The 230686-nt window shown below is 64.8% G+C and carries 216 protein-coding genes and 1 tRNA gene (2 of these 217 running past the window's edge); 109 read left to right on the forward strand and 108 right to left on the reverse strand.

Features of this window, described 5'->3' with window-relative positions:
• Positions 1–769, reverse strand: the 5' portion of a protein-coding gene (locus ASC89_RS10690; RefSeq protein ID WP_407065064.1) for an MFS transporter. Its footprint begins 638 nt before the window's first position; 769 of the gene's 1407 nt are visible here — the first part of the coding sequence; its start codon is at positions 767–769; its stop codon lies beyond the left edge, outside the window.
• Between the two features lie 173 nt (positions 770–942).
• Between ASC89_RS10690 and ASC89_RS10695 the strand changes: the two genes are divergently transcribed.
• Positions 943–2259, forward strand: a complete 1317-nt coding sequence (locus ASC89_RS10695) for a hypothetical protein (protein WP_055997507.1) — start codon at positions 943–945, stop codon at positions 2257–2259.
• 254 nt (positions 2260–2513) lie between these two features.
• On the opposite strand, the gene ASC89_RS10700 is transcribed toward ASC89_RS10695, so the two are convergent.
• Together ASC89_RS10700 and ASC89_RS10705 are read right to left on the reverse strand one after the other, a co-directional pair.
• Positions 2514–2810 carry a GIY-YIG nuclease family protein gene (locus ASC89_RS10700; RefSeq protein WP_055997510.1) on the reverse strand — a complete coding sequence of 99 codons (297 nt, stop codon included), beginning with the start codon at positions 2808–2810 and terminating at the stop codon, positions 2514–2516.
• Between the two features lie 56 nt (positions 2811–2866).
• Positions 2867–4918: an elongation factor G gene (locus tag ASC89_RS10705; RefSeq protein ID WP_055997513.1), complete on the reverse strand. Its 2052-nt coding sequence runs from the start codon at positions 4916–4918 to the stop codon at positions 2867–2869.
• A gap of 393 nt (positions 4919–5311) precedes the next feature.
• On the opposite strand from ASC89_RS10705, the gene guaB reads away from it, so the two are divergent.
• From guaB to ASC89_RS10730, 5 genes are all read left to right on the forward strand, one after another.
• The gene (guaB, locus tag ASC89_RS10710) at positions 5312–6814 is read left to right on the forward strand and encodes an IMP dehydrogenase (protein WP_055997516.1); all 1503 of its coding nucleotides are present in this window, start codon (positions 5312–5314) and stop codon (positions 6812–6814) included.
• 150 nt (positions 6815–6964) lie between these two features.
• Positions 6965–7384: an MAPEG family protein gene (locus ASC89_RS10715; RefSeq protein WP_055997518.1), complete on the forward strand. Its 420-nt coding sequence runs from the start codon at positions 6965–6967 to the stop codon at positions 7382–7384.
• 61 nt (positions 7385–7445) lie between these two features.
• Positions 7446–8738 (forward strand): RsmB/NOP family class I SAM-dependent RNA methyltransferase, encoded by a 1293-nt coding sequence (locus tag ASC89_RS10720; protein WP_055997521.1) that lies wholly within the window; start codon positions 7446–7448, stop codon positions 8736–8738.
• Positions 8739–8740: 2 nt separating this feature from the next.
• Positions 8741–9145: a hypothetical protein gene (locus ASC89_RS10725; RefSeq protein ID WP_055997524.1), complete on the forward strand. Its 405-nt coding sequence runs from the start codon at positions 8741–8743 to the stop codon at positions 9143–9145.
• Positions 9146–9177: 32 nt separating this feature from the next.
• The gene (locus ASC89_RS10730; protein ID WP_055997527.1) at positions 9178–9663 is read left to right on the forward strand and encodes a TspO/MBR family protein; all 486 of its coding nucleotides are present in this window, start codon (positions 9178–9180) and stop codon (positions 9661–9663) included.
• 5 nt (positions 9664–9668) lie between these two features.
• On the opposite strand, the gene ASC89_RS10735 is transcribed toward ASC89_RS10730, so the two are convergent.
• Together ASC89_RS10735 and ASC89_RS10740 are read right to left on the reverse strand one after the other, a co-directional pair.
• The gene (locus ASC89_RS10735) at positions 9669–10244 is read right to left on the reverse strand and encodes a DUF1349 domain-containing protein (RefSeq protein ID WP_055997530.1); all 576 of its coding nucleotides are present in this window, start codon (positions 10242–10244) and stop codon (positions 9669–9671) included.
• A gap of 4 nt (positions 10245–10248) precedes the next feature.
• Positions 10249–11475 (reverse strand): acyltransferase, encoded by a 1227-nt coding sequence (locus ASC89_RS10740; protein WP_055997533.1) that lies wholly within the window; start codon positions 11473–11475, stop codon positions 10249–10251.
• Positions 11476–11679: 204 nt separating this feature from the next.
• On the opposite strand from ASC89_RS10740, the gene ASC89_RS10745 reads away from it, so the two are divergent.
• The 5 genes from ASC89_RS10745 (at position 11680) to ASC89_RS10765 (ending at position 16586) form a co-directional block, all read left to right on the forward strand.
• Positions 11680–12381: a cyclic nucleotide-binding domain-containing protein gene (locus ASC89_RS10745; RefSeq protein ID WP_055997536.1), complete on the forward strand. Its 702-nt coding sequence runs from the start codon at positions 11680–11682 to the stop codon at positions 12379–12381.
• Between the two features lie 75 nt (positions 12382–12456).
• Complete coding sequence (locus tag ASC89_RS10750; protein ID WP_055997539.1) at positions 12457–13161, forward strand: Crp/Fnr family transcriptional regulator; 705 nt, start codon at positions 12457–12459, stop codon at positions 13159–13161.
• 56 nt (positions 13162–13217) lie between these two features.
• Entirely contained in the window at positions 13218–14786 is a 1569-nt protein-coding gene (gene guaA, locus ASC89_RS10755) for a glutamine-hydrolyzing GMP synthase (RefSeq protein WP_055997542.1), read from the forward strand.
• Positions 14783–16183, forward strand: a complete 1401-nt coding sequence (locus ASC89_RS10760; RefSeq protein WP_200940440.1) for an alpha-L-fucosidase — start codon at positions 14783–14785, stop codon at positions 16181–16183. Before guaA ends, ASC89_RS10760 begins: the two co-directional genes overlap by 4 nt.
• Before the next feature lie 4 nt (positions 16184–16187).
• Positions 16188–16586, forward strand: coding sequence for a YbaN family protein (locus ASC89_RS10765; RefSeq protein WP_055997545.1), 399 nt, complete (start codon positions 16188–16190; stop codon positions 16584–16586).
• A gap of 108 nt (positions 16587–16694) precedes the next feature.
• Here ASC89_RS10765 and ASC89_RS10770 read toward each other — a convergent pair whose 3' ends face one another.
• Both ASC89_RS10770 and ASC89_RS10775 read right to left on the reverse strand, forming a co-directional pair.
• Positions 16695–17084: a hypothetical protein gene (locus ASC89_RS10770; RefSeq protein ID WP_055997552.1), complete on the reverse strand. Its 390-nt coding sequence runs from the start codon at positions 17082–17084 to the stop codon at positions 16695–16697.
• Positions 17059–17976, reverse strand: coding sequence for an NAD(P)-dependent oxidoreductase (locus ASC89_RS10775; protein ID WP_055997555.1), 918 nt, complete (start codon positions 17974–17976; stop codon positions 17059–17061). The genes ASC89_RS10770 and ASC89_RS10775 overlap by 26 nt, the downstream gene beginning before the upstream one ends.
• A gap of 54 nt (positions 17977–18030) precedes the next feature.
• Between ASC89_RS10775 and ASC89_RS10780 the strand changes: the two genes are divergently transcribed.
• Complete coding sequence (locus tag ASC89_RS10780; RefSeq protein ID WP_244488437.1) at positions 18031–18447, forward strand: helix-turn-helix domain-containing protein; 417 nt, start codon at positions 18031–18033, stop codon at positions 18445–18447.
• A gap of 46 nt (positions 18448–18493) precedes the next feature.
• Here the strand turns inward: ASC89_RS10780 and ASC89_RS10785 are convergent, their stop codons facing one another.
• A complete protein-coding gene (locus tag ASC89_RS10785; RefSeq protein WP_200940441.1) occupies positions 18494–18913 on the reverse strand; it encodes a L,D-transpeptidase in 420 nt (139 codons plus the stop codon).
• 209 nt (positions 18914–19122) lie between these two features.
• Between ASC89_RS10785 and ASC89_RS10790 the strand changes: the two genes are divergently transcribed.
• Both ASC89_RS10790 and der read left to right on the forward strand, forming a co-directional pair.
• Positions 19123–20034: a tetratricopeptide repeat protein gene (locus tag ASC89_RS10790; protein WP_055997558.1), complete on the forward strand. Its 912-nt coding sequence runs from the start codon at positions 19123–19125 to the stop codon at positions 20032–20034.
• A 34-nt stretch (positions 20035–20068) separates the two neighbouring features.
• Positions 20069–21499, forward strand: a complete 1431-nt coding sequence (der, locus tag ASC89_RS10795) for a ribosome biogenesis GTPase Der (protein ID WP_055997562.1) — start codon at positions 20069–20071, stop codon at positions 21497–21499.
• A gap of 36 nt (positions 21500–21535) precedes the next feature.
• Here der and ASC89_RS10800 read toward each other — a convergent pair whose 3' ends face one another.
• A complete protein-coding gene (locus ASC89_RS10800) occupies positions 21536–22495 on the reverse strand; it encodes an aldo/keto reductase (RefSeq protein WP_055997565.1) in 960 nt (319 codons plus the stop codon).
• Between the two features lie 135 nt (positions 22496–22630).
• Between ASC89_RS10800 and ASC89_RS10805 the strand changes: the two genes are divergently transcribed.
• Complete coding sequence (locus tag ASC89_RS10805) at positions 22631–23512, forward strand: AraC family transcriptional regulator (protein WP_055997569.1); 882 nt, start codon at positions 22631–22633, stop codon at positions 23510–23512.
• Between the two features lie 124 nt (positions 23513–23636).
• Positions 23637–24899 carry a hemolysin family protein gene (locus ASC89_RS10810; RefSeq protein WP_055998005.1) on the forward strand — a complete coding sequence of 421 codons (1263 nt, stop codon included), beginning with the start codon at positions 23637–23639 and terminating at the stop codon, positions 24897–24899.
• A 143-nt stretch (positions 24900–25042) separates the two neighbouring features.
• On the opposite strand, the gene ASC89_RS10815 is transcribed toward ASC89_RS10810, so the two are convergent.
• From ASC89_RS10815 to ASC89_RS10835, 5 genes are all read right to left on the reverse strand, one after another.
• Positions 25043–25777 carry an SDR family NAD(P)-dependent oxidoreductase gene (locus ASC89_RS10815; RefSeq protein WP_055997572.1) on the reverse strand — a complete coding sequence of 245 codons (735 nt, stop codon included), beginning with the start codon at positions 25775–25777 and terminating at the stop codon, positions 25043–25045.
• A 244-nt stretch (positions 25778–26021) separates the two neighbouring features.
• Positions 26022–27512: an amidophosphoribosyltransferase gene (purF, locus tag ASC89_RS10820; protein ID WP_055997575.1), complete on the reverse strand. Its 1491-nt coding sequence runs from the start codon at positions 27510–27512 to the stop codon at positions 26022–26024.
• 92 nt (positions 27513–27604) lie between these two features.
• Positions 27605–28255 carry a CvpA family protein gene (locus ASC89_RS10825; RefSeq protein ID WP_055879363.1) on the reverse strand — a complete coding sequence of 217 codons (651 nt, stop codon included), beginning with the start codon at positions 28253–28255 and terminating at the stop codon, positions 27605–27607.
• Between the two features lie 124 nt (positions 28256–28379).
• The gene (radA, locus tag ASC89_RS10830; RefSeq protein ID WP_055879360.1) at positions 28380–29768 is read right to left on the reverse strand and encodes a DNA repair protein RadA; all 1389 of its coding nucleotides are present in this window, start codon (positions 29766–29768) and stop codon (positions 28380–28382) included.
• Between the two features lie 245 nt (positions 29769–30013).
• A complete protein-coding gene (locus tag ASC89_RS10835; protein ID WP_055997578.1) occupies positions 30014–30628 on the reverse strand; it encodes a 2'-5' RNA ligase family protein in 615 nt (204 codons plus the stop codon).
• Positions 30629–30830: 202 nt separating this feature from the next.
• On the opposite strand from ASC89_RS10835, the gene ASC89_RS10840 reads away from it, so the two are divergent.
• Together ASC89_RS10840 and ASC89_RS10845 are read left to right on the forward strand one after the other, a co-directional pair.
• On the forward strand, positions 30831–32045 hold the full coding sequence (locus tag ASC89_RS10840) for an enolase C-terminal domain-like protein (RefSeq protein WP_055997581.1): 1215 nt from the start codon (positions 30831–30833) through the stop codon (positions 32043–32045).
• 150 nt (positions 32046–32195) lie between these two features.
• The gene (locus ASC89_RS10845; protein WP_055997584.1) at positions 32196–33188 is read left to right on the forward strand and encodes a S41 family peptidase; all 993 of its coding nucleotides are present in this window, start codon (positions 32196–32198) and stop codon (positions 33186–33188) included.
• Here ASC89_RS10845 and ASC89_RS10850 read toward each other — a convergent pair.
• The gene (locus ASC89_RS10850) at positions 33185–33652 is read right to left on the reverse strand and encodes a VOC family protein (protein WP_055997587.1); all 468 of its coding nucleotides are present in this window, start codon (positions 33650–33652) and stop codon (positions 33185–33187) included. The genes ASC89_RS10845 and ASC89_RS10850 overlap by 4 nt on opposite strands.
• Positions 33653–33793: 141 nt before the next feature.
• Between ASC89_RS10850 and ASC89_RS10855 the strand changes: the two genes are divergently transcribed.
• The gene (locus ASC89_RS10855) at positions 33794–34564 is read left to right on the forward strand and encodes an SDR family NAD(P)-dependent oxidoreductase (protein WP_055997589.1); all 771 of its coding nucleotides are present in this window, start codon (positions 33794–33796) and stop codon (positions 34562–34564) included.
• 44 nt (positions 34565–34608) lie between these two features.
• Here the strand turns inward: ASC89_RS10855 and ASC89_RS10860 are convergent, their stop codons facing one another.
• Both ASC89_RS10860 and ASC89_RS10865 read right to left on the reverse strand, forming a co-directional pair.
• Entirely contained in the window at positions 34609–35151 is a 543-nt protein-coding gene (locus ASC89_RS10860) for a YidB family protein (protein ID WP_156384571.1), read from the reverse strand.
• A gap of 32 nt (positions 35152–35183) precedes the next feature.
• A complete protein-coding gene (locus ASC89_RS10865; protein WP_055997592.1) occupies positions 35184–35438 on the reverse strand; it encodes a GlsB/YeaQ/YmgE family stress response membrane protein in 255 nt (84 codons plus the stop codon).
• A 139-nt stretch (positions 35439–35577) separates the two neighbouring features.
• On the opposite strand from ASC89_RS10865, the gene ASC89_RS10870 reads away from it, so the two are divergent.
• Positions 35578–36393 carry a pirin family protein gene (locus ASC89_RS10870; protein WP_082533292.1) on the forward strand — a complete coding sequence of 272 codons (816 nt, stop codon included), beginning with the start codon at positions 35578–35580 and terminating at the stop codon, positions 36391–36393.
• A gap of 4 nt (positions 36394–36397) precedes the next feature.
• On the opposite strand, the gene ASC89_RS10875 is transcribed toward ASC89_RS10870, so the two are convergent.
• The 4 genes from ASC89_RS10875 to ASC89_RS10890 form a co-directional block, all read right to left on the reverse strand.
• On the reverse strand, positions 36398–36892 hold the full coding sequence (locus ASC89_RS10875) for an AAA family ATPase (protein WP_055997595.1): 495 nt from the start codon (positions 36890–36892) through the stop codon (positions 36398–36400).
• Between the two features lie 21 nt (positions 36893–36913).
• Positions 36914–38050: an alanine racemase gene (gene alr / locus ASC89_RS10880; RefSeq protein ID WP_055997598.1), complete on the reverse strand. Its 1137-nt coding sequence runs from the start codon at positions 38048–38050 to the stop codon at positions 36914–36916.
• 2 nt (positions 38051–38052) lie between these two features.
• Positions 38053–39543 carry a replicative DNA helicase gene (locus ASC89_RS10885; RefSeq protein ID WP_055879330.1) on the reverse strand — a complete coding sequence of 497 codons (1491 nt, stop codon included), beginning with the start codon at positions 39541–39543 and terminating at the stop codon, positions 38053–38055.
• A gap of 191 nt (positions 39544–39734) precedes the next feature.
• Entirely contained in the window at positions 39735–40172 is a 438-nt protein-coding gene (locus tag ASC89_RS10890; RefSeq protein ID WP_055879326.1) for a MarR family winged helix-turn-helix transcriptional regulator, read from the reverse strand.
• A 73-nt stretch (positions 40173–40245) separates the two neighbouring features.
• On the opposite strand from ASC89_RS10890, the gene ASC89_RS10895 reads away from it, so the two are divergent.
• Entirely contained in the window at positions 40246–40779 is a 534-nt protein-coding gene (locus ASC89_RS10895; RefSeq protein WP_055879323.1) for a cytochrome b, read from the forward strand.
• An 8-nt stretch (positions 40780–40787) separates the two neighbouring features.
• Here ASC89_RS10895 and ASC89_RS10900 read toward each other — a convergent pair whose 3' ends face one another.
• Positions 40788–41543, reverse strand: a complete 756-nt coding sequence (locus ASC89_RS10900; protein WP_162247931.1) for a TetR/AcrR family transcriptional regulator C-terminal domain-containing protein — start codon at positions 41541–41543, stop codon at positions 40788–40790.
• A 122-nt stretch (positions 41544–41665) separates the two neighbouring features.
• Between ASC89_RS10900 and ASC89_RS10905 the strand changes: the two genes are divergently transcribed.
• Positions 41666–42142, forward strand: coding sequence for an SRPBCC family protein (locus ASC89_RS10905; RefSeq protein ID WP_055997602.1), 477 nt, complete (start codon positions 41666–41668; stop codon positions 42140–42142).
• A 54-nt stretch (positions 42143–42196) separates the two neighbouring features.
• Here the strand turns inward: ASC89_RS10905 and ASC89_RS10910 are convergent, their stop codons facing one another.
• The 4 genes from ASC89_RS10910 to rpsF form a co-directional block, all read right to left on the reverse strand.
• On the reverse strand, positions 42197–42904 hold the full coding sequence (locus ASC89_RS10910; RefSeq protein ID WP_055879318.1) for an outer membrane beta-barrel protein: 708 nt from the start codon (positions 42902–42904) through the stop codon (positions 42197–42199).
• Between the two features lie 313 nt (positions 42905–43217).
• A complete protein-coding gene (rplI, locus tag ASC89_RS10915) occupies positions 43218–43796 on the reverse strand; it encodes a 50S ribosomal protein L9 (protein WP_055879315.1) in 579 nt (192 codons plus the stop codon).
• 84 nt (positions 43797–43880) lie between these two features.
• Positions 43881–44135, reverse strand: a complete 255-nt coding sequence (rpsR, locus tag ASC89_RS10920; protein ID WP_055048535.1) for a 30S ribosomal protein S18 — start codon at positions 44133–44135, stop codon at positions 43881–43883.
• A gap of 78 nt (positions 44136–44213) precedes the next feature.
• Positions 44214–44627 (reverse strand): 30S ribosomal protein S6, encoded by a 414-nt coding sequence (gene rpsF, locus ASC89_RS10925; RefSeq protein ID WP_055879312.1) that lies wholly within the window; start codon positions 44625–44627, stop codon positions 44214–44216.
• A gap of 296 nt (positions 44628–44923) precedes the next feature.
• On the opposite strand from rpsF, the gene ASC89_RS10930 reads away from it, so the two are divergent.
• Entirely contained in the window at positions 44924–45112 is a 189-nt protein-coding gene (locus ASC89_RS10930; protein WP_055879310.1) for a hypothetical protein, read from the forward strand.
• A gap of 5 nt (positions 45113–45117) precedes the next feature.
• Here ASC89_RS10930 and ASC89_RS10935 read toward each other — a convergent pair whose 3' ends face one another.
• Positions 45118–45315, reverse strand: a complete 198-nt coding sequence (locus ASC89_RS10935; protein ID WP_055998018.1) for a hypothetical protein — start codon at positions 45313–45315, stop codon at positions 45118–45120.
• 81 nt (positions 45316–45396) lie between these two features.
• Between ASC89_RS10935 and ASC89_RS10940 the strand changes: the two genes are divergently transcribed.
• The 9 genes from ASC89_RS10940 to ASC89_RS10980 all read left to right on the forward strand — a co-directional run bounded on the left by ASC89_RS10940 (position 45397) and on the right by ASC89_RS10980 (position 53374).
• Positions 45397–46353, forward strand: a complete 957-nt coding sequence (locus ASC89_RS10940; protein ID WP_055997605.1) for a threonine/serine dehydratase — start codon at positions 45397–45399, stop codon at positions 46351–46353.
• Between the two features lie 114 nt (positions 46354–46467).
• Positions 46468–47418, forward strand: a complete 951-nt coding sequence (gene fabD, locus ASC89_RS10945) for an ACP S-malonyltransferase (protein ID WP_082533294.1) — start codon at positions 46468–46470, stop codon at positions 47416–47418.
• 26 nt (positions 47419–47444) lie between these two features.
• Entirely contained in the window at positions 47445–48185 is a 741-nt protein-coding gene (gene fabG, locus ASC89_RS10950) for a 3-oxoacyl-[acyl-carrier-protein] reductase (protein WP_055879302.1), read from the forward strand.
• Positions 48186–48541: 356 nt separating this feature from the next.
• Entirely contained in the window at positions 48542–48778 is a 237-nt protein-coding gene (locus ASC89_RS10955) for an acyl carrier protein (RefSeq protein WP_055048542.1), read from the forward strand.
• Between the two features lie 33 nt (positions 48779–48811).
• Positions 48812–50074, forward strand: coding sequence for a beta-ketoacyl-ACP synthase II (gene fabF / locus ASC89_RS10960; RefSeq protein ID WP_055879909.1), 1263 nt, complete (start codon positions 48812–48814; stop codon positions 50072–50074).
• 89 nt (positions 50075–50163) lie between these two features.
• The gene (gene mltG, locus ASC89_RS10965) at positions 50164–51306 is read left to right on the forward strand and encodes an endolytic transglycosylase MltG (protein WP_055997608.1); all 1143 of its coding nucleotides are present in this window, start codon (positions 50164–50166) and stop codon (positions 51304–51306) included.
• Complete coding sequence (locus tag ASC89_RS10970; protein WP_055997611.1) at positions 51306–52199, forward strand: YicC/YloC family endoribonuclease; 894 nt, start codon at positions 51306–51308, stop codon at positions 52197–52199. Before mltG ends, ASC89_RS10970 begins: the two co-directional genes overlap by 1 nt.
• A gap of 59 nt (positions 52200–52258) precedes the next feature.
• Positions 52259–52897, forward strand: coding sequence for a guanylate kinase (gmk, locus tag ASC89_RS10975; RefSeq protein WP_055879293.1), 639 nt, complete (start codon positions 52259–52261; stop codon positions 52895–52897).
• Positions 52898–53080: 183 nt separating this feature from the next.
• A complete protein-coding gene (locus ASC89_RS10980; RefSeq protein WP_055997614.1) occupies positions 53081–53374 on the forward strand; it encodes a hypothetical protein in 294 nt (97 codons plus the stop codon).
• A 150-nt stretch (positions 53375–53524) separates the two neighbouring features.
• Here ASC89_RS10980 and ASC89_RS10985 read toward each other — a convergent pair whose 3' ends face one another.
• Both ASC89_RS10985 and rsmA read right to left on the reverse strand, forming a co-directional pair.
• On the reverse strand, positions 53525–53782 hold the full coding sequence (locus ASC89_RS10985) for a hypothetical protein (RefSeq protein WP_055997617.1): 258 nt from the start codon (positions 53780–53782) through the stop codon (positions 53525–53527).
• Entirely contained in the window at positions 53782–54612 is an 831-nt protein-coding gene (rsmA, locus tag ASC89_RS10990) for a 16S rRNA (adenine(1518)-N(6)/adenine(1519)-N(6))-dimethyltransferase RsmA (protein ID WP_055997620.1), read from the reverse strand. The genes ASC89_RS10985 and rsmA overlap by 1 nt, the downstream gene beginning before the upstream one ends.
• 131 nt (positions 54613–54743) lie before the next feature.
• On the opposite strand from rsmA, the gene ASC89_RS10995 reads away from it, so the two are divergent.
• A complete protein-coding gene (locus tag ASC89_RS10995; RefSeq protein WP_055997623.1) occupies positions 54744–55175 on the forward strand; it encodes a DUF305 domain-containing protein in 432 nt (143 codons plus the stop codon).
• A gap of 216 nt (positions 55176–55391) precedes the next feature.
• On the opposite strand, the gene pdxA is transcribed toward ASC89_RS10995, so the two are convergent.
• From pdxA to ASC89_RS11020, 5 genes are all read right to left on the reverse strand, one after another.
• Positions 55392–56429, reverse strand: coding sequence for a 4-hydroxythreonine-4-phosphate dehydrogenase PdxA (pdxA, locus tag ASC89_RS11000; RefSeq protein ID WP_082533295.1), 1038 nt, complete (start codon positions 56427–56429; stop codon positions 55392–55394).
• Between the two features lie 130 nt (positions 56430–56559).
• On the reverse strand, positions 56560–57435 hold the full coding sequence (locus ASC89_RS11005) for a SurA N-terminal domain-containing protein (RefSeq protein ID WP_055997626.1): 876 nt from the start codon (positions 57433–57435) through the stop codon (positions 56560–56562).
• Between the two features lie 129 nt (positions 57436–57564).
• Complete coding sequence (locus ASC89_RS11010; RefSeq protein WP_055997629.1) at positions 57565–59859, reverse strand: LPS-assembly protein LptD; 2295 nt, start codon at positions 59857–59859, stop codon at positions 57565–57567.
• Positions 59860–59864: 5 nt separating this feature from the next.
• Entirely contained in the window at positions 59865–60926 is a 1062-nt protein-coding gene (locus ASC89_RS11015) for an LptF/LptG family permease (RefSeq protein ID WP_055997632.1), read from the reverse strand.
• Entirely contained in the window at positions 60923–62095 is a 1173-nt protein-coding gene (locus ASC89_RS11020) for an LptF/LptG family permease (RefSeq protein ID WP_082533297.1), read from the reverse strand. Before ASC89_RS11020 ends, ASC89_RS11015 begins: the two co-directional genes overlap by 4 nt.
• A 146-nt stretch (positions 62096–62241) precedes the next feature.
• Between ASC89_RS11020 and ASC89_RS11025 the strand changes: the two genes are divergently transcribed.
• From ASC89_RS11025 to ASC89_RS11035, 3 genes are read left to right on the forward strand one after another with little or no spacing between them, the layout of a single operon-like run.
• Positions 62242–63738, forward strand: coding sequence for a leucyl aminopeptidase (locus ASC89_RS11025; protein ID WP_055879271.1), 1497 nt, complete (start codon positions 62242–62244; stop codon positions 63736–63738).
• Positions 63735–64313: a hypothetical protein gene (locus ASC89_RS11030; protein ID WP_055879269.1), complete on the forward strand. Its 579-nt coding sequence runs from the start codon at positions 63735–63737 to the stop codon at positions 64311–64313. The genes ASC89_RS11025 and ASC89_RS11030 overlap by 4 nt, the downstream gene beginning before the upstream one ends.
• Positions 64310–64756 (forward strand): DNA polymerase III subunit chi, encoded by a 447-nt coding sequence (locus tag ASC89_RS11035; protein WP_055879267.1) that lies wholly within the window; start codon positions 64310–64312, stop codon positions 64754–64756. The genes ASC89_RS11030 and ASC89_RS11035 overlap by 4 nt, the downstream gene beginning before the upstream one ends.
• Positions 64757–64772: 16 nt before the next feature.
• Here ASC89_RS11035 and ASC89_RS11040 read toward each other — a convergent pair whose 3' ends face one another.
• The gene (locus ASC89_RS11040) at positions 64773–65204 is read right to left on the reverse strand and encodes a cupin domain-containing protein (RefSeq protein WP_055879264.1); all 432 of its coding nucleotides are present in this window, start codon (positions 65202–65204) and stop codon (positions 64773–64775) included.
• Positions 65201–67087, reverse strand: a complete 1887-nt coding sequence (locus tag ASC89_RS11045; RefSeq protein WP_055879263.1) for an ABC-F family ATP-binding cassette domain-containing protein — start codon at positions 67085–67087, stop codon at positions 65201–65203. The genes ASC89_RS11040 and ASC89_RS11045 overlap by 4 nt, the downstream gene beginning before the upstream one ends.
• A gap of 96 nt (positions 67088–67183) precedes the next feature.
• Here ASC89_RS11045 and ASC89_RS11050 point away from each other — a divergent pair, with 96 nt between their 5' ends.
• Positions 67184–67585 (forward strand): hypothetical protein, encoded by a 402-nt coding sequence (locus ASC89_RS11050; protein ID WP_055879260.1) that lies wholly within the window; start codon positions 67184–67186, stop codon positions 67583–67585.
• Between the two features lie 36 nt (positions 67586–67621).
• Here ASC89_RS11050 and ASC89_RS11055 read toward each other — a convergent pair whose 3' ends face one another.
• On the reverse strand, positions 67622–68530 hold the full coding sequence (locus ASC89_RS11055) for a hypothetical protein (protein ID WP_055879257.1): 909 nt from the start codon (positions 68528–68530) through the stop codon (positions 67622–67624).
• A gap of 116 nt (positions 68531–68646) precedes the next feature.
• On the reverse strand, positions 68647–69105 hold the full coding sequence (locus ASC89_RS11060) for a GNAT family N-acetyltransferase (RefSeq protein ID WP_055879255.1): 459 nt from the start codon (positions 69103–69105) through the stop codon (positions 68647–68649).
• 109 nt (positions 69106–69214) lie between these two features.
• On the opposite strand from ASC89_RS11060, the gene ndk reads away from it, so the two are divergent.
• The 5 genes from ndk to glsA all read left to right on the forward strand — a co-directional run bounded on the left by ndk (position 69215) and on the right by glsA (position 74408).
• A complete protein-coding gene (gene ndk, locus ASC89_RS11065) occupies positions 69215–69637 on the forward strand; it encodes a nucleoside-diphosphate kinase (RefSeq protein WP_055879252.1) in 423 nt (140 codons plus the stop codon).
• Positions 69638–69841: 204 nt separating this feature from the next.
• Positions 69842–71851 carry a DEAD/DEAH box helicase gene (locus tag ASC89_RS11070; RefSeq protein WP_082533298.1) on the forward strand — a complete coding sequence of 670 codons (2010 nt, stop codon included), beginning with the start codon at positions 69842–69844 and terminating at the stop codon, positions 71849–71851.
• 50 nt (positions 71852–71901) lie between these two features.
• A complete protein-coding gene (locus ASC89_RS29105; RefSeq protein WP_082533299.1) occupies positions 71902–72186 on the forward strand; it encodes a 4-oxalocrotonate tautomerase family protein in 285 nt (94 codons plus the stop codon).
• A gap of 1 nt (position 72187) precedes the next feature.
• The gene (locus tag ASC89_RS11080) at positions 72188–72373 is read left to right on the forward strand and encodes a 2-hydroxymuconate tautomerase (protein WP_055879248.1); all 186 of its coding nucleotides are present in this window, start codon (positions 72188–72190) and stop codon (positions 72371–72373) included.
• Between the two features lie 199 nt (positions 72374–72572).
• Complete coding sequence (glsA, locus tag ASC89_RS11085) at positions 72573–74408, forward strand: glutaminase A (protein WP_055997637.1); 1836 nt, start codon at positions 72573–72575, stop codon at positions 74406–74408.
• A gap of 1 nt (position 74409) precedes the next feature.
• Here the strand turns inward: glsA and ASC89_RS11090 are convergent, their stop codons facing one another.
• The 3 genes from ASC89_RS11090 to ASC89_RS11100 form a co-directional block, all read right to left on the reverse strand.
• Positions 74410–75198 carry an ion channel gene (locus tag ASC89_RS11090; protein ID WP_055997640.1) on the reverse strand — a complete coding sequence of 263 codons (789 nt, stop codon included), beginning with the start codon at positions 75196–75198 and terminating at the stop codon, positions 74410–74412.
• A 44-nt stretch (positions 75199–75242) separates the two neighbouring features.
• Positions 75243–76445, reverse strand: coding sequence for a sugar efflux transporter (locus tag ASC89_RS11095; RefSeq protein WP_055997643.1), 1203 nt, complete (start codon positions 76443–76445; stop codon positions 75243–75245).
• A gap of 65 nt (positions 76446–76510) precedes the next feature.
• The gene (locus ASC89_RS11100; protein ID WP_055997646.1) at positions 76511–77215 is read right to left on the reverse strand and encodes a FecR domain-containing protein; all 705 of its coding nucleotides are present in this window, start codon (positions 77213–77215) and stop codon (positions 76511–76513) included.
• A 396-nt stretch (positions 77216–77611) separates the two neighbouring features.
• Between ASC89_RS11100 and sugE the strand changes: the two genes are divergently transcribed.
• The gene (sugE, locus tag ASC89_RS11105) at positions 77612–77926 is read left to right on the forward strand and encodes a quaternary ammonium compound efflux SMR transporter SugE (RefSeq protein WP_055997649.1); all 315 of its coding nucleotides are present in this window, start codon (positions 77612–77614) and stop codon (positions 77924–77926) included.
• A gap of 204 nt (positions 77927–78130) precedes the next feature.
• The gene (locus ASC89_RS11110) at positions 78131–78286 is read left to right on the forward strand and encodes a hypothetical protein (RefSeq protein ID WP_156384573.1); all 156 of its coding nucleotides are present in this window, start codon (positions 78131–78133) and stop codon (positions 78284–78286) included.
• Positions 78287–78306: 20 nt separating this feature from the next.
• On the opposite strand, the gene ASC89_RS11115 is transcribed toward ASC89_RS11110, so the two are convergent.
• The 3 genes from ASC89_RS11115 to ASC89_RS11125 form a co-directional block, all read right to left on the reverse strand.
• A complete protein-coding gene (locus ASC89_RS11115; protein WP_055879234.1) occupies positions 78307–79101 on the reverse strand; it encodes a calcium-binding protein in 795 nt (264 codons plus the stop codon).
• A 114-nt stretch (positions 79102–79215) separates the two neighbouring features.
• Positions 79216–81351: an FG-GAP repeat protein gene (locus ASC89_RS11120; RefSeq protein WP_055997652.1), complete on the reverse strand. Its 2136-nt coding sequence runs from the start codon at positions 81349–81351 to the stop codon at positions 79216–79218.
• A 217-nt stretch (positions 81352–81568) separates the two neighbouring features.
• A complete protein-coding gene (locus ASC89_RS11125; protein ID WP_055997655.1) occupies positions 81569–82381 on the reverse strand; it encodes a calcium-binding protein in 813 nt (270 codons plus the stop codon).
• 232 nt (positions 82382–82613) lie between these two features.
• On the opposite strand from ASC89_RS11125, the gene ASC89_RS11130 reads away from it, so the two are divergent.
• The gene (locus tag ASC89_RS11130) at positions 82614–84701 is read left to right on the forward strand and encodes a molybdopterin-dependent oxidoreductase (RefSeq protein ID WP_055997658.1); all 2088 of its coding nucleotides are present in this window, start codon (positions 82614–82616) and stop codon (positions 84699–84701) included.
• Between the two features lie 140 nt (positions 84702–84841).
• Here ASC89_RS11130 and ASC89_RS11135 read toward each other — a convergent pair whose 3' ends face one another.
• On the reverse strand, positions 84842–85660 hold the full coding sequence (locus ASC89_RS11135; RefSeq protein ID WP_244488438.1) for a sulfite exporter TauE/SafE family protein: 819 nt from the start codon (positions 85658–85660) through the stop codon (positions 84842–84844).
• Positions 85661–85705: 45 nt separating this feature from the next.
• Between ASC89_RS11135 and ASC89_RS28465 the strand changes: the two genes are divergently transcribed.
• The 3 genes from ASC89_RS28465 to ASC89_RS11145 all read left to right on the forward strand — a co-directional run bounded on the left by ASC89_RS28465 (position 85706) and on the right by ASC89_RS11145 (position 87237).
• A complete protein-coding gene (locus ASC89_RS28465) occupies positions 85706–85954 on the forward strand; it encodes a hypothetical protein (protein WP_156384574.1) in 249 nt (82 codons plus the stop codon).
• The gene (locus ASC89_RS11140) at positions 85929–86372 is read left to right on the forward strand and encodes a glyoxalase superfamily protein (RefSeq protein ID WP_055997661.1); all 444 of its coding nucleotides are present in this window, start codon (positions 85929–85931) and stop codon (positions 86370–86372) included. Before ASC89_RS28465 ends, ASC89_RS11140 begins: the two co-directional genes overlap by 26 nt.
• Before the next feature lie 148 nt (positions 86373–86520).
• Entirely contained in the window at positions 86521–87237 is a 717-nt protein-coding gene (locus ASC89_RS11145) for a glutathione S-transferase N-terminal domain-containing protein (protein WP_055997664.1), read from the forward strand.
• A gap of 299 nt (positions 87238–87536) precedes the next feature.
• Here ASC89_RS11145 and ASC89_RS11150 read toward each other — a convergent pair whose 3' ends face one another.
• Positions 87537–88034 carry a DUF2147 domain-containing protein gene (locus ASC89_RS11150; protein ID WP_055997667.1) on the reverse strand — a complete coding sequence of 166 codons (498 nt, stop codon included), beginning with the start codon at positions 88032–88034 and terminating at the stop codon, positions 87537–87539.
• Between the two features lie 250 nt (positions 88035–88284).
• Between ASC89_RS11150 and ASC89_RS11155 the strand changes: the two genes are divergently transcribed.
• The 7 genes from ASC89_RS11155 (at position 88285) to ASC89_RS11180 (ending at position 106314) form a co-directional block, all read left to right on the forward strand.
• Positions 88285–88375, forward strand: a tRNA-Ser gene (locus ASC89_RS11155).
• 635 nt (positions 88376–89010) lie between these two features.
• Positions 89011–89544: a GNAT family N-acetyltransferase gene (locus tag ASC89_RS11160; RefSeq protein WP_055879217.1), complete on the forward strand. Its 534-nt coding sequence runs from the start codon at positions 89011–89013 to the stop codon at positions 89542–89544.
• 157 nt (positions 89545–89701) lie between these two features.
• Complete coding sequence (locus tag ASC89_RS28470; protein WP_156384575.1) at positions 89702–90196, forward strand: hypothetical protein; 495 nt, start codon at positions 89702–89704, stop codon at positions 90194–90196.
• A gap of 612 nt (positions 90197–90808) precedes the next feature.
• Complete coding sequence (locus ASC89_RS11165) at positions 90809–102727, forward strand: cadherin domain-containing protein (protein WP_162247932.1); 11919 nt, start codon at positions 90809–90811, stop codon at positions 102725–102727.
• A 49-nt stretch (positions 102728–102776) separates the two neighbouring features.
• On the forward strand, positions 102777–104522 hold the full coding sequence (locus ASC89_RS11170) for a type I secretion system permease/ATPase (protein WP_082533301.1): 1746 nt from the start codon (positions 102777–102779) through the stop codon (positions 104520–104522).
• Entirely contained in the window at positions 104512–105825 is a 1314-nt protein-coding gene (locus ASC89_RS11175) for an HlyD family type I secretion periplasmic adaptor subunit (RefSeq protein WP_055997673.1), read from the forward strand. The genes ASC89_RS11170 and ASC89_RS11175 overlap by 11 nt, the downstream gene beginning before the upstream one ends.
• A 24-nt stretch (positions 105826–105849) precedes the next feature.
• A complete protein-coding gene (locus tag ASC89_RS11180; protein ID WP_055997675.1) occupies positions 105850–106314 on the forward strand; it encodes a hypothetical protein in 465 nt (154 codons plus the stop codon).
• Between the two features lie 127 nt (positions 106315–106441).
• Here the strand turns inward: ASC89_RS11180 and ASC89_RS11185 are convergent, their stop codons facing one another.
• Together ASC89_RS11185 and ASC89_RS11190 are read right to left on the reverse strand one after the other, a co-directional pair.
• Positions 106442–107593 (reverse strand): ester cyclase, encoded by a 1152-nt coding sequence (locus ASC89_RS11185; protein ID WP_055879205.1) that lies wholly within the window; start codon positions 107591–107593, stop codon positions 106442–106444.
• Positions 107590–108330: an alpha/beta fold hydrolase gene (locus ASC89_RS11190; protein WP_055879204.1), complete on the reverse strand. Its 741-nt coding sequence runs from the start codon at positions 108328–108330 to the stop codon at positions 107590–107592. Before ASC89_RS11190 ends, ASC89_RS11185 begins: the two co-directional genes overlap by 4 nt.
• A gap of 264 nt (positions 108331–108594) precedes the next feature.
• On the opposite strand from ASC89_RS11190, the gene hisD (ASC89_RS11195) reads away from it, so the two are divergent.
• Complete coding sequence (gene hisD, locus ASC89_RS11195; RefSeq protein ID WP_055997678.1) at positions 108595–109881, forward strand: histidinol dehydrogenase; 1287 nt, start codon at positions 108595–108597, stop codon at positions 109879–109881.
• A gap of 72 nt (positions 109882–109953) precedes the next feature.
• On the opposite strand, the gene ASC89_RS11200 is transcribed toward hisD (ASC89_RS11195), so the two are convergent.
• From ASC89_RS11200 to ASC89_RS11260, 14 genes are all read right to left on the reverse strand, one after another.
• Positions 109954–110304, reverse strand: coding sequence for an endonuclease domain-containing protein (locus ASC89_RS11200; protein WP_244488439.1), 351 nt, complete (start codon positions 110302–110304; stop codon positions 109954–109956).
• Positions 110305–110398: 94 nt separating this feature from the next.
• Complete coding sequence (locus tag ASC89_RS11205) at positions 110399–111100, reverse strand: RraA family protein (protein ID WP_055997684.1); 702 nt, start codon at positions 111098–111100, stop codon at positions 110399–110401.
• A 46-nt stretch (positions 111101–111146) separates the two neighbouring features.
• Positions 111147–112187 (reverse strand): cupin domain-containing protein, encoded by a 1041-nt coding sequence (locus tag ASC89_RS11210; protein WP_055997688.1) that lies wholly within the window; start codon positions 112185–112187, stop codon positions 111147–111149.
• Between the two features lie 49 nt (positions 112188–112236).
• Positions 112237–113325: a LacI family DNA-binding transcriptional regulator gene (locus tag ASC89_RS11215; protein WP_055997691.1), complete on the reverse strand. Its 1089-nt coding sequence runs from the start codon at positions 113323–113325 to the stop codon at positions 112237–112239.
• Complete coding sequence (locus tag ASC89_RS11220; protein WP_055997694.1) at positions 113310–114074, reverse strand: SDR family NAD(P)-dependent oxidoreductase; 765 nt, start codon at positions 114072–114074, stop codon at positions 113310–113312. Before ASC89_RS11220 ends, ASC89_RS11215 begins: the two co-directional genes overlap by 16 nt.
• Before the next feature lies 1 nt (position 114075).
• Entirely contained in the window at positions 114076–115401 is a 1326-nt protein-coding gene (hisD, locus tag ASC89_RS11225) for a histidinol dehydrogenase (protein WP_055879185.1), read from the reverse strand.
• A gap of 86 nt (positions 115402–115487) precedes the next feature.
• Positions 115488–116867, reverse strand: a complete 1380-nt coding sequence (locus ASC89_RS11230) for an amidase (protein WP_055997697.1) — start codon at positions 116865–116867, stop codon at positions 115488–115490.
• Positions 116864–117016 carry a hypothetical protein gene (locus ASC89_RS28475; RefSeq protein ID WP_156384577.1) on the reverse strand — a complete coding sequence of 51 codons (153 nt, stop codon included), beginning with the start codon at positions 117014–117016 and terminating at the stop codon, positions 116864–116866. Before ASC89_RS28475 ends, ASC89_RS11230 begins: the two co-directional genes overlap by 4 nt.
• Entirely contained in the window at positions 117016–118074 is a 1059-nt protein-coding gene (locus tag ASC89_RS11235) for an ABC transporter ATP-binding protein (protein ID WP_055879180.1), read from the reverse strand. Before ASC89_RS11235 ends, ASC89_RS28475 begins: the two co-directional genes overlap by 1 nt.
• A gap of 5 nt (positions 118075–118079) precedes the next feature.
• On the reverse strand, positions 118080–118964 hold the full coding sequence (locus ASC89_RS11240) for a carbohydrate ABC transporter permease (protein WP_055879177.1): 885 nt from the start codon (positions 118962–118964) through the stop codon (positions 118080–118082).
• 2 nt (positions 118965–118966) lie between these two features.
• On the reverse strand, positions 118967–119998 hold the full coding sequence (locus ASC89_RS11245; RefSeq protein WP_055879174.1) for a carbohydrate ABC transporter permease: 1032 nt from the start codon (positions 119996–119998) through the stop codon (positions 118967–118969).
• Between the two features lie 72 nt (positions 119999–120070).
• Entirely contained in the window at positions 120071–121306 is a 1236-nt protein-coding gene (locus ASC89_RS11250) for an ABC transporter substrate-binding protein (protein ID WP_055997700.1), read from the reverse strand.
• A 273-nt stretch (positions 121307–121579) separates the two neighbouring features.
• On the reverse strand, positions 121580–122011 hold the full coding sequence (locus ASC89_RS11255) for a GNAT family N-acetyltransferase (protein WP_200940442.1): 432 nt from the start codon (positions 122009–122011) through the stop codon (positions 121580–121582).
• Entirely contained in the window at positions 122008–123117 is a 1110-nt protein-coding gene (locus tag ASC89_RS11260) for a Gfo/Idh/MocA family protein (protein ID WP_055997703.1), read from the reverse strand. Before ASC89_RS11260 ends, ASC89_RS11255 begins: the two co-directional genes overlap by 4 nt.
• Before the next feature lie 171 nt (positions 123118–123288).
• Between ASC89_RS11260 and ASC89_RS11265 the strand changes: the two genes are divergently transcribed.
• The 4 genes from ASC89_RS11265 to ASC89_RS11280 all read left to right on the forward strand — a co-directional run bounded on the left by ASC89_RS11265 (position 123289) and on the right by ASC89_RS11280 (position 126489).
• Complete coding sequence (locus tag ASC89_RS11265) at positions 123289–124005, forward strand: GNAT family N-acetyltransferase (RefSeq protein WP_156384578.1); 717 nt, start codon at positions 123289–123291, stop codon at positions 124003–124005.
• Entirely contained in the window at positions 124002–125141 is a 1140-nt protein-coding gene (locus ASC89_RS11270; protein WP_055997709.1) for a hypothetical protein, read from the forward strand. The genes ASC89_RS11265 and ASC89_RS11270 overlap by 4 nt, the downstream gene beginning before the upstream one ends.
• Before the next feature lie 312 nt (positions 125142–125453).
• Entirely contained in the window at positions 125454–126026 is a 573-nt protein-coding gene (locus ASC89_RS11275; RefSeq protein ID WP_156384579.1) for a flavin reductase family protein, read from the forward strand.
• A gap of 43 nt (positions 126027–126069) precedes the next feature.
• A complete protein-coding gene (locus ASC89_RS11280; protein WP_055997712.1) occupies positions 126070–126489 on the forward strand; it encodes a TIGR01244 family sulfur transferase in 420 nt (139 codons plus the stop codon).
• Positions 126490–126625: 136 nt separating this feature from the next.
• Here ASC89_RS11280 and ASC89_RS11285 read toward each other — a convergent pair whose 3' ends face one another.
• A complete protein-coding gene (locus ASC89_RS11285) occupies positions 126626–127732 on the reverse strand; it encodes an FAD-binding oxidoreductase (protein ID WP_055997715.1) in 1107 nt (368 codons plus the stop codon).
• Between the two features lie 181 nt (positions 127733–127913).
• On the opposite strand from ASC89_RS11285, the gene ASC89_RS11290 reads away from it, so the two are divergent.
• The 11 genes from ASC89_RS11290 to ASC89_RS11340 all read left to right on the forward strand — a co-directional run bounded on the left by ASC89_RS11290 (position 127914) and on the right by ASC89_RS11340 (position 138486).
• Complete coding sequence (locus ASC89_RS11290; protein ID WP_248310532.1) at positions 127914–128270, forward strand: DUF3088 domain-containing protein; 357 nt, start codon at positions 127914–127916, stop codon at positions 128268–128270.
• Between the two features lie 10 nt (positions 128271–128280).
• Positions 128281–129282 (forward strand): MsnO8 family LLM class oxidoreductase, encoded by a 1002-nt coding sequence (locus ASC89_RS11295; protein WP_055879156.1) that lies wholly within the window; start codon positions 128281–128283, stop codon positions 129280–129282.
• 21 nt (positions 129283–129303) lie between these two features.
• Positions 129304–130644 (forward strand): LLM class flavin-dependent oxidoreductase, encoded by a 1341-nt coding sequence (locus ASC89_RS11300; protein WP_055879154.1) that lies wholly within the window; start codon positions 129304–129306, stop codon positions 130642–130644.
• Positions 130641–131798, forward strand: coding sequence for a M20 aminoacylase family protein (locus ASC89_RS11305; protein ID WP_055879152.1), 1158 nt, complete (start codon positions 130641–130643; stop codon positions 131796–131798). The genes ASC89_RS11300 and ASC89_RS11305 overlap by 4 nt, the downstream gene beginning before the upstream one ends.
• Entirely contained in the window at positions 131795–132364 is a 570-nt protein-coding gene (locus ASC89_RS11310; RefSeq protein WP_082528101.1) for a GNAT family N-acetyltransferase, read from the forward strand. Before ASC89_RS11305 ends, ASC89_RS11310 begins: the two co-directional genes overlap by 4 nt.
• Before the next feature lie 148 nt (positions 132365–132512).
• Positions 132513–134291, forward strand: coding sequence for an amino acid ABC transporter permease/ATP-binding protein (locus ASC89_RS29110; RefSeq protein WP_082533302.1), 1779 nt, complete (start codon positions 132513–132515; stop codon positions 134289–134291).
• An 18-nt stretch (positions 134292–134309) separates the two neighbouring features.
• The gene (locus ASC89_RS11320) at positions 134310–135239 is read left to right on the forward strand and encodes an ABC transporter substrate-binding protein (RefSeq protein ID WP_055997718.1); all 930 of its coding nucleotides are present in this window, start codon (positions 134310–134312) and stop codon (positions 135237–135239) included.
• 170 nt (positions 135240–135409) lie between these two features.
• On the forward strand, positions 135410–136345 hold the full coding sequence (locus tag ASC89_RS11325; protein ID WP_055879146.1) for an ABC transporter substrate-binding protein: 936 nt from the start codon (positions 135410–135412) through the stop codon (positions 136343–136345).
• Positions 136346–136464: 119 nt separating this feature from the next.
• On the forward strand, positions 136465–137442 hold the full coding sequence (locus tag ASC89_RS11330; RefSeq protein ID WP_055997721.1) for an LLM class flavin-dependent oxidoreductase: 978 nt from the start codon (positions 136465–136467) through the stop codon (positions 137440–137442).
• 151 nt (positions 137443–137593) lie between these two features.
• Positions 137594–137842, forward strand: coding sequence for a hypothetical protein (locus tag ASC89_RS11335; protein ID WP_055879140.1), 249 nt, complete (start codon positions 137594–137596; stop codon positions 137840–137842).
• A gap of 98 nt (positions 137843–137940) precedes the next feature.
• The gene (locus ASC89_RS11340) at positions 137941–138486 is read left to right on the forward strand and encodes a transglutaminase-like cysteine peptidase (protein WP_055879138.1); all 546 of its coding nucleotides are present in this window, start codon (positions 137941–137943) and stop codon (positions 138484–138486) included.
• A 13-nt stretch (positions 138487–138499) separates the two neighbouring features.
• Here the strand turns inward: ASC89_RS11340 and ASC89_RS11345 are convergent, their stop codons facing one another.
• Entirely contained in the window at positions 138500–139105 is a 606-nt protein-coding gene (locus ASC89_RS11345) for a hypothetical protein (protein ID WP_156384580.1), read from the reverse strand.
• Between the two features lie 310 nt (positions 139106–139415).
• Here ASC89_RS11345 and ASC89_RS11355 point away from each other — a divergent pair, with 310 nt between their 5' ends.
• The 3 genes from ASC89_RS11355 to ASC89_RS11365 all read left to right on the forward strand — a co-directional run bounded on the left by ASC89_RS11355 (position 139416) and on the right by ASC89_RS11365 (position 142911).
• The gene (locus ASC89_RS11355; RefSeq protein ID WP_055997724.1) at positions 139416–140852 is read left to right on the forward strand and encodes a mannose-1-phosphate guanylyltransferase/mannose-6-phosphate isomerase; all 1437 of its coding nucleotides are present in this window, start codon (positions 139416–139418) and stop codon (positions 140850–140852) included.
• Between the two features lie 123 nt (positions 140853–140975).
• Complete coding sequence (locus ASC89_RS11360; protein WP_055997729.1) at positions 140976–142367, forward strand: UDP-glucose/GDP-mannose dehydrogenase family protein; 1392 nt, start codon at positions 140976–140978, stop codon at positions 142365–142367.
• 97 nt (positions 142368–142464) lie between these two features.
• A complete protein-coding gene (locus ASC89_RS11365; RefSeq protein WP_055879125.1) occupies positions 142465–142911 on the forward strand; it encodes an Rrf2 family transcriptional regulator in 447 nt (148 codons plus the stop codon).
• Between the two features lie 3 nt (positions 142912–142914).
• Here ASC89_RS11365 and ASC89_RS11370 read toward each other — a convergent pair whose 3' ends face one another.
• The 6 genes from ASC89_RS11370 to ASC89_RS11395 all read right to left on the reverse strand — a co-directional run bounded on the left by ASC89_RS11370 (position 142915) and on the right by ASC89_RS11395 (position 148954).
• Positions 142915–143712, reverse strand: a complete 798-nt coding sequence (locus ASC89_RS11370) for a DUF1684 domain-containing protein (RefSeq protein ID WP_055997732.1) — start codon at positions 143710–143712, stop codon at positions 142915–142917.
• 26 nt (positions 143713–143738) lie between these two features.
• Positions 143739–144485 (reverse strand): ATP-binding cassette domain-containing protein, encoded by a 747-nt coding sequence (locus ASC89_RS11375; protein ID WP_055879120.1) that lies wholly within the window; start codon positions 144483–144485, stop codon positions 143739–143741.
• Positions 144482–145291 carry an ABC transporter ATP-binding protein gene (locus ASC89_RS11380; protein ID WP_055879118.1) on the reverse strand — a complete coding sequence of 270 codons (810 nt, stop codon included), beginning with the start codon at positions 145289–145291 and terminating at the stop codon, positions 144482–144484. The genes ASC89_RS11375 and ASC89_RS11380 overlap by 4 nt, the downstream gene beginning before the upstream one ends.
• Before the next feature lie 139 nt (positions 145292–145430).
• Positions 145431–146276, reverse strand: a complete 846-nt coding sequence (locus tag ASC89_RS11385) for an ABC transporter permease (protein WP_055997739.1) — start codon at positions 146274–146276, stop codon at positions 145431–145433.
• Positions 146273–147232, reverse strand: a complete 960-nt coding sequence (locus tag ASC89_RS11390; protein ID WP_156384581.1) for an ABC transporter permease — start codon at positions 147230–147232, stop codon at positions 146273–146275. The genes ASC89_RS11385 and ASC89_RS11390 overlap by 4 nt, the downstream gene beginning before the upstream one ends.
• Before the next feature lie 225 nt (positions 147233–147457).
• Complete coding sequence (locus ASC89_RS11395; RefSeq protein ID WP_082533303.1) at positions 147458–148954, reverse strand: ABC transporter substrate-binding protein; 1497 nt, start codon at positions 148952–148954, stop codon at positions 147458–147460.
• A gap of 256 nt (positions 148955–149210) precedes the next feature.
• Between ASC89_RS11395 and ASC89_RS11400 the strand changes: the two genes are divergently transcribed.
• The 6 genes from ASC89_RS11400 to ASC89_RS11425 all read left to right on the forward strand — a co-directional run bounded on the left by ASC89_RS11400 (position 149211) and on the right by ASC89_RS11425 (position 156734).
• The gene (locus ASC89_RS11400; protein ID WP_055879109.1) at positions 149211–150167 is read left to right on the forward strand and encodes a UDP-glucuronic acid decarboxylase family protein; all 957 of its coding nucleotides are present in this window, start codon (positions 149211–149213) and stop codon (positions 150165–150167) included.
• A 212-nt stretch (positions 150168–150379) separates the two neighbouring features.
• Entirely contained in the window at positions 150380–151030 is a 651-nt protein-coding gene (locus tag ASC89_RS28695) for a hypothetical protein (protein WP_055997742.1), read from the forward strand.
• 1 nt (position 151031) lies between these two features.
• Complete coding sequence (locus ASC89_RS11410) at positions 151032–152468, forward strand: O-antigen ligase (RefSeq protein WP_055879105.1); 1437 nt, start codon at positions 151032–151034, stop codon at positions 152466–152468.
• 11 nt (positions 152469–152479) lie between these two features.
• Positions 152480–153289 (forward strand): metallophosphoesterase family protein, encoded by an 810-nt coding sequence (locus ASC89_RS11415; protein WP_082528142.1) that lies wholly within the window; start codon positions 152480–152482, stop codon positions 153287–153289.
• 15 nt (positions 153290–153304) lie between these two features.
• Positions 153305–155434, forward strand: coding sequence for a Wzz/FepE/Etk N-terminal domain-containing protein (locus ASC89_RS11420; protein ID WP_055997749.1), 2130 nt, complete (start codon positions 153305–153307; stop codon positions 155432–155434).
• Between the two features lie 4 nt (positions 155435–155438).
• A complete protein-coding gene (locus ASC89_RS11425) occupies positions 155439–156734 on the forward strand; it encodes an O-antigen ligase (RefSeq protein ID WP_055879097.1) in 1296 nt (431 codons plus the stop codon).
• Positions 156735–156775: 41 nt separating this feature from the next.
• On the opposite strand, the gene ASC89_RS11430 is transcribed toward ASC89_RS11425, so the two are convergent.
• From ASC89_RS11430 to ASC89_RS11445, 4 genes are all read right to left on the reverse strand, one after another.
• Positions 156776–157864: a glycosyltransferase family 4 protein gene (locus tag ASC89_RS11430; RefSeq protein ID WP_055879094.1), complete on the reverse strand. Its 1089-nt coding sequence runs from the start codon at positions 157862–157864 to the stop codon at positions 156776–156778.
• Complete coding sequence (locus ASC89_RS11435; protein WP_055879091.1) at positions 157864–159348, reverse strand: oligosaccharide flippase family protein; 1485 nt, start codon at positions 159346–159348, stop codon at positions 157864–157866. The genes ASC89_RS11430 and ASC89_RS11435 overlap by 1 nt, the downstream gene beginning before the upstream one ends.
• A 97-nt stretch (positions 159349–159445) precedes the next feature.
• Entirely contained in the window at positions 159446–160558 is a 1113-nt protein-coding gene (locus ASC89_RS11440) for a glycosyltransferase family 4 protein (protein WP_082528096.1), read from the reverse strand.
• A 165-nt stretch (positions 160559–160723) separates the two neighbouring features.
• A complete protein-coding gene (locus ASC89_RS11445) occupies positions 160724–161458 on the reverse strand; it encodes a WecB/TagA/CpsF family glycosyltransferase (protein WP_244488453.1) in 735 nt (244 codons plus the stop codon).
• 442 nt (positions 161459–161900) lie between these two features.
• Here ASC89_RS11445 and ASC89_RS11450 point away from each other — a divergent pair, with 442 nt between their 5' ends.
• A complete protein-coding gene (locus ASC89_RS11450; RefSeq protein ID WP_055879084.1) occupies positions 161901–162728 on the forward strand; it encodes an inositol monophosphatase in 828 nt (275 codons plus the stop codon).
• A gap of 147 nt (positions 162729–162875) precedes the next feature.
• Here the strand turns inward: ASC89_RS11450 and ASC89_RS11455 are convergent, their stop codons facing one another.
• From ASC89_RS11455 to ASC89_RS11510, 12 genes are all read right to left on the reverse strand, one after another.
• Positions 162876–163715 carry a glycerophosphodiester phosphodiesterase family protein gene (locus tag ASC89_RS11455; RefSeq protein WP_055879082.1) on the reverse strand — a complete coding sequence of 280 codons (840 nt, stop codon included), beginning with the start codon at positions 163713–163715 and terminating at the stop codon, positions 162876–162878.
• A gap of 4 nt (positions 163716–163719) precedes the next feature.
• A complete protein-coding gene (locus ASC89_RS11460; RefSeq protein WP_055879079.1) occupies positions 163720–164757 on the reverse strand; it encodes an ABC transporter ATP-binding protein in 1038 nt (345 codons plus the stop codon).
• Positions 164758–164768: 11 nt separating this feature from the next.
• On the reverse strand, positions 164769–165590 hold the full coding sequence (locus tag ASC89_RS11465; RefSeq protein WP_055879077.1) for an ABC transporter permease: 822 nt from the start codon (positions 165588–165590) through the stop codon (positions 164769–164771).
• 1 nt (position 165591) lies between these two features.
• Positions 165592–166470, reverse strand: coding sequence for an ABC transporter permease (locus tag ASC89_RS11470; RefSeq protein WP_055879074.1), 879 nt, complete (start codon positions 166468–166470; stop codon positions 165592–165594).
• Positions 166467–167618 carry an extracellular solute-binding protein gene (locus tag ASC89_RS11475; RefSeq protein WP_055879071.1) on the reverse strand — a complete coding sequence of 384 codons (1152 nt, stop codon included), beginning with the start codon at positions 167616–167618 and terminating at the stop codon, positions 166467–166469. Before ASC89_RS11475 ends, ASC89_RS11470 begins: the two co-directional genes overlap by 4 nt.
• A 244-nt stretch (positions 167619–167862) precedes the next feature.
• The gene (locus ASC89_RS11480; protein ID WP_055997752.1) at positions 167863–168933 is read right to left on the reverse strand and encodes a Gfo/Idh/MocA family protein; all 1071 of its coding nucleotides are present in this window, start codon (positions 168931–168933) and stop codon (positions 167863–167865) included.
• On the reverse strand, positions 168933–169784 hold the full coding sequence (locus tag ASC89_RS11485; protein WP_082533304.1) for a sugar phosphate isomerase/epimerase: 852 nt from the start codon (positions 169782–169784) through the stop codon (positions 168933–168935). The genes ASC89_RS11480 and ASC89_RS11485 overlap by 1 nt, the downstream gene beginning before the upstream one ends.
• Positions 169785–169787: 3 nt before the next feature.
• Positions 169788–171203, reverse strand: coding sequence for a CehA/McbA family metallohydrolase (locus ASC89_RS11490; protein ID WP_055997755.1), 1416 nt, complete (start codon positions 171201–171203; stop codon positions 169788–169790).
• Positions 171204–171351: 148 nt separating this feature from the next.
• Positions 171352–172464 carry an ABC transporter ATP-binding protein gene (locus ASC89_RS11495; RefSeq protein WP_055997758.1) on the reverse strand — a complete coding sequence of 371 codons (1113 nt, stop codon included), beginning with the start codon at positions 172462–172464 and terminating at the stop codon, positions 171352–171354.
• Positions 172464–173294: a carbohydrate ABC transporter permease gene (locus ASC89_RS11500; protein WP_055997761.1), complete on the reverse strand. Its 831-nt coding sequence runs from the start codon at positions 173292–173294 to the stop codon at positions 172464–172466. Before ASC89_RS11500 ends, ASC89_RS11495 begins: the two co-directional genes overlap by 1 nt.
• On the reverse strand, positions 173291–174211 hold the full coding sequence (locus ASC89_RS11505; RefSeq protein ID WP_055998044.1) for a carbohydrate ABC transporter permease: 921 nt from the start codon (positions 174209–174211) through the stop codon (positions 173291–173293). The genes ASC89_RS11500 and ASC89_RS11505 overlap by 4 nt, the downstream gene beginning before the upstream one ends.
• A gap of 313 nt (positions 174212–174524) precedes the next feature.
• Positions 174525–175886, reverse strand: coding sequence for an extracellular solute-binding protein (locus tag ASC89_RS11510; RefSeq protein ID WP_055879054.1), 1362 nt, complete (start codon positions 175884–175886; stop codon positions 174525–174527).
• A 317-nt stretch (positions 175887–176203) separates the two neighbouring features.
• Here ASC89_RS11510 and ASC89_RS11515 point away from each other — a divergent pair, with 317 nt between their 5' ends.
• Both ASC89_RS11515 and ASC89_RS11520 read left to right on the forward strand, forming a co-directional pair.
• On the forward strand, positions 176204–177241 hold the full coding sequence (locus ASC89_RS11515; RefSeq protein ID WP_244488441.1) for a LacI family DNA-binding transcriptional regulator: 1038 nt from the start codon (positions 176204–176206) through the stop codon (positions 177239–177241).
• A gap of 154 nt (positions 177242–177395) precedes the next feature.
• Entirely contained in the window at positions 177396–179252 is a 1857-nt protein-coding gene (locus ASC89_RS11520) for a DUF5054 domain-containing protein (RefSeq protein ID WP_055997764.1), read from the forward strand.
• On the opposite strand, the gene ASC89_RS11525 is transcribed toward ASC89_RS11520, so the two are convergent.
• The 4 genes from ASC89_RS11525 to ASC89_RS11540 all read right to left on the reverse strand — a co-directional run bounded on the left by ASC89_RS11525 (position 179249) and on the right by ASC89_RS11540 (position 181609).
• A complete protein-coding gene (locus ASC89_RS11525) occupies positions 179249–179599 on the reverse strand; it encodes a type II toxin-antitoxin system PemK/MazF family toxin (protein WP_055997767.1) in 351 nt (116 codons plus the stop codon). The two genes, ASC89_RS11520 and ASC89_RS11525, sit on opposite strands and share 4 nt — an antisense overlap.
• Entirely contained in the window at positions 179596–179841 is a 246-nt protein-coding gene (locus ASC89_RS11530) for an antitoxin MazE family protein (RefSeq protein WP_055997770.1), read from the reverse strand. Before ASC89_RS11530 ends, ASC89_RS11525 begins: the two co-directional genes overlap by 4 nt.
• Before the next feature lie 49 nt (positions 179842–179890).
• Positions 179891–180463 carry a LysE family translocator gene (locus tag ASC89_RS11535; RefSeq protein ID WP_055997773.1) on the reverse strand — a complete coding sequence of 191 codons (573 nt, stop codon included), beginning with the start codon at positions 180461–180463 and terminating at the stop codon, positions 179891–179893.
• A 219-nt stretch (positions 180464–180682) separates the two neighbouring features.
• Positions 180683–181609 (reverse strand): helix-turn-helix domain-containing protein, encoded by a 927-nt coding sequence (locus tag ASC89_RS11540; protein WP_055997777.1) that lies wholly within the window; start codon positions 181607–181609, stop codon positions 180683–180685.
• 161 nt (positions 181610–181770) lie between these two features.
• On the opposite strand from ASC89_RS11540, the gene ASC89_RS11545 reads away from it, so the two are divergent.
• From ASC89_RS11545 to ASC89_RS11575, 7 genes are all read left to right on the forward strand, one after another.
• Positions 181771–183858, forward strand: a complete 2088-nt coding sequence (locus tag ASC89_RS11545; protein WP_055879042.1) for an ABC transporter substrate-binding protein — start codon at positions 181771–181773, stop codon at positions 183856–183858.
• A gap of 77 nt (positions 183859–183935) precedes the next feature.
• Complete coding sequence (locus ASC89_RS11550; RefSeq protein ID WP_055879882.1) at positions 183936–184949, forward strand: ABC transporter permease; 1014 nt, start codon at positions 183936–183938, stop codon at positions 184947–184949.
• Complete coding sequence (locus tag ASC89_RS11555; RefSeq protein WP_082533306.1) at positions 184946–186169, forward strand: ABC transporter permease; 1224 nt, start codon at positions 184946–184948, stop codon at positions 186167–186169. The genes ASC89_RS11550 and ASC89_RS11555 overlap by 4 nt, the downstream gene beginning before the upstream one ends.
• A 9-nt stretch (positions 186170–186178) precedes the next feature.
• Positions 186179–187849: an ABC transporter ATP-binding protein gene (locus ASC89_RS11560; RefSeq protein ID WP_082533307.1), complete on the forward strand. Its 1671-nt coding sequence runs from the start codon at positions 186179–186181 to the stop codon at positions 187847–187849.
• Positions 187850–187876: 27 nt separating this feature from the next.
• Positions 187877–189247, forward strand: coding sequence for an alpha-glucosidase/alpha-galactosidase (locus ASC89_RS11565; protein WP_156384582.1), 1371 nt, complete (start codon positions 187877–187879; stop codon positions 189245–189247).
• Between the two features lie 180 nt (positions 189248–189427).
• On the forward strand, positions 189428–190291 hold the full coding sequence (locus ASC89_RS11570) for an aminoglycoside phosphotransferase family protein (RefSeq protein ID WP_055997780.1): 864 nt from the start codon (positions 189428–189430) through the stop codon (positions 190289–190291).
• Between the two features lie 102 nt (positions 190292–190393).
• Entirely contained in the window at positions 190394–190825 is a 432-nt protein-coding gene (locus ASC89_RS11575; RefSeq protein WP_055879036.1) for a CBS domain-containing protein, read from the forward strand.
• A gap of 151 nt (positions 190826–190976) precedes the next feature.
• Here ASC89_RS11575 and ASC89_RS11580 read toward each other — a convergent pair whose 3' ends face one another.
• Together ASC89_RS11580 and ASC89_RS11585 are read right to left on the reverse strand one after the other, a co-directional pair.
• The gene (locus tag ASC89_RS11580; protein WP_055997783.1) at positions 190977–191804 is read right to left on the reverse strand and encodes a helix-turn-helix domain-containing protein; all 828 of its coding nucleotides are present in this window, start codon (positions 191802–191804) and stop codon (positions 190977–190979) included.
• 3 nt (positions 191805–191807) lie between these two features.
• Entirely contained in the window at positions 191808–192131 is a 324-nt protein-coding gene (locus ASC89_RS11585; RefSeq protein WP_055997786.1) for a hypothetical protein, read from the reverse strand.
• An 82-nt stretch (positions 192132–192213) separates the two neighbouring features.
• Between ASC89_RS11585 and ASC89_RS11590 the strand changes: the two genes are divergently transcribed.
• Entirely contained in the window at positions 192214–192606 is a 393-nt protein-coding gene (locus ASC89_RS11590; RefSeq protein ID WP_055997789.1) for a DUF3224 domain-containing protein, read from the forward strand.
• Between the two features lie 211 nt (positions 192607–192817).
• On the opposite strand, the gene ASC89_RS11595 is transcribed toward ASC89_RS11590, so the two are convergent.
• The 4 genes from ASC89_RS11595 to ASC89_RS11610 form a co-directional block, all read right to left on the reverse strand.
• The gene (locus ASC89_RS11595; protein WP_055997792.1) at positions 192818–194359 is read right to left on the reverse strand and encodes a tryptophan halogenase family protein; all 1542 of its coding nucleotides are present in this window, start codon (positions 194357–194359) and stop codon (positions 192818–192820) included.
• 361 nt (positions 194360–194720) lie between these two features.
• Positions 194721–195542 carry an amidohydrolase gene (locus ASC89_RS11600; protein WP_055997795.1) on the reverse strand — a complete coding sequence of 274 codons (822 nt, stop codon included), beginning with the start codon at positions 195540–195542 and terminating at the stop codon, positions 194721–194723.
• A gap of 78 nt (positions 195543–195620) precedes the next feature.
• Positions 195621–196670: a Gfo/Idh/MocA family protein gene (locus tag ASC89_RS11605; RefSeq protein WP_055997798.1), complete on the reverse strand. Its 1050-nt coding sequence runs from the start codon at positions 196668–196670 to the stop codon at positions 195621–195623.
• Positions 196671–196848: 178 nt separating this feature from the next.
• Positions 196849–198135, reverse strand: coding sequence for a neutral/alkaline non-lysosomal ceramidase N-terminal domain-containing protein (locus ASC89_RS11610; RefSeq protein WP_055997801.1), 1287 nt, complete (start codon positions 198133–198135; stop codon positions 196849–196851).
• A gap of 244 nt (positions 198136–198379) precedes the next feature.
• On the opposite strand from ASC89_RS11610, the gene ASC89_RS11615 reads away from it, so the two are divergent.
• From ASC89_RS11615 to nagA, 3 genes are all read left to right on the forward strand, one after another.
• Entirely contained in the window at positions 198380–199144 is a 765-nt protein-coding gene (locus tag ASC89_RS11615; protein ID WP_055879013.1) for a GntR family transcriptional regulator, read from the forward strand.
• A 48-nt stretch (positions 199145–199192) separates the two neighbouring features.
• Positions 199193–200203, forward strand: a complete 1011-nt coding sequence (locus ASC89_RS11620; protein WP_055998053.1) for an SIS domain-containing protein — start codon at positions 199193–199195, stop codon at positions 200201–200203.
• 177 nt (positions 200204–200380) lie between these two features.
• Entirely contained in the window at positions 200381–201538 is a 1158-nt protein-coding gene (gene nagA, locus ASC89_RS11625; protein ID WP_055997804.1) for an N-acetylglucosamine-6-phosphate deacetylase, read from the forward strand.
• 54 nt (positions 201539–201592) lie between these two features.
• Here the strand turns inward: nagA and ASC89_RS11630 are convergent, their stop codons facing one another.
• Positions 201593–202255 (reverse strand): outer membrane protein, encoded by a 663-nt coding sequence (locus tag ASC89_RS11630; protein ID WP_055997807.1) that lies wholly within the window; start codon positions 202253–202255, stop codon positions 201593–201595.
• A gap of 155 nt (positions 202256–202410) precedes the next feature.
• Positions 202411–203154, reverse strand: coding sequence for an SDR family oxidoreductase (locus tag ASC89_RS11635; RefSeq protein WP_055879008.1), 744 nt, complete (start codon positions 203152–203154; stop codon positions 202411–202413).
• 128 nt (positions 203155–203282) lie between these two features.
• Between ASC89_RS11635 and ASC89_RS11640 the strand changes: the two genes are divergently transcribed.
• From ASC89_RS11640 to ASC89_RS11655, 4 genes are all read left to right on the forward strand, one after another.
• Positions 203283–204995 carry a sulfotransferase gene (locus ASC89_RS11640; RefSeq protein WP_055997810.1) on the forward strand — a complete coding sequence of 571 codons (1713 nt, stop codon included), beginning with the start codon at positions 203283–203285 and terminating at the stop codon, positions 204993–204995.
• A 304-nt stretch (positions 204996–205299) separates the two neighbouring features.
• Complete coding sequence (locus tag ASC89_RS11645; protein WP_156384583.1) at positions 205300–206730, forward strand: hypothetical protein; 1431 nt, start codon at positions 205300–205302, stop codon at positions 206728–206730.
• 224 nt (positions 206731–206954) lie between these two features.
• Complete coding sequence (locus ASC89_RS11650; protein WP_055997815.1) at positions 206955–210341, forward strand: OmpA family protein; 3387 nt, start codon at positions 206955–206957, stop codon at positions 210339–210341.
• Positions 210342–210472: 131 nt separating this feature from the next.
• Complete coding sequence (locus ASC89_RS11655; RefSeq protein WP_055878998.1) at positions 210473–211813, forward strand: hypothetical protein; 1341 nt, start codon at positions 210473–210475, stop codon at positions 211811–211813.
• A 7-nt stretch (positions 211814–211820) separates the two neighbouring features.
• Here the strand turns inward: ASC89_RS11655 and ASC89_RS11660 are convergent, their stop codons facing one another.
• Positions 211821–212765, reverse strand: coding sequence for an alpha/beta fold hydrolase (locus ASC89_RS11660; protein ID WP_055997818.1), 945 nt, complete (start codon positions 212763–212765; stop codon positions 211821–211823).
• A 46-nt stretch (positions 212766–212811) separates the two neighbouring features.
• Positions 212812–214869 (reverse strand): lytic transglycosylase domain-containing protein, encoded by a 2058-nt coding sequence (locus ASC89_RS11665; protein WP_055878992.1) that lies wholly within the window; start codon positions 214867–214869, stop codon positions 212812–212814.
• A 340-nt stretch (positions 214870–215209) separates the two neighbouring features.
• On the opposite strand from ASC89_RS11665, the gene dapA reads away from it, so the two are divergent.
• Positions 215210–216091: a 4-hydroxy-tetrahydrodipicolinate synthase gene (gene dapA / locus ASC89_RS11670; protein WP_055997821.1), complete on the forward strand. Its 882-nt coding sequence runs from the start codon at positions 215210–215212 to the stop codon at positions 216089–216091.
• Positions 216092–216191: 100 nt separating this feature from the next.
• Positions 216192–216656 (forward strand): SsrA-binding protein SmpB, encoded by a 465-nt coding sequence (smpB, locus tag ASC89_RS11675; protein WP_055878984.1) that lies wholly within the window; start codon positions 216192–216194, stop codon positions 216654–216656.
• Positions 216657–216698: 42 nt separating this feature from the next.
• Here the strand turns inward: smpB and ASC89_RS11680 are convergent, their stop codons facing one another.
• The 4 genes from ASC89_RS11680 to ASC89_RS11695 form a co-directional block, all read right to left on the reverse strand.
• Positions 216699–217568 (reverse strand): S9 family peptidase, encoded by an 870-nt coding sequence (locus tag ASC89_RS11680; protein ID WP_162247933.1) that lies wholly within the window; start codon positions 217566–217568, stop codon positions 216699–216701.
• Positions 217569–217702: 134 nt separating this feature from the next.
• Complete coding sequence (locus tag ASC89_RS11685; RefSeq protein WP_055997824.1) at positions 217703–218572, reverse strand: FecR domain-containing protein; 870 nt, start codon at positions 218570–218572, stop codon at positions 217703–217705.
• A 120-nt stretch (positions 218573–218692) separates the two neighbouring features.
• The gene (locus ASC89_RS11690; protein ID WP_244488442.1) at positions 218693–219328 is read right to left on the reverse strand and encodes a uracil-DNA glycosylase; all 636 of its coding nucleotides are present in this window, start codon (positions 219326–219328) and stop codon (positions 218693–218695) included.
• 120 nt (positions 219329–219448) lie between these two features.
• Complete coding sequence (locus ASC89_RS11695; RefSeq protein WP_055878975.1) at positions 219449–220060, reverse strand: NYN domain-containing protein; 612 nt, start codon at positions 220058–220060, stop codon at positions 219449–219451.
• Positions 220061–220407: 347 nt separating this feature from the next.
• Here ASC89_RS11695 and rpoZ point away from each other — a divergent pair, with 347 nt between their 5' ends.
• From rpoZ to ASC89_RS11740, 9 genes are all read left to right on the forward strand, one after another.
• On the forward strand, positions 220408–220776 hold the full coding sequence (rpoZ, locus tag ASC89_RS11700) for a DNA-directed RNA polymerase subunit omega (RefSeq protein ID WP_055878973.1): 369 nt from the start codon (positions 220408–220410) through the stop codon (positions 220774–220776).
• A gap of 189 nt (positions 220777–220965) precedes the next feature.
• Complete coding sequence (locus ASC89_RS11705; protein ID WP_055997827.1) at positions 220966–223239, forward strand: bifunctional (p)ppGpp synthetase/guanosine-3',5'-bis(diphosphate) 3'-pyrophosphohydrolase; 2274 nt, start codon at positions 220966–220968, stop codon at positions 223237–223239.
• The gene (gene pyrE / locus ASC89_RS11710) at positions 223236–223820 is read left to right on the forward strand and encodes an orotate phosphoribosyltransferase (RefSeq protein WP_055997830.1); all 585 of its coding nucleotides are present in this window, start codon (positions 223236–223238) and stop codon (positions 223818–223820) included. The genes ASC89_RS11705 and pyrE overlap by 4 nt, the downstream gene beginning before the upstream one ends.
• Positions 223817–224236, forward strand: a complete 420-nt coding sequence (gene acpS / locus ASC89_RS11715; RefSeq protein ID WP_055878965.1) for a holo-ACP synthase — start codon at positions 223817–223819, stop codon at positions 224234–224236. The genes pyrE and acpS overlap by 4 nt, the downstream gene beginning before the upstream one ends.
• 30 nt (positions 224237–224266) lie before the next feature.
• A complete protein-coding gene (lepB, locus tag ASC89_RS11720; RefSeq protein WP_244488443.1) occupies positions 224267–225031 on the forward strand; it encodes a signal peptidase I in 765 nt (254 codons plus the stop codon).
• The gene (gene rnc / locus ASC89_RS11725) at positions 225031–225735 is read left to right on the forward strand and encodes a ribonuclease III (RefSeq protein ID WP_055878959.1); all 705 of its coding nucleotides are present in this window, start codon (positions 225031–225033) and stop codon (positions 225733–225735) included. The genes lepB and rnc overlap by 1 nt, the downstream gene beginning before the upstream one ends.
• On the forward strand, positions 225732–226682 hold the full coding sequence (gene era / locus ASC89_RS11730; RefSeq protein WP_156384584.1) for a GTPase Era: 951 nt from the start codon (positions 225732–225734) through the stop codon (positions 226680–226682). Before rnc ends, era begins: the two co-directional genes overlap by 4 nt.
• Positions 226683–226706: 24 nt before the next feature.
• Complete coding sequence (gene recO, locus ASC89_RS11735) at positions 226707–227429, forward strand: DNA repair protein RecO (RefSeq protein ID WP_055997833.1); 723 nt, start codon at positions 226707–226709, stop codon at positions 227427–227429.
• Positions 227430–227473: 44 nt separating this feature from the next.
• Positions 227474–227941, forward strand: a complete 468-nt coding sequence (locus ASC89_RS11740) for an SRPBCC family protein (protein ID WP_055997836.1) — start codon at positions 227474–227476, stop codon at positions 227939–227941.
• A 108-nt stretch (positions 227942–228049) separates the two neighbouring features.
• Here ASC89_RS11740 and ASC89_RS28135 read toward each other — a convergent pair whose 3' ends face one another.
• The 4 genes from ASC89_RS28135 to ASC89_RS11755 all read right to left on the reverse strand — a co-directional run.
• Complete coding sequence (locus tag ASC89_RS28135; protein ID WP_082533312.1) at positions 228050–228304, reverse strand: DUF6898 family protein; 255 nt, start codon at positions 228302–228304, stop codon at positions 228050–228052.
• 5 nt (positions 228305–228309) lie between these two features.
• The gene (locus ASC89_RS11745; RefSeq protein WP_162247934.1) at positions 228310–229575 is read right to left on the reverse strand and encodes a murein L,D-transpeptidase; all 1266 of its coding nucleotides are present in this window, start codon (positions 229573–229575) and stop codon (positions 228310–228312) included.
• A 280-nt stretch (positions 229576–229855) separates the two neighbouring features.
• Positions 229856–230365 (reverse strand): transcriptional regulator LdtR, encoded by a 510-nt coding sequence (gene ldtR / locus ASC89_RS11750; RefSeq protein WP_055997842.1) that lies wholly within the window; start codon positions 230363–230365, stop codon positions 229856–229858.
• A gap of 292 nt (positions 230366–230657) precedes the next feature.
• Positions 230658–230686 carry the 3' end of a hypothetical protein gene (locus ASC89_RS11755; RefSeq protein WP_055878947.1) on the reverse strand. The gene runs 355 nt beyond the window's last position, so only the last 29 of its 384 coding nucleotides appear in the window; the start codon falls outside the window, past its right edge — the gene reads right to left on this strand; it ends in the stop codon at positions 230658–230660.

The following is a 230686-nucleotide window of genomic DNA, read 5'->3' on the forward strand; positions in this document are numbered from 1 at the left end:
ACAGCGGCAGCCGGAACATCTTTGGGTCGAGAATCGGGAACGGCGTGTGCTTCGCATGCCGCAGGTAAAGCAGCCCCGCGATAACCCCGACGACAATCGAGCCGTAGCCGGCGACGGTCGGGATGGCGGGGAGGCTGATCACCGAGAAGCCGAACATGATGCCGGCAAAGGTGATGGCCGAGAGAATCAGCCCCGGCACGTCCACCGGTCGCTCGTTCCGGCCGTCGGCGGCATTGAGGTATTTGGTGACGAGGACCAGCCCGATGAGGCCGATCGGGATATTGATCCAGAAGATCCAGTGCCAGCTGAGATAGGTCGTGAGGAAACCGCCCAGCGGCGGGCCGGTGATCGGGCCGATCAGCGCCGGGATGGTGAGCCAGGCCATGGCCGACACCAGCTCATTGCGCGGTGTGGCGCGCACCAGCACCAGCCGCGCCACCGGCGTCATCATCGAGCCGCCAATGCCCTGGAGGAACCGCGACAACACGAAGGTCAGCAGCGAATCCGAGAAGGCGCAGCAGATCGAGCCGGCCATGAACACCACGATGGCAACGCGGAAAATGTTCTTGGCGCCGAACCGGTCGGCCATCCAGCCCGACAACGGGATGAAGATGGCGAGCGCCACGAAATAGGCGGTGAGCGCCAGTTTCAGCGAAATCGGCTCGGCCCCGATATCCGCCGCGATCGCCGGCAACGAGGTCGCAATGACAGTCGAGTCCATGTTTTCCATGAACAGCGCGACCGCGAGGACGAGGGGGATGATGCGCACGTAGGGAGCCTCGATCGAGGCACTGTTAGGATTGAAACTATCGGCGTGAGCTTTACGGTGCGTGGGGCTGCAACGCAACACGTACCTCTGTCATTAATCGCTCGGGTCCTAACCGATTGACCCCCCAAGCCAACACGTGGCTTATTGTGGTCACATTTTGTTCGGGTTGAACCATGAAGAGCTTTTCGTCGTCGAGCTTCGCCAGCAATCATGCCGAGGCGCTCGACCTTGCCTTTGCAGCAGTGCAGAAGAACCCACAGGCGCTGTTCACCAATTTCCAGTGGTTCCTGTACACCGGCAAGGACACGATCTTCTTTACCGCCTTCTCCAAGGAGAAGTTCGACAAACAGAAGCTGAAGGAACTGGTGGCGCAGGTGGTGGCGCTGGCGCCGCAGCTGACGCACGGCTTTGTCGGGGCGCGTCCGGGGCACCCGTTCACCGAGAGCCAGCTCGACGCCATCACTTCGGTCGAGCTGGTTGACAGCTTTGACGGCTACCCGGACAAGTGGCTCGGTAAAAGCGCCGACATCTTCGATCACCCCGACCTGCCGCTGTTCCGCTTCATGGCGGCGACGCTGAAGGACGGCCCGGATGCCGAGGGGCGCATCTCGGTGATCCAGGTGCGCGCCGCGCATTGCGTGCTCGAGGGTTCGGATTCGGCGCTGCTGTCGCGCTCGCAGACCGCCAATCACGGCATCCAGTCCAACAAGGACAACAAGGTCAGTTTCGGCGCCCGCTTCAAAGGCGCGCTGCAGGCCGGTATCGGCGTGTCGCTGCACCTGTTCTTCGCCCACATCATGTCGCCGCCCGACAAGCCGTTCGGCTTCAAGACCCTGCCTTTGCGCCGCGACCGGCTGCGTCGCCTCGCCAATCGGCTGGGGGTGCGGCAGCGCTCGCTCTACTTCGCCATCGTCACCCATGCGCTCCATTCCGATACCGACCGGCGCCTCAACGAGGCGGTGATCGCCGCGGCTTACACGATGCTGGATACCCGGCGCACTGATGCCGACGACGACTTCTTCCGGGTGCGCGCGCTGCAGGCGAAGTTCCCCTACAAGGAGGATTTCGTCGAGTATGTGCGCTCGGTCGACGATGTCGTCAGCCAGATCGAGAACAAGGACATTACCTCGTTCCAGACCCAGATCATGGCGCTGTTCGCCATGCACCGGAAGCTCCATAGCTGGTTCCCGTTCCTCTATGGCCCGCGCTTCTGGCGCTTTTCGGGCCGCGTCGACACCGTGCTGACCCTGGTGCCGCCGCACCGCACCCTGGGTCCGGTGACCCAATGGATGATGGAGCCGATCTATTGCGGCGCCTACCACCCCGCCTCCAACATCGCCACCTTCTGCCCTGGCCGGGAGTACATGACGGTGAACTTTGTCATGGAGCAGCGCCACATCGATGCGGTCGAGCGGATCGAGCCGCTGATCGCGAGGATCGAGGCACTGGATCTGCCGGAGCCGGTGAAGGGTGTGGGCGTCGAGGCTTGAGGCGTCTGCTTAGGCACGCGGGCGGTCTGTGGTGGGCATAAATCTCACCACAACCACCGGCCGTCATCCCGGCGAAAGCCGGGACCCAGTGCTCCGACCGCTCAACGAGCGCGAAACCATCCGACCTTGCCGTGATGGACCGGCGCGATCCCTGCCTGCCCTCCCGCTCGAGCAGTGGGTCCCGGCTTTCGCCGGGATGACGGCCGGTGGGTGGTGGGAGATCGGGACACCCCGCAGGTGCCGGAGGGCCAGAGTCAACCAGCAATCTCGTCCCACAGGTCATCCCAGCGTGGGTTCGCCGCTTCGATCAGCTCCACCTCCCACGGTCGTCGCCATTCCTTGATCCGCTTCTCACGCGTGATTGCCGCCTCGGCGTCGCCCTGTTCTTCGAACCACACCAGCTGTGTCACGCCATATCGTGCAGTGAAACTGTCGGCGATTGCGTGCGTTCGATGTTGCCAGACGCGACCAACCAGATCGGACGTCACGCCGGTGTAGATCGTGCCGCGCCTGCCGCTCGCCATCATGTAGACGAAGAACTGTTTGTCCACCTGCGCCCCCGAACCATCGGATCAACGCAGGCGGACGCTGTCAACGTAGGACCGGCCTAAGCCACCTGCCTCCCATACTTGCTTGCCACTTCCTCGGCCAACCGCCCGCCGATCTCCGCCAGGTGGTCGAACTCCTGTTCGAAGCTGCCGACGCCGGCGGTCGCTGACCTGAGTTCGATAATCAGGTCCTGCATTTCGGAGGCGGGCACGTAGGCGTGGATGTCGTCCCAGCCGTCCCAGCCCTCGCGGGTGTCCGAGCCGACGATCTGGCCGCGGCGGCGGGGGAGGATGGCGTTGATGCGGGCCGTGGCCTCGCTCGGGCAGTGCACCGTTACTTCCATCACCGGCTCCAGCAGCACGGGCTCGCATTGCGGCATGCCTTCGCGCATGCCGATCTGCGCCGCCTGCCGGAACGCCATGTCGGACGAGTCGACGGTGTGGTACGAGCCGTCGGTCAGCGTCACCGCCACATCGACCACCGGGAAGCCGAGCGGGCCGCCCATGCCAAAGTACTCGCGCACGCCGGCCTCCACCGAGCTGATATACTGCCGTGGCACCACGCCGCCGGTGATCTTCTCATCGAAGCCCAGCCCGCCGCCGCGTGGCAATGGCTTGATGGTCAGCACCACATCGCCGAACTGGCCATGCCCGCCCGACTGCTTCTTGTGCCGGCCGCGCACATTGGCCGACTTCCTGATCGTTTCGCGATAGGCGATGCGCGGCACCGAGGTGGTGACCGGCACGCCGTAGCGTCCGGTAATCCGCTCGACGACCACCCGCAGGTGCATCTCGCCATGGCCCTCGAGCACGGTCTCGCCGGTCTCGGGCACATGCGTGAGATGCAGTGAGGGATCCTCCTCGAGGATGCGTTGCAGCGCCGTCGACAGCCGCACGTCGTCCTTGCGCTCTTTCGGCGACACGGCGATCGCCATCATCGGCATGCTCTCGGGCGGTGGCATCAGGTCGGGCACCATGCGGCCGGCCGACAGCGTATCGCCGGTGCGGGCGGCTTCGACCTTGCCGAGCGCTACTGTTTCGCCCTCCTGCGCCGCCTCGCGCTTCTGCGTTTCCTGGCCCATCACCCGGAAGATGCCCGACACCTTGCTTTCGCGACCGTCGGCGGAGCGGAGCGTCGCGCCATCGGCAACGGTGCCGCTCAGCACCCGTGCCACGCACATCTTGCCGCTGCGGGCAGTCTGCATGGTCTTCATGATCTGCACGACGGTACCAGGCCCGTCGGCGAGCCCCAGCCGCGCCCGGGTTGCTTTCACCGTTGGGGCTTCGTGGCGGATCGCCTTCAACAGCCTGGTGATGCCATTGCCGTGCTCGGCCGAGCCGATGAACACCGGACAGATCTTGCCGGCCCGCATCTCCTCGACCAGATCCTTGAAGATCAGGTCCTTCTCCGGTTGCACATCCTCGAGCAGCTGCTCCATCAGCACATCGTCGAAATCGGCGATCTGCTCGAGCATGGCAGTGCGTGCGGCGACTTCGTCGGCTTTCTCGCCATCGGGCAGGGCGATGATCTCGCTCTCCTTGGCCTCGTGGTAGACATGCGCCCGCTCGAGCGCCAGGTCGATGCAGCCGGTCACCACGCCGGCCTTGGTCATCGGCAATTGCCGCAACACCAGCGGCACCCGGCTTGCCGGCTGCAGCATGGTGAGGATGTCGCGCACCTGGCCCGAGAGCTTGTCGATCTTGTTGAGGAAGATGAGGTGCGGGAGCTTCCGCGCTTCGAGATCCCTGAGGATCAGCTGCAGCGCCGCGACCTTTTTGGGGTCGGCTTCCGCCACCACCACCGCCATGTCGCAGCCGGCGAGGACGGCGAGGGATTCATACTGGAACTCGACTGAACCGGGGCAGTCGATAAAGCTGTAGCGGTCGCCCATGAACTCGGTCTCGGCGACGTTGACCTCGACGCTCATGCCGTTCGAGCGGGCTTCCGGTGCGGCATCGCCCACCATGTTGCCATCCCTCGCGTGGCCTTGTCGGGTAATGGCCCCAGTGCGCATGAGGATCGCTTCGAGCAGCGAAGTCTTGCCGCTCGCGAACGGCCCCACCAGCGCGATGCACCGGGGCCCGGCTTGTCTGCCGTTGTCGTTTGCCATCTACTCCTCCTGGTTCGTGATTTGTTCCTCTGGCGACGTCCTCCCCGGTGCGTGGTCCTCGCACCGTTGAGGCGCGTCCGCCGCGATACTGTAGCGCTCTGGGAGAGCGGAGCCAATCGGGCGGCTGCGGGCTGTGGAAGGTCGTGGAGCCGGTGGCTGTGGCCCCCCACCCCTGTCCCCTCCCCGCGAGGGGGAGGGAGACGATCGCCTCGTTGTCAGTCTCGTGGGGAGGGGACAGGGGTGGGGGGCAGCGCGCAGCAGCCCTGCAGACAACCACCCTTCCCAAACCCGGGGTGCGGTGGTAATCACCCTCGCCAACCCGTGAGCCGGCGACGAGTCGTTCCGCTCACGGGCTTCCGTTTTTCTGATGCTCAGAAGGGAAGGGCCCGACCCTTGGCGAAGATCATTACTTCCATCACCGGCGATAGCGCACTGACGTTCGACGACGTGCTGCTGCAGCCTGCGCGCTCCGATGTGCTGCCGACCGATGTCGACATCCGCACCCGGGTGACCAAGGACATTTCCCTCAACATCCCGATCCTGTCGTCCGCCATGGACACGGTGACCGAGAGCCGCATGGCCATCGCCATGGCGCAGGCCGGTGGCATGGGCGTGATCCACAAGAACCTCGATATCCTGGTGCAGGCCGAGCATGTCCGCGCCGTGAAGAGCTTTGAAAGCGGCATGGTGGTGAACCCCATCACCATCGGACCTGACGCAACGCTCGCCGACGCGCTGGCGCTGATGGAAGCCAACCACATCTCTGGCATTCCGGTGGTGGAGAATGGCGGGCAGGGCGGACGCAAGATCGGCAGGCTGGTCGGTATCCTCACCAACCGCGACGTGCGCTTTGCCAGTAACCCGCGCCAGCGCATCGCCGAACTGATGACGCACGAGAACCTCGTGACCGTCCGCGACGGCGTTAGCAAGGACGAGGCCAAGCGCCTGCTGCATGCCCACCGCATCGAAAAGCTGCTGGTCACCGACGACGACGGTCGCTGCGTCGGGCTGATCACGGTGAAGGACATCGAGAAGGCGCAGCTCAACCCGCATGCGGTGAAGGATGCGCAGGGGCGCCTCCGTGTCGCGGCAGCGACTGGCGTGGGCGATGCCGGCTTCGAGCGCTCGCTGGCACTGATCGATGCCGGCGTTGACCTCTTGGTGATCGACACGGCGCATGGTCACTCGACCGGCGTGCTGAAGTCGGTGGAGCGGGTGAAGCGCGAGAGCAATTCCACCCGCATCGTCGCTGGCAACGTGGCGACTGCCGAAGCCACCCGTGCGCTGATCGAAGCGGGCGCGGATTCGGTGAAGGTCGGCATCGGTCCCGGCTCGATCTGCACCACCCGTATCGTCGCCGGCGTCGGCGTGCCGCAGCTGGCAGCGGTGATGGCCTGCGCCGAAGAGGGCGACAAGCACGGCATCCCGGTGATCGCCGACGGCGGAATCAAGTTCTCAGGCGATCTGGCTAAGGCATTGGCCGGCGGTGCGTCTTGCGCCATGGTCGGCTCGTTGCTGGCCGGTACCGACGAGAGCCCGGGCGAGGTCTACCTCTACCAGGGCCGCTCCTATAAGTCGTATCGCGGCATGGGCTCGGTGGGCGCCATGGCCCGCGGTTCGGCCGACCGCTATTTCCAGGAGGAAGTGAACGACAGCCTGAAACTGGTGCCCGAGGGCATCGAGGGCCAGGTGCCGTACAAGGGCGCCGCCGGCAACGTGCTGCACCAGCTGGCCGGCGGTCTTCGCGCCGCCATGGGCTATACCGGCGCGCCCAACCTGCAGGCTTTCCGCGACAATTCGGTGTTCGTGAGGATCTCCGGCGCCGGCCTCAACGAAAGCCACGTCCACGACGTGTCGATCACCCGCGAGAGCCCGAACTACCGCGGCGGCAACTAAGGCCGGCCCTGCCACGTTGCTGCCAACTCCACCGGGTCATTCCCGCGAAAGCGGGAATCTCCGTTGGGGATGGCGCAGCAGGCGCAAAAACCGAGGTTCCCGCTTTCGCGGGGATGACGCCGTGGTTCCCGGAAGCAGCGAGGCTATCGGTTGACCTCATTCTGGCTGATCGCCGCCATCCTCGCCCAGGGCGCGCTCGCCCTGGGGCTGCTCTGGTACCTCGGCACCATTCGGCTCCCGATGGTGATGAAGGGCGAGGTGCGGATCGACGACATCGCGCTCGAGCGTAAGGCTTGGCCGAAGCGCGAATGGCAGGCGTCCAACGCCTTCGACAACCAGTTCCAGCTGCCGGTGCTGTTCTATGTCGGGGCTGGGCTGGCGCTCTATTTCGGCCCGACCCCTTTCGAGATCGGGCTGGCCTGGCTGTTCGTCGCGTCCCGCTACGTACATGCCTTCGTGCACATTACCGATAACCACGTGGTCCGGCGCTTTGCCGCCTACCTGGTCGGGCTGCTGCTGCTCTGCGTGTTCTGGCTCGACCTGGTGGCGCGGCTGCTCCTCGCGCTGTAGCGAGCTTGATCCGCGTGCCGCATCGTGGCACGGACGCGGCTGACGAGAAGAGGATCTTCCAATGAGACTGCCCGGCCGGATTGCCGCCGCCATCGCTGTGCTCGCCGATATCGATGCGCACAAGCGCCCGGTGGCCGAGGCGCTGAAGGCCTGGGGGCTCAACAACCGCTTTGCCGGCGCCGGCGACCGCGCCGCCATCGGCAACCTCGTCTACGACACGCTGCGCCGCAGGAGTTCGCACGCCTTCGCCATGGGTTCGGACGCGCCGCGGGCGCTGGTGCTGAGCGTCGTGGTGCGCGAGTGGGGCGAGAACATCGATGAGCTCAACCAGAGCTTTGGCGGCGATCGCTTCGCCCCTGCGCCGATCGATGCCGAGGAGGCGGCAAAGCTTACCGCCGCCGATCCGCTCGCCGGTGCGCCCGACCACGTGCGCGGCGATGTGCCCGAATGGGTCGCGCCGCACCTCGCCGAGAGCTTTGGGGAGGACTGGGTCGCCGAAGCGCACGATCTCTCCGGCCGACCGCCGCTCGACCTGCGCGTCAACACGCTGAAGGCCAACCGCGACAAGGCGCTGCGGGCCCTCGGGCGCTTCGCTCCCGATGCCACCGTCACCATCCCCGAGGGCATCCGCTTTCCCGCCGGCGACCGCGACAGCCGCACGCCGAACGTCCAGAGCGAGGAAGGCTACATCAAGGGCTGGTTCGAGGTGCAGGATTTCGGCAGCCAGATCGTCGCCGCGCTGGGCGGCGCGCGCGGCGGCGAGCAGGTGCTCGACCTCTGCGCCGGGGCAGGGGGCAAGACCCTTGCCATGGCCGCCGCGATGCAGAACCGCGGCCAGATCTTCGCCTATGACAGCGATCGCACCCGGCTCGCTCCGATCTATGACCGCCTGAAGCGCGCCGGCGCCCGCAACGTACAGGTCCGCGCCCCGGGCGAGGGCGTGCTCGACGACCTGATCGGCAAGCTCGATCGCGTCGTGGTCGATGCGCCATGCACCGGCTCGGGCACCTGGCGCCGCCAGCCGACCGCCAAATGGAAGCTGACGCCCGAGCAACTCGCCGTCCGCGTCGAAGAGCAGCGCGCCATCCTCATCGAGGCGGCGAAGTATCTGAAACCAGGTGGCACGCTGGTCTACATCACCTGCTCGGTGCTGCCTGAGGAGAACGCCCGACAGGCTCAGGCCTTCCTCGAAGCCAACCCGGACTTCAAGGCCATCGCCGGCAACAAGCTCTGGATGAGCCACTTCTCCGGCGCCAGGCTGCGCGCCCGCTTCTCGCCCGAAGGCGGGATATCGCTTACTCCGCATCTCACCGGCACGGATGGCTTCTACGTCATCGCCATGCAGCGAGGCTGAGGATGATCCGCGATGATGCCGGCGGCTTGTCGCCCCTGTTCATCTTCACCGTCGGCTCGATCGCCTTCCTGCTGATCGTCGGGGCGGTGGTCTGGTTCGCCATTCCGGGCGCCAGCGCCAAGCACCATTTCGTCTCGCCGTCGGGGCGCGTCGCGCTCGACATCGGCGAGACCTGTGGCGAGGCGAGCTGCGAGCGCCGGATCATCGCCGAGACCATCGCCGCTGACGGCAGCAAGTCGCGCCGCGGCTGCCGGGTCCCACTGACTGATACGCATCTGGTGCTGCTCAACGCCTTCCCGCTTTGGGCCGCCGACGAGCAGACCGTCGAGATCGTCTATGCTGATGCCGCGGGGCAGGGCGGCAAATTCCCGCTGAACTTCGCCGCCGACTGTACCGCCACCGAGTGAAACTTGCCTTCGCCTCGCACGTTACTCGAGGCATGAGCACCCTAACGATATCCGACCTCAAGACGCCGCGAGCCTTGATCCTGCTGGCGGTTTTCCTTGCCGTGGTGATCGGCGTTGGCGCCGTTATCGGCGTTTCGACCGCCCCGGGCGAATGGTATGCCGGCCTCGCCAAGCCGCCGTTCAACCCTCCCAACTGGCTGTTCGGCCCGGTCTGGTTTGCGCTTTATGTGCTGATCGCCATCGCCGGCTGGCGCACCTTCCTCAGCGAACCCAATGGCCTCGGCATGAAGCTGTGGTTCGGCCAGATGGCGCTGAACTGGCTGTGGTCGCCGGTGTGGTTTTCGCTGCACCTGCTCTGGCCGGCCTTCATCGTGATCATCGCCATCTTCGCGCTGATCCTCATGTTCATCGCCAATCGCTGGGGCCGTGACCGTGTCTCGGCCTGGCTGTTCGTGCCCTATGCGGCCTGGGTCGGCTTTGCCAGTCTCCTGAACCTCGCCATCGCCACGCTGAACTAGCCGGCCTAGTGCAATTCCCGCGAGATCGGCTCACCCAGCGCCAAGCGGGTGAAGCTGACTTCGAGCCCCTCGCCAGTCGGTGAGCAGGTCATCGGGCCGACCTCCACTGTCTCGCCCATGCGGAGGAAGCAGAGCCGGACCAGTTGCCAGCTGCCATCCGGCTGAAGCAACTGCACCCGCAGCGCTTCGGCATGCCGGGTGAGCCGCAGCGTCACGGCAGCGTCGACCCGTCGATCGAGCTTCAGCACCGACCAATCCGACTGGTCATCACGGGTCACCACGACCGAAAAGTGCATCGCCCCATCGGTGAACTCGACCCCGCATTTCAGCCAGTTGTCGCCGTCGACGAACAGCATCGCTCCGGCCTGGTCGTAGAGGCGCTGGTAGTTGGCGGTGAAGCTGAGCTCGAAGCTGAAATCCCCGCTCACCTCGGTGGCGCGAAAATGCCCGTCGGCGTGCTTGAAGCCGTAGAAGGTGTTGTTCCAGTAGTCGGTCTCCGGGCCCGTCCGCACCACGAGGGTGCCGCCGCGCTCCTCGTAAAACGGCGGCTGGTTGCGCCAGAAGGTCTTGCCGGTTTTCATCAGGTCATTCCGCCGCCGCAGTGATTGTTGCCGAACCGGTGCTGCGCCGCTCCTTGCCGCGCGCCCACTGAATCATCGGGTTCTCGACCAGATGATACGACAGGTGCGCCACGGTGAAAGTGATGACCGTGATGATGGTACAGGTGACGATGAAGCGGACGGGATCGGACGACTGCCCGTGGTCGATCTGCGGATCCCAGTAGACCCGCACCAGTTCCAGCACCGGATAGTGCCAGATATAGATGCCGAACGAGATCTTCGCGACATAGCGCGTCACCGGGTTGTCGAGCAGTTGGCCGAGCAGCGCGCTCGATGGCGAGGACGAGAGAAACAGCCCGACCGCCAGCACGAACCAGGGGAAGCCATAGGGCACACCCAGCCAGCCCCAGCCATCGGCGGTCTTGGCCGAAAGCTGCACTTGCATGAGGTAAATGCCCCAGGCGAACGCTGCGAGTGCGACAAGGTCGAACAGCGCGTGCCGGTACTTCGCCCAGCGCACCTGCAGGCCACCGGCCAGCGCGCCGATGGCGAACATGGCGAAGAAGGCGAACGGGTTGAAACGCGGCATCCAGTACTTGGCGCCGCCGATCAGCCCGTAATCCCAGCCGCGCTGGTGCGTGTCGACGCGATAGTAGCGGGCGAACAGCCAGTGCGCGGCGAGCGCCAACCCGATGACCCCCAACCATATCAGGCGCGATTGCCAGCCCTGGCCGCTCCACCGTCCCAGCAAGAACAGCGCGGCAAAACCGAGCGGCAGCAGCAGGTATGACGTGACCTCGAAGCTGATCGACCACAGCGGCCCGTTCACCTCGACCGGAAACAGCGTGATCCAGTGCCAATCGGCAACCGTGAAGATGCCGGCGACGAGCCGCAGCACCAGCTGCCCGTCGAGCACCGCGCCGAACACCGTGATGCTGAGGACGAAGGTGACGAGCAGCGCCAGCCAGAACCCGGGCAGGATGCGGGCGGCGCGCCGCATGGCATAGACCCGCAGCGATGGCGCCGGCTCACCGCGATCCAGCGCCTGCCAGAACGGCCGCGACAGCAGGAAGCCCGAGAGGACGAAGAACATCGCCACGCCGAACGTGCCGATCTGCGCGAATACCCGAAACCACTCGACGCCGCCGAGCTGATCCTGCCAGCTCATGCGTTGCGCCAGATGGTGGAACAGCACCGTGAGGCACGCAGCCGCGCGCACGAAATCGGCGCCATTCAGGCGGTTATCAGTCATCGGTTCCCCTCGCGTGGCACGCCGCGTCTGCCGCGCGGTAGTTCGTGCAATCGATTTCATTTGGCACCGCCAAGGGCTGCTGCGCAACCCCCTTGCGCTCGTCGCAGACGCGTCAGCGAACAGGCGCGGCACGAGCGGAGGTAGCGGTTGACGCGAGGCTGTCGCTGCGTCCTACTGGCGCAATACTTATCGTGTAGAGGCCAAATGATTTTTCAGGATTTTGTCACACGGATGATGGATCCAAGTCATCTGCTGACTCACGTGCCGTATGCTCTACTTGTCATCTCTATGCTGATGAACGACATGGGCTGGCTTCGTGCTATTGCCATTGCTGCAGGCATAATACGTATTATCAATCGCGCCTTCTTTGAGATCGACCCGATCATCGTGTTCTGGGAAGTGATCTTCGTCGCGGTGAATGTCGTTCAACTGTTGATCCTCTGGTACTACGCCAGGCGGCATCGGTTTTCCGAGGACGAGCAGCGTTTCGCCTCGATCATGCCCGCCAGCATCGATCGACGAACCGTCCGTCGCTTGCTGCGCCTCTCCAGGCTTCGCCATGCCCACGAGGGCCAGAAGCTGACTGAAGAGGGCAGGGCCGTCAGCGAGCTGGTGTTCATCGCCGATGGCGTAATGCAGATCGAGCAAGCCGGACGAATCGTCGCCGTGTGTGGACCGGGGGATTTCGTCGGCGAGATGAGCTTTGTCACCGGCGCCCCGGCTTCGGCCACTGCCATCGCTGCCAAGCCGGTGCGCTACCTCGCTTTCGAACAGACGAGGTTGCGCGCCGCTGTCGAGGCCGACAGTGATCTTCGCCAGGCGCTCGACGCCAGTCTCAACCACAACCTCGTCGGCAAACTGGCAAAGGCCAACGTCGCTCGTCCTGAGCAGGTCGCTGCAGCCTAGAACATCGAGCCCCTTGTTTGTGACAGTGGGAGCGGGCTAGGCCCTCGGTCTCAGTGTTTGCTTTTGCGGTGCACCATGTCGGGCCTGGTTGATCAGTTGTTCGTGGGTTTCACCAACCCGGTCATCCTGTTTGGGCACTTCACCTACTTCCTGCTGATCGTCTCGATGCTGATGCGGCGCATGGTGTGGCTGAGAAGTTTTGCCGTAGCGTCGGGCGTCGCCAAGATCGTCTACCGGGCGTTCTTCGTGTTCGATCCGGTGAGTGTCCTGTGGGAAACCGTGTTCGTGCTGGTGAACATCGTCCAGCTCCTGCTGATCTGGTACTACGAGCGCCACCACCGCTTCACCGACGAGCATCGCCATTTCGTCGACAGCATGCCGCCCAGCGTGGAGCGCCGCGCCCTGAAGCGCCTGCTGGCCTTTGCCACAGTGCGTGAGGTCCCAGCCGACGAAGTGCTGGTGCGCGAAGGGGAGGTGGTCAAGGACCTGCTCTATGTCGCCAGTGGCGTCGCGCGGATCGAGAGCGCCGGCCGGATCATCGCAGTGTGCGGGCCGGGCGATTATCTCGGTGAGATGAGCTTCCTCAGCGGCGAGCCGGCAACCGCCACCGTAGTGGCATCCAGGCCGATGCGCGTGCTGGCCTTCGACCAGCAACGGCTGCACGTCGCGGTGGCCTCCGACGCCGCCATCCATCGCGCCATGGAAGCCGGATTGAACCGCAACCTCGTTGGCAAGCTGGTGCGCGCCAACACGACCAGGGTGGCACCCCTCTCGGCATAGGTGCCTTGACCGGGAGGAGGCTTGCACAATCCCCGTCCGGGCTTTATTTCCCCGCCATGACAGACATCGCCGCCGCCCCCGCCGAGTCCATTCTCATCATCGATTTCGGGTCCCAGGTGACCCAGCTGATCGCGCGCCGTCTGCGCGAGACTGGCGTCTACTGCGAAATCCATCCGTTCCAGAGCGCCGCCGAGGCCTTCGCCCGGCTGCAGCCGCAGGGCGTGATCTTTTCGGGCGGTCCTGCCTCGGTGACCGACGAGGGCAGCCCCCGCGCGCCGCAGGAAGTGTTCGATTCGGGCGTGCCGATCCTCGCCATCTGCTATGGCCAGCAGACCCTGGCGCTGCAGCAGGGCGGCAAGGTCGAAGGCGGCCACGCCCGCGAGTTCGGCCGCGCCGATGTCGAGATCAAGGAGCAGAGCCCGCTGTTCGATGGCTTCTGGAAAGTCGGCGGCCGTTACCCGGTGTGGATGAGCCACGGCGACCGCGTCACCGAGCTGCCCGAGGGCTTTACCGTCATCGGCACCTCAGAGAACGCGCCGTTCGCCATCGCGGTCAACGAGCGCAAGCGCTACTACACCACCATGTTCCACCCCGAGGTGGTGCACACTCCCGATGGCGGCAAGCTCCTCCAATCCTTCGTGCACAACATCGTCGGGCTCAAGTCCGACTGGACCATGTCGGCCTATCGCCAGCGCGCTGTCGACAAGATCCGCGCCCAGGTCGGCAAGGGCAGGGTGATCTGCGCGCTCTCGGGCGGCGTCGACAGCTCGGTCGCGGCGATCCTTATCCATGAAGCGATCGGCGACCAGCTGACCTGCGTGTTCGTCGATCACGGCCTGATGCGGATGAACGAGGCCGACGAAGTGGTCTCGATGTTCCGCGACCACTACAATATCCCGCTCGTTCATGTTGACGCCGCCGACAAGTTCATCGGTGCGCTCGAGGGCGAGGCGGACCCCGAGACCAAGCGCAAGACCATCGGCCGGCTGTTCATCGAAGTGTTCGAGGAAGAGGCCAAGAAGCTCGGCGGTGCGCAGTTCCTGGCGCAGGGCACGCTCTACCCCGATGTGATCGAGAGCGTCAGCTTCTCGGGCGGCCCGTCGGTCACCATCAAGTCGCACCACAATGTCGGCGGCCTGCCTGATCGTATGAACATGCAACTGGTCGAGCCGCTGCGGGAGCTGTTCAAGGACGAAGTCCGGGCGCTCGGCCGCGAACTCGGCTTGCCCGACCGCTTCGTCGGCCGCCACCCGTTCCCGGGCCCCGGCCTCGCCATCCGCCTGCCGGGCGGGGTAACCCGCGACAAGCTCGACATCCTCCGCCGCGCCGACGCCATCTATCTTGACGAGATCAGGAAGGCCGGGCTCTACGACAAGATCTGGCAGGCCTTCGCCGTGCTGCTGCCGGTGCAGACCGTCGGCGTGATGGGCGATGGCCGCACCTACGAGTTCGTGTGCGCGCTGCGCGCCGTCACCTCGGTCGACGGCATGACCGCGGATTTCTTCCCCTACGACATGAACTTCCTCGGCCGCGCCGCCACCCGTATCATCAACGAAGTGCGCGGCATCAACCGGGTGGTCTACGACGTGACGTCAAAGCCGCCCGGCACCATCGAGTGGGAGTGAGTTCGCTAAGCCGCATCGCCGAGGCCTCGTCGGTTCGGCCGACGCCGCGGCAACTGGCCTGGCAGCAGCTGGAATTCTACGGCTTCATCCATTTCGGCATGAACACCATGACCGATCGGGAATGGGGCCTCGGGCACGAGGATCCCGCCCTGTTCGATCCGGCGCAGCTGGATGCGGACCAGTGGGTCGAGAGCCTCGCCTCGGCCGGCATGCGCGGCCTGATCCTCACCTGCAAGCACCATGACGGGTACTGCCTGTGGCCGAGTGCGGTCACGCGGCACTCGGTGGCGTCCAGCCCGTGGAGGGTTGGCGGTGGGGACCTGGTGGCGGAAGTCTCGGCGGCCTGCGCGCGTCGTGGCATGAAGTTCGGCGTCTACCTGTCCCCATGGGACCGCACCGAGCCTGCGTACGGCACCGGGGTCGGCTACGACGACTTTTTCGTCGCGCAACTGCGGGAACTGCTCTCGGGCTATGGCCCGATCTTCTCGGTCTGGTTCGATGGCGCCAACGGCGAAGGCGCCACCGGGAGGAAGCAGTATTACGACTGGGACCGCTACTTTGCCGTGGTCCGGGAGTTGCAGCCCGATGCGGTGATCAGCGTCTGCGGCCCCGACGTGCGCTGGTGCGGCAACGAGGCCGGGCACACCCGGCCCAACGAGTGGAGCGTGGTGCCTGCCTCGCTGCGGGACGCCGAACGCACCGCGTCAAACTCGCAGCAGGTCGATGACGGCAGGTTCTCGCGCCTCGTGCGTTCGGACGAACAGGACCTGGGGAGCCGGGCGGCCATCGGCGCCTCGAGCGATCAGCTCGTCTGGTACCCCGCCGAGGTGAATACCTCGATCCGGCCGGGTTGGTTTCACCACGCCAGGGAAGACGCCGAGGTCCGCTCCGCCGACGAGCTGTTCGACATCTACCGCGCATCCGTCGGCGGCAACGCCACGTTCCTGCTCAACGTGCCGCCGGACCGCGCCGGCCTCGTCAGTGCGGCAGATCGGCTCGTGCTGTCGCAATTGGGAAAGCGCATTACGGGCCTCTACGACGCCGACATCGCCCCAGCGGCCACCGTGTCGCCCGCTGGAGCCCTGGACCAGGAAGGCGCATGGATCGTCGACTCCACCGGCGCCAGCCTCGTTCTGTCGTGGCCGGAGCCGAGGCGGATCGCTGGCGTGATCGTCGATGAGGACATCGCCCTGGGCCAGCAGGTCGAACGACTTCAGGTGGAGGTCCGAACATCAGGTGATCGATGGCTTCCGGTCGCCGAGTGCGGCTCGGTCGGTTATCGCCGGATCATCTCGTTCCCCGCCGTGGAGACCGACGTGGTCAGGCTGTCGGTCACCGCCGCGCGGGGGCCGGCACGACTGCGAAGCCGGGTCTTGCAGGCCGGGGAGGCTGGCTGATCTCATGGAGCAGGACCGTCCAGACGGGGTCTCGGCCCGCATGGTGCGCCTCGGGTATCTCGTCGCTGGCTTCGCCCTTCTCGCGCTCGGCATCATCGGCGCTTTCCTGCCGCTGATGCCGACGACCATCTTCGTCATTCTTGCCGCCGGCTGCTTTGCCCGCTCCAATCGCCGGGTCGAGGCATGGTTGCTCAATCACAAGAGTTTCGGCCCGACCATCAAGGCCTGGCGGGCCGAGGGCGCCATCTCGCGGCACGGCAAGTCGCTGGCCACGGGCGGCATGGTGCTCGGCTATGTGCTGTTCCTGATCGGCGCGCGCCCCGACCTGCCGCTGGCGCTCTTCGTCCTCACGGTCTTCGTCGCCTGCGCCTGGTACGTGCTGTCGCGGCCTGAGCCGTCGTGATGCCCGAGGGCGCAGCCGGGCTTTAGCACGCGGCCACATAGAGTGTTTCGCGGCCCTCGGGGCACCGTGAGGCCTCAGTAGAAGGGGCCATCGTCGGTAGGTGTCCGGCTATGCGTCCTTCCTCATCAGTGCGTCCTGGCTCGTCAGCGGCCCGAAAAAGCCGATGACGCGGGTTACTCGCTTCTGGTTGGGGTCGAGGAAGGCGATGTCCAAACCCTCGGGGAGAGACGATCCGTCGAGCATCACAAACTTCCAGGCAAAGCGCGCGACCCCATGATGAACATCCACATCGCTCGTCCGAACAATCCGGGCGCCGGGATGCCTGGTCTGAATGCTGGCGATATGCGCGAGCAGCTCTTCCGCACCAGCGGCATGGACCGTGGGATCGGTGTAAGTGGCGCCATCGCCCCATATCGGCAGCAGTAACTCTCGTCGCTGCTGGGCATCTTCTCGAGACCACGCGGCGCAGTACCTATCGACGAGCAGCGGCAACGACATTCTGTGTGCCTCCGGACTTTCCCATGAATTGCGATAACGCCGCGAAATCATCCTGCAGGTGGCCAGCGGCAATCGCCCTTTGGAACATCGCGTCGTAAGCGTCGACCACCGAGCGGTCGATCGCGCGGGCGTCCATAACCTCCAGCAGGTGCTGGAATGCGCTGTAGTGCGGGGAGATCGACGAGAGCGTCTCGTCGTCGCTGGCAAAGCGGCCGGCTTTCGTCCGCTTGATGAGGTCGGCGACGAGGCCATCGACAACAGGCGCTGTTGCGCTCCACTGCCTCGCCAGCTCGCTGAGGTCGATCTCTTCGGCTTGGCTCACCGCGATTGCATGGAGAGCTCCGAACAGCGCGCCCCACATCAGCGCCAGCAGCGCGCTGTCGAGTGCATTGGCCCGCCCCGGGTCGTCCCCGACATGCTGAACATTGCCGCCCAGGGCACGAAACATGTCCGGGTTCGCGTCGAAGCTCGGCCTTGGTCCCGAGATCAGGATCGTGCCGGCCTCGGTGCCGATGAAATCCGGTGTGGCCATCATCGCGCCGTCGAGGTAGCTGGCCCCGTGCCCAGCAAACCAGTTATGAGCCTCGCGCGCTCCACCCGGCGTTCCGGAGGTGAGTTGCACGATCAGCTTGCCGCGTAGGGCCGAGGCAACAGCATCGTCGCGTAGGAGGGCGGCAGCCGCCTCATAGTCGGTTACGCACACGATGATGATCTCAGCCGCACTGACGACCTCCGGGATGGACGCCGCGACGGTGGCGCCGAGCGCGGCCAGCGCTTCAGCCTTTGGCTTCGTCCTGTTCCAGACCGTAGTCCGGTATCCTGACTCAAGCAGGGCTCGGGCGAGAGCCGATCCCATACGACCCGTTCCTACGACACCGATTGAAAGCTTCATTGCAACACCCCATCTCGATTGCTTGCCGGTGACGCAGAGCTGGGGTGCGGGGCGATGAGCGCCAATACGCACGGCGGCGTAAGTGGTTACCTCTGGGTAAGGGAAGATGAGATGCCTGCGGAAAATGGATTCTCGACGGCGATGAGGATGGTCTCCGGCAAGTGGAAGATAGATATCCTCTGCGAACTCGGAGCAGCGCCACGCAGGTTCGGCCGGTTGCGGCAGTCGATTCCGGCGATCAGTGAAAAGGTGCTGACGCAGCACCTTCGGGAACTGGAGGCTGACGGGCTGGTGCACCGAACGGTCCATCCCGGATCGTCGATAAAAGTGGTCTATTCGCTGACCGAGAGCGGAGCGGCGCTCAATGCCGGAGCGGCGGGGCTATGCAGCTGGGGTGAGCAATTCCCTTCCCCCACCCGTGTTGCGCAATCCGGCAACGTCGGGGCGCCCTCGAGCTGCTCGGTCCGCTAGCAATCGCATCGGGCAGCGGTGCGTGCACCCGCGCCGACCACTGCTGTCAGCCCTTCACCCGAATGCTCACATTGCCGCTGCCGTGCTGCAGCACCAGGTTGTAGAGCCGGCGGGCGTTCTCGGGGGAGAGGCGGACGCAGCCATGCGAGGCGACGCGTCCCAGGCGCTTGGTGTCATAGGTGCCATGAATGGCGTAGCCGCCGCGAAAGAAGATCGAATACGGCATCGGCGACCAGTCGTATTTCTTGGAATAGTACTCCTTGTACATCCGCTGTACGCCATAGCTGCCCTTGGGCGTGGTGTAGCCTTTGCGGCCGGTAGAAACGTCGAAACTGTATTTCGTCGCGCCGCCCACCGACACCCGCATGTGCTGATCCGATAGGTCGATGACGATGGAGACGTTGGCGGCGGCGGCGGGTGTTGCAATGGCGAGAAAGGCAACAAGCAGTAAAACGCGGCTGAACATCTTGATGAACTCGAACTGGCGCTGTCGAAAGCTTCGCGCCAGCCCGTTGCAGACAGATTAATTTGCTTGCTTGCATCTGCAACTTCACGCGCTCGTGACCCCTGGTGAGCATGGCGTGTCCGTTGGGAACACCCGCGTCTGCGGGTTTGCATTCGCGCGGACGCCTCACTATGGTGCGCCGAAATTCGACCCCGTTTCACTTGAGCTTCATGTCCAACGAAAACATCATTCGCGAAATCGACGAGGAACTGCGCAGCGACCGCGCGCGCAACCTGTGGCGTCGGTTCGGCCCCTATGTGATCGGCGCGGCCGTAGCCATCGTCCTTATCGTGGCGGTGAAAGAGGGCTGGGACTGGTGGCAGAACTCGAACTCGGCCCAGTCGTCGGACCAGTTCTATGCGGCGCTGCAGCTGGCCGACGGCACCGATGCCGAGGCAGCCAAGAAGGCGCTCGACGAGGTGATCGCGGCCAACCACGGCGGCTATCCGGTGCTCGCGCGCTTCCGCGAAGCCGCGCTGCTGGCCAAGGATGGCAAGACCGCCGAGGCGGTGGCGGCCTATGACGCCCTCGCCGCCGGTCAGCCCAACAAGTATCTGCGCGAACTGGCGCTGGTGCTCGCCGCGAACCTTTTGGTCGACGGTGGTGATGTCGCCCAGGTCGAGCAGCGCGTCGGCGGCCTCGTCGGTTCGGCCAGCCCGATGCGCAACGCCGCCCGCGAGGCGCTGGGCCTCACCAAGTACAAGGCCGGCGATCTTGCCGGTGCCCGCCAGAGCTTCGAAGATGCGGCCAACGATCCGCAGGCGAGCCAGGAGCTGCGCAGCCGGCTGACCGTCTATCTGGCGCAACTGGTGGCCGAGGGCGTCGCCCCGCCGGTGGCGGAAGCTGCCGCGACCGAGACGCCTGTGGTCGTTGACCCTGCTACCGCCGCGCCGGCTGCGACTTCGGTCGGCGACGGACCGGCGCTCGATACCGCTCCGGCGCCCGAGGCTGCTCCCGCCATGGAGGCGCCGGCGATGCAGGCTGCTCCCGCGATGGAAGCCGTCCCGCCCGCGTCCACGGACGCACCCGCGTCCACGGACGCACCCGCGTCCACCGAAGCACCTGCCGCGCCCGCGAACTGAGGTTCGCGTCCGGCTCTAAATACTGGGGTCTCGCTTGACCGTTACCGTCGCCATTGTCGGCCGTCCCAATGTCGGCAAGTCGACGCTGTTCAACCGGCTCGTCGGGCGTAAGATCGCGCTCGTCGACGATACGCCGGGCGTCACCCGCGATCGTCGTGAAGCCGAGGGTCGTATCGCCGACCTGCGCTTCAAGGTGCTCGACACCGCCGGCTACGAAGACAAGACCGACGGTTCGCTCGAAGATCGGATGCGCCAGCAGACCGAGATCGCCATCCGCGATGCCGACGTCATCCTGTTCATGATCGACGCGCGGGCAGGGGTGATGCCGCTCGACGAGCGCTTCGCCCAGGTGTTGCGCCGTGCCGGCAAGGACGTGCACCTGATCGCCAACAAGGCAGAAGGCAAGGCCGCCGATCCGGGCCTGTTGGAGGCGTACAATCTCGGCTTCGGCGAACCCGTGGCGCTCTCTGCCGAACATGGCCTCGGTCTCTCCGACCTGCACGCCATTGTTTCGAAAGCCGTGGATGCGGCCGCCGAGAAGGCTGAGGCCAGGGCGCCGTCGCTGGATGTGATGCCCGAAGTCGATGTCGACCTGCCGGTCGATGACGGCTCGACCGAGGAGGGCCCGGTCAAGCGCTGGGATCCCAAGCGCCACCTCAATGTCGCGATCATCGGCCGCCCGAACGCCGGCAAGTCCACGCTGATCAACCGCATGGTCGGCGAAGACCGCCTGCTGACCGGGCCGGAAGCCGGCATCACCCGCGATTCCATCCTCGTGCCGTGGGAGTACGAGGGCCGGACCATCAACCTGGTCGATACCGCCGGCATGCGCCGCAAGGCGCGCATCGAACAAAAGCTCGAAAAGCTCGCGGTCAGCGATTCCCTCCGCTCGATCCAGTATGCCGAAGTGGTGGTGCTGCTGCTCGATGCGCAGATCCCGTTCGAAAAGCAGGACCTGACGCTGGCCGATCTGGTTGAGCGCGAAGGCCGCGCCCTGGTGATCGCTGTCAACAAGTGGGACACCATCGAGGACAAGAATGCCAAACTCGCCGAGCTGCGCGAGCAGTGCGAGCGCTACCTGCCGCAGCTCAAGGGCATCCCGCTGGTTACCATCTCGGGCCTGCAGGGCCGCAACATCGACAAGCTGATGTCCGCGATCTTCGCCATCGAGCGCAAGTGGAACAGCCACGTCTCGACGGCGCGGCTCAACCGCTGGCTGAGCGGCATGACCGAAAGCCATCCGCCGCCGGCCGTCTCGGGGCGTCGCCTGAAGCTGCGCTACATGACGCAGGCCAAGATCCGGCCGCCGAGCTTCATCCTGTTCGCCTCGCGCCCCGAAGCCGTGCCGAACGCCTACCAGCGCTACCTGGTCAATGGCCTGCGCGACGCCTTCGACATGCCCGGCACCCCGATCCGACTGTGGCTGCGGGGCGGCAAGAACCCGTTCGACAAGAGCGATAAGTAGCGGCGGCGGTCGCCGTGACGGCCGCCGCCACCTGGCCTAAATCCACTGCGGGACCGCACTCGCATAGCGTGCACCAACGTCGCCGTCCGGGAGGATCTCCCTGATCCGCGCGAGATCTTGGGCGCTTAGGGTCAGATCCGCGCTGGCAACATTCTCCTCAAGCCGTGCGATCTGTCGTGTGCCCGGGATCGGCACAATGTCGTCGCCCTGCGCCAGCAGCCAGGCCAGGGCCAACTGGGATACCGTGGCGCCCTTGCTGGCAGCGAGATCGGTCAGCTGCCGCACCGCCGCGACGTTCTTCTCGTAGTTGCCGGGCTGCCAGCGCGGGTCATGTCGGCGCATGTCGTTCTCCTCGTACTCGGCGGCCGGCTTGACCGCGCCGGTGAGGAAGCCGCGGCCGAGCGGCGAGTAGGGAACAAAGCCGATCCCCAGTTCGCGGGTCACCGGCAGCAGCGCCTCCACATCGCGCTCGAACACCGAGTACTCGGTCTGCAGCATGGTCACCGGGTGCACCGCGTGCGCCTTGCGGATCGTCTGCGGGCCGGCCTCGCTCAGCCCGAAATACTTGACCTTGCCTTCGCCAATGAGGTCGCTGACGGTGCCGGCGACATCTTCGATCGGCACGTTCGGATCGACGCGGTGCTGGTAGAGCACGTCGATGACCTCGACGCCGAGGTTGCGCAGGCTGTTCTCGGCGACCTCACGGATGTGTTCGGGGCGGCTGTCGGTGCCGTAGGAGCGGGTGAAGCCGAACTTGGTGGCGATGACGATGTCGTCCCGGAATCCCTTGACCGCGCGCCCGATGAACTTCTCGTTTTCGCCCCAACCGTATAGCTCGGCTGTATCGAAGAAGGTGACGCCAAGTTCGTAGGCGCGTTGGACCGTCTGCAGCCCGGCCGTTTCGTCGGCGGCTCCATAGGCGAGGTGGAAGCCCATGGCACCGTAGCCAATGGCGGAAACTTCGGGGCCGTTGGCGCCCAGGGTGCGTTTTTGCATGCTGCGGTTCCTCTCGTGATGGCAGGCCCGGAATGTAGGGTGGCGCAGGGCCGAGCCGATGCCCGATGGTCCCGAATGATTGCCTGATCCTGCTGGTCGCTTGACCTTTCCGGGCAATCGAGGTCCCGTACTCCGATGATCGAACTCGCTGAACTGCGCGCCGCCGCCCTCAGGCATGCCGGCTCTGTCCATCCCGCGTTGCCGAGGCTGCGCGTCTACCGGCTCGACCAGCCGACCGAGCCGGCGGCGCTGGTCTACGATCCCGTGGTTTGCCTGGTGCTGCAGGGCGCCAAGCGCACCTTCATCGGCAACCAGGTGCTGGAGTACGGCGCCGGCGCCTGCATCATCGTCGCCGCCGAACTCACCGCCATGGGCCAGATCAGCGAGGCTTCGCCGGCCGAACCCTACCTTGCGGTCAACCTCAACCTCGACCCGGCGGTGATCTCCTCCCTGCTGCTCGACATGGGCGGGATGGCCGAGCCAACGGCGGCCCCGGGCTTTGGCGTCAGCCAGGCGAGCCCGGCATTGCTCGATACCTGGCGGCGGCTGGTGGACCTGCTCGATCGGCCAGAGGAAATCCGCGTCATGGGGCCCAACCTCGAGCACGAGCTGATGTTCCGCCTGCTGACCGGACCGCAGGGCGCGCTGCTGCGGCAGATCGCCGGCTCCGACTCGCGCCTTTCCCACATCCGCCGGTCGATGGCCTGGGTGCGCCAGCATTTCGCCGAACATCTGAGTGTCGAGGCGATGGCAACAGTCGCCGGCATGAGCGTTTCGGTGTTTCACCGCCGCTTCAAGGCAGTGACCGGGCTCAGCCCATTGCAATACCAGAAGCATATCCGCCTGCACGAGGCACGCCGGCGCCTCGTCATTGAGCACGCGGAGGCGGGCACGGTGGGGTACGCTGTCGGATACGAAAGCGCGTCGCAGTTCAGCCGTGAGTACAAGCGCCTGTTCGGCGCGCCGCCCCGCCGCGACGCTGATGCCCTCCAGACGATCGTCGACGCCAGCCCGTAGTCGAACCGGCGCAACAGAACATCGCATTGCGCCCAACCTGAACGCGGCTATACTCCCGGCCTCTTAAGCGACCCGATGCTGAGTGCGGGGCCGCAACCTTGAAACGACATTGTTCCTCGAAATTCTGATTGTCGCCGTCCTGACGCTGGTCAACGGCCTGCTTGCAATGAGCGAACTGGCGGTGGTCTCCTCCCGCCCGGCCCGCCTCAAAGTCCTCGCCGCCGAAGGTAAGCGCGGCGCCACCGTGGCGCTGAAGCTGCAGGAGGACCCCGGCAAGTTCCTCTCCTCGGTGCAGATCGGCATCACCCTCGTCGGCGTACTCTCGGGTGCGTTCTCCGGCGCCACGCTCGGTGAGCGCCTCGGTGACACCTTGATTGGCGCCGGCATCAACCCCACCGTCGCCGCGCCGCTCGGCGTCGGCATCGTGGTCATCATCATCACCTACCTGTCGCTGATCGTCGGCGAGTTGGTGCCCAAGCAGATCGCGCTGCGCGATTCCGAGGGGGTCGCCGCACGGGTGGCGCCGGCGATGGCGCTCATCGCCTCGATTGCGGCGCCGCTGGTCTGGCTGCTCGACATCTCGGGCAAGCTGGTGCTGCGCCTGCTCGGCCAGAGCGGCGAGACCGACGAACGGGTGACCGACGAGGAGGTAAAAACCCTCATTGCCGAGGCCGAGCATGCCGGCGTGCTCGAGACCGAAGAGCGTCACATGATCTCGGGCGTCATGCGGTTTGCCGACCGTTCGGCCCGCGGCCTGATGACCCCGCGTCTCGATGTCGAGCTCATTGACCTGAGCGAGACGCAGGAAGAAATGATCGAAAAACTCCGCGCCACCCGCCACTCGGTGCTGCCGGTGCAGGACGGGGCGGTGGATACGATCGTCGGCGTGATCGTCCGCAAGGACCTGGTCGAGAACGTCCTGGCCCGCGAGCCGCTGGACATGCGTACTCTGGTCAAGCAGGCGCCCGTAGTGATGGATCGCTCCAGCGCGCTCGATGTGCTCAAGGCCATCCGTGGCTCGCTGGTGCACATGGCGCTGGTGTTCGACGAATACGGCCACTTCGAAGGCATCGTCACGCCCGGCGACATCCTCGAAGCGATCACTGGCGCGTTCCAGGAAGAAGAGGGCGACGAGAAGGCCTATGTCACCCGCCAGGATGGCTCATACCTCGTCTCGGGCTGGATGCAGGTCGACGAGTTCCAGGCGCATCTGGGCGTGCCCGTGCCCAAGGACGCCAAGTTCGAGACCGTCGCTGGTTTTGTGTTGGCCGAACTCAATCACCTGCCGGCAGTGGGCGAGACGTTCGAGCGCGGCCACTGGCGCTTCGAGGTGCTGGACCTCGATGGCCGCCGCATCGACAAGATCCTGGTGACGCGGCTGAACTAGGCGGTTCCCGTCTGCGCTCCAAACGCGCCGTTATCACCGGGTCATTCCCGCGAAAGCGGGAACCTCCGTTTGCGGTGCCTGCGGCCAGACGCAGATCCCCGCTTTCGCGGGGATGACCCGGTACAGGCGACTCTGCGACGGGCCTAGAGCGGCCGCAGCTCCGACTTCTCCCAGTCGAACAGCATGCGGTTCTCGGTGAACTCCGGCGCGATCATGTCGATCAGCTTGGGGGTCAGTGCCGCGGGGCGGGGCAGGGTGTCGGGGTTCTCGCCCGGCATCGCCTTGGCCCGCATCGCGGTGCGCACGGCGCCCGGATAGAACACGTTGACCCGCACCGGCGTGATGCCGCCGACTTCGGCCGCGTAGCTCTTGGCCAGCGCCTCGACTGCCGCCTTGCTCGCCGCATACGGGCCCCAGTTGGCCCGCGCCGAGCGCGCCGACGACGAGGAGACGATCACCACGCGGCCCGCCACCGACTGGCGCAGCAGCAGGTCGAGCGAGCGGATCAGCCGGTAATTGGCGGTGACGTTGAGACCCATCATTTTGTCGAACTCCCTGGGCTCGACATGCGCCAGCGGGCGCAGCTCGCTCAGCATCGCCGCATTGGCGACGAACCCGTCGAGGTGCCCCCAGCGCTCGAAGATCGCATGCCCGAGCCGGTCGATGCCGTCGAAATCGCTGAGGTCCATCGGCACCAGCGTGGTGCTGCTGCCGGCTTGCTGGATCTCGTCGTCGAGTTCTTCCAGCCCACCGATGGTGCGCGCCACGGCAATCACATGCGCCCCGCGCCGCCCCGCTTCGAGCGCCGCCTGATAGCCGATGCCGCGCGACGCGCCGGTAACGAGGACGATCTTGCCGGCAAGCGAGTTGGTGGTCATGCGTGAGATTCCCTGGAGTTTCGGCCCGGGTTCTAGCGGGGGAGCTGAATGTGGGGAAGGGTAAAGGTGTCACAGCGATGGCCGGCATGCCGGTGGCTGTGGACCCCCACCCTTGATCCCTCCCCGCAAGGGGGAGGGAGACGACAGTCTCAATGTCAGTGTAGGGGTCTCCCTCACCCTTGCGGGGAGGGGACAGGGGTGGGGGTCAGCGCGCGCCGGATTTCTGGATCATTCCAGAACCCCGTCAGCTCGCTTCCTTCATCAGCGACAGCGTCTTCGGATCGTTCTTGCTGCGGCCATTGAGGTCGGTGAGCTTGGTCGGGTAGTCGCCGGTGAAATGGTGGTCGGTGAACTGCGGGCTCAGCGGGTTGCGCTTCACTCCGCCGACCGCGTCGTAGAGCCCGTCGATCGAGAGGAACGCCAGTGAATCCGCGCCGATGAACCGGCACATCGACTCGAGGTCGGGGTGCTGGTTGGCGAGCAGGTTCTCGGGGTCCGGCGTGTCGATGCCGTAATAGTCGGAGTAAAAGATCATCGGCGAGGCGACGCGGATATGCACCTCGCGCGCGCCGGCTTCGCGGATCATCTGCACGATCTTCACCGAGGTGGTGCCGCGCACGATGGAATCATCGATCAGGACCACACGCTTGCCTTCGATCTCGGCCCGGTTGGCCGAGTGCTTCAGCTTCACGCCAAAGGCGCGGATCGACTGGGTTGGCTCGATGAAGGTGCGGCCGACATAGTGGTTGCGGATGATGCCGAGCTCGAACGGGATGCCGCTCGCCTGCGCATAGCCGATCGCCGCTGGCGTGCCGCCATCGGGCACCGGCACCACGACGTCGGCTTCGACCGGCGCTTCCTTGGCGAGGTTGATGCCCATGCGCTTGCGCGCCGAATAGACCGGGCGGCCGGCGACGATCGAGTCCGGACGGGCGAAGTAGACATACTCGAACAGGCAGATGCGCTCGGGGCGGGGGGCTAACGGCTTCACCGAGTCGATGGTGATGGTGCCATCCGGCTGGGTCTCGCAGATCACCACTTCGCCGTTCTCGACATCGCGTACGAACTTGGCGCCGATAATGTCGAGCGCACAGGTCTCCGACGCAAAGATCGGCTTGCCGTCTAGATCGCCCAGCACCAGCGGGCGGATGCCGTTGGCATCGCGTGCGCCGATCAGCTTGGTGCGGGTCATCGCCACCAGCGCGAACGCGCCCTCGAGATGCATCAGGGCATCGATGAAGCGATCCGAGGAGGCGATTTTCTTGGAGCGGGCGATCAGGTGCAGCACCACCTCGGTGTCCGAGGTCGACTGGCAGATGGCGCCCTGTGAGATCAGTTGCTTCCTGAGCGTCAGGCCGTTGGTGAAGTTGCCGTTATGGGCGATGGCGATGCCACCGACTTCCAGTTCGGCGAACAGCGGCTGCACGTTACGCAGGATCGTCTCGCCAGTGGTCGAGTAGCGCACATGGCCCATGGCGAGGTGGCCGGGCAGGCGTCCGACAGTCGCCGGGTCGGTAAAGTGATCGCCGACGAGGCCGAGCTGGCGTTCCGAATGGAACTGTTTGCCGTCGAAGCTGACGATGCCCGCCGCTTCCTGTCCGCGGTGTTGCAGCGCGTGCAGGCCAAGCGCGGTGAGGGTTGCGGCCTCGGGGTGGCCGAGGATGCCGAACACGCCGCACTCCTCGCGCAGCGTATCATGGTCCCATTCCGCGATCGGTTTGGCGTTCTGGGTCATCGGGCACCTCCAGGGTTCAGGTCGGGCCAAACAAGACGGGACCGCAGATGCGGCCCCGTTCACGAATATGCAATGCGCTCACCCGAATTTCATCAGGCGTTGGGCGCGGCCCCCTCGGCCGGCGGCTCCAGCGGCGCGTCGTTCTCGAGCTGGTCGGTGCCCTCTTCGTTGGGCACGTCGGCATCCGGCGTCGGCACGTCGTCAGGCGACGCATCCTCGCCCGTGCCGCCACCGGCGCCACGCTGCAGGATGTCGGTGACCTGCTTCTCGAGATCAGGCGGCAACAGCGCGATCAGGCTGTCGCCGAAATTGCGAAGGATCGGCAGCGAGCGCGACTCGGCCGCCCAGGAGGGCAGGTTCGAGGGCATCAGCCACAGCCCGAAGATCACCACGATCACCGCAATCAGCACGCCACGGGCGACGCCGAAGATGAACCCCAACGTGCGGTCGAGCGGCCCGACGCGGCTGTCGACGACGAAATCGGCGATCCGCATGGTGATCAGGTGGAGGATGATCAGCGCCACGATGAAGGTGCCGAGCACCGTCACGATGTCGGCCACGATCGGCTCGGCGATATAGCCGCGCGCGATCTCTTTGTGGTTGAAATAGGCATAGGCGGCAATCGCCGCGGAGCCCGCCCAGGTCGCTAACGACAGGATTTCACGCGTGAATCCACGGGCCGTAGCCAGGATCGCCGAAATCAGGACGAGAACGCCGATGCCGACGTCAAATGCAGTCAACATAGAGAAAATCCGCCCCTGGGACCCGCTTCAGGGTCCCGTGTAACCATTAATCGTGGCAAAGCCAAGCACGGAGGATGAGGTGCATGGCCGATGTTCACGGAAAGCAGAAGGCGTGGCCAAAGCGCTACTCTGCCGCCTGCCGCTGACCACGGGCCGCGATACGTCCGATGAGCTCGGCGAGCTCGGCATACTCGCCCACGGCGATGCCGTTGGGCACGTCGCCCTTGCCCAGCCGACCGGTTACCGCGCCCAGGAAACCGAGCTTCTGCGCCTCACGCAGGCGCTGCGCCGCATGGGCCACCGGGCGTACGCCGCCGGCCAGCGAGATCTCGCCGAAATAGACATTGGACGAGGGGAGTGGCGAGCCGGTCAGTGACGAGATCAGCGCCGCCGCCACCGCCAGGTCGGCCGCCGGCTCGTTGATTTTCAGCCCGCCCGCGACGTTGAGATAGATGTCGTTGGCGCCGATCCGTACCCCGCAGCGCGTCTCCAGCACCGCCAGCACCATCGAGAGCCGTGACGAATCCCAGCCGATCACCGCGCGGCGCGGCGTACCGAGCGGCGAGGGCGAGACCAGCGCCTGCACTTCACACAGCATCGGGCGTGTGCCTTCCATGCCGGCGAACACGGCGGAGCCCGCCGCGTCCTTGTCGCGTTGGTCGAGGAACAACGCCGAGGGGTTGGCCACTTCGCGCAGGCCCAGCGTCGACATCTCGAACACGCCGATTTCGTCGGTGGCGCCATAGCGATTCTTCACGCCGCGCAGAATGCGGAAGGTGTGGCTGGAGTCGCCCTCGAAATACAGCACCGCGTCGACCAGGTGTTCGACGACGCGCGGTCCGGCAATCTGTCCGTCCTTGGTGACGTGTCCGACCAGCACCACGGCGGCGCCGGATTTCTTGGCGAAGCGGGTCAGCGCCTGCGCCGAGGTGCGCACCTGGGTGACGGTACCCGGAGCGCTCTCGACCCGGTCGGTCCACAGCGTCTGGATCGAATCGATGATCACCAGGTCCGGCGGCGGGCCGTTCTGCAGCGTGGCGAGGATGATCTCGACATTGGTCTCGGATGCCAGCAGCACGGGACGATCGCCCAGCTCCAGCCGCTGCGCCCGGAGCCGGATCTGCGCCACCGCTTCTTCGCCGGAGACATAGACGATGCGCCGGCCGCGTTCGGCCAGCGCGGCCGCCGCCTGCAGCAACAGGGTGGATTTGCCGATGCCCGGATCGCCACCGATCAGCACCGCCGAGCCCATGACGAAGCCGCCGCCGGTCACCCGATCGAGCTCGCCGATGCCGGTCTCGACCCGCGCCGCCGTCTCGGTTTCACCGGCCAGCGGCAGCAACTCGATCGGCCGGCCACCGGCGATTGCCGATTTCGGCCCGGCGCCGACGCCCGAATCGACGATCTCCTCGACGATGGTGTTCCACTCGCCGCACGCCTCGCACCGCCCCTGCCACTTGGTGGTCAGAGCGCCACAGGCCTGGCAGACATAGGAGGTTTTGGTACGCGCCATGAGATGCCCCGGAGGAGTCGACGACAGGTAGCCGACTATGGGGGCAAAGGCAAGAACGAAGAGTGAACAACCGGCGGCCGCAGTCACCGTCTCATCTCCCCTTTGCGGGGGAGAATTCCAAGGGGCCCATGCGCCAACTGATGGATGGGTCCCAGCTTTCGCTGGCATGACACGCGGTGGGGGCGGAGGCCCTGTGCCTCCCATCGGCGCCAACGGGGAGATGGGCTGGTGGAGCGTCCGTGCCTTCACCGCCGTGGCCACTCCCCGATCACCTCATACCGTCCCTGCCCATAAAAACTGCGGACCAGCGCGAACCCGTCCACCCGCAATGTCGGCGGCCGCTCCAGCACCACCTCGGGCGCGTGCACCCGGTCGTAGCAGAGCGTCAGGTGGAACGCCTCGCTGGCGGCCGAGCGCACCTCGAAGCCGCGCTCCAGCATGCCCCAGCGCAGCAGCCGGGCCAGCTCCACCAGCGGCGTGTCCGAACCGGGCCTGAGCACCAATGGTGGCGAGCCCACCTTGCGGCGGAAGCTGGCGAGCCGGGTGAGGGCGATATCAAATGGCTGAAAGCCGATCGCCTCACCGGTCGCCATCGCCACCGCGAGATCGCTGCCGCTCAGTTCCTGGTAGAAGCCGACGCCGACCAGCGAGATATGGAGCGTCGTTGCCGGCAACAGCGCCGCCGTGATGCCGTAGAGGCGCCGCTGCTCGTCGACAATCTCCTGCAATGCCGGGCGGATCCGGCCACCGACCAGCACCGCGAAGAAGACCGGGTCGCGCCCCTGTCGTGGCGGCACCCTGATCGACTTGAGCGGCCGCGTGTCCTCAGCGAACATCGACAGCTGTGGCAGATCGGTCATCTCATCGGTCCTCCGGCTTAGGGACACACAAGGAACCAGTGAGGCCGAACGGGAGTCAAGAACAAAAAGAGAACAAATTGCACCGAAGCGGTGCGCTCGACCTTCGCCCAACTTGCCTCCGCCGCCGCTGGTTGCGAAGCTCACCTCCTCGCGACTCCGAACGGCCCGACCAGCGGCCGGAACAAGCAGACATAGGGAAGAGATGACCAAGATCACCGGGATCGAGACGATCCGCACGCGCGCCGACGGCACCTGGCTGTTCGTCAAGGTTCTTACCGATCAGCCCGGCCTCTACGGCATCGGATCGGCCTCCGACCACTACCGCGCCAAGGTGGTAGAGGCGGCGATCGAGAATGTCACGCCCCTGCTGATCGGCCGCGACGTCAGCCGCATCGAGGACATCTGGCAGTCCGTCTATACCCAGAGCTACTGGCGCAACGAGGCCATCGGCAACACCGCCCAGGCCGGCATCGACATGGCGTTGTGGGACATCAAGGGCAAGGAAGCCGGCATGCCGGTCTACCAGTTGCTCGGCGGCAAGACCCGCAGTGCCGTCGCCGCCTACGCCCACGCCCAGGGCGACTCGCTCACCGAGCTCGAGGACGATGTGCGCCGCTACTGGGAGGAGGGCTACACGGTCATCCGCTGCCAGCTGGGCAATTACGGCGGCGGCGGTTTCCTCGATCGCGCCAATGCCCGCGGACCGAAAGATCACTGGCCGCAGGACAAGGCCTTTGACGACGACGCCTACCTGCAGGCCATCCCCGAGATGTTCGCGCACCTGCGTGACAAGCTCGGCTGGGGACCGAAATTCACCCACGACGTGCACGAGCACCTGGCGCCGACCAATGCCGTGCAGCTGGCCAAGCTCCTCGAGCCCTATCGGCTCTACTTCCTCGAGGATCTGCTCTCGCCCGAACAGGTCGGCTGGTACCGCCAGGTGCGCCAGCAATGCGCCACGCCGCAGGCAATGGGCGAGCTGTTCGTCAACCCGCACGAATATCTGCCGCTGATCACCGAGCGGCTGATCGATTTCGTCCGCGTCCGTATCTCGAAGGGCGGCGGCATCACCCAGGCGCGCAAGATCGCGACGCTGTGCGAATGGTTCGGCGTGCAGACCGCCTGGCAGGAAGGTGGCGACAACGACCCGGTGAACCAGATGGCGGCGATGCATGTCGATCTCGCCTCCACCGCCTTCGGCATCCAGGAGGAGAACCACTTCAAGCCCGAGGAGTACGAACTGTTCCCCGGCCATGCGCTGCTCGAAGGCGGCTACCTCTACGGCAACGAGCAGCCCGGGCTTGGCATCGATATCGACGTGAAGAGGGCCGAAGCGCTGCTCGATCCGGACAAGGCGGCGAAGTCGCACTACATGGCCGAAGACCGCCGCCGCGATGGCGGCATCGTCCGGCCGTAGCGAGGGCCGGCGGGCGGACTCGATTGAGGGAGGCGGACCATCGAAAGCTCCATTGACTGGCAGGCCGACCTGGCTCACCTGGCCGAAGGGATCGTCACCCGGCATCGACAGCCGTTTCATCTCATCTCGCAGGCGGCGTTCGAGGCGAAGGTGGCCGAGCTGTCTGCTCGGCTGCCCTCGCTATCCGATGCCGCGGCGGTCGTTGCCTTGCGCGGCATCGCGGCCAGCATCGGCGACGGCCACACCTTCGTCGCCACGCCGCCTCGGCCGAAATTTCCAGTCGAGTTCTGCTGGTTCGGTGATCAACTTGCGGTGGTTCGCGCCACGGCTGCCCACCGCACGTTGATCGGCACCCAGCTGGTGGCGATCGGCGAGCAACCGGTGGCGGATGTCCAGGGGCGGTTGCAACAGCTCATTCCGCAGGGCGAGAACGCCGGCTATGTGCTGGCGCAGAGCGTCGAGCTTATGCGGGAGCCCGAGGTGCTCTCGGCTCTGGGCATTCCACCGCGGTTTCGCTTCATCGATACCGCCGGAACCGAGGTGGCTGTCACCCTGGGCCCAGGCGACGAGCCGCTGCTGACTGCCGAGCACGCTCCGCTCTCGATGCAACGGATGGACGAACCGTTCTGGTTCTCGCATGTGGCCGAACGGGATGCGGTCTACGTGCAGTTTCGTTCCTATGGCGGGCTCGAGGCCAATGCCATCAGGCTGTTCGACGACCTCAGGCAACAGCCGGCGCGACGGCTCATCGTCGACCTCCGGCGGAACGGTGGCGGTAACTTCCTCGCGGGTCGGCAGTGGCTGCTGCTCCCCATCGAACTGCTGGGGCTGGTCGCTGGCCAACTGTTCGTGCTGGTCGGCCGCCGCACCTTCTCCGCGAGCATGGTCAACGCCATCGATTTCCACCGCGAAACCGAAGCGATCCTCGTCGGCGAGCCGATCGGCGCCCGGCCATTCGGGTATCAGGAGAACGGCTGGTTCACGCTGCCCGGCTCCGGGCTGCGGGTCTCGGCCGCGACCCGGCTCTACCGGTTCGGTCCGGAGGACGCCGACAGCTTTCATCCGGACCAGCAGATCGATACCAGCTATGCCGACTTCGTCGCTGGCCGCGATCCGGTACTCGAGTGGGCGCTCGGCGCCTAGAGGTCCGGCATGTCGCTGAACACTTCGAGGATCACCCCGATATCGGGGGCGCTGTCGAGATAGTGCACCTCGATGCCGGTGAAGGTGCCGCTGAGGCTCGATTGGCCGCCGCGCACCTTCTGGTCCCTCAGCGCCTGCCGGAAGTCCGGCGTCCTTACCGCGACATGGTGCACGCCGCCGACCCCGCCGCGCTGGGCGAGGAACTTGCCGAACATGTCGTTCTCGTCCCGCGGCTCGATCAGCTCCCACATCACATCGCCGATCATCGTGATGGCGATGCGCGAGTGCCATTCGGCCGGCTTGCCGTCGACCAGGACGTTCTCGGCGTTCTCCGGACCGATCTCCATGAACTCCCATGGCCCGATGCCATACTGCTCCTCATAGGCGCGGACCGCGGCCTCGAGGTTGGGCACCACGATGCCGAGCTGCATGGTCTTGGTGAAGGTTGGCTGCTTTGCCGGCATGTCGGGCTCCAATATTCAACAAAAGTGTTGATCAACATTATTGTTGAATACGAGTGAGCATCCTCTGTCAAGCCGGTGGGTTGGTCGACCTCGCGACTGCCGCTAGGGTGCCCGCCCACGCGAACACCTGGGGAGTACGGGATGCGGTTCGAGGGCCAAGCGATTTATGTCACCGGGGCAGGGCACGGCATCGGCCGCGCCACTGCGCTACGCCTCGCCGCCGAAGGTGGCTCGATTGCGGTCTCCGATATCGATGGCCCTGCGGCGGAGGCCGTCGCCGCCGAGATCGCCGCGACGGGCGCGCGAGCCTTTGCTACCACGTGCGACGTCACCAGCCGTGACGCCGTCGATGCCTCCATCGCCGATACAGTCGGTCGTTTCGGCAAGCTCAACGTTCTCGTCAACACCGCGGGCGGCGACTGGAACGAGCCGGCGCTCGGCGAAATTCCCGATGAGCTGTTCGACCGCAAGATCGACGTCAACCTCACCGGCGTCTTCCGCTGCGTCCGCGCCGCCCTGCCGGCGCTGATCGCGGCCGGACCGGGCAGCAACGTTGTCAGCATCGGCTCGATCAACGGCAACTGGGCCTTTGGCGGCTACGCCTATTCGGCGGCGAAGGCCGGGCTCGAAATCCTCACCAAGAACCTTGCCGCCCGCTACGGCAGCCAAGGCGTCCGCTTCAACCTGATCAGCCCCGGCACTATCCGCACCCGCAACTGGACGGTGCGCGACGACGACGGCGGCAAGCGCGCCCGCAAGTACCCGCTCGGCCGCCTCGGCGAACCGGAGGACATCGCCGCCGCGGTGGCGTTTCTCGCCTCGGCCGATGCCGCATGGATCACCGGCATCAACTTGCCCGTCGAGGGCGGCATCATGACCGGCGGCCTGCACGACCTGATCATGGAGGGCTGATCAGTCGCGGCCGGTGTGTGGGGCGCCCGCCGCGACCGATAACATTACGCCGTTCCGGTCAACCGGTCGCGGATCTCGGTGTCGGATTGCGGAATGTTGCCATCCGGGGTCAGCCGGTCAACTGACTCGGGAATTGCAGTGGCGAGACGCTTCAACAGTTCCTCGCGTGACAGGCCGGTGCGCTGCGACAGTTCGGCCAGGTTCTCTGCGCCCACCGCCTGCTCGACCTGTGCGGGCGACAGGCCCTTGGTAGGAACGCCTACAGTGACCCAGGAATCGGCAGTTTCCGATTGGCCCGAGTTGCGGAAGCTGTCCATCAGGTCGCCGAGCCCGCCGGTGAGCACGTTGCCGTTCCCGCTACCAGCGGGCCGGCTCGCGTCTGTGCCATTGCCGCCACCACCGAACAGGTCGCCGAGGCTGCCCAGAATGCTCGAAAGCCCATCCTGGGCCGGAGCTCCGTCGGGGCCGGTGCTCGTTCTGTTCTGAAAGCCCTTCAGCGCTTCGGCAATCTTGTCACGGTTCTGGTAGCCCGCCACGGCAAGCAACCCGAGCAGGGCGACCATTGAAGGCATTGAGTTCTTGGCCATGTGACTGGTCCTTTCAGGGATGGATTGGGTCGTCAGGTGCGACGGCGCATGAATGCGCCCCAGGCGAACAGCACGAGCACGGCACCGACGACGGCGCCGATCAGCCCGGCACCTTCGCCGGGCGCGTACAAACCAAGGGCCTGCCCGAGGAAGGAGGCGACGAACGCGCCCACGATGCCGAGCACCGCTGTCATCACAAAGCCCGACGGTCCGCCGCTGTTGGGCAGGATTAGTTTTGCCACGATGCCGGCGACAAGACCGATGATAATGGTCCACAGAATGCCCATAGGCGAAGTCCCCTAAGCCCTCGCGCAAATGCGCGGAGGTCTCGGACAACGCCCAGTTGCTGACAGTGTTCCGGTCCTGGGGAGATTCGGGTCGAGATCACCAGTGCACCGGCAAGCCAGGTGCTGGCGACAGGAGGGGATGGTGTTGTTCAAGGCCGGACGCAGCAAGGTGACGCGCGACTCGGGCGGTTTCGTCATCCGCCTCAACATGCCCGGCTGGATCTTCCCGCGTCCCACCGATCATGGGCACGGCGCGTTGGCGCTGGTGGTCGAGTCGTTCCTCGCGCCGGGCCGTCTCGTTGCCCTGCATCAGCACCGCAACGACGAGATCATCTCGTGGGTCCCTGACGGCGTGATGCGCCACCACGATGACGTCAGCGGCGACCTGGTCACCGACCCCGGCCACCTGCTGGTGATGAATGCCGGCCGCAGCTTCTGGCACTCTGAGCGGACGCTGCCGACCGACCCGCCCTTGCGCATGCTGCAGATCATGGTGCGTCCACGTAGCATCGACCTCGAGCCGAACATCCAGCACGGGCCGCTTCCAGCCTGGATGCCGAACGTCTGGCGGCACCTGTTCGGACCCGAAGGCAGCAGCGCTCCCTTCTTCGTGCGCAACACCATCGACTTCTTCGATATCCGGCTCACTGTCGGTGCTCGTGTCACGCTGCCGGATATCCCCGGCCGTGACGTCTATTTCTATGTCTTCACCGGCGACATCGAAGCTGGTGGCCAGAGTTTTGGCGAAGCCGAGCAGGGCCTGTTGCTCGCCGGCGAGACGCTGGCGATCAAGGCAAAGACTGCCGCGGTGGTCGTGGCCTTCCTCATCGATCCCACCGCGCAACTGGTCCGCCAGGGTACCATCGGCGATAGCGCAAAGATTCCGCCGCCCTCACGTGCACGGTTGCTGCTCTGGCTTCTCGGCGTGCTGCAATGGTTCCGGCGGCGAACGTGATCCATCACCGGAGCCCGGCGAACTCATCTATCTCACCGCGGTTGCCAAGCACGTACTTCGTCCCCTCGAAGCCATCCCACAGCTGCTGGTGCGCCTGCCGCGAGTTGGCGTTGCTCCTCGTCGGATACTCGGCAACCCAGGCCAGCAGCGCCGCGAACGAGGCCTCGCTGCCGCCGCCCTGGTTGCCGCGCCGGCGCACATTGTCGAGACACTCTTCCACCGGCAGATCGAGGAAGATGAACTCGCTGGCGCGGGGCAGGGCGGCCGGCAGCAGCCAGCCATAGACGCCCTCCATCACCCACGAACCCTCGGTGGCGCGTTCGACCACCTCGTCGAACACCACCCGCTTGTCCCGCTCCTTGCCGCCATAGGCACCCTCCCAGTAGAGGTCGTCGAGCCGCACCAGCGGCACCGCCAGGCGCCGCGACAACCGCTCGCCCAGCCAGGTCTTGCCAGAGCCGCCATTGCCGGTGATCAGCACGCGCACGGCGTCAGCCATCGATCGGTACCCCGCCCTGGCTCATACGGTCGGCGCGGCGCTTTCCATGTAGTTGCGCGAGTAACGACCCTTAAGGCTGGTCAGCACTTCGTAGCCGATGGTGTTGGCGATGTCGGCATGGTCGTCGACGGTGATCTGCCTGCCGATGATCTCGGCCATCTCGCCCGGCGCCGGTGGCCGCGGCAGGTCGGTGACATCTACCCCGATCATATCCATCGACACGCGCCCGACCACCGGGCAGGGCTGGCCATTGATCACCACATGCGTGCCGCGGTGGTTGTTCGACGAGCTCAGCGAGCGGAAGAAACCGTCGGCATAGCCGATGGCAACGATGGCGAGGCGGCTGTCGCGCGACATGGTCTGCAGCGCGCCATAGCCGACCGTCTCGCCGGTCTTGACGTCCTTGGTCATCAGCACCGGCGCCTCGAGCATCACCACCGGCGCCATCGGGTTGCGCCGCCCGGCGACCGCCCGCCCGCCATAGAGCGCGATGCCCGGGCGCACCATCTGGAAATGGTTATCGCGGTTGCTCATCAACCCGGCCGAGTTCGAGAGCGACGCCGGAATGCCGGGGAACTGCGCCATCACCGAGGTGAACAGCGCCAGTTGCGTGCGGTTCTTCTCGTGCGCCGGCATATCGGCGCAGGCGAGATGGCTCATGATCATCTGCGGCGCATAGCCGATCGAGTCGATCAGCCGCTTGACGATCGAGGTCTCGTTGAGCCGGAAGCCGAGCCGGTTGATGCCGGTATCGAAATGCAGCGCCGCCGGCAGCGCCTGATTGGAAGCGGCGCAAGCCGAGAGCCATTCCTCCAGCATCGGGATCGAGGCCAGGCACGGCATCAGTCGTTCGCCGACATAGAGCGGCGCCGACCCCGGATAGAGCCCGGAGAGGATGAAGATGTGGCTGTCCTCGGGCAGCGCCGCGCGCACCGCGATGCCTTCGTCGGGCGTTGCCGCAAAGAAGAAGCGGGCGCCCGCCTCGTAGAAGGCGCGCGAGGCCTGGGCGATGCCTGTGCCATAGGCATCGGCCTTCACCACCGCGCCAGTCAGCGCGCCGCGGCTCACCTTGTCGAGAGCCTGCCAGTTGCGCTTCAGCGCGCCCAGGTCGACCGTCAGCCGCCCGCCGTAACCGGTCGCAATGGCCGGTGCCGCCATCACTATTCCATCCTTTCGGGAAGGTATTCGGAGCGCGCCAGATTGCCGAAGCGCGTGAACTGCGCCTCAAAGCTCACCTGCACGGTCCCCGTCGGGCCGTGACGCTGCTTGCCGATGATCACTTCGGCCTTGCCGTGCACCTGTTCCATCTCGCCCTGCCACGCCATGTGTTCCGGCGTGCCCTCCTTGGGCTCCTTGTTCTTGAGGTAGTACTCCTCGCGATACACGAACAGCACCACGTCGGCGTCCTGCTCGATAGAGCCGGATTCGCGCAGATCCGAAAGCTGCGGATGCTTGTCGTCGCGGTTTTCCACCTGTCGGCTGAGCTGGCTGAGCGCGATGATCGGCACTTCCAGCTCCTTGGCCAGCGCTTTGAGCGTGGTGGTGATTTCGGTCAGTTCCTGCACGCGGTTCTCGCTCGACTTCTTGGACGAGCCGCTGAGCAGCTGCAGGTAGTCGACGATCAACAGGTCGAGGCCTTTCTGCCGCTTCAGGCGCCGGGCGCGGGCGGCCAGCTGCGCCACCGAGATGCCGCCGGTATCGTCGATATAGAGCGGCACCTGCGCCATCAGGTTCGAGGTGTCGACGAGCTTCGAAAACTGGCTCTCGTGAATGTTGCCGCGCCGGATGTCGGACGAAGAGATCTCGGCCTGCTCGGCGAGAATACGCGTCGCCAGCTGCTCGGCGCTCATTTCGAGGCTGAAGAAGCCGACATGCCCGCCATCGATGGTCTTGCTGTGCCCATCCGCCTGCACTTCGCCGCGAAAGCTCTTGGCCACATGGAAGGCGATGTTAGTGGCGAGCGACGTCTTGCCCATGGCAGGACGCGCCGCGAGGATGATCAGGTCGGAGCGCTGCAGCCCGCCCATCAGCCGGTCGAGATCGGTGAGCCCGGTCGAGGTGCCGCTGAGCGTGCCGTCGCGGCCATAGGCTTCGCCGGCCATCTTGATGGCTTCGGTCAGCGCTGCCGAAAAGCTCTGGAAGCCGCCGTCGTAACGGCCCTTTTCCGCCAGATCGAACAGCGCCTTCTCGGCCTCCTCGATCTGCTTGTTGGCCGTCGCCTCGACATCGGAGTCATAGGCGATCTGCACCATCTCCTCGCCGATCTGGATCAGGTTGCGGCGGATCGCCAGATCGTAGATCGATTGGCCGTAATCGGCCGCGTTGAGCACGGTCGTTGCTTCCGCCGCCAGCCGCGCCAGGTATTGCGGCATGGTCATTTCAGCGGTCAGGGCGTCGGCGAGGTAGGTCTTAGCGGTGATCGGCGTCGCCGTCTTGCCGGCGCGGATGATCTTGGCCAGCACCTCGTAGATGGTGCGATGGATCGGCTCGTAGAAGTGCTCGGGTATGAGGAAGTCGCTGACCCGGTAGAACGCCTCGTTGTTGACGAGGATCGCTCCCAGCAAAGCCTGCTCCGCCTCCACATTGTGGGGCGCGAGGCGGAAGCCCTTTTCGTCTTCCGGACGCAGGCGATGCACGTTGTTGTCGGCCATAGCGACTCGATACTCCCCCGCTCGTTAAGGTTTGCTTTACCAGCGGCTGTCCCGGCGACGGTCAAAAATGTGACGCCGGGGTGACCGAATCGGGTCCTCGGCGCGACGCCTGTGGTTAGTGTTGAAAGCGGGGGAAACCAAGGCGGCGCGTTTGCATTCGCGTCATCAGGCCGATCGCCGATTCGTACCCCTCATTCAGTGCCGGAATCGCGCTCCAGCGCTGCGATGATCCGGCGCATCATGCCGTAAAACACCTCGCGCTCCTCGGGCTCTAATGCATCGGTGGCGAGGCCGTTGACCTCGATGGCGGACACGAAAGCGGCCCTGGCGCGCTCGCGCCCGAGCGGCGTCAGCGACACCCGGGCGCTGCGTCGGTCGTTGGGGTCGGGCGTCCTCGCCACCAGCCCGTCGCGCTCCATGCGATTGAGCGTGTTCGCCATGGTCGGCTGTTCCACCGCGGCAAGCAGGGCCAGCTCTTTCTGCGTCATCGCCCCACCGTCCTGCAGCGCGAAGAATACCGGCATCGGTCCCGAACTGCCGCCCGCCAGTCGCCGCTCGATGGCGCGGGCGAATAGCCGCGCCGCCCAGTTGGTGAGGTAGCCGGCTGAGGTCTCGCGGACATAGCTCATTTACATAGCTTGCTATTTAAATCCATAGTGTGCTATGTAACCGTCGTTGGCCACGAAACGCAAGGAGCCTTCGATGTCCGCAACAAGCAGTTCGACGCGCTACGGCAGCGTCGCCATCGCTATCCACTGGCTCACCGCGCTGATGATCGTTGCGCTGTTCGCCACGGGCTTGCTCGCCGCCGCGCAGGTCGACCCGGCCGCCAAGCTCGTATTGTTGCGCGCCCACATTCCGTTCGGGGCAGGGGTGTTGCTGCTGACGCTGCTGCGTATCGTCTGGTGGCTCGCCATCGATCGGCGCCCGGCTCCGCCCGCCGATCAGCCCGGCTGGCAGAAGCTCGTGGCCAAAGCGGTGCACATCGCCCTCTATGCGGTGGTTCTCGTCACCGCCTCGAGCGGCATTGCCACGATCATCCTGTCGGGTGCGCTTCCCGCCATCATCGGCTCCGCCACGCTCCCCAACCTGGAGACCGTTCTGCCGCGTGCCGTCCACGGCATCGCCTCGCGCCTGATGCTGGGGCTGCTTGCTCTCCATATCGGCGCCGCTCTCTACCACCAGTTCATCCGTCGCGACCGCCTGCTGGCCCGAATGGGCGTAGGGGTCGCCTAGCGCACTTTCTAGCGCCCGGCGATCAGCGCCTCGATCCCGTCGAGCAGCCGCTCGAGGCCGAAGCGGAAGGCCTTCTCACCCCAGAACTCGCCCTGCCGTGCCGCCGTGGCAGCCTGACCCACCCGTGCCGTGAGGGGAAAGCGGCGCGGATCGACTAACCGCTCAAGCTGCGGCATGGCCTCGCGCCACCATTCCGGATCGCCCAGCCCCGTCTTCTCCCGTTCCGCCAGCAGCCCGGACCGCAGCGCGGCGGTGTGGGCCGCGTGGTTGAGCACGGCGGCCAGCGCCTGCTCCATCTCGAAATCCGTGAGGCCGATGCCCTCGAGCACTGCCAGTTCGACCTCGTTCTTCTCGATCTCGTGCGGTCCCATCGGCGAGCGCGCCGGGCGCGCTGCGGTTAGCCACGCGTTGGCAAGGAACAGCCTATGGTTCGCCTCGGCGACTAAGCTCAGTCCTTGGCGCCAATTGCGGCCATGCGGCGGGGCTCCATCCGGGTAGAGGCCGGCATAGACCCGGTCGACCATCAGCGCCAGCAACGCCGCCTTGCCTGGTGCGAAGCTGTAGGTCGCCATGGTCCGCACGCCCAGCCGAGCGGCAATGACACGCATCGACAGCGCCTCGAGCCCCTCGGCCCGCACCAGCTCGGTCGCCGCCGAAACGAAGTCGTTGATGGTGCGACCGCTGCGCCCGACTGGACGAGAGTGGTCACTCCACAGCAGCGCAATGGTGTCGGCAAGGGAGCTATCGGTGTCGTTGCCGGCCAAAATTGTCTCCGGGCTGATGCTCCTCACTCCATAGCACCGTCACTTGGCTCGACCATAGGTTTGACGATCAGTTCTGCAGCCGATACAGTGTATCGGTACATTGTATCGAAAAAGGAGCGATCATGACCACGGACGACACGGTTCGCATCGAGGACACGCTGGCCTGGAGGTTCGCCGGGGAGGGGAGACTTGATCCCTCCGCCCCGGTTGCCGCGTCGGGGCACATTGAGATAGCCCGTGCTCCCGAAGTGGTGTGGCGCTTGTTGCACGACGTTACCAACTGGCCCGACATCCGTGCCGATGTTCAGGACGTGGTCGTCCTGGACGGCGGCGCCTTCACCTGGTCCGCCGGCCCGATCCCGGTTCGCTCCCGCTTTGTGCTCACTGAACCAGGGTGCACGCTGACCTGGTGCACGCTGGCGGCGGGCCTCGAGGCCGTACATGTCTACCACTTCGAAGCGGTTGGTTCGGGCACCCGGCTAGACGCGGCGGAATCGATGAGCGGGCCGCTTGCCGGGCCGGCAATCAGCAGCGCGCAGCTGCAATCCCAGATCGCTTCCTGGCTTGAGGGTATCAAAGCGCTCGCCGAGACGCGCTGAAAACAAAAAGGCCGGGATCGCTCCCGGCCTTGTATTCGCTGCGATTGTGCCGGCTTAGAAGCCGAAGGTCAGACCGACCTGCACCACGTGCGAGCCGAGGTCCGCAACGGCATCGATGGCACCGCCCTCAACTTCAGCGCCGACGATCGCCTTGTAGCGATAGCCGAGGTCGAGCGTCATATTGTCGGCCACGTCGACCTTGACGCCGGCGCCGACCTGGTAGGCCCAGCCCCAGCCGGACAGGTCGACCGAGGTGCCGACGGCGGTGCCGTCGGCGGTCACATAACCGGCGCCGAGACCACCGCCGATATAGGGCGTGAAACCCGAACCGGTGTCGATATCGAACCAGAGGTTGCCGAGCAGGTAGGTGGTAGAGGCCCAGCCGTCCGTGATCGGGTAGGTGTCGTTATCGAACAGTGCGGGCGGGCCGCCGCTGATCGTCACGTCAGGCAAGCCAACCGCGCCGGTCGACAGTTCGACTTCGCCGCGCAGATTGTCGGTGAAGTTGGCGCCGAGTGCGACGCCGAACTGCCAGCCGATATCGCTGTCGAAGTCAAAGAACTGCCCACCCGGCGGCGAGCTGTCATCGGCCGAAATAGTGGTCCACTGGGCGCCGCCAAAGACGCTCAAGTACCAGCCCATATCAGCAACTGCCACGGGCTCGTCGACCGGGACGTCAACGACCAGATCCGCTGCCAGGGCAGGGGTGCCGACAATCAGCGCCACAGCAGCAGCGCCGCTGAGCAGTTTGAACATGTTCATAATGGGAGCCTCCCGCAATTAAGTTGGCACCATGATTTGCAGATGAATTGTATTCGTGGAAGTAGGGAACGCAGCTTTCAAGGCATCAATTTCGGTCGTGGCACATAATGGCAACACCAGGCAGAAAGTGAGGCAAGCAACCAGGCCGCGGCCGTTGCTGATACATTCCGGATCGGAAGAAATCCGACCTGTCCAAAAGCTGGACTCGGGCCGTACCGCCAAGCTCTAGCGGAAGGTCGCCGCCCGGCCGGGGCGCGCAAACAAAAGGGCCGGGATTGCTCCCGGCCCTTTCTCGTATCGATGCGATACGTTCTTACTCTTCGTCGCCGAAGGCCTCGGTAGCGGCGGAGCCGACTTCGGCCTGGCCAGCAGCGAACTGTTCGGCCGCTTCGTCGTCGTAGTTGATCGCGGTGAGATCTTCACCGGCGGCCTGACGGGCAGCCTCGTCTTCCGAGCGCGCCACGTTGACGGTGATCGACACGGCAACTTCGGCGTGCAGGTGCAGCGGCACCGGGTGGACGCCGACGGTCTTGATCGGGTTGGCGAGGTCGACCTGCGAACGCGAGACGGTGAAGCCGTCCGAGATCAGTGCGTCGGCCACGTCACGCGACGATACCGAGCCGTAAAGCTGGCCGGTTTCGCCGGCCTGGCGGATGATGACCACCGACTTGCCGTTGAGGCCCGACGCGATACCGGCAGCGGCCTCGCGGCGCTCCTGGTTGCGCTGCTCGATGTCGGCGCGATCGCGCTCGAACTTCTTGCGGTTGGCTTCGGTGGCGCGCAGCGCCTTCTGCTGCGGGAGCAGGAAGTTACGGGCGAAACCGTCCTTCACCGACACTTCGTCGCCGATGTGGCCGTGCTTGCCGATACGCTCGAGGAGAATGACTTTCATGGTGCTTTCCTTTGCTGTCCTGCCTCGAAGGCAGTTAGGAGCCGCCGACGATCGGCAGCCCCAGCGAGTCCCTGAAACCGGTTCTTACTGAACGGCGTAGGGCATGATGCCGATGAAGCGGGCGCGCTTGATGGCCTTGGCCAGTTCGCGCTGCTTCAGGGCGGAGACCGCAGTGATGCGGGAGGGGACGATCTTGCCGCGCTCCGACACGTAGCGCTGCAGCAGGCGAACGTCCTTGTAGTCGATCTTCGGCGCGTTCGGGCCCGAGAACGGGCAGGTCTTGCGGCGGCGCTGGAACGGACGGCGGGCCGTGGTCGTGGTCAGGTCTTTGATGGCCATTTGGCTTATCCTTCTGGGTGGGTCGCATTCCGAACCGGAAAAGTTTGCAACTTTTCCTGGAATACTCCCGAAGCGTTCTTAGAAGCGGCGCGGGCGACGGTCGCCGCGGTCGAAACCACCACGGTCGCCACGCGGGCCACCCGGACGGTCACCGCGGTCGTCATCGCGATCGCGCTTCTGCATCATGGCCGACGGGCCTTCCTCGAGCTCGTCCACCCGGATGGTCATGAAGCGCAGGATGTCTTCATTGATGCCCATCTGGCGCTCCATCTCGGCCACCGCGGCGTGCGGAGCGTCGATGTTGAGCAGGGTGTAGTGCGCCTTGCGGTTCTTTTTGATGCGGTACGAGAGCGACTTCAGGCCCCAGTACTCGTTCTTGGTGACCTTGCCGCCGCCATTGCTGAGCACTTCGGTCAGGGCTGCGGTCAGCTCTTCCACCTGCGTGGGGGAAACGTCCTGGCGGGCCAGGAAAATGTGTTCGTAAAGGGCCATAAGCGCCTTCCTTCAAGTTGGTTCACAACACTTCCACTCGGCGCGGAGCCCCTTTGAAGCCGGAAAGGCGATCAAAGCAGTCTTCTAAAGAGCGGGAACACGGGAGGACGGGCGAACCCTATCGTACAAATGCACGAACCCTCCGTTCAGCCCCCGGCCGAACGAATGCGAGGCGGGCTATAGGGGAAAACGCCGGCAATGGCAAGCGGCGCGGGGCGGTGACGTCCCGAAGGCGTCTGCCACAGGCGGAACGATATCGGCCAGCCGACCCTTTCCCTTTACATAAGGAGAAGGTCATGACCAATCGCAAAACGCCAGTGCCGCCTGCCACCCAGCCCGACGACATCCCCTTGGACATTCCCGATGCCGAGCAGACCGAGAGGGAACTGCCGGAAGGACAACTGCCCGGCCTGCCGGTATGGCGCGATCCGCTGCTGAACCCGGGGCCGACGCCTTCGGAGCGCGAAACGCCACCGCTCGACTGATCCGGTCAGCCCGATGCGGAGATCTCGCCGGCGCGCTTCGGGATCTCATATCCCTCTGATACCAGCAGCGAGGTGATGGTCGGCGTCAGCGCCCGGCAGCCGCAGTGCTGGGCGTGCTCGTAATGCCAGGCGGCGCGCTGCTTTTTGGTCGCATTGGCCGGCATCCGGTGTTCGCGGTGCCACTCGGAGTTGATCTTGCCCATCGTCGCGGCCTCTTTCATCGTCCCGACACTTGCTTTAGGCAGGCCGGGCGGCTCCACTATGTTAACCTTGTCGAGACCGCCATGACCACCACCGAAGCTGTCGCGTCTGCTCCGCCTGATCGCAACGCGATCCGCGCCGCCGAAGCGGTGATCCGCCCGCACATCCGGCGCACCCCGGTGGGCGAGGTGGCGGCGGCCGATTTCGGGCTCGATGGTGCGCCGTTCTCCTTCAAGCTCGAATTCATGCAGCACTCCGGCACCTTCAAGGCCCGCGGCGCCTTCGCCAACCTCTTGATCCGGCCGGGCGCCGCACGCGGCGTGGTAGCGGCCTCGGGCGGCAACCACGGCGCCGCGGTCGCCTATGCGGCGCATAAGCTCGGCATCAAGGCGCATATCTACGTGCCGCGGATCTCCTCGCAGGCCAAGATCAACCGCATCCTGCAATATGGCGCCGAGATCGTCATCGGCGGCGACACCTACATCGATGCCTACAATGCCAGCCACGCCTTCGCGGCAGAGAACGACCTGCTCGAGGTCCACGCCTACGACATGTTCGAAACGCTCTGCGGGCAGGGCACCGTCGGGCTCGAATGGCTGGAGCAGGCCCCCGGGCTCGACACGCTGCTGGTCGCCGTCGGCGGCGGTGGCTTGATCGGCGGCATCGCTGCGGCGGCGGCTGGCCGCGTCCGCATCATCGGCGTCGAGCCGGAGAACGCGCCGACGCTGCACCGGGCTATCGAGGCGGGCCGCCCGGTCGACGTGCCGGTGAGCGGCGTCGCCGCCGACAGCCTTGGCGCCCGCCGCATCGGTAACCTGAGCTTCGCCCTCTCCGGCTTCATCGACCGCTCGGTGCTGGTTACCGACGAAGCCATCGTCGCGGCGCAGAAGGCGATCTGGGACGTGTTGCGCGTGGCGGTGGAGCCGGGCGGGGCCGCCGCAATGGCCGCCGTCCTCTCAGGACGCTATGTTCCGGCGCCGGGTGAAAAGGTCGGCGTACTGCTCTGCGGCGCCAATACGACGGCGGTGAAGTTCGACTAGCCCGCCTTGACTTTGCCATCCCCCTCCTGCAAACGCCGCCGCCAACTGGACGCCTGTCCGGGCGGGGCTTAGGCTCGGTTGCAACGACGAAGAACAACAGCGGAGGCCACCACCTTGACCAAGCGCGCATTCACCTTCCCGGGGCAGGGCAGCCAGGCTGTCGGCATGGGCAAGGATCTCGCCGACGCTTACCAGGAAGCCCGCAACGTCTTCGCTGAAGTTGACGACGCGCTCGGCCAGAAACTCTCGGCCATCATGTTCGAGGGGCCGGACGAGACGCTGCGCCTCACCGAGAACGCCCAGCCAGCGCTGATGGCCGTCTCCGTCGCGGTGACGCGCGTGCTCGAAAGCCGCGGCTTCTCGCTGAAGGACAATGCCGCCTACGTCGCCGGCCACTCGCTCGGCGAGTACTCGGCGCTGGCTGCCGCCGGCGCCTTCAGCCTCGCCGATGCGGCGCGGCTGCTGAAGGTCCGCGGCCAGGCCATGCAACAGGCCGTGCCGGTCGGGCAGGGCGCCATGGCGGCAATTCTCGGGCTCGACCTCGAAACCGTGCTGCGCGCCGCCAACGACGCCGAGGATGGTGAGATCTGCGGCGTCGCCAATGACAATGCCCCCGGTCAGGTGGTGATCTCTGGCCATGTCGGCGCGGTCAACCGCGCGATCGAGCTGTTGAAGGCGGCCGGCGCCAAGCGCGCTTTGCCGCTGCCGGTCAGCGCCCCGTTCCACTGCGCCCTGATGCGTCCTGCCGCCGATGCGATGGAGCACGCGCTCAACCAGGTGACGGTGAAATCCCCGGTCGTGCCTGTGGTCGCCAACGTCCTGGCCAAGCCCATCACCGATCCCGACGAGATCAAGAAGCGCCTCGTCGAGCAGGTCACCGGCATGGTCCGCTGGACCGAATGCGTTGGCTGGCTGGTGAAAGACGGGGGCGTGACGCAGCTGGTCGAGCTCGGCTCAGGCAAGGTGCTCTCGGGCCTCGCCAAGCGCATCGCGCCGGAAACAGCGACGGTGTCGATCGGCGCCCCGGCCGATGTCGATGCGTTCCTCGCCGAATTCGGCGCTTGAATCAGTTTCTCCTGAGGAGTCCGTAAATGTTTGATCTCACGGGCAAACGCGCCCTCGTCACCGGCGCTTCCGGCGGCATCGGGCGCGAAATCGCCAAGGCCCTCGCCGCTTCCGGCGCGCGCGTGGCGCTGAGCGGCACCCGCGTCGGTGCCCTCGAAGAGACCCGCGACCTGCTCGGTGGCGGCGACCACCCGATCCTGCCGACCAACCTGTCGGACCTCGACGCGGTGGATAAGCTGATCCCATCGGCCGAGGCGGCTTTGGGCGGCATCGACATCCTGGTCAACAATGCCGGCGTCACACGCGACAACCTCTTCATGCGCATGAAGAACGAGGAGTGGGACGAGGTGCTGGCGGTGAACCTTACCTCGGCCTTCCACCTCACCCGCGCCGTGCTGCGCGGGATGATGAAGCAGCGCTTCGGCCGCATCATCGGCATCACCTCGGTCGTCGGCGTCGTCGGCAACCCGGGGCAGGGCAACTATGCTGCCTCCAAGGCCGGTCTCATCGGCATGAGCAAGGCCCTGGCCTATGAGGTCGCCTCGCGCAACATCACGGTCAACACCGTGGCGCCCGGCTTTATCGGCTCGGCCATGACCGACGAATTGAACGATAAGCAGCGCGAAAGCATTCTGGGTAAGGTGCCGGCTGGTCGGCTCGGCGCCGCCGATGAGGTTGCTGCTGCGGTGGTGTTCCTTGCCAGCAACGAGGCCGGCTACATCACCGGCCATACGCTGAACGTCAACGGCGGCATGGTGATGCTGTAAGCCGGAGCGTGAGCAGCAAAAGTTGCAGACTTTTGCGGTTCGCGAGCGCGACAAAGGAAAAAGGCGCAGCCGGAGCGTGAGCAGCAAAGGTTGCAGACTTTTGCGGTTCGCGAGCGCGACAAAGGAAAACGTGCCATCGCGAAGGCTGGGGAAACCGGGGTCTGCGCAATATGGCAATGGCGGGGGAAGTATGTTACCTCCGCCGCTGATTTCGGGTTCGGCCCGTACTTGCGAGGGTACGAAGCCGCGCCTACAGTCTGCCGCGAACGGCGGCAAAGGTCGGTGGGCCCGGGCAATTCCGGTGTCTGGGGCCGCGTACGAACGAACAACCTGTTTGGTAACAAGGGAAGTCAAATATGAGCGATATCGCTGATCGCGTCCGCAAGATCGTGGTCGAACACCTCAACGTCGATGCGGAGAAGGTCGTCGATAAGGCCAGCTTCATTGACGATCTGGGCGCGGACTCGCTCGATCAGGTCGAGCTGGTTATGGCTTTCGAAGAAGAGTTCAACGTCGAAATCCCGGACGATGCCGCGGAATCGATCCAGACCTTCGGTGACGCCGTCGCCTATCTGACCAAGGCCGTCGGCTGATCGCCGACCGCTAACGGCTCTTCTTCGATGGAATTGCGCCGCGTCGTCGTCACCGGGATGGGGATCGTCAGCCCTTTGGGCTGCGGGATCGAACCGACCTGGGCCAACATCCTCGCATCCAAGAGCGGTGCCAAGCGCATCGACGACTTCCAGGTCGACGATATTGCTTGCCAGATCGCACACCGGATCCCGTTGGGCGACTACGCCGACGGCAAGTTCAATCCCGACGAATGGATGGACGTGAAGGATCAACGCAAGGTTGATCCCTTCATCATCTATGCCATGGCGGCGGCCACTCAGGCGATCGAAGATGCCGGGGTGGAACCCAAGACCGAAGAAGAAAAGCACCGCATCGGCACGCTGATCGGCTCGGGCATCGGCGGCATCGGGGGCATCTACGAGACCTCGATCATCCTGCATGAGAAGGGGCCGCGCCGCGTCAGCCCGTTCTTCATCCCGGGCCGCATCATCAACATGGCATCGGGCAACGTCTCGATCCGCTTCGGCCTGAAGGGCCCGAACCACTCGGTGGTGACGGCCTGTTCGACCGGCGCGCACGCCATCGGCGATGCCGCCCGGCTGATCATGCTGGGCGATGCCGACGTGATGGTGGCCGGCGGCGCTGAATCGCCGGTCAACCGCATCTCGATCGCCGGCTTTGCCGCCTGTCGCGCCCTCTCCACCGGTTTCAACGATCGCCCGGAAATGGCTTCGCGTCCCTACGACAAGGACCGCGACGGCTTCGTCATGGGCGAAGGCGCCGGCATCGTCGTGCTCGAGGAATACGAGCGCGCCAAGGCCCGCGGCGCCAAGATCTATGGCGAAGTCATCGGCTACGGCCTCTCTGGCGATGCCTACCACATCACCGCGCCCTCCGAGGACGGCGATGGCGGTTTCCGTTGCATGCAGATGGCGGTCAAGCGGGCCGGCATCGATCCCTCCGAGATCGACTACATCAACGCCCACGGCACCTCGACGCCGCTCGGTGACGAGATCGAACTCGGCTCGGTCACCCGCATGCTGGGTGACGCTGCTCCCAAGGCGGCGATGAGTTCCACCAAGTCGGCCATCGGGCACCTGCTCGGCGCCGCCGGTTCGGTCGAAGCGATCTTCTGCCTGCTCGCCATGCGCGACTCGATCGTGCCGCCGACCATCAATCTCGACAATCCGTCGGTCGCCTCGGTGATCGACCTGGTGCCCCATAAGCCCAGGAAGAAAGAGGTCAACATTGCCCTCTCGAACTCCTTCGGCTTCGGCGGCACCAATGCCTCGCTGATCTTCCGCAAGGCGAGCTAAGCGACCGAACCCTGGCATCCTGCCGGATGCCGGGTTCGCATTGATGTCATTTTTCAAGCGATTAGTGCGCGTTTCTGGAGGTTCGACCGATGGCTAACGAGCGCAGCGAGAAGCGAGCCCGCAAGAAACGGCGGAGCGGCGGTCTCCTCAGCGTCATCAACGCGCTGCTGACTCTGCTCGTGCTCGGCATCCTCGTTGCCGTCGGGATTTTCCTTTACGGCGCCAGCCAGTTTTATGCCCCAGGCGCGGTCAAGACCGAGGCCAACTTCACTGTCGAGAAGGGCTCGTCGGTAATGACCACGGCTCGCCGGCTCGAAGAGCAGGGGCTGATCCCGCAGGGCCAGTTGCTGCCGTCCGAATGGTTGTTCTGGGGCGGCGCTCGTGCCTTGAAGAAAGAGGGTGACCTCAAGGCCGGCGTCTACGCGCTGAAGCCGAATTCGTCGATGGCCGACATCCTCACCGAGCTGACCGAGGGCAAGCCGCTCGATTTCTTCGTCAACGTCATCCCGGGCGATACTTCGTTTCAGGTGGCCGAGCGGCTGAATGCCGTAGGCCCGAACCTCACCGGCGAGCCGGTCCCGGTTCCCCCGGAAGGGACGCTCCTGGCGGTGCGCTATGATTTCTTCCCCGGCGACTCCCGCATCTCGGTGCTCGAAAAGATGCAGGCCGAGATGAAGAAGACGGTCGACGAGATCTGGGCCGGCCGCGACCCTGCCATCGACCCGGTGATCAAATCGCCGGCCGAACTGGTGACCATGGCTTCGATCGTCGAGAAGGAAACCGGGGTCGCCTCCGAGCGCCCGCAGGTGGCCGCGGTGTTCATCAACCGGCTGAAGAAGTCGATGCGCCTACAGACCGACCCCACGGTCCTCTACGGTGTTACCGAGGGTAAGGCGGTGCTGAGCCGTGGCCCGACCTCGTCGGAGCTCAAGGCCAAGACCGCTTACAACACCTACCAGATCGACGGCTTGCCCCCCGGCCCGATCGCCAATCCGGGCGAGGACGCGCTGCGCGCCGTCGCGCACCCGGCGGCAATCAAGGACCTCTACTTCGTCGCCAAGAGCGCCAACCCGGCCGACGGGCACCTGTTTGCCGAAACCTATGCCGAGCATAGGAAGAACGTGAGGCTCTACCGTAAGGCAGCGGCCGAGGCGGACTCGGAAGCCGCCAAGGAAGCGCTGGAAGCCGAGCAGGCCGAGGACGCCGGCGAGACCGTCGAGCCCGCCAACTGATGGCTGCATCGCTTGCCAGCATGACCGGCTACGCCCGCGCCGGCGGTTCGCTGCCGGGCGTCGGCTTCACCGTCGAGATCAAGTCGGTCAATGGCCGCGGCCTCGACCTCAGGATGCGCCTCGCCTCGGGCTTCGATGCGCTGGAGACCGAGATCCGTCGGCTGATCGGCAAATCGATCACCCGCGGCTCGCTGACCATATCGCTGAATGTCGACCGCGAAGGGGAGGGCGGCCGCGTCGTCGTCAATCACCAGGCGTTGGAAGCCGTGCTTGAGGGTTTCAAGTGGCTGGAGGGTCGCGTCGACGCCGACAAGCCCCGCCTCGACGGCATCCTGGCTCTGCGCGGCGTGCTCGAGCAGCACGAGACGGCGCTCTCGGCCGACGAGGAGGAAGCGCTCAACGCCGCCATTCTCGGCGCCGTGGCAGAGGCCGTCACCGGCCTGGTCGCGGCCCGACGCGAGGAGGGGGCCCGTATCGCGGCCATTCTCGCCGAGCGCATCGACGAGATCGCCGCCCTCACCAAGGCCGCCGAGATCCACCCGGGCCGCAGCCGCGACGCCATCCTCGCCCGGCTGCGCCAGCAGGTGGCCGAGCTCAGCGAAGCGAGCCCGACGTTGTCGGATGAGCGGCTGGCGCAGGAAGCCGTGCTGCTCGCCACCAAGGCGGATATCCGTGAAGAGCTCGATCGGCTCGGCGCCCACATCGCTGCGGCGCGCCAGCTGATCTCGGGCGGCGGGCCGGTGGGCCGCAAGCTCGACTTCCTGTCACAGGAATTTAACCGCGAAGCGAATACGCTTTGCTCGAAATCCAACGACGTGGCCCTGACCGCCATTGGCCTCGATCTGAAGGCGGTGATCGATCAGCTCCGCGAGCAGGTCCAGAATATCGAGTAACCCGGCGAGCGCCGCGACGCCGCCGAGAACTCTGTGCAGGGCATAAGGACGAAGCACGAATGGAATTCACCCGACGCGGAGTGATGCTGGTTCTCGCCTCGCCGTCCGGCGCGGGCAAGTCGTCGATTTCTCGCGCCCTGTTCGAGGACGATCCGAACATCGCACTGTCGGTCTCGGTGACGACGCGTGCCCGCCGCACCGATGAGATCGACGGCAAGCACTACCACTTCATCGACGTGCCGACCTTCAAGAAGATGCGTGAGGACGGCGAGCTCTTGGAGAGCGCCGAGGTGCACGGCAATTTCTACGGCACGCCGCGCTCACGCGTCGAAGAGCGGCTCTCGGCCGGCCGCGACATCCTGTTCGATATCGATTTCCAGGGCACGCTGCAGCTCTATGAGAAGTGCCGCAGCGACATGGTGACCATCTTCATCCTGCCGCCCTCGATCAAGGAGCTGCGCAAGCGTCTCGAGCGGCGCGCCCAGGATAGCGCAGGCACCATCGAGAAGCGGCTGAAGAACGCCCGCATCGAAATGGAGCACTACGGCGAGTACGACTACGTGCTCGTCAACGAGGATCTCGAAGATTCCACCTCGCGCGTCCGCACGATCCTCGCCGCGGCTCGCCTTGCTCGTCCGCGATTCATCCAATTGGATAAGTTCGTCAAAGACTTGCAGGATCAGATCGACTCTCTCTAACAAGAGACGAGAGGGTTGCGAGCCTCAGGGCGCCAGCAAGGCGCAATAAAATCGTTAAGGTAACACCTTAACTCTTCCGATAGCTGCCTGTGGATAAGCCATGGACATCTGTGGATGGTTCGCGCGCCCGCAGTTCCGAAACCTCGGAATTGGGCGGAACCTACCCTCGCGGGGGACTTGAGCATGCCGTTCGAAGTGAAAGCGTGCAGCATCGATGAAATGCAGCGCCATCCGACCTTTGCCGATCGGACCCAGGCAAAGGTGAAGGTGCTGCTGCGCGAGATCCGCTCGCGCGAAACCTTCGATCACAACCTCACCTTGCGCGTCTGGGCCAACACCCACGACAAGATGAGCCCGTCGGAAATCAAGACCGCGCTGCTGGTCAAGGCCGCCGCCATCCTCAAGCGCACTGTCTCGGTCGCCGAAATTGAGGTGAGCGGCGATGGCGCCGTGACCCGGCCGACGGTCAGCGGCTGACCTTCTCGCCGCGGGCCGACCCCACCCTTGATCCCTCCCCGCAAGGGGGAGGGAGACGCAGACTGCGATACTGGTGTGAGGGTCTGCCTCCCCCTTGCGGGGAGGGGACAGGGGTGGGGGGCCACAGCCACCAGTCTTTTGGACGACCACTTACCGCCGCGACACCAGCATCACGAACTTCGCGATCACCCCGGCGGCGAAGCCGAACAGCATCAGGCCGAAGGTGAACGGCCCCAGCGTCTGGGTGATGCCGTCGGGTGAGGCGAGGTCGAGGTTGACCCAGGCGAAGAACAGAGCGCCGAGCCCCAGCAGGATAACCAGGGTCCGCCAGCGCTGCGCGAACAGTGGCACGGCGATCGGGATGCCGAACGCCAGCAGCGCGGTGACGATGGCGATGACGCCGCCCATCAGCGGCGCGCCTTCGCCAGTTTCAGGAACGTCTCGACCGGCAGCACTTCGGCGCGCTCGTCACCCCTGAGTTCGGCCGCCGCCAGCAGCGGCTCCATCGGCACGCCCAGCGATTTGAGGCTCTGGCGCACCATCTTGCGGCGTTGCCCGAAGGCGGCGCGGGTGACCGCCTCGAGGTCGCGTACGGCGACGCCGTCATTGGTCGCCTTGGGCTTCAGGTGCACCACGCTGGAGGTGATCTTGGGCGGCGGCGTGAACGCCTCGCGCCCGACATTGAAGGCGATCCGCGCCTCGGTGCGCCACCCGCATAAGACGCCCAGCCGGCCGTAGTGATTGTCTCCGGCCTTGGCGACGATCCGCTCGGCCACCTCGCGCTGGAACATCAGCGTCAGGCTCTCGAAGAACGGCGGCCAGTTCTCCACCGTGAGCCAGCGGGTCAACAGCTCAGTGCCGATATTGTACGGCAGGTTCGAGACGATGCGGGTGGGACCATCGGCGAGCGCGGCGTAGTCGATCTCGAGCGCGTCGCCGGCGATTACCTCGAGCCGGCCGGGATAGGCTTCGGCGATCTGCGCAAGCGCGGGCAGGGTGCGCTCGTCGCGCTCGATGGCGATGACCTTCCTCGCGCCCTCGGCAAGCAGCGCCCGGGTCAGCCCGCCCGGGCCGGGGCCCACTTCGATCACCGTCGCAGCATCCAGTGGACCGGCGACGCGGGCGATCCGCGCCGTGAGGTTGAGGTCGAGCAGGAAGTTCTGCCCGAGCTCCTTCTTGGCCCTCAGGTCGTGTGCGGCGATGACCTCGCGAAGCGGCGGGAGATTGTCGATCTGCATGGCAGGGGGGATAGCGGATTTATCGGCGAACGCAAATGGGCAGCGCAGAACACGCTTGACCTTGCCATGATGGGAAGGTGCAGGAAGAGCGTACGGCCACTGAATCGGGCCCGATCTGGAAGGAGATACACATGCACAAGTTCACCCTCGCCGCCGCGCTGCTGCTGGCACTCGCCGCCCCCGCTGTGGCACAGCAGGATCATGACGCTCACGGCGCCGCGCCGGCCGCCAACCTTCCGGCCATCTGCCTCGCCAACGCTCCTCAGGCGGCAGCCCCCATGACCATGCAGCACGAGGCAGGGGCTTCCGAAGCCCATACCGAGCTGATGGCGGGCATGGATGCGATGAACGCCGACATGATGGCCGGCGGCACGGCCACCGATATCGACGTCGCCTTCGTCTGCTCGATGATCCCGCATCACCGCGGCGCCATCGACATGGCCAAGGCCGAACTCAAGCACGGCGACGATCCGTGGGTGCGGGAAGTGGCTCAGGCGGTGATCACCGCGCAGGAAAAGGAAATCGCCGACATGCTGGCCTGGCTGGAGAAGCAGCCGCAGTAGCATATTGAAGCAGACGGCCCCTCCCGGCCTCCCCATGAAGGGGGAGGTGAAGAGTCGAGGCTCGGTCTCCGATCGCGCCAAATACACCGGCGGAGCACCTCCCCCTTCATGGGGGACTTCGAGCCGTCCCGTAGGGCAGATCGCTCCAGTGGAGCGATTTGAGGGGAGAAGGCCATGAGAGCTACGCTCGAATGGTAAAGGAGGGGGCCGTCTCTCTCAGTAGTGGCGCTGCGCCGCCGCCCGATGCACTGCGCCGCCAGTCAGCTCATCCGCCAGCCGGATCGCATTGAGGAAGCTCGCATCCGAGCCCTTGCCAGTCCCCGCGAGGTCGAAAGCCGTGCCGTGGTCGGGCGAGGTGCGCACGATCGGCAGGCCGAGGGTGACATTGACCGCCTGGTCGAACGCCACCGTCTTGATCGGGATCAGCGCCTGGTCGTGGTACATCGCGATCACCGCGTCATACTTCCGCCAGTGCGGCAGATGGAACAGCGTGTCCGCCGGCATCGGGCCTTCGGCGAGGATCCCCTCGTGCTGCAATTGGGCGATCGCCGGGCCCACTATGTCATAATCCTCGGTGCCGATATTGCCGCCTTCGCTGGCATGCGGATTGAGTCCGGCAAAGCCGATGCGTGGCTCGGCGATACCGAAGCGGGTCCTGAGGCTATGCGCCACGATCCGCCCGGTGCTCACCACCAGCTCGAACGTCACCAGCGACGGCACCGCGCTGATCGGCACGTGGATCGTCGCCGGGATCACCCGCAGCGCCTCGTGCGCCAGCATCATCACCGGCGTCGGCGTCACGCCGCCCTGGGCGCAGAGCGCCGCGAGGAACTCGGTATGACCGGGATACTTGAAGCCGGCAGAATACAGCACCGCCTTGTGGATCGGCGCCGTGACAATGGCGCGGCAGGAGCCGGTAAGGCTGTGCTCCACGGCGCGGCTGATCGCTTCGATCACCACCTTGCCCGAGAGCGCCGTCGGATCCCCCGGCTTGTCGGGCACAAGGCCGTCTATATGCACGACCGGCAGCGCTTCGGCGAACCGGGCCGGCGCCTCGAGCGGCGTGCTCTCGACCATTGCCACAGGCAGCCGCAGCCGGGTGGCGCGGGCGCGCAGAAAATCGATGTGGCCGTAAACGACGAACGGCGGCAGGCCCAGTTCGGCACGATTGGCGTAGAGGCTGAGGATCAGGTCCGGCCCGATCCCCGCAGGCTCACCCATGCTCACGGCCAGCGGCGCTTGATTGTCGGCCACGGTGTCCTCGCTTGCGTAAACACAACTGGCGCAGCCAATCGCCGCGCCAGGTCTGCTGCCACTAGCATGGCCTCGCTAAGCCAACCGGCTGTTATTGCCTTCGATTTGTCGAAGGGCCGGCAAGAGTCCGTTAGTTATAGATGATCTTGGCCTTGGTCCGCAGCTCGGCCTTGAACTTCTCGGCTTCGGCCTTCATCTGCTCGCCGCCCTGCTCGCTGCGCAGCTTGTTCTTGACGAAGGTCGTGTCGCGCGCTTCGTTCTTGGCGCAGATCGCTAGCATCGACACACCCGACTCGGTCACGCGCGGCTTGGTGATGCCGCCCACGTTGAGCTTGGCAAGCTCGGCGGCCAGCGGCTCGGGCAGCTGGGTGGCGTGGCGGCGACCCATGTCGCGTACGGCGGCGTCGGTGAAGTTCAGCGACACCTGCACGGCGCTGTCGCAGCCCTTGAAGGCCTGGCGATACTGGTTGGCCTGGCCGGTGCGGGCCGAAGCATTGCCGGTCGAGCTGATGAACAGCACTTCCTTGAGGATGTAGTCATAGCTCGAAGCCTGGTCGAGCTTGGCCTCAGCGGCCTTCTCGAGGTCGAGGTCCGACACCTTGACGCGCGAGGCGACCACCATGCCGCTCACCTGCTGCCAGGCGATCGCGGCGCGGAGGCGGGCGCGCATGGTGTCCATGTTGACGCCGGCCTGCTGCAGAATCTGGCGCAGCTTGTCGCTCGACACCTTGATGTTACGAGCCACCTGCTGGAACGCGTCATCGACCTGCTGGTCGGAGATGACGATGTTCATTCGCTTGGCTTCCTGGATCTGCAACTGCTCGTCGATCAGTTGTTCCATGGCCTTCTTGGTGCCGCCGCCGCCTTCCAGCGCCAGCAGCTTGGTGCGCTGGGCGACTTCGATATCCGAGATCGGCACGCCGTTGACCGTGACCTTGGTCGCGGCGAAGGCCGGCATGACGCTCAGGGTAAGGCCGATCAGCATTGCAGCGATGAGGCGGAGCATTGTCGTCACCATTTTCAGTTCTTTGGAAAGGCCGCCGGATCGCCCCCGGCTCGGCCATCTCAATGTTGGAAGAATACGGCCAAAATCGGTTGGCCGAGGTCGTTGCACCGGTCGATCGCACTGACCGGACTAGTAGTTGAGAATATCGAACTGCGCCCCTGGCGCTTTCAGCTTGAACTGCACGCCGAAGGTCACCGAGTTCGGCGTCTCGTGTGTCGCCCCATTGGCCTGCGCAAAGCCGCCCGCGAGGAAGAAGCCGTCGTCATAGATCAGCTCGCCGCGGGCCTCCAGCCACTCGCTGGCGGCGATATCCCACGACACGCTGCCGATGGCGCGCCAGTAGTCCAGCGGCAGTGGCGTGCTGCCACGCACGGTCACTTCATGTTGATCCACCGGCACGCCCGTTGCAGCGTCCTCAGGCAGGTAGACGTAGTCGCTGCCCACCGAGTAGGGGCCGATGGCATAGTTGCCGCCGACGCCGGCACGCGCCACGCGTGGGCCGTCGGGGTCGACCTGCAGCTTGGCGCCCAGCGTCAGCCCCGCATAGGGCGAGCCGCGAGCGCCCAGCACCATGTAGGACGCATCGTCCTCCATGCCGCTGCCGAGGCCGGTATTGACCGGATCGTCGACGCCGAACGCGTTGACCCCGGCAAGATGGAAGCTCTGCCCGGCGACGATCTCCAGCCACTGGCCACCGGAGAAATTGGCGAGATAGCGTGCCCCGACATTGGCCCGGAGCCCGGTTTCCTGCCGGTCGGTGCCGGTGAAGCGGTCGTAGGAGAAGATGTTGGTGTCATCGAGCACGAAGCTGTGCGCGTTGTCGTTGGTGATGCCCACCAGCGAGGTGTCGCTGCCGCGATAGACCAGCTGCGCGATCGGCTCGAGCAGGTGGGTATCGAGCCCGTTGGCGGCAAACAGCGGCCAACGGAAATCGACCGCGGCAATCGGCGTCGCCGCAAAAAGAAACTGCTCGGAGGGCTCACCAGCGGTGAGGGCATCGCCACTGTCGTAGTTCGCGACGTCGGCGCGGAGCCCAAGGTACGGCGTCACGACCACGCCGCCCGACGCGATGATCTGGTTCTGCCAGACGAGTTCGCCCGAGGCATGGGTCTTGGAGCCTTCGTACCCGAACACGTAGTCCTTCGTGCCATATGTTGCCGCAGAATCCAGGTCGCGTTGAACGCCGAGCAAATTGCCGTTAGCTCGCACCTGGCCCCAGTCACCGAGGTCGAAGTAGCCAGCTCCTCGAGCATTCGGCACTGCTAGTGCCTGCTGGGCCTGTGCGTCGTCTGCGCCCTTGATCGTGCCGTACTGCCCCAGCTTCAGAAACTCCTGCAGGCGCAGATCGGCATAAAAATCGCTGCTGAGGTGCGTCGCGTAGACCTCGTTGGTCACCCAGTCGGCGGTGCTGAAATCGTAGTCGTCGAAATATGCGGCATCGGTGAAGGCGCTGTACGACCAGCCGACGGTCCAGTCGGCAATCGGCTGGAAGCGGCCCGAACTCTGGATCGCGCCGCGCCATTCGCGGTTGCCGAGCTCGCTGAACGCACCCGGATCGAGCTGGTACAGGCCCGACGCCTTGACCGTAAACGAGCCGTAGTCGAACTGCTGCTGCCACTCGGCTGCCATCAGGAAGCCCTGGCGCGACATCAGCGAGGGCGCCAGCAGGATCTGCGTGTCGTCGCCGATATTGATGAAGTAGGGGGCCGTGATCCGGCCGCCATAGATCTGCTTGTAGTTGACCCGGGGGAGCAGGAACCCGTTGCTCTGCTTCGAGCTCGGATCGGGCAGCGACAACCACGGCAGCCAGGCCACGGGAATGCCGAGCACTTCCAGCGACGGCTGCTCGAAATAGATCGTCTTGGTGTCAGCGTTCTGGATCAGCTTGGCGGCTTTCACCTTCCAGCCGATGCGGTTGCCCTTGGCGTCGATACATTCGCCGCACGGCGTGTAAGTTGCCTGGTTGAGCACGGTCTCGAGCGTGCTGGAATACCGCACGTCGTTGGCGGTCACCCGCGCGCCATCGGTGGTCGTAAGGGTCAGCGACTGGATGAAGGCCTGCTTCATCCCGCCGGTTACCTCGATCGTCTCGGCGGTGTATCTGGTGCCCGCCGGATCAACCAGCTGCACGTTGCCGATGCAATTCAGGTTGCCGGTCTGCTGCTCATAGCGCAGGTCGTCGCAGGCGATCGAATAGCCTTCGTACTGCATCAGCACGCGGCCCTGCGCGCTGATCACGTCGCTGCTTTTGTCATAGGAGAGGACGTTGGCCTCGACCTTGGCCGGGGCGCCCGGCTCGGGCAGCGTGGCAAAGAACCCTTCGGGCAGGAACTGCGCCGCGGCGGGTGATGCGGCTACCAGGGCGAGCACAAGCACCGCGCCGAACTGGCGCAGGCGCGTCCCCATCCCCCGGTCGCGGCGCATAATGCTCACGTCCGCCCGTCTTCCCTGTTGAGCAGCACCGTCACTCCGATGACGATAGCTACTACCGCCGGCCCTGCAACTGCGATGGCCGGATGCATCACGCCGGCACCCCCGGCGCGTCCCGCCATCTCGGTCACGACATAAACCAAGACGCCAAGGACGATACCATAAAGCACCGCCCCACCATACTTATTGGTCCTTCGATAACCGGCCGTAAACGCGAAGGCAATGACCAGCGAGCCACACAGCGTAAGTGGCAGTGCAAGCAGCCTGAGGAACCGCGTTTCCGTCTCGGCGCGTTCCCGGGAATCGGTGAGCCGGGCCGCCAGCGATCCTGCCAGCTCCCACACTGTCATGTCCTTGATCGATGCAATCCGGGCCCGCATGTCGCCGGCCGTCCGAGCCGTTGGCAGCCGGAAATCGGTCATCGCCTCAGGCATTTCGTTGGAGCGATAGCGCGTCGCTTGCGCCATCACCCACTCGTTGCCGACCAGCTCGGCAGCCGGCGCCTCGATCCGGTCTCGCGGGGCTTCCATCGTGAAGACGTTGATGCTGCCCAGCGCCGTCCCCGACGGGTTCACGTACCCGGCCTCGAGAATGTAGTGGACATCGCCCTGCCGCTCGTCGAGCCAAAGCGTGCCGGAACTGCCGACCTCACCGCTCGTGGTGCTTAGCGACAGCGTGCGATTGAGCTGAATCACCGCCGTGTCGACCAGCAGCGTCACCAGCACCCCGCCGGCGAAGGTGACCGCCAGCGGCACCATCATCACCCGCCAGACCGAGCGGCCCGAGGCCTTGATCACCGTCATCTCGCGTGTCGCCTGCAGGTTCAGCAACCCGGCGACGGTGCCGACGAGAAAGGTGAGCGGCAGCGTGTCGATGATCCATCGGGCCGCCGCCAGCGCTACGGCGGTCAGCGCCAGCGGCGCGCCGCCGGTTGCCGCGAGGGCGGAAAAGCGGCTGGTATTGAGCGATTCGACCAGCAGTACGATGCCGAACAGCACGGCAAGCGTCAGCCCGACATTGCTCGCCACGCGCCGAACGATGATCAGGTCGATCCGGTTCATCGGCTGTGCGCCTCCCGGGGCAGCGGAGCAAGCAGCCGCAAGCGGTAGATCAGGACGGCCACCGAGATCACGATCAGCACGATGACGCCGCTGGTCTCGCGCGCCCAGCCCGCAATCGGCGCGTAGGAGGTGACCGCACGCTCGAACAGCACTGCGCCCAGCACGGTGATTTCTACCGGCAGCACCGGCTCCTTGCGGCGCCCCGAGGGGAAAGCGCTGATCGCGGCGACGAACAGGCAGAGCGCCAGCACCCGGAAGCCGTCCGATGTCCGTTCGGCCATGCGGCGCAGCGACTCGGCGGGCCACTCCCCCTCCGTCAGCCCGCGCATGATCATGCCGTAGGTACTCTGATCGCCGCGCCGCTCGCCGGTGTCCTCATCGCCGGTAAGGCGCTCCAGCGCGATGTCGTAGCGCTCGAACGAGATCTCCGAGAATTGCCCGTCGGCGGTGCGATACTGGATGGTCCCGTCTTCGAGCTGCAGCACGTAGCCGAGCTCGTCGGCCGTGATCAGGGCAGAGTCGGCGATGTAGGTGCGTCGGGTGCCCGCGTCGCGCCGGTCGTCGGCGAAGAACGAGGTGATCTCGCCGTCGGCGCCGCGACCGCCGACCGTGATCGTCACGCCATCACCCAGTTCGGCGAAGCGGTTGGGCACCAGCGAGCGCCCCACCAGGTCCGCCGCAGCCTGGGCCTTGATCTGGTTGTTCTCGCGGCTCGCCAGCGGCTCGATCACATGCGCCAGCAGCAAGACCATCAGCGTGCCGATGGCAGCGTACCCAAGGATGGTACGGATCAGCGCCGGCAGCCGCTGCGAGACATGGATGATGTGCAACTCGCGCGAGCCTTGCATGGCGCGCAGCGCCCGCGCCAGCCCGATGGCGAGGCACACATAGAGGAACGCGATGGAGAGTGGTGGCAGGCCGAGAATGGTCTGCCAGAACAGGGTACCCAGCCCGCGATCGCGCACGGCCCCGATCTCGACGATTCTGAGCAACTGCACGAGGTATAGAATCGTCAGCGCGACCCCGAAAAGCGCAGCGGCCTCGGCGGCAAAAAGCCTGAAAAGATAAGTGCCTAGCCGAGTCATGCCGACAATCTGGTTCCGACGCGCGCTCACCTCCGGTCTGCCCCCGGGCAGGTGAACCGGGCGGACATTGCCCGCCCCCGACATGGCTTGGCAAGCCAATCGGGCGGGGTCGTGGCGGTCGGCCTCCCGGGTGTTGCGGGATTGACGCGACGGGCGTAGCCACTATCAGTCGTGAACCTGCCCTTTCTCGGACAACGCGTCCGCCCCATTGCCATAAGGTATTTTCGCCCATGCCGAACCGGATCGAGATCAAGACCGCCGCCCTGCCGCTGAAGGCGACCGGGACACTGGTTGTCTACGTCGCCGAAGGCGCCGCGCCTGCCGGGGGCGCCGCCGACGTCTGGAAGGCCACCGGGCTCGACTGGCAGAAGGTCTCCGCCGCCGCCAGCTTCAAGGGCAAACAAGGGCAGGTGATCGACCTGCTGGCGCCGGCCGGTGTGGCGGCCGACCGCTTGCTGGTGCTGGGCAGCGGCAAGGCAGAGCAGGGCGCCAGCCTGTCGGCCTGGACCGACCGTGGCGGCTCGCTCGCCGGCAAGCTCACGGCGATCAAGGCAAGCAAGGCTGCGGTGCTGCTGGACGAGGCCGAAGCGACGCCCGAACGCATCGGCGAACTCGCTGCCGGCCTCCGGCTCCGCCACTACAAGTTCGACCGCTACAAGCCGGCCAAGCCCGACGACAACGGCAATAGCGCGTTGACCGTCACGCTGTACGTCGATGCCAAATCCGCCGTCGATAAGGCCATCGCCGACCGCCAGGCCACTGCCGAAGGGACGCTCCTGGCCCGCGATCTGATCCATCTGCCGCCCAACGTCCTGGGCACCCTCGAATTTGCCGCCGAGGCGGCCAAGCTCGCCGAGCTTGGCGTCGAGATCGAACAGCTCGACGAAAAGGCCATGCGCAAGCTTGGGATGAACGCGCTGCTCGGCGTGGCGCAGGGCTCGGCCCGGCCGCCGCGGCTCGTCATCATGCGCTGGAACGGTGGCAAGGCGAAGGAGCAGCCGATCGCCTTCATCGGCAAAGGCGTGGTGTTCGATTCCGGCGGCGTCTCGCTGAAGCCCGGCCTCGGCATGGAGGATATGAAGGGCGATATGGGCGGCGCCGCCGCCGTCACCGGGCTGATGCATGCGCTCGCCAGCCGCAAGGCCAAGGTCAACGCCATCGGCATCATCGGGCTGGTCGAGAACATGCCGTCGGGCACCGCTTATCGCCCGGGCGATATCCTCACGGCGATGAGCGGCACCACCATCGAGATCGTCAACACCGACGCCGAGGGCCGCCTCGTCCTCGCCGACGCGCTCTGGTACACACAGGACCGCTTCAAGCCGAAGTTCATGATCAACCTCGCGACCCTCACCGGCGCTATCGGCGTGGCGCTCGGCAGCGATCACGCGGGGCTGTTCTCCAACAACGACGATCTTTCGGCCAAGCTGCTGGCGGCTGGCCTCGCCACCGGCGAAAAGCTCTGGCGCCTGCCGATGGGCGCTGCCTATGACAAGCAGATCGACAGCCGCTTCGCCGACATCAAGAACTCAGGCGGCCGCCCGGCCGGCTCGATCACCGCTGCGCAGTTCCTCGCCCGTTTCGTCAACGATGTGCCATGGGCGCACCTCGATATCGCCGCCGTGGCGCTTGCCTCACCCACCAGCGAGACCAACACCGCCTGGGCTTCCGGCTTCGGCGTGGCGTTGCTCGATCGGCTGGTGCGCGATAATTACGAGGCCAAATGACCGGCGCCCAAACCACCGGCGCGCTACCTGATCTGCCGCTCGTCGCCAACCCCTCGCGCCTGTGGCTGTCGCCGATCGCGGCGATCGCCCTGTTCGCCGGACTGGTGGCGCTGCTGCCGACCCTCCTGCTGCTGGCGAGCCTCGTTGGCTTGCTCGGCATGCACCCGAGTGTCGAATTGACGCTGCTGGCGCTGCCGACGCTCGCCGTGGCGGTGTTCTTCCTCGCCGTCGGCAGTGTGGTGATCGGTGATCTCCGCCTCATGCGTCCGGTACTGACCATCGACGAGCACGGCGTCTTCGACCGCCGCGTCACCGACAGCCCGATCGCCTGGTCCGACGTGGTGGAAGTCGCCCCAGCCCCCGGGGGTGGTGGCGTCCTGCTGGCGCTGAAGACCCCGCTCGAAACCCGCCTCAGCCCCTATCGCGCCGGCACTGCCGGGTTTCGCCAACCGGCCGCGGGCCTCGCCAATATCCCGGTGCGCGCCATGGACCGCCCGGCAAAGCTGCTTGCCGAGACGCTGACCGCGCTGGCGCTGCGCAACGGCGCCATACCGCCGGCGGAGGAAGCCGCGTGACCGAGATCCTGTTCTACCACCTCGAAAGCCAGCCGCTCGAGCGCGTGCTGCCGGTGCTGCTGGAAAAGTCGCTGGAGCGCGGCTGGAGCGCTGTTGTCGAGACCAGCAGCGACGAGCGTGCGCAGGAACTCGATTACATACTCTGGACCTACCGCGACGACAGTTTCTTGCCGCACTCACTCGCCGGCGGCGATGCCGACCACCTGCAGCCGGTGCTGATCACCACCCGGCCGCACAACCCCAACAAAGCCGAAGTGCGCTTCTTCGTCGACCGCGCCGTGCCGCAATCGGGTGAAGGCTACCAGCGTATCGTCTTCATGTTCTCCGGCCACGACCCGGATGCGGTGACCGAAGCCCGGGCCGCGTGGAAAGCGCTGCGTGATGGCAATGAGGTGACCTACTGGCAGCAGGACGGCAACGGCCGCTGGGCAAAGAAGGGGTAGGGCAGTCGAGGAGCGACTAAGCTCCCGGCTCCCAGCCGGGCTCCGCCTGCTCGAACTTCGAGAACTGGAACCCCGGCGCCACCGTGCAGCCGACCAGCGTCCAGTCACCCAGGCACGCCGCGCGCTGCCAGGCGTTGCCGGGGATCACCAGTTGCGGCCGTTCGCCGGCGGCGAGGTCGTTGCCCAGCGCGTGCTCGGTGACACTCTTGCCGTCGCGCGAGATGTCGAGCCGCATCGGGGCGCCGGCATACCAGTGCCAGACCTCGGCCGAATCCACCCGGTGCCAGGCGCCGGTCTGGTGGTTGCTGAGCAGGTAGTAGATCAGCGTCGAGTGCGGCCGGCCGGCGGCATTTGGCCCATCGGCGAAGGTCTGCCGGTAGAAACCGCCCTCGATATGCGGCTCGAGCCCGAGCAGGGCGACGATCTCGGCGGCGGTCATCGCAGTCATCCCATCGCCCTCTCGGCCTGCTCCAGCTCTTCGCTGAGCGTCAGCCAGCTTTCCTCGATCTTTGCGATCTCGCCTTCGAACCGCGCCTTGTCCTTGCCGAGCAGGATCACCCGCTCGGGCGCCCCATCATAGGTCTTGGGGTCGGCGAGGAAGCCATCCACCCGCGCCAATTCGGTCTTGAGCCGCCCGAGCTTCTGCTCGAGGTCCTTGATCGATTTGCGCAGCGGCGCCACTTCGGCGCGCTTGGCTGCGGCATCCTGTCGGGCCGCTTTGCGGTCCTCGACCACCGGCGCCGCCGCTTCCTTCTTGCCCTTGCCGCTGCTGTTGGAGGTCAACAGCCGCTGGTAAGTATCGAGATCCTCGTCGAATTCCTCGATCGTGCCGTTCTGCGCGATCCACAGCTTGTCGACGGTGGCGTCGATCAGGTGGCGGTCGTGGCTGATGATCAGCACGGCGCCCGAATAATCGTTGAGCGCCGCCACCAGCGCGTCGCGGCTGTCGATATCGAGGTGGTTGGTCGGCTCGTCGAGGATCAGCATGCCCGGTCCGCCGAAGGTGATGAGCCCAAGCAGCAGGCGCGCGCGCTCACCGCCCGAGAGGTTCTTCACCTTGGTGTCCATGCGCGAGGTGGTAAGCCCCATCTGCGCCACGCGCGAGCGGCGCTTGGCCTCGCTGTCATACGGCATCAGGTCGATGACATGCTCGAACGGCGTCTGTTCCGGCTTCAGCTTGTCGAGCTGGTGCTGGGCGAAATAGGCGATCTCCAGCCCCTTGCCCTTGCGCATCTCGCCGCCCATCGGCTTCAGGTCGCCCGACAGGAGCTTGGCGAAGGTCGACTTGCCGTTGCCGTTGACGCCGATCAGCGCGATGCGGTCGTCCGGATCGATCCGGTTGGTGATGTGGCGGAGGATCACTTTGTCGCCATAGCCCACCGACACGTTGTCGAAGGTCATCATCGGCGAGGCCGGGACCTTCTTGGGGTCGGGGAAGTTGAACGGCGACGAGCTCTCGTCGAACATCGCCGCCGGCGGCTTCAGTTTGGCGATCATTTTGACGCGCGCTTGCGCCTGTTTGGCTTTGGTGGCCTTGGCCTTGAAGCGGTCGACGAATTTCTGCAGGTGCGCGATCTGGTCGAGCGTCTTCTCGCGGCTCTTGTTGTTGAGCTCCATCTGCATCCGGCGCGTCTCTTCGAACGTATCGTAATTGCCCTTGTAGAAGGTCAGCTTCCGATGCTCGAGATGCGCGATCGAGTTCACCGCCTTGTTGAGCAGGTCACGGTCGTGGCTGATCATGAACACGGTGTAGGGGTAGGTCGCGAGATACTTCTCGAGCCACAGCGTGCCTTCGAGATCGAGATAGTTGGTCGGCTCGTCCAGCAGCAGCAGATCAGGCTGCGAGAACAGCACACCCGCCAGCGACACGCGCATGCGCCAGCCGCCCGAAAGCTCCGAGGTCGGGCCCAACTGCCGGTCCTTCTCGAACCCCAGCCCCTTCAAGATGGTCGAGGCGCGCGCTTCGGCGGTATGCGCATCGATCTCGGCGAGCCGCGTATGAATGTCACCGATGCGGTGCGGGTCGGTCGCCGTCTCGGCTTCCGCCAGCAAGGCTGTCCGCTCTTTGTCGGCCGACAGCACCACGTCCAGCACGCTGATCGAGCCCGCCACCGCTTCCTGCGCCACCGCGCCGATACGGGCTTTCTTGTTGACCTCGATCGTCCCACCCTCGGGCGCGATCTGCCCCAGGATCAGCTGGAACAGCGTAGTTTTGCCCGTGCCGTTCTTGCCCACGAAACCGGTCTTCGATCCGTCGGGCAAAACGAGCGAGGCATTTTCGAACAGGGGACGACCCTGGATGCGATAACTGAGATCGGTAATGGTCAACATGGCGCGGCCGATGCATCCGCGGCGCGCGGAATGCGTTACGAGAGGGATAGGGTCAAATCGAAGCGACCCAATAGACCGAGAACCCGGAGAAGTCCAATGCGCCTCGTCCCAGCCACCTTCGCCCTGTGCCTCGTCTCCGGCGTGGCCCTCGCCCAGGAACTGGCTCCGCTCAACGATCTGAAGGCTTGCCGCCTCGATGCCGAACTGGTGTCGCTGAGCTTCAGCTACGATGGCGGCGCCTGCGAGCAGACCGGAAACGGCAGCGTCGACCTGGTCGAATCCGGCACGGCGACGGTCACCATCCCGATCGTCTCCACTGCCGAGGTCTGCACCATGCAGGTGGTGAAGGTGAGCCACACCGGCGCCATCAATGCTGTCGAAGACGTCACCGCCCTCGACGTGCAACTGGTCAGCCCCGGCGGCGAAGTGCAGGCCAAGGGCAAGGTCGAGATCGCGCCGCATACCCCGGACTGCGTGCCGCCGGCGCCGAAGGACTAGGGCACTCAGGCCCGGCAAGGGCCGTCGCGGGCCCTGTCACTTCGATCGGTCGCGGTGCGCGAGCCTCAGCGCCACAGCCGCCAGCACAATCAGAACAGTCAGCAGCAAGGCTCGGGTCAGCGTCATCACCACGCCGTACTCAAACGCCCCCTGGTTGGTCCGCAGATACTGCTGCAACAGGTCGTCGATCTCGCCTGACAACGACGATGTCGACGCGTTCCGGAGTTCGAGAAGCCGCTTGAGGTGAGCGACTTCGCCACTCACAACGGCCTGTAGCCACCGCAGCCCATTCCGCGCGTCGTCGGCACTGATATGGGAGTAGATCGAAGAGAGTTGCCGGCTCTCCTCCGCAGTAAGCGTGACGGTGGCGATCGGGTACCGAACGATGCCACTTTCGTCCCTTGGCACTGTGAACAGGCAGAAAAACAGGTCCAGCGCGACCAGTTTGCTGCCATCGGCCATCGTGTCGATGTCGCGTCTGGCGCTCCAGACCGGCGTCGACCACGGATAGCCGGCGGTGCAGGATTGCTCGAGGTCGAGCACCCTCCGCAGGTCCAGGAAAGCCTCGATCATCGGGCCGGCGCCGCCGCTTTCCGCGGTGTTCTCCAGCAGCCTCGTGATGGTCGAGAGGTATGGCGCATCGACTTTGCTGCGCTCCTCCATCAGGAAGATGTCGCGTGAGTAAGTATTGTAGTCGCGGAACTTCGACTTGAGGCTGCCGAACACCTCGCTCGTCGATGCCGAAGCTGCCGAGTTGTCCTCGCTGGTCCTGAAGAAATGTGACCAGGCGTAGCCGAACCCGGCATAGTCAGTCAGTGCGATCGCCAGGGCGATCACCACGATCAGGGAGCCGACCAGAACCCGCCTGTCGGTCCATATCCGGCTGCCGCGCCGGGTGGTCGTGATGTCGCCATGCGGCGTATGCGCAGACCCCACAGAAGACATTTGTCCCCTCCGGTTGAGCCCGACTGTTATCATCCTACTCCCGTTTGACCGTGGTGTCAGAGGGCGCGAGTGCACGTATCTCCCGTCTCGGACGCCGTCCCGCCAACGGAGTAGCGCTAGTTCAGCCCCACGCGCATCAACAGCGCCTTGCCGAACTGCGTCTCGGTCACGCCGGTCTCGACGAAGCCGACCGACCGGTAGAAGGCGAGGGCGTCATCGGCGGCGACGACATGCAGCGTCGACGCGCCCATGGCCCGTGCCAGTTCCTTGGCCCGTTCGACCAGCCGGCGCCCGATGCCGAGGCGCTGCATCGCCGGATCGACGAACAGCCCGTCGAGTTCCGCATCACCGTCCGGCCTCGGCAGCACGACGGCGAAACCGGCCGTGGTGTCGGCGGCGTCCGCCACGCACGCCGTTATCAGCGTCAACTGTTCGATCGGCACCTGCACCGCTTCCGGGTGCGCCAGCAGCGTGTCCCGATCGCGTTCACTTGCCATCACCGTCTTCCAGACGATAGCGACCAGCGTCGGCTGATCATCGGCCCTTGCCGGGCGAATAGTGTATTCGGAGCCCATCGGCCCTCCGGTAGCTGCAATGCTGGTGACGGAACGCCCGTCTTGCGCCCGTCACGCCTTCCCGTTAGAAGGCCGCACCCAATTCAGACCCACTCCAAGGACCAGACACATGGCCATTGAGCGCACCTTCTCCATCATCAAGCCCGACGCGGTTCGCCGCAACCTGATCGGTAACATCCTTGCCGTGTTCGAAAAGAGCGGCCTGCGTCCGGTCGCGCTGAAGAAGATCAAGATGACCCGCGCCCAGGCCGAGGGCTTCTATGCCGTGCACAAGGACCGCCCGTTCTATGGCGAGCTGGTTGAGACCATGACCTCGGGTCCGGTCGTCGTGCAGGTGCTGGAAGGCGAGAACGCCATCCTGAAGAACCGCGAAGTGATGGGCGCCACCAACCCGGCCAACGCGGCCGAGGGCACCATCCGCAAGCTCTATGCCGTTTCGGTCGGCGAGAACTCGGTGCACGGCTCGGACGCTCCCGAGACTGCGGCCGAGGAGATCAAGTTCTTCTTCACCGACGACGAGATCGTCGGCTGATCGCCGGCTAGACCACGATTTTCCGAGGGCCGCCTCCGGGCGGCCCTTTTGTTTTGCTAGTGCCGCATCCACGATGTCCTCCCCGCGCAAGCGGGGACCTCCGTTTTTGCGACCGCGCCGCAGGCCAGAATACTGAGGTTCCCGCTTTTGCGGGAATGACCCGGTGAGTGTGATACTCATCGAGCAAACAGCAAAGATGCACCCGTGAACCTTCCCGAGACCATTCATCCCGCGCTCGCCGCCGCCCTCACGGCCCGCGGCTACGACACGCTGACGCCGGTTCAGTTGAGCGTGCTCGCGCCCGAGGCCGCCGAGCGGGACCTCCTGGTGTCGGCGCAGACCGGTTCGGGCAAGACGGTGGCCTTCGGCATGGCCATTGCCCCGACCCTATTGGGCGAAGCCGAAAAGTTCGAGCGCGCCGCCACCCCGCTGGCGCTGCTGATCGCCCCGACCCGCGAACTGGCCATGCAGGTGCAGCGCGAGCTCGAGTGGCTCTATGCCGAGACCGGCGCGCAGATTGCCGCCGGGGTAGGGGGCATGGACATCCGCACCGAGCGGCGGGCCTTCGAGCGCGGCGCCCATATCGTCGTCGGTACCCCCGGGCGGCTGCGCGACCATATCTCGAAGGGGGCCCTCGATCTGAGCAACGTCCGCGCCGTGGTGCTGGACGAAGCCGACGAAATGCTCGACCTGGGCTTCCGCGAGGACCTCGAGTTCATCCTCGACGCCGCGCCGGAAGGCCGCCGCACCCTGATGTTCTCGGCCACCGTGCCGCGCGCCATCGCCGATCTCGCCAAAACCTTCCAGCGCGATGCGCTTCGCCTCGTCGCCACCAGCGCTGGCGAGCAGCATGCCGATATCGAATACCAGCAGATCGTCGTGCGCAACGACGAGCGCGAGCATGCCGTCATCAACATGCTGCTGCTGCACGACAGCTCCAACACCATCGTCTTCTGCCACACCCGCGAGTCGGTGAAACACCTCACCGCCCGCCTCGCCAACCGCGGCTTCCCGGTGGTGGCGCTATCGGGTGAACTGACCCAGGCCGAGCGCTCCAACGCGCTGCAGGCGATGCGCGATGGCCGCGCCCGCGTCTGCGTCGCGACCGACGTCGCCGCCCGTGGCATCGACCTGCCCAACCTCGATCTGGTCATCCACGCCGACGTCCCGTCCAATCCCGAGACGCTGCTGCACCGTTCGGGCCGCACCGGCCGCGCCGGCCGCAAGGGCATTTGTGCGCTGATCGTACCGCTGCATCGCCGCAGCGCCGCTGCCCGAGTGCTGCGCGCCGCCAACCTCGACGCCACCAGCCGCGGCGCCCCAACCATCGCCGAAATTGATGCTCGCAACCGCGAGCAGATCATCGCCACGGCGGTGGCCGTCACCGCGCCGAACGAGATCGAGGCGCCGTTCGTCACCGAACTGCTCGCCCGCCTGACGCCAGAGCAGCTCGCCGCCGCCTATATCCGCCGCGAGCTCGCGGCCCGTCCGGCGCCCGAGGAAGTGTCCGAGCAGGCGGTTCCCGCTTTCAACGAGAAGCCGCCGCGCCGCGACAAGCGCTTCGTCGACGAAGACGGCGCACCGCGCGGCAAGCCGGAGCCGATGCAGAACGGCCGTTGGTTCACCCTGTCGATCGGCCGCAACCGCCGCGCCGACCCCAAGTGGCTGCTGCCGATGATCTGCAAGGCCGGCGACGTCACCAAGCGCGACGTCGGCTCGATCAAGATCCTCGACAACGAAACTCGCTTCGAGATCGCCGCCGACAAGGCCGATGCCTTCGCAGCGGCCATCGGTCGCGTCGGCGGGCAGATCGAGAACAACACCACCATTGCCGCCTCCGGCCCGCCCTCGGCGCCGCAGAAGAAGAGCTACAACCGCGACAGCGCCCCGCGCTTCAAGAAGCCCGACGACGCGCCGCGCTATGACAAGCCGCCACGCGAGGACGGCCCGCGCTACAAGGTGCGCTCCGACAAGGGCGCCAAGCTCGCCACCAAGCCGGCCCGCGAGATCACCCCGCCGGTAGCATTCGACGCGCCGCCGGCCACCCGTGAGCCGGTGCTGTTCAACAGGAAGCCCACCGAGAAGCCGAAGGTGAATCCCAAGGACAAGGGCAAGCCGAAATACAAGAACCGCGAGAAGCGCGACCCGCCCGCCGACGCTGCCGGGGCGGCTCCCCGCAAGAAGCCGAAAAAGGGCTACGATCCGCTCGGTTGACGAACGTACCTCGGCTGCCGCATCCTCCGCTCGGCTTAGGGGAGGAAACCATGCCTTACGTCCGTATCGAAATCACCGACGGCGCGACTTACGAACAGAAGTTGCAGATCTACAAAGAGACCACGGAGATGCTGGTCCGGATCCTGAACAAGAAGCCGGAATATACCTTCGTGGTCATCGAAGAGGTCGACAACAAGAACTGGGGCCACATGGGTACGTCCGTGGCCAAGATCCGCGAGGCCGAGGCCAAAGAGAAGGCGGCCGGCAGCAAGAAAGCCGGGGCCGGCAAGAGCGCCACGAAAGCGATGAAGAAAAGCTCAACCAAGAAGGCCTGACGTGCCCGAGATTCTCGTCCACATCGTCGAAGGCCGCTCGAAAGAGAGCAAGAAGGCGCTGATGAAGGATATCACCGACGCGGTGGTGAAGAACTTCAACGTCCCCGCCGAGCGCGTCGTCGTGCAGATCGTCGAAAGTCCGAAAGACAGCAAGTCGAGGGGCGGTGTGCCCTTCGACGAAATGTAGCAGCCGTTCCTGCCTGGGGAATCCGGCCTTCCGGCCGCCGCCCACGAGGGCGGTCGCTTTCGGCTGTCACACATCGGCGGCCCAGCGTACCTGCAGCATCGATCCAGTTGGCTGCGTGACTTGCTACCCACGTCCTATTGCTCAATGGATGGCCTGATGCATAGAGTGCTTATGCATTGGGCATCGGTGGGTCAGTTGTATGCAGCAGGTCGATTTCCGGGCAGCTGGGCTTTCGCCCAAGGAACTGCCGGTGTGGCAGTATCTGAACGAACTCTACGCTCGCCACCGCCCCAACCAGTCTGGACAACTGGCAAGTTACATCCCGGAGCTGTCGGCGGTTGATCCCGATCAGTTCGCACTGGCCTTCGCCACTACCGACGGGTTTGTCTACGAGGTGGGGGACACCGGCGCACTCTTCACCATCCAGTCCGTGTCCAAGGCGATAATCTACGCGCTGGCCCTTGAGGACCATGGGCGCGAGGAGGTGTTGCGGCACATTGGCGTCGAGCCCTCTGGCGAGGCGTTCAACTCGATCACCTTCGACGAACGCAACAACCGGCCGTTCAATCCGATGGTCAATGCCGGTGCGATAGCCGCCAGCGCCATGATCAAGGGCTCCGACCACACCGAGCGCTATCAGCGCATCCTCGACATTTTCCGGCGTTTCACCGGCCGGATGCTCGGCCTCGACGAGGCGGTCTACCGCTCCGAAAGCCTCACCGGGAACCGCAATCGCGCCATCGCCTATCTCGAGCTGAATGCGGGGATGATTTCGGGAGACGTGAATGAGCACCTCGACCTCTACTTTCGCCAGTGCTCGCTGCTGGTCACCGCTCGCGACCTGGCGATGATCGGTGCGACCCTGGCGAATGGCGGGGTGAACCCGGTGACGCGCCAGCGCGCGATCTCGACTGACAATGTCCGTTCCGTTCTCTCGGTGATGAATACCTGCGGCATGTACGACTATGCCGGCGGCTGGCAGTTCAGCGTCGGCCTGCCAGCCAAGAGCGGGGTAGGGGGCGGCATCGCGGCCGTCCTTCCCGGGCAACTGGGGATCGGCACTTTCTCCCCGCGGCTCGATGCCGTCGGCAACAGCGCCCGCGGGGTGAAGGTCTGCGAGGACATCTCGGCCAACTTCCGCCTGCACCTGTTCGAGGACCGTGGCGGCGGGCTCGTACCGTTGCGGCGAGTCTATCGCTCCGACGAGGTTCATTCGAAACGCGTGCGCCGGCACGAACAGGCGAGAAAGCTTGATCGCTACGGTCACCTGATTGCGGTTTACGAATTGCAGGGGGAACTGGGGTTCATCGAAGCAGAGCGGGTGACCCGTCGGATCATCGAGGATCTCGACAGCGCCTACTACTTCGTCATCGATCTCACCCGGGTGCTGCGGATCGACGGCGTTGCCGTCACGCTGCTCAACACCGCGCGCCGCACCCTGCAGGAGGCCCGCAAGGGCTTCGCTGTTGTTTCAATCTCGGATGAGCTACCACACACCTTCGAGCAGGATATGCATTTTCCCAATGTCGACCAGGCACTCGAATATTTCGAGAATCGGCTGCTGGACCAAGCGGGGAGCAGCCAGGCCGATGCAGCCGTGCCGCTCCGCGAGTTCGACCTACTTGCCGGATTGGACGAAGCGATCCTGGGGGCGCTGGCGAAGCGGCTGAGGCCGCAGCCATTCGAGCCGGGCACGACGCTGATCGCGCAGAACGCCCGCGCCGACGAGCTGTTCTTTCTGACCGAAGGTCACGTTGACATCACCGTTCGGGTTGGCAACGCCCCGAGCCACCGGGTCAGCACCGTCGAGCCAGGCACCGTGTTCGGCGAACTGGCGCTGTTCGGTCACGCCCCGCGTACGGCCGACGTTGTTGCTGTCAGCAGCGGCACAGCCCTGGTGCTTGATCGCGATGCACTGGACGATCTCGCGGTCAACGCCCCGGCCGCCCACAATGCGCTGGTGATAGCAGTGGGAGCGAGCCTCGCTGAGCGGCTGCGCCGCGCCAATGCCGAGATCAGGGCTTTGTCGCGCTAGGCTAGTTCCCCGGATCCGGGATGTTGAGCACGTGCCCGCAGGCCTTGCAGTGCACGGCATCGGGCTCGTGCCGTTGCAATCCGCATTGCGGGCAGGGAAAGAACACCTTGTGCGGGCGAAACAGCGATTGCGCCAGCCGGACGAACAGCGTGATGCCCACGATCATCACCGCGATCGAGGTGAGCCTGCCGGCCGTCCCCGGCAGGGTCACGTCGCCGTAGCCGGTGGTAGTTACCGAAGTGACGGTAAAGTAGAGCGCATCGACATAGCCCTCGATGCCGGTATCGGTGCTGCCGAAAAAGGTCAGCACGAATCCCGAAACGAGGAACAGGAACGTCACGATGTTGACGATCGCCTCGCCCTGTTCGCGGTACTGCGTCAGCTTGAACTTCTTCAGCGGCCGCCACAGCACGCCGCTCTTTGACAGCGTCCAGAGCCGAAGGATGCGCAGGAAGCCGAAATTGGCGAGCCAGGCGGGCAGCAGCAGCGTGATGAGGATGAAGATGTCGACGATCGTCGTCGGTTGCCTGAGCCAGCGCAACGGATCGGTCGAGGCAAGGGCGCGCGCCACGAGGTCGGCAACCAGCAGCACCGCCACCGCGATGTCGATCCAGATGAAACTCGGCCGGTCGCGCAGCAGCGGCGTCGCGATAAAGAAGGCGATAATCGCGAGGTCCACCAGCAGCACGGCGAACTGGAAGCGCAGCGCGGTGGTCGAACTGCCGTGGTAGAGCAGCCGTAAGGTCGAGCGGAGCCGCGTCAGGCCGTGCTCGGGCTTTGCCTCATCCATCGCGTTGTCTCCTCACCGGGAGCTTGCCCGGACGGCATCTGCTGTCAATGCTGCACGGCCGGCTGCCGTTGCAGGACATTGTGCGCCACCACCAGCACCAATGCACCGCAGGTCGCCAGCGCGGCGGCGACCCAGAACAGCTCGAGATAGCGGCCCGGCGCCGCCACCAGCCCGAAAATCCCGGCCGAAAGCATGCCCGAAGCAACGATGGTCACGTCGAGCAGTGAAGTCGAGAGCCCAACCCGGCCGCGGATCGCCTCCTGCATGTAGCTGATCGGCACGCTCATCAGCACGGCGATCGCAACCGCCCGCGGGATCTGCAGCCAGAACACCTCGGTGACCCCGCTCGCCTGGGTCAGCAGCACCTGGTAGAGCGCGTAGATCAGCGCCCCGGCGGCGATCAGCGTGTGCTTCCTGAACCGGCGGCCGAGCAGGCCCCAGGCCAGCATCAGCGGAATCTCGAGAAATGCCCCGATGCCCGCGGCGATGCCGACATCGCCGATATTGCCGCCGAAATGGCTGACCATCGCCAGTGGCGTCGCCGTGCCGCTGACCTTGATCGCCACATTGATCAGCAGCACGCCGCAGATGCCGACCAGCATCGGCAGCGCGATGCCGCCTTTGCCGTCGGGGCTCGGCTTGGGCGGAGCGGAGATCACCCGGGTGGCGGGGTCGGCCAGCATGACCAGCGAGATGGCGCCGCAGACGACATAGGCCACGGCCGCCAGCAGGTAGACGTCGAACACCTGGTAGACCGCGGCGATCCAGCCGGCGAGCGGCGGCACCATCACCCATGATGCCGCATAGATCGAGCGCAGCACGGTGATGCGGAATTCGGCATCTTCAGGCCGCGTCTGGTCATAGTAGACGCGGGCATAAGCAAAGGTCTGGCTGAATGCCGAGTTGCCGAATGGCAGGATCACGCAATAGGCGACGACAAAGGCCATCGGGCTGCGCAGCCAGTACATCAGGCCCATGCCGAGCGCGCCGAGCAGTGCGGTGACCAGCATCAGCAGCCGGCGGTCGCCGATCCGGTCCGACAGCCAGCCGAGCGCCACTGAAGCGACGACGCCGACGATCGAGGCGAGTGTCAGGATCAGTGCGAAATCGCCGTGCCCGATCTTCAACGCGTCGATGGCGATGATCGCGTCATAGGGTGCCGTCGAGGCATAGCCCACGCCGATCGACAACAGGCTCGCAGAAATGAGCGCCGCCATCGGCAGGCGTGGCTGGGCAGTCTCGGTCATCTCAGGCAGTTCTCCCCCGCGATCCCTAATGCAGAATCGCGCGGGCAGGCCAGTGCTTTACTTGGCTACTTGCAATCGAAGCAGCAATCGTCGCACGGCTCTTCGACCGGCTCTGCAGCCGGCTCGTCGCCATCATCCTTCACCAGGCTCTCGGCCTGCGTGCTGGCGACGAACCCCTTCTGGAAGCACTCCTTGGCTTCTTCGACGCGGAACGCGCCGAGCAGCGGGGCCTGCGACTGCGCATACTTGAAGTTCGCCTTCAGATCGTCGCGGGCAGCGCCCTTGAAGTCGTCGGTGTGCCCAAGAATCTCGGACTTGCCGAGGTCATAGGCGCCCAGCTCGCAGGTGTCGTCGAGCGTCACGCAGGTGTTGCTCAGGTTACAGAGCACGACCTGCCCATGATACAGCAGCACCTTGGTTTCCTGGGTGCTGGAGTTGAAATCGAACGAGGTGCCGCGCACCCCGATCGTGCCGGTCGGCGTCTCGATGATGTAGCGATCCTTCGGTGCTCGGCCGGTGGTGAAGCGGAAGGTGCCTGACAGCGCATTGATGGCGAACTTGCCGGCTGAGTCATCCTGACGCAGCAGGTAGTCTTCGATCAACAGCGCCGAGTTCGGGCCGACCACCAGTTCGGTCTGGTCGCTGAACTTGATCTGCACCTGCCCCTTGGCGCCAGTGACCACGCGGTCGCCGATGAAGATGTCGGCGCCGACCGTCAGCGTCTTGGTGTCCGCCTTGGTTTCGACCGAGGCGGCAGGATCGACTCCCAACGCCTTGCCGCTGGCGGCGAGTGTGGGGAATGAAAAGGAAATGAATCCAAGCGCAGCAATTGCGCAGGCGAGGGGGGCTCGCCACATCAGGGGGTGCATATGCGTCCTCGGCTATGCAGTGGCACGGAAATCGCCCGGCCCCCCGGCGGGTGCGATCGTCGGTCTCCTACACAAGCCAGTATGCCGGTTCCAGCCCGAAAAACCGGATTCATCTGTGCTGGTGACCGGCTTGTTCAGGAATCGTTCAGCTTGTCCGCGCCGCGAAGGCGGGCCAGCAGATCTGCGCCCCGGGCACTTCTCCGCAGCTTGGCCCGAGCCTATATCCACTGCGCCGGGGACGACCCCGACACTTCCCAATAATCAGGCGGGACGGCCCGCGCTCAAGGAGCAACTCCCATGGCGTGGGTTTACCTCACTATTGCCGGCCTCTTGGAAGTGGTGTGGGCCATCGGCCTCAAATACACCGAGGGCTTTTCGAGGCTCGGCCCGACCGCCATCACCGTGGCGGCGATGGTCGCCAGTGTCATATTGCTGGGCATCGCGCTGCGTGACCTGCCCGTCGGTACCGGCTATGCGATCTGGACCGGCATCGGCACTGTTGGTACGGCTGTGCTCGGCATCCTGATTTTCCAGGAGCCGGCGACAGCCCTCAGGCTCGCCAGCATCGGCCTCATCGTTGCCGGCATCGTCGGCCTCAAGCTGGTCAGCTGAACGGGGGCTGTTGCTTCCGCGCCAGCCTGTTTGACGAAAATGCGGGATAACGCAAAAGTTGATGGAACCTTTTGCGCTTTTCCGTAACGTGATTTGCGGGGGCTCCGTCAGGCGGAGCTAATCCGCGCCGAGCGTCAGCGCATCTCGAAAAGAAAGTAAAGGGGAGCCATGCTGTTCCGCTCTGCTGAGGTCGTGTCTGTCCTCATGCTCGTTGTTGCCTTGATCATTGCCAAGCATCTGCCGCTGTTTTCCGGCCTGCCCTTGTCGCAGATCACCGGCATTGTCTGCTTCATGTTCGCGATCTATCTCAGCCTGCGCATCTACAATGCCGAGCTGAAAAAGCTTCGCGCCGAAGAGTAAGCCGGGCCACAGCCCGCCATTTAGAGAATGAAGTCGGCTGCGTACATCGGCAGCCGGCCATTCAGTTCGATCTGAAAATCCGCCACGCCGTCACCGTCTGTGTCGCCTTCGACCAGCGTTACGGCGGAAAGGTCGGCGCGCTGCTCGTAGACCCAGCGCAACTCGCCGGCCTTGCCGGTGAACTCGGCAAAGCCCAGCAGCTGGAACGCCTGGTTACCGGCGAACTGCTCGTTGGCGTCGATCGACCCGAGGTTGATTTTGTCCCCCGTCGGCTTGAAGTCCCAGATCACGTCGCGCGTCGTCTCGCCGATACCGATCTCCTCGACGCTGCGAAAATCGAAGCGATCCCGGCCCTGTCCGCCGAGCATGAACTCCGTGCCGAGGCCGCCGATCAACAGGTCATTGCCGGCCCCGGCGTTGAGATAGTCGTCACCGTCGCGCCCGTCGAGCCGGTTGCTGCCGCCCCAGTCGATCAGCTCGTTGTCCGACGCGTTGCCCAGCAGCGCCCGGCCGGAATAGTCGATGGCCATGGTGAGGTTCTCGATCTCGGGATAATCCTCGAGATCGATCGCCACCGTGGCGCGGATGGTGTCCACCCCACCGATATCGACGACGGTGTCGGAGCGATCGTCGATAAGCTGGTAGATGTCGTCGCCTAGCCCGCCCTCGAGCAGGTCGGCGCCACCGTGGCCGAACAGCTGGTCGCTGCCGCCCAGTCCGATGATGTGATCGTCACCGGCAAACCCGAGGATGGCGTCGTTGGCATCGCTGCCGGTGAGCGTCTCGGGCGCGTCGGTGCCCATGATGTAGGCCATGGAAATCTCCCTCAGAGCGCTTTCAGGAAAAGTTGCAGACTTTTCCGGTTCGAAAGCGCGACCAAATCAATGACCTAGATCTTTTCGTCGTTTCACTTGAAACGGTGAGAAGATCTAGAGAATGAAGTCGCCCGCCGTCAGCACATGCTGGCCGCGCAGTTCGAGGCCGAAATCGGCCTCCCGATCTCCATCCGTATCGGCTTCGATGATGGTCACCACCTCACCGTTGGTGAAAGTGAAGTAGTCGTAGCGCAACTGGCCCCACTTGCCGGAGAACTCGCCGTCGCCGATGAACGTGAAGGCCTGGTTGCCGTTACGCCAGACGTTCGAGTCGACGCCGGCAAGGTTGATCACCTCGCCCGCTTCGAAGTCGACGATCACGTCGCGACCCACGGTCGGTTCGCTCTGGTAGTTGGCAAAATCGAACCGATCCATGCCGGCGCCGCCAATCAGCACATCGCGCCCAAAGCCACCGATCAGGATGTCATTGCCGCCGCCGCCTTCGAGCCGGTCATTGCCGTTGCCGCCGGAGAGCACGTTGTCACCAAAGCCGCCAACCAGCCGGTTGTTAAGGTCGTTGCCGCTCACGTGCCAATCGCCCGCATCGGCAAGCACCAGGTTTTCGATCTCGGGATTGCCGGTGAGGTCCCAGTGCGTCGTGGCGCGGATCGTATCGATGCCGCCGCTATCGATGATGCTGTCGGTGCGGTCGGCGAACACGAAGTATTCGTCGTTGCCGAGCCCACCTTCGAGGGTGTCTGAGCCCGCGACGCTGCGCAGCGAGTCATTGCCAACATCGCCGATCAGGTGGTCGTCGCCGCCATGGCTGATCAGCACGTCGTTGCCGAGCCCGCCACGCACCGTCTGGTCGCCGGCGGCGTCGATCCGGGTCACCGCTTCGGTGGGCTTCAGCCCGTACACCACCGCAGTGGTCCCAGAGAGATAGAGGCCGCCCGGGCTGGCGTTGCTGTTGCCGAAGGCGAGGTCGGCGAAGCCGTCGCCGTTGAAGTCGCCGAGTCCGGCAACGTTTTCGACGCCGGAATAGGGGTCGGAGCTGTCGATTTCGAAGCCGCTGCTACCGTCGAGATCGTCGACGTCGAAGCCCGGCGTGTGGAAGTTCGCGCGGCCGAACACGACGTGCGCCCGGCTGTAGCCGGTCTGCACCAGCACATCGTCGAAGCCGTCGCCGTTCACATCCCCGGCGCCGGCCACCTCGGTCCCCAGCCGTGACAGGGTCGGCCCGCGGATGACAAAGCCATCGCTGCCGTCGAGCGCCTCGAGGTCGAGCGAAGCGTCGAACCCGTCCGCCTTGCCGAACACCACATAGGCCTCGCCGCCCTCGATATGGCCGTGCGGTCTGGCATTGGGATCGCCGATGATGAAGTCGTCGATGCCGTCGCCGTTCACATCGCCCGCCGCCGCGACTGTGCGGGTGACATCGGGGTCGAGCCGGAAGCCGTTGCTGCCGTCGAGCAGGTCGACGGTAAGGTCGGCCGGAAAGCCATCTGCCCCGCCGAAGATCACCGCCTCGCCAATGGCGACGTCGCCATACCCGTCCCCATTGATATCGCCGATACCGGATGGAGGCTCGTACCCGCGCTCCAACTGCCTGAAGATCGATGCGGTGACGTCGGTGACGATCGCATCCGCCGCAAAACCGTCCGCCTTGCCAAGCAGGAGCCGGGCCTCGTAGTCGGTGGTGATCAGCACATCGTCGAAGCCGTCGCCATTGGTGTCGCCGGCCGAGGCGATGGTGTAGCTGGCGGTCGATCGCGGCGGTCCGTTGAGCGTGAAGCCGTTCTCGCCGTCGAGCTGCTCGAGCCAGAAATACGGCTCGAACCCATCCGCTTTGCCGAAGACGACGTGCACGTCCTCGTAGCCGTACTGGTCAGTGTCGTTGGTGGTGCCGACCATCAGGTCGTCATAGCCGTCGCCGTTGATGTCGCCGGCGCCTTGGACGTGCCAGGGCTTGTCCACCGTATCGATGGCAAAGCCGTTGCTGCCATCGAGTTCGGTGATGTTGAAATCGGCCGGAAACGGCTCGGCCGAACCGAAGACCAAGTAGTTGTAGACGGCACCGCCCATCCGGTCGCGGCCGCTGACGATGATATCGTCGAAACCGTCGCCGTTGACGTCGCCGGCGTCCTCAACGCTGGTCCCCAGCCTGTCGTCGGTGGTGGCGCCGGTGATGTTGAAGCCGTCGCTGCCATCGAGCGCGTCCGGATCGATGCTAGGTGGATAATAGGCCATGCTGAAAATCCTCCCGAATATCGTTCAAGGCTCCGCCTCGGCCCGCGATCCGGGAACGCAGCGACCTGCATGGGGGACATGTCAGCCGCGCATGGATCGGCCTGCTTTCGGCGCTTCCATCGCCTAGCCAGTACTGGCGGATGCCTATTTTTGCGGCATCCGCCTATCTGCCAAGTGACGGCGCCCGTCAGGCGGGCACAGGTGAACGCCACCCCTGCTAGAGGATGAAGTCGCCGGCGCTGAGCGCGATGCTGCCACGCAGCTCGATCTCGAAATCGGCGACACCGTCGCCGTCGGTATCGCCGGCAATCACCGTCACCGTTTCGGTGCCGGCATCGATGAGTTCCTCGTAGGTCACGAGCTCGCCGGCCGAGCCGGTGAAGCTGGTGGCGCCGAGAAAGTGGAAGCCCTGGTTGCCGGAATGTCCGGCGTCGGCGTCGATCCTGCCCAGATGGATAAGGTCATCACCGGCCGTGAAATCCATGATCTGGTCGCGGCGGTCGATGCCCGGACCCGAGCCGATGCCGGTCTCGGCTACGTCGTGGAAGTCGAAGCGATCGTCGCCGCTGCCGCCCTGCAGGTCGTCGGTGCCGAGCCCGCCGGTGAGGATGTCGTCGCCACCACCGGCAACGAGATAGTCCTGGCCCTCGCGTCCATCGAGGATGTTGCTGCCACCCCGATCGAAGATTTCGTTGTTCAGCGCGTTGCCCAGGGCGCGCCGGCCGGAAGCTTCGGTAGCCATCACCAGGTTCTCGATCTCCGGGTAGTCTCTGAGGTCGAGGCTGGTGGTGGCGCGGATGGTGTCCCAGCCGCTGACGTCGATGATGGTGTCCGAGCGGTCGGCGTTGAGCTCGTAGGTGTCGTCGCCCTCGCCGCCCTCGAGGAGGTCGGCGCCAGGGCCGCCGATGAGGCCGTCATTGCCGTTGAGCCCGATAAGGTGATCGTCACCACCGAGGCCCAAGATCCTGTCGTCGTCGTCCTCCGCGCCGATAATCGTATCCGGCCCGGACGTGCCGATAATGATTGCCATGATGTTCTCCCTCTCACACCCCAGCTTGCGACGGCCTTGTTCGGCGCAGCACAACCGCGATCGGCATGACGGCTACGCTCAGGCCGCATGGCGACAGCAGATTCTGCTGCAAATGGTCCCGGCGGCTGCCTAATTCCTGGGCGTGACGGGTCTCGGCGCTCGGCGCTGCCTGGCCACTTGGCAGCGGCCTCGCCAGTCGCACGCGACGTCGCCCCGTGCTAAATGTGCGCCCATGAACGCCATCACCACGCCTCGCACCGCCCGTTCGGTGTGCCCACATGATTGCCCGTCGACCTGCGCGCTCGACGTCGAACTGATCGACGAGCGGACCATTGGCCGGGTGCGCGGCGCCAAGGACGATCCGTACACGGCCGGCGTCATCTGCGAGAAGGTGGCGCGCTACGCCGAGCGGATTCATCACCCGAACCGTTTGACGCATCCCCTTCGCCGCGTTGGCAAAAAGGGGGCTGGCGAATGGCAGCAGATCAGTTGGGATGAGGCCTTCGACGAGATCGTCGCCCGCTGGCTGGAGCTCGAGCGCACCGATGGTCCCGAGGCGATCTGGCCCTATTTCTATGCCGGCACCATGGGCCACGTGCAGCGCGACGGCATCGAGCGGCTGCGCCACGCCCGTGGCTATTCGCTGCAATACGACACCATCTGCACCGGCACCGCCTGGCCCGGCTTCATCGCCGGCACCGGTGTCCTCGCCGGCCCCAACCCCGAGTCGATGGCCGACAGCGATTGCGTCGTCATCTGGGGCACCAACGCCGTCGCCACCCAGGTCAACGTGATGACCCACGCCATCCGCGCCCGCAAGGAGCGCGGGGCGAAGATCGTCGCCATCGACATCTACCGCAACGGCACCATGGAGCAGGCCGACATGGCGCTCGTCGTGCGCCCCGGCACCGACGGGGCGCTGGCCGTCGCGGTGATGCACATCCTGCTGCGCGACGGTCTCGCCGACCGCGCCTACATGGCCGCGTACACCGACTTCTCGCCCGAGTTCGAGGCGCACCTCCAGAGCCGCACGCCCGAATGGGCCGCGGCCATCACCGGGCTTGCTGTCACCGAGATCGAGGCTTTCGCCCGGCTGGTCGGCACCACGCCGAAAACCTATTTCCGTCTCGGCTACGGTTTCACCCGCCAGCGCAACGGCTCGACCTCGATGCATGCGGCGCTCTCGGTCGCAGCGATGACCGGCTCCTGGCAGCACCATGGCGGCGGCGCCTTCCACTCCAACTCCGGCTCGTGGAAGCTCGATAAATCAATGATCACCGGCGCCGACATGGGCCCCGGCGGGCGCGAGCTCGACATGAGCGAGATCGGCAAGGTGCTCACCGGTGACAGCACGGCACTGAAGGGCGGCGGCCCGGTCAAGGCGTTGTTCATCCAGAACACCAACCCGGTCAATGTCAGCCCGGAGCAGGGGCTGACCCGCGCCGGCTTTGCGCGCGAAGACCTGTTCACGGTCGTCCACGAGCAGTTCATGACCGATACGGCCAAGCTCGCCGATATCGTGCTGCCCGCCACCATGTTCCTCGAGCACAACGACTATTACCGCCGCGGCGGCCATACGCGGCTGCTCTACGGCCCCAAGCTGGTCGACGCTCCCGGCGAGTGCCGCTCCAATTTCGAGGTGGTCAACGAACTGCTGCGCCGCCTCGGCAGCGACCACGCCTCGATGCACCTTACCGATCGTGAGATGGTGGCCGAGACCTTCCGCCGCTCCGGCTTCGGCGAGCTCGACGAGATCGAAAAGACCGGCTTCATCGACGGCGCCTGGCCCGACGAGAAAGCCCGTTTCGCCGATGGTTTCGCCTGGCCCGACAAGCGCTATCGCTTCGAGCCGGACTGGGACGCCGTGGCGCGGCTTAAGGGCTACACCTGGGTCTGCGATCCCTCGGAGATGCCGCGCTTCGCCGACCATTGGGATGTCACCGAGCGGGTCGACGCCGAAACCCCGTTCCGCCTTGCCACCAGCCCGTCGCGCAGCTTCCTCAACTCGACCTTTGCCGAAACCACCGGCAGCCAGAAGCGCCAGCCCGAGCCGACCGTGTTCGTTCATCCCAACGATGCTGCCGAGCTCGGCATCGCCGATGGCGACCCGGTGACGCTCGGCAACCGCCGCGGCGAGGTAGCGCTGAAGGCGGTGTTCTTTGCCGGCATGCAGCGCGGCGTGCTGATCGCCGAGGGCATCCACCCCAACTCGGCGCATCGCAACGGCCAGGGCATCAACACGCTGATCGGCTCGGACCCGGTCCGCCCCTTCGGCGGCGCGGCCTTCCACGATACCTCGGTGTGGCTGCGCAAGGACTGAAACCAGCCACCGGCCTCTCGGCCATCTCCCCCCTGGCGGGGGAGAAAGCGAAAACTCGGGCTTAGCGCAGCTAAGTCCTTAGTTTTCGCCAGAGAGGGGGCTGCGGAGCTACCAGATCGTGGCTCAGCGGAGCGGCATGGCTACGCCCCGTAAGCCTGCCAGAAGAACCAGCCGGTCAGCCCGATCCCGTAGACGATGACCAGGCCGCGGATCAGCTTGGTGGGGATGCGTTTGGCCACCCGCGCCGCGACATAGCCGCCGATGGTCACGCCGACCAGCGCGATCGAGCCGTGATACCAGTCGATGGCGCCGGATAGCGCGAAGCGGATCACGCAAACCAGCGCCACCAGGGTCGAAATCCAGAGTTTCAGCCCGTTCATGGCGTGGATGTCGGTGAACCCGGCCAGCGCCAGGAAGGCCAGCAGCAGCACCCCGAGCCCGGCGTTGAAGAAGCCGCCATAAACGCAGATGCCGGCGAGCAGTACGAATAGCAGCACCACGCCGGCATGCCGGCTGCGGCCGTTGCCGCCGCCTAGCTGGCGCACATAGCTGTTGATCCGCCCGCCAAAGGCGAACAGCAGCACTGCGAACAGCAGCAGCCACGGCACCACCAGCACGAAGGTTTCGTTGGAAACCCGCAGCAGCAGTTCGGCCCCGACATAGCCGAAGACCAGCGAGACGATGGTGTAGCCGATCAGCTTGTCTCGATGCGCGACGATCTCGCGCCAGAAGCCGAACGCGCCGCTCGCATAGCCGGGAAAGCTCGCATAGGTGTTCGACGCATTGGCGATCACCGGCGGCACGCCGGCGAACAGCAATGCCGGAAACAGGATAAACGAGCCGCCGCCCGCCAGCGTATTGATGGTGCCGGCAATGAGCCCCGCGACGAACAGCATGGGTTCGGGAAAGCGGGCCATGTCGGCAATAAGGCTGGTGAAGAAAAGCAGGATCTCGGACATGTGACTTCCCTAGCCCCTTGCACGCCGGCACTCCAACGAGAAACGGTGATCTTCGCCATCAGCGGCACGAATGGCGGCAAGTTGACAAAGCCCGCCCGATCCACCACATGTTGCGCCGTGCTGCTGGCGCCTGCCGCTCGCCGGGGAAACCCGATGGTCAAGTCCAGCCGCGGATCATCCGTGACGCATCACATGATCGCTCCCTTCGAGGCGGTTCATGGCAAGGCGAGCCCCATGAAGAAATCCGCCTCTGTTGAAGAGGACCGATATGACTTTCTCTCTCGATACCCCTAGTGCCGCCACGCTCAAGGCTGAGGCTAAGGCGCTGCGCGCCGAACGCGCCCTCGCGGGCAATCCGCTGGGGCAGGGCGCCGCGCTCGAAGAAATCGCCCACCGCCACGGCTACCGCGATTGGAACACCGCATCAGCGGCAATGCCGGAACGCGCGGTCAGCCCGGTGCAGGTTGGCCAGCGCGTCAAGGGCACCTACCTCAGCCAGCCGTTCATCGGTATGGTCATCGGGGTACAACTGCTCGCCGACATGAACCACTACGAGGTGACCGTGAAGTTCGATCGCCCCGTAAACGTGTCGAAATCCGAGCTGATGGGCCCGATCTACCGCCAGCGGGTGCGCGCGACGGTGGACCTGCGCGGCATCTCGGCGGCGCGCACCAGCAACGGTGAACCGCATATGCGCATCCAGCGCGCCTAACAGAATGGATTTTCAACGGCGGGGCCCGCTCCGCCGTTGTCATTCCCGTGTGCGGGTTGTCTTCCATCGTCAGGTGCCGATATATGGAGTCCTCGTCCTCCGGTGGCGTTCCGTCACCACTTCAGCAGCAGACCCGGGACTTCACCCAATGACCACCCAGACCTTGCCGATCGATCTCTATTACGCCGCCACGCCGAACGGCCGAAAGATCACCATCATCCTCGAGGAGCTGGCGCTGCCCTACGCCATCTACCCGATCAATATCGGCCGCGGCGACCAGTTCAAGCCCGATTTCCTCGCCATCTCGCCCAACAACAAGATCCCGGCGATCGTCGACCCCGAGGGGCCGGAGGGCAAGCCCGTCTCCATCTTCGAGTCCGGCGCGATCCTCAAGTACCTCGCCGAAAAGTTCGGCAAGTTCTACGGCACCAGCTGGTCCGAGCGGATCAAGATCGACGAGTGGCTGTTCTGGCAGGTCGGCGGCTTCGGCCCGATGCTGGGGCAGAACAACCACTTCTCGCGCTACGCCCCCGAGAAGATCCCCTACGCCATCAAGCGCTATCAGGATGAGAGCCACCGGCTCTATCGCGTGCTCGACACCCAGCTCAAAAAGCAGGCCGAGCTCGGCAACGACTATGTGGCAGGCGATTACTCGATCGCCGACATCGCCATCTTCGACTGGTCGCGCGGTTCGGACAATCACGGCATCGACATCACCGAGTTCCCCAGCTTTGCCGCCTGGCGCCAGCGCGTCACCGACCGGCCGGCCGTGCAGCGCGCCCTCGGCATCACCCTCGAGCAAAGCCAGCAGATCAGCGCCGCCACGGACAAGGAAGCGCAGAAGATTCTGTTCAACCAGCGCTGAGTTCGGTGATCCTCCCTGCTTGGCGGGGGGAGCCGCAAACACCGTGGCTCCGCACACCCCCTCCGAGCTTCGCTAGCTCGCTGCGCTCCCAAGCTTCGCTTGCCTCCCCCGTCGAGGGGGAGGTGGGCATCGAGTGCATGGCTGGACCTTGCCATAACCACCGGCCGGCACCCTCCCCTTGACGGGGAGGGATGGGGTGGGGTGGGCCACACGCGCTATGCTAGCTGATCCCACCTGTGCTGTGAGCCGACGCCAGTGATTAGTCGTCCGAGCGAAAGCAGGGCCCTCCCGCAAGCGCTCTACTCAGTCACAACTTCCAGCGGGACCCGCGACCAGTCCTGCTCCTGGCAGAGCACATAGAGCACGCAGCCTTTCAGCCGGATCAGGTCGGCCGACAGCACCTCGACCGAGCCCGAGTAGATGTTGCCATCCTCGGGGTTGTAAATCTCACCTTCATAGAACATCGGGTTGCCGGTCTGCCGCAGCGCCAGAATCTGCAGCCCCTGGATCGGCCGCCCCTGCAACGCCGGATCCTTGTTGTTGGCGTCGGTGAAGGATGCCGAATCAACGCTTTCCAGCTGATCGCCATACTTCTCTTTGATCGCCTCGGGGATCACGATCTTGGTGATGTGACCGCAATAGCCGATAGGGCAGGCGACAATCGTCAGCTCGGTCTGGGCCGTTGTCAGCCAAACCCCCTCGATCAGCGCTGGCAGCGTCTGCTGCGCCGCCGCCGGGCCGGCGCCCAGCGCCATCGATATCGCCACGATGCTCGTCAGCTTCTGTAACCAGGCCATGGGTTCATCCTCCGCAAAGATCGCCCATCCGGTCCGCTCGAATCGAGGAGAACTCCCCGATTGCGGCAACTACGGCCATCGTTGCGCAGCCTCTGGTCAAATCAATGGCAAAGTTCAGCAAGTATCGTGACGGTGCGGCCGGCGCGGCACTTCTGCATCACTTGCCCGGCGCCGGTCATTTATTGCGTTGCGCGCGCCCCCGAAAAACCCCTTGCCCGCCCGGACGATTGCCCCTATCAGACCCTCCGACGGAGAGGTGGCCGAGTGGTCGAAGGCACGCCCCTGCTAAGGGCGCAGACCTCTAAAGGGTCTCGTGGGTTCGAATCCCATCCTCTCCGCCACCCTGCGCCCTGACGGGCTTCGGGTGGCAGGCCACCTGGAGCCCGGCAGGGTGCAGGGTGATCTCCCCAAGCTGCGGAGCAGCGCAGGGAGACAGGTCCCCCGTGCGGCCCCCCCAATTCCTCGGCAGACAATCTGAAGCGGCGCCACCTCATCGAGTGCGCGGGTTCTTTCAAGACCCGCCTGCCGTCGCGCTGAACTCCTGCGTCCGTGGGCGGAGCACGCGCGAGTTTCCGCTACCGCAACTCCGTTTCATGCAAGGCCACGGGCCGAAGCGCTCACGAGAGTGACTTGCGGACGGACCGGTCCCTGCGAAGAGCCGGGCCGGTCGCATCGAATGCGGTCCGATCTCATCGATCTCGGCACGTCAGAGCGTCGGAAGCGTGAGCGCCCGACGCTGCCGAACCACGGTGGCATGACGTGCGTACGACAATCCCGATCGTCACCGTTGCTTAGAAGTTTGATCATTCGGAACAAAAGCCTCCGCCAGCAGAAGCTCTCTCTCGAGCAGATGACCGCCGTCAAACAAAGTCACCCGCGTTGATAAAGATTTCTACGTATTCCCCCTTGTTAAGAACTTGGCCATGTGATCCTGTGAGGTCATAGGGGCCAATTTCACAATAGAGAGCAAATCCCGATGGATGCGCAGGTCAACCCGGTCGACGAGACCGGCGAACGGTCGCGCTTGCCTGAAAGTCAGGGGGTGGTCATCGTCAAGATGACGTCGCCGCGGGAGGCCGTACTATTGCTGCCGCTGGTGCGCACCTGGCACGCCGAGAGCCAATACCGCCACCTGCCATTCTCCGAGCGCAAGTTTCTCGCCCAGGTCATCCGTGCGCTCCAGCGCCGCGACGACGGCGCGACCTTCTACGCCCTCCACCGCGGCGAGGCGATCGGCCTGATCGATGTCGCCGCTGGCGAGGCTTGGCTCAGCGAGGGCGGACGGTACGCAACCTGTTTGGCTTGGTTCGTGCGGCCGGATACTCGGATAAGTATGCTTGGAGGCCGGGTGGCTCGGCAGTTGCTGGATCAGGCGAAGACTTGGTCCGTCCAGACGAGAGCGGCAATGCTATTCCTCAACGGTACACACGGCCCACGCACCAGCTTCAAAAGAATGGGAGGCACCCCTATGGGAGAAAACATCGCGTTGGCCCTTGGCTGTGCTGAATGATCACCTTGGTACATTGGATCCAACTTCCTCGCAGCGGTTGTGACGCCGGGTTACGTGTCCATACCGCTGGGTTGCGCCCTCCGATCGTCAATGGTCGTTCTAAATAATAATACCTGAAACTGGAAACATCCGGGGGTCTGTGCATGGCGGTGGTAGAATGAAAGTGATCCGATCGTACCGAGGCGTGTTTGAACTTGTTGTTCTCGTTCTTCTATCTGCAGTCACAACTATTCCTCTCTCCTTGTCATCGAATATTGCGGTTGCAGAATCTGGTGTCGACACGTTTGGGGAGGTAGTTTGCAGGCATAGAGAGGCGCTGGATGTGTACGAGATGATACACAAGTACTTACCCAAGGCGGTTCTCCGAGGTGGAGTAGTATCTATTGGCGACACAGTTCTGCTGGATGCCGGGAGGGTATCTATCATTTGTCTCGGAGAAGCGCCAGCCGATGGATACGTGGTGGACTCGTTTGCTGCTCGCGGAGAGGGAAATACATATAGCTTCTCAATTTGGCGGATGTCGATGGACGAAGCGATTGCGTTCAATAATCACTTCTTGTTCAATTCAACAAGTGAATGGATGCAGACATCTGAATTCTTTATGATTGACAGTAACACAACTGCTGTTTCTACAAGGGCTGCGAGGAATTAACAGATGGGCAAGTTCATTTACGACGCATCTGTACCTGAACTATTTCGCGAAGAGATCAATGCAATATACAATACGATTAGCACATCTCATGCGGAAATACTCAGCGCAGTCAAGAAGATAGACCCGGCCGCGGCAAAATATGTTGACGAGCTGGACTACGATGTCAATTTGTCGATGGTATCCAGGCCAGATAAGGCGGGAAGCAACGGCATAACGGGATCAAAGACCAGTATCTGGATTAATCCGGATAGCGTGAATAAGGTAAAGCCGCTATTTGATATTGTTGTTCATGAATTGATACACTCAATTACGTGGGCAACGTCCGGTAGGCCTCCCATTGGCGCGAAGACGCCGCACGAAATCGCGTTCTATGAGATACTGTATGCCACCGTGTGGGAGGCCTTTGGCAAACAGCCGCATAGCAGCGAAGAATACTGGCTGATTAAGGCAGTAAATGGCGAGGTAGTTAGTGCGGTGCCTGGGGCCAACGACCTAGCGCCTTGGATGTCGGGGGGCACCACGTCCAAGGGCGCGCCCCAGATCAAGTTCGAAAGCGCCGCCGCCCTCGAAGCAGCCATAGGGCGCAACATTACGCCGACACAGCAGTACGAATTGGCTAATCAGGGGGCGTTTCTCAAGTACCAGGTGAATGGTAGCGGCCCGCTTGTTAAGCTCGCCTCGGGCTCCGTCGCGGCCGTCGGGACGAAGTTTGCCACAGGTGACGGCTACGAAGCGATCGTCAACCCAAACGGCTCAGTTACGAACCTCAAGACCGGCTACACGTCCGCGCCCGGCAGCGCTTATAAGGAGGAGTACAAACAACAGTCCGACGGCTCATTCAAGGACAGTTCTGGAACCTATTATCCGCCAACCAACACTGTTTCCGCCTCCACCGGGCAGCCGCTCTACAAACAGACGGTATCTACTTACAATCACGACACTGGGAAGTTCGAGCAGAAGACCGTCTACAAATCTACGCCGCCATCGTCGAGCAGCAGTTCATCGGGCGGTTCTTCCAGCGGCGGTTCTTCCAGCAGCGGATCCTCCAGCAGCTCATCAAGCAAATCCTCACCCATTCTAATCGACCTCGACGGGGACGGCATCGAGATCGATCAGCTGACCGCGTCGAACTTCTTCTACGACGTGGCGGGCGACGGCCTGCAGCATCGGACCGCCTGGGCTGGCGCCGGTGACGGTGTGCTGGTGCGCGATTCCGGCAATGATGGGGTGATCAACCTTCGCAACGAGATCGATTTCACCCAGTGGGACCCGACGGCCGAGGGGGATATGCAAGCCCTTCTCAACGTCTTCGATACCAACAAGAACGGCAAGCTCGACGCGGGCGACGCCGAGTGGGCGCTGTTCAAAGTGCTCGTCACCAATCCTGACGGCACCACCACGCTCAAGACGCTGGCCGAGCTTGGCATCACCTCGATCAACCTGGTGAGCAACAACCAGGAAGTCAATTACGCAGACGGTTCCAAGATCTCGGGTACGGCAGGATACACCAAAGCCGACGGCTCGACCGGCATCGTGGCCGACGCCACCCTCTCCTACGATCCAAACGGCTATGTCGTGGGCAACACCGTCACCCACAACGGGGACGGTTCGACCACCGTGGTCAATCGCGCTGTGCGCCCTGACGGCAGCGTGGCGCATCAGACCACTACGGTCACCAGTGCCGACGGCAAGTCCAAAACCCTCACCTTCGATACCGATGGCGATGGTGTTCCCGAGCGGAAGCAGACCGATGTGACCGTGGTGAACGGCGACGGTTCGATAACTCGCACGGTCCAAGACTATGACGGTAGCGGTGCGATCCTGGCACGCAAGGAAATGACCGTCACCAGCGCAGATGGCAAGACCGTAACGGTGAGCCGCGATGTCGATGGCTCCGGCAATTACGACCAAGTGGAGTCGCGCGTCACCGCAGTCGATGGCAGCCTGTCATTGACCATCACCAACCTCCACCCCAACGGCACCACCAAAAACGAGCAGACCGTTGTCACCAGCGCGGACGGGCTGACCAAGACCACGCAGATCGAGCTGACCGGTAGTGGCGCGATCAATGCCACACGCACCGAGACCACGTCCGTCGCCGGCAATGGGACACGGACCGAGACGGTCACCGACTATGCCGGCAATGGCACCAGCGGCGCGCACATGGTGGCTCGCCAGGTCACTGTTGCGAGCGCCGATGGCAGCAACAAGAGCGTCGCCGCCGACCTTGATGGCAACGGTACCACCGACCTCACCGACACCAGCACGATCGTCCGCAATGGCGACGACAGCACAACGATGACCGAGCGCCGGACGAACGGCGACGGCTCGGTGCGCCAAAGCACGGTCACCGACCTCAGTGTAGACGGGCTCAGCGAGACAGTCCGCGTCGACGTCAATGGCGACGGTTCCTACGAACTGACGACAACCGACCTCACTCTGTTCGGAGTAGACGGCTCTACTACGAAAACCGTCACCAGCAGGGCCGCCAACGGCACGCTGCTCGACCGCGCCGTCGCCACCTGGAGCGCCGATGGCAAGACTCGCAGCACCAGCATCGACACGGATGGCGATGGGGCGTTCGACCGCATCGAGACGGTCGCCGTCGTCTCCGGCAACTCGGTGAACACGGCCTCGATCTACGCGCCGAATGGCTCGACGCTGCTGTCAAAGGCTGTAACGACGACCAGTGCGGACGGCCTTAGCAAGACCACGCAGGTCGATGCCAATGGCGATGGCGCTTATGACGCGACCAGCACCTCGACAACCGTCGTTAATGGCGACGGTTCGTCGACCATCACCACTATTGTCAAGAACGGCGCCGGCACGATCCAGGTTGGCAAGACTGTCGTGACAACCAGCGCCGATGGTCTGTCGACCACCGCCCAAAGCTACCTGAACGCCCAGACCTCGCCCTACAAAACCGTCACCGACGTGACGGTGAAGAATCCCAACAGTTCCCTGACCCAGACGGTGACGGTGCTCGAAGGCACCAGCCAGGTGCAGACCGGCAAGGTGATCACCAATGTCAGCGCCGACCGGCTGACCACCACGGTGAGCAGCTACGTTGGGACCAACGCATCGCCGCAGGATGTGGTCACCAGTGTGACCAGTGCCGACGGCTCGAAGGTTCAGACGAGCTCCAACTACAGCCCGAACGGAGCGACGCTGCTTGGCCGGACGACTATCTCGACCAGTTCCGACGGGCTGACGCAGACCAAGGTGGTGGATGCCAACGGCAACGGCAACGGCGTCACCGACGCTACCGAAGTGACGGCGAAGGCGCTGAACACAGACGGCACCACAACCCTTACCACCACCGCTTACCAGGGGTCGGGTACGGCTGGTGCCAACAAGGTCGGCCAGACCGTGGTCACAACCAGCGGCAACGGCTTGGCCATCAGCAAGCAGGTCGACGCCAATGGCGATGGAACTTTCGACGCCAAGGCGACTGAGAGCACGGTGCTCAACGCCGATGGTTCCAGGACGCAGACCACGGCCAATTACAATGGCGCCGGGACGGTCCAGACCGGCAAGTCGGTCACGACCGTCAGCGATGACGGCCTGAGCAAGACCGTCTCAACCTATCTCGGTTCTCACACCACCGCCGACGTCGTCACCACCAGCACCACAACGCTAAACCCGGATGGCTCGAAAAGCGATACCGTCTCCACCTACAGCGCCAGCAGCGCCCTCGTCGGGCGGACGATAGCGACCACCAGCGGCAACGGCCTCTCGGCGACGGTCGCCTCCGACCTCGATGGCAACGGCGTCAACGACCTGGTGGTCAGTTCGTCGACCAACGCCAATGGCTCGGTTACGACGGTTTCGTCGACCTACGGCGCCACTGGCGCACTGGCCTCGCGATCGACGCAAACCGTGTCCAGTGATGGCCTAAGCAAGAGCGTTTCGACCGACCTCGACGGCAACGGTACCGCCGACCTGTCGCAAACCATTGCCACGGTGCTCAATGCCGATGGCTCGAAGACCCAGACCATCTCGAACTTCCTCGCAAGTGGGGCGCTCAAGGACAAGACGGTCATCACGACCAGCGCCGACGGGCTGTCGACGACAACCCAGTGGGACAAGACCGGCGGCGGCAGCTTCACCGGCAGCCAGACCGATGTGATCACCATCAACGCGGACGGCTCGGCGACGCGGGTTGTGTCGGTATTCAATGCCAATGGCTCGCTGCACGATCGCACCACGATCGTCACCAGCGCTGACAAGCTGACGGTTACGACCACAGAAGATGTCGACGGCAACAGCAGCGTCGATCATACCTTCGTGCAGGTCCGCAATGCCGACGGCACGCTGTCGATCTCGAGCATGGACGGCGCGGTGCAATCGGCATCGGGCCGCCTCTATGGCAACGCCAAGGGCGAGTACCAGACCCAGAGCGCCGACGGCCTGTCGACGACCATTCGCTACGACGCGAACGGCAACGGCCTGGCGGAAAGCCAAGTCACCGACACCGTAACCTTGAATACCGATGGCTCAAAGGTCGAGACGATTTCCTACTCGAACCTCAGCGGCGGCACCGCCTCGTCGGCCAACCCGGTCTACACCGAGACGCTGAAAGAAAAGGCGGTCGTCACCACCAGCGCCAATGGCCTGTCGACCACGTCACAGTACGATCTGACAGGATCGGGCACCTATGGTGAGAGCAAGACCGACGTCACCGTGCTCAATGCGGATGGCTCGACGACGCAGACCACCAGCACCTTTGCCGGCGCGACGCTGAAGAGCAGGTATGCGCTCACCGAGAGTGCGGACGGCCTGTCAACGACTGCGCAGTGGGATCGGGCCGGCACCGGCACCTACACCGAGACCTCGACGAAGGTTCTCGTCAAGAACGCCAACGGTTCGACGACCGAGACGGTGACCAGCACCGGTGCCGGCGGCGCGCTTGTTTCCAAGATCGTGACCACGACCAGCGCCGATGGGCGGACGACCACGATCCAGAAGGACATGGACGGCAACGCCGCTTACGAGGAAAGCCAGACCGTTACGACGTCCACAGCTGCTGACGGTTCCACGACGGCCGTGACGAGCACCTATAATGGCTCGGGCGGGCTGATCAACCGCTCGACGGTCCAGGTGAGCGCCGACCGGCGAACCGTCACCTCCACCCGGGACGCCGACGGCAATGGAACCGTCGACCAAACCGAGGTGAACACGACGCTTGTCGACGGCAGTTCGAGCAAAGTGGTCACCGATTGGGCAGCCAATGGCAGCAAGACAGGGCTGCTGACCTCGACCACCAGCGCCGATGGCCTGCTCGTCTCATCCAGTCGTGACCTCGATGGCGACGGTATCATCGACCGCACCTACACCCGCAAGCAGGTGAACAACGCCGACGGCTCCACCAGCAGCACGCTCGAGACCTTCAAGGTCAGCGAGAAGGCGGCGAACGGTACTGTCACGGTCATCTCGCCAACCCTGACGCAGAAGACGATCACCACCGTCAGCGCCGATGGCCGCACCACCATCGTGAATACCGACGTCGACGGTAGCGGCGGGATGGATGAGACCATCACCACCAACACCAAGATCAACGGTTCCGCTGTCACCACCACCACTGACGATGCCGATGCACGTAAGCTCGGCGCTGGGCCGGGCGATGTAGCCTGGGTGTCCGCCCTCAATGGCGCCGGCACAGCAGCCTCCACCACGACCACTATCAGTGCCGACGGCAACACCCGCACGGTCGAGGCCGACTACGACGGCAACGGCAGCAAGGAGCACACCGAGACCTGGGTCACCCGGATCGACGGCTCTCAGGTTGGCACGATCACCGACAAGAACGCCAAGAACAAGGTGGTCGCCTCGGCCACCGAGACCGTCAGCGCCGATGGTCTGACGGTTCGCCTGTCGAAAGACAAGGACAACGATGGCGATATCGACGTCGTCGAAACCTCGGTGATCCGCGTCGACGGCAGCAAGGTGAAGACCATCACCGAGTATAACGGCGCCACGGTCACCAAGCAGACCGTGATCACCGTCAGCGCCAATGGCGAGCGTGCCGACTACGCAATCACCGGCGGGAACTCTCAGGATACCCTCTATGGCGGTGGTGGCAATGACAGCCTCAACGGCGGCGGCAGCAACGATCAGCTGGTCGGCGGCAAGGGTGACGACACCTATTACGTCGATAACGCCAACGATCAGGTCTACGAGTCGGCCAATGAGGGGACCGACACGGTCTATTCCTCGACCAACTTCCAACTCTCGGAGAACATCGAGAATCTGTTCCTCACTGGTTCCGGACATATTTCGGGAACCGGCAACTCGTCCAACAACTGGATCGTCGGCAATACCGGCAACAACCAGCTGAGCGGCGGCGGCGGTGATGACACCCTTGTCGGCGGCGCCGGCAGTGACGTGCTTTCCGGCGACAATGGCACTGACACGGCCAACTACAGCACCTCCGCGTCTGCCGTGACCGTATCGATGGAAAAGGCCGGCAAGAAATCCGGCGTCCAGACCTCAGTCAACGAGAACGGCTCGGCCGATACCCTCGCCAGCATTGAGAAGCTCATCGGCTCGGCCTTTGATGACAGGCTGCTGGGCAGCCACGTCTCCGGCGGTGCGGGCAATGACATTATCGACGGCATGAGCGGCAACGACACGCTGTTCGGCGATAGTGGCGATGATCTGATCGACGGCAAGGCTGGCTCCGACACCATGGCGGGCGGCACCGGCAACGACCGCTTCCTGGTCGATGTTTCGGGCGACGTGGTCACTGAACTCGCAGACGGCGGCAACGACACCGTCATCACCGCGCTCGGCTATACGCTCGGCGCCAACGTCGAAAACCTGACGCTTACCGGCACCGCTGCCGTCAACGGTACCGGCAATACCCTCAACAACGTGCTGGTCGGCAACTCGGCCAACAACATCCTGACCGGTGGGGCGGGCAACGATATCTTCAACGGCCTCGACGGCACCGACACGCTGATCGGCGGCCTGGGGGATGATCTCTACATCCTCGAGACGGGCTCGCCGGACACCATCACCGAGGCGGCTGCCGAAGGCACGGACACTGTCCAGGCCGGGATGACGTACACTCTGGGCAGTAACCTCGAGAACCTTATCCTCTCGGGCACTGCCGCGATCAATGGCACCGGCAATACGCTCGACAATGCCCTGCTCGGCAACACGGCCGCCAACGTGCTCACCGGCGGTTCCGGCAACGACGTGCTCGATGGTGGCGCCGGTGCCGATACGCTGATCGGCGGTATCGGCAATGATGCCTATGTCATCGACAATGCAGGCGACGTCATCCAGGAGAACAGCGGCGAAGGCGCCGACACGGTGTACACCGCCCTCGACGCCTACACGTTGGGGAGCCATCTCGAGCAACTGGTGCTGCAGGGCAGCGCCGCGCTGAGCGCTACCGGCAACTCGCTCGACAACTACATGCTCGGCAATGTCGCCGCGAATGCGCTCACCTCAGGTGCCGGCAACGACACCCTCGACGGCGGCGCCGGCGCCGACACCCTTACCGGCGGAACCGGCGACGACGTGTATTACGTCGATACCGGCTCCGATTTGGTGGTCGAACTGGCCAGCGAAGGCACCGATCTGGTGGTGTCGTCGGCCGCCGGATACCTGCTCGCTGCCAATGTCGAAAACCTGACGCTGATCGGCACCGCGGGTAACGGCACCGGCAACAGCCTCAACAACATCATCACCGGCAATGCCGGCGCCAACGTCCTCGATGGCGGCACCGGAGCCGACAGCCTGATCGGCGGGGCCGGCAACGACACCTATGTCGTCGACAACGCTGGCGACACCGTCACCGAGACGGCGAGCAACGGCACCGACACGGTGCTGTCGGCCGTCAGCTTTGTTCTCGGAGCAAACGTCGAGCACCTGACCCTCACCGGGTCGGGTGCCGTCAACGCCACCGGCAACACGCTGAACAACACGCTTATCGGCAATGCCGGCGCCAACACCCTCGATGGCGGCGCCGGCGCCGATACCATGACAGGCGGCGCCGGCGACGACATCTACGTCGTCGATCAGGCCGATGACGTGGTGGTGGAGCTGGGCAGCCAGGGCAGCGATACAGCGCGCTCGGCGATCAGCTATTCGCTCGGGCAGAACGTCGAACACCTGGTCTTGACCGGCAGTTCGGCGATCAGTGGCCTCGGTAATGCGCTGGCCAACAGCATGACCGGCAACTCCGCCGCCAATACCCTCGATGGCGGGGTAGGGGCGGACACCCTGATCGGCGGCGCCGGCGACGATACCTATGTCGTCGACAACGCCGGTGACGTGGTGACGGAAGCAGCGAGCGAGGGCACCGATACGGTGCAGGCGCGCGTCTCCCATACCCTTGCTGCCAATGTCGAGAATCTGGTTCTCGTCGGCAATGCGGCGAGCAGCGGGACCGGCAACTCGGCCGCCAACGTGCTCACCGGCAACTCCGCTGCCAACAGCCTCAACGGGGCCGGTGGCAACGATACGCTCAATGGCGCCGGCGGTAATGACACGCTCACCGGCGGCACGGGCAATGACAGCTATGTCTATGCCCGTGGCGGCGGCAACGATGTGGTGATCGAAGGGGCCGGCGAAGGCACCAGCGACGAGCTCGTGCTCTCCGGGATTTCCAGCGGCGCCATCAGCTTCACCCGCAACGGCTTCGACATCCTCGTCACCATCGCTCCGTCGGCGGTGGGTGCCGGCGATGGCGGCACTATCGTGCTGAAGGATCAGCTCCGCACCGGCGAGTATGGCGTCGAGACCGTCACCAACGGTGCGGGCGCCAGCTGGACCAAGGCCCAGTTGGTCGGCGTGTTCGAAGCGCCCAGCATCACCTCGAGCGGGGGTGGCGCTACGGCATCGATCGAGCTGCCGGAAAACAATACCGGCGTCGTCACCGTCACCGCCACCGATAGCGGCACGGTGACCTATTCGATCGTCGGCGGCGCCGACGCGGCCAAGTTCACCATCAACAGCACCACCGGCGCGCTGAGCTTCGTTTCCGCCCCGGATTTCGACGTGCCGGGCGATACCAACGCCGACAATATCTACATCGTCACCGTGCAGGCCTCTGACGGCACGCTCACCGACACGCAGACCATTTCGGTTAAGGTCGGGGACGCCAACGACGCGCCGATCATTGCCTCGGGCGGTGGCGGCGCCACGGCCAGCATCAGCGTCAGCGAGGGGGCGACTGCCGTCACGACGGTTGTCGCGACCGACAGCGATGTCGGCGCAGTGGTGACCTATTCGATCACCGGCGGCGCCGATGCCGCCAAGTTCGTCATCGATGCGCATACCGGTGTGCTGAGCTTCGTCGCCGCTCCGAACTTCGAAGCGCCCGGCGATGTCGGGGCGAACAACGTTTATGACGTGGTGGTCACCGCCGCGGACGGCTGGCTGACCGACAGCCAGGCGATCGCGGTGTCGGTCGGCAATGCCAACGAAGCGCCGACCATCTCGTCGGGCAGTGGCGCCGACGAGGCGGCCGTTTCGCTGACGGAAGGCACGTCGGCAGTCACCACGGTGACGGCCACCGACGTCGATGCCGGCACGACACTGACCTTCGATATCGCCGGCGGTGCCGATGCCGGCAAGTTCACCATCAACGCCACCACCGGCGCCCTGAGCTTTGTTGCAGCTCCCGATTACGACCAACCGGCCGATGCCGACGGCAACAATGTCTACGACGTGATTATCAGGGTTTCCGACGGCACGCTGAGCGACACGCAGATCATCTCGGTGACGGTGGGCAACCAGAACGAAGCGCCCACCATCCTGTCCAATGGCGGTGGCGCGACCGCTTCGATCGCCATCGACGAGCTGAGCTCCGCCGTCACCACGGTGGCGGCGGGCGATCCGGACGCCGGGACCAGCATCGTCTATTCGATCGTTGGTGGCGCCGATGCGACGAAGTTCAGCATCGACCCGACGACCGGGCAGCTCAGCTTCAAGAGTGCGCCCGACTTCGACCATCCGACCGATGTCGGGGCCAACAACGTCTACAACGTCACGGTGCAGGCCTCCGATGGCTCGCTGACCGATACGCAGGCTATCGCCGTCACCATCAACAATCTCGATCGGACGATTGTCGGCACTGCCGGCGTGGACGAGCTGGTGAGCGGAAGGGGCGACGACCTGCTGGAGGGCGGGCTTGAGAACGACACTTACCGTTACACCCGAGGCGATGGTGACGACGTCATCGACGAAGGGCAGGGCGGTGGCAGGGGGGATGTCCTCCGCGTCGCGGGTGTCAACGGCTTCACCCAGACCTACCTGGTCGCCGTCGGCGCCGACTTGCACATCCAGATCGCCGAAAGCGTTACCGGCGCCGGCGATGGCAGCACCATCGTGGTCAAGAACCAGTTCAGGACCGACGGCGAGTGGGGTGTCGAAACCATCATCGATGGTGACGGCAACATCTGGACCAAGGAGGCCCTGGTCACCTTCATGTTCGGGGCAGGTGGCCCCGGCCAGACCGGCACCTCCGGCAACAATACCCTCACCGGATCGGTGCTGAGCGAGACCTTCTATGGCCTCGGCGGTAACGATCAGATCAGCGCCGGCGAGGGTGACGACATCCTGATCGGCGGCGCTGGCGCCGACGTCCTCAATGGCGGGCTTGGCTGGGATATCGCCTCGTATATCACGGCGGCCGCCGGCGTGAATCTCGATATGCGCAATGCCAGCTCGACCTGGTCCGGCGACGCCACCAGTGACACCCTGACCTCGATCGAGCAGATCATCGGCACTGCATTTGCCGACAACATCGTCGTCAACGTGGACGGGATGTCAGTGCTCGGCGGCGCCGGCAACGACTATCTCGAGACGGTCGGCGACGGCAGCTACCTCGACGGCGAGGACGGCGACGACCAGCTCGCGGGTGACCGCGGCGTCGACATCCTCATCGGCGGCAACGGTGCCGATCTGATCTACGGCTATGGCGGCGGAGACCGCATCTTCGGCGGCGATGGCATCGACACCATCCTCAGCGGTGACGGCAGTGATGTCATCTTCGCCGGGGCCGGCGATGATGCGGTCGCCGGCGAAGCCGACGACGACGCCATCTTCGGCGAGGAGGGGGATGACTCGCTGCAGGGCGGCGACGGCGACGACGCCATCCAGGGCGATGACGGCAATGACTGGATCGATGGCGAACTGGGTGCCGACTGGGTCAGCGGTGGGCTGGGGGATGACAACCTCAACGGCGGCGATGGCGACGACTACCTCGTCGGCGGCGCCGGGGCCGATCAGCTGAACGGCGGCGACGGCTTCGATATCGCGGGCTACGAAAATGCCGAAGCCGGCATCAGCCTCAACACCAACCTCGCGGCCTCCACCTATACCGGCGATGCCTTGGGCGACACCTTCTCCAGCATCGAGTTCTTCTGGGGCAGCGCCTACGCCGACAGCATCACCGTCGGCTACAACGGCATCGAAATCTGGGGCGGCTCCGGCGATGACACCATCACCGTCACCGGGGTGGGCAGCAAGCTGCGCGGTGACGACGGTGCCGACGTGATCACCGGCGGCAGCGGCGTGGATGAGATCCTCGGTGGCGAAGGGAACGACACCATCGGCGGTGCCGGCGGCGACGACGCCCTCTCCGGCGAGGAAGGCGACGACATCCTCACTGGCGGTGCCGGCGCAGACTGGCTGCACGGCAGTGAAGGCAACGACACGCTCAATGGCGGCGACGACAACGACTACCTGATGGGTGGCGCCGGAGCCGACGCGCTCAATGGTGGAGCAGGCACGGACTCGGTCAGCTACTTCTGGTCAGAAGCCGGCGTGAGCTTCGACACGGCAGCTGCCGCCTCGACCTATGGCGGCGATGCCCTGGGCGACACCTTCGCCGACCTCGAAATCTTCATCGGCAGCGATTTCGGCGATGCGATCACCGTGCACTTCAACGGCACCACTATCCATGCCGAGGCTGGCGACGACGTGGTCACCGTCACCGGGGTGGGGAGTTTGGTACATGGTGACGGCGGTGACGATATCATTACCGGCGGCACCGGCATCGACACCATCTTCGGCGACGACGGCGACGACACCATCCACGCCGGCGACGGCGCGGATTCCCTGCAGGGCAGCGCTGGCAACGACGAAATCCATGCCGGCGCCGGCGACGACTGGGCCGGCGGCGATGACGGCGACGACATCCTCTACGGCGATGATGGCGTCGACTACCTCTCGGGCGGCCTCGGCGCCGACTCGCTCTTCGGCGGCGCCGGCAACGACCGGTTCACCTACGGCTCGACCACGGAAAGCGTCGTCGGCGCCATGGACCGCATCGAGGACTTCACTACCGGCGATCGCGTCCGGCTGATCGACATCGACGCCAACGAAGGCGTCTCCGGCGATCAGGCGTTCGTGCTGGATACCAACAGCTCCTTCTCCGCCGGCGAAATCCGCCAGACGGTGATTGGCGGAGACCTGCTGCTCGAGATGAACGTCGATGGCGATGTCACGCCGGAGATGAGCATCCTGATTGTCGGCAGGACGACGGTGCTGGCCAATGGCGACTTCCTGTTCTGATCGCCGATTGGGGGCTTAGTTGGTAGTGCGTACGAATGGGCAGGGCGCGATGCCCACGCTTCTTGGGCTGGCTGCGAAAGCAGCCGGCCCGATTGCTGCTTTCACGTTGGTGAGCTTGCTCTCCAACCTCATCATGCTGGTCGGCTCGATCTTCATGCTGCAGGTTTATGATCGGGTGCTGCCGAGCCGGTCGCTGCCGACGCTGTGGGCGTTGGCCCTGCTGGTGGTCGGCATGTACGGGGTCTATGCCATCGTCGAGGTGGTGCGGACGCGGATGGCGGCGCGCTTTTCCGCGCTGGTCGATGCGACCGTTGCGCCATTAGCGTTCCAGGCGGGGATCCGGGCAAAACTCCTGAGCCAGACCGGGCCGCAGGCCGATCCGGTGCGCGATGTCGATTCGGTGCGCCAGTTCCTCGCCGGGCCCGGGCCGATGTCGCTGTTCGATCTGCCCTGGCTACCGGTCTATGTGGCAGCGATCTTCCTGCTGCATCCGCTGCTCGGCTGGGTGACGGTGGGCGGTGCGGTGGTCATGACGCTGCTGCTGGTCGCCAACGAGCTGCTGTCGCAGCGGCCTTCGAAGGACGTGGCGGTGGCCACCGCCCGGCGCCAGACGCAGTTCGACGATGCGCGCTCCAGCGCCGAGTCGGTGGCGGCGATGGGGCTGATGCCGGCCATTGTCGCGCGCTGGAAGGGCGCCAGCGCCGAGCTCAACCAGGCGCAGCGGCGGGCCGGCGACAGCAGCGGCCTCTATTCGGCGCTCACCAAGTCGTTCCGCTTCCTGCTGCAATCGGCGGTGCTGGCGGCGGGCGCCTATCTGGTCATTCGCAACGAAGCCACCGGCGGGGTGATGATCGCTGCCTCGATCATTTCGTCGCGGGCGCTGGCACCGATCGAACAGATCACCGGGCAATGGCGGGCCTTCGTTGCGGCGCGGCAGGCCTGGCGTCGCCTCGCCAGCGCGCTTTCGGCGACCCAGACCCGGCAGCCGGAGGTGACGCTGCCGGCGCCATCGCACAGCCTCAGCGTCCAGCAGCTCGCCGCGGGGCCGAGCCGCCAGGCGGTCATCGTGCAGGGCGTGACATTCGAGCTCCAGGCCGGTGAGGCCGTGGGCATCCTGGGGCCATCGGGCTCCGGCAAATCCACCGTGGCCCGTGCGCTGGTGGGCGCCTGGCCGGTGTTGCAGGGCGAGATCCGCCTCGATGGGTCCGAACTCAGCCATTTCGATGCCGATAGGCTGGGCCGGCATGTCGGCTACCTGTCGCAGCACGTCGAACTGTTCGCCGGCACCGTCGCCGAGAACATCTCGCGGTTCCAGCCCGACGCCGACGAGCAGGCGCTGTTCGCCGCGGCGACGGCGGCGCAGGTGCACGAGCTGATCGCCTCGCTGCCCAAGGGTTATGAAACGCTGATCGGCGAGCGCGGCACCGCGCTCTCGTCGGGCCAGCGCCAGCGGATCGGGCTGGCACGGGCGCTCTATGGCAATCCGTTCCTCATCGTCCTCGACGAGCCGAACTCCAATCTCGATCCCGAGGGCGACCAGGCGTTGACCGAAGCGATCAAGGCGGCCAAGGCGCGCGGCGCCATTGTCGCCATCGTGGCGCATCGGCCGAGCGCCATTCTCGCCGCCGACAAGGTGCTGTTCATGCGCGGCGGGCGGCAGCAGGCGTTTGGGCCCAAGGACGAAATCCTCGCCCGGATCGCGCAGCCGCCGGCGGCGACCAAGCCTGCGGCGGTAACGCAACCTGCTCCGGCGACCAAGCAGAGAAGCATAGCCGTGGTGCCCAATGTCCAGTGATAGCGCTGAGGCCCAGGCCAGCAGCAGTCTCAAGCGACATTCGGCCTTCGCCGTCGGGCTGACCGTCGCGGTGGTTGGCGGGCTCGGCCTCTGGGCCTCGCTGACTGAGATTGCCGGGGCGGTGGTGGCGAGCGGCACGGTGGTGGTCGAAGGCGGGGCCAAACGGGTGCAGCATCAGGAGGGCGGCATCGTCGCCGAGATCCTGGTCGAGAACGATGAGCTGGTCGAACAGGGCCAGTTGCTGCTGCGGCTCGATGGCACCTCGGTCGAGGCCTCGCTGGCCGTGGTTGAGGCGCAGCTTGATGACATGCTGGCGCGGCGTTCGCGCCTCGTGGCGGAAGGCAGTAATGCTGCTCAGATGCAGCATCCATCGGCTCCCGGCTGGACCCCCGGCCAGGGCTTCGAGGCTGTCTACGCCGAGCAGGAGCGGCTGAGACAGTCGCGGGCGCTGTCGCTGGAAGGCCAGCAGGCCGGGCTCGAGGAGCAGGGCGAGCAGCTGATGCAGCAGATCGCTGGCCTTGGGGCGCAGCGGGCCGCGCTCAGCACGCAGCTCGAGGTGCTCGAGGACGAGTGGCGCGGCCTCAACGAGCTGCTCGATGACGGGCTGACCAATGTCGGCCGCACCAATGCCAACAAGACCCAGCGCGCCGGCATCGCCGGCGAGATCGGGCGGATCGATACCGATATCGCGGCCGCGAGAGCCTCGATCGCCGAGCGCGAGATCGCCCATGCGCAGCTGCGCGACGCGTTTCAGGCCCAGGTGCTTGAGGAATTGCAGCAGGTCAATGTCAGCATCGCCGAGTTGCTGCAGCAAAAGATTGCCGCCGAGGATCGGCTGCAGCGGCTGGAGCTTCGCGCGCCGCAGCCGGGCATGATCCACGAGTCGAAGGTGCAGACGGTGGGCGGCGTGGTTTCTGCCGGCGAGACGCTGATGCTGATCGTGCCGGCCAATCCCGACATCGTGGTCGATGCCCGGGTCAGCCCGATGGATGTCGACAAGGTGGCGGAACGGCAGGAGGTGGTGCTGCACCTCTCGAGCCTCGATACCCGCACTACGCCGGAGCTGATGGCCTCGGTCCGCGCCATTTCACCGGCCACCTCGGTCGACCCGACCACCGGTGCGTCCTTCTACACGGTGCGGATCTCGGTCGGGAGCGAACAGTTGGCGCTGTTGCCGGCAGGAACGCGGTTGGTCCCGGGCATGCCTGCCGACGCCTTCATCGAGACCGGCAACCGGACGGTGCTCAGCTACCTGATGAAGCCGCTGCTCGATCAGGTGATGCACACGTTCCGCGAGGATTGACGGGGCGCGGGACCCACCTATCTGATGCCCTCCGACAGCCAGGACATTCGCCCAAAAGTGCACCATCCGTTGCGAATTCAACCACTTGGTCCAACCTACGCTGCCTATGGGGCAGTGCTGCAACTGCTTGCCGCCTACGCCCCGTTTGCCGGCTTCCGCCTTGACCAGGCCAGCGCGATCGTCAGGGCGCAACTGAAGAGCGGGAACCACATCGCGGTATTTGCAGCCGACGACCAGTTGGTCGGCTACCTGGGGTGGATCCACACCAGCCCCGCAGCGGCGGAACGCTGGGTCAAGGATCTAGGCGAGCTGGAGACTGTTCCAAACGGCGAGGCGCTGGCCATCACGGTCGTCGTCAGCACCACGCCGGCTGCTACCGAGATGATGACTCGTCGATGCCGGGAGCTGCATCGGGGCTATCGAGGCTACTTCATACGCACCTATGGCGACGGCCGGGAGTCGACGAAGCGGTCGGTGCTCAGTCGGTAGGCGTTCGTCCCAGCGCGGGATAGTGCTGTCGTATCGCTGAGCACCTGAAGTCCGTTGTTTCTGGAACTGTGCTTTGCCCCGGTGCGAGGGGCGCTGACGCCCTCGCACCCAGCTCTATCCCAATGCCTTACGCGGCCGCAGGGGCGTCGGTCAGCTGGGCCAGCTTCACCTGGGTCAACAGGCTCAGCTCGTCATAGACGGTCCACTCGTCGACGATCTTGCCGTTCTTGTAGTGGTAGTGGGTCATGCCCATCACCTGGACGCGCTTGCCGGTCGGGTGCTCGCCGAGGCTTTCGAGGATGCCGTAGCCGAGGTGGTGGCCCTCGATGATCCAGCGCACGGCGACCTTGGTGCCGCCCTCTTCGCTGGGCACCGAGCAGATATATTGCGGCATATAGGCGGCGTCGGGCAGCGAGCCGACCAGTCCCAGATGCTGATGGATCACCGCGGCGACACCGTAGAGCTCCTTCATGTTGGGGCCGTGATACTGCACGGTCGGGGCATAGATCTCGCTGATCTTGCCGAACATGCGCTTGTTGAACACCTCGTGGGTCCAGCGCAGCGTCTCGGCCTCGAGGTCGTTGTTGGCGATCGAGGTGTCGGCCTCGGTCTCGGGCGGATACTGGCCGAGCAGGCGCCGGTTCTCGCCGATATCGAGGTTGGTCTGGCCGCGGTCGAGTGCCGCCTTGGCGAAGCGCAGCGCGAAGGCATCGAGGTCGAGCCCGAGCTGGCGGATGATCGCCGCGGTGTCCGCCACCACCCACTCGCGGTAGATCTTGTTCCTCAGGATCATGCAGTCGGCGATGGTCCGCGATACGAACGGCCGGCCGGTGGGCTGGCCGAGATGGCCGAACTGCGTGTGGCGGCCCGAGCCGGTGACGAGGTGCGAGGTGTAGAACCCGTCCTTGTCGTTGCCGTTCCAGATCACCTGCGTGGCCATGCCGCGGCGCTCGGGGAAGCTGACCAGCCGCTGGATGGTGTCGCGCACCACGTCCTCGCGGTTGTAGATCGTTCCCATAGTGCCGTAGAGCACGCAGTTATGGGTGTAGTGGGTGTAGATCAGCCCGATATCACGCTCGTCCCAGATCTTGTGGGTGCAGCGCACGATGTAATCGACGATGTCGGTATAGACCTCGTCGAAGCCGTCGAGCGACTGGCTGCGGGGCCGGTCGGTCGGCGTCAGCTCGGGATAATCGCGCCGCTCCACCTGCAGCACCTGCTCCTTGGGGGTGTCGATGCGGGCAATGCGGGCGGTCTTGGCCTTGTCGTCGTCGCTCATGAGAACTCCTTGGAGGCGATGCTGTTCGGTTGGGCGGGAGCGGCCAGCCATTCGGCCAGCAGCTGCGCGGTGATTTCCGGTTGATCGAGGGTCAGGTAGTGGCCGGCGCGGTCGACAATGGCGAGGCGGGCGCCGGCAATGCCGTCGGCGATTTCGCGGCTGAGTTCGGGCGGGCAGACGCGATCCTCCGCGCCACAGGCGACGAGCGCCGGCACGGAGATGGCGGTGAGGCCCGGTCGCCGGTCGTCCCGATTGATCGATATTTCAATCTGCTCCTCGAAGGTGGTGAGGAGGGTGCTGGTGGCCATGGCCTCGAGCTCGGCGCGGAGCCCCGCGTCGTCACGCCGCCAGGCCGGCACCGAGTTGTCCCAGACGTCGGCAATGTGACCGGCCGTGCCCTCCTGCGCTGCCTTCGCCACGGCGGCGCGGCGAGCGGCGGCGCGTTCGGCTGGCATGGCGCGGGCGTTGCAGCCGAGGAGCGCGACCCGCTCGACCCGATCCGGCGCCTGGGCCACCACCTCGAGCCCGACAATGGCGCCGAGCGAGAACCCGAGCAGGGCAAAGCGGGGCGGCGCCAGTTCGAGCACGCGCCGCGCCATCTGTGGGGCGCTCAGTTCGCCCGCCATCTCGACCGTGTAACGCTGGCGGCCGAGCGCCGAGGTGGCCGCGGCGAACACCCGCTCGTCGCAGAGCGTTCCAGGCAACATCAGCAGGGGAGCGCCAGCTGTCGTCAGCATCCGGGCATCCTAACGCCAAACCCGCGAGGGCGCTGCGGCAACCTCGGGTCGCGGTGAATCTCGGAACTCTGGCGCATCGCCGTCGGCATCTGTTCTTCCGGGTCGGGGGAGCCGATAGCGAGGCCTACGAAAGGCCGATCGGCGTCCGCGAAGAAAACACTGGCAAATACTGCATACGTATGCAAGAGGTTTCTGCGTCGGGCCGACAAGGCTCGAAACACCTGCGAAACCACGCTTTCACCTTCAACCGGAGGCCGCTTCCTCATGTCCGATTCAACCCGCGCGCCCTCGGGCATCAGCTACGTCAAGGCACCGTCCCGCAATCAGGTGAGCGACAACGCTCCGGTCGAGGCGTTGGTCACCGAGATCATCAGCAATGTGCGCGAGCGCGGCGACGCGGCGGTGCGCGACTACAGCCAGAAGTTCGACAAGGCCGATGTCGCGGTGTTCGAGGTGACGGCGGCCGAGCGCGAGGCGGCGCTGGCCGAACTCGACCCGCAGACCCGGGCCGATACCGAATTCGCCATCGCCAATGTCCGCCGCTTCGCCGAGGCGCAGCTCGCAACCATCCTGCCGCTCGAGATCGAGACGCTGCCCGGGGTGCACCTCGGCCACCGCGTCATCCCGATCGAGCGGGTCGGCTGCTACGTGCCGGGCGGCCGCTATCCGCTGCTGTCCGCGCCGATCATGACCATCGTGCCGGCCAAGGTCGCCGGCGTCGATGAGGTGATCGCCTGCCTGCCGCCCAATGCTCACAAGGCAATGATCGCCGGCTGCCACCTCTCGGGCGCCGACCGTATCTTCCGGATCGGCGGGGCGCAGGCAATTGCCGCCATGGCCTATGGCACCGAGAGCGTGCCGGCGGTCAACAAGATCGTCGGGCCCGGCAATGCCTTCGTCAACGAGGCCAAGCGCCAGGTGTTCGGCCCGGTCGGCATCGACCAGCTCGCCGGCCCCTCGGAGATCTTCATTGTCGCCGACGCGACGGGGGACGCCGAAATGATCGCCACCGACATGCTGGCACAGGCCGAGCACGATGTGCGCACCCGCGTCGGGCTGATCACCATCGACCGGGCCCTGGCCGAGGCGACGCTCAAGCAGGTTGAACGCCAGCTCGAGACGCTGTCGACCGCGCCGGTGGCCGGGGTGGCGTGGAAGGACTATGGCGAGATCGTCGTCTGTGACGATGAAGCAGCGCTGATCGCCTATTCCGATTATGTCGCCGCCGAGCACCTGCAGGTGCACACCGCCGACTCACAGGCGATGGCCAACAAGCTCCGTAACTACGGCTCGCTGTTCATCGGGCAGTTGGCCAGCGTCGTCTACTCCGACAAATGCGTCGGCACCAACCATACGCTGCCCACTATGGGGGCAGGGCGCTATACCGGTGGGCTATGGGTGGGCGCCTATGTGAAGATCGCCACCCACCAGTGGCTCGACGAGCGCGGGGTGAAGGCGGTCGCGCCGCCGGCCGCCCGCCAGAGCGCCAGCGAGACACTCGAGGGGCACAGGCGCGCGGCGCAGCTGCGGCTAGATCGGATGCAGGGGTAGGGGACTTCTGAGTTTTGCGCCGAGGCGGACAGTCGGCGAACCTCTCCCGCTTGCGGGGGAGGGGGACCGCCGTCAGGCGGTGGAGGGGGGTGCCCCACGCGCGATAGTTGCCAGCACCACCGCCGGCCTTGCGCCGATCTCGTCAACGGTAAAACGGATCACTCTGATCCCTTCTTTCGCCAACCACGCGGTTCGTCGCTGGTCGCGTTCAGTTCGCTCCTGGTGCATCGGGCCATCGACTTCGACGCAAAGCTTGGCCGCAGCGCAATAGAAGTCGAGAATGTAGGGGCCGATCGGGTGCTGGCGGCGAAAGTATAGTCCGAGCTCCTTGCGCCGGAGCAGAAACCATAGGGTCTTTTCCGACGGCGTCATGACGCGCCGCATGTCCTTCGCCCGCTCGCGAATGAAGTCTGGTGCCCGCAAGATCAGCTCCGCGCGTGGCGCTCCCCCCTCCACCACGCTAAAGCGTGGTCCCCCTCCCCCGCAAGCGGGAGAGGTTCGCCGACTGCGGAGCTCGTCACTTAATCCCGTCCGCCTCCAGCCAAGCCGCCCGCAGCTTTTCCACCGTAAACCCCGGGGCTCTGGCCGCGCGCAGGATCGGCTGCTCCTTCCGAACCACAATGTCGATGGCGGCCGGCATCTTCTCGATATGCTGGGCCGGGATCACCACGGCGCCGTGCCGGTCGGCGTGGATCAGGTCGTCCGGCTTCACCGTCATGCCGAACACCGTCACCGGGACGTCGAGCTCGGTGACGTGGACGAAAGCGTGGCTGGGGCCGACCGAGCCGGCGATCACCTGGTAGCCGGGGTCGAGCATCCCGAGGTCGCGCAGCACGCCATTGGTCAGCGTACCGGCAAGTCCCAGGCCCTTGTGCTGGGCCACCTGCATCTCGCCCCAGAAGCCGCCGATGCAGTGCGGCCAGTCGGTATCCTCGATCACCACGACGTTCGGGCCGGCGCCGGCCGAGACGTACTCGTAATAGGCCATGCGCAGGGCCCGGACTTCGGCAGCCGGCTTCTGGGCCGGCGACGAGGCGCGGATCTTTGCGGTGCGGGCAAAGCCAACCACCGGCGGCAGGCTGGGGTCGGCCGAGACTGTCGGACTTTTGGTAAAACCCTCGGCGGTGCGGCCGCCCATCACATGCTCCAGCGCATTGCAGACGGTGGGGGTGTCGTTGCGGCGCAGCACCGCGAGCGTTTCGGCTGAGATGGCCGGCATCAGGTTCTCCCGGGAGTGAAGGGCGGGCGCGCGGCCCGCCTTGAGCCTATTCCGCTGCGACACGCCCCTCGGCGAACACCGGCGCGGCGGGCGCGGCGGCGCCGCGGATGACGAAGGCGATGGCATCGGCCGAAGCCGGGTTGCGATAGCCGTGCATGAGGCCGATCGGCACAGTCAGCGTGTCGCCGGCGCCAAGGATCAGCTTGCCACCATCCCAGTTGAACTCGAGCGTGCCGGACTGGACGAAGATCACTTCCTGCTCCGAGCGCGAATGCGCGGGGATCGTCGCGCCGGTTTCGAGCTTCAGCCGGCGCAGGGCAAAATCGTGCCGCCAGTGGCCGATGATCGGGCCGGCGGCAAAGCCGTCGCCAGCATCGACGTCGCCGATCAGCGCGTCTTCCTCGACCCCGGGGCCCGACAGCGGCGAGTTGGGGTTGGCCCGCATATCTGCGGCCTTGACCGCATATTTTGCCAGCTCCGACATCGGCGGCGTTGCCAACTCCCTGAGCTTTGCCGCGTCAGGCGGCTGCTCCATTTCTGCGCCCTCGGGCACCTTTTCGCCCAGCGTCGTATCGATCAGCTTGCCGCCTTTCAGCAGCTTCAGCCCGAAATCCTCGGCCATCTTGAACACCGATGGGGCCCAGACCACCTTGCCCGGATCATCGTGGCCGAGCACGACGAACAGAAAGCCCGTGCCTTCGTCGCGCTTTTCGAAGCCGCGGAACATGTGGGTTGGCACCGTCGCCACGTCACCGGGCTCGACGTCGATATAGCCCTCGTCCTTGTTGGCGCCGAAGACGAAGCGCCATTTGCCGGTGTGCACTACGAAGGTCTCGGCGGTGAGGTGGCTATGCTGGCTGTTGGTGCAGCCGAAGGGCTGGCGCGCCGCGCCGATGTTGAAGCCATGCGCCTCGGGGATATGCACCACCTGCGCCGGGTTTTCCGAGACGCCCGGCCCGATGATGGTGAAGTTCTCCTTCCGATCCGAGCCCGGGGTGCGGGCATCGATGAAGGCGTTCTTCAGGCCCTTGAGATCGGCATAGCGGACGAGGCGCTTCTCCATCGCCTCCAAGGTCCAGTCGCTCATTGGAATTTCCTTTCCTTTTCAGATGCATTCGTATGCACAGCGCGCGCCATCAAAGCGGGACTCTCTTAGTTGCCGCCGGGCGGTACAGGCGCTGGCCATCGACCTCGAATATGCCGGCCTTAGGCAGGCGAGCGGAGCTGCGGACGATCAGTTCGCCGGGCAGCACCTTGTGCTGCGGCTCGATCTCGCCCGAGTGAATCTGGTCCATCAGGATATCGACCGTGGCTTCGACCATCGGCTCGATCGGCTGGGTAACCGAGGTGATGCCGTAGCTCGGCCAGCGGGCCGGTCCGACATCGTCATAGCCGACGATCGACAGGTCCTCGGGGATCCGGAGGCCGAACTCATGTCGAGCCACATCCATCACCGCCACCGCCATGTGGTCATTGGCAACGAAGATCGCCTCGGGGCGATGGGGCAGGGCGAGCAACTCGCGCGCTGCGGCCTCGGCCTCGCTGCGCGAATAATTGCCGGTGCGGATTTCGATCTCGGTGATGCCATGCGCCGCCAGCGCCTCGCGGAAACCGCCGAAGCGGTCGCGATTGGTCGAGGAGTTCTCGAGTCCGGCGACATAGCCAAAACTCTTGTGGCCACCGGCGATCAGGAACTCGCCGAGCAGCCGGCCGCCTTCGTGGTTGCGCGTGGTGACCGACGAGGTTTCGTCGCGTTCGGTGGTGCGGTTGAACAGCACCACGGGGATGCCGGCCACGGCGCATTCGGCGGCAAGCTCGGAGCTGAGCGACGTCGAGGCGAGGATGATGCCGTCGACGCGATACTGCATCAGCTGGTCGAACACCGGGTCGCTGTCGCGGTCCTTGAAGCCGGTGAACAGCAGCATGTGATAGTTCTCGGCCGAGAGCCGCCGGCCCAGTTCCTCAAGCACGTCGGGGTAGAACAGGTTCTCGAGATAGGCCATCACCACGGCGATGATGCGCGATCGGTTGGTGATCAGCGAGCGGGCAATGGCATTGGGCCGATAGCCCAGCTCCTTGGCGGCGGCCAGCACCTTGGCCCGGGTCTTGGGTGAGATCGATGCGCCGGGCGTGAAGGTGCGCGACACGGCGGACTGGCTGACGCCCGCGTGCTCGGCCACCTGCGACGAGGTGACTGGCGCCTTCTTGGTTATTCCGCCGTCCATCCGCCATCCACCATCAATGCCGAGCCGGTAATCATCGCCGCCCAATCGGAGGCGAGGAAAACCACTGGTCCCATGATGTCCTCGATCCGCCCCAGCCGCCCCAGCTTGATCTTACCCAATACCCAGCCACGAAAATCCGCATCGCTCAGGTTTTTCGCCGTCATCTCGGTTTCGATGAAGGTCGGGCAGATCGTGTTGACGCGAATATTGTGTGGTCCCAGCTCGATGGCCATGCCCTTGCTGAGGCCTTCCACCGCAAACTTGGTGGCCGAATAGACCGCCCGACGCGGCGCCGACACATAGCCCATCTGCGAGGAGATGTGGATGATCGAGCCGGGCCGGCCGGTTTCGACCAGCCGCCGCGCCACCGCCTGCGAGACGAACAGCAGCGCCTTGAGGTTGAGCCCGGCCACCGCGTCGTAATCGGCCTCCGTTACGTCCAGGAATTCGCCGTGCCGCGCGCCACCGGCGCTGTTGACGAGAATGTCGAAGGGCGGGCTCGCGGCGATCAGCTCGGCGCTTGCCGTGAGATCGGTGACATCGAGCGCGGCGCCGGCGACATCGAGGCCGGCTTGCCGCATCTCGGCGACCACCGCTTCGACGTCGGAGGCAGTACGGGCGGTGATGGTCACCGCCGCGCCAGCCTCCGCCAGCGCCACCGCAGCGCCCAGCCCGATGCCGCGCGTGCCACCCGTCACCAGGGCGCGCTTGCCGTCGAGCCGGATGCTGGGGGTGCGCGGCAGGCTCATCTTACTCGGCGGCCGCCTTGGGGCTGGCGGCGGTACCGTAGGGAACGTTGCGCCCGCCGTAGCGGCGGACCCGGATATTGCCCTGCTCGGCATGGCCGGCAAAGCCTTCGAGCATCGAGAGCCGCGAGGCATATTCACCGACCATCGCCGAGGCTTCGTCGGATTCGACGATCTGCCAGGTGCAGGTCTTGAGGAACTTGCCCACCCACAGCCCGCCGGTGTAGCGGGCCGCCTTCATGGTGGGCAGCGTATGGTTGGTGCCGATGACCTTATCGCCATAGGCGACATTGGTGCGCGGCCCGAGGAACAGCGCGCCATAGTTCTGCAGGGTATCTCGGAACCACAGGTCGCGATCGGTCATCACCTGCACGTGCTCCGACGCGATGCGGTCGGCGACCTCGACCATTTCCTCATAGCTGTCACAGACGATCACCTCGCCGAAATCCAGCCAGGATTGCCGCGCCACTTCGCCGGTCGGGAGGATCTTCAGCAGCCGCTCGACATAATCCATGGTGTCGCGCGCCAGCTTCTCGGAATTGGTGAGAAGGATCGCCGGGGAAGTCGGGCCGTGCTCGGCCTGGCCGAGCAGGTCGGTGGCGCAGAGTTCACCATCGACGGTTTCGTCGGCGATGACGAGGGTCTCGGTGGGGCCGGCAAACAGGTCAATGCCGACGCGGCCGAACAGCTGGCGCTTGGCTTCCGCCACATAGGCGTTGCCGGGGCCGACCAGCATATCGACCGGCTTGATGCTTGCGGTGCCGATGGCCATGGCGCCGACCGCCTGGATGCCGCCGAGCACGTAGATCTCGTCGGCACCGGCCATGTGCTGCGCCGCGACGATCGCCGGCGCCGCCTTGCCGTTGAATGGCGGAGCGCACGTGATGACGCGGCCGCAGCCGGCGACCTTGGCGGTCAGCACCGACATATGGGCCGAAGCGAGCAGTGGATATTTGCCGCCGGGGACGTAGCAGCCCACCGAGGCGATCGGCACGTGCTTGTGGCCCAGCGTCACGCCGGGCAGGGTCTCGATCGCCAGCTCCTGCATGGTGCCCTTCTGCGCCCTCGCGAAGTTGCGCACCTGGGTCTGGGCGAACCTGATGTCGGTCAAGTCCTGCTCAGAAAGCTGCGCGATGCAGGCGTCGATCTCGGACTGGCTCAGACGATAGTCGGGGCGATCCCAGCCGTCGAACTTGCGGGACAGCTCGCGCACCGCGTCGTCGCCGCGCTTCTCGATATCGGCGAGGATGGTCTCGACCGTCAGGCGCACCTGCTTATTGGCCTCGGCGCGCTCCTCGACCGTCTTGCTCTGCTTCAACCAACGCGCCATTGCCCGCTCCCGCACTGCTTCTTGAGTTGTTGTGTCACATTAGCTACCGTTGCATACGTATGCAACGAAGTAAAGTCGCAGCTTACTCAGGCGGGCTGCAAATCGATATCAGACCTTAGGGGAGGGCGCTGCACTGCGTGGTCGGTGGCGTTTTCGAACGCCTGGCCGATGGCGCAGATGCCGGCTTCGTCGCCCAGCCGGCCGACCACCTGCATGCCGAGCGGCAGGCCGGCGGTAAAGCCGATCGGCAGCGCCAGCACCGGGTTGCGCGTCAGGTTGAACGGCAGGGTGCGCATGTGCGTCCATACCGAAGTTTCTCCGTCGAAGGCGGAAAAGGGCAGGGCGGGGGTGAGTGTATTGACGGTCACCAACGCGTCGAACCGTCCGAAGATTTCGGCCTCGATGCGGCGGGCCAGCTCGTCCGCAGCGCGCCGGGCGAGGGCGACATCGTCGGTACTGAGGCTCAGGCCGCTCAGCAAGTTGCGCCGGGCCAGCACGCCGTATTCGTCGCCGCGGCTGCGCAGCAACTCGGTGTGCACCGCCAGTGCCTCGGCCTGGATGATCACCGCACCGGCCGCCTCGAAGAGGTGATAATCCGGCAGCGAGACTTCCTCGATCCGCGCGCCCCGCAGCGACAGGGCCGAGACAGCATCGTCCATCGCGGCGATGACTGCCGGGCTCGTTGCGGGGTCGTTGGCGAACCACGCGCGGGCATAGGCGATACGTCGCCCTTCGATCCCCTCGGCAAGCCGCGCCGTGGCGTTGCAGCCGTCGGCGATGGCGTCGAGCGTCAGGGCCGCTTCTTCGACACTGGCGCTGATCGGCCCGACATGGTCGAGCGACGGAGAGAGCGGGAAGACGCCGGCGCGAGAGACGCGGTCGTAAGTCGGCTTCAGCCCGACGACGCCGCAATAGCTGGCCGGGCTGCGGATCGAGCCGCCGGTATCGGTGCCGATGCTGGTGCGCAGCAAGCCGCCGGCCACCGCGGCGGCCGACCCGGAGGACGAGCCGCCGGTGATGTGCTCGGTATTCCAAGGGTTGCGGGAGGCGGGGAAGGGCAGGTCGAAGCTCGGTCCGACCAGCGCGAACTCATAGGTCGTGAGCTTGCCGAGCAGCACCGCTCCGGCGGCGCGCAGCCGCTCGGCGACGGCGGCGTCACGGGCCGGGACATGGGCCGCGAACAGCCGCGAACCTGAGGTGGTGCGGATGCCCGCCGTGTCGATCAGGTCCTTGAGCCCGATAGGGATGCCGTGCAGCGGCCCGCGGTCGACCCCTTCACCGAGCTCCCGGTCGGCCCGTGCGGCATCCTCCAGCGCCCGTTCCGCCGTCATGGTGACGAAGGAATGGTAGCGCGTGTCGCGCGCCCCGATCCGAGCGAGGTGAGCCTCGACCAGCGCCACCGCGGTCAGCGAGCCATCACGCAGGCGCGCGCCGGCAGTTCCGATCGAATAGTCAGCAGCACTCAACGCAGCAGGTCCGATTTCCTCAACAGCGCCATGCAGCCCTCGAGCCAGCGGGCTCCGGCGAGCACCGCCGGCAGTTCGGCGGGCGCAATGGCGATCCGCTGCTTTCTAGCAGCTTCTGCGAGGTCTGCGCTGCTTGGCGTGTCGTACATCAGGCGGCCGCCTCGATGCGCTCGCCGCTGGTGCGGTCGAACAGGTGGCAGGCGCCTGGCGCGATATTGGCCCGCACCAGGTCGCCGATCTGGGCGCGATAATCCTTGGCAGTCTTGATCGATACCAGCTCGCCGCCGGCCCGCATCGAAATCATCGTGGCTTCGCCGAGCAGTTCCACCGAATAGATTGGCGCGGCGACGTTGCCGCCTTCGCCGGCGAGCGTCGCATCCTCGGCTCGGAAGCCGAGCGTCACCGGGCCCTTTGCCCCACGGGGCAGGCCGGCGACTTCGATGTTCTCGCCGCGAAACACCCCGTCGGCGATGTCGCCCGGCACCAGATTCATCGCGGGCGAGCCGATAAAGCCGGCAACGAAGGTATTGGCGGGCCGATCGTAGATCTGCATCGGGGTGCCCACCTGTTGCACCACGCCGCGGCTCATCACCACGACGCGGTCGGCCAGTGTCATGGCTTCGATCTGGTCATGCGTCACGTAAATGGTGGTGGTCTTCAGCGTGTGGTGCAGGTTCTTGATCTGCGCCCGGGTCGAGACGCGCAGCTTGGCATCAAGGTTGGAAAGCGGCTCGTCCATCAGGAAGGCGTTGGGTTCGCGCACGATGGCGCGGGCCAGCGCCACGCGCTGCCGCTGCCCGCCCGAAAGGGCGGCGGGGCGGCGCTCGAGGAACTCGTCGAGCTCCACCATTTTGCTGGCGCGCATCACCCGCTCATGGTGCTGCTCGGTCGGCACTTTCCGCACCTTCAGCGGAAAGCGGATGTTCTCGTACACCGTCATGTTGGGGTAGAGCCCATAGCTCTGGAACACCATCGAGATGTCGCGGTCCTTGGGCTCGAGCTTGTTGACCAGCCGGTCGCCGATCCAGATCTCGCCGTCGCTGACATCCTCAAGCCCGGCGATCATCCGCATGGTGGTGGTCTTGCCGCAGCCCGATGGGCCGAGCAGCACCAGAAACTCCTGGTCGGCGATATCGAGGCTGAATTCCTTGACGCCGACGAAATTGGTCCAGCGCTTCGACACGTTCTTGAGTTGGATCCGGGCCATCGGGATCAGCCTTTCACTGCGCCGGCGGTGAGCCCGCTGACGATCTGGCGTTGGAAGAAGAGCACGAGAATGAATAGCGGCACCGTCGCCGAGACCACCGCGGCCACCGCGTACATGACATTGCCCTGTTCCTGCACCGAGCCAAGGAAGCTCGAGATCTTGGGCACCATGGTCTGGTTGTCGGCACTGAGCAGCATCGAGGTGGTGGCGAAGTCGTTATAGGCAAGCAGGAAACTGAACAGCCCGGTGGTCACCACGCCTGGCCACATCACCGGGATGATGACGCGGCGGAACGCCTCGAAACGCGAGCAGCCATCGACCATGGCGCTCTCATCAAGATCCTTGGGGATCGACAGGAAGAACGAGTGCAGCATCCACAGCGTGAACGGCTGGTTGATGGCCACGAGGACGATGATCGAGGTCGGCAGTACGCCCCAGATGTTGAGCTGGAAGAAGGGGAGGAGGTAGCCCGAGACCAAAGTGATGTGCGGCATGGCGCGGAACACCAGCGCCGCGATCAGGATCCAGAAAGCATAGCGCTGGCCCGAGCGGGCGAGGGCATAGCCGCCGAGCGTTCCGAGCGTCAGCGAGATGATGGTCACCGACACCGTGACGATCGCGGTGTTGAACACGGCGCGCCAGAATTCGCGCGTTACCCAGGCACCGTAGTAGCCGTCGCCGGTGAAAGCCGAACCCGTCTCCTTGATAGTGTTGGTGCCGAAGATGGCGTTCCACCAGCTCTCGCGGGAGAAGAAGTCGACCTCGACCTTGAACGACCCCCACACCGTCCAGAGGAACGGGAAGGCGGCGAGGATCACCCACAGCACAATGAAGGCGGAGACGATCAGCTTGAGCGGCAGCGGGCGCCGGAGCGCGATGGAGTCCGACATCGTCACACCACCTTGTGGTTGAATTCGCGCCAGGTGCGTACCAGCACCGGCAGCAGCAGGATGACCACGCCGACAATGGTCAGCACCGAGGTAGCGCCGGCCGAGCCGAACAGCTGGGCATCGCCCGAGAGGTCGTTGAAGATCATCCAGCTCAGCGAGGTGGCATTGGCCTCGGCCGAGAACCCGACGATCGGTTCGAAGACGCGGAAATTGTCCATCAACTGCACCAGGGCGACAAAGGTCGCGAGCGGCGCGAGGTGGGGCATGATGACGAAACGGATGCGCTCCCAGCGCGAGGCGCCGTCGATCATCGCCGATTCCAGCGTATCGGCCGGCACGGTCTGCAGCCCTGCATAGAACACCACGAAGGAGAACGGCGCATTGGTCCAGATGCCGTAGAACAGCAGCGACAGCCAGGTCAGCAGCGGCGAGGCGCGCAGCGACAGGCGCGGATCGTTGAAGATGTCCTGGATGGTGGCGCCGATAATGCCTTGCGGGTGGATCATCCAGTAAAGGATGAGCGAGCCGACCAGCGGCGTAATGATCATCGGCAGCAGCGAGAAGAAGATCACCGGCCCCTTGATGAAGCGGGGGATGGTGTTGACCGCCAGCGCGATCAGAAAGCCCAGCGCCATGGCGAGCGGCGTCACCACGAAGCAGAACACCAGGGTGAAAGCGAGTGCCTTATAGAAGGGCAGGTTGTAGATGCGGGTGAGGACGTCGGCGAGCCCGCGGTTATCGGCGAAGATGGCGCCGAGCTCGTTGACCGCCAGGTGCCCGCGGTTGAGGTAGGTGCCGAGCCCGTTGAACTGGCCGAGCGGCTGTTCCTGTTCGAGCCTGGCGGTCGCGTCGGCGTCGACCCGCACCTCCTTGGTGCAGCCGCCGAACGGCTGGCAGTTCTCGACTTCGACGAGGATGCGCCCGTGTTCGACATAGAATGATTGCACCACCACCGAGACGATGGGCAGGGCGATGAACAGCACCATCGCGATCAGCGATGGGAGAATGAAGGCGAAGAATGTCTTATGCGGCATCGAGCGCCTCCAGTTCGGCTGACAGAAGTCGGGAGAGGCCGGAGAACGGTGGCCTCTCCCGATGAACCGGGCTTAGAGGAAGCCGCCTTCCTTGGCGGCAGTGTCATAGGCCGCCTTCACGTCGGCAAGCGCTTGCTTCGCATCCTCCTGGCCGGCCATGAATTCGGCGAGCTCGGCCGAGAGCGCTGTGTGCAGCAGGCCCACATAGGGCTGCATCGGGTAGGCACGGGCGCCACCGGTAGCATTGGCGATGACGCCGACCGCTGCTGGGCCGGGGGTGTAGCCCTTGACCAGCCAGGTGGCGACGGCAGCGTTCTTGGCCACCATATCCGGGCTGATGCCGTGCACCATGGCGCGGAACGAGGCCTCGGCATCTTCGTCCGAGATGTTCTTGGCGATGGTGAAGCCATCCCACCACAGCGCGGCGCCCGGGATGGACTGGCCGGCAATGGTCGGCGCGGCGGCGAGCACGGTGTTGGCGACGACGCCGTCGGCGGCGCCTTCGGCATCCAGCGTGGCACCGGCAAGCGAGCCCCACTCGTTCATGATGGCGACCTTGCCCGCCTCGTACTCGGCCTTGATGCCGTTGGCGTCGAAGGTGAGGTAATCAGGGTCCATGTAGGCGGTCATCGCCTTCATGGTCTCGAGCACCTTCAAGCCATTGTCGTTGTCGATGGCGAGCTCGGCGCTGCCGGGGGCAAAGAACTCGCCACCGGTGCCGAGATAGGCGTTGACGAACTCGGCGGCGAGATCCCAACCCGGCTTCACGCTGGCGGCCGGCGGGGTTTCCATCAGCCCGGCATCCTTGATCGCCTTGGCGGCAGCGAGCACGTCGTCCCAGGATTTGGGCGCGGCGACGCCGGCCTTGTCGAGGATGTCCTTGCGGTAGAACAGGTGCTGGCCGTTGCCCATGAAGGCGATGGCCATGACCTTGCCGTCGATCTTGATCAACTGGTTGGGTTGCAGGTCCTGGCCATACTTTGCGACCAGGTCGTCGAGCGGCCGGATCAGGTTGTCGTTGAGCAGCGGTACGATCGAGTTGTTGGCGACCACGGCCACGGTGTACTCGGCCGGATTGATCGAGAGTGCCGGCACCTGCAGGTTCTTGTGCTCGGCAGTGGCGTTGGCGGTGACCTTCACCGCATCGGTGGCGCACTCCTCAGCCGTGCTGTTGACGAGGCGCAGCGCCTCGAAGTCGTTCGACAGAATGCGAACCGAACCCGCGGTGACCCCGCAATCGGCAAACGCCGCGCCTGCGCCTAGACAGAGCGCCGCGATGGACACGCCGGCCGCCAGAAAATGCTTCATCTCGTCTCTCCTGTGTTCACCGGGCTGTTCCTCATGCCCAGGTGATGTTCTCCCGCGCAGGAGCTGCGACAGACCCGAGGGACGAAGGAGCGTTTCGGGGTCGCCGTGCCTGCGATGTGCAAACGCTATGACAATTTTGCATACGAATGCAAATTGATTCTGCATACGAATGCATGGCGGTGTGCGGCTGTGGATTTTTGCTTTGTCCATCAAGCCATAAGGGGAGGGCGCGACGTCGACAACTGCCGTGCGAGCAGCCGGCTGAGGCCACCCTCAGCGCAGCGTCTTGCTCATGTGCCGATGCGGGATCGTCACCTCGATGAACTCGTCACTGTCCACGGCGTAGCCCTGCCGCTCGTAAAAGCCGATCGCGGTGCGGCGCGCCGCGAGCCCGATATGACGCACCCCGAGGGCGCGGGCATGTGCCTCGAATGCCTCGAGCAAATGTTCGCCGACACGCTGGCCCCGCATATCCTCGGCAACGGCCATCTGGCGCAACTTGACGCTGTCCACGCCCTCAGGCCTGAGCATGACGACACCGATAAGCCTCGCATCGCGATAAGCGGCGAACAGGGTATCGCCGGCTTCAGCGGCAATATCGGCAGCGGTGAAGTCGAGCCCCAGTGGCGTGCGCAGCACGGCGCGCCGCAGCATGAGGGCATCGTCCCAACCCGGGGTGCCGAGCGCGGGGCGGGTGATGGTCACCGGCCAGCTGGCCTCCCAACGCCGACTTCGACCCAACCCCGTTCGGCGTTCGAGAGGAGGGCCGCATCGACCAGTTGCTGGGCCCGCCAGCCATCCTCGAAATCCGGCGCGGGTCTTCTGCCGGCGCGGATGGCCGAGACGAAGCCGCGCACGCCGATCGGGGTGGTGTTGTAGACGCTGAGCGCATCGGCCGGGTTGGCGGCGCCATAGAACTCGGCCGGCACCTCTAGCGGCACCGTCTCGCCCCCGGGCCTGAAGCTTTTGAGGCTGAGCTTGGCTCCCGACCCGAACAGCACGTGATCGAGTTCGAGCGCGCCATTCTCGCCTTCAACGCGCAACAGGTGCTGCACGATGCGGTCGCTGTCGTGGCTGACATTGGTGACGTCGACGATACCTTGGGCGCCGCCGGTATAGCGAAAGGTCACATGGGCGAAGTCGTTATTGCTGGGCCTGCCCTCGTGGCCGGCAATGGCGCGGCGCGACACCGCCGTGCCGAGGTCGGCGCTGACGCTGGCGATTTCCTCGCCGGTCAGCCAGCGCGCCAGATCGAACAGATGCGAGCCGAGGTCGCCCAGGACACCGTTCGCTCGGGCCGGGTCGAGCCGCCACTGGTACTTTCCGTCATGGGCGAAGTTGGTAATGAACGACAGGTGCGTGCGATAGATCCGTCCGAACGTGCCGGCCTCGATCAGCGCCTTCACATACTGAAAGTGCGGCTGCCAGCGCCAGGTGAACAGCACCATGTGACTGACCCCGGCCCGCTGAGCCGCGTCGAGCATCTGCCGGGCGTCGGCGGCCGAGTTGGCCAACGGCTTTTCGCAAAGGACATGGAGGCCCCGCTCGATCACCGCGAGCGTCACCTCCTTGTGCAGGTCGTCGGGCACCACCACGGCCACGGCATCGAGATCATCGCGCGCGATCAATTCGCGATAGTCGCGGTGGATGCCCTTGATGGCGAAGCGCTCCGCGAGCTCGGCCAGTCGCGCTTCATTGCGTCCGGCGAGCGCCACAAGCTCGACGTCGTCATAGTCGCGCAACGTATTGAGATAGAGCAGTTCGGCCCAGCCGCTCGTCCCGATCACCCCCAGGCGCACCCGATCTGCCATATCCTGTCCCTCAAGGTCAGTGCCACCCAAGACGAACGCTAGCACGTCTGCTCGTCTAGGTGGAGATATGCAGAATTCATTGGCCGTTAGATTGGGGGATGTGCCACATCAACTGGAGTGTGTCTGTTCAAACGACAAAGATTTGCAGTATCTGTGGAGGGGGTGGCAAGGTTGGCTGACGGATTGGTGCTTCATCCACTCGATAATCATCTCTGGAACGCCCTGAACGGGGCGTGGGCAGGCTACAGCCGGGCGGTCGGTCGCATCCGACTGCTGTCGCCCGACATCGCCCGTGTCGTGGCCCTCGAAGCGGTTTCGCCGGCCAACCTGTCGACGCTCGCCTGGGCGATGGCTGTTGGGGAGGAAATCCTCGTCATCGCCCCCCAGGTGCTTCAATCCACCGCCGAGCTCGAGGTGCAGTCGGTCAAGCCGGTCCTGCAGATGGTTGCGGATGGGCCAAGCCCGGCTGCACCTGACATCGCGACAGTCAGGCTGAGTGTGGCCGATTTTCCGCAGATGCTGGCATTGGTGGATGTGGCGCGCCCGGGGCCGCTTGGCCCACGTGCCCTGGAGCTGGGTAATTTCCGCGGTATCTTCGATGGCGCCAAGCTGGTGGCGCTGGCGGGTGAACGGCTGCGCTTCGACCGCTACACCGAAGTCGCCACCGTCTGCACCCACCCCGACTATCGGGGCAGGGGCTACGCCAGGGCGGTCGTCTCGGCCGTGATGCAGGAAATCGTCGATGCTGGCCGAACGCCGTTCCTCGGCGTCGATGATGGCAACATCGCTGCGATCCGGCTCTACGAGGCACTTGGGTTCACGCATCGCAGCACCTTCTACCTGAGTCTCGTGAAGCGCACCGGCGAGGCCGGGCAAGCTGACCGATGAAGGAGCAACTGGCGCGGATCTTCGCCGCCATCCCGCCTGCCGAGTTGGCCCAGGTTGCCTCCCGTGTGCTTGGCGTTGCCACGTCCGAGGTGCAATCGGTAGCCTTCACCGAGATCGAAACATCGCATGCCGATCCTCGAACCATCGGCATTGTCCGGGTCTCGGGCCTTGCGTCGGCGGCCGGCGCCGCGAGCCCCTGGTCCTCGGTGACCAAGCTGATCGACCTGTCGGTGCCCAATGTTCTCGGCACGCCGGTCGACCCGCGCAACGAGGTGCTGGTCTACGAGAGGCGATATTTCGTCGGCGGTGGTGGTGGTCTGAGGCCAGCCAAGTGTTTTCACATCTCGCGGCCCAACGACACTCTGACCATCCTGTGGCTCGAGGATCTGACCGAGGCGGAGGCGCCGCCATTCTCGGCCGAGCAACTGGGCGCCATGGCGTACGACCTTGGGTTATGGAATGCCGGGGCGGCAGCCGAAGCCCCGCTATTCGAGTTTCCGACCGGAGGCGATTTCCAGGTGAAAAGCGCCGAGGGCTTCGATTTCGCGACGCGCGCCGCCGACCTCCTGGCGCTGCGGGACGAGCCGATGGTCCGCGCCATGTGCGCGCACCAGCCGGTGGAGACCGTGGTGGCCTATGTGGCGGCCTGTCTCGATCTGGTTGAGCGGTCGAAGAGCTTGCCGCATGCCTTGGGATTGGCCGATTGCCCGATCAGCAACTTCTTTCACCGGCCGGGCGAAACCATCGCCATCGACTGGGCCGGCCTCGGCAACGAGCCGCTGGGTGCCGATGGTGGCCGCTTCATTGGATCGGCGCTGAGCTGGGGCAGGCGCTTCGTCGAGGTGGCGAGGCGCGAGCGGGACCTGTTCGGGCGCTACCTGGCGGGCCTCAGGGCGGGCGGCGCCACAGCCGCTACCGCGACCCTGCGGAGCGGCTACCTCAGCGAATTGGGGTTCTACCTTGCCTCGATGACGACCCTTCCCACCACCCTGGCGCGGCCGAAAGCCGGCCTGTCGCTCGCCTATTTCGAGAAGCGCCTCGATATGCCGATCGGCGATTTCGGTGCCGCCGCGGCAGACCTGGTGCAACTGCTGCCCTCCTACACTGCGGAAATGCGGGCGCTGCAGGGGCAGTAGGGTAGCGTTCGATCGGACCGCTGACTCGAGCTGTGGGCCAACACATTTAGTCCACTAAAATTATGGACTAAATTCAAAAATAGCATGGCGTTCTCAATCGGGCCGGCTCTCGCGGCACAATTTGTAAGGGGCTGCCGAGATTAGCAACGGCTGCTCTCGCGCCGGTGCGGCCTGTCGTGGTGCAATTTGCTCCATGTCGAACGTCACGCCCCAGCGCCGCCGAAGCCTCCCACAGCTCCTGTGGTCGCTCAGCGTTCGTGGCGTCCGCTCAGCCGCGCCTCGTCGCTATGTCCTGACCCACGGAGTTGCGTGATGACTTTGCTCGATCCCAATGTGGCCGCCGCGGCCCCGCAGGATGCATTGACCCAGGATGCATTTGCCGACGCAGCTGCATTCAAGCGCGCGATGCGTCACCTGGCGGGGGCGGTGAGCGTCATCACCACCGGGCGTGGCGAGCAGCGCACCGGCTTCACCGCGACGTCGGTCTCATCGTTCTCCATGGATCCGCCGGCGATGATCGTCTGTCTCAACCGTTCGTCTTCGTCCTGGCCGGTGGTTCGGGAGCATCAGAGCTTCTGCATCAACCTATTGGCACATGACCAACTGCACGTCGCCGACCGCTTCAGCGGTCGCGGCGGCGCCACGGGCGTTGCGCGTTACGAGGGTGCGGCCTGGCAGGAACTGGCCACCGGCGCGCTGGGCCTGTCCGACGCCCTGACGGTGATCGACTGCGAGCTCGACGAAGCGATCGAGCGCCACTCACACGCCATCCTGATCGGCCGGGTCCGCGCCATCCGCACCCGCGAGACGGCGGAGCCGCTGCTCTATTGGCACGGCGCCTATCGCCATATCTCGAATCTGGACCGCGTACTGACCTCGGCCTGAGGCCGGGGGCAGGGCAGTCACCACGCAACGCGGGAGCTGAAAGTTGGACATCAAGCATATCGACGAGCGGGTCAGCGTCTCGCCGCAGATCGGCATCGACGACGTGGCACGGCTGAAGGCAGCCGGGTTCGTCGCCATCATCAACAATCGCCCGGATGGCGAGGATGCCACCCAGCCGCCAGGCGCGGTTATCGCTGAGGCGGCGGCAGCCGCCGGTCTCCGCTACTTCGCCATTCCGCTGGGTCGTGACGGCGTCCGTGACGAGCTGATCGAGGCGACCCGCCAGGCGCTCGACAGCGTCGAAGGGCCAGTTCTCGCCTATTGCCGCTCCGGCACCCGCTCGACCACACTATGGGCGCTCAGCCAGGCCGGCCGCGAGGCGACCGAAGACCTCATCGGCAAGGCCGCGGGCGCCGGCTACGACATCTTGCACCTGCGCGGTCATCTCGACGCCGGAGTGTAGCTCTAGCGCCGCCCTGACCACGGGATCAGCAGTTTCTCCGCCAGGAGCCGAACTGCTGTTGCTGGGTGAGGGGACACGTCGACCGGCCGCTCCTTCCACCTGAGCGGCCGGCTTCGGTAGCGGGGTCGGAAAACCTCTATCCCTTCCCCGCCGCCCAGGCAGTCACCTCAGTCGCATCCCGCTTCCCGGTGATCGCATCGGCCAGCCCCGACGCAATCACCGGACCCAGCTTGAAGCCGTGCCCGGAGCACGCGCTAAGCAGCCAGCTCCTCGCCCCGATCGGCTCGACCACGAAGCGCTCATCGTCGGTGACGGTGTAGTAGCAGACCTTGGCCTCGAGCAGCTCGTAGCGCTCGAACCCTTCAAAGATCTCGCTTGCTGCCGTCTTCACCGCCGCCACGTCCTCCGGTGTCGCGATGCGATTGTCCGAGCCGTCGCCGCGGCGGGTGAACACGTGATCGCCGATCTTCAGCCGGGTGCCGCCGCGCGGTGGCAGGATGTAGCCGCCATGGGTGACGCCCTGGTCGACCAGCACCGGCGCCGCGGCCCAGGCCGTTGCCAGTTCGACCGGCGGCTGCAGGTAGAGCATCACCTGGCGCGAGGGGGTAAGGCGGGGCCGCGCCGCGGGATAGATGGCGGGCAGCCAGGCGCCGGCGGCGATGACGACCACGTCGGCAGAGCGACGCTCGCCGTTCACCGTGAAGCTGCCGGCTTCGGTGTCGACCTCGCTCACCCGGCTATGCGGATGCAGCGCCACGCCGGCCTCGGCCAGCCACCTGGCCAGATCAGTGACGATGCGGCTGGCGAACAGCATGCCGGCGCCCTCAGCTTCGAACGCCTCGGCGATACCCTCCTGGCGCAGCATCGGCAGCCGCGTCGCGATTTCCGCCTTCGACACCGGTCGGTGGGCGATGCCCATGGCGTCGAGTTCACCAGCTGTTGCCTCGTACCAGTCCGAAGCGCGGCGGGCGACATACAGCAGGTTGGTCGGCAGGTAATGCGTCGCGCCGAGATCGCGCCACAGCTCCTCATAGGCCCGGAACGCCAGCGGCATCAGGGCGCCATAACCGCTCAGCCCGCCATAGGTGTGCCGGGTGATCCGGTGCTCGTCGAACGACGAACTGATCGGGTTAGGGATCGCTCCCTGTTCGTAAAGCGACACCCGGGCACCCCGCTTGTGCAGCGCCCAGGCCAGCGACAAGCCGCCGATTCCGGCGCCGATGATTGCGATGTGCTGCTGCATCTCTTTGTCCCGTGTTCCTGCTCTCAAGGAGAGGGAAAGCCGTTCGGCGCGTCCACTGCCGCCAAGGACATAGTTTTTCCCGCCATGTGCCCAGAAGGCAAAGTTCTATGCCTCCAGCGCCTCGCTTTGGCGAGCATGTATCTTTATTGTCCATAGAATTAATAGACTAATGGAGATCATCGTGCCGGCACGCGACAAGGCCACGCTCTACCTGCTCGAGCCCAGCTTCGAGGACGCTGCCTTTCCCGGACAGAAATTCTTCTGCCGGCACGGCGCCCTGGTCGAAGGCGTGCTCGGCCACCATCCTGAGGTGCGCGACAAGCTCAAGGTCGAGCGCATCGCTTTCTCGCGCCCGCGCCAGGCGGTGATCGCGGCGATCGGCGAAGCCAACCAGGCGCTGCCGGTGCTGGTGCTGCCGGCCGGTGAGACCAGCCCATCCGCCACCGGCATCGCTAATGGCCATGCCTTCGCCGCTGGCGCCAGCGCCATCCTCGCGACGCTCGCCGAGCGCCACGGCATCCCCCTCATCCATCCGTGAGGCCCCGGCCATGAGCTACACGCTGAGCCTGCTCGATAAGAGCCCCATCGCCAAAGGCGAGACCGCCCACGACGCGCTGAAGCGCACGCTGGCTTTGGCGCAGGCCGCCGAGCGGCTGGGCTTTCACCGCTTCTGGGTCGCCGAACACCACGACACCGCCGACCTCGCCAGCTCGGCGCCGGAACTGGTGATCGCCTGGCTGCTGGCGGGCACGCGGCGCATCCGCATCGGCTCGGGCGGCGTCATGCTGCAGCACTACAGCCCCTACAAGGTGGCGGAGAGCTTCAACACGCTCGCTTCGATCGCTCCGGGCCGTGTCGACCTCGGCGTCGGCAAGGCCCCTGGCGGCCTGCCATTCTCCACCAAGGCGTTGCAGAGCGAACGGGAGGCGGGCAGGAAGCTCGATTTCAACGGCCTCCTCACCGACCTCACCACCTTTCTCGACGGCACACAGGGCCCTGATCGCGCCAAGGCGACGCCGTCACCGGTAACCGCACCCGAACGCTTCCTGCTCGGCGCCAGCGTCGACAGCGCCGAACTGGCGGCGGGGCAGGGCTGGGGTTTCGTTTTTGCCCGCCACCTCAACGGCGACGGAGCGCTGCTGGCCGCGACGGTCGAACGTTACCGCCAGCTTACCGGCCGTTCGCCGGTCGTTGCGGTCGCGGCGATCCTGTCGCGCGATGGCAGCGAGGCCAAGGCGCAGGGCGACCGGTTCCGGCCGCTGAAACTCCACATTGCCGGGCGGCAAAGCGTCACCATCGGCAGCGAAGAGCAGGCCCGGGAGTTTGCTCGCCAGGCCGGCGTCAGCGACTACCGCACCGAACCCGCAACCCCGAGCGTCGTCACCGGCTCGCCGCGCGACCTGCTCGACGAACTCGACCGGCTGAGCGGCACGCTCGGCGTCGGCGAGTTCATCGTCGATCTGTTCAACCAGGGCGACAGCCGCCTCGAAGCGGTCGAGCTGCTGGCCGCGGCGCACGCCGCCGCCGGCCGTGTCGCCATCCCCGCCTGACCCCCTAACGGAGCCCTTAAGATGAGCAAGCGCATCCCATTCGGCATCATGCTGCAGGGCCCGGGCGGCCACATGAACGCCTGGAAACACCCGAGCGTCCCGGCCGATGCCAGCGTCAATTTCGACTATTACGTGCGGACCGCCAAGCAGGCCGAAGCCGCCGGCATCGCCTTCGCCTTCATCGCCGACGGGCTCTACATCAACGAAGTGTCGATCCCGCATTTCCTCAACCGCTTCGAGCCGATCGCCATTCTCTCGGCGCTTGCCGCCGTCACCGACAAGATCGGCCTCGTCGGCACTCTTTCCACCTCCTACTCGGATCCCTTCACCGTGGCCCGGCAGTTCGGTTCGGTCGATGCCATCAGCAAGGGGCGTGGCGGCTGGAACGCCGTGACCTCGCCGCTCGAGGGCTCGGCCAAGAACTACAGCCGTGAAAAACACCCCGAGCATGCGCTGCGTTATCAGATCGCCGGCGAGCATATCGACGTGGTGAAAGGCCTGTGGGACAGCTGGGACGACGATGCGTTCGTCCGCAACCGCGAGACCGGCCAGTATGCCGATTTCTCGAAGCTGCATCGGGTCAACTACAAGGGCCAATTCCACTGCGTCGAAGGCCCGCTCAACCTCGAGCGCTCGCCGCAGGGGCAGCCGGTGCTGTTCCAGGCCGGCGGCTCCGACGACGGCATCGCGCTCGCCGGTCGTCACGCCGACGCGGTGTTCGCCAACGGCGCCTCGATCCCCGAGAATCAGGAGTTGACCAGTAAGCTCAAGGCCAGTGCCGTGGCGCATGGCCGGCGCTCCGACGACATCAAGGTGTTCCCCGGCATTTCGCCGATCGTCGGCTCGACCGCCGAGGAGGCGGAGCGCAAGTATCGCGAGATCCGCGACCTGGTCAGCGTCACCGAGGCGCTGCGCTATATCGGCCGCTTCTTCGACCACCACGATTTCACCCAATACGACCTCGATGCGCCATTCCCTGAGCTGGGCGACTTGGGCAAGAACCAGTTCCGCTCCGGCACCGACCGCATCAAGCGTATCGCCAAGGAGAAAAACCAGACGCTGCGCGAAGTGGCGCTCGAAAACACCACGCCGCGCAATGACTTCATCGGCACGCCCGATGTGGTCGCCGACAAGCTGATCGAGTGGGTGGAGCAGGGGGCAGCCGATGGTTTCGTGCTCGGCTTCCAGGTCATCACCCAGGGTCTCAACGACTTTGAGGCAGAGGTGCTGCCGATCCTCGAAAAACGCGGCTACCACTCGCGTGAACTGATCGGCACCACCCTGCGCGAGCATCTCGAACTGCCGCGCCCGGTGAACCGCTTCGCCGACGAGGCGGCGGCCAAGGCCGGGGCAGCGGAATGAGCATTGATGTCGCGGAGTTCGTGGCGCTCCGGCACCGGCTCCACTCCGAGCCGGAGCTGGCCTACGAGGAGAAAAACACCAGCGCGCTGGTGGCCGAGCTCCTCACGGGCTGGGGCTACGAGGTCGCGACCGGTATCGGCGGCACCGGCGTCGTCGGAACGCTCAGGCGCGGGCCGGGCGCGCGGACCATCGGCATCCGTGCCGACATGGATGCGCTGCCGATCACCGAGACGACGGGTGTCCCCTATGCCAGCAAGACGCCTGGGGTGATGCATGCCTGCGGGCATGACGGACACACTGCGATCCTCCTCGCGGCGGCCAAAGACATCGCCGCAACGCGTAACTTTTCCGGTACCGTTCGGCTGATCTTCCAGCCCGCCGAGGAGAATGGCGGCGGCGCCCGCAAGATGATCGAGGATCGGCTGTTCGAGCGCTTCCCGGTCGATGCGGTGTTCGGGCTGCACAACTGGCCGGGGGTTCCGGCCGGCGAGTTCCGCTTCATCGACGGCCCGGCGATGGCCTCGGTCGACATGGTCGTCGTCACCATCACCGGCAAGGGTGGGCATGGTGCCCGGCCGCACGAAGCGGTGGATCCGATCGTCACCGCTGCCTCGCTGATCATGGCGTTGCAGACTATCGTCTCGCGCAACATCGATCCGCTCGAGGCGGCGGTGGTCACCGTGGGCGCCATCCACGGCGGCAACGTGCCAAACGTCATCCCTGAGAGCGTCGAGCTGCTGCTCACCGTCCGCGCTTTCTCCGCGTCGGTACGCGAGAGTATCAAGCAGCGGATCGCCGCGCTCGCCGAGGCCCATGCCCAGAGCTTCGGTGCGAGTGCCAAGGTTTCGGCGCCGCGCGGCTATCCTGTGCTGGTCAACCACGCCGCCGAGAACGCCTTCGCGCGGGGCGTGGCGCAGCGGCAGCTGGGGGAGGGGAGTGTCGGTACGCTCCCGCCGATCACCGCCAGCGAGGACTTTGCCTTCATGCTGGAACAGCGCCCTGGCGCCTACCTGTTCGTCGGCAATGGCCCGAGCGCCGATCTCCACAGCCCCAACTACGACTTCAACGACGAGATCCTCGGCATAGCTGCCCGCTACTGGGTGGCGCTGGTCGAGGATTACCTCAGGGCCAACGAGGAGGCGGCAGCGGCATGAGCGACTATTTCTACTACACCACCCCTGACCACCCGCTGGCCGAACCGCTCGTCAACCAGCTGACCGCGGAGTACGACCGGCGCTACGGCGCCTATTTCGGCGAGACGGCCGACAAGGAAATGAATCGCTACCCGGCAGCGCTGTTCGCGCCGCCCGATGGCAATTTCCTCTTACTGCTGCGCGACGGTTTTCCGATCGCTGGCGGCGCCTTCAAGCGCTTCGATGGTGAAACCGCCGAGCTCAAGCGCATCTGGACCGATGAGAACCATCGCCGCCAGGGTTTGGCCCGACGGGTGGTGGCCGAGCTCGAGCAGCAGGCGTTCCGGCAGGGCTTTTCGCGCCTCTACCTCACCACCGGCTTCCGCCAGCCGGAGGCGCGCGACCTCTACCTCAATGCGGGCTACACCCCGCTGTTCGATGTGGATGCCGATCCCGAGATCTACGGCGCGCTGCCATTCGAGAAATTTCTCGTCAACCCGCCGCCCGGCTATGTCCCGACGTTGGTGACCCCGCCCGAGGGCGGCTGGAAGGCGGCGCGCGAGCGCCAACTCGCCGAGCACAGATAGCCACGGCACCGCATTTTCGCAGGCAAACGAACTCTCCGGCGACCCAACAACAGACGCCGATGCTTTGACCCCGCGACGTTAAAGTCTATCATTTTGATAGACTAATAATGACGGGCCCAAGCCCCAGGAACAACGAAGGCACCTCTGAATGGCTACGACCGATGCAAGTTCTGCGAGTGTCGAACTCGACCTGGCGCGCTCCTCCGCCGATCCGGGCGGTTATCGCGTCGTGCCGGCCAAGCACCCATGGCGGATCGCCGGCACGGTGGTGGCGGGGCTGCTGATCCTCGTCACGCTCCACTCGGTGCTCACCAACGAGCGCTGGGGCTGGACGGTGTTCGCCCAGTACTTCTTCGATGGGGCGGTGCTGATCGGCCTCGGCCGCACTCTGTGGCTGACGCTGCTGGCCAGCGTGCTCGGCTTCTTCCTCGGCGGCCTGCTGGCGTTCGCCCGGGTGTCGAAGTCGAAGCTGCTTTCCGGCCTCTCCTGGGCCTATATCTGGCTGCTGCGCTCGATCCCGCTGATCGTCCTGCTGCTGGTGCTCAACAATATCGGCTACCTCTACCCGACCGTCGATATCGGTATCCCGTTCACCGATATCCTGTTCGCCCAGTACGGCACCACCTCGGTGCTCAGCGTCTTCGCCGTGGCGGTGATCGGCCTCAGCCTCAACCAGGCGGCCTTCTCGGCCGAGATCATCCGGGGCGGCATCCTGTCGATCGACCAGGGCCAGCAGGAGGCCGCAGCCGCACTTGGCCTCTCCTGGCGCCACCAGTCGCTGCGCATCGTCCTGCCGCAGGCCATGCGCGCCATCATCCCCTCGGGCTTCAACGAGATCATCGGCCTCGCCAAGGCCACCTCCATTGTCTACGTGCTGGCGCTGCCCGAGCTCTTCTACACCGTCCAGGTCATCTACAAGCGGAACCTCGAGGTCATCCCGCTGCTGATGGTGGCAACGGTCTGGTACCTGATCATCATGAGCGTGTTGTCGCTCGTGCAGTTCGGCATCGAGCGCTATTTCGCCAAGGGCGCCACTCGCGAGGTGCAGGCGCCGCTGCTCGGCCGCTTCCTCGGTCCCAACCGCACCGCCCGGACCATCGCCGCCGTCCGTGCCGCGCCGCAAGCCCAGCGCGCGCCGCTCGCCGCCTTCGATCGGCACAGTCACGATGTCGGCCGCATCGACATCCGCCGCATCACCAAGAGCTTTGGCGACTTCAAGGCGCTCGACAATGTGAGCCTCACGGTCGAGCCCGGCGAAGTGACCGTGATCATCGGCCCCTCGGGCGCCGGCAAATCGACGCTGCTGCGTACCATCAACCACCTCGAGCGGCCGGATGCCGGGTTCGTCTCGATCGATGGCGAGATCATCGCCTACGAGCAGCGCGGCAACGTGCTCTACGAACTCAAGGATCGCGCCATCCGAGAGCGCCGCGCCGGCATCGGCATGGTGTTCCAGAACTTCAACCTGTTCCCGCATCTGACGGCGGTGGAGAACCTGATCGAAGCCCCCATCGCGGTGCAGAAGCTCGAGCACGGCAAGGCCGTCGGCCAGGCGCTCGACCTGCTCGATCGCGTCGGTCTCTCCGACAAAGCCGAGGCCTATCCGCGGCATCTCTCCGGCGGCCAGCAGCAGCGCGTCGCCATTGCCCGCGCCCTGGCGCTGAAGCCCAAGGTCTTGCTGTTCGACGAGCCAACTTCGGCGCTCGACCCCGAGCTGGTGGGCGAAGTGCTCGACACCATCAAGGAGCTGGCGAAATCGGGGACCACGATGGTCATCGTCACCCACGAGATCGGCTTCGCCCGAGAGGTCGCCGACAAGATCGTCTTCATGGAAAATGGTCGCATCGTCGAAGCCGGCGCGCCCGAGCGCCTCTTCAACTCTCCCTCACACCACCGGACGGCCGAGTTCCTGGCCAAGGTCCTCTGACACACAAGGTCTCCTGAAATGCGCCTTCTTTCTCTCATGCTCGCCGGTGGCCTCGCCGCCGCCGGCCTCGGCGGAGCCTACGCTGCCGAAGATATCTTCGATCTCAGCCCCGAGCAGCCCAGCCGCATCCATGTCGAGGCCGATCCGGCGCTGGCCGCAAAGCTCCCCGCCGACTTCAAGTGGGTGGTGCCGGGCAGCTTCACCGTGGCGGTTGCCGCCGCCGGCGAGCCGCCGCTCGGCACCTACGCCACCGACGCTGCGACCGTGGTCGGCGCCGACCCTGATATCGCCTGGCTGGTTGCCGACAAGCTGGGGCTGAAGCTCAACCTCGTGCCGGTGGCCTGGGCCGATTGGCCGCTCGGCCTCACCTCGGGCAAGTATGACGCGGTGATCAGTAATGTCGGCGTTACCGAAGAGCGGAAGCTGAAGTTCGACTTTTCGACTTACCGGCAGGGCCTGCACGGCTTCTTCGTTGTCACCGACAGCCCGATCACCTCGCTGAAGCAACCCAGGGACGTTGCCGGCCTCAAGATCGCGACCAGCTCGGGCACCATCCAGGATCGCATCATCAACGAGTGGAACAAGGAGAACGTCGCCGCCGGCCTCCTGGCGAGCGACATCCTCTACTACGAGGACACCCCGGCGGCGCTGCTCGCCATCCAGTCCGGGCGCGTCGATGCCATCTTCAACGTCAATTCGATCTTCACCTACCAGGGCCTGAAGACCGGGGCGATCCACCAGGTCGGCACCGTCAATGCCGGCTGGCCCAACACCACCGAGGTCGGCATCACCACCCGCAAGGACAGCGGTCTCGCTCCGGTGCTGACCGAGGCGCTGAACGCGGTGATCGCAGACGGCAGCTATCTGAAGACGCTGGAGCGCTGGAAGCTGGCGCCTGAGGCGGTGGAGACCGCAAAGACCAACCCGCCGGGCCTGCCTAAGTACTGAGCTCAGGGCATTTCGCCGTTTCGCTTGAAACGGTGAAATGTCCCCAAAGCTTCTACCAGACACGCCGGCGACAGTGCGAAGCGCCGGACGCATAGCGTCGCATTACCGGGGACACCGGGATGTGCGCCCAGCCTCTTCGCGCCCAATTGGACCCAAGAAAGGCGTCAAAAATGACCCTCATTCGCACGGCAGCCGCAGGCATTCTCGCCGCCGGCCTGCTGTTCTCCGCCACTTCAGGGGCTTTCGCCCAGGGCGGCTTCGACCTCACTCCCGAGCAGACGGCTCGCCCCAAAGCCGAAGCCAATCCGGACGCGATCGCCAAGATCTCACCCGACTTCAAGCCGGTGAAGCCGGGCGCCCTTACTGTGGCGCTGACTGTCGGCGATCCGCCGCTCTCGACGTACGCCACCGACTCCTCGACGCCGGTTGGCGTCGAGGAAGATACGGCCTCGATCATTGCCGACGCGCTGGGCCTCGAACTCGTCCTGGTGCCGGTGGCCTGGCCCGATTGGCCGCTGGGCCTCGAATCCGGCAAGTTTGACGCGGTGATTTCCAACGTCACCGTCACCGAGGCGCGCAAGGAGAAGTTCGACTTCTCGTCCTATCGCCTCGACGTCCTCGGCTTCTACGTGCCGAACGAGAGCAAGATCACCGAGATCAAGGAACCCAAGGACATTGCGGGCCTCAAGGTGATCGTCGGGGCTGGCACCAACCAGGAAAAGATCGTCGTCGAGTGGGACAAGCAGAACGTTGCCGCCGGCCTGCCGGCCGCCGAGTTCCAGTATTATGACGATACCGCCGCGGCGCAGCTGGCGCTGCAGTCCGGCCGCGCCGACGTCGAGTTCAACCCCAACGCCCAGCTCGCCTACCGCGCCGTGGTGAGCGGCAACACCCGGCTCGTCGGCATCGTCAACGGCGGCTGGCCGCTGACCGCCGAGATCGCTGTCGCCACCAGGAAGGGCGCCGGCCTCGCCGATGCGCTCACCGCCGCCATCAACGGGCTGATCGCCGACGGCAAGTACATCGAGGCGCTGAAGCGCTGGGGCCTCGACGCCGAGAAACTCGGCGAATCGCGCACCAACCCGCCGGGCCTGCCCAAGACCTGATCACTAACAAGACCTGACCAGACCTGAGCCCCAGATCGTCCCACCCCTTCCTCGGGACGTAACCGGCGCCGCGTGTCGCCTCTCTCCTTGGCACGCGGCGCTTCAACGCGAACACTCCCATGACCATCAGCAAGCTCAGCTTTCTTATCCCCGGCAACTACGCGGAGAACGATCCGCATACCGGCCTCGAGGCGACGCTTCGGATCATCGAGCTGGGTGAGGCGCTGGGCTATCACGGCGCCTGGGTGCGTCAGCGGCACCTCGAACACGGCATTTCGTCGGCAGCGGTGTTCCTCGCCGCGGCCAGCCAGCGCACGCGCCGGATCGAGCTCGGCAGCGCAGTGATCCAGATCGGCTACGAGAGCCCGTTCCGCCTCGCCGAGGACCTCGCGATGGCGGAGGCGCTATCCGCCGGGCGGCTGAATGTCGGGCTCAGCGCCGGCCCGCCACAGCACCTCGACCTGCTCGGCCCGCTGGTGTTCGACGGCGACTACCGCTCGTTCGATTTCTCGCACCGGCGCATCGCGCGGCTGGTCGAGCTGCTGCGCGCAGAGCCGTTGGGCGAGCCGATCGCCATCCCCGGCGGCAAGGCGGTGCCGCGGGTGCAACCGGGCGTGCCCGGCCTCCTCGACCGACTATGGTATGGCGGCGGTTCGCTGAAATCGGCCGAATGGGCGGGTGCGAACGGCTTCAACCTGCTGGTCGGCAACGTCACCTCGGGCGAAGGGACAGACGATTTCGTCACTGCGCAACTCAACCAGATCGCGGTCTATCGGGCCCAGGCTCGGGGTGCCTCCGGCCGCATCGCGCTGGGTCGGGTGATCGTGCCGCTCGACAGCGCCAGCCGGACCACGCGGGAGCGCTATCTCGCCTATGCCCAGTCCCGCCATGCCCGCACGCTGCAGCCCAATGGCGACAAGCGCACCCTGTTCGCACCCGACCTGGTCGGCACGCTGGCCGATATCGCCGAGCGACTCACCGCGGACGCCGCAGTGGCAGCGGCCGACGAGTTGCGCCTCGAGCTGCCCTATGAGTTCGACGAGGCCGACTACGCCCAGATCCTCACCGACGCCATCGGCTTGCTGACGAAGTCCTGAATAACCTGCCGAGGCGGGCGTCAGCGACTTGCCCCCCGGTCGAGCGACGCGCTTTTCGCCGACAGCAGTTGAGTACCGCAAAGCCACACGCTCACGTAACGCTCGCTTAACACACAATATCGGAACCTAGGCGCCAATCAGGAGTGCATTGATGGGTGCGACCGTGCTGGCTGCCTTGCTTGCCAGCGGACTAGGCTTGATAGCCGGAGGTTACTATTCGACGGTCGGCTGGATCGTGGTGGGTAACCTGTTGCTCGTGACCACGGCGACGGCGTCGTTCGCGGCGCACGCCGATCTCGTCACGGCCCTGGGCTGGACAGCGCTCTCTATCGTCGCGTTCAATATCGGCCTGATGCTCGGCCTCATCATCCGGCGCCCGGTGGTCCTTATTCCCGCGTGATTGCGTAAAGTTTTACTCAAACGCTGAACCGGGCAGCAAAGTCCAGCTGTCATGGTGTTCCCAATGAACGCGCGCCAGTTGCGCCACAGGGGGATTGCATGAGCGTCCAAACCGCTACGGGTTCGAACCGGAAGATCGCAGCCGTCATCATGGCGGCCATGGTATCGCTGGCCGCCGGCGCGATGTCGACGGCAGCCAGCGCGGGCAGCGTGCACGCGCCTCTCGGCTACCAGGTGATGTGCCTGAAGAACCCCGCCGAATGCAAAGGCGGCGGCAAGGCCAAGGTCGATCTTACCGCCGACGTCATGTCGACGCTGAAGCGCGTCAATGGCCACGTCAACCGTTCGATCAAACCGCGTTACGACAGCGGCGCCGATGTCTGGTCGGCCAGCTCCTCCTCCGGCGATTGTGAAGACTATGTGCTGGCCAAGCGCAAGGCGCTGATCAAGGCCGGCATCCCGGCCAGTTCGCTCCGCATTGCCTACGTCAAGACCCGCAGGGGCGAGGGCCATGCAATCCTGGTGGTCAAGACCAATGGCAAGGATCTGGTGCTGGACAACCTGACAGCAAGCATCAAGCCGCTCAGCCAGTCGGGCTACCGCATCATCTCGATGTCGGGCGCCAACCCGCGCAGCTGGAGCTGATCGGCAAGCCGGCTCAGGTCGGCGTGCCGCGCTTGAGCTTGTTGAGGACGCGGTCGAGCAGCGCCTCATGCTCGGCAAATACCCCAAAATCGTCCGGTGCGCTGGCATGGCCTTCCGTCAGCGCCCGGATGCGTTCGGCTTCAACCAGCACCGGCAGCACGTCGCCACCGGTCTCGATGGTTTCGAACAGCTGCCGGCGCAGATCGTCGAGCTTCGAAATCGTGTCGTTGGCATAGACCATCTCGGCACGATCGGCAGGGAACGCCGCGCCGCCCACCTGCACCAGATAGCTGAGCGACACCAAGTAGTAGCTCGCTTCGCTGAGCAGTTGCTGGTCAAGTTCGGCCAGCGCCTCGGCCGGCGGGGTCGCCTTGCCCCAGCGCAGCGCCTGCTCCTCGAGCGCCGCTCCCAGTTCCTCCCGCGGCACGACGTCGAACGTCGCGCGGATCATCTCCAGCGACAGGTAGCGCGACAGCGCCTCGCGCAGCGGCAGCGCGGCTGGCGCCACCTGTTCGGAAGGGGTAGGGCCGAGGTCTGCCGCCTGCAGCGGCACCGCGGCAACCGACAGGCTCAGCAGCAGGGCTCCAGCCAGTGGCAATAGTCTCGACGCGAAACGCAACTTCAACCTCACGCGATGCAATAGCGCATCCCTATCAGCTAGCGCCCTTGAGGTGGTCGGTAACCGCTTGGTAAGGATAATTTCCGCGCCAAAGCGAGCGAGCCGGCAGCTGATCGCCTCTATCTGGCGGGGCTGATGGATGCTATCGCGTTCATGGTACAATTCTCCATCACGCCGACGCAGGACGGCCATGGCATCGTTGCTTACGCCAGGGCGGACGGCGTCCTCACCCAGCTGAATCAGCAGTCAACCACCACCTCGCATGACTTCGCGGCAAGCATGCGGGCTATTACGCCGAGGCCCAGAACCGATGACTGAAGCCAATTTGATCGTACCGGTGATCCTTGCAGGCGGGCAGGGGACCCGGCTCTGGCCGATGTCTCGTGCGGCTCGCCCCAAGCAATTCCTGCCGCTGACCGGCCCGACCTCGCTCTATCAGCAGACGCTGCTGCGTGTTGCCGACCCGGCGCGCTATCATCCCGCTGTCATCGTCACCAACGCCGAGTATCGCTTCCTCGTCGCCGAGCAGGCACAGGAGGCGGGCGTGCCGACGTCCGCCGTGCTGCTCGAGCCGATGGCGCGCAATACCGCCGCTGCCATCGCCGCGGCAGCGCTGCATGTGCAGCAGGCCTTCGGCGACGATGCGGTCATCCACGTTCTTGCCTCCGATCATGCCGTCGACGCCGATGACAACTATTGGTGGAGCGTCGCCACCGCAGCTGCTGCCGCCCGGGCCGGCCGGCTCGTCACCTTCGGTATCACCCCATCGGCCCCCGAAACCGGTTACGGTTACATCGAGGCAGGTGCCGAGCTCGGCAACGGTGTTCGCGCCGTAGCGCGCTTCGTCGAAAAGCCCGACCTCGACACCGCTGAGAAGATGCTGGCCACCGGCGGCTACTACTGGAACTCCGGCACCTTCATGCTCGGGGTCGCGAGCTTCCTCAGCGAGGTGGAGGCGCTGGCGCCCGAGACTTTCAGCGCCGCTGCGGCCGCTGTTTCCGCTGCCAGGACCGACCTCGATTTCATCCGCCTCGACGAAGCGGGTTTCAGCACGGCGCCCAACATCTCGGTGGACTACGCCATCTTCGAAAAATCGAAGCAGGTCGCCCTGGTTCCGGTGACCTTCCCCTGGTCGGATCTTGGTGCCTGGGATGCCGTGTGGAAGGTGTCCGGCAAGGACGCCGCCGGCAACGTCGTCAGCAACGGCAACGCCACGCTGTCCAACACGCGTAACTCGCTGATCGTGTCGGAGCGGGCGCATATCGCCGTCGAAGGGCTGGAGGATGTCGCCATCATCGCGTCGGAAGACGCCATCTATGTCGGCCGCCTGTCAGACGCGCAGCGGGTTGGGCCGATGGTCAAGGCATTGCGGGCCAATCCCGCTACCCAGGGCCTCACCGAGATCCATCGCACGGCCTACCGTCCTTGGGGTGGTTACTCCTCGGTGCTGAACGGCGATCGCTTCCAGGTGAAGCGCCTGTTCGTCAAGCCCGGCAAGAAGCTCAGCCTGCAGAAGCACCACCATCGGGCCGAGCACTGGGTGGTGGTCAGTGGCACCGCCGAAGTGACCGTCGACGGCAAGGTGACGATGCTGACCGAGAATGAGTCCATCTACCTGCCGCTTGGCTGCGTGCACCGGCTCGCCAACCCTGGCAAGATCCTGCTCGAGCTGATCGAGGTGCAAACCGGCTCCTATCTGGGCGAGGACGACATTATCCGCATTGAGGACGAGTTCGGTCGCGCCTGACCGGGCTTGCGCTTCGAGGCAGAGACGCTGATCCGGCCATCGGCGCTGCCCGTGTCGCGCTGGTGGTTGCTAGGCGCCGTAATTGCCGCGCATATTGGCAGCGCGTTCTCTTCGGGGCTCTGAATGAAGATCACGATATTCGGCTCGGGCTATGTCGGCCTCGTCACCGGCGCCTGCCTCGCCGATGCAGGCAACCAGGTTGTCTGTGTCGATATCGATGCGGCCAAGGTGGCGTTGCTCAACAGCGGCCATGTCCCGATCTACGAGCCGGGGCTCGAGGCGATCGTCTCCGGCAATCGCGCTGCGTGGCGGCTCTCCTTCACCACCGACATTGCAGCCGGTGTCGAACACGGTGAAGCGCTGTTCATCGCGGTTGGGACCCCGCCTGACGAAACCGGGTCGGCCGATCTCAAATATGTGCTCGCTGTGGCGCGCAGCATCGGCGAGCACGTCACCGGCTTCAAGGTCGTGGCCGACAAGTCCACCGTGCCGGTTGGGACTGGCGATCGCGTTGCCGAGGCCATCACCGCCGAGCTGGTGAAGCGCGGCTTTGCCGCCGACCCGGCGGAACGGGTCCGCCTCGACCAGCCCGATTTCACCGTCATCTCCAACCCCGAGTTCCTCAAGGAGGGCGCGGCGGTCACCGATTTCAACCGCCCGGACCGCATCATCATCGGTGCGGACGGCACGCCGGCCGGTCGGCGCGGCCTCGAGCTGATGCGCCAGCTCTACGCGCCGTTCACCCTCAACCACGATCGCACCATGGTAATGGACGTTCGTTCGGCCGAGCTCACCAAGTATGCCGCCAATGCCATGCTGGCGACGCGCATCTCGTTCATGAACGAGCTGGCCAATCTGGCAGAAGATCTGGGCGCCGATATCGAGCTGGTCCGTCGTGGCATCGGCTCCGATCCGCGCATTGGCTACAGCTTCCTCTATGCCGGCACCGGCTATGGCGGCAGCTGCTTCCCCAAGGATGTGAGCGCGCTGCGCCACAGCGCGGCGGAGCAGGGGCGCGAATTGCGCATTCTCGCCGCCGTCGAGGAAGCGAACACGGCGCAGAAAGATGTGCTGGGCGGCAAGATTCGCACCCGCTTTGGCGAAGACCTCACCGGCCTGACCTTCGCTGTCTGGGGCCTGTCATTCAAGCCCAACACCGACGACATGCGCGATGCGCCCAGCCGCGTGCTGATCGCCGATCTCCTCCGCCGCGGCGCCGCGATCCGGGCCTATGACCCCGTGGCGATGGAGGAAGCGAAACGCGTTCTGGCGTTCGATCTCGATGGCGGGATGGGGCGGATCGATTTCGTCGAAACCGCGATGGCGGCCGTGACGGGGGCCGATGCCCTGGTGATCGTCACCGAGTGGAAGGTGTTCCGGAACCCCGACTTTGCGGCCTTGGCCAGGGGGCTCGGGCGAAAGGCGATTTTCGATGGCCGCAACCTCTACGAACCCTCGATCGTCGAGGACGCCGGGTTGGCCTATTTCCCCATCGGCCGGCGTCAGGTGTCCTGAGCCTCCATCGATACGACGACGCAAAGCTCTACTTGTATAGCTAGTCGCTGGAAATTATATCTCGTGCGCTTTTTGCTGCCTGGGATGATTTTCGGCGATGCTGACTGCCAAGGGAAAATACGGCCTGAAGGCGCTGGTGCATCTGGCGCAGTTCCCTCCAGGGGAGTTGGCGCTGGTCGCCGACATCGCGTCGGCGAACAAGATTCCGAAGAAGTTCCTCGATGCCATCCTCGGCGATCTTCGCAATGCCGGCATCGTGCAGAGCCGCAAGGGCAAAGGCGGCGGCTATCGCCTGGCCCGGGCGCCCGAGGAGATCAAGGTCGGCTCCATCGTGCGCGTGCTCGATGGCCCGCTGGCGCCAATCCCCTGCGCCAGCCACACTCGCTACGAAGCGTGCGACGACTGCGATGTGGCGACCTGCCAGGTCCGCCACACCATGCTCAATGTCCGTAACGCCATCGCCGAAGTGCTCGATCGCACGACGCTTGCGCAAATGCGCGACGCCAATGGCGAGGTCCTGCCGATCGAGCTGCAGACCGCTTAAGATCTAGTGCAGCTCGGCTAGCCGCTTCTCGCCCGCCTCGATGCGGAATGGCAGCACGTTTTCCGGTGGCGGCAGCGGGCATACCGCGAACTCGGTGAAGGCGCAGGGCGGGTTGATCGCTTTGTTGAAGTCGAGGACGATGCTGTTCTCAGTCACCTCCTCGCCATAGAGGAAGCGTGAGGCCGGATAGGTCGAATCCCGCGAGGTCGGGTCGCGGATCACGAATTGCGGCGCCTCCGGCGTGCCGTGCGTGGCGATCAGCTCGTAGGTGTTGCCCTCGTGGGTGAACACCGCCTTGTGCGTCACCGCGACGCCGGTGCGGATATTGCCGGTGGTGTCGACATCCATCTCCAGGGGCGCCTCGAACGGCACCCACTGGGCGGTGATCCGCCAGTCCTGCTGTGCCGGGAAATACTCGATCCCCGGGAACGCGGCCGGCGCCGCCGAAGCGGTGTCGCGGATGCGCAGCGCATTGTCGCCGTTCACCGTGGTGATCTCGCACAGCAGGGTGCCGAGCTGGAACCGCGGCGGATGCTTCTTGTTCGGCGTGATGTGGATCGGCTCGCCGTCGGTCGGCTTGAACGTCACCGTGCCGTCAGGCTCCTGCGTCACCGCCCCCAGATGCGCCGGGCCGGCGGAGAGGACGATGTCGTTGTCCTCGGCGGTCCCGACACTGGCAGTGCCGGGGTCGAGCACAAAGCGGCCGATGATGTTGAGCCAGCCGTTCGGCGCCTTGAGGTTGTTGAGGCGCTTCGCCTTCCAGGCGTCGAGTGCGGCGAGATAGTCGGCAGAGTTAGTCATTGGAGTCGTCCTTGGGGTCAGGCAGATCAGGCAGGCATGCGCGGCACGCTGCCGAGCAGCTTCCGGGTGTACTGATGTTGGGGGTCGGTGAGAATTTTGCGAGTGGCGCCGGCCTCGACGATCCGGCCCTTCTCGAGGATCACCATCTCGTCGCAAAGCGCGGCGACAACGCCGAGGTCGTGCGACACGAAGACCAGTGTCATATCGGCCGCCAGCTTCTGCAGCAGCTCGACGATGCGGATGCGGGTCGAGAGATCGAGCGCGCTGACCGCCTCGTCGGCCAGCAGCAGTTTCGGCTTGGCGACGATGGCGCGGGCAATGGCGATGCGCTGCCGCTGCCCGCCCGAGAACTCGTGCGGGTAGCGCCCGAGAATGCCCGGCTCCAGTCCCACCGAAACCAGTGCCGCCTCGACCAGCATCCGCCGATCGCCTGGAATGCCCAGCGAGCGCAACGGCTCCGAGACGATGCCGAGCACGTTCTGGCGCGGATCGAGCGAAGAGTAGGGATCCTGGAACACCGCCTGCACCTGCCGGCGATAAATCCGCATGAAGCTGCCGCTGCGCGTGTCGAGGATCTCGCCGTCAAAGCGGATCTGCCCCGCGCTTGGCCGGGTCAAGCCCAGCAGCAGCCGGAGCAGGGTGGTCTTGCCGGACCCGGATTCCCCGACCAGACCGACGCTGGCGCCGGCACGGACCTCCAGCGACACCCCATCGAGCACCAGCCGATCGCGGGCATAGCCGAAGCTGACATTCTCCACGCTGACGAGGCTCATGCTGTACCCTCCAGCGCGTCGTCGAACGCCTTGGCGGCCGCGACCAGCGAGCGCGTGTAGTCGTGCTGCGGCGCGCCGAATACCTCGCGCACCGGTCCGGCCTCCACCGCGATACCCCGTTTCATCACCACCACGCGCTCGACGATTTCGGCCACCACCGGCAGGTCGTGACTGATGAACAGCAGCGCCATGCCGCGCTCCCGCACCAGCCCGTCGAGCAGCTTCAGGATCTCCGCCTGCGTGGTCACATCGAGCGCCGTCGTCGGCTCGTCGGCGATCAGCAATTGCGGCCGGCAGGCCAGCGCCATGGCAATCGCCACCCGCTGCCGCTGTCCGCCAGAAATCTCATGCGGATAGGATCGGGCGATGCGTTCCGGCTGGGGCAGCGCAACCTGCTCGAGCAGCGCCAGCACTTCGCGGTTGAGCAGGCTGCCCGTGAGCTCGCGCCCATCCCGCCGGGCTCGCCGCTGCAGCGGCTCGGCCACCTGTTGTGCCACCCGCAGCAATGGGTCGAGCGCCGTCAGTGGCTCCTGGAACACAAACGCCGCCACCATGCCGCGCAAGCCGTTCAGCACCCGGTCCGGCGCCCCGATCACCTGCTGCCCGCCCAGCACCACCGAGCCGCTTGCCTTGATGGCCCGCGGCAACAGCCCGGTCGCCGCCATTGCGGTGAGCGATTTGCCTGAGCCGCTCTCGCCGATCAGCCCCAGCCGCTCGCCCGGCGCGATCGCGAACGACAGGTCGGAAACCAGCGGCTTGCCGTCGACGGCTAGGTTCAGGTTCTTGATGTCGAGAAGTGGCACCATCACGCCACCCCCTCGATGTCATCCCAGCGAAGGCTGGGATCCATCTTGCCGCTGGCGCGGGCTGTGAGTTGGGTCCCAGCTTTCGCTGGGATGACACCGGTGGCTGGGGCAGCAATGGTGACGACAAATAGCCGGAAGCTCATCGCGAAACCCTCCGCGTCGGATCGCCGATGTCGCGCAACCCATCGGCGAGCAGGTTCACCCCGATCACCAGCGACACCAACGCGATGCCCGGCGCGATGGCGCCGATCGGTGCGGTATAGACCGTGCCTTGCGCCTCCTGCAGCAGCCGGCCCCACGAGGCGTTCGGCGGTGGGGCGCCCAGTCCGAGATAGCTGAGCGACGCCTCGGCGATCACCGCCAAGCCGAACTGCAGCGCAAAATTCACCGACAGTGTCGGCCAGATATTGGGCAGCACATGCTGGAACACGATGCCGAGCCACGAGGTGCCCGACGTGCGCGCCGCCGTGATGTAATCCATCAGCAGCACCCGCTTGGCGAGGATGCGCGTCAGGCGCGCGACGATCGCCGACAGCGCAATACCGAGCGCCAGCACCGCCGTACCGAGGCTTGCCGTGTCGCTTGCCGCTACCACCAGCATGGCGATCAGCAGTGTCGGGAAGGCGATGAGGATGTCGAGTGTCGCCGCCAACGCGTCATCAAGCAGCCGCGTCGCGAACGCCGCCAGCACCCCGAGCGTCACCCCGATCAACCCGCCGATCGCGACCGCGGAGATGCCGACAATCAGCGCAATGCGCGAGCCGATCATGATCTGGGTGAAGAAGTCCCGGCCCAGCCGGTCGGTCCCCGCCCAGTGCTCCAAGGACGGTGGCGCCAGTCGTCCGCCGGTCAGCGCCGTCGGATCGTAGGGCAGCCACACTAACGTGAGCAGCGCCACTGCGACGTGGAGCCCGACCAGCAGCAGCCCGAGCCACAGCGTCAGCGAGCTGCGCGAACGCCGCGCGCTTGCAACCACCGCGCTCATGACACCCCCGCCCGTCCGCGCAACCGCGGATCGATGAAGCGCTGCAAGAGGTCAGCGGCAAAGCCGATCAGCAGCACCAGCAGCGTCGAAATGAACAGTACACCCTGCACATTAGGATAGTCGCGCTGCTGGATGGCGAGCAGCAGCATCGAGCCGAGCCCCGGCAGCGCGAACACCTTTTCCACCACCACGGCGCCGAGGAAGGTCGTCGCCAGCTCAATCCCGAGGATCGAGATCACCGGCACGGCGCCATTGCGGATGCCATGTCGGACCAGTGCCTCGACGAAACCCGAACCCAGTGCCCGCGCCGTGCGGATGTAGTCGCTGCCGATGACGTCCTGCGTCGCTGACCGCACATAGCGCAGCAGCGATGCCGCGATCACCAGCGCCACTGTCAGCACCGGCAAAGCCAGCGCAACGGCAGCTTCGCCGAAATTCGCCCAGCCCTTCAGCGGGAAGCCGCCCGAGGGGAACAACCTGAGGTTGATGGCGAAGATCGTGACGATGAGGATCCCCAGCCAGAACACCGGAATGGCGATCCCTAACTGGCTGACGATCGAGATCGCCGCCCCGTACCAGCGGTCCGCCTTCACTGCCGCGATGATCCCGAGCGGCAGCGCAATGACGATGGCCAGCAGGAACCCCAGGATGGTCAGCGGTACCGTCACGCTCAGTCGGTTGCCGATCTCGCTGAGCACGCTCGCCTTGCTGACGAACGAGGTGCCGAGGTCGAAACGCGCCAGGTTGCCGACGAAGCTCACGAACTGCGTCAGCAGCGGCTGGTCGGAGCCGACCTGCGTCCGCGCCGCCGCGATCTGCGCTTCGGTCGCGCCGACGCCGAGCAGTGCATTTGCCGGATCACCCGGCAGCAGCCTGAGCAGCACGAACAGCACGACCGCCGCGATCAGCAGCGACAGCAGCAGGATGGCAAGGCGCCGGAGGAGGTAGGTGAGAATTGTGAATGCTCTGAAAAAATGGACAGCACCGCACTCTAGCGTGCGGCGCTCGTGGCGTCATTGCGGTGACAAGCGGCAGCAGACGGCCCCCTCCCGGCCTCCCCCATGAAGGGGGAGGTGAAGAGTCGAGGCTGTGGCCTCGATCATGCCAGGTGAACCGGCGGGGCACCTCCCCCTTCATGGGGGAGGATGGGAGGGGGCCGTCTGTGTCAGTCTGCGTCCCGCTTACTTCGCCTTCTGGATTCCATAGGCGAAGAACTGCGAGTTCAGCCCGTTCACCGGGTAGCCGGTGACATTGGCGGCTGACACCACGATCTGCGGGTAGAGATAGAGCCAGTTGCTGGCCGCGTCTTCGGCGATGAGCTTGTTGGCTTCCGTCAGCTTGGCGGTCTGCTCGTCGATCGTCGCCGCGGCTTCCGAGTCGGCGATCAGCTTCACCACCTCAGGGTTGTTGTAGCCCCAGTAGAAGTCCGGGTTGCCGTAGAACACGATATCGCGGTGGTTGACGTGCTCCTGCAGGGTCGCCTGGAAGTCGTGCGCCTTATAGATCTTCTCGTACCACTCGTTGGCGGTGATGATGTTGATGTTCACCTTCACGCCGACCTTGGCATACTCGGCCTGCAGGAACTGCGCGACGATCGGGTGCGGGTCGTAATCGGGCGTGTCGAGGGTGAACTCGAAGCCATCGGGGTAGCCAGCTTCCGCCAGCAGCGCCTTGGCAGCCTCCACGTCATAGGCATCGACGCCGGTCAGGTCGACGTACCACGGGTCGGTCGGCGGCACGAACGAGCCGATCAGCGTGCCATAGTCGCCCCAGATCGAGTTGAGCAGCTTCGCCTTGTCGGTGGCCTTGGCCAAAGCCTTGCGCACCTTCACATTGTCGAACGGCGCGACGCGATCGTTCCAGGCCAGCAGTTCCTTGGTCGTCGAGGCACCCTCGGTCACCGTGTAAGCCGGGTTGCCGCTGAACTGCGCCAGCGAATCCGGGCTTTGTACCGAGGTGATGACGTCCACCGCGTTGGTCAGCAGCGCGTTGTTCAGCGCCGTCGCGTCCGTGAAATAGGTGTAGATCACTTCGCCATTGGTCGGCGCGGTGCCCCAGTATTTGTCGTTACGGGCGAGCGCCAGCGCCGAACCGCGGCGCCATTCGCCCAGCGTGTAGGGGCCGGTGCCGTCTTCGCTCGCAGTGATGTCGGTCGCCTTGTCGTTGACGATCCACACATAGCTGAGGTTGTAGGGCAGCGAGATCGAGCGGGCCGACAGCGTGATCACCACCGTCTGATCGTCAGGCGTCTCGATGCCGGTAATGGTCGACAGGCTCTTCTTGCGCGAGCTCTTCGACGCTTCGGCGGTGACGCGCTCGATCGAGTATTTGACGTCGGCCGCAGTGAGCGGATCGCCCGAGTGGAAGGTGACGCCCGGCTTCAGCTTGAAGGTATAGGTCAGCCCGTCCTCGCTGGCGCTGTAGCTGTCGACGAGCTTGGGCTCGACGGCGCCCGCATCGGTCAGCTGGAACAGCGCCTCATAGACGTTGCCGTTGAACGCCTCGTTGATGCCCTGGCCGGCGCCGGCGGTGTTGTCGAGGTTCTGCGGCTCATAGAGCGAACCAATTCGGATCGTCGCATTGGCGTCGTAGTCCTGCGCCATCGCAAGCGGCGCCACGGCAACGCTGCCCAGCAGCGCAGCGGCGACCAGCGCGCGGCGGATGGAAATCTGGTTCATTCGGGGAACTCCTGGTTTCGGCGTGGACCGCGTGGATGAAAGCGGTCTCACATTGGTATCTGTGTACCTCGCTGCACCGCAAAACCCTATGCTTTTGCTGGTTGAATCGAACTATGTGCGGCGCTTGAGGCGGAACACTCTTCGGCCGTCGCCCGAGAACGGAAAATCTGGTTCCGAACCGGATTCGCGGCTATAGCCAGACGCTGCGCGCGCACCGGCATGATGCCTGCGTCGGGTAGGCCGTTTGATGGTGGAAATGATGGGTAGCGGTAGCACGCAGCGAGTTCTGGTAACGGGCGGCGCAGGGTTTCTCGGCAGTCATCTTTGCGAGCGGCTCGTAGCGGAGGGCCACGATGTCATCTGTGCCGACAATTTCTATACCGGTTCAAAGGGCAACATCGCGCACCTGCGGGGCAACCCCAGGTTCGAGTTGCTGCGCCACGACGTGACTTTTCCGCTCTATGTGGAAGTCGATCGCATCTTCAATCTGGCATGCCCCGCATCGCCCGTGCACTATCAGCGCGACCCGGTGCAGACCACCAAGACCAGCGTCCACGGCGCCATTAACATGCTCGGTCTGGCAAAGCGCGTCGGTGCTCGCATCCTTCAGGCGTCCACCAGCGAGGTATATGGCGATCCTGAGGTGCACCCGCAGACCGAAGACTATTGGGGGCGCGTTAACCCCATAGGTCCGCGCGCCTGCTACGACGAGGGCAAGCGTTGCGCCGAGACCCTGTTCTTTGACTATCACCGCCAGCACCGCCTAGACATAAAGGTGATGCGGATCTTCAATACCTACGGCCCCCGCATGCAGCCCGACGACGGGCGGGTGGTTTCCAATTTCATCGTCCAGGCCTTGAAAGGCGAACCGATCACGATCTATGGCGACGGCAGTCAGACCCGCAGCTTCTGCTATGTCGACGACATGATCGAGGGCATGTTTCGGCTGATGGAGACGGGCCCGGACTTTCCCGGGCCGGTCAATGTCGGCAATCCCGGCGAGTATACCATGCTCGAGCTCGCCGAACTGGCGATCCGCCTGACGGCCAGCCGCTCCGAACTGGTGTTCATGCCGATGCCGCCCGACGATCCACGCCAGCGTCAGCCCGATATCACGTTGGCCCGCGACAGGCTGGGCTGGGCGCCGACGGTCGAGCTCGAGGCAGGAATGATCCGGACCATTGCGTACTTCCGCGAATTGCTGGCCGCGTGACGCCGGAATCGGCGACATCAACGCCGCCTGCGGCAGACTCGCAAGGTTAACCAGAGTCGAAGCAATTCCAGCAGTTTGTCGACTGAATGGCGCCGTTGCGCTATGATACTTCGAATAGGCTATGTATCGCCGCCAGTGTTCTTGCCGGCGCGGATCAATTCGATCTGAGGAGGTATTGGGTGAAGGGGTCACCGCGTGTTGCGCAAAGCGCCATGCTGATTGTGACCTTGGCGCTCGCAACCTCTGGAGCGGTGGTCGCATTTGTCGAGGCCAAGGCGTATCTGTCTGCCGGCATTTTGCCCAAGGAGCGCTTCGATGCGTTGGCAGCCGGTGGCATCGATGTCGGCCTCTCAACCGCCTCGCACACCCTCATCCTCAACAACTGCTATGAGGCGCTCACCTCGGTTACCGCTCGCCTGCAGCCTGCCGCTCGCCGTAGCGCTGTCGCGGCCAACTGCCTCCTGGTTGCCGACGGGATCAGTGCAGGCGAGCCTGCAAACGCCTTCGCCTGGTATGTTGCTGCGCTGGCTGCGGCGCACAATGACGATTTGCCCACCATGACGGAGCGACTTCGTATGTCGCAGATCTCCGGACCGAGCGAGCAATGGATCGTCGAGTTGCGGGTCAACCTGGCTGAGGATCACCTGGCGGCACTGACGCCCGAGGTCATGGCGGGCAATGACCGGGACCTCACGCTGCTTGCCCAGAGTCAGCGTGGCGTCGCCTCGATCGCCCAGCGTTATGTTCGCCAGGCGGATTTTCGCGAGCGCATCACCGCCCTGGTCGAACGGTTGCCAGCCGAGCAACAGCAGAGCTTCCTCTACAATGTCCGCCTTGCCGCGGACCAGCTGTCGCGAGGCTGAGATGTCAGGAATCGAGGTCACCGCAACGCGCCCCGCTTCGCGCGGCACGCGCATGGAGACCCGGGCAGGGGCGAGCCGTCAGTCCACCTTCAATGAGATACTCGCCAGGGCTCTTCTGGTGTTCGTGGCGCTCACCCCCATCCCGCTGGGCAGCAATCGCCCCTTCTTCTGGGCGGTGAACGCCCTTGCCGTCGGGTTGCTAGGCCTCATCTACGTGGTCGCATTGCGCCAGACCCGGGAGCCGTTTCGCATCGGCCTCGAGCGCATGTGGCCGTCGATTGTGCTCTATGGCGGCGTCGCGCTCTATCTTGTGATCCAGGCATTGCCCCTGGCGCAATTCGGCGGGCCCGCGATTGCCGCCTTGCTGACCGTCCCGACCGCCGCTGGCGGGGTGGTGACAGGGCAGGCGATCAGCCTTGCCCCGAGTTCTACGTGGCTGATGCTGCTTCGCTGGGCAACTTATGGTGTGCTGTTCCTGCTGGTCGTCCAGGTTGCCTCGCGAACGCATCGCCGCGAGCTGCTGCTCAACGGCATTGTCGCCATCGTCGTGGCTTACGCGATCTTCGGCCTCGCCTCGCTGCTGCAGCTGGGTGACACGCTGCTGAGCATGCCCAAATGGGCCTACGAGGGCAGTGCCACGGCGACGTTCGTCAACCGCAACTCATTTGCTACCTTCCTGAGCTTCGGGGCTGTCGTCACCGTCACCATGCTGATGGGTACTTTCGTGCGGCAAGACGAGGGCGATGGACGCCGGCCCGCAATCGATCCGATCGTGCTGATCTACCTGCTCGCGCTGGCGTTGATCCTTGCCGCGCTGTTTGCCACGCAATCCCGCATGGGAGCGGTGTCGGGTATCGTGGGTTGCCTCGTGGTCGCCATCATGGCCCAGCGTCGCCTGCGCTGGCGGTTGGGATGGTTCCTGTTGTTGCTTCCCGTCGCACTCGCTGCCCTGGCAGCCATCATCTATTTCTATGGTCAGGGTCTGGTAGAGCGTCTCGGCTCGCAGGAGTCGACGGCCGACGTCCGCCTGGATCTCTATGCCCAGGTGATCGAGATGATCGGTGTCCGCCCCCTGCTGGGGTATGGCGGGGGAGCGTTCGAGCAGGCGTTCCAGTTGTTTCATCATCTGCCAGTCAGCCCGGACCTCGTTTGGGACCGGGCACACAACACCTACCTCGCCCTTTGGTCGGAACTGGGAATCGTTGCTGGTTCCATCCCCGTGCTGCTGGTCGGCATGGCTGCGGCAAAACTGGCCTGGAACAGCTCTCGCGCCTCTTCGGACTGGACCGGACGGGTCGCTGCCGTCGGCGTCGTTGTGGTGGCCGCGATCCACTCGCTGGCCGATTTCAGCCTGGAAATTCAGGCCAACACCATACTGTTCGTGCTGCTACTCGGGCTCGGTACCTCGGCGGCAATGAGCAAACGGAGCCATACCTAGTGTTGCGCGCCATGAATGCACTGTTCGGCTCTCGTCGTGCGCCGCAATCCCTGGCAGCAAGGGAACGCTTGAGCGCTTCTGCACGGCCTGCGCTCGTCTATGCAATCGGGGACGTTCATGGTTGCCTGGCCGAGCTCCGCCAGCTCGAGCGGCTGATTGAGGCAGATGCAGCCGGCACACCAGGCGAAAAGTGGATGGTCCTTCTGGGGGACTATATCGATCGGGGACCCCAATCGGCCCAGGTGATCGATCACCTGCTGGCGCCCGCTCCGGCCGGGTTTCGTCGTTTCACCCTTGCCGGAAATCACGAGCAGATGCTTCTAGATTTCCTTGCCGCGCCACAACAGTCGGCCGAATGGCTCGACTATGGCGGCGTCGAGACGTTGACGTCCTATGGCATCGACGCGCGCGACGGCGGAGGACGCCCCGCCATGCTGGCCAGGTCGCTCGAGGCGCAGATGCCGCGGTCTCACCTTGAGTGGTTGCGGCAGCTGCCGATCAGCCTCGAGACCCCCGGCTTCTTCTTTGCCCATGCCGGCGTTCGCCCGGGACGGACGTTGGCCGAGCAGCTGGACGGTGACCTGATGTGGATACGCGAGCCGTTCCTTGGGGGCGCCACAGGCACCGGCAAGATCGTCGTGCACGGGCATACTCCCGAAGCTGAGCCCATGCGCCTGCCGTGGCGCATCGGTATCGATACCGGCGCTTTCGCAACCGGGCGGCTGACATCTGCCCGCATCGACAAGGGTGGCGAGATCAGCTTCCTCTCCACTGTGCCAAACATCCCCATGACCGCCCCCCCGGCGTTCAGATCTGACTGAGGACTTCGCGAGTTCATGGAAGACGCCGATTTCGATCTCCGCCGATTGCTCGGGCTGCTGCAGCGGCAGCTGCGCCTGATTCTCATCGTCCTGGCGCTGGGTGTCGGCATCACTGCCCTCGTCGTGTTTTCGCTGACGCCGGTCTATCAGGCCTCAGCCCTGGTCGAAGTGACGTCGCGCGACCGCAATTTGCTCGACCCGAGCGGCGACTTCGACATCGGCGCCAGCGACATGGCTCGCGTTGCGAGCGAGCTCGAAATCATGCGCTCCGATGCAATGATGCTGCGTGTCATCGACAAGGAGGCGCTCACGTCAGACGCCGAGTTCGGGCCGAGGCTCGGAACCATCGATCGGCTATTGTCCTTCCTGCAGATCCGCCAGCCGACGCTGCCGAGCGGTGAGGCGGCGTTGCGCCGCGTGCTGCAGAACCTGAAGCGCGCTGCCGGCGTGAGCCAGGTCGGGCTGTCGACGATCGTTTCGATGTCGATCCGCTCCACCGACCGCAACCGGGCCGCCGAGATCGCCAATGCCTGGGCCCAGGCCTATATCAATGCGCAGGTCACCGCCAAGATCGACAGCACGCTCAATGCCCGCAACGTCCTGCAGGCGCGCCTGGGGCAGACACGCGCTTCGATGGTGGCTGCCGAGCAGTCGCTGGATACCTATATCGACGACAACGTGGATCGCATCGTCGGGGAAACCGGCCGGTCGGATGTCGCCGATCTCAGTGGCAATCTGCACAGTCTGATCGCCGCGCGCTCGGTACTTTCAACCAAGTTCAACCAGGCGGAAGCGAGCCTCCGCGACAAGAACTGGGAGCTCCTCACCAACACGCTGCAGTCGGATGCATTGCGCGAACTGCAACGGCAGCGCAGCGCTGCGGTGGAATCGCTCGCCAAGGCGGCAGCGGGGCCGACAGTAGACTTGCGGGCTGAACTTGCCAATATCGAAGAGCGTCTGGGGCGTGTCGCCGACGGGGAGGTGGCGGACTTGCGCCGCGCGGTCACCGACAACCAGTCCAAGGAAACCGATCTGCGTCAGCGGCTGCGCACGGCAGTGCTCTCTAGCTCTCTGCCGGCCGACATGCTGGGCGAGATCTTCGAGATGCAGCAGAGCGCCGAGCTTGGTCGCCAGCAGTATCAGACTCTGTTGTCGCGCACCCAGGACCTCGACGCCCAGGCAACCCTGCAGATCGCTGACAGCCGGATCATTTCCCCGGCGCTTGCGCCAGAACAGGCGGCTTTCCCAAGTACAATGCTCTCTCTGGTGGGAGCGATGATCGGCTCCCTTGCGTTCGGGGTGGGTTTGGCTTTCTTGCGTGAGAACCTGGTTGGCGGGCTGCAGACCGAAGACCAGACCGAGGCTGTCCTCAAGATTCCGGTTGCCACGGCCACCCCACGGCTGAGCGGATCAGCAGGACAGGGTCCACTCGCAGAACTCATGCTGACGTCGCCATTGTCGCAGCTACCCGAAGCCATCAGGCGCATCCGCGCCACGGTCGACCAGCGGCTGCGGCGGTTTGGAACCCAGTCGGCGGGACAAAACGATGCAATAGTCGTGATGGTTACCTCGGCCACCGCCAGCGAGGGCAAGAGCACAATTGCCCTGGCGCTGGCGCGCGCCTACGGCGCCGCCCACAAGAGCGTCTGCCTGATCGACTGTGATCTGCGACGTCCCAGCATCGAGGCGATGGCCGGTCTGCCTTCGTCGGATCGCCTCATCAAGTACCTTGATGAGGATGAACCGGCGATCGGCGCCGCGGAGCTTGTCGTCCGTGACAAGCAGCCGGGGGTCTACGTGATCGGAGCCGGCGAGCGCGCCGACATGCCGACCGACTACTTGATCGGCGGGCCCAACTTCGCCCGCCTCCTGACGCAGGCACGCGCGCGATTCGACGTTGTTATCCTCGATACTCCGCCTGTTGGCCCGGTGACCGACGGCCTCTATCTGGCCGGCTACGCTGATCTCATCCTGTTCGTCGTCATGTCCGGTCGTACCTCGCAAACTGAGGCGCGTTTGGCGCTTGCCCAACTTCGCACGGCGTACCCCGAAGACCGTCCCATCCTGGCTGTGCTGAACGCACAGCAACGTGCCAGTGCCCGCTACAAGAGCAGCTATGGGTACTCGTATTACTCGGAGCCCTGACGCCATGGCGGACGAAGCGATCGGGCCTCGACCAGCCAGTCGCGCGGCGGCTAGTTCTCGGACGAAACACGCAGAGTGGGCCATCTGGGCCCTTATCCTGCTTGTTGCGCTGGGCCCGTTTCTGCTCGACGCTGGCAGTGCCGATGGATCATGGCTTCGTCTGGCGCTTTACCCCGCCTTGCTGGTTTATGTTGCCGTCACACAGGGGGCGCTGTCGGAGCCTCGCCAGCTGATTGTGCTGCCAATAGGGTTGGGGCTGCTGCTGGCCTTGTGCCTTGCCAGCGCGTTGTGGGCGATCGACCCGTCTACGACCCTCAGGCGTTTCGGCCTGCTCGCCATTGTGGCGGTTATCATCTTTATGGTTGTGGAGGGGGCCGGAACGTCCAGGACGCTGGTGGCCCTGCGCTACAGCCTCGCGGTCATTCTTGTACTCAATTATCTCACCGTTGCCGCAAGTCCGCTTGGCGTGCACGGCCTGGCCGGGCCTGAGCCGGCGTTGGTCGGAAACTGGCGGGGTCTCATGACGCACAAGAACAGCGCAGCGATCGGTTGCGCTTTCACGATACTGATCTGGCTCTTCACAGCGAAGGGCGGTTGGTTGCGCTGGACCGTCATCCTGGGCGCCGCATACTTCCTGCTTCGGACGCAGTCGAAGACATCACTGGGAGCACTTGCGATTGCTCTGTTGTTCGGGCTTGCGTTCAAGCTGCTGCCGAGGCGGGCATGGCCTATTGCGATCGCTGCCGCTACCGTTCTCGTCGCACTTGTCGTTGTGGTTGGACAAGACCATCTCGGCGAGATCTCCCAGTATCTCAGCCAGCCTGACGCCCTGACGGGCCGCGGCGACATCTGGCGGATAATGCTCTCGTACGCGAGCACCAATCCTCTGCTGGGAGCCGGTTACGCCTCTTTCTGGGATATCGGGCCGGCAAGTCCGGTCTTTGCCTATACTCGCGACAGCTGGGTAACCACGATCGCGCACGGGCACAACGGATACCTGGACATGCTGGTCCAGATTGGGGTCCCCGGGCTCATTCTCGGCGTTTTCGTGCTCATTATCGCTCCGGCCTGGAGACTGCTGGTGGCGGATCGTCGCGCCCTTTGCAGCGGGCCCTTTCTTGCCGCGGGCCTGGCCTTTTACGCCGTTCGAGACGTCACCGAAACGTCCTTCCTGACGGGTGACAAGTTGAGCTGGGTGTTGATCCTGTTCATCCTGGCGCTGATTGGGGCCAATACAAGGCGCCGGACGAGCACAATTGCGGCGTGCCAGCGAGCCGACGAACGCCGGGCCCCTCGCTAGCAAAGCAGGCCGACGCTCCGGGAACGAGTTGCGTCAGGCGGTCATCGCCCCGTCGGCAATACTCGGAGATCCGACAGCAGGTTCTCCACTATGGTGTTCCAGTTGAGTGCACCAGCCGCGGCAGCTTCGGCGCCGGCGCGTAATGCTGCTGCCCTCGCCGGGGCGTCGGCCAGCGTCAGCATGGCTTGTGCCAGCGCCTCCGGAGCGTTGGGCTCAATCAGGATGCCATTGAGGCCATCGACGACTGCGTCGCTCAAGCCGCCGACTCGCGAGGCGATCACGGTTCGACCATTGGCAAATGCCGCAGCCACAACACCGCTTTGCGTCGCGTCCTTGTAGGGTACCAGCACCGCCTCTGAGCGCTGCATCAGTTCGATGGTTTCGTCCCTGCTCAGGTACTTGTCGATGATCTCGGCGCCGCTGGCGGAGAGGCGCGGCCCCAACCGCTGCAACTCCGGACCACTCCCAGCCACTATTACGCGCAATAAACGGCCTCTGGAGCGCAACAGCTCAAGTGACGAGGCGAGGACATCGAGACCCTTGTACGCTTCCATCCGGCCGAAGAACAGGAACTGCCCAGGCGATGGCGCCAGGCGTTGCGCGGATGACGGTCCAAGGATTGTCCCGTGCACGCTGGTGAGCAGCTGCTGTGACGCTGGCCGTCCCATCGAGTCGTAAAGCGCGCTGCAGAAGGCCCCATGGAGCACGGCAACGTCGGCCCGTTGTCGAACCGCGTTTCTCAGAGGCCACGTCTTGGCGGCGATCGGGCTGTCGTTTCCTGAATGCGGCTTTGGGTCGTGTACCGTCAGCACCGTCCTTGTTCGCCCCTTGAGCAACATTGTAAGCACGGCATTGACGGCGGCCGCTCGCCGTCCCGTCGCCTCCTGAAAATGGACGAAGTCCGGGCGTAGCCGCACGACCTCGCGCAAGACCCTCAGTATCGTGCCCGGCGTGCCATACTCGACCAGTCGAAGCTGCACCCGGCCATTGATCGCCCCCGCTTCGCCGACTTCGGACTGGAAGAGCACCCGATTACAGAACAGCGTCACCGGCATGCGCTCAGCCAAGGCGTTCGCATAGTTCCAGCAGTATTCTGGAAATGCCGGAGCAAGCAGAACCGCAGAACCCATCATGTCCTCCAGCGCCGGGTCAGGGCGGTCGTCAGCCGTGTCCGCTGCTCGCTGTTTGCGAACAGCAGAAAAGCCGCTCCCGCGCAAAGCACGGTGAAGATGCAGCACTCGAGCACGAGCAGCGGAAGCGACCGCTCAATCGTGCTCGCCACGGCTCGTACGCCGTAGCCTATCGAAAGAAACACCAGCAGCGGCAGCAGGTTGGCGAACTGCAATGGCAGACCGCCAAGGACCTCACGGACAGCCAGGCAGCGGGCAAAGTTCGTGATCCCAAAGCCGACCGCCACAGCCAGGGCCGCGCCGGCTGCGCCGAACACGGTGGTTAGGTAGATGAGCAGCAACACCGTCACGACAACCGATCCGCCCAGGATCAGCGTCTCGGTCCGATGTCGCCCGGTCATCGAAAGCGCGTAGCCGAGTGGAGACAGCACTCCACTGACAAACCAGCCCACTGCAAGGAGGACGGAAAGTGTTGAGGTGAACTGAAACTCGGGACCGAACAGCAGGTCCAGCTGCGTTCCGAAAACTGCAACGCCCGCTGCCAGGTACCCGGCAACCAAAGCCGCGAGCCTCACATAGCGCCGAAGCACGTCGCGGATGGCTCCGACATCGCCCGCCGCATACATCGTGGCGATTTCTGCTCCAAGCGTCTGGCTCATCGCTGTTGGATAGATCTGGATGACTTGCGCGATGCTGCTCAACGCGGCGTATTCGCCGGCAGCTTTCACGGACACCAGGTTTCCGACCACCAGCACGTCAAGAAAGCGCATAACTCCGTAGAGCAGCAAGCTGAAGGCCATCCACACTGCTTCGCGCAGAATTGTGGTGGCGCGGCGCCAGGCATCCTTTAGCGCAGTCGCGTCAAGACGCAGCCGCTGCATAGGGAATCGGCCCATACCCTCCAGCACCAGCACGTTGAGCGCCAGCGCCGCAACACCGGCCCATGCCACTCCGGGCAGACCGAGGCCGAGCGCGATGGCGACGATCGTCAGCAGCAATCGCAACGCCGGCTGACCATAATTCGTGATCACTGCGTAGCGAACGTGCAGTTCCGTTGCACGGTGCACCGCACTGCTCAGTTGCAGGTCCGCGGCAAATATCCCCCCGATCAACGTCACCACGAGCAGCATGGAGAATGCTGGAAACACAAACACCTGCGACTCCAGCAACGGCCCGATCCATAGAAACGTGACGGCTACTGCCAGAAGATTCAGCCCGACCACAACGACACGGCAGAGCGCGTAGACCAGTTCGAATTCCTGGCTGCGTCCCCCGAGCAGCCTGACATGCTTGAGCAGGGCAAGATCGAGTCCCAGCGGGGTCAGGAAAAGCAGCGCCAGGGACAGGTTCTTCAGAATCGAATGAACGCCAAAAGCCTCTGGCCCCAACGATCTGGCGATAACCACTCCAAGCAGGAACACGGCGGCCTGCTGCCAGAACAAGCCGAGCGAGATGATCAGCGAACCGCGACCGAGGTTGCTCATCGCTCGTCAATACAATCAATGCGTTGCCACGATGAGGATGCGCTGCCCTGTTCGCCAGCAGATCCGTTGTGCGCAGCGCGCTCGGCTTCGATATCGATCACGCCCCAATCCTCGGTCGGCTGAGGACCTGCTCGTAGATGGCAAGCAGCTTTTCCATGTAGGCGTCCATCGTGAACTTCTGATCGTAGAGAGCTCGTCCCTGGACACTGAGTTCTGTTGCCACTCCCGGCTCAGTCTTGAGCTTCAGCATTGCCGCCGCCAGCGCCTCAACATCGCCAGGGGGGACGAGGATGCAGTTCCGACCGGAGGTCATTATTTCGGGGATCGCCCCTACTGGAGTAGCGATCACCGGCAACCCTGTACTGATTGCCTCGAGAATAACCATGGGCACCAACTCGAAATGCGATGGCAACACCAACGCGTCGGCCTCGCGGATCACCTTCTCAACGCCTGGCCGATCGAGCCAGCCGGTGAAGACACAGCGCGGTGCGATGCCCAACTGGGTGGCCTCGGCGGCATAACGGGATACGGCTCCCCCGCCGGCCAACGTGGCTGTTACGTCGTGACCTTTATCGATCAGTAGTTTTAACCCCTGCAGAAACTCCGATACCCCCTTTCTCGGCGCCAGGTTTGCCACAAGGGCGTAGCGCATCGGTGACGGATCTCGACGTGGCTCATATGAATACCCCAGGTCGTTTGTGGCGTTGTGCAGTACCGCCACGCGATCGGGCGCCGCCCCGATCGTCTCCACCAGGAACTCACGCATGCTTTCGCTGAGAACCATGTTCAGATCTGCCGCGAGCACCGTAGCTGCAATCCACCGGCGCATGCGAGGCGACGACGTCGGAAAAAGGCTGGAGAATTCTCCACCGTGATGGTGAAGAACGGTGTGCATGCCGAGTGCCTTGCCCAGGCGCAGTATGACTCCCTTGCGGATGAAGCTGCTGCGCTCCGAAACCTGGACGTGCATCAGGTTCGCCCCGCCGAGACGCAGTCCAACGGCCCGCATGGCCGCGACCAGCAGGAAGGCGGGGGATAGGCCAGCGTGCCCAGATCCCCGCGTATCAAGCACCTCTACCGGCACTTCGGCACGGTTTGCACGCAACCAACTCTGGATCCCCCGGCTGACCGATCCCATGCCGCCTCCGCCGGCAACCCCGCCCGGGGAAGCAATCACCAGTCCTCTTATGCGTGAAGCGTTGTTGGTCATCGTTGGCTTAGCAAACAGGGGATGAAGTATGCGCCATGGTGAATCTACCCGGCCGACGGCAATAAGGGGCGCCACCTTCGCTCGCCGGCTCGTCGGCAGCAACGCCGCACGCGACGCGCGGCGTCGATCGAACCCGATCTGACATCGGATGTCTGCGTGTTCCCCTCACTTCGGTGGCCGTCCGTCGGTCAGGTCTTGTCCGCTGACCAGCAAGAACAGCAGTTTCGGCGCGCCAAGGATGTATCGCCGCCACAAGCGGCCTGGCTCATTGACCAGTCGGAAGAGCCATTCAATGCGCAGCCGGCGCATGATCTCGGGCGCGCGCTTCTGGCGGCCGATCAGGAAGTCGACCGCCGCCCCGGCACAGATCGCAGCGCCGGAAGATCGCTTCTGTTTGAGCGCCAGGGCGAATTGTTCCTGCTTGGGAGCGCCAAGACCGATGATGAGGATGTCCCAGTCTGCTGTGGCTGCCTGTTCGGTCGCCGCGTGAAACTCCGGGGACCCGATGTCCATGTGCGAGGGCGACGCCACGAACCTCAGGGGGCGGGCAGGGTGGCGCTGCCGCAGAATGTCAAATCCTTCGCGTCCGATACCGATAACGCCGATCGTCACATGGGCGAACGCAGGGTCCTCCACCAGGTCCTTGACGAGATCAGCCCCCGGGTAGGTGAACAAGCGGATGGACCGCACGCGGGCCAGCAACTCCAGTACCCTGCTGTCGCAGACAACGATGTCCGCGCCGTCATAGCCATCGCGCAACTGCCGGCCGCGGATCGAGTCCTCGCGCAGGATGTTCACGTGATCGACATTGGGCGTGACGACGAAACGAAAGCGATCGCTGCTGTCGAGCAGCACGCGTCTCAGATCGTCCTGTGTGCCCTCGAAGAAGTCGATGCCCATATACTTCAATTGCGTTTCTGCCCTCGAGGTCCGAGACAGTGTTGCGCGCAAGTCGCGCCACCTGCCATCGAGTTGGAAACGAACAAACCGCCGTCAACGTGGATGACATCGCCCTGCTGGAGGGCTTGGTCGTATCTAGCATCGTCTCGTGCGGGGAGAGACTCTGACCACGCATCATAGGATGACATGAGCGCAGTCTAGCTCCCGGATTTTTTCAATGGCAACCATCCCCTTGCTTTTGGTTACCTTTTGACTATTCGCCCGGTCGTTACGGCTGCCTTCGCGGCGACTAAAAGCCCCGGCTGACAACGACGTTACGCCTCGCGTTGCACCAAGCGGTCGGGCGGTCAAAAGTCCCCTGCCGGCGCGACCAGAACGCTGATTTTTCTGTCCTCTACCACCGCTCACGCTAAGCTCCTTGCCTACGAGCGAGTGAGTCCCGATGAGCATTTCCTACGACGCCATCCTTGCCGACATGGTCACTGTTGCACGCGAGGCAGGAGCCCTGACGCTGGGCTATTTCAAGCGCTTCCGCGACATCGAGATCGGCATCAAGGGACCGGCGGATTTCGTCTCCGACGCCGACAAGGAATCCGAGCTGCTGATCCGCAAGTTGCTGTTCGAGCGCTATCCGGACTGGAGCTTTACCGGCGAGGAGTTCCCGCCCGTCGACAAGGCCGACCAGGAGTATCGCTGGCTGGTCGACCCGATCGACGGCACCACCAATTTCATCAACGGCATGCACTACACCATCTCGATCGCGCTCCGCCGGGGCAGCGAGACGGTGATCGGGGTGCTCTACAATCCGCCCGCCGACGAGATGTTCACCGCCATTGCGGGAGAGGGCAGCTTCCTCAACGGCGAGCGGCTCGAGGTCTCCGAGCAGACCGATATCGGGCTGATGAACATCGGCACCGGGCTGCCCACACCGGGCCTCTCGCTTTATCCCGGCGCCTATGAGCGCCTCGATGCCATCCGGGCCCCGGTTGGGGCTGTCCGCATCGTTGGCAGCGCTGCCAATTCCTGTGCCTATGTCGCGATGGGCCGGCTCACCGGCTACTACGAAGAGACCGGCTTCACCGACACAGCCGCGGGCATCCTGTTCGTCCAGGAGGCCGGCGGCATCGTCACCGACTGGTGGGGCAGGGGGCCGGAGTACTACGAGCAGACCGGCGCCATGATCGTCGCCAACAAGGCGACGCATGCGTATCTGATCGACAAGCTGAAGGATGTGCCGAAGAAGGAAGCGAAGCATCCGAAGGGGGTGTGAGGTTGAGTCTCACTGTGAGAGACGGCCCCCTCCCATCCTCCCCCATGAAGGGGGAGGTGCCCCGCCGGTGCACATGGCGCGATCCAGCCACCCACTCGACTCTTCACCTCCCCCTTCATGGGGGAGGCCGGGAGGGGGTCGTCTGCTTCAGTCAGCAGCCAGCGCCGCCGCCACCCCGTCCGGGTCGTCCGTCGTGATCTGATCCACCTTCAGCTCGAGCAGGCGGCGCACCACCGCCATCCCCTCATCGTCAGCCCGTCGCACCGTATAGGCATCGATCCGCCGCCCATGTGCATGGAATGCGCCGATGAGGTCGTACCCATCGCGGTCGGCTTCCAGCACCAGGCGATACTCGAGATAGTCGAGCTCCGATTTCGGCGAAGCTGCCACGGCGTCGGCAACGAACGTCGCGTAGTCGCGCGTCGCCATCAGTCGCTCCATCGCGCCCTTGTGGCAGGGGTCGTAGCCGATCCTCAGCCCTGGCGTGCTGTCGGTCAGCATCCGAACCGACTCCGCGTCGCCCGACGACAGGATGAAGTGCCGTGCCACCGGCTTGAGCGCTGCGGCGAAGCTGGCGATCACCCGCGGGTTGAGCGCCGCCGCATCTTCCTTGCAGTCGAGCTGCAATAACCCTTCCGGATGCGCGCCGTCGCGCACGATCAGCGCCGCGAGGTCCTCGAGCAGCATCACCTTGTCATCGATCGGCTGCCCGTCATTGTTCCTGAGATGCAAGCCGCGCAGCGTTTCCGCTGAGGTCTGCCGCACCAGTCCGCTGCCGGTCGTCTCGCGCTCCAGCGACAGGTTGTGCAGCACCGCCATGCCGTCATCGGCATGGATCACCAGGTCCACCTCGACGCTGGCGCCGAGCTGCATGCCCTCAATGATCCGCCGCCCGGTGAACACCGGATCGGAGCCTCTGCGACGTCCACGATGCCACTTGAAGAACGTGCGATGACCCGCGCGGGTCACCGAAATCGCGTCGGCCATGGTCTTAGTTGCTCCGGTGGATTGCCGCGTTGTCGCGATAGGCCGCAAACGCTCTCGGCTTCAGATCGATCGGTTGGCCATGCGACCAGTCGCGCGCCTCGCTGGTCATCGACTTGAGACGTGTGCCATCGGGCAACTCGATATCGACGATGGCATGGGTGCCGTAATCGGTGACGCGGTGGATTTTGGCCATGCCGCCGCCATTGGCCGAGACGATCTCGAGCGCCTCCGGCCGCACCGCCAGCGTCGCCGCGCCGTCGCCCACCGGCAGCGGCACGGTGAAACCCGAGTGCGTGAACGTGCCATTGGCCACTGCGCCATCGACCAGGTTCATCGTGCCGATGAAACCCGCAACGAACGGCGTCGCCGGTTCGCGATAGACCACGTCCGGTCGTGCCGCCTGCTCGGTCCGTCCATCACGCATCACCACGATCCGATCGGCCAGCGCCAGCGCTTCATCCTGCCCGTGCGTCACGAACAGCGTGGTGATCTTCAGCCGCTGCTGGATGTCCCGAACTTCTTCGCGAAGTCGTTCGCGCAAGTGTTGGTCGAGACTCGCGAAAGGTTCGTCGAGCAGCAGGATTTTCGGCTCCAGCACCAGCGAGCGCGCCAGCGCCACGCGCTGCTGCTGGCCGCCCGAAAGCTGCGTCGTCGCGCGGTGGCCGAAACCGCCGAGCCCCACCAGTTCCAGCACCGCTTCGACCCTGCGCTTGATCTCGGCCTCCGGCAGCCGCCTGAGCTTCAGTCCGAAGGCCAGGTTCTTGAACACGTTCATGTGCGTCCACAGCGCGTGGCTCTGGAATACCATGCCGGTCGGCCGCTTCTCGGGCGTCACGCGCGTCACGTCCTCACCGTCAATCGCCACATGCCCCGACGTCGGCGTCTCGAAGCCGCCGATCATCCGCAGCAGTGTCGATTTGCCGGAACCGGAGGGGCCGAGCAGGCACACCAGTTCGCCGTCGCCGACGGTCAGGCTGAAGCTGTCCACCGCCTTGGTGGCGCCGAAAGCCTTGGTCACATCTCTGATTTCGAGCACGGACATGCGTGGATTCCTTAACCGCCAAAGCCCTTGGCAAAGCTGCCCGAACTGATGACGCGGCGCGCGAACAGCAGCGCGATGAAGCTCGGCACCCAGAGCAGTACGGAAAGCACCGCGCCATACTGGATCACCGGCTGGTTGTTGATGAAGCTGATCATCAGCACCGGCAGGGTGCGGATCTGCGGTGCGCCGATGAGCCAGGCGCCCTCGGTTTCATAGAACGTGCCGACAAAGCTCAGCAGCACCGCCGCCGCAATGGTTGGTCCGGCCTGGGGCAGGGTGATCGACCAGAACACCCGGAACGGCCCGGCGCCGACGTCACGCGCCGCTTCTTCCATCCGCCGGTCAACCGCCTGGAACGCCGCCACGGGGATCCAGATCATGAACAGGAGCGTGCCCACCAGCTGGATCAGCACCACCCCCCAGAACGTGCCGATCAGGTTGAGCTGCAGGAAGATGCCGGCAATAGCGACGAGCAGGCCGAACTTGGGGAAGGCGTGCCCGGCGAGGAACGAGAAGAACAGGATGCTGCGCCCCGGAAAATCCATCCGCGCGAAAGCGTAGGCGGCCGGCAGGCAGATGATCGCCGAAAGCAGCGTCACCATGGTTGCGAGGCTGAGGCTCATGGTGATCGAGCTCCACACATCGGCTCGCGCCAGCGTCTGCTGCCAGAACTTCAGCCCGAACTCCTGCGGGATCACCGAGGGGTAGCGCCACACATTGGTGAAGGCCCAGGTCCCCACCACCAGCAGCGGGAAGACGATGACGATGGTCAGCGCCACGGCAAACAGGATGCCGGTCCAGTCGATGCGCTTTTCTACGAGGGTGTGCGCCATCTCACGGATTCCGGTTTTTGGCGACGGAGCGGACGTAGAACAGCCCGAACACGATGCAGAAGCAGAAGGCGATCACCGCCTGGGTGATGGCGTTGGTCGGATCGTTCAGGTCGCGGAAGGTGCGCTGCATGAACGGCCCCATCATTTCCGGCGCCGCAGGCCCCAGTACATAGGGCAGGGTGAAAGCCGAGAAGATCCCCAAGACGGTAAAGCTCACCGCCACCAGGATGGAATTTGAGATGCGCGGCAGGATGATGTGCCACAGCACCGCCAGCCGCCCGGCGCCGACATCGCGCGCTGCCTCGATCGACTGGTTGGAAACGTTGCCCAGTCCCGAGAGCAGGATCAGTACCGTCAGCGGAATATTGTCCCACACCAGCCCGATCACCGGCCCCCACGGCGTCAGGTAGGGCGAGCGGATATGCGGCAGCCCGACCGAGTTGAGCAGCAGGTCCACCGTGCCGTTCGGCCCCAGCACGCGGATGATCGCGTAGCTCAGGATGATCGAGGGCACGAACATCGGAAAGATCGCGAGGCCCTGCACGTAGGCCGCGAGCCGCCCCTTGGCGAAGCGCAGGTAGAGCGCGATCGGCAGGCAGATCAGCACCAGGAGCAGGGCGCAGATGCCCGTCGTCCACAGCGTCACGCTGAGGTTGTTGAGGCTGTACTGATCGGTGAAGAAGAACTTGTAGGTCTCGAGCGAAAAGCTCCTGCCCGTCCCACCATCATTGGGCAGCCAGATGGTCCGTCCGATGGCCGAAATGATCGGCCAGATGATCATCCAGACGACCAGGAATACCGGAATGGCGACCAGCAGGAGGCCCGTGAGCCCCCTGCGAGTCTTGGTTCCGACGATGTCGCTCGTGGCCGAAAGGCTCACGCGTTGCGGTCCACGTTGGGCGCAACGTTGCGATACCAGCCATCATTGATGGCCTTTTCCCAGTCACCACCCGGGAACGCCGGAATGGTGGTCGGGATCACGTCCTTGTACTTCTCGCGCAGGTCCTGGCTGACATAGTCCCAGGCAACGCCCGGGAAGCCGCCGAGTTCGCTCAACACGGCCGACTGCACTTCCTCGGTGAGGATGAAGTCGGCGAGCTTCAGCGCTGCGTCCTTGTTGACGCCATTCGAGAGCACGACCGAGCGCGAGAAGCCGCCCGGCAGCGCCAGGTCCTGCAACTGCACGAGGCCGGTGGTCTCGGGCAGCACGCCGGTGTTGATCGCCTGGATCGCCTGGTCCGACCAGGCCGGGATCATGGTGACCGCCGACTGGCCCAGCAGCTGGATCGACTGGGTGTTGCCCGAGGTGTAGGCGCCGTTGTCGAACAGCGAGCCCGACAAGTCCTTGAGAATGTCCCAGGCCGGGTTCAGCGCTGCGTCGCCGGCTTCCTGCGTGTAGTTGTCGATCTTGAACTTGCCGAGGTCCTTGCCGTTCGCCTCGAGGATGGCGCGGCGGACGAAGTTGCCACCCGAACCGCCCTTGTCGGGACGGTTGTAGATGAACTGGCCGGGGTTGGCCTTGATCCAGGTGACGAGGTCGGCAAAGCTCTTGGGCGCATTGGCCGGATCGAGCTTGGTCGTGTCATAGGCGAGCAGCACCTGCGAACCGCGATACGGCACCGAGTAGTCGCCGTCGAAGGCCAGCGGGTTGATCTTGGAATAGTTTGAGAGCCCGGCTTCCTTGATGTTCACATAGAGCCCGGCGTCGGCCGCCCCGGCCGGCAGGCGCCAGTCGGCGGATTCGAAATAGTCGGCCTGCGGGTCGGTCTTGGTCTGCATCGCGGCCAGCGCGCGTTCGCCGATCGCGGTCTGCCCGGCTGCGTCGCCGGCATCCACGAGGTTCAGGGTGACGCCCGGGTTGGCAGCCTCGAACTTCGGCTTCACCACGTTGGTCCAGAAGTCGAGAATGTTCTGGTCCGACGAGGTGTACCAGTCGATCTTGCCGGTTTCGGCGAAGGCCATCCGCGGCAGCAGCACCATACCGGCGGCTGCGCCGCCGACCGAAAGCATAAACGCACGACGTTTCATCGTTGTCTCTCCCAGGTTCGCCTGCGGGCCATCCCGCGGCAGGTCAATCTGACGCCGACCGTAGGGACCAGACTAATCTCGGTGGGCCCGCTGGCAAGCGAAAAATGGAACGGAAATTCCATTGTGACAGCGCGCGCCTGATTTATTCCGCGCGCGTGGTCTAGCCGCTTAAACCGCACTCCCATGACATCAGGATGACAGTGGGAGAGCCCCGGTTTTCGGGGCTTTCAGGGCGTTGATGACGTCAGTTTTGCGACAAGAAGTGACGGCCGACTTCCGCGAACAACTCGAGGTCTTTGAGAGAGTCCGTCAGCAACGTCTTGGGCTTTTCCCCAGTTGTCACCGCATGGTGGAAGGCGCCGAGCTCCACGCGGAAAGCATCCTCGTAAAACGGCCCGATGATCTCGGTGCCGGTGGAGTGCAGATCCGAGGTGGTGATCTCCAGCCGGGTGGGCAGGTTCCGCACATAGGGGGTGTCGTAGTTGATCTTGAAATGCTGGTTCAGCGTCAGCACTTCGATGCCGGCGTCGAACCGCGCCACGTCATGGATCACCGCCTCGTAGAGTGCGGTGAACGTCCCGTAGTCGAACATCACCAGCACGTTCTCGCCGCGATGCTGCCGCGCCGCCGCAACCGAATTCGGTGCCCCGAAAAGTTCGCGCATCGCTGAAAAGCTGTGCGACGAGAGCCCGGTCAGCACCTGATAGGCCCGCAGCTGATCCGGCCGCGCCTCGCCCATCACTGATTTCAGCAGCGCCTGCGTCTGCGTCCGGCCGTCGGCAATCGCCTCCATCGGCACGTCGGTGGGCCGGAAGATGTTGCGCGACTGGTCGACGAAGAACTGGCTCTCGCGGATCAGGTCACGGATCCGCACGTGCCGGATTTCCTCCCGCGGCGGCAGCCGTTCCTTGAGGGCGGTGAACGCTGGCGCAAAGCGTCGCATATAGCCGACGAACACTGTCTTGGTGTTGGTCTTGTCGAGCTCCAGCAACGGCTTCAGTTCCGCCGCGGTCAGCGCCGCCGGCTTCTCGATGAACACATGCTTGCCGGCGCGTATGGATTTTTCCAAGAGCGGCGCATGGAGGAAATCCGGCGTCAGGATGAACACCGCGTCGATTGCGGGATCGGCGATCAGCGCCTCGGCCGTTGCATGCCGGGTCTTCACTCCATAGCGCTCCGCCACGTGAGCGACGAGGCTGGGGGAGACATCGGTCACCGCCGCGATCTCGAAGCGCTGGTCGTCCGCCAGCAGCGGCAGGTGCATCAGCTGCGCGACTTCGCCGAGGCCGATCAGGCCGACTCTGAGCTTTGCCATCACGCGATCGCCTGCATGTAGACGTAGTTGCGCTTGGCCAGCTGCAGCGGCGTCTCAGCTGCATTCTCGGCCACGTCCTGTTCGACGACGATCGGGCCATCGAAGCCTTTCCGGTCGAGGAAGCGCATCACCGCCTGGATGTCGACGGCGCCGTCGGGCAGGGGGGCCATCACTCCGGCGCCATAGGACACGGCCACCGAGAGCTTGCCGTCGAGCACGCGCTGCCGCACCGTCGCATCGACGTTCTTCAGATGCATGTAGGCGATCCGGCCCCACACCTTTTCCATGTAGGCCAGCGGGTCCTGGCCCCAGAAGGCATGGTGTCCGGTGTCGAAGCAGAGGTCGATTTCGGTCTCCTCGAGCAGCCGGTCGATCTGCCGTTCGAACTCCACTGCTGTGCCGATATGCGGGTGGAAGCTCGCCTTCAGTCCGAACTCGCCCTCGATCACTGCCTGTGCCTCGCGCACCGTGGCGGTAAGCCCGTTCCAGCCCTCGCGATCGAGCACGCCTTCCTGCCCCTCGGGGTACCAGTTGCTTTCATCCATGATGACGAGGTGTTTCGCGCCCAGGTCCTTCAGCAGCGGGGCCAACTCGCGCAGCGTCGCCAGCAGCACCGGTGCGGAAGCACGGTCGCCGAAGGTGTGCACATGCGTCGCGCCGATCAGCGTCAGCCCGCGCTTGTCGAGCTCCGGCCCCAGCACTGCCTTGTCCTTGGGCAGGAACCCGAACGGCCCGAGCTCGGTGCCGCGATAGCCCGAGGCCGCCACCTGATCGAGATATTCCTGCCAGCTGTAGGCGTTGCCGGTGGGATAGTTGATGCCCCAGGAACACGGGGCATTGCCGATAAACATGAGCTAGTCCTGATCGATGTAGATTGGGTTGGAAATGGCGCGCCGGATCGGCTCGTCCGTGAGGTGCGAGCCCTTGAGCTGCCACGGCAGCTCGCCGCGCTCGCTCGCCGCCTTGGTGAACTCTTCGATCAGCCAAGGCCTGCTGGCTTTGGCGATGATCTCGGCGCGCACGAACTTTTCGGCGCCGTCGAGCAGCGCCAGCTCGCCCCGCCAGTCGCCGCTGGTGATCTCCTGCTCGGTGATCGTGCCGCGCGCGTCGATCCACTGCAGCACGTCGCCGCGCGCGCCGCGGACGATCGCCTCGCAGTGGAGCGGCGCCGTCACCGCCGCGCCCATCGGCTGGCCATTGACGGTGATCTCGAGATGCGGCCCCTTCGGCCCTTCGGTGACATAGCCACGCCCGGCCTGCATTGCCGCAAGCACTGCGTCTTCGCTGAGCTCCGGCAACCACAGCACCGTGGTCGGCCGTGCCAGCGCCAGCGGCCCCTCCGGCTGGAGCTTCGCCGGCTGATGGAAGTCGCTACCGCCGATGGCCGAAATCCGCAGGCCCGACGCCAGCCGCTCCTGCCAGCGCGCCAGCGACACCCAGTTCCACGCCATCCAGGTTGATTGCCAGACCTCCTGGCAGTCGGCGGCGGGGAACTCATAATCCCAGGGGATGGTCGGCTTGTCGTGGTTGATCGATAAGAGCCCGCCCTTGCGGTGCACCATGTCGGCCAGCACATGCGCGTCCGACGGCCTGGTCATGCGGAAGTCGATCCACTCATCGACCCCATAGACATTGGCGTGCCCGACGGCGGTGGTCACCTCCATGCCGCGCACGAACACCAGGTCGGGCGATGACGCCGGATGGAAGTAGCGTCGCTGCGTAATGGTGTTGTGATCGGCGATGGCGAGGAAATCGAGCCCGGCCTGCAGCGCCGCCTTGTGCAGCGTTTCGGGCGACCCAGCCGCATCGGAGTGAAAGGTGTGGCAATGGAGATCACCCCGATACCACCCGTCGCCGGCGCGCACCGGAAACGTCCGCTCCGGCTGCGGATTGGTCGGGCGCTCGGCGCTGTCGAGCTCGACGGTGACGGTCACCTCGGCGCCATCAGCGGGCACCTTGTAGAGCCCCAGGATGACGTTCCACTCACCCGCCGGCATCGGCCCATGCACATAGCCAGGCGTCGCGCTGTCGGTCGCTACATGGAACCGATCGCGAAACCCACCCGACCAGCCCCGGAACCCACCCTCGGACGGGTAGGCGGTCATCCCGGGATCGAACATCCCGAGGTCGATGACGCAGTCATCCGCCTTGGGATAGGCCAGCGTCACATCGACCCGCGTCGTGCCCGCGGGGACGGTGACCGGGATGTAGAAATAGGGGTTCTTCGCCTGATCGGCGCGAGTAACATTGACCCTTACGATCTGGGTCATGCGGCCACCCCCCTCCCGGCCTCCCCCACAAGGGGGGAGGTGAAGAGTCGGGGCTGTGGCGCGATGATGCCGAACACTCGATGCGGCACCTCCCCCCTTGTGGGGGAGGATGGGAGGGGGGAGTCTCTCTCAGTCAGCATCGCCACCCTCACAGCGGCATCTCCCCATCCGCCGGGATGCGCTTGCCCTCCGCGTCGAACAGCGTCGCGTGCGCCCCGTCGAAGGTGAACGCTACGTTCTCCGTCGTCTCGACCGCGTCGTCGGTGAAGATCCGCGCCGTCACCCGACCGCCGTCCTGGCGCTCGAAGGTCACCAGCTTTTCGGGGCCCATATTTTCGTTGGCGAACAGCTTGCCGCTGACCATGTTCACGTCGTTGATCGTGCCCATGCTCAGGTGCTCGGGCCGCACTCCCAGCGTCAGCCCGGCGCCCTTGCCGAGCGCCGCCTTGATCCCCTGTGAAATCGGCAGATCCCGCACCAGCACTCCGTGTGCGCGCAGCTGCAGCCGCTCGCCGTCGACCGTCCCTTCGACCGGGATCATGTTCATCGGCGGGTTGCCGACGAAATTCGCCACGAACGTTGTTGCCGGCCGGCGATAGATCTCGATCGGCGGCGCGAACTGCACGATCCGGCCGCGATCCATCACCGCAATTCGCGTCGCCAGCGCCATGGCTTCCGCCTGGTCGTGCGTCACGTAGACTGCTGTCATCCCCATGTCGCGCTGCAGGTGGTTGAGGAAGCCGCGCGCTTCGAGCCGCAGCTTCGCATCAAGGTTGGAGAGCGGTTCGTCGAACAGGTACACCCGGCTCGGATAAACCAGCGCTCGCGCCAGCGAGGTGCGCTGCTGCTGCCCGCCCGAGATCTGGCTCGGCAGCCGGTTGAGCAGGTCGCCGATCTTCAAGACGTCGGCCACTTCCTTGGCCCGCTTGTGCCGCTTCTCGACGCTCTCGCCGCGCACCTTCAGTGGGTAAGCGATGTTGTCGGCGAGGTTCATGTGCGGGTAGAGCGCATAATCCTGGAACACCATCGAGATCTGCCGATCCTTCGGGTGGAGGTGGGTCACGTCATCGGGCCCGATCATGATCTTGCCCGAACTCGGGGTTTCGAGCCCGGCGATCATCCTGAGACTGGTGGTCTTGCCGCAACCCGAAGGCCCGAGGAGGCAGATGAACTCCCCATCCGCGACCTTGAAGCTGATGTCCGAGACGGCATTGAAGGTGCCGAAGCTCTTGGTGACGTTCTGGAATTCGACCGAGGCCATTACGCTTTGATTCCACCGAAGAAGCGGAAGCCGAACTTCCAGCTGACGAAGAGATAGAGGGCGACGACGGGCAGGGAGTAGATCAGCGAGTAGGCTGCAAGCAGCGTCACGATCGGCGTCCCCGCCTCCGAGTAGAACGAGTAGATGGCGACCGACGATGGCATCAGGTCATCCGAGCGCAACAGGATGAAGGGGATCAGGAACGAGCCCCAGATGTTGACGAAGGCCCACACCACCACGACCACGATGCCCGGCCGGATTACCGGCAGCGCCACATCGAAGAACGCCTGCACCGGTGAAGCGCCGGCCACCATGGCGCTTTCCTCATAGGTCTTGGGAATGCCGTCGATGAAATCGCGCAGGATGAACATCGCCGTCGGCAACAGCCCGCCGGCGAACACCAGGATCACTGCGATATGGGTGTCCATCAGCCCCACCGACGAGACAATCAGGAAGATCGGCACCATCGCCGCCGTCCCCGACACCACCGAGGAGAACAGCAGCAGCACATAGGTGACGATGCTCTTGCCCGGGATCGAAGAGCGGGAAAGCGCGTAGGCCGCCAGCGTCGCAGCCGCGGCGACGAGGATCACCCCGCCGACACTCTGGATCAGGCTGTTGAGCAGCCCGCGCATCGCAAAGCCATTGCCGAACACCGTGAGGAAGTTTTGCAGCGTCCACGGGTCGGGAATGGCGATGCCAAGCTCGGCCCGGGCGTTGAACGGCGCGAAGATGAACCAGATCAGCGGCAGCGCGAACAGGATGCCGATGATCGCAGCCAGTGCCGAAAAGCCGATACGGGCGAGCAGTTGCGGAAAGCTCAGCCTCATTCTTCCACCGCCTTGGCTTTCTTCCTGCCGAACGACAGGTAGATCAGCGCGAAGATGAGGTTGATCAGCATGATGATCACGCCCACTGCCGCGCCCTTGCCGAAATCGAATTCCCGGAAGGCGATGCGGTAATTGTAAATCGAGAGGAGTTCCGTGCGGTAGCTCGGCCCGCCATTGGTCAGGATGAATGGTGTGAACACGTTGAACGTCCACATGGTGATGAGGATCAGGTCGGTGACCACGTGGCCGCGGATCAGCGGCAGCCCGATATCGCGGAACTTCTGCCAGCTCGAGGCGCCGGCCACGTCAGCCGCCTGGAAATAGCTCGGCGGGATCGAGGCGAAGGCCGAGTTGAACAGCATCATCGAGAAGGCGGCGCCGCGCCAGGTGTTGAAGATAACGATCACCCAGAATGGCTGCTGCAGCAGGAAATCTCCCGCCGGCAGCCCGAGCCCCCGGAGGATCATGTTCAGCGTGCCGTTGTCGTAGTCGAGGAAGGCGAACCAGGCGAAGCCGATCACCACTTCGGGCAGGATCCAGGCCGCGATCACGGCGGTCTCGACGATCCGCTTGAGGGCAGGGGGGATGGTCTGCATCAGCCACGCCAGCAGCAGCCCGAGCAGCGCCTGCCCGACCAGCGCCGACAGCAGCACGAACTGCGTGGTGAGGATCAGCGAAAAGCCGAACTGCCCACGCGTGAAGAATGTCGCCGGGTCGAACAGCTGGAAATAGTTCTGCAGCCCGACGAAATCCGGGCTGAGCGCGGTCTTTCCCAACAGCGTCCGGTTGGTGAACGAAACGAAGATCACCCAGAAGAACGGCAGCAGCACGAAGACCCCGACCAGCGCCGCGGCGGGGGCGAGGAAGGCAGCGCCGGCGCGGTGGGAGAGAAGGGAGAAGTTCTTCTTTTTGGTCATGCGCATAGACCGGCGCGTGTTGGCCCCCACCCCTGTCCCCTCCCCCTCAGAAGGGGGAGGGAGACGCCAATAGTTCCGCCGGATGCGAGGTCACGAAGGATGGTCGAGAGGGTCTCCCTCCCCCTGTTTGGGGGGAGGGGGCAGGGGTGGGGGGCAGCGAGCGCTACCGCCAGTGGATGCGATGACCGTCTCAATGTGACAAACCCCAATCGAAAAAAAGGAACCTCCCCGGCCGCAGACAGGGTGCCGGGGAGGCGTTCCCAGGGAGCGCCCGGCTCAGGGAGGGCCGGGCGTGGGAGGACGTCCTTCGAAGCTAGAGCTTCGAAACCGTATTGGCTTCGCCGACGATGGCGATCACAGCCGCCTTGTAGGCGGCCATCGCGTCTGCCGGGCTGGCTTCGCCCGAGACGACGCTTTCGGTCATGCGCTGAATCTCGGCCGACACCTTGTTGTAGTTGGGGTCGTTCGGGCGCGCGGTGGTCAGCGGCAACAGGCTCTCCTGCGTCTTCTGCAGGTAGACATTGTTCGGCGTCGCCACGTCGTCGCGGATGCGGCGCGCCTCACGGAAGCCCTGGAAGGCGGTCAGCGATTCCTGGCTGTTCATATAGCTCAGGAGCGCCCACGCCTCGGCCGGGTTCTTGGTGGCGGGGTTGAGCACGAAGCCCGTGCCTCCTGAAACCGTCACGTAGTCCTGCCCGCGATAGCCCTTGCCCGGCTCCTGCGCCGGCATCGAGGCCCAGGTGACTTCGGCGTCGCGATTCTCGAGCCCGAATTCGGCGCCCGGCGCCATTACCGAGTTGAAGAACCAGTCGCCTTCGACGAGGAGCGCCGTCTTGCCGTCGCGGAAGTTGGTGAAGGTGCGGTTGCGGCCGTCGCCGAGCAGCTGTGCGCGCTGATCGCCCAACTGCTCGTCCACATAGATGGTCTTGTAGAGGTTGAGGGTATCGAGGATGCCCTGGCTGGCCACGATGTATTTGCCGTTCTCGTCGACGACGCTTTCGCCCGTCCCGAGGATCGCCATGTAGTAGCCCTGCATGGTGGTGGCTTCGCCCATGTTCACGCCGGCATTGAGCTGCAGCGGGAACGAATCCGGGTTTGCCTTCTTGATGGCGCGGGCGGCGTCGAGCAGTTCGGCCCACGACTTGGGCTGGAAGCTGTCGGGGTCGAGCCCGGCCGACTTCAGCAATTCCTTGCGCACGAAAATGGCGCGCACGTCGGTGCCGAGCGCCAGGCCATAGGCCTTGCCGCCATAGCTCATCAGCGACTTGGCGCCTTCCGAAATGTGGCTCCAGCCTTCCCAGCTGTTGACGTCGGCGCCAGCCACTTCATCGAGCGGCTTCAGCAGCCCGCCTTCGACGAACGAGGGGATCAGGAAGCCGTCGAACGCTGCGACGTCGGCACCGGCGCCGGTCGAGAAATCGAGCGCCAGCTGCTGGGTCATCTGCTCGTCTTTGCCGCCGAACTCGTTCAGCGACACGGTGACGTCCTTGCCCTCGGCCTTCATCTTCGCGGTAAAGCCGGGGATCACGCTGTCCTTGATCCAGGTGGCGGTCTCGCTGTTCACCCCGCCGACGACGCAGCGGCAGATCACCGTCAGGTCGACCGCGAAGGCGGGCGTGATCATCGTAGTCGCAGTTGCAAGCCCCAGATACAGGGCGCGCAGGCGATTGCTCATCGCGAAATTCCTCCCTTGGTGGCGCCGCATTGCGGGCGCCGAATTGGCGATAGCGACGGTCAATACTCCCCGCCGCAGCTCACGATCTCAGAATGAACACGCTTTCATTCATCGTCAAGCGGTAGAATGCCTGTTGCGAATGACAGCGTGATGACGTCGCAATGGAATGTTTGTTCTATTCCGCCGGACGTCGGTCATTGTTCCGTAACATCAGTGAGTTAGGTTGTTTCGTTGCCGGATCGGCTTGACAGCGCTTGAAATGAACCGGCAGAACAGTTTTGCACACGATTTCACTTTAGGGCAGCAAGGTAGACCTTTTGAGCGATCCGGTCACCCGCAACCGCAGCCGCGCGACCGCCGACATGGTGGCGCGCACCGCCAACGTTTCGCGCGTCGCCGTCAGCCGTGCCTTCAACCCGCATGCTTCGATCAAGCCGGAAAAGCGCGACCTGATTTTGAAGGTGGCGCAGGAGCTGAACTACACTCCGGATATGGCCGCCCGCTCGATGGTCACCGGCCGCTCGCATCTCGTCGGCATCATCGTGCCCGATATCTCCGGCCCCTGGGAGAGCCAGGAGCTCGACGCCATGACCACGGCGCTGCAGGCCGAGGGCTTCGCGACATTATTGTTCCGCACCCGCGATGATCTCTCGCTCGACGAGACGCTCCTCACCTACATGAAGGGCTTCAACCCGGATTCGGTGATCGCTTATGCCGAGAACGTCCGCCCCACCACGCTTGCCCGGGTGCTCGATCGCGCCGTGCCGATCTATATTGGCTACCCGGACGAGGAAGCGGCGGAGGAGGAAGCTGCGCCACTGTTCGATCGGCTCGACGTGCTGCAGCGCGAGGGCATCGAGCAGGCCGTGGCGCTGATGCAGGGCTATGGCGCCCGCCGCTTCGCCTTCCTCGCCGGCAAGTCCAACTCGCTCGCTACCCAGTCACGTGAGCGTATGGTGCGCAAGGTGATCGCCGAGCGCGGCCTGCCGCCACCGATCCGCATTCAGGGCGACTACATGTACGACACCGCCTATCGCGAGACAGTGAACCAGTTTCGCCTGGGCGAGCCGGTCGACGCGATCTTCGCCGCCAACGACGTCGGCGCGTTCGGCGCTATTGATGCGCTGCGCACCGAACTCGGCCTGCGCGTGCCGCAGGACGTCAAGGTCGTCGGCTTTGACGACATCCACCAGTCGCACTGGAAGAGCTACAACCTCACCACGGTGAAGCTCGACCTCGCCGAGCGCACCCAGGCGCTGCTGCGCCTGATCCTCCGCCGCCTCAAGAACCCCACCTCACCCTCGCTCACCGAAACCGTGTCGACCCGCCTGGTCGTCCGCGGCACCGTGGGCTGACCTCGTGTGTCGAGATTCAGGTCAGGCCGAGGTCGAAAATGGTGGACTTCGAGAACCGGAACGGAGCGTACGTTTGGGTACGTGAGTACCGGAAGCGCAGAAGGCCGCCATTTGCAGGCCGGCATCACCTGAATATCGACACACGAGATCCCCAGTGACCAAAAAGATCCATCTGGTCTTCAAGACCCACCTCGATATCGGCTTCACCGACCACGCAACGAAGGTGCGCGCCCAGTACCACGAGCGCTTCATCCCGCAGGCGATCGATACCGGCGAGCACTTCTTCGCCGAGGATCCGGAGCATCCCAAGTTCATCTGGACCACCGGGGCCTGGCTGATCTGGGATCACCTGAACTCGCAAAGCGCAGAACGGGTGCAGCGGCTCGAGCGCGCCATCGATCGCGGCCTGATCCGCTGGCACGCGCTACCGTTCACCACCCATTCCGAACTGATGTCGCCGGCGGTGTTCCGCGCCGGCTTGAGCTACAGCCAGGAACTCGACAAGCGTTTCGGCAAACAGACGATTGCCAGCAAGATGACCGACGTCCCGGGCCACACCATCGGCATCGTGCCGCTGCTCGCCGAAGCCGGCGTCAACTTCCTGCACCTTGGCGTCAACTCCGCCTCGCCGCCGCCCGATGTCCCCGACGTCTTCCGCTGGCGCGCCCCGGATGGCGCCGAGATCGTCGTGCTGTATCAAAAATCCTACGGCGAAACCTCGTTCCCCGAGGGCTTTGACGAGGGCCTCGGCTTCGCCCACACCAACGACAATATGGGCCCGCAAAGCGTCCCGCAGACCGTCGACGCCTGGCGCGAGCTGCAGGGCCATAACCCGGGGACTGAGATCGTCGCCTCGACCCTCGATGCCTATGGCGAAATTCTCTGGGCCCGCCGCGAGCAGTTCCCGGTTGTCGACCTCGAGCTCGGCGACAACTGGATCCACGGCGCCGGCACCGATCCGGACAAGCTCAAGCGCTTCCTGCACCTGCAGCGCCTTTATGATGGCTTTGCCGACGAAGCGCTCACTCCCAGCCGTCGGGCTTTCGGTCGCGGCCTCACCATGGTCGCCGAGCACACCTGGGGCGTCGACATCAAGTCATACCTGCGCGACGACCAAGCCTGGGACCGCCCGGCCTTCGAAGCCGCTCGCGTCGCCGACTACCGCTTCCAGTATTCCGAGGCCTCCTGGGCCGAGCAGCGCGCCTATCTCGACGCTGCTGTCGCCGAGCTTGAGCCTGCTGATCGTGCGCTGGCCGAAGCCGCCGAGGATTCGGCGATCGAGGGCACCGGCTGGTTCGTCGAAACCGATCCCAACACCGGTGACGTGATCCTCGTTCGCTCCCCCGCCGGCGTCGAGCTGCGCGGCGAGGGGGGCTGCCTCCTCGGCTATCGCTACGAGAGCTACGACGCCTCCGACGTCGCCGCCCACATGGACACCTACCTGACGCACCGCGCTCAGTGGGCCATCCTCGACCACATCAAGCCCGGCCTCGATCAGGCCGCCTCGGCGCGCTCCCTGAGCTTCACCCCGAAACTGGTGGACGGCGCCGCGACCCTCGACGCTGCTGCGCACGCCACTCTCGGCGCTCCCGCACGCGTCGCCTACCGTTTCCGCGCGCTCGACAGCCGCCACCTCGAAATCACCGTCGAGCTGCTCGACAAGCCGGCAAACCGCATGCCCGAGGCGAGCTTTGTTACTTTCACGCCGGCAGGTGTGCACGACTGGCAGTTCCTCAAGATGGGGCAGTGGCTGCCCGCGAACCGCATTGCGCACAAGGGCGGTGGTCAGCTCCAGGCCGTCGCCGCCGTGCGCACTGCCGGTGTCGAACTCCGACCGCTCGACACGCCGCTGGTCGCGCCCACCGCGACGAAGTTCATGCCGTTCAACCCCAGCCCGCCGGATTTCTCCTCCGGCCTGCGCTTCAATCTCCACAACAACAAGTGGGGCACCAACTTCCCCATGTGGTGGGGCGCCGAGCGGTTTGAAGCCAGGTTCGTGCTGGAGCTCTAAACAGCTTCGCTTTCGTTGCCTGCGTCCAAGCCGAGGAACAGTCGGATCGCGGAATTCATTCGACCGATGCCGGCCGAGTCCAATTCGCCAATCTGCCTGCCGAGCTTCGAGCGGGGGATGGTAGCAATCTTGTCCGCCATAAGCTGGCTTTCGGCCATCAGGCCATTGGTCACCGTGGGCGCCACGGTCACGCGCATCAGCGGCACCTCCCTGAGATCTGTCGTTAGGGGACAGATCGTGATCGAGTTGGTTTCACTGAAGAGACCGTCTTGAATGATAACGACAGGACGTGGCGTACGTCCGTACTCGGTACTGTTGGCAGCGGTCCATATTTGGCCCCGCTTCACTTCTCATTCCGCCAGGTCTCGCTGTCCGGATCGTTCCACTCCTGCAGTGAGCCGATGAAGGCCTGATCCTCAGCCTCTGTAGGGCTTTGGGCGGCGATCAGAGACTGCCTGTGTGCCTCACGCCGAAACTCCTCGCTCCGCGTATCCGGCACCCAGATCTGGATTGGTCGAAGGCCCTGCGCTCGGAGTCTTGCCCTGTGCTCGCGCACCCGTTGCTTGCTGGACTTCGCTGTTGATGCCATCGTGGCCTCCGTTACATGTAACGTAGGCGCGACCACCTCAAAAGTCCACCTATCCCAGCACCGAGGCGGCGATCACGCCGGCAAAGCCGACCAGCGCCACCGAGGCGACCTTGCGCACTACGCCGGTGTGCCGGTCGCCTGCTGCCGCCCCGATCGCCCGACCCACGAGGATCCACGCGAACCCCACCAGCGGCACCATCAGGGCGAAGCTGAGCACGTACCAGACCAACTGCGGATGGCTGGTCGGGATGATGCTGAGCGAGAAGATCAGCGCTTTGGGGTTGAGCAGGGTGGTGACGAACACGCTCTGCATGCCGATCGTCGTTTGGCTGTGGGTCAGGCTCGCATTGTGCCGCCACAACTTGATGGCGGTCCAGATCAGGTAGGCGACCACTGCCGCCTTGAGCGCGATGCCCACCAGCGGATAGCTGTGAATCACTGGCCCCAGGACGATGCGGATCGTGCCGACCGCGATCAGGTAACCGGCGAGTTCCCCCACCAGCAGCCGCACCGACCGCCGCACTCCGACCGTCGCGCCCGATGTCGCCAATAGCGTATTGGTCGGTCCCGGCGTGCCGAGCAGGGTCAGCACTGCAAGAATGAACAGGATCGGGTCGGTCATCGGAGAAGGGGGCCTCATACGCGCTACGCGCGAGTGAAGCGCGGGACCGGAGGCGAACACAAGACCCGGGTGCGGGCTGACCCCCACCCTTGATCCCTCCCCGCAAGGGGGAGGGAGACGATGGAGCAGAGATGTTAGTGTGAGAGTCTCCCTCCCCCTTGCGGGGAGGGGACAGGGGTGGGGGGCCACAGCCACCGGCTCATCTGACTGTAGCCAGTCTCACCTGAGGTAATGCGCCCGCATCTGCCGCGGCGTCAGCCCATAGGCGTTGCGGAATTGCACGTAGAACTGGCTCAGCGCCGAAAAACCGCTCTCGAACGCCACGTTCTCGATCGACAGGCTGCCCTCGAACAGCAGCGAGCGCGCCCGGATCAGCCGCATCCGCACGACGAACTTGTGCATCGGCACCCGCATCACCTCGGTGAACAGGTTGAGCGCATAGTTGGGGTGCAGCCCCACCACCTTGGCCACATCCTCGGCTCTCAGCGGCTCCGAGAGGTTCTCGAGGATGTGCCGGATCATCGCCACGACGTAGCGCAGCGGCGACGCCGCCCGCGTGGTCGAGCCGACGCTTTCGATCCACGGCTCCATCAGGATGTCCCAGCCGGTCACCGCCGCTCGCCGCAGCATCAGAGCGATTTCCTCCTTGAGGATGTCCGTGCGCTCCGCATCGCCCGAGCGGTAATCCTGGTACCAGCGCGTCAGCGTATCGGCGCCGATCGTCTCTGGCGGCAGCATCACCACCCCGCCGCCCATCATCGTTTCGGTGAGCTGCCCGAGGTTCGGCATGTGCAGAAAGCTGTCGAGCGGCAGGTAGACATTGCACTGCCGGCTGTCGTGGTTCACCCCATAGTCGATCGCCGTGGTCTGGTGCGGGATACCCGCCCAGAACAGCACCAGCCGGCCCGATGGGATGCGCAGCGGCCGTCCGTCGATGACGTAGTCCATGCTGCCGGTGGTCAGCCAGTTCAGCTCGATATGACCGTGGAAGTGCTCTTCCGGCATGATCTGCGGATCGAACCAGCGGATGCCGAAGCGTCCAAACGCCTGCGTCTGGGCGTAAAACCGCCGGTCCGGACGCGGCACCGGGGCGGTGGCTTTCTCTCGCGGCTTGCCCGGCAGGAAGTGCTGCGGCTGCTCGTTCATCGGTCCTGTAGCAATCTGTAAAAACCGGAAATACTCATTCAGATAATCGGATTGTTCGCGTTGGCGCAAGGTCTACCCTTTTGAGGCTGGGACAAGTGGTGGCGGGTTGGAGGCCTGCTGCCGGGTGCGTGTTGTGCCGGTCTCGAGCCTAGGGAGGAAACATGCGTAAACACCTATTTGCCCTTGGCGGGGCAGGGCTTCTGCTTGGCGTTTCGATTTTCGCTGCGCAGGCCCAGATCGTTCCGCCGACGACCCCACCTGATCCGCCGAAATTCGATGCACAGGGAACGCCTGTCTTCGTCGGTGCCAAGGATATCTATGAGTACGGCACGCTGCCGGAATACCACGAGCCGGATTTCGTGAAGGCCTTTGTCGACGCCGGGAAGCTCCCGCCGGTCGCCGAGCGCCTGCCCAAGGAACCGTTGATCTTCAAGGCGTCGAACATGCCCGACGGCATCGGCGTCTACGGCGACGTGATGCGTCACGTCATCGGCGGCCGGCCGGAAGGCTGGAACTACATGGGCGGCCAGTCACAGGGCTGGGGTGGTGTGGACAATTCCACCATGGAATGTCTGACCCGTACCGGGCCGCTGTTCGAGGTCAAGGCCGAGGAACTGGCGCCGCTGCCCAACCTCGCCAAGAGCTGGGAATGGTCCGAAGACGGCCACAAGCTGACCATGCACCTGGTCGAGGGCGCCAAGTGGTCGGACGGCGTGGAATTCACCACCGAGGACGCGATCTTCTACTGGGAAGACAACGTCATCGATCCGAACGTGACGCCGCTCAACGGCGCCTCGCCCGAGATGTTCGGCGAGGGCACCACGCTCGAAGCGCTGGACAAGTACACCCTGCTCTGGACCTTCAAGGAAGCGTTCCCCAAGCAGTACCTGTACCAGATGGCGCACGGCAATTTCTGTCCGGGCCCGGCGCATATCTTCAAGCCGCTCCACCCCAAGTACAAGGCTGGCGCGACCTACGACGAGTACAAGAACGCAATTCCGCCCACCTACATGAACATCCCGGTGATGGGCGCCTGGGTGCCGGTCGAGTACCGTCCGGACGATATCATCGTGCTGCGCCGCAACCCCTATTACTGGAAGGTCGACGACAAGGGTAACCAGCTGCCCTACCTGAACGAAGTGCATTTCCGCCTCTCGACCTGGGCGGATCGCGACGTGCAGGCCGTGGCCGGCACCGGCGACTTCTCCAACCTCGAACAGGCCGAAAGCTATGTCGAGGCGCTGAAGCGCTCTGCCGATCCCAACGCCCCCGCCCGTCTCGCCTTCGGTGCCCGCACCATCGGCTACACGCTCTACCCGAACCTCTCCGGCAATGGCTGGGGCGAACCGGATGCGCGTGGACAGGCAATCCGCGAACTCAACCGCAATGAGGATTTCCGCAAGGCGATCACCTACGCGATTGACCGTCAGCGTCTCGGCGAAGCTCTGGTGAAGGGGCCGTTCACGGCCATTTATCCGGGCGGCCTGTATGCCGGCACGACCTATTACGACAAGGATTCGACGGTCTACTATCCGTTCTCCCTCGAGTCCGCCAAGGAAGAGCTGGCCAAGGCCGGTCTCGTCGATACCGACGGCAATGGCGTGGTGAACTTCCCCGCCGGCACCGCTGGTGGCGCCGATGTCGAGATCACGCTGCTCGCCAACGCCGACTACCAGACCGACAAGAACCTTGCCGAAGGCGTCATCGCCATGATGGAGCCGCTCGGCATTCGCGTCATCGCCAACTTCCTGACCGGTACGCAGCACGATGCGACTTACCAGTCGGGCAAGTTCGACTGGCGCGTTGCCCGTAACGGCTCCGAGCTCATCTCGGTGGTCCAGAACACGTCGGCTCTGGCGCCAACCGGTCCGCAGGTCAACGGATCGCACCGCGCCGGCACTGACGGCACGCTGGATCTCTTGCCGTGGGAGCAGGAACTGGTCGACAGCGTCAACGCGTTCATCGCCACTGACGATGCCGCCAAGCGCAGCGAGCTGATGAAGACCTACCAGAAGCTCTACACCGAGAACCTGTTCGGCATCGGTCTCACCCAGTATCCGGGTGCGCTGATCATCAACAAGCGCTTCGCCAACATCCCGGCCGGCGCGCCGATCTACATGTTCCAGTGGGCCGAGGACAACATCATCCGCGAACGCGTCTACGTCCCGACCGACAAGCAGCAGGCTTACGAACTGCACCCCAACACCCTCCCGGGTGAGCCGGGTTCTGCCGGCGCGGCTTCACTCTAACCGCACCGTACGGAACCCGCGGCAAGGGGGTATACTCGCCCCCTTGCCACCTGACCGGAGGAGAGACTGATATGCACTTGCTACGTTTTCTGGTGATGCGACTCCTGGCCGCCCTGCCGGTCCTGCTGGTTCTCAGCGTCGTGACTTTCGCCATCATCCAGGCCCCTCCGGGCGACTACGGCGACTACATCCGCTCGATGCTGATCAATCAGGGCGGCGCGACGATGGAAGAGGCCGAAAAGCAGGCCGATATCTATCGTGAACAGAACGGCCTCAACGAGCCGCTGCCGGTCCAGTACGTTAACTGGATGGTGGGCATCGTCACCCGCTTCGATTTCGGTCACTCGCTGTTTTACAACAAGCCGGTCAGCGACGTCGTCGCCGAGCGCCTGCCACGCACTGTCCTCCTGGCGCTGACCTGTCACTTCTTTGCGTCGGTCATCGGCATCGGTATGGGCATCATCGCTGCCACCCGACAATACAGCTGGATCGACACCACCTTCGGCGTCATCTCATTTCTCGGCATGACCGTGCCACGGTTCCTGCTGGCGCTGATCATCATCTACATCCTCGCCTTCAAGCTGAACGTACAGGAGCTCGGGAGCTTCTTCTCCTCGAGATACGGAGGCGCGCCCTGGAGCTGGGACAAGTTCCTCAACCTGGTGCAGCATGTCTGGCCGGTCGTCTTCATCGCCACGTTCGGCGGCCTCGCCTACAATATGCGCGTCATGCGGGCGAACCTGCTCGACGTGCTCAATAGCCAATACGTCGAGACGGCCCGAGCCAAGGGCATGTCGGAAGGCGCCGTGATCATGAAGCATGCCGTGCCCAATGCGCTGCATCCGCTCATCGCCTATCAGGGTGTGGCGTTGCCCTACATGCTCACCGGCGAGATCGAGGTCGCCATCGTCTTTGGCCTCGCGACTGTCGGGCCGGCCATTGTCGGCTCCATGGCGGTGGGCGACGTCTACGTCACCGCCACCTTCGTGCTTGTCCTCGCCGCCACGCTGATCATCGGCAACATCGTCGCCGATCTGCTGCTCGCCGCAGTCGATCCCCGCGTCCGACTTGGTGGGGAGAACCGCGAATGAGCACCATCGCTGACAAGCCGACCCTCTCGACCACCGAAACTGGCGCCGCCAACTCTGCCGAACTCGCCACCCCGACCGGTCACCAGCTGCCGCCCGCCGACCCACTGGCCGACGGAAAGACTGTCACGTCCGCCGGACGCTTTGCCCACGGCAACGAGACCTATGCCGCCCTGGTCTGGCGGCGCTTCCGTCGCTCAACCATGGGCATGATCGGGCTGGTGCTCACCGTCGCGCTGATCCTCATGGCCATCTTTGGCGATTTCTTCGCGCCGATGGACCCAAAGCGGGCCGAAATCGCCTTCGCGCCGCCCGACCACGTCGAGTTCAGCGCCCCCGACGGCGGCTTCAGCCTCATTCCATTCGTCTACCCGATCGTCGAGACCGGGGAGTTCGACCCCATCACCTTCCAGCCGATGACCGGTCCGGACAAAACCAATCCCACCGCGCTCGGCTTCTTTGTCCCCGGCCACCGCTACAATCTGCTCGGTGTCATCCCGGCCAATATCCACTTCTTCGGCTCGGTCGACGGCCGGCCGATCCACTTCCTCGGCACCGACAAGTTCGGCCGCGACATCCTTTCGCGCGGCATTGTCGGCTCGCAGATCTCGCTCACCATTGCGCTCGTCGTGGTGCTGCTCACCACCACCATCGGCACGCTCGTCGGCATCGCCTCGGGCTATATCGGCGGCCGGCTCGATGCCTGGGTGCAGCGCTTCGTCGACCTGGTGCTTGCCTTCCCGCAACTGCCGCTCTACCTGGCGCTCGCCTCGCTGATCCCGGTGACGGCGCCTTCGCCGGTGTTCATCGCCTTCGTCATCGGTGTCATGGCGGTGCTTGGCTGGGCCCAGCTCGCCCGCGAGGTGCGCTCCAAAACCCTGGCGCTTGCCCGCATCGAGTATGTGCGCGCCGCTGTCGCGGTGGGCTCGTCCGATTGGCGCATCATCCTGCGTCACATCCTGCCCAACGTCTCGAGCCACCTGATCGTCGCGGTGACCATCGCCATTCCCAGCGTCGTGCTGCTCGAGAGCTTCCTCGGCTATCTCGGCTTCGCTGTGAAGCCACCGCTGATCTCCTGGGGCCTGATGCTGCAGGATACCGGCACCTTCTCGGTGATCGGCTCCTATCCCTGGATCCTCTCGCCCGTCGTCTTCGTGCTGATCACCGTGTTCGCATTCAATGCGCTCGGCGACGGCCTCCGCGACGCTATCGACCCCTACTGAGGTGAAGAGATGAGCACCATCGACACCAATGATCTCTCTCCGCCCGAGCGCTACGACCTGGGCAGTCACGGTCGCGAACTGATCCTCGACGCCCGCAACATTGCGGTCGATTTCAAGGTCGAAGGCGGTATCGTCAATGCCGTGCGCGATGTCTCGTTCCAGCTCCACAAGGGCGAGACTATCGCGCTGGTGGGGGAGAGCGGCTCCGGCAAGTCTGTCACCGCCCGTACCGTGATGCGCCTCCTCACCAGGCGCGCGACGATCAGCGGCAAGTCCCGCATTACGCTCGGCGGCAAGGACATCCTGAAGCTCCCCGATGCCGGGATGCGCAAGCTCCGCGGCAACGACATGTCGATGATCTTCCAGGAGCCGATGAGCTCGCTGAACCCGATCTACACCGTCGGTGCCCAGCTCTGCGAAATCCTCCACCTGCACAACCGCATCTCGGGTGCCGAAGCGATGAAGCGCGCCCGGCAACTGCTGGAGGATGTGCAGATCCCCGAGCCGGAAGCGCGGCTCCGCCAATATCCGCACCAGATGTCGGGCGGCCAGCGCCAGCGCGTCATGATCGCCATGGCGCTCGCCAACCGCCCCGACGTGCTGATCGCCGACGAGCCGACCACCGCGCTCGACGTCACCGTGCAGGCCCAGATCCTCAACCTCATCAAGGATCTGAAGTCGAAATACGGCATGGCGGTGATCCTCATCACCCACGACCTGACCATCGTCAAACGGTTCTCCGACTACGTCTATGTCATGCAGAACGGCAAGGTTCAGGAGCACAACACCACCGAGGCGCTGTTCGCCAATCCGCGCCACAGCTACACCCGGCATCTGCTCGCCTCCGAACCCAAGGGCTCGGCCAGGCCGATCGAGGCCAACTCGCCGACGGTGCTGGAGGGCAAGGACGTGAAGGTGGCCTTCACGCTGAAACGCGGCGGCTTCTTCAGCCCGGATTTCTTCGAGCTGGTTGCCGTCGACAAGCTGTCGCTGAACCTGAAGAAGCACGAGACCCTCGGCCTCGTCGGCGAGTCCGGCTCGGGCAAGACCACTTTTGGCCAGGCGCTGATCCGCCTGATCGGCAACCAGGGAGGCGAGATCCTGTTCGATGGCGAACGCATCGACACCAAGGACCGAAAAGCGATGCGGCCGTTGCGCAGCCGCATGCAGATCGTTTTCCAGGATCCGTTCGCCTCGCTGAACCCGCGCATGAGCGTGCGCCAGATCATCGAGGAAGGCCTGATCGTCAACGGTCTCGGCGGCAACTCCCGCGAGCGCGGTGACCGGGTCCGCCAGGCGCTGCGCGATGCCGGGCTGCCCGACACCATCCTCAACCGCTTCCCGCACGAGTTCTCGGGCGGCCAGCGCCAGCGCCTCGCCATCGCGCGCGCCATCGCACTCGAGCCTGAGTTCATCCTGCTGGACGAACCGACCTCGGCGCTCGACCTCTCGGTGCAGGCCCAGATCATCGAGCTGCTGCGCAAGCTCCAGGCGGAGAAGGGCCTGAGCTATCTGTTCATTTCGCACGACCTCAAGGTCGTCAAAGCCCTGTGCCACCGGGTGATGGTCATGCAATACGGCAAGATCGTCGAACAGGGGCCGGTCAGCGAGGTTCTTGAGAACCCCAAGACCGAATACACATCGCGGCTCGTCCGAGCCGCCTTCGAAATCGCGGCCTAAAGGCCCAGCCATACTAGCGGAGACATTTTGATGGCTAACCCCAAGATCACCTTCATCGGTGCCGGCTCGTCCGTGTTCATGAAGAACATCGTCGGCGACATCCTGCAGCGCGAGGCGCTCACCGGCGCCGAGATCCGCCTGATGGACATCAACCCGCAGCGCCTCGAAGAAAGCGCCATCATCGCCGGCAAGCTGGTGAACACCCTGGGCGTTCCCGCCACGGTGAAGACCTTCTCGAACCAGCGTGAAGCGCTTGATGGCACCAACTTCGTCGTCGTCTGCTTCCAGATCGGTGGCTACGAGCCCTCGACCGTCGTCGATTTCGAGGTGCCCAAGAAGTACAACCTGCGTCAGACCATCGCCGACACCCTGGGCGTCGGCGGCATCATGCGCGGCCTGCGCACCGTGCCGCATTTGTGGTCGATCTGCGAGGACATGCTGGAAGTCGCCCCCGAAGCGGTGATGCTGCAATACGTCAACCCGATGGCCATCAACACCTGGGCCATCGCCGAGAAGTACCCGACCATCAAGCAGGTCGGCCTCTGCCATTCGGTGCAGGGCACCGCCATGGAATTGGCCCACGATCTCGAGATCCCGTACTCCGAGATCCGCTACCGCTCGGCCGGCATCAATCACATGGCGTTCTATCTGAAGTTCGAGCATCGCCAGCCCGACGGGTCGTACCGCGATCTCTACCCGGACCTGGTTCGTGCCTACCGCGAGGGCAGGGCGCCCAAGCCGACCTGGAACCCGCGCTGCCCCAACAAGGTGCGCTACGAGATGCTGACTCGCCTCGGCTACTTCGTCACCGAGAGCTCCGAGCACTTCGCCGAGTACACTCCGTATTTCATCAAGGAAGGCCGCGAGGACATCATCGAGAAGTTCGGCATCCCGCTCGACGAGTACCCCAAGCGCTGTGTCGAGCAGATCGCCAAATGGAAGACCACTTCCGACGAGTACCGCAAGGCCAACACCATCGAGGTCAAGCAATCCAAGGAATACGCCTCCGAGATCGTCAACTCGGTCTGGACCGGTGAGCCGGGCGTCATCTACGGCAACGTGCGCAACAACGGCGTCATCACCAACCTGCCGCACAACGCCGCCGTCGAAGTGCCCTGCCTTGTCGATGCCTCAGGCATCCAGCCGACCTATATCGGCGACCTGCCGCCGCAGCTGACGGCGCTCATCCGCACCAATATCAACGTGCAGGAGCTCACCGTCGCGGCGCTGATGACCGAGAACAAGGAGCACATCTACCACGCTGCGATGATGGATCCGCACACTGCCGCCGAGCTCGACCTCGAGCAGATCTGGAACCTCACCGACGACCTCCTCGCCGCCCACGGCGACTGGATCCCGGCCTGGGCCCGTCCCGCCAAGAAGCAGCGCGTCGCGTAAGGGCAAGCGCACCGTCCCCTCCATGATCCTCCCCCGTGTGGCGGGGGAGGGAGACCAGCGAAGCTGGTGGAGTGGGCGGCCAATCCCACGGTCCGTCCCACAAACAACCTCTCCTCCCTGACCTGGCCCCGCGGCATCCCGCGGGGTTTCTTTTTTACCCCTCTCGGCTAATGGGAGGGCATGGCTACGCTGCTCAATCCCACCCCCGACGCCACCATGCTCAGCCGCGCGCTGGCGCGCTGGTCGCTGACCCGTCCGACCCTGATCGCCGAGACAGCGACCAGCCTGGTCTATCGCGTCGAGCGCACCGGCCAGCCGCCCGCCGTGCTGAAGCTGCTGAAGCCCGGCAGCGGCGAGGACGAGCGCAACGGCGGCAGCCTCCTGGTCTGGTATGCCGGCAACGGCGCCGCCGCCATCTACGGCCTCGCCCGCGACGCCGTGCTGATGGAGCTGGCCGACGGCGAGACATTGGGCGACGTGGCTCGAGCTGGTCGTGACGCCGAAGCCACCGAGATCCTTTGCGACACGGTCGAAAAGCTCCACGCCCGGCGCGATGCGGCCCCACCAGCCGACCTCACCCCGCTGCGCCAGCGCTTCGAAGCGCTATTTCGGGTCGGCGCCGGCGCCTGGCCGCGCCAGGCCCGCGACCTCGTCGGCCGCGCCACTGGCATCGCCTACAACCTGTTCGACAGGCCGATGGACGCCATCCCGCTGCACGGTGACATCCACCACGACAACATCGTCTCCGGCGCTCGTGGCTGGGTCGCCATCGATCCCAAGGGCCTCGTCGGCGATCCCGCCTATGACTACGCCAACAGCTTCCTCAACCCCGAGGAAGGCGACGACTTCGTCATCAGTGCCTCCCGCGTCATGAGCCATTCCCGCGCCATCGCCGCCCGCACCGGCATCGCGCGACGCCACCTGCTCGCCTGGGCCTCGGCCCACGCCGCGCTCAGTGCTGCCTGGGACATCGAGGACGGCAACCCGGTGACCCAGCAGATCAGCATCCTGCCGCTGTTGCTCAGCGCCTATGACGCCGCCTGAGGGAAATCTGTTTCACCCCAGCGCTGAACTCTCTGCCGCCTGCTGCATTTTCCCTTCTTCAGGGGCGGCGCGCCTCGCCGTCCTGTAACAGGGAGAACGGCCATGAAAGTCAGCGAATGCATGAGCACCGATGTCGAGCTTTGCTCGCCCGATGACACCATCCGCTCCGTCGCGCGTACCATGCGCGAGATCGACGCCGGTTCGATGCCAGTCGGCGAGAACGATCGCCTTGTCGGCATGATCACCGACCGCGACATCTGCATCCGCGCCGTGGCGGAGGGGATGGGGCCCGAAACCCGCGTCCGCCAGGTGATGAGCTCCAGCCCGCGCTGGTGCTACGAGGATGAGGAACTCTCCGACGTCTCCGACCACATGGCCGAGTTCAAGATTCGCCGCCTGCCGGTCCTCAGCCGCGAAAAGCGCCTGATCGGCATGATCTCGCTGGGCGACGTCGCTCTCGCCGACAGTGGCCGCGCCAGCGCCCACGCGCTGCACGAGATCTCCGAACCCGGCGGGATGCATAGCCAGCACTAGTAGTGAATGTCGGCCGGTGATTGCGGCCACCCCCACCCTCATTCCCTCCCTATAAGGGGAGGGAGGCGCTGGCTGAGGTGCCTCGGTTCATTCGTCTCCCTCCCCCTTGTGGGGAGGGAGCAAGGGTTGGGGTGGCCCACGCGGTGAGCTCTCAATCAACTCTCGCCCGAAACACTCCCGGCGCGGCCCCGGTCAGCTTCTCGAACGCATGGTTGAACGCCGCCTGGTCGAAATACCCCAGCCGGTGTGCCAGCTCGGTCAGCGGTTCCGCCCCTCCGGCGTTCAGTGCCTCCACCGCCTCCAGCATGCGATATCGGTCGATCACCCATTTGGGCGACACCCCGACATACTCGTCGAACAATCTTTGCAGTGCCCTGAGCCCCAGCCCGAACGCCTCGGCGAGCTCGCCCGCAGACACGAGCTCCAGGTTCGCCTCGGCGAACGTCACGATCCGCCGCGCCAGCCCGACCTTCTCGTCCGGTTCCGGCAACTGCGCCTGAATCAGTTCCTCCATCCGCTCGGCCATGGCGACGGGGTCGTTGAGCCCGGTGAATTCCTCCTGCATCGCGGCCGACGTCCGCGAGAACACCGTCTCCACCGGCAGCCACGTGTCGCTCAGCGCACTCACCGCGCGCCCAAAGAACGGCCGGAACGCGCCCGGCCAGAACTTCGTTGCGAACACCCGGCCTGAACCGGTGAGTGTTGTCTCGAACACACCGGTGGCCGCGCCGAAGATGCCGGTCTCACCCCGCGAGTCGATCACCAGGTGCTGGTTGGGGTGGCTAAGGTTGCGCTGGGTGTACGGCGGGCGGTCACCGAGGTCGTAGAGGATCATCCAGTGGTGCTCGACCCAGTCGGCGAGGTCATCCGAAGGCTCGAACCGCGTCAGTTCGAAATGCTCGAAGCTGGTCTGCTTGTGCAGCAACCCGCGCGCCGGCTTCACCGCCGGATCGATCGGCCTGGGATCACTCTGTCGCATCAGTCAGCGCACGCCGCCCATCGCAGACGCACGCACCAGGTGGTGCTGCACGAACTCGGTCCGCTCCACCAGGAACGCATCATCCTCCGGATAGTACTGCGCCCGCTGGTAATCCTCGCCGGCAAAGCGCTTCACCGCCGCGAGATCGGTCCACCAGCTCAGCGTCGTGATGGTGCTGATCCCGTCGGCCTCGGCGCTGGTGAGAATCTGGAAGCCGAGGTTGCCGTCGGTGGCGGCGTAGTGGGCGGCTCCCGTCTCCTCGATATAGGCCACGTAGCGCGCTTCGTCCGCGGTCCGAATACGGGCCGACCATTGGCGCAGGATCATCGGCTCAACTCCTCTGTCGCGAAACTACAATTCCACATGGCGTCACTCCGCTAGATTCCCCCTCCAAGCAAGGAGAACCCCAATGAAGACCGCCAAGGGCACGATTCTGCATAACAACTGGGACGAAAAACCCTACCACGAAGCCGCCCCGCTGAAATCGAGCGAGGCAAAGATCGATATCGTCATGCACGGCGCCATCGAAGCCACCGGCCCCGGCCGCTACCTGATGCAATACCCCACCACCGAGACCTGCCACTATGCCGGCTACCTGGTCATGGACGGCACGCTCGACGGCAAATCCGGCCAGTTCATCATCTACGAAGTCGGCGACTGGACCAACGGCGTCGCCGCCAGCAAGTGGCAGATCGTCGAGAGCTCCGGCACCGGCGAACTGAAGGGTATCACGGGGCAGGGCAGTTACGCCGCCGAGCACGACAAGACCGTGCGCTACGAACTCAGTTACGAGTTGAAGTAGCCTCGGTCTGCCCCACCCACCGGCTGGTCATCCCAGCGAAAGCTGGGACCCATCTATCCGCCAGCGCAGGGGGTGAACCGGACGAGGGCGGAGCCCCTCGCCGTGGGGTCCCAGCTTTCGCTGGGATGACACCGAGTTTGGGGCGTTGTCTGGTGGCAAATACGCCGTTGGGTCCTGCACCAAGACAATGCACTGGACGAAACGGACAACCTCATCCCATCCCGCGAACCAGCTCCAGGAATTCCGTATGCCCCAGCGCCTTGCTGGCTGCCTGCTTGTATTCCTTCACCAGCCCCGCATGCGTCTCCCGCGCGAATTTTCTGAGCTTCGGATCGCGTGCCATCTCTGCCTTGGCCACCGCGGGATCGAGCAGCCCAAGCCCGTCCAGCACCGGATAATGCAGCTGCGTTTCCACATGCGGCAGCCCGAACAGATAGTCCGCAAAGTGCTCGCGCCGCGGCATTTCGGTTTTCCACCGCTCCAGCCGCTGCTTTGTCTCGGGGTGGATCCGGTGCTCCCGCACCTCGCGCCAGAACGGCGTATCGTCCCGTTCCGTCATGTAATGGGTGTTCACGAAGGTGCGGAAATCGTCGACCTGCCGTCCGACGCGGCGGTTGTAGTCGTCCCGCAACGGCTGCCCCATCTGGGCGGGATCGCGCAGATATTGCCCGGCGAACATCATCATCTGCACGATCGTGCCGTGGATCGAGGTCGATTCCAGCGGCTCGAGAAAGCTCGAGCTCAACCCCACCGCCACCACGTTGTTGATCCACGCCTTCTCGAGCCGCCCGATCTTGAACTGGATATCGCCGCGCACCTCGATCTTGCGCCCCAGCACCCGTTCCACCTCGGCATGCGCCTCGTCGGGGGTGCGGAACTCATCCGAGTAGACGTAACCGCAGCCATAGCGGTACTGCGTCGGGATCTGCCACATCCAACCCGCTTCCTGCGCCCAGGCGCGGGTGTAATTGGCGATCTCCTCGCCCGGCTCCACCGGCAGCCAGAAGGGCAGGGCCCGGTTCACCGGCAGTTCGCGCTGGTACGAAATCCACGGCGCCTGCATCTCGCCGACGATCAGGCGCTTGCGGAACCCGGTCGCGTCGATGAAGAAATCGCCCTCGAGTTTCTGTCCGTCTTCGAACACCAGCGCCGTGACGTCGCCCGTCTCGCCGTTCCGCTCCACTCCTGTCAACACGTTGTCGACGATCTCGACGCCCTGAGATTTCTCCTTGAGAAACTTGCCCACCAGCGACTGGTCGAAGTGATAGGCCGGCAGGAACGGTCCGAGCGGGATGAGTGACCCGTCGGCCTTCTTCGTCCACGGCGCCTTCTTCTGCTTCAGCAGCGGACCGAACAGACGCATGTCCTGCACCGGCTCGTTCACCGACACCGCATAGACGTTGAGGTAGTCTGACGGCGCCCCCGGCGGCGGCCGCACCACCGCATGCGGATCATCGATCGGCCCGTAGTAGGTGAATCCCTTCCGCCGCCAGTCCTCGTGCCGGATACCCAGCTTGTAGGTGGCCTCGGTCTTCCGGAAGAACTCAAAGATATCGATGCCGAAATGCGTCAGGAACACATGGAAGGCTGCGGTCGTTGCCTCGCCCACCCCCACGGTCGGGATCTTGGACGACTCGACCACGCTGAGCTTCGCATCGAGCTTCAGCCGCTTGATCGAGTCCTGGATGATGAAGGCGGCGATCCACCCAGCGGTGCCGCCCCCCACGATAACGAAATGCGGTTGCCCCGCCATGATCCCAGTCCTCCCTGACCGGGAGGAAACGCGATGTAGGGCAGGGCGGCAAGGGGCGAACGAGGAGGGAAAGTCCGGAAAACTAAGGTCCGGATATGGCGCAGCATCAAGTCGTTACCGTTGCTGGTGAAGTCCTTCGATCAGGCTGCCTTCGTTCTCGACCGCCACCGGCACGCAAAGCGACAACCAAGCGGTCGCGGCGAAGAGGCAAACACCGATCAATACAAGTCCTGCGATGAGTATCGTGCGCCCATGTCTGTATTCGACAAGCGTTCGACTGCCGTGCGTCATAGTCTCCTCGGCAGGAACTGGAGCATGGGGCCGAAAGCTCCGTCAAATCACAGTATTTTGCAGAAAACGACTACAGCCGATAGACCCGCTCAGCATTGCCTGAGAACAGCTTCTCCTGCTCCGCCTGGCTCGCGCCGGCGACGATCTCCCGGCTCGCGTTCACCCATTTGGTCAGATCGGCGAACAGCGTCACTACCGGATGGTCGCTGCCCCACACCACACGATCCCAGCCAAAGGTCTCGATGACGAACTCGACATACGGTCGGAGCTGGTCGACCGTCCAGGTGTCGTCGACATTGGCGAGGATGCCCGAAATCTTGCACACCACGTTCGGCAGTTCGGCGATCCGCTCCATCCGCGTGGTCCAGCTCTCCCATTCGCGCTCGGCGATTTTGGGGTTGCCGCAGTGATCGAGCACGAACTGTGTCTGAGGGCACGCCTCGATCAGCGGCGGCGCCAGCATCAGCTCATGCGATTTCACGCAGATGTCGAAGTTCATGTCGTAGCGCGGCAAGAGCCGGATGTTGTCGATGAAGGTCTGCGTCTGGCTCAACTCGGCAGGCTGGCCCTGCAGCAACCGTCGGATGCCTTTCACCCGCCCCAGCTCTCGCATCTTTTCGAGATGCCGTTCGAGATCCGCATGCTCCGGTCTCCCGTTAGCGATCGCCCCGATAACTCGGTCGAGCCCAAGCACGAACTCCGTTTCCGCCGCAATCTGCGGTTCGGCGACATCCACCTCCATATGCAGCGCCGCCTCGATCCCGAGCGGTGCTGCCTCGGCCCAGTAGCTTTCCGCATGCCAGGGCTTGTTGATCGCCGGCGCGCCGCCCAACCACGGATAGGAGAACCTGTCGGGATAGATCAGGTGCAGGTGCGTATCGACGATGCGCATGAAATCAGCCGTTTGAAGTGAGAATCTGAGCTGAGAAGTTAGCCTGCCGGCACCCGGCGCGACAGGCCAGTCTTTCGGCTAAAGCTTCACCGCCAGCCCGCTCCGGATGCTTTCGTCCGCTGCAATGCAGATCCTGAGCGACTGCACGGCGTCATTCATGTGCCGGCTCAGGTCGATATCCTCGACGATGGCGCGATATACATAGTCCTGCTCCCTGGCACAGAGCGCATCGTGGTGTGGCTCGCCCTGCATCGAAATGTACTCGTCGGCATTGGCGAAGCTCCCGTCCGTCGTGAGCGCCGCCCGGTGCACCCGAATCTGGTCGGTCCGCGTGTGCGTATCGAGATCGTCCGATTTGGCGCCCGGGTCCATGACGATCGACACCGCGCCGTTCGGCGTCATCACGTCCTTGATGAAGAAGGCGTTCTCCGAAACCATCGGTCCCCACGCCGCCTCGTACCAGCCGCGCGAGCCGTCCTCGAACAGCACTTGCAGCGCGCCGTAATTGTACATGTCCGGGGCGATCTCATCGGAGAGCCGCACCCCCATGCCGCGCACCTCGACCGGCCTCGCATCGGTGATCTGGCACATCACGTCGACATAGTGCACGCCGCAGTCGACGATCGGCGACGTCGTCTCCATCAGCGTCTTGTGCGTCTGCCAGTTGGCGCCGCTCGATTGCTGGTTGAGGTTCAAGCGGAATGCATATGGCCCCCCGAGCTTGCGCGCTTCCTCGATGAAGCGGATCCAGCTCGGGTGGTGCCTCAGGATGTAGCCCACTACCAGCTTCCGCCCATTGGCCCTGGCCGCCGCGACCACCCGCTCGGCATCGGCCACGGTCATCGCCAGCGGCTTTTCGACGAACACGTGCGCGCCCTGTTCCAGCGCCATCACCGCGTAGTCGGCATGCGTATCGGTGTAGGTGTTGATCGACACCAGGTCCGGCTTCAGCTGCCGCAGCGCCGCCTGATAGTCGGCCAGCACCTGGTAGCCAGCGAGTTCCGGCTCGAGCTTCGGGGCCCGCCGGTTCACCAGCCCGACGATCTCGAATCCCGGGTGCCGGTGATAGGCCAGCGCGTGGCTCCGCCCCATATTGCCCAGGCCCGCCACAAGTACACGAACGCTCATTCAAACTACTCCAAGTCCTGATCTCCCCGGCCAAGCCGGGCAACGTTTGGTCGGGCCTGCAATCATGCCCAGAGTCATTCCCGCGAAAGCGGGAACCTCTGTTTTCGGCGCGCGCTGCAAACCGAGATCCCCGCGTTCGCGGGGATGACCCTGCGGGCAACTCGGCGGTAGAGCCCGCTCATGTGCCCGACGAACCTGTGGCCCTGTCCAGCCTGGTATTCAGCTCGATCGCAGCGGCTTCGAGCCGCTCGGCCGAGCCCTCTGCAAACGCCGCTGGCAAGCCATAATATCGGTGCGCCTCGAGCACTTCGTAGCCGCCGAACGGATATTCGGACGCCGGCGGAATGTACCCGGGTACGCCATCGGCAAAGCTGTTGACGAAGTGCACGCGCGCCGTGTCGCCGCGCACGTTCAGCGCCGACTGCGCAAACATTTCCCCCGGCAAGAAGCTCAACCGGACCCCGGCCCAGTCGAGCACCGTCACCTTGCCGGTCCACGGCGCAGCCGGCCGCAGCGCGACGGTCCCGGCCCAGTCCGCCCAGCACTCATAGAGCGTCGCCCAGGCCGGGTCCGACTCGGCCGCCTTGGCTCGCCACTCGGCCGCCAGCACGGGCAGGGGCGCCGTCTCGTTCCGCTCGAGATCGAGCGTTACCGCTGTGGCCGTAGCGGCAACGCCGCCAGCCAACGGCCTGAGCCTTGCTGTCGAAGCGCTCGCAGCAATGCGTCGGCCCAGCCGTTCAGCCTCCGCATAGGTGCGATCTGCTGTGGGGACTGTGCTGATCGACGAATGCGGCGAGTGTCCCGTGCTGATGTCACCCGCGCAGCCGGTCAGGAACACCGCGATGATCCCTGGGGAGGCGGCCTCCAGTGCCTCGCGCACATAGTGCGGGAAGTCGGCGGTGTACTGCCGATTGTAAGCCGCCAGCACCACCGGATGGCAGGCGTGTGCTGTGAGGATGGCGATGGGCTTGCCATCGACACCGTCGATCCGCAGCACCGGCAGGGTGGGGTCGATGACCCCGCCGTCGTGCCGCCGGTTGAAGGCGATCCCGGGATTGTCGCCCAGGCCGGCCGAAAGGACTGCTGGCCGCTGCGCCGCCACGGCCCGGTCGATCGCCTCGACGCACCCGTCTTCCAGCCGCGTCAGAAAATCGGCGTCGAACGCCGTGCCACCGCGACCAGCCATGCTCACTGGTCCACCATGCGTGTGCGTGGCGATCACTGCCACCCTGTCGTCGGGTAGTGCGCAACGCGAGCGAATCCGCGCGCAGCTCTCCTCGTGCAGGCCGATCACATCGGCAACGACGATGGCCGTATCGCCCACGACAATGGCCCGCGCCGTCAGCGCATCGTGGCTACCGGTCGCCGGTTGCGTGCGGGCTGCGTAGCCGGACATCATCAGCCCGGCCGGCGGCGTGATATCGATGATCGAGGCTCCCGCCAGCAGCGGCGATGGTTCCGGCATTCCGACCACACTCCAATCGAGTTCCCACGGGTTTGGCATTAATGCCAAAAACATACCACTTGTCGAGAAGCCTCACGCATAACCGGCCGCCGGCAACCCCGCGTGGGACCGATCTCACAGCAAGTCGGGGACATCGGCGCAGAAACCGCTTGGTCAATGGTCTTTTATTGGTATTATGGGATGAATGTGGGACGATACCCGCGCCGGGCCGATTTGCCCGGTGGTTTGGTCCGGGACAGACAATTTGACCAGCGAGCTTTTCAGCGCCGAAGCCATCATCCTGCCGCAGGGTGGTCCGCTCTATCTGCAGCTGAAACGCTGGATCGAAGACGCGGTGGCGCGTGGCGCCATCAAGCCCGGCGATGCGCTTCCGTCCGAGCGTGACCTTGCCGCCAAGGTCGAGGTCTCCCGTGTCACGGTGCGCAAGGCCGTGCAGCATCTGGTGCGCGACGGCCTGCTGATTCAGCGCCATGGCTCGGGCACCTTCGTTGCCCCACAGCAGAGCCGGGTCGAGCAATCACTGAGCCAGCTCACCTCTTTCACCGAGGATATGGCGCGCCGCGGCATGGCCGTGCGCGCCATCTGGCTCGATCGGGGCATCTACGATCCATCGCCCGACGAGACGGTGATTCTGGGCCTCTCGCCGGGCGATCGCGTCGCCCGCGTGGCGCGCCTCCGCCTCTCGGGCGATATGCCGCTGGCCATCGAGCGCGCGGCTTTGTCCGCCGAGACTTTGCCGGATCCAGCTTCCGTCGGCTCGTCGCTCTATTCGCATCTCGACAAGACCGGCAACCGCCCGGTGCGTGCGATCCAGCGCATCCGCGCTGCCAATCTCGAGGAAAACGATGCCCGTCTCCTCGAGATCCCGGTAGGCGCCGCCGCGCTCCATATCGAGCGCATCGCCTACCTGCCTTCGGGCAAGGTCGTCGAATTGACCCGCTCGGTCTATCGCGGCGACACCTATGATTTTGTCGCCGAGCTCAGAGTCGGCGAAGCTGCCCGCAAATGATCGCAAACCGTGAGTGATGCCGTGACCACAGCCGCCAACGCCAGCTACATGCGCCAGGAAGTCGAGGAGACCCCGTCGGCGATCGCCCGCCTGCTTTCGGAGGGCAAGGCCGACTTCGCGGCCGCCGGCAAGGCGCTCCGCGCCGCCGACCCCACCGCCATCGTCACCATCGCACGCGGCTCCTCCGACCACGCCTCGTCGTTCCTCAAGTACTCCATCGAGCTCCTCGCCGGCGTGCCGGTCGCCTCGGTCGGCCCCTCGGTCTACTCGATCTATGGCCGCGAGCTGAAGCTCAAGGGCACTGCGGCAATCGCCATCTCGCAGTCAGGCAAAAGCCCCGACATCGTCGGCATGACGCAGTCGGCTAAAAAGAACGGCGCGCTGACCTTCGCGCTGACCAACACCCCGGACTCGCCGCTTGCCCAGGCTTCCGACCAGACCATCGCGCTCCGCTCCGGCGAGGAGAAGTCGGTGGCCGCCACCAAGACCTTCGTCGCCTCGGTCGTCGCCGGCCTCGGCCTCGTCGGAAACTGGTTGGAAGACAAGGCGCTGCTGGCCGCTCTGGAATCGCTTCCTGAGGTGCTCGAAGAGGCCGTGCACTGCGATTGGTCGCCGCTGCTCGGTGCGCTCGACAAGCACCAGTCGCTCTATGTCCTCGGTCGTGGCCCGGCGCTCGCCATCGCCAACGAGGCGGCGCTGAAGTTCAAGGAAACCTGCGGTATCCATGCCGAGGCCTACAGCGCTGCCGAGGTCATCCACGGCCCGGCCCGCATTGTCGAGCATCACTTCCCGGTGCTGGCACTCGCTGCCCGCGACGCCGCCGAAGCCTCCGTTGCCGAAGTCGCCGAACGGCTGGCCGGGCAGGGCGCTCGCGTCTTCATCACCTCGGTCAATGCCCAGAGCGCCGAACGCCTGCCGTTCGCCGCCTCCGGCCACGCCATCACCGACGCCCTGGCGCTGATCGTCAGCTTCTACGGCTTCGTCGAAGCGCTGAGCCGCCGCCGTGGCTTCGATCCGGACCGCCCGCCGCACCTCAAGAAGGTGACGGAGACCATATGACCCGAAGCACCAGTGGGGGCTGACCCCCACCCTTGATCCCTCCCCCTCAACAGGGGGAGGGAGACGACGACCTCGGTATTAGTGAGAGCGTCTCCCTCCCCCTGTTGGGGGGAGGGGACAGGAGTGGGGGTCAGCCTGCTCCGGCTCTCAAGGCTCGCACCTGCAGGAGCAAAGCACATGACTACCAAACAAGCCTTCACCGGAGCCCGCATCTTCGATGGCGCCGAATGGCACGACCACATGGCGCTGGTCGTTGCTGACGGCAAGGTTGAGGGCCTCATCGCCGCGGATTCACCCACCGATGCCATTCGCGTTCCGGCCGACGGTGCCATGATCGTTCCCGGCTTTCTGGACCTGCAGGTCAACGGCGCCGGCGGCGCGCTGCTCAACGACACGCCGACGCTCGAGGCCATCCGCACCATCTGCGCGACCCTGACCCAGTTTGGCTGCACCGCCTGCCTGCCGACCCTGATCACCGATACGGTACCCAAGAACGAGGCCGTCATCGCCGCCGGCGCCACGGCGGTGGAGCAGCACGTCCCCGGCTTCCTCGGTCTCCACCTCGAAGGCCCCCACCTCTCCATCGCCCGCAAGGGCGCCCACGATCCGGCGCTGATCCGCCCAATGGACGAAGCCGACCTGCAGCGGCTCCTCGCCGCCAAACGCGCACTCCCGACTCTCCTCATTACTGTCGCCGCCGAAACCGTTGGCCCGGAACAGATTTCCCGCCTCGCCGCGGCAGGCATCATCGTCAGCATCGGCCACTCCGATGCGAGCTACGTCCAGGTTGCAGCTGCCGCGGCAGCCGGCGCATCGATGGCCACCCACCTGTTCAACGCCCAGAGCCAGATCGGTAATCGCGAGCCGGGCGTCGTCGGTGCCGTGCTCGACCTGCCGGGCCTCGATGCCGGCCTCATTGCCGACGGCATTCACGTCCATCCGACCTCGATCGGCATCGCACTCCGCGCCAAGCGTGGCCCGGGCCAGGTTTTCCTCGTCTCCGACGCCATGTCGATCACCGGCACCGACTGGACTGAGTTCGAGCTCACCGGCCGCACCGTCTACAGGAAGGATGGCGCCCTGCGCCTCGCCGACGGCACCCTCGCCGGCGCCGACCTCGCGATGATCGACGCCATCCGCTACGTCCACCAGACCATCGGCGTGCCGCTCGACGAGGCCCTGCGCATGGCGAGCCTTTATCCGGCCCGCGCCATCCATGCCGAAGCCGACCGCGGCCACCTCAGCAAAGGCGCCCGCGGCGACTTCGCAGTCCTGAGCGACGACCTGAAGGTGCGCTCGACTTGGATTGGGGGCGAGAGGGTCTACAGCGCCTGATCAAAAACAAACCGGCCGCCCGAGGGGCGGCCCGTTCAGCGCTCTCGCATCGAATCAGAAGCCGAAGTTGAGGCCGGCCTTCAGGGTGTGAAGCTGCATCGACACATCGACGTCGGCATTCACCGGGGCACCGAAGCTGTAGGTCTCGGCTCCGAGGTCGGTATAGGCGTACTCGCCGAACACCGAGATATTGTCGGCAACGGCGATCTCGACGCCGGCACCGGCCGTCCAGCCGATATGGGTATTGCTGACCTCGACGCCGGCCGCATCGCCCGTGCCGCCGCCATAGGCGACACCGGCCTTGACGTAGGGAAGCACGCCATCGAGCGCGAGGCCGATGCGAGCAGTGGTAGAACCGAGCCAGTCAACCGTGTCGTCCGCACCGCCGCCATCTTCATTTGAAGCGATCGCCGAGAGGCTCAGGTCGGTCTGCACGCCGAACACCACCGTGTCCAGCTGCACATTATAGCCCAGTTGCACGCCGCCGAAGAAGCCGTCGACCGGCTGCTCTTCGTCGCTGGGATCGATGATGACGCCGTCAAGGAACATGGTGCCGGAACCGTACCCGATATGTGCGCCGGCATAGAAACCGGACCAATCGACCGCAGAAGTGGCGGCAATGACCGCCGGCTCCTCGATGATCAGATCGGCCGCCTGGGTAGCGCTGGAGATGGTCGCTGCGGCAACGCCGAGCAACAGAACCTGGGCAATCTTCATGCTGAAAATCCTCAAAAACATAGGAAATATAGTGGAGTCAGCATAAGTTGCGTCGACGCGACGGGTCAAGCGACGAACATACTCGCGCCGTACTTTTGCCACGCTTCGCGGCGCGGGGCAGCGAGCTTTCAGAAGCTCATCACCGACAGCCGGAATCACCCGCGGCCAATATACGGCATGGTGGTTGCCATGACCGTCATGAACTGCACATTCGCCTCGAGCGGCAGCCCGCTCATATAGAGAATCGCATCCACCACGTGCTGCACGTCGAAGGTCGGTTCCGGCTCCATCGTGCCGTTGGCCTGCAGTGACCCGGTGGTCATCCTGGCGGTCATGTCGGTGGCGGTGTTGCCGATGTCGATCTGCCCGCAGGCAATGCTGAAGGCCCGTCCATCCAGCGAGATCGCCTTGGTCAACCCGGTGATCGCGTGCTTGGTGGCGGTATAGGCGGCAGCGCCCGGCCGCGGCACGTAAGCCGAGATCGAGCCATTGTTGATGATCCGGCCACCCTGCGGCGTCTGGTCCCGCATCGCCCGGAATGCCTCGCGCGCCACATAGAATGCGCCGTTGAGGTTCACATCCACCATGCCCTGCCAGGTCCCGATATCGGTGTCGCCGAAGCTCGCCTGCGGCGCAAACCGGCCGGCATTGTTGAACACCACGTCCACACGGCCGAGCTTCGCCTTCAGGTCGGTGAAGTAGCGGTGCACGGCTGCGGGGTCGGTGACATCGCAAACCCCACTATACTGCGCCGAACTCAGCCGCGCCGTCTCCTTGAGCTCGACCTCGCGTCGCCCCAGAATCGCCACGCGATACCCGGCCTTGCCCAGCCCGATTGCCGTTGCGCGCCCGATACCCGAGGTCGCGCCGGTCACCACCGCCACCTTGCCGTCTGTCATTTTCCGCTTTCCCGCCCTTTGTTGCCGTCATATGGACGAGGACTTGCGGCATAGGCAAGGCAGCCATTAGCAAGAGACGCATGTCCCCTTCCCGTCGAGTTCCCCCCAAGCAACCGCAAGGCCGGACGGTGGAGAGCCTACTGCAGCGCGGCATCGAGCTTCACCAGGCTGGGCGCGGAACAGAGGCAGCAGGCCTGTACCAGCAGATTCTGCGCCTCGACGGCGGCCACCCTGCAGCCAACCACCTGTTCGGGCTCACGCTGATGCAGCAGGGAGAACCGACCGCCGCCATCCGTCACATCGCCGTGGCGCTCAAGACCGAGCCCTCCAACCCGCAATACCTCGCCAATATGGGGGTGGCGCTGAGCAGCGCCGGTCGCAACGACGAAGCGGTGGAAGTGCTGCAACGCGCCGTGGCCATTCAGCCGGCATCGGCGGAAACCTATTCGAATCTCGGCATGGCCAACCGCTCACTGGGGCGGTTCAACGAGGCCGCCGATGCCTATCGGCATGCTGCCGAGATTAGGCCGGCCGAGCCTGCCTTCCACTTCAGGCTGGCCAGCATGCTCCGTCAGGCCGGGGATCATTTCGCGGCGGAAGCATCCTATCGCAAGGCGATCGAGCTGCGGCCCAGCTATGCCGAGGCCTATGATCGGCTCGCCTTCATGCTGATCGATCAAGGACGCGCGGCGGAGGCGCTGGAGCTGCTCGACAGGGGACTGGCTGTCCTTCCCGAAGAGGCCACCCTTCACATGCAACGCGCGCGCTCACTCTATGCGGGTGGCGCGATAAACGAGGCGATCGCCGGGTTCGACCGCGCCCTCACCCTGCGGCCGACTTATGGCGAGGCACACCTGCAGCGCGCCACCTCGGTGCGCCACCGGGCGGGCGATCGCGCAGTCGCGGCAATGGAGGGCGTGTTCCGGTCAGAGCATGTCGATACCGTCGACCGGATCTTTGCCGGCTTTGCCTTGGGCAAGGCTCTGGCCGACATTGGAGATCATTCCGGATCCATCGCCGCATTCATCGACGCGAACCGCATGCAGCGGCAACGCGTCACCTTCTCGCTGAACCGCGAGGCCGACCTCCTGAAGTCGGAGCTGGAGCGCTTTCGTGATGCTGATGAGATGCTGCTGAGCGGCGCCTCGTCAGCGGCGAACCCGGTCTTCATCGTTGGCCTGCCGCGGTCAGGCAAAAGCACGCTGGAACTGATCCTCGCCTCACATCCGGCTTTCGCGGGCGCTGGAGAGCTGCCGACCATGGGCAGGCTGGTGCGGGAACTGCTTCTGGAAACCGGCGGGCTCCCATTGTCGGCGATACCGGCCAATCGTTTCGCTGCGCTTGGACGCGCCTACATGGAAGAAGCTCAGCGGCTGATTCCCGACGGCAAGCGCGTCATCGACACCATGCCATCGAACTATCACTACCTGGGCTTCATCCGCCTCGCCCTGCCCAATGCCCGGATCATTCACTGCGTGCGGCCGCCCGCCGAGCATCGCGTCGCCATATTCGAGAAGTTCCTCACCGGCGCCGGGTTCGAGTACTCGAACGAGCTGGGCGAGCTGCGCGGCTACCATTCGGCGTATTCGCAGCTGATGAGCGATTGGCACACGCGCTTCCCGGGGTTTATTCGCGACCTCGACGTCGGTGCCCTGATGTCCGATCGGCGGGCCCCGATGGCGAGCTTGCTGCAGTTCCTGGGGGCCGATTGGGATGAGGCGTGCGTTGCGCCGGCCCAATCGGAGCCGCAGCAGGGGGACAGGTCGAGCGCCGAGCGCGCCGCCAATCACTCGGCCCACATGGCTGCATGGCGGCAGCTTCACCCGGAACTCTGGACCTGAGTCCGGCGGCGCGGATGCCCCGGCTGGGATCGATTCCGGCCGGCGCGGTCGCAAGTATTAACGGCCCGTTTCCAAACCTGTGCCGAATTTGCAACAGCCGGTCTGCAACCACCTTGGCGCTGCCGCAATTCAGCCATTCTACGATTGCGCCTCCCGAACTCCTGCGTAGAGTGGGTCTTGCGAATCCATGCATGGGATCGTTTGTCGGTCGCAAACGCGACGGCAACACACACAAAAGTGTGGTCGCGTTTCGACAAGCCGCCGGGCAACTGGCAAAACGAATGACTGACTTTGGAGGTCAATAATGAAAATCAGGAGCCTTCTTCTGGGTTCTGTGGCGGCAGCGGGTCTCTCGACCGGCGGCGCTTTCGCGGCCGATCTCGGCGTTCTGACGTCGCTTGACGTTTGCGACGCTCTGGGCCTGTCGGGTCTGACGATCTCGTCCGACACCAACTGCCTGCAGATCACCGGCGAAGTGAAGTACAAGTTCACCTGGGGCGATTTCACCAACGAGTCGTTCGGCGTTGCGACCCCGGCTGACGGTGGCGTCCAGTGGATCGGTGGCGGCCATGGCGCTCTGCCGGGCACCGACGACAACCTGGACTGGCGTTCGCGTTTCGACGCTTGGATCAAGTTCGTTGCGACTGCCGACTCCGATTTCGGCCCGGCCAAGGCTGTTCTGAAGCTGAAGCAGGTGACTGACGCTCGTGTTGATAACGAGGGTGTCCGTTACTACGGTGGCTCCACCACCGGCGATGAGGGCACGATTGCCGGCCTTCCGGTCAATGGTCCTGGCTCGGTCGTCCTCGACGAAGCTTACGTCTCGATCGGCGACTCGACCGTGATCATGGCGGGCAAGAAGGGCTCGATCATGAACAAGGGCGACGACGAACCCCTGACGTGGCTTGACCTCTTCAACTCGGAAGACGTTGATCGCGGTGTTAGCTGGGGCCCGCTTGCGGGTACCGATGGCCTCGACGACGGCGGCATGGTCATCCAGGTCACCTCTGATCTGGGCAATGGTTTTACGATCAGCGCCGGCCTTGAGAAGCTTGACAATCAGCAGGCTAACCTGCTCGTCCCCGCTTCTAGTCTCCATGGTGCCGGTACTGCCGTCGGCGTGATTGCTTACGCTGGTGAAGGCATTTCGGCTCACATCACCGGCGCTGCCGCTGGCGTGCTCGATGGTGAAGTCGAAGCTTGGGGCGTGCATGCTGGCTTTGCCGGCACGTTCGACAACTTCAAGGTCGTGTTGGCGGGTGCATTCGGTCACTCCGAAGACCAGATCTTGATCGGGACCGATCACGACTACTGGAACGTCCTTGCTTCGGCCTCGGCCACCTTCGACATGTTCACCATCGCTGGTGCGGTCGAGGCTGTTGACGACGGTACCGACACCGATCTCGGTGCTGGTGCTTCCGTTAGCTTCGCGGTCACCGAAGGCGTGACCGTCAATGTTGGCGGCCGTTGGTACCAGCAGAACATCGCCGGCCTCGGCGATGCATGGCAGGTTGCGGCGGGCGTTTCGGCTGCCGTCACCGAGTCGATCACCGTCACCGGCGAACTCGGCTACGTCGACAACGGCTCCGACGACCTGATCTACGGTTCGGCCAAGCTGGCTTGGGCTCCGGGCGGTGGTTACACCTCCTCGATCAAGGGCACGGTTACCTCCGAGACCAACAGCGCGGACGTTGGCTACAAGCTCGAGACCGAGTTCAAGAAGACCTTCGAGTAAGCCTTACGGCCCAATCGGATTGGAAAGGCCCGGCGTCAGCCGGGCCTTTCTGTTTATGCGGGCTGTTCACAGAGTTGTCAGGCTTCGTTCATTTGGCCGCATTTATCGGTTCATGCTGACATTCTGAAATTGTCAGTGGCGTTGACGCACTTCTCCGATTCAGTGTTTGGCGCTATGGCTCGTCGTCGGCATGGCGTCGGCAGAGTTCTTGTTTCGGGGGCGGCATGAGCGGCATCTTCCTGCGCTGGGGTGTACCAGCCTTCGTCACGGTCATCGGCGGCACCGTCGCCGCCGTGGCGACGAGCGGAAGCGCCATCCCGCCGGATCTTGCGAGCCGCACCAGCGCCGTTATCGACGGTCCCGAGTTCGAGTGGGCGAAGCTCAGTTTCGACATGCGTGATGCCACGATCACCGGCACCGCCACCACGCAATCGATGATCGACGAGGCTGTTGCGAAGGTCGCAGCCGTGCACGGCGTTCGCAGCGTGACCTCGAAAGTGGTGCTCGCCGAACATGTCAGTCCGTTCCCGTTCATCGCCACCGTCGAGGGCGGCGTGCTCACGCTCTCCGGCGGCCTTCCCGACGAGGAAGCGCGCGCCGAGATCCTCGACATCGCCGGGGAGGGGGCGCGCGACGAGACGCGGCTGATGTCCGGGGCGCCGAACCGGGCGAACTGGCTTGCCGCCGTCGACTATGCGCTGGGCTATGCCAGGCAACTCGATGAGGGCGAAGTCGCCCTTGCCGACCTCAATCTGACCATCTCGGGACGAGCCAAATCGCCTGATGCCTACGCCTCGCTCGCCGGCATCGGCGCGGCGGCCGTTCCTGCCGCTGTCACGGTGGCTTACCGCGAAGTGCAGCCCGCGTTGGTCTCGCCGTTCGAATGGCGCGCCGAGTACGACGGGCGGAAACTGAGTCTCTCCGGCGCCACACCCAGCGAGGTGCTGATTGCCGAACTTGAGGCACTTGCGCCCGCTGGAACGAGCGTCTCGACCAGCCTCGTCCTCGCATCGGGCGCACCCACCGAGTTTGCTGCATCCGCCAAGCTGCTGCTAGAAAATCTCCTTAAGTTGGAGAGCGGTAGCGCAACAATCTCTGATAAGACTTCAACCCTGGCCGGATCCCCGGCTGACGCCGCTGCAGCCGAATCTGTCCGTGTCGCGATGACGCCGTCGGCCGCCGCCGTGACGCTCGGGCCGCCGCTCGTCGGTGAGTACTGGTTGAGCGCCGAGCGAGGCGCGAACGGGATCGTCCTCGACGGTTTCGTCCCCGATGCGGCGCTCCGCGATCGTCTCGAGGCGCTCGACAATGTCGATGCCGCCGGACTCGAGCTTGGCCGTGGCGCGCCGGAGCGCTTCGAATCCGGTATTGATTTCGTGCTCGAGGCGCTGCGCCGGATGAGCGAGGGCCACGCCACCATCCAGGGAACGGTGATCACCGTCGACGGGCGCGCCGCCACGGTGGCTGACTTCGCTGCCATCGAGACGCGCTTGGAGCTTGGTGCACCGCAGGGGCTCATTCTCGCCAGCACGACGGTGAAGCCGCCCTTGGCGACGCCTTTCACCTTTGCCGCCGAGAAGACCGCCACTGGCCAGTTCTCGCTCTCGGGCTACGTGCCCGGCGCGGCAGTGCGCAAGGCGCTGGTTGCAGGGCTGCCGGCGGTCGCAAGCGACACCACCGTCATCGCCGACGGCAACCCGGCAGATTTCGAAGCGGCTGCGATCAAGGCGCTCGGGGTGCTGCAGCTGCTCGATAGCGGCAAGGTCAGCTATGACGGCGCCAGCTGGAGCCTCAATGGTGCGGTTGACACGCCGCAGGAAGCCTTCGCCGCTGAATCCGCTTTCGCCGCCACCGGTTTGCGGACCGCCGGCTGGACCTACAGCGTCAGCCTGCCGGGCGCCGCCGAAACGGCAGCGCTGCCGGTTGTTGATCCCTATGTCTGGCGGGCGCAGAAGTCTGCCAATGGCAGGATTGCCTTCACCGGCTTCCTGCCGACGGAACAGTTGAAGCGCTACCTCGCAGGGCATGCCGGCGCCAACGTCGTCGATGGAACCGCTCTCGGCGCCGGGGCGCCCGAAGGCTTCATCCCGGCGGCCATCGGCGGTCTCGATGCACTTCTGGGGCTCGACGAAGGCACGCTGGCGCTCTCGGCTGGAAGCTGGTCGCTGACCGGGAAGCTGCCGACCACAACCGGCCGCTACGAGCTCGAAACCGCCCTGCGCACCGCAACCGACACCTCCGCCTGGCATGTCGCCATCCAGGCCGGCGATGCGGCGCCCGTCGTCACGCCGTTCGTCTGGTCGGCGGTAAGGGCCGCTGATGGGAGCTTCGCACTCTCCGGCTATGTGCCCACCGAGGAGGTTCGCCGCTTTGCAGCGGTGCGCGCCGGCAAGGTCAGCAGCGACACCACGCTGGTCGGCTCGGGCGAGCCGCAGGGCTTCATCGCCGACTCGCTGGCCGGCCTCGATGCATTGCTGAAGCTCGAAAGCGGTGAGGTGAAATACGACGGCAAAGCCTGGTCCATCGCCGGCCAGCCGCTCACCCCAGCCGACGCCGACGCCGCGCGCGCGGCAGTCGCGACGGCGTCGGATGGCGGCGCGGCGTGGATTGAAGCCTTGGCCGAGCCGACACAGGCCGCGCCAGAGCCCGCACCCGTTACGGTGGAAACGGCCGAACCGGCCACAACCGAGGACGTGCCTGCTGAGCCGGCGGCATTGGAGCCGGAACCCGGGACAGCCGCGACGGAGCCAGCCGAAGAAGCGGGGCCGGCAGCCGAGGCCACTCCCGCAGTTGAGGCGCCTCCCGCAGCCGAGACCGCGCCCGCTGAGCAGGAGGTCGCGGTGGTCGAACCGCAGCCGGCGGTTGAGCCTCAGCCTGAGCCAGCAACACCGGTGGTCCGCAACTATCTATTCGATGCCAAGAAGTCGCTCGGCGGTCCGATCACGTTCTCGGGCGCGGTGCCCGCAGAGCCGATGCGGCGGCATCTGGCGGTCATCGCCGGTGGCGAGCCGGCGGAGGCCCTGACCATCAGCCCCGACCTGCCTGACGATTTCGTCACCAATGCCGATGCCGGCAGCCGTGCGCTGGCCTTGCTGGCGGATGGCGAGTTCGGGCTCGATGGCGACCGCTGGGTGTTCTCCGGCCGGGCTGAGACCGAGGAGGCCAAGCAGGCGGCGCTCACCGCGCTGGCAGCGGTTCCGACGCTAGATCAGTGGGACACCAGCGTCACGTTGCTGCCGCCGCTGGATGTCTGCCGCGACAAAGTGACGGCGTTTGCGGCCCGCAACGCTATCGTCTTCCAGTCCGGCAGCGCCCGGATCGCCGATGAATCGGTTCCGGCGATCGACGAGTTGGCTGGCTACCTGGGGCTATGCCCTGAAGCGACGGTCAACGTCGAAGGACACACCGACGCCGACGGCGAGGATGAGGCCAACCTGGCCCTGTCGGTGTCGCGCGCCGAGGCTGTCGTCGATGCGCTGATCCTGCGCGGCATCGGACCCGAGCGGCTCTATGCCATCGGCTATGGCGAGAGCCTGCCAGTCGCCAGCAACGAGACGCGCGCAGGCAAGCAGGCCAACCGCCGCATCGTCTTTACCCTCGCCGACGAGTAGCGAACGCATATGACCCTGGATTCTCTGATCTATCTGCTCGAGGTCTACTGGCCGTTCGTTCTGGCTGCGGGAGCAATCGGTCTCGTTACCGGCTGGCTCTCCGTTCGCGCTCGGAAGGGTTGAGGTCTCAGATGCTGAACCCTGCGCACATCCTCGAAATCGCGCTGCTTTTGCTGGTGGCGTTCCTCTCCGGCGCAGTTGTTGGCGCGCTCGCCCGTCTGGCGGCCTCTCGCCTGATGCCGACCAAAGCGCCGGCGTCGTCGCCGGTCGCGGTTGTCGAGCCGGCAAAGCCGGAAGGGGCCTCAGCCTTGGTCGCGGCCCCGGTCATTAGCGAAGTGGTGAAAACACCAACACCGGTCGCGCCGGCCGACGTCCCGGCCCTCGATTTCACCGAAGCGCTGCTGGCGCTGGCGGGCGACAAGCCGGGTAGCCCCGCGAGCAAGATCCAGATGCCGAGTATTGCGCCGCTGCCCGCGGTTGCCGTGACCAAAACGGCCGAGCCAATGCGGCCGGCCCGAGTGGCAGGGGAGACCACGTCGGGCCACGTCGTGGCGCATCCGCGCAGCTCCGCCGTGCCGGTTCGCGTCGTCACGCTGGAGGGGGCCAGCGCCGAAGTCATTCCGTTCCCGCTCGAAAAGCTTGCCGTAGAAAGTCTGGAGCCGGCGGCCGTCGTTGCTGCGGTCCCCATGCCGGCGGCTGAACCAGCCTCTCCCGTTGTGGCCGGGCCGCCGGCGGTGAAGTCCGAGCCGGTCGTCGAGGTGGAGGTCGCGCCTCCCGTCGAAGCAGAGGCACAGCCCGATGCAGCGACGGCGGTCGAGGCAGAGACGGCTGCTTCCCTCGAGCTCCCTGCCGCTGACGCCGAGGCGGACGCTGCTGCGGCGAACGCGCCCCTTGAACAGCCGCCTGCCGCGGTTGCTGAGATCGCCCAGCCGGCGGCGTCGCCGTTGCTGGAAGAGGTGGCCGTCGCACCGGAACCCATCACCCCGGCCGCGCCCGAGACCAGCGCCGAAGATGATGAGGCCGCTGCCATGCGGGCCATTGAGGGCAACTGGTCGCCGCGTCGCGCTGCATCGCCGCGGACCCGCAGGGTGGACCTGCCGGAAGTTTCAGCCGAGGCTATCGTTGTGGACTCGCTTGCCGCCGTCACGTCCGCCACCGAGGCCGCCAACCCGGGGGCGACGGCCGAGCTCGTCGAGGCTCCCGGCAGGCCCGTGGGTATTGCCGCGCCGCGGCTTGGCGTGAAGGACGATCTCACGCACGTCATCGGCATCCTGCCGATCATTGAGACGGCGCTGAACCGGCTTGGCCTCTATCACTTCGATCAGATCGCCGAACTGACCGACGACAATGCCGGCTGGATCGAGAACCATCTCGGCATCGCCGGTCGGATCGCGCGGGAGCACTGGCGGGAGCAGGCGCGCGGGCTTGCCCCGGCGACGGTCGAGACGAAGAAGGCGGCGGGCCAGCAGTAGAGAGGGTTCAGGCGGCCTTGGCGCGCCGCTTCACCAGCTTGCGCACGAACTCGGCGATCGGGCCGACATCCTCCGGGGTGTTGAGCAGGGCAGGGGATCCCGAGCCCTCGATCACGTAGCCCTCGGCGTCGCGGCGCCGGCGCAGCATTTCCTCGAACGTTTCGCGCCGCACCTGTTCGGTGAGCTGCGTCCGCATCAGCAGCAGTGGGGCACTGGCCAGCGCATCATAGAGCTGCCATTGCGGCACCAGGATATCGTCGTGCTCAAACGACTCGAGCAAGCCGGTGAGGTGCGGATCGAACAAGGCGCGGACACGGTTGCGCTTGTCGAGGAAGTGGGTGCGGGCCGCCAGCACATCGAGCAGCCCCTCTGTCGCCGCCGGGTAGTCCGGCGCCAGCATCCGGCGCGCCATGGTCCGAAAGCCCGCTTCGGAGCGGTTGCCCTCGAGGTCCCGAAGGTTGTTGCGCAGGCGGACCAGGCCGCGCGGATCGGAGACCGGCCCGGCATCGATGAGCACTGCGCCGGTCAAGAGGTTCGGCCGCTCGGCAGCCAATGCCATCACCACCTGGCCGCCATAACCCTGTCCGACGAAGATGCCGCCATCAACAGCCAGCGCCGCCAGCACCTGGACCAGCTCCAGCGCATCGACGGTCGAGATGTAGCGCGATTTGTCGGTGCGATCCGACGAACGGCCGCGGCCTTTCAGGTCGACCAGGACGATCGGCCAGTCGTCGCCGTAAACGCGGTGGAAGTGGTTCGCGAAGTCGGCGAAATCCGACATGTTGCGCTGGTAGCCGGGCACGCAGACCAGGGGAATGCGCCCGACGGCCAGCCGACCGGAGATGTGGACCGCGACCTGTTCGTCCGCCGGCCCGACAGTGTAGCGGGTCACCGGCAGAGTGGCGAAACTGCGATGATCATCGGGCGACAGACGCGGGCGGGAGAACATCATCGAGCAATAGCAGAATTTGCGGCCGTCCCAACTGTCGGCCCGCGAACTATCCCGGGATCTTTCTGAGCGCCTCGCCGATGCTCAGGTCGTCTTTGCCCAGGCGGGCCCGGTAGACGAGATAGTTGCCCAGCACCCGCTTCACATAGGTCCGCGTCTCCTGGACGGGGATCAGTTCCACCCACACGACCGGGTCGATCGCATCGGAGCGCGGGTCGCCAAACGTGTTCACCCACTTGCGGGCGTTGCCGGCGCCGGCATTGTAGGCGGCGGCGGCGAGCAGCAGCGAGCCGTCGAAGCGTTCAAGCTGCGCCTTGAGATAGGTCGAGCCGAGCAGCGCGTTATACTCGCCGTCGCTGGTCAGCCGGCTGGCCGAGTACTTCACGCCGAGCTTGCCGGCGGTTTCCTTGGCGGTTGCCGGCATCAGCTGCATCAGGCCGCGCGCGCCGGCGGACGAGATGGCGTCGACCTGGAAGCGGCTCTCCTGCCGGGTGATGGCGTAGATCGCGGCCTGGTCCATCGAGGCCAGCTTGGTGCTGGGCAGGCCGTCCTTGGGGAAATTGAACAGGTCGAGCGGCGTGCCGCGCTTTTCCGCCGTGTCGGCGATGGCGATGGCGAGATGGTGTGCATCGAGCGTCTGGGCGAGCTTCGCCGACAGCAGCAGATCGGCGCCATCGGTAAAGCTCTCGGCAAAACTGCGGAGCAGGGGGACCGCCAGTTCCTTGTGGCCATTGTCGGCGAGGAGCCGCACCGCGCGCACCGGTTCCCGGCTCTCGAAGCCGGCCTCGGCCTGTTTCCAGGCGGGCATATCGCGCAGTTCAGCCGACGGCTTGCCAAGCGCCGAGCGGGCCAACTGACCGTAGTAGATGGTGCCGAACGCCGCGGCCTTGCTGAACGCCTCGGCGGCGCCGGCTTCGTCACCGAGCGCCTGCCGGGCCCGGCCGAGCCAGTAGTTCGCCTGGGTGACCGAGTCGGGGAGGGTCGAATGCTTGGTCATTTCCTCGAAATGCGGGGCCGCTGCCTTGGCGTCCTTCAGAAACGCCAGCGCGATCCAGCCGGCATGGAAATGCGCCTCGACCAGTCGGCCATCCGGTCCTTCCCGATAACCGTCGGCTGCGCGATAGGCGCGCTTGACTTCGCCCAGCGCCAGCAACTGGCGCGCCAGGGTGCGGCGCTCGTACCAGAACTCGGCGGCATCAACTGGCTCGCCCTTGGCCTTGTCCAGCCAGTTGATGGCGTCGTCCCAGAGTTCGAACTGCCGGGCACGCTGGGCGCGGCTGAACTGGTAGACCGAGTTGGTGCGCATCGACGGATCGACCGCGTCGAGCAGCTTCTTGGCGTTTTTGGTGTTGCGCGACACCGCGTTGCGGGCCAGCGCCAGCGATTTCTGCGCCGGCGTCATGTACTGCATCAGCCGTTCAACGCCGGTGGCGCGATCATGCATCATCAGGTGCATGGCGCGAGCCCAATGGGCGTCACGATCGAGCAGGCTGCCGAGCCGGCTGAGCACCTTGGCTTCGGTGGCTTTGTCGAGGAAGTTCTCGGTCCAGATGGCGCGGGCGATGCGCGCGGCACGTTCCGTCTGACCGCTACCGACATAGGCTTCGGCCAGTGCAATCTGCGCCGCCAGGGTGTTTGGCATGGCGCCGCCAAGCGCTTTGATCAGCGTCGCGCCGTCGGCCTTTTCCTTGGTCAGCGCCTCTTCGAGGCGGGTCCTGAATACGGGGCTCGTGGCGAAATCGGGCGCGTCGGCGATGAACCTCTGCACCGAGGCAGCCGGCACTTCGCCGTTGCCGTAGAAGATAGCGGCCCACTGGATCGCATGGCGTTCGGCGGTGTCGGCGATGCCGCTGGCCAGCGCATAGGCATCTGCCTGCTTGCCGTCGGCGAGCAGATCGAGCGCCTCCTTGAAAGTAGCCGAGGCGGCCTTCGCATCGACGACCGGCGCCTTGATCGGGATCGAACCGGTGGTCACGGGATCGAGCAGCGAAGCCTCGACGGCGGGCGTCAGCGGTGGCCGGGTGACCGGCGTCACCACATCGGCAGTTGCGGTATCGTTGGCACGCGACAACAGGATCGGCAGCGTTGCAGCGCCGAGTACACCCAAGCCAACAATTCCAGTGGCGATCAGGCGGCGCGCGCCCCTCGCAACAACCATGGTAACCGTCCTGTTGGTCCGCAATAGGAAGTCCAACAAGGTGCCCCCACCCTTGCAGCGTCCCAAGGTTGCACGGCGCGCGTGAACGTTTGGTTAGCCACTCGGTCCTTGTGGGTGTGCGTCGCGCCCTCTATCGACAGCTTGCTTGTCGCGCCGCACGAGAGAAACTATGGTGCGCGACTATGGCCCCCCGATGATCGGGATGTGGCCACATTTTGGCCATACGGCCCACCAACCACAGCCGCGACCGCCAAGGGGCGGCGCCCATACGACGAGGAACTGACCCGAAATGTTGCGAGGTTCGATCACAGCGCTCATCACTCCGTTCGCGAACGGGGCGCTGGATGAGAAAGCCTTCAGCAACTTCGTCGATTGGCAGATCAACGAGGGCTCGCACGGTCTGGTGCCGGTCGGCACCACCGGCGAAAGCCCGACGGTCAGCCACGAAGAGCACCGCCGCGTCATCGAAATCTGCGTCGAGGTGACTGCCAAGCGCGTGCCGGTGATCGCCGGGGCCGGTTCGAACTCGACCGCTGAGGCGGTATCGCTGGCGCGCTTTGCCGAAGAAGTCGGCGCCGACGCCGTGCTGTCGGTGGTGCCCTACTACAACAAGCCGACCCAGGAGGGGATGTTCCAGCACTTCTCCGCCGTGGCCTCGGCGACGGCGCTGCCGATCCTCCTCTATTCCGTGCCGGGCCGCACCGTGGTCGACCTCTCTGTCGACACCATCGTGCGCCTCAAGGAGGCGCATCCGAACATCCTTGGCGTCAAGGATGCGACGGCCAACATGGAGCGGACCAGCGCGCAGCGAATGCGACTGGGCGCCGACTTCGTTCTGCTCTCGGGCGAGGATGTGACGGCGCTCGGCTTCAACGCCCACGGCGGTCACGGTTGTATTTCCGTAACCTCCAACGTCGCGCCGCGTCTCAGCGCGCTGTTCCAGAACGCCTGCCAGCAGGGCAATTTCGCCGAAGCGCTGGCCCTCCAGGACAAGCTGTTCCCGCTGCACAAGGCGCTGTTCCTCGAGAACAATCCCGGCGGCGTCAAATACGCCGCAGCGAGGCTCGGGCTCTGCCGCAACGAGTTCCGCCTGCCGGTGGTGCCGGTGTCCAAGGACAACGAGAAGGCCATCGACGCGGCCTTGTCGCATGCGGGCCTGCTGCCCAACTAAGTGAGCGAGCAGCGAGTTGGGAGTGGCCAATGCGGCTGCTCCTGTTCGCCACTCGCTATTGGCTCGGAAGATCATGGCTAAGACACCCAACAAACCGGCGATGATCGTCACCGGCCCGATCGCGGAGAACCGCCGGGCCCGGTACGATTACGAGATCATCGACACGCTCGAGGCCGGCATCGTTCTGACCGGCACCGAGGTGAAATCGCTGCGCACCGGCAAGGCCCAGATCACCGAGGCCTATGCCTCGCCGGAACGTGGCGAACTGTGGCTGATCAACGCGCATATTCCGGAATACCTGCAGGCCAACCGCTTCAACCATGAAGAGAAGCGCCCGCGTAAGCTGTTGGTCAAAAAGAAGGAACTGGCGCGCCTCAGCCAGGACGTCGAGCGTGCCGGCAACACCATCGTGCCGATGAAGCTCTATTTCAACGAGCAGGGCCGAGCCAAGCTGCTCATCGGCGTCGGCAAGGGCAAGAAGAGTTTCGACAAGCGCGAAACCGAGCGCAACCGCGACTGGAACCGCGACAAATCCCGGATCATGAAAGAAGGCGGGCGCGGGTAGGGCCGATTAGCCCGAACCACGCGCCGCCTCTGTCATTGGGCGCTACTTCAGCGCTTCGCTGAAGAACTTTGCGAACGAGCCCTCAACCAGTGCACTGACCTCAGGCTGATCGCTGTAGAAGCCGTAGCCGTGGTCGGCTTCGGGGACGAGCACGATCGAGGCGGCGGGGTAGGCGGCGATGACGGCTTCGTTCTCGGCCGGCTTGATCACCACGTCCTTGTCGCCATGCACCACCAGCATAGCGCCCTTGTAGGCGCTGATGGCTTCGAGCGGCTTGGAAGCCAGCAATTCGTCGAACCACTGCTTGCTCAGCTTCTGCTGCTGCCCGAACATCGTCGTGTAATCGGCATAGCCCTTGTCGCTGGAAGCTTCGGCATAGAGCCGCTCGTACTCGGCTTCCGATCCGCCCGCGAAGAACAGCAGCAGATCCTTGCCCGGATTGGCTGATGGGGCGAGCAGGCCCATCGCCTTGTATGGATTGCCTTCGGTCTGGCCGACGGTCAGTGCGATGCGGCCGCCCATGCTGTAGCCAAGGATGCCGAGGCGAGCAGGATCGGCCGGGAAGTTCTGCAGCAGGTAGGCGAGGCTGGCGTTCGAGTCCGAGATCATGTTGCTGAGGTAGCCCTCGGTGAACGGCTCCTTGCTGTCGCCGCTGCCGGGGAAATCCATGCGGATCGTGAGGATGCCAGCATCGGCCAGCGCCTTGGCCAGGCGGGTGAAGCCGCCGCCTTCCTGCCGGCCGCCGCCGTGGCCGTGATTCATCACCACTGCGGGGAAGGGCCCCGCGCCATCCGGTACGACAACGGTGGCAGGGACGGCGCGGGCACCGTTCATCACGGTGACCTCGCTCACCGTCTCCGCCTGCGCCATCGTTGCGGCCACAAGGGCGAACGAGGCAATCAACATCGTCATTCCGGTCTTCACGACTTGCATAGGCGCTTCCCTTTGAAGGTACTGAGAAAAATCCGACTGACGAGCGTGTCACCGGCTCTCCCGGAGTGTCAACGGCGACCTTGGCCCACTCCAGCGCTCAATCGCATCCGCCTTCAGGGCTTGTCCTTGCCCTTGCCTTTGCCGGGGTTGCCCTGTTCGGTTGGGCCCTCATCGCCTTCCCCGCCATTACCAAGGCCATTATTGCCCTTCGCCTCGGTCGGGGGAGGCGGCGGTGGCGACAGCGGCACTGGAACGATGGGCGGTGGATCGGTCACGGCGAGGCGCTGAGCCGTCTCGCGCTCGATCTGCACCGGCGCGATGCATTGCGCAGGGCGGGTAACGCGGAAGTCGCGAAGCAACCGCGACTGCGAGGCGACATAGGGGAAGGCGCCGGCCACCTTGAGCCGCTCGGCCTCGCGCGTCACGATGTCGGCCTCGCGCTTTGAGACCAGTTGCGCCACGCCGCAGCGCTCGCTGAGCGTCACGCACTTTCCCCTTACCGGGCAGAGGATGACCGCGCCGTGGAACAGCACGACGTTGGTCTGCCCCGTCCGCCCCTCGACAGTGAAGTCGAACTCGGTGCCGCGGATGCCGATCGTGCCGGTGGGCGTGGCGATCCTGTAGGCGTTCTTGTCGCCGTTACCGGTGATGAAGCGGAAGGTGCCGGCCAGCGCGTTGATCGCGAACTTCTCCGGCGTCCCGTCATTGCGCATCAGGTAGCGCTCGATCACGAGGCTCGAGCCACGGCCGATAACGAGGCGGGTCTGGTCGGAGAACACGACCTGCACCTCGCCATTGAGGCCGGTGACCACGGTCTCGCCTTCGCGCAGCTCGGAACCCTTGAGCAGGCTGACCCGCGCCTGGCCGAAACCGCCCGTCGCTTCCGGCCGGACCTCGGCGACCTGGCCAAGTGAATCCGCTGCATTGGCATCCGCCGTCAGCAGTGCGACCAGCAGTGCGAAGAAAATCCCAAGACGCGGCATGACCGTGGACCTCAGTCCCTGTCTGTTCGCGTATTAAGACTTTGTTTACGTGCGAGTTCAACTGTCGATTTCGTGAGCACGACAGACGGCGGCGCCGTTGCTCTTGGCAGGATGCGGCGTCTACGCGGTAATCGCCCGCGCCGCACGCCCCACGACGTCCTCGAACATCGCAGTGGTCAACACGCCCGTGTTCGTGTTGTAGCGCGAGCAGTGGTAGCTATCGAACAGCGTTGCGCCGCTCGAAAGCTGGTGCTCGACGCCGTGGCCGAAGGCGAATTTCGAGCGTTTCTCGCCCAGCGTCGTTAGCAGCGAATCGTGCGCGATGCGACCGAGCGCCAGGAAGGCACGGGGACGGTGATGCGCGATAGCCGCGCCGAGGAAGGGCCGGCAGGTCTTGATCTCGTCGCCGGTCGGCTTGTTTTGCGGCGGAACGCACCGCACCGCATTGGCGATCAGCACGTCCTGCAACTCGAGCCCATCATCCGGCCGCTGCTGGTAGTGCCCCGTGGCGAGACCGAACTTTTCGAGCGTGGCGTAGAGCAGGTCGCCGGCATAATCGCCGGTGAACGGCCGGCCGGTGCGGTTGGCCCCCTTCAAGCCTGGCGCAAGGCCGACGATCATCAGCCCGGGGTGTTCGTCGCCCCAGGTGGGCACCGGCCCGTTGAAGTAGTCCGGATAGGCGCGCTGGTTGTCGTGGCGGAACGCCACGAGGCGAGGGCAGCGCGGGCAATCGTGCGGCGGGTTGGTCTCAGGCAATGGCAACCGTCAGGGCTGGAGCGGCGTTCAGGAAAAGTTGCAGACTTTTCCGGTTCGAACGCGCGACAATCAAGCGATTCCAGCATTTCTCGTCTCGATAAACGAGAAATGCTGGGGGACTCAGCTTCCCTTAGGGTCCACGGTCGCCATGGTGCGGTCAACCGGCGCGCTTCGTTCCACCTGCGGCGATGTGCGGTCGACCGGCGGGGTACGGCCGACGATCTTGGCGAGATCAGCGACGTCCATGAAGAAGTCCGCCTGCCGGCGCAGGTCGTCGGCGATCATCGGAGTCGGCGTGGTGAGCGTCGAGACGACCGTGACGCGCTTGCCCTTGCGCTGCAGCGCCGCCACCAGCGCGGTGAAATCGCCGTCGCCGGAGAACAGCACCAAGTGATCGTAATACTGGCTCATCTCGAGGGCATCGACGGTGAGCTCGATATCCATATTGCCCTTGATCTTCCGGCGTCCGGAAGCGTCGGTGAACTCCTTGGCGGGCTTGGTAACGACGGTGAAGCCGTTATAGTCGAGCCAATCGATCAGGGGCCGGATCGAGGAGTATTCCTGGTCCTCGACCAGGGCGGTGTAGTAGTAGGCGCGCAGCAAGTACGACTTGGACTGAAACTCTGCGAGCAGCCGGCGATAGTCGATGTCGACGCCGATGGCCTTGCTGGTCGCATAGAGATTCGCGCCATCGATGAAGAGAACTATCTTCTCGCGCGGATCAATTGACATGCCTGTTCTCCTGACCGGGGCGGCCGGCCTCTCAGGCTGCCCGGCATAAACTATCGTTGGCTTACCGCTAGGATCGAAGGGTAGCCCATTTAAGGCGTGGTCCGCTCCCTAAGTTCGGAATACGCGCTTAATCCCGGGAATTTGCAATCCCCATAAATTCGGAGCCACTCAGTCGGGATTCGCCCCCGCGGCCCAAGCCATTGTTCCGTCACACGAAACAAAAACTGCGTAGGCGTCATATCCCTGTGGTAAAAACACGCTGTTGTGTCCCGAGACTGAAAACCTTGTGCCCACCGACCCGGTCGTGTATGAGGGCCGCTTGATCCCACAACAACCTGGAGACGTACGTGGCCCGCGTCACCGTCGAAGACTGCATTGAGAAGGTTGAGAACCGTTTCGACCTCGTGCTGATGTCAGCGCACCGCGCTCGCATGATCTCGGCTGGTTCGTCCATCACCGTCGATCGCGACAACGACAAGAACCCGGTCGTGGCGCTGCGCGAAATTGGCGATGGCACCATCTCCCCCGAAGACCTGCGCGAGGACCTGATTCACTCGCTGCAGAAATACGTCGAGGTCGACGAGCCCGAAAAGCACGCCGCTCCGCTGCTCGATGCCAACGCCGACGAAGACAGCGATACCTTCGACACCATCAGCGAAGACGAACTGCTGCGCGGTATCGAATCCCTGGCTCCGCCGGAGCGCCGGGACGACTAAGCTCCGATTGATCGGCGGCTGATCTCGCATATATAGTCTTGAGGCGTCGGGCGTTTCCGCCCGGCGCTTTTTTGTTTGCATCGTCGGTCGGGCGAGATCAGGAAAGGTCGTTGGACGTTTCCGGGCAACCTCGCGCCGAAGAGACGTGAGCCGCCGAGGCGGGGCCGCGTAGGAGAGTGCGGTAACCCTATGATGCGTCAGTACGAACTCGTCGAACGGGTGCAGGCCTACAACCCGAATACCGACGAGGCACTGCTCAACAAGGCCTATGTCTATGCCATGCAGAAGCATGGCACGCAGAAGCGCGCCTCGGGCGATCCATACTTTGCCCACCCGCTCGAAGTCGCCGCCATCCTCACCGATTTGAAGCTCGATGACGCCTCGATCGCGGTGGCGCTGTTGCACGACACCATCGAGGATACCGACGCGACGCGCGCCGAAATCGACCAGCTGTTCGGTCCGGAGATCGGCGCCATTGTCGACGGGCTGACCAAGATCGACCGGCTGCAGCTGGTGACCCGCGAAGAAGCGCAGGCGGAGAATCTCAGAAAACTCCTGCTCGCCATCTCGGCCGACGTCCGGGTGCTGCTGGTCAAGCTCGCCGACCGGCTGCACAATATGCGCACGCTCGACTTCATGCCCGAGAACAAGCGCAAGCGCATCGCCACCGAGACGATGGATATCTATGCGCCGCTGGCCGGCCGCATGGGCATGCAGGACATGCGCCAGGAGCTCGAAGACCTGGCGTTCCGGGTGCTGCAGCCGGATCACTACAAGGCGATCACTGACCGGCTCGACGAGATGAAGTCGGAGTTCGCCGACACCATTAAGACCATCAAGACCGAACTCAGCGAGAAACTGAAAGGCGACGGCATCGACGCGCGGGTTTCGGCGCGGGTGAAATCGCCCTGGTCGATCTTCACCAAGATTGAGCGGAAGCAAATCGCCCTCGAGCAGCTTTCGGACATGATCGGCTTCCGGGTGATCGTGCCGAGCGTCGCCGATTGCTACCGGGCGCTGGGGATCGTCCATACCAACTGGAAGGTCGTGCCCGGGCGCTTCAAGGACTACATCTCGGTCCCCAAGCACAACGATTACCGCTCGATCCACACCACCATCGTCGGGGTCGGGCGGCAGCGCGCCGAACTGCAGATCCGCACCGAGGAGATGCACCGCATCGCCGAGCTCGGCATCGCCGCGCACGCTCTCTACAAGGAGGGCGCCACCGACATCCACAAGATCGAGAACGAGAGCAAGGCCTTCGTCTGGTTGCGCTCGACCATCAGCCACCTGACCGCCGGCTCCTCGACCGAGGATTTTCTCGAGTACACCAAGCTCGAGCTGTTCCAGGACCAGGTGTTCTGCTTCACCCCACGCGGCCGGCTCATCGCCCTGCCGCGCGGCGCCACGCCGATCGACTTCGCCTATGCGCTCCACACCGACATCGGCGACACCTGTGTGGGCGCCAAGATCAATGGGCAGATCGTGCCGTTGGTCACCCAGCTGCGCTCCGGCGACGAAGTCGAGATCATCCGCGACCAGAACCACCTGCCGCCGTCGAACTGGGAGACCATCGCCGCAACCGGCAAGGCCCGCGCCGCCATTCGCCGTGCGGTGCGGCTGCAGGCACAAGCCCGCGCCTATGCGCTCGGCGAGCACATGGTTTCGATTCTGCTCGAGCGCGAAGGCTCCGGGCTCGACGATGCCGAGTTCAAGCTGCTCGCCGAGGGGCTGGGGCAGCCGGGCAAGCGCGAACTGCTGATCGCGCTGGGCGAAGGCAAGATCAGCGGCGAGGACCTCGACACCCAGGTGATGGAGGTCAAGGGCATCAAGCGGCGGCGCAAGAAGATCGACCTGCCGGTACCCGACAAGGCCGAGGGCTGGTTCGCGCTGAAGGCGACCGACGAATTCCGCTTCCGCGTGCCGGGCAACCCGCGCTCCGGTCCAAAGGCCAAGGCGGCGCTGACCCAGCTCGATTTCAATACCCGGGTCGAGGTGTCGCCCGAGGGCGTGGTGCCGGGCGACCGGCTGGTCGGCATCATGACGCCGGACACCCCGATCATCATCTACCCGATTCATTCGGACGCGCTGTCCGAGCTCTATGACAGCGACGTCGCCTGGATCGACGTGCGCTGGGACGTGGCCGGCCGCGAGGACCGCGATCATCCCTGCGTCATCTCGATGCAGGCCCAGAACAAGCCGGGCTCGCTGGCCCAGATTTCCACGGTGATTGCCGCCTGCGAGGCCAACATCCATAATCTGGTGATGCGCATGGAATCGCCCGATTTTCATCGGTTCATCTTCCAGATCGAGGTCCGTGATCTCGCCCAGCTCACCGACGTGCTGAACTCGCTGAAGCTGGCGGCCGGGATCTCGGATGTGCAGCGCGCCACGGTCGCCGAGGCCCGGGCGCTCGACCGGCTGGAATGGACTGCGCCCGAACGGCAAGAGGAGCTCGCGTGACCACTGACGAAGTACTGGACCTGTTCCGTGAGAGCGGCGCGCTGCTCGAGGGGCATTTCATCCTCTCCTCCGGCCTGCGCTCGCCGATTTTCTTGCAGAAGGCCAAGGTGTTCATGCACCCGGCCAAGGCGGAAAAGCTCTGCCGCGCCCTGGCGGAGAAGATCCGCGCCGAAGGCTATGGCGATGTGAGCCAGATCGTCTCCCCGGCAGTGGGTGGGATCATTCCGGGCTACGAGACGGCGCGGCACCTGGGTGTGCCGGCGATCTACACCGAGCGGGTCGAGGGTAAGTTCGAGCTGCGCCGCGGCTTCGAGCTCGCGCCCGGCGAGAAGGTCATCATCGTCGAGGATATCGTTTCGACCGGTATCTCGATCCGCGAGTGCATCGAGGCGATCAGGAAGACCGGCGCGGATGTCGTCGCCGCGGCGTGCCTGATCGACCGCTCCGCCGGCGAGGCGGACGTCGGCGTGCCGCTGGTTTCATTGGTCGAGTACAAGGTGCCGGCCTATCCGGCCGACGCCTTGCCGCCCGAGCTTGCGGTTATCCCGGCGATCAAGCCGGGATCGAGGGGGCTCTCATGATTATCGGTCTCGGTAACGACCTGTGCGATATCAAGCGGGTCGAAAAGACCCTGGAGCGTTATGGCGATCGCTTCACGCATCGGATCTTCACCGAGCTCGAACGGCAGAAATCGGATCGCCGGGCCCAGCGCGCGGCCTCCTATGCCAAGCGTTTCGCCGCCAAGGAAGCCTGCTCGAAAGCGCTGGGAACCGGCCTTAGTTTCGGCGTTTATTGGCGCGACATGGGCGTCGTAAACCTCCCTTCGGGCAAGCCGACCATGAAGTTGACCAATGGCGCTGCCCGCATGCTGGAGCGGCTTGTTCCGGCCGGCCACAAGCCACATATCCACCTGACCATTACCGACGACGGCGGCATGGCCCAGGCGTTCGTCATTATCGAGGCGCTGCCGGTTGACCAGGCGGCGGCCCTCCCATAACCACTTGACCCCCAGGGGTAGAGGCGAGAAATGAGCCAGTCCATGTCGAAAGCCGAAGCCAAGGCCGGCAAGAAGAAGAACGAGCTGCTCGAGACGATCATCGTGATCATCGAGGCGCTGGCGATCGCCCTGATCTTCCGGACGTTCCTCTACCAGCCGTTCTCGATCCCCACCGCCTCGATGCAGCAGACGCTGATGATCGGCGACTATTTCATCGCCAACAAGTGGACCTGGGGTTTTGGCAAATACTCGTTCCCGATCGCGCTGCCGTTCAACGGCCGCATTTTCGGCAGTGAGCCGAAGCGCGGCGATGTCGCGGTGTTCCGCAACGAAATCACCAACGAAGATTACATCAAGCGCGTCATCGGCATGCCGGGCGATCGCATCCAGATGAAAGAGGGGCGCCTCTACATCAACGGCACCATGGTCGAGCGCCAGCAGACCGGTACGGCGACCGATACCGACAGCTACATGACCACCGTGCCGGTGACCGTCTACACCGAGACGCTGCCCAACGGCGTCACGCACACCATCCAGGAGATCTCCGACAACGAGCAGCTCGACAACACCGCCGAGTACGTCGTTCCCGCGGGCCACTTCTTCATGATGGGCGACAACCGCGACCGGTCCGCCGACAGCCGCGTGCTGAGCCAGGTGGGTTACGTGCCGCTCGATAATCTGATCGGCAAGGCCGAGGCGCGGTTCTTCTCGATCAAGAACAATCTGCCGCCGTGGCAGCTGTGGGAATGGCCGGCCAACGTGCGTTGGGACCGGATGTTCCAGTCCGTGAACTGATGGCGAAGGGACGCTCGCACGAAAAGCTCGAAGCTCGTCTGGGCTATCGCTTTGCCGACCCCGACCTGCTCGATCGGGCGCTGACTCACTCCAGCGCCGTTTCCCCAGGCAAGCGCATCGAGCGCTCCTATCAGCGGCTCGAGTTCCTCGGCGATCGCGTGCTCGGCCTCGTCGTGGCCGACATGCTGTATCGCCGGATGCCCAAGGCCAACGAAGGCGAGCTGTCGCGCTCGCTGAACACCCTGGTGCGCAAGGAAACCTGCGCCGCCATCGCTCGGCAGCTCGACCTCGGTTCGGAGATGAATCTCGGCGACAGCGAGGCGCGCACCGGCGGCGCCAACAAGGATGCCATCCTCGGCGACATCGCCGAAGCGGTGATCGGCGCCGTCTTCTGCGATGGCGGGCTGGGCCAAGCCTACGAGATCGTCGAGCGGCTGTTCGGCGAGCAGCTCGACCACGCCGGGCATGTCCGCGCCGACCCCAAGACCACGCTGCAGGAATGGGCGCAGGGCAGGGGCCTCGAGCCGCCGCTCTATGCCGAAGTCGAGCGCACCGGCCCCGATCACGCGCCGGAATTCACCATTGCCGTGCGGCTCGGCGATTTCCCCGCCATCACCGCCACCGGCCCCTCCAAAAAGCTGGCTGAGCACAAGGCCGCCGAGGCTTTCCTGATCCGAGAGAAAGTCTGGCGCGACACGATATGACCGACAAGAACGAAATGCCCGAGGCAGCCGAGCTGCCGGTGGCCGGCGAAAACACCCGCTGCGGCTTCGTCGCGCTGGTGGGCGCGCCGAACGCCGGCAAGTCGACGCTGCTCAACTCGCTGGTGGGCACCAAGGTTTCGATCGTCACCCACAAGGCGCAGACGACGCGCTCGATGATCCGTGGCGTGGTGACCGAGGGTGATGGCCAGATCGTCTTCATCGACACGCCGGGCATCTTCGCGCCCAAGCGCCGGCTCGACCGCGCCATGGTCGAGGCTGCCTGGACCGGTGCGGGCGATGCGGACCTCGTCGCCCTGATCGTCGATGCCGAGCGCGGCGTCACCCCGGAAATCGAGGCGTTGCTCGAGGGGCTGGGGAACGTCCCGCACCCCAAGGTGCTGGTGCTCAACAAGGTCGACCTGATCAAGCCGGAAAAGCTGCTGAAGCTGTCCGAGGCTCTCAACGGACGCCTGCGCTTCGAACAGACCTTCATGATCTCCGCGCTGACCGGCAGCGGCGTACAGGACCTGCTCAACTGGGCATTGAAGCGCATTCCGCTCGGCCCCTGGCACTTCCCCGAGGATCAGCTCACCGACCTCACCCTGCAGATCACCGCCGCCGAGGTGACGCGCGAGAAGCTGTTCCTCCGTGTCCACGACGAGATCCCCTACAACGCCACGGTCGAGGGCGAGAAGTTCACCATCAACAAGGATGGCTCGTATCGCATCGACCAGGTGATCTATGTCACCCGCGACACGCACAAAAAAATCGTCCTGGGCGCCGGCGGGCAGACCATCAAGTCGATCGGCGCTGAAGCGCGCAAGGAGTTGATGGAGATCTTCGAGGTGCCGGTGCACCTGTTCATCTTCGTCAAGGTCCGCGAGAAATGGGGCGACGATCCCGAGCGCTATCGCGAAATGGGGCTGGAGTACCCGCACCAGAAGTGAGGGCGCACCGCGGCGCGACGGTCCATGCAGTGGGACGGTGAAGGGCTGATTGTCGGCGTTCGCCGTCACGGCGAGTCGAGCGTCATCGCCGAGGTGATGGTCGAGGGCAGGGGGCGGCATCTCGGGTTGATCCGCGGTGGCCGTTCATCGAAGCTCGCGGCGACGCTGCAGCCCGGCAATTCGGTGCAGGTCAGCTGGCGCGCCCGGCTGGAAGAGCACCTCGGCACCTTCACGCTCGAGCTGCTCGAGGCGCGCGCCGCCGGGCTGATCGCCGACCGGGTAAAACTCTATGCTAGTCAGATCGTCTGCGAACACCTGCGGCTGCTGCCGGAGCGCGATCCGCATGATCGCCTGCTCGGCCTTGCCATCCGCATCCTCGACCAGGAGGGGTCGGTGCTCGAACTCGGCGCCTCGGTGGCACGCTTCGAGCTGATCCTGCTCGATGAGCTGGGCTTCGGTCTTGATCTGTCGAGCTGCGCCGCGACCGGCACGACGCGCGACCTGACCCATGTCTCGCCGAAATCCGGCCGGGCCGTCAGTCGCGCCGCCGCCGAGCCCTACCTGCCACGGCTGCTGCGGCTGCCACCATTCCTGATCAGCAGCGCCGATCCGACAGCGGAGGATGTCGGCGCCGCCTTCACGCTGACCGGGCATTTCCTCGATATGCATGTCTGGCTGGCGCGCCAGCTCGAACCGCCGGCGATCCGCGAAACCTTCATCGAGCTGGTGTCGAAGCCAGCCGATTGATCCACGGCGCACCTCGCGCGTTGCCTGTCTCAAGGAGAACCGCCATGACCGAGCACCTGCGCATCGACACCGCGTCGCGGATCATCGCCGCGCCGCCCGAGGCGATCTACCGGGCGTTCGTCGATCGCGATGCGCTGCTGGCCTGGCTGCCACCCGAGGGGATGACCGGCGAAATGCTGGAGTTCGAACCGCGCCCTGGCGGCGCTTTCCGCATGGCGCTGCATTACAGCGTTCCCGGCCCCGGCAAGACCACCGAGGATACCGACATGGTGGAGTCGGAATTCGCCGAACTGGTCCCTGGTCATCGCGTGGTGCAACTGGTGCGCTTCAGGAGCGATGATCCGGCCTTCGCCGGTACCATGCGCATGGTCTGGGACCTCGAACCCGCCGATGGCGGCACCCGCGTCATCATCCTCTCCGAAGACGTGCCACCCGGCATCAACAAGGAAGATCACGATACGGGGTTGAGGTCGTCGCTGGAGAATCTGGCGAGGTATGTAGAGGGGCAGTAGGGGTGGGTGGCCCCCTTATCTTACGGCCGGCATCTCAGGATGGGCCCCGGCCTTCGCCGGGGTGACACCGTGGGTGGGGACGCGGCAGTGCACGGGCCGAGAATAGAGCTAAGCGTACTTCGCCGGCTTCGGCCCGGGCGGCGGGGGCGGCTCCTCGATGCCGAGCCGGCGGCGGAGTTTGCCCAGCGCCAGCGATTGCATCTGGAAGCGGCTGGCGGTCAGCGGTGTGATCACCACCACTTCAGTGCCGGTCGCCTCGTCGATCGCGGCGATGCGCATTTGCTGGCCGAGTTGCGTGAACTCGAAGAGGACTCTATGCCCGGAAGGCTGTTGGCCGGACGGACGATTGTCGGGTCCGGCCATCGTGATCAGCCTTCGCCGAAGTTGACGATGCCCTGCGCGTCGAACTGATAGACGTCGTCGCGGAAGCTCACCGTGCCCTGCCGGTTGGCCCAGGCAGTGATGTAGGTGGTGTGGATCGGGATCTGCACGTCGAGCTTGATGTCCTCGCGCATGCCTTGCTCCCATGCGGCCATGACGCTTTCGGGGGTCCAGCCGCCGCCATTGTCGCGCAGCAGCCAAGCCACCAGCTCTTCGATGTTCTCGCAGCGCATGCAGCCCGAGGAGTGGAAGCGGGCGTTCTCGCCGAACAGCGCCTTCTGCGGCGTGTCGTGCATGTAGACGTCGTACTTGTTGTAGAAATCGATCTTGCAGTGACCCATCGAGTTCTCGCCGCCCGGATCCTGCCGGAAGGTGTACTTCACCGCCTCGGTGGTCTGCCAGTTGATGGCCGTCGGCGGGATCTCGTTGCCCTTGCCGTCGAAGATGCGGATGCGGAACTTGGTCAGGTATTCCGGATCCTCGTTCATGTACTTGATCATGTCCTTCTCGATGATGCTCTTGGGCACCGTCCAGTAAGGATTGAACTTCACCTGGAAGATCTTGGAGTTGAGGATCGGCGTGGCGCGGTCGACCTTGCCCACCACCGAGTTATGGCGCTGCACCACCTGCGCGCCCTCAACCGCCTCGACAACCGCCGCCGGAATATTCACCGCGACATAGCGATCGGAAAGCGCCGAGGCCCACTGGTCGATGCGCTGCGCATTGAGGCGAAGCTGGTTGAGGCGGTAATCCGCCGGCACCGACAATGCGTAGAACGTCGCTTCGTCCACGGCGCCGTTGATGACGAGGCCGTGGCGGGCCTGGAACAGGCGCACCGCGGCATCGAGCCCGGCATCGAACTCGTCGTTGACGCGCTTTTCGAGCGGCATGTCGCCGTTGATCATCAGGCGGCGCTTCAACAGCGCAGCGGCCCGGCGCGACTCGCCCAGCTTCAGCCCGAAGGTTTCCCGCGTCGGCGCTTCCCAGCTGCCATTGGCGGCGATGAACGCTTCATAGTTCTGGATTGCCAGCTGCAGGTTGTACGAGGTGTCGTAGCTGAGGATCGGCTCGATCGTATCGACCAGGCTCTTGGCGGTGGCGGTGTTGCCTTCCTGATCGACGTTCTTGATCCGCTTATCTTTGTTAAGCGCGTCCCAGAAGTTGTCTTCCTCCGCCCTGACGATGGCCGGCATCGCAAGGCCGGCGCCCATCGCCGCCATGGAGGTCAGGAGGTTCCGTCGATTCAACCGCATCAAGTCACCCAAAGTCGCCATTCCGAGAGGTTGTCCCTCATAGCATCGGCCCCAGTATGCCTCCAACGTGGTCAAGCAGGTGTGAACTGCCGACCGTCTGAACGCACAAAACCAAGGGACTTGCAGTGACGAGGGATCAGCCTGCAATTGCTTCGATGCATAGCCGAATTCTGGGCATAAATAAGAAACGCCGGCTTAAGGCCGGCGTTTGCTGAATCCGCTGTGGCAAGGATGCCACACTGGTCGATTTGGGCCCAGGCAGAGCGACCTCTGCCCGAGGTCAGAGCTTGTAGAGGATCTGGTCGACCCAGAAGCGCTCCAGGCGGCCCAGCGCCTTGTTGAGGCCTTCAAACGTCTCGCCGTTGAGGCCGCCGACCTTTTCGATCGACTTGAGGTGACGATCGTAGAGTTCGTCGATCACCTCGGCCACTTCCTCGCCCTTGGGCGTGAGGCGGATGCGGACCGAGCGGCGGTCGGAACGCGAACGCTCCTGGAAGATATAACCGGTCTCGACCAGCTTCTTGAGATTGTACGAGACGTTCGAGCCGAGATAGTAGCCCCGCGAGCGCAGCTCGCCGGCGGTCATCTCGGCATCGCCGATGTTGAACATCAGCAGCGCCTGGACGGGGTTGATATCGTCCCAGCCCATCCGGTCGAACTCGTCCTTGATCAGGTCGAGCAGCCGGCGATGGAGCCGTTCGACACGGCTGACGGCTTCGAGGTAGAGCGGCTTCAGCCCGAGAGCTTCTTCCGGAACCATTGCCTCTGCGGCGTTGGATTTGATTGCCATTGTTGCCTCACTGTCCTGTCGTCTTGCGCGATTTCTTCGCGTCTCATAGGCCCCAAACTACGGGGGCCCAAATAAGATGGCCTTAAGCCGTAGACTTAAAACTATCTTACGGAAAAAGTTCAGGAATTTGGCTTTACGAGAGGTAACCGCAGGTCAGAAAATTGTAACCTGAATCGTCCGTTACCGCAGCATGTCTCCCGAAAGTGGGTACCGGTTTCGGGATAAAGACATGCGCAGAAAAATGGCTAAAGCGCACGAGCGAATCCCAGAGATCGAGACGCGCTTTTAGGCCCTAGTCGTGGGCGCGGCGCAGCCGGAAGC

The sequence above is a fragment of the Devosia sp. Root413D1 genome (genome assembly GCF_001425235.1).
In the GTDB taxonomy this organism is placed as follows: Bacteria; Pseudomonadota; Alphaproteobacteria; order Rhizobiales; family Devosiaceae; genus Devosia_A.

Coding starts and splice junctions, on each gene's coding strand:
- ASC89_RS10860 (WP_156384571.1), bottom strand. CDS start 35,151: ATGGCCAAGAACTCAATGCCTTCAATGGTCGCCCTGCTCGGGTTGCTT.
- ASC89_RS11235 (WP_055879180.1), bottom strand. CDS start 118,074: ATGGCCCGGATCCAACTCAAGAACGTGTCGAAGCGCTGGACCAATTTC.
- ASC89_RS11215 (WP_055997691.1), bottom strand. CDS start 113,325: ATGGACGGCGGAATAACCAAGAAGGCGCCAGTCACCTCGTCGCAGGTG.
- ndk (WP_055879252.1), top strand. CDS start 69,215: ATGGCCATTGAGCGCACCTTCTCCATCATCAAGCCCGACGCGGTTCGC.
- ASC89_RS11505 (WP_055998044.1), bottom strand. CDS start 174,211: ATGACCAAAAAGAAGAACTTCTCCCTTCTCTCCCACCGCGCCGGCGCT.
- ASC89_RS11005 (WP_055997626.1), bottom strand. CDS start 57,435: ATGCTCCGCCTCATCGCTGCAATGCTGATCGGCCTTACCCTGAGCGTC.
- ASC89_RS11695 (WP_055878975.1), bottom strand. CDS start 220,060: ATGTCAATTGATCCGCGCGAGAAGATAGTTCTCTTCATCGATGGCGCG.
- mltG (WP_055997608.1), top strand. CDS start 50,164: ATGGCTAACGAGCGCAGCGAGAAGCGAGCCCGCAAGAAACGGCGGAGC.
- recO (WP_055997833.1), top strand. CDS start 226,707: ATGCAGTGGGACGGTGAAGGGCTGATTGTCGGCGTTCGCCGTCACGGC.
- ASC89_RS11680 (WP_162247933.1), bottom strand. CDS start 217,568: ATGACGATGTTGATTGCCTCGTTCGCCCTTGTGGCCGCAACGATGGCG.
- ASC89_RS11590 (WP_055997789.1), top strand. CDS start 192,214: ATGAAGACCGCCAAGGGCACGATTCTGCATAACAACTGGGACGAAAAA.
- ASC89_RS11360 (WP_055997729.1), top strand. CDS start 140,976: ATGAAGATCACGATATTCGGCTCGGGCTATGTCGGCCTCGTCACCGGC.
- ASC89_RS10765 (WP_055997545.1), top strand. CDS start 16,188: ATGGAGCAGGACCGTCCAGACGGGGTCTCGGCCCGCATGGTGCGCCTC.
- acpS (WP_055878965.1), top strand. CDS start 223,817: ATGATTATCGGTCTCGGTAACGACCTGTGCGATATCAAGCGGGTCGAA.
- ASC89_RS11435 (WP_055879091.1), bottom strand. CDS start 159,348: ATGAGCAACCTCGGTCGCGGTTCGCTGATCATCTCGCTCGGCTTGTTC.
- ASC89_RS11340 (WP_055879138.1), top strand. CDS start 137,941: ATGAGCGTCCAAACCGCTACGGGTTCGAACCGGAAGATCGCAGCCGTC.
- ASC89_RS11495 (WP_055997758.1), bottom strand. CDS start 172,464: ATGGCCTCGGTCGAATTCCAGAACGTCACCAAGAGCTTCGGCACCTTC.
- ASC89_RS11245 (WP_055879174.1), bottom strand. CDS start 119,998: ATGCCGCATAAGACATTCTTCGCCTTCATTCTCCCATCGCTGATCGCG.
- ASC89_RS10995 (WP_055997623.1), top strand. CDS start 54,744: ATGCACAAGTTCACCCTCGCCGCCGCGCTGCTGCTGGCACTCGCCGCC.
- lepB (WP_244488443.1), top strand. CDS start 224,267: ATGAGCCAGTCCATGTCGAAAGCCGAAGCCAAGGCCGGCAAGAAGAAG.
- ASC89_RS11620 (WP_055998053.1), top strand. CDS start 199,193: ATGCGCCAGGAAGTCGAGGAGACCCCGTCGGCGATCGCCCGCCTGCTT.
- ASC89_RS11600 (WP_055997795.1), bottom strand. CDS start 195,542: ATGCGCATCGTCGATACGCACCTGCACCTGATCTATCCCGACAGGTTC.
- ASC89_RS10805 (WP_055997569.1), top strand. CDS start 22,631: ATGATCGAACTCGCTGAACTGCGCGCCGCCGCCCTCAGGCATGCCGGC.
- ASC89_RS11300 (WP_055879154.1), top strand. CDS start 129,304: ATGAGCAAGCGCATCCCATTCGGCATCATGCTGCAGGGCCCGGGCGGC.
- ASC89_RS11655 (WP_055878998.1), top strand. CDS start 210,473: ATGCTGAACCCTGCGCACATCCTCGAAATCGCGCTGCTTTTGCTGGTG.
- ASC89_RS11335 (WP_055879140.1), top strand. CDS start 137,594: ATGGGTGCGACCGTGCTGGCTGCCTTGCTTGCCAGCGGACTAGGCTTG.
- ASC89_RS11400 (WP_055879109.1), top strand. CDS start 149,211: ATGATGGGTAGCGGTAGCACGCAGCGAGTTCTGGTAACGGGCGGCGCA.
- ASC89_RS10785 (WP_200940441.1), bottom strand. CDS start 18,913: ATGTTCAGCCGCGTTTTACTGCTTGTTGCCTTTCTCGCCATTGCAACA.
- ASC89_RS10790 (WP_055997558.1), top strand. CDS start 19,123: ATGTCCAACGAAAACATCATTCGCGAAATCGACGAGGAACTGCGCAGC.
- ldtR (WP_055997842.1), bottom strand. CDS start 230,365: ATGGCAATCAAATCCAACGCCGCAGAGGCAATGGTTCCGGAAGAAGCT.
- ASC89_RS10725 (WP_055997524.1), top strand. CDS start 8,741: ATGATCCGCGATGATGCCGGCGGCTTGTCGCCCCTGTTCATCTTCACC.
- ASC89_RS11295 (WP_055879156.1), top strand. CDS start 128,281: ATGAGCTACACGCTGAGCCTGCTCGATAAGAGCCCCATCGCCAAAGGC.
- ASC89_RS11380 (WP_055879118.1), bottom strand. CDS start 145,291: ATGGTGCCACTTCTCGACATCAAGAACCTGAACCTAGCCGTCGACGGC.
- ASC89_RS11485 (WP_082533304.1), bottom strand. CDS start 169,784: ATGTTTATCGGCAATGCCCCGTGTTCCTGGGGCATCAACTATCCCACC.
- ASC89_RS10780 (WP_244488437.1), top strand. CDS start 18,031: ATGAGCGCCAATACGCACGGCGGCGTAAGTGGTTACCTCTGGGTAAGG.
- ASC89_RS10895 (WP_055879323.1), top strand. CDS start 40,246: ATGTCCGCAACAAGCAGTTCGACGCGCTACGGCAGCGTCGCCATCGCT.
- ASC89_RS11555 (WP_082533306.1), top strand. CDS start 184,946: ATGAGCACCATCGCTGACAAGCCGACCCTCTCGACCACCGAAACTGGC.
- ASC89_RS10745 (WP_055997536.1), top strand. CDS start 11,680: ATGATTTTTCAGGATTTTGTCACACGGATGATGGATCCAAGTCATCTG.
- ASC89_RS11445 (WP_244488453.1), bottom strand. CDS start 161,458: ATGGGCATCGACTTCTTCGAGGGCACACAGGACGATCTGAGACGCGTG.
- ASC89_RS10815 (WP_055997572.1), bottom strand. CDS start 25,777: ATGACCACCAACTCGCTTGCCGGCAAGATCGTCCTCGTTACCGGCGCG.
- ASC89_RS11095 (WP_055997643.1), bottom strand. CDS start 76,445: ATGACCGAGACTGCCCAGCCACGCCTGCCGATGGCGGCGCTCATTTCT.
- ASC89_RS11050 (WP_055879260.1), top strand. CDS start 67,184: ATGCGCCTCGTCCCAGCCACCTTCGCCCTGTGCCTCGTCTCCGGCGTG.
- ASC89_RS11450 (WP_055879084.1), top strand. CDS start 161,901: ATGAGCATTTCCTACGACGCCATCCTTGCCGACATGGTCACTGTTGCA.
- ASC89_RS10890 (WP_055879326.1), bottom strand. CDS start 40,172: ATGAGCTATGTCCGCGAGACCTCAGCCGGCTACCTCACCAACTGGGCG.
- ASC89_RS11740 (WP_055997836.1), top strand. CDS start 227,474: ATGACCGAGCACCTGCGCATCGACACCGCGTCGCGGATCATCGCCGCG.
- ASC89_RS10865 (WP_055997592.1), bottom strand. CDS start 35,438: ATGGGCATTCTGTGGACCATTATCATCGGTCTTGTCGCCGGCATCGTG.
- ASC89_RS10935 (WP_055998018.1), bottom strand. CDS start 45,315: ATGGGCAAGATCAACTCCGAGTGGCACCGCGAACACCGGATGCCGGCC.
- ASC89_RS10970 (WP_055997611.1), top strand. CDS start 51,306: ATGGCTGCATCGCTTGCCAGCATGACCGGCTACGCCCGCGCCGGCGGT.
- ASC89_RS10870 (WP_082533292.1), top strand. CDS start 35,578: ATGGTGTTGTTCAAGGCCGGACGCAGCAAGGTGACGCGCGACTCGGGC.
- ASC89_RS11510 (WP_055879054.1), bottom strand. CDS start 175,886: ATGAGCAATCGCCTGCGCGCCCTGTATCTGGGGCTTGCAACTGCGACT.
- ASC89_RS11605 (WP_055997798.1), bottom strand. CDS start 196,670: ATGAGCGTTCGTGTACTTGTGGCGGGCCTGGGCAATATGGGGCGGAGC.
- ASC89_RS11415 (WP_082528142.1), top strand. CDS start 152,480: ATGAATGCACTGTTCGGCTCTCGTCGTGCGCCGCAATCCCTGGCAGCA.
- ASC89_RS11120 (WP_055997652.1), bottom strand. CDS start 81,351: ATGGCCTATTATCCACCTAGCATCGATCCGGACGCGCTCGATGGCAGC.
- ASC89_RS11370 (WP_055997732.1), bottom strand. CDS start 143,712: ATGACTAACTCTGCCGACTATCTCGCCGCACTCGACGCCTGGAAGGCG.
- ASC89_RS10980 (WP_055997614.1), top strand. CDS start 53,081: ATGCCGTTCGAAGTGAAAGCGTGCAGCATCGATGAAATGCAGCGCCAT.
- ASC89_RS11145 (WP_055997664.1), top strand. CDS start 86,521: ATGACCACCCAGACCTTGCCGATCGATCTCTATTACGCCGCCACGCCG.
- ASC89_RS11490 (WP_055997755.1), bottom strand. CDS start 171,203: ATGACCCAGATCGTAAGGGTCAATGTTACTCGCGCCGATCAGGCGAAG.
- ASC89_RS11055 (WP_055879257.1), bottom strand. CDS start 68,530: ATGTCTTCTGTGGGGTCTGCGCATACGCCGCATGGCGACATCACGACC.
- ASC89_RS11310 (WP_082528101.1), top strand. CDS start 131,795: ATGAGCGACTATTTCTACTACACCACCCCTGACCACCCGCTGGCCGAA.
- ASC89_RS11420 (WP_055997749.1), top strand. CDS start 153,305: ATGGAAGACGCCGATTTCGATCTCCGCCGATTGCTCGGGCTGCTGCAG.
- ASC89_RS10940 (WP_055997605.1), top strand. CDS start 45,397: ATGACCACCACCGAAGCTGTCGCGTCTGCTCCGCCTGATCGCAACGCG.
- era (WP_156384584.1), top strand. CDS start 225,732: ATGACCGACAAGAACGAAATGCCCGAGGCAGCCGAGCTGCCGGTGGCC.
- ASC89_RS11440 (WP_082528096.1), bottom strand. CDS start 160,558: ATGACCAACAACGCTTCACGCATAAGAGGACTGGTGATTGCTTCCCCG.
- ASC89_RS11635 (WP_055879008.1), bottom strand. CDS start 203,154: ATGACAGACGGCAAGGTGGCGGTGGTGACCGGCGCGACCTCGGGTATC.
- ASC89_RS10905 (WP_055997602.1), top strand. CDS start 41,666: ATGACCACGGACGACACGGTTCGCATCGAGGACACGCTGGCCTGGAGG.
- ASC89_RS11575 (WP_055879036.1), top strand. CDS start 190,394: ATGAAAGTCAGCGAATGCATGAGCACCGATGTCGAGCTTTGCTCGCCC.
- ASC89_RS11220 (WP_055997694.1), bottom strand. CDS start 114,074: ATGAGCCTGCCGCGCACCCCCAGCATCCGGCTCGACGGCAAGCGCGCC.
- ASC89_RS11530 (WP_055997770.1), bottom strand. CDS start 179,841: ATGGCATCAACAGCGAAGTCCAGCAAGCAACGGGTGCGCGAGCACAGG.
- ASC89_RS11210 (WP_055997688.1), bottom strand. CDS start 112,187: ATGAGCGACTGGACCTTGGAGGCGATGGAGAAGCGCCTCGTCCGCTAT.
- ASC89_RS10735 (WP_055997530.1), bottom strand. CDS start 10,244: ATGAAAACCGGCAAGACCTTCTGGCGCAACCAGCCGCCGTTTTACGAG.
- ASC89_RS11185 (WP_055879205.1), bottom strand. CDS start 107,593: ATGAGCGACGACGACAAGGCCAAGACCGCCCGCATTGCCCGCATCGAC.
- ASC89_RS11020 (WP_082533297.1), bottom strand. CDS start 62,095: ATGTCGGGGGCGGGCAATGTCCGCCCGGTTCACCTGCCCGGGGGCAGA.
- ASC89_RS11115 (WP_055879234.1), bottom strand. CDS start 79,101: ATGGCCTACATCATGGGCACCGACGCGCCCGAGACGCTCACCGGCAGC.
- ASC89_RS10705 (WP_055997513.1), bottom strand. CDS start 4,918: ATGGCAAACGACAACGGCAGACAAGCCGGGCCCCGGTGCATCGCGCTG.
- ASC89_RS10835 (WP_055997578.1), bottom strand. CDS start 30,628: ATGACCGATCTGCCACAGCTGTCGATGTTCGCTGAGGACACGCGGCCG.
- ASC89_RS11240 (WP_055879177.1), bottom strand. CDS start 118,964: ATGTCGGACTCCATCGCGCTCCGGCGCCCGCTGCCGCTCAAGCTGATC.
- ASC89_RS11455 (WP_055879082.1), bottom strand. CDS start 163,715: ATGGCCGACGCGATTTCGGTGACCCGCGCGGGTCATCGCACGTTCTTC.
- ASC89_RS29105 (WP_082533299.1), top strand. CDS start 71,902: ATGCCTTACGTCCGTATCGAAATCACCGACGGCGCGACTTACGAACAG.
- ASC89_RS11275 (WP_156384579.1), top strand. CDS start 125,454: ATGACTTTGCTCGATCCCAATGTGGCCGCCGCGGCCCCGCAGGATGCA.
- ASC89_RS11375 (WP_055879120.1), bottom strand. CDS start 144,485: ATGAGCCTCGTCAGCGTGGAGAATGTCAGCTTCGGCTATGCCCGCGAT.
- ASC89_RS11460 (WP_055879079.1), bottom strand. CDS start 164,757: ATGTCCGTGCTCGAAATCAGAGATGTGACCAAGGCTTTCGGCGCCACC.
- ASC89_RS11170 (WP_082533301.1), top strand. CDS start 102,777: ATGCCCACGCTTCTTGGGCTGGCTGCGAAAGCAGCCGGCCCGATTGCT.
- ASC89_RS10840 (WP_055997581.1), top strand. CDS start 30,831: ATGACCAAGATCACCGGGATCGAGACGATCCGCACGCGCGCCGACGGC.
- guaA (WP_055997542.1), top strand. CDS start 13,218: ATGACAGACATCGCCGCCGCCCCCGCCGAGTCCATTCTCATCATCGAT.
- ASC89_RS11175 (WP_055997673.1), top strand. CDS start 104,512: ATGTCCAGTGATAGCGCTGAGGCCCAGGCCAGCAGCAGTCTCAAGCGA.
- ASC89_RS10750 (WP_055997539.1), top strand. CDS start 12,457: ATGTCGGGCCTGGTTGATCAGTTGTTCGTGGGTTTCACCAACCCGGTC.
- ASC89_RS11285 (WP_055997715.1), bottom strand. CDS start 127,732: ATGCAGCAGCACATCGCAATCATCGGCGCCGGAATCGGCGGCTTGTCG.
- ASC89_RS11705 (WP_055997827.1), top strand. CDS start 220,966: ATGATGCGTCAGTACGAACTCGTCGAACGGGTGCAGGCCTACAACCCG.
- ASC89_RS11425 (WP_055879097.1), top strand. CDS start 155,439: ATGGCGGACGAAGCGATCGGGCCTCGACCAGCCAGTCGCGCGGCGGCT.
- smpB (WP_055878984.1), top strand. CDS start 216,192: ATGATCGTCACCGGCCCGATCGCGGAGAACCGCCGGGCCCGGTACGAT.
- ASC89_RS11745 (WP_162247934.1), bottom strand. CDS start 229,575: ATGCGGTTGAATCGACGGAACCTCCTGACCTCCATGGCGGCGATGGGC.
- ASC89_RS11090 (WP_055997640.1), bottom strand. CDS start 75,198: ATGGATGAGGCAAAGCCCGAGCACGGCCTGACGCGGCTCCGCTCGACC.
- ASC89_RS11040 (WP_055879264.1), bottom strand. CDS start 65,204: ATGACTGCGATGACCGCCGCCGAGATCGTCGCCCTGCTCGGGCTCGAG.
- ASC89_RS11030 (WP_055879269.1), top strand. CDS start 63,735: ATGACCGGCGCCCAAACCACCGGCGCGCTACCTGATCTGCCGCTCGTC.
- ASC89_RS11015 (WP_055997632.1), bottom strand. CDS start 60,926: ATGAACCGGATCGACCTGATCATCGTTCGGCGCGTGGCGAGCAATGTC.
- ASC89_RS11045 (WP_055879263.1), bottom strand. CDS start 67,087: ATGTTGACCATTACCGATCTCAGTTATCGCATCCAGGGTCGTCCCCTG.
- ASC89_RS11325 (WP_055879146.1), top strand. CDS start 135,410: ATGACCCTCATTCGCACGGCAGCCGCAGGCATTCTCGCCGCCGGCCTG.
- rplI (WP_055879315.1), bottom strand. CDS start 43,796: ATGAAAGTCATTCTCCTCGAGCGTATCGGCAAGCACGGCCACATCGGC.
- ASC89_RS11330 (WP_055997721.1), top strand. CDS start 136,465: ATGACCATCAGCAAGCTCAGCTTTCTTATCCCCGGCAACTACGCGGAG.
- ASC89_RS11395 (WP_082533303.1), bottom strand. CDS start 148,954: ATGAACCAGATTTCCATCCGCCGCGCGCTGGTCGCCGCTGCGCTGCTG.
- ASC89_RS11560 (WP_082533307.1), top strand. CDS start 186,179: ATGAGCACCATCGACACCAATGATCTCTCTCCGCCCGAGCGCTACGAC.
- hisD (WP_055997678.1), top strand. CDS start 108,595: ATGTCCGATTCAACCCGCGCGCCCTCGGGCATCAGCTACGTCAAGGCA.
- ASC89_RS11160 (WP_055879217.1), top strand. CDS start 89,011: ATGGATGCGCAGGTCAACCCGGTCGACGAGACCGGCGAACGGTCGCGC.
- ASC89_RS10955 (WP_055048542.1), top strand. CDS start 48,542: ATGAGCGATATCGCTGATCGCGTCCGCAAGATCGTGGTCGAACACCTC.
- hisD (WP_055879185.1), bottom strand. CDS start 115,401: ATGGCGCGTTGGTTGAAGCAGAGCAAGACGGTCGAGGAGCGCGCCGAG.
- fabG (WP_055879302.1), top strand. CDS start 47,445: ATGTTTGATCTCACGGGCAAACGCGCCCTCGTCACCGGCGCTTCCGGC.
- ASC89_RS10800 (WP_055997565.1), bottom strand. CDS start 22,495: ATGCAAAAACGCACCCTGGGCGCCAACGGCCCCGAAGTTTCCGCCATT.
- ASC89_RS11125 (WP_055997655.1), bottom strand. CDS start 82,381: ATGGCAATCATTATCGGCACGTCCGGGCCGGATACGATTATCGGCGCG.
- rnc (WP_055878959.1), top strand. CDS start 225,031: ATGGCGAAGGGACGCTCGCACGAAAAGCTCGAAGCTCGTCTGGGCTAT.
- ASC89_RS10985 (WP_055997617.1), bottom strand. CDS start 53,782: ATGGGCGGCGTCATCGCCATCGTCACCGCGCTGCTGGCGTTCGGCATC.
- ASC89_RS11585 (WP_055997786.1), bottom strand. CDS start 192,131: ATGATCCTGCGCCAATGGTCGGCCCGTATTCGGACCGCGGACGAAGCG.
- nagA (WP_055997804.1), top strand. CDS start 200,381: ATGACTACCAAACAAGCCTTCACCGGAGCCCGCATCTTCGATGGCGCC.
- rsmA (WP_055997620.1), bottom strand. CDS start 54,612: ATGCAGATCGACAATCTCCCGCCGCTTCGCGAGGTCATCGCCGCACAC.
- ASC89_RS11250 (WP_055997700.1), bottom strand. CDS start 121,306: ATGAAGCATTTTCTGGCGGCCGGCGTGTCCATCGCGGCGCTCTGTCTA.
- ASC89_RS11685 (WP_055997824.1), bottom strand. CDS start 218,572: ATGCCGCGTCTTGGGATTTTCTTCGCACTGCTGGTCGCACTGCTGACG.
- ASC89_RS11660 (WP_055997818.1), bottom strand. CDS start 212,765: ATGATGTTCTCCCGCCCGCGTCTGTCGCCCGATGATCATCGCAGTTTC.
- ASC89_RS11365 (WP_055879125.1), top strand. CDS start 142,465: ATGCTGACTGCCAAGGGAAAATACGGCCTGAAGGCGCTGGTGCATCTG.
- ASC89_RS10850 (WP_055997587.1), bottom strand. CDS start 33,652: ATGCCGGCAAAGCAGCCAACCTTCACCAAGACCATGCAGCTCGGCATC.
- ASC89_RS10770 (WP_055997552.1), bottom strand. CDS start 17,084: ATGTCGTTGCCGCTGCTCGTCGATAGGTACTGCGCCGCGTGGTCTCGA.
- ASC89_RS11410 (WP_055879105.1), top strand. CDS start 151,032: ATGTCAGGAATCGAGGTCACCGCAACGCGCCCCGCTTCGCGCGGCACG.
- ASC89_RS11480 (WP_055997752.1), bottom strand. CDS start 168,933: ATGGCAAAGCTCAGAGTCGGCCTGATCGGCCTCGGCGAAGTCGCGCAG.
- ASC89_RS11180 (WP_055997675.1), top strand. CDS start 105,850: ATGCCCTCCGACAGCCAGGACATTCGCCCAAAAGTGCACCATCCGTTG.
- ASC89_RS11355 (WP_055997724.1), top strand. CDS start 139,416: ATGACTGAAGCCAATTTGATCGTACCGGTGATCCTTGCAGGCGGGCAG.
- ASC89_RS11650 (WP_055997815.1), top strand. CDS start 206,955: ATGAGCGGCATCTTCCTGCGCTGGGGTGTACCAGCCTTCGTCACGGTC.
- ASC89_RS10885 (WP_055879330.1), bottom strand. CDS start 39,543: ATGGCCGACAACAACGTGCATCGCCTGCGTCCGGAAGACGAAAAGGGC.
- ASC89_RS11190 (WP_055879204.1), bottom strand. CDS start 108,330: ATGCTGACGACAGCTGGCGCTCCCCTGCTGATGTTGCCTGGAACGCTC.
- ASC89_RS10695 (WP_055997507.1), top strand. CDS start 943: ATGAAGAGCTTTTCGTCGTCGAGCTTCGCCAGCAATCATGCCGAGGCG.
- ASC89_RS11060 (WP_055879255.1), bottom strand. CDS start 69,105: ATGGGCTCCGAATACACTATTCGCCCGGCAAGGGCCGATGATCAGCCG.
- ASC89_RS10730 (WP_055997527.1), top strand. CDS start 9,178: ATGAGCACCCTAACGATATCCGACCTCAAGACGCCGCGAGCCTTGATC.
- ASC89_RS11140 (WP_055997661.1), top strand. CDS start 85,929: ATGACTTTCTCTCTCGATACCCCTAGTGCCGCCACGCTCAAGGCTGAG.
- purF (WP_055997575.1), bottom strand. CDS start 27,512: ATGACCCAGAACGCCAAACCGATCGCGGAATGGGACCATGATACGCTG.
- ASC89_RS11110 (WP_156384573.1), top strand. CDS start 78,131: ATGCTCGTTGTTGCCTTGATCATTGCCAAGCATCTGCCGCTGTTTTCC.
- ASC89_RS10720 (WP_055997521.1), top strand. CDS start 7,446: ATGAGACTGCCCGGCCGGATTGCCGCCGCCATCGCTGTGCTCGCCGAT.
- ASC89_RS10825 (WP_055879363.1), bottom strand. CDS start 28,255: ATGTTGACTGCATTTGACGTCGGCATCGGCGTTCTCGTCCTGATTTCG.
- ASC89_RS10875 (WP_055997595.1), bottom strand. CDS start 36,892: ATGGCTGACGCCGTGCGCGTGCTGATCACCGGCAATGGCGGCTCTGGC.
- ASC89_RS10930 (WP_055879310.1), top strand. CDS start 44,924: ATGACCAATCGCAAAACGCCAGTGCCGCCTGCCACCCAGCCCGACGAC.
- ASC89_RS28475 (WP_156384577.1), bottom strand. CDS start 117,016: ATGTACGACACGCCAAGCAGCGCAGACCTCGCAGAAGCTGCTAGAAAG.
- sugE (WP_055997649.1), top strand. CDS start 77,612: ATGGCGTGGGTTTACCTCACTATTGCCGGCCTCTTGGAAGTGGTGTGG.
- gmk (WP_055879293.1), top strand. CDS start 52,259: ATGGAATTCACCCGACGCGGAGTGATGCTGGTTCTCGCCTCGCCGTCC.
- ASC89_RS11535 (WP_055997773.1), bottom strand. CDS start 180,463: ATGACCGACCCGATCCTGTTCATTCTTGCAGTGCTGACCCTGCTCGGC.
- ASC89_RS11130 (WP_055997658.1), top strand. CDS start 82,614: ATGAACGCCATCACCACGCCTCGCACCGCCCGTTCGGTGTGCCCACAT.
- ASC89_RS11545 (WP_055879042.1), top strand. CDS start 181,771: ATGCGTAAACACCTATTTGCCCTTGGCGGGGCAGGGCTTCTGCTTGGC.
- ASC89_RS10910 (WP_055879318.1), bottom strand. CDS start 42,904: ATGAACATGTTCAAACTGCTCAGCGGCGCTGCTGCTGTGGCGCTGATT.
- ASC89_RS11580 (WP_055997783.1), bottom strand. CDS start 191,804: ATGCGACAGAGTGATCCCAGGCCGATCGATCCGGCGGTGAAGCCGGCG.
- ASC89_RS10855 (WP_055997589.1), top strand. CDS start 33,794: ATGCGGTTCGAGGGCCAAGCGATTTATGTCACCGGGGCAGGGCACGGC.
- ASC89_RS10775 (WP_055997555.1), bottom strand. CDS start 17,976: ATGAAGCTTTCAATCGGTGTCGTAGGAACGGGTCGTATGGGATCGGCT.
- ASC89_RS11645 (WP_156384583.1), top strand. CDS start 205,300: ATGAAAATCAGGAGCCTTCTTCTGGGTTCTGTGGCGGCAGCGGGTCTC.
- ASC89_RS11260 (WP_055997703.1), bottom strand. CDS start 123,117: ATGGCAGATCGGGTGCGCCTGGGGGTGATCGGGACGAGCGGCTGGGCC.
- ASC89_RS29110 (WP_082533302.1), top strand. CDS start 132,513: ATGGCTACGACCGATGCAAGTTCTGCGAGTGTCGAACTCGACCTGGCG.
- ASC89_RS11010 (WP_055997629.1), bottom strand. CDS start 59,859: ATGCGCCGCGACCGGGGGATGGGGACGCGCCTGCGCCAGTTCGGCGCG.
- radA (WP_055879360.1), bottom strand. CDS start 29,768: ATGGCGCGTACCAAAACCTCCTATGTCTGCCAGGCCTGTGGCGCTCTG.
- ASC89_RS10740 (WP_055997533.1), bottom strand. CDS start 11,475: ATGACTGATAACCGCCTGAATGGCGCCGATTTCGTGCGCGCGGCTGCG.
- alr (WP_055997598.1), bottom strand. CDS start 38,050: ATGGCGGCACCGGCCATTGCGACCGGTTACGGCGGGCGGCTGACGGTC.
- ASC89_RS11305 (WP_055879152.1), top strand. CDS start 130,641: ATGAGCATTGATGTCGCGGAGTTCGTGGCGCTCCGGCACCGGCTCCAC.
- rpsF (WP_055879312.1), bottom strand. CDS start 44,627: ATGGCCCTTTACGAACACATTTTCCTGGCCCGCCAGGACGTTTCCCCC.
- ASC89_RS11025 (WP_055879271.1), top strand. CDS start 62,242: ATGCCGAACCGGATCGAGATCAAGACCGCCGCCCTGCCGCTGAAGGCG.
- rpsR (WP_055048535.1), bottom strand. CDS start 44,135: ATGGCCATCAAAGACCTGACCACGACCACGGCCCGCCGTCCGTTCCAG.
- ASC89_RS11205 (WP_055997684.1), bottom strand. CDS start 111,100: ATGCCGGCCATCTCAGCCGAAACGCTCGCGGTGCTGCGCCGCAACGAC.
- ASC89_RS11540 (WP_055997777.1), bottom strand. CDS start 181,609: ATGAACGAGCAGCCGCAGCACTTCCTGCCGGGCAAGCCGCGAGAGAAA.
- ASC89_RS28470 (WP_156384575.1), top strand. CDS start 89,702: ATGAAAGTGATCCGATCGTACCGAGGCGTGTTTGAACTTGTTGTTCTC.
- ASC89_RS11475 (WP_055879071.1), bottom strand. CDS start 167,618: ATGAAACGTCGTGCGTTTATGCTTTCGGTCGGCGGCGCAGCCGCCGGT.
- ASC89_RS11150 (WP_055997667.1), bottom strand. CDS start 88,034: ATGGCCTGGTTACAGAAGCTGACGAGCATCGTGGCGATATCGATGGCG.
- ASC89_RS11320 (WP_055997718.1), top strand. CDS start 134,310: ATGCGCCTTCTTTCTCTCATGCTCGCCGGTGGCCTCGCCGCCGCCGGC.
- ASC89_RS11270 (WP_055997709.1), top strand. CDS start 124,002: ATGAAGGAGCAACTGGCGCGGATCTTCGCCGCCATCCCGCCTGCCGAG.
- ASC89_RS11595 (WP_055997792.1), bottom strand. CDS start 194,359: ATGGCGGGGCAACCGCATTTCGTTATCGTGGGGGGCGGCACCGCTGGG.
- ASC89_RS11570 (WP_055997780.1), top strand. CDS start 189,428: ATGGCTACGCTGCTCAATCCCACCCCCGACGCCACCATGCTCAGCCGC.
- ASC89_RS11135 (WP_244488438.1), bottom strand. CDS start 85,660: ATGTCCGAGATCCTGCTTTTCTTCACCAGCCTTATTGCCGACATGGCC.
- ASC89_RS28695 (WP_055997742.1), top strand. CDS start 150,380: ATGCTGATTGTGACCTTGGCGCTCGCAACCTCTGGAGCGGTGGTCGCA.
- dapA (WP_055997821.1), top strand. CDS start 215,210: ATGTTGCGAGGTTCGATCACAGCGCTCATCACTCCGTTCGCGAACGGG.
- ASC89_RS11430 (WP_055879094.1), bottom strand. CDS start 157,864: ATGGGTTCTGCGGTTCTGCTTGCTCCGGCATTTCCAGAATACTGCTGG.
- ASC89_RS11630 (WP_055997807.1), bottom strand. CDS start 202,255: ATGAAGATTGCCCAGGTTCTGTTGCTCGGCGTTGCCGCAGCGACCATC.
- ASC89_RS28135 (WP_082533312.1), bottom strand. CDS start 228,304: ATGGCCGGACCCGACAATCGTCCGTCCGGCCAACAGCCTTCCGGGCAT.
- ASC89_RS11500 (WP_055997761.1), bottom strand. CDS start 173,294: ATGAGGCTGAGCTTTCCGCAACTGCTCGCCCGTATCGGCTTTTCGGCA.
- ASC89_RS11465 (WP_055879077.1), bottom strand. CDS start 165,590: ATGGCGCACACCCTCGTAGAAAAGCGCATCGACTGGACCGGCATCCTG.
- ASC89_RS11385 (WP_055997739.1), bottom strand. CDS start 146,276: ATGAGCGCGGTGGTTGCAAGCGCGCGGCGTTCGCGCAGCTCGCTGACG.
- glsA (WP_055997637.1), top strand. CDS start 72,573: ATGCAGCAGGTCGATTTCCGGGCAGCTGGGCTTTCGCCCAAGGAACTG.
- ASC89_RS11610 (WP_055997801.1), bottom strand. CDS start 198,135: ATGCCGGAACCATCGCCGCTGCTGGCGGGAGCCTCGATCATCGATATC.